Source organism: Candidatus Nitrosocosmicus oleophilus (genome assembly GCF_000802205.1).
In the GTDB taxonomy this organism is placed as follows: Archaea; Thermoproteota; Nitrososphaeria; order Nitrososphaerales; family Nitrososphaeraceae; genus Nitrosocosmicus; species Nitrosocosmicus oleophilus.
On record NZ_CP012850.1, the window covers coordinates 288,357 to 519,042 of the forward strand.

Consider the following 230,686-nt stretch of genomic DNA (forward strand, 5'->3'; position numbering starts at 1 on the left):
TTTTATACTCTTTTTTAATATTCCATTTTGAATTGCTTCATCCAATACTTTCTCAATCGATTCTGTTACTTTAGCGCTGCAGATAATTAACTCGTTTTTGATCTTATCGCTTCTTCTTGACGCACACCACATTTCAAACAAAAATGCATAAAAGTCAGGATATTCCTTAAAGCTTTGGATACAGTCCTTGATGATATTATCCGCTATTTCTTCTGCAGTTTTTCCTTTAATACCCTTAATGGTAGTTTGAATAATATTTTCAGAGCTATACGCCAAGACTTTACTTACCAAATCTTCCTTATTCGAAAAATAATAATGTAATATGCCTCTACTTACCCCAGATTCTGTTGCTATGTTTGCTATTGTAGTATTTTCATATCCATTTTTAGCAAGGACCTTCAATGCATTCTTTAAAATTTCATTGATCTTTTGCTCTTTGCTTTCACTCAATCTGTCAATAAACTAGGTAATCGGTCTAATATAAATTTAGTTGGATAGCCAACCAAATATTAATAAGATAGCTTGTTGTTAATAAGTTGGATGACTAACCAATTTATAAATATAACAATGGACAAGCCCATAGACAAGACAAAAGAGGTAGCAATAATTGGTGGAGGTTTAGCCGGTCTTACTGCCGCGGTATATATATCTCGAAATGGAAAGAATGTTACTATTATAGAAAAATCTAGTGAATTTGGTGGAAGAGCTAGAACCACCATGAAGGATGGATTCTATTTTAATCAGGGTCCCCATGCACTCTACGCAGATGGGCTAGGATCTAGAATTTTAAATGAATTAAACGTAATATATAATGGTAAAAAAGTTGACTATACCAAATATTTTGTTAAGGATAAAGAAAAGATACATCAATCGCCTATTAAATTAAGTCAGCTTTTAGCAACAAAATTACTAAAGGGTTTCAGAGGTAAGATTGAAATTATAAGATTTTTAATTAAATTGAACAAGATGAATCTTGATGGACTCCAGAGGATCAGTTTTCAGGAATGGTTAGACAAGAGTTTCAAAAATTCTGACTCTAAAGACTTTGTAAAAATGCTAGGTAGGATTTCCACATATACTTATAATGCAGAAAACTTGAGTGCCAAATTAGCATTAAATCAAATAAAAACAGCTGTTGCTGGAGGTGTAATCTACATAGATGAAGGATGGCAGACCTTAGTAGATCAACTAACTGATATTGCGAAAAGGAATGGGGTAAAGTTTGTGTACGGTAAGAATGTGGATTTTATTGCGCAAAGTTATGACAATAATGGACCAAATAGACAATTAAAATGGAAAATTAGATTATCTAACAATACGGCCATTTCATATTATAATGTCATTATTGCAACTAATCCTTCTCATGTATATAGTCTTTTAAAGGACAACGCGTTAGTCAATCCTGAGTTTCTTAGTCACCTTGAAAAAATGAATAGACCTGCTAGGGTTGCAACTTTAGACATTGCATTAAGCGGTCTTCCTAATCCCAATGTTTATGGAGCATATGGAATGGATGTACCTTTGTACCTATCATTGCATTCTGAGTTCGCTAAACTGTCGGTCGATGGAAATGGAGTGCTATTTCATGCAATAAAATATTTGGATTCCTCTACCGAGCTAAATCCAATACAAGATAAAATGGAGTTAGAAGGGCTCTTAGATATGGTTCAGCCTGGCTGGAGAAAAATGGTTGTGAGGCAACGCTTCCTTCCAAACATGATAGCTTCCAATACCTTTCTTAATAATAATAAAGGTTTTATGGAAAACAGACCTAACATGGAGGTTCCAGGAGTAGATAATCTTTACATTATCGGTGATTGGGTAGGTCCAGACGGAATGTTGGCAGATACAAGCTTTGCAAGTGCTAAAGCAGTAGCACTAAAAATTCTGAGTGAAAATAAGGAAATTGAAATACATGATGGGAAACTATAACATTAGTTCCACTCCTACCATTGAAGGGTTTAAAATATTCTCTATTCATTAGTGGTAACAGTTCTCATCCGTGGGGATTAAGTTCCCGGTGGTAATGGGGTTCTAATACATTGATCAAGAATATTTATTTAGATAACATTAAAATAATCAAACAGCCGGTCAGGCTTATAATCCATTAGGTATAAGGGAACTGTTGCTTGATAAATATTTAGATTTAGGCGATGAACAGATCAAATATGGGCATAATACACACAATGAAATAATTGTTATTGATCTATTGGTCCTTTTAAGAGTAACAATAAATAAATTAAGACGATGTAAATTACTTTATGACAGAATGTAACGTCTCTTTTTTCTTTATCCTTTGCAACGCATATTCAAAGTGCTTCATGCCTATCTTTAATCCGATCGGTTTCGGTTTAACGCTATCGCATGTTATCTTATTGTTATGATTCTCATTTACTAGGGAATTTGAGTCTGTGGTCTCCCGATTTTGCATCAAACTAATATGGTCTTTAATAGCTGCTATGGCTGCAGCGTTTACCAAAGCTTCTAAATCTGCACCGGTATAGCCTTCCGTTAACTCCGTTACTCTGTCAAGATCGCATGTAGAATCCAATGGCTTTTTCCTTGAATGTATTGACAGTATGTGACGCCTAGCATTCTTATCTGGCAGAGGAATTTCTATTATTCTATCAAATCTCCCTGGACGCAGTAAAGCTTCATCTATTATGTCAGGTCTATTTGTAGCTCCAAGTATGGTGACCCCCTTTAAATCTTCGAGACCATCAATTTCGGTCAATAGCTGAGATACCATTCTTTCAGTAACATTGGCATCCGATGCTCCTGATCCGGTATTTCTTCTAGGAACAATAGAATCAATCTCGTCAAAGAAAATAACACAGGGAGAAGATTGTCTTGCCTTTCTAAATACTTCTCTTATTCCTTTTTCGGATTCTCCTACCCATTTAGATAACAATTCAGGGCCCTTGATACTGATGAAATTAGACTCTGATGTAGTTGCTACAGCCTTTGCTATCAAAGTTTTTCCCGTGCCTGGAGGTCCATATAACAAAAGACCTTTAGGTGGTTTAACATCCCCTTCTGTAAATAACTCAGGATACTTAAGTGGCCACTCTACTACTTGGGACAGTTCGTCTTTAACATTGGATAACCCGCCAATATCTTCCCAAGTTACATTAGGCCGTTGAATCTGGATTTCCCTGAGAGCAGAAGGCTGTATATCCTTTAATGCTTCTTCAAAGTCATTATTAGTTATTTTTATTTTGTTAAGGATTTCTATTGGTATTTTTGACTGTTCCATATTTATTTTAGGCAGTTCCCTACGAAGAGATCGCATAGCGGCTTCCTTTGATAAAGATTCAAGGTCTGCTCCAACAAATCCATGTGTTACTTTAGCAAACTGTTCAAGATTTATATTCTCAGCTAAGGGCATCCCTCTAGTATGAATTTGAAGAATATCGAATCTTCCGTCCTTGTCTGGAATTCCTATTTCAATTTCCCTATCAAATCTACCTGGTCTTCTTAAAGCTGGGTCTATAGCATTTGGTCTATTTGTAGCTCCAATTACTACTACTTTTCCTCTTGCCATCAATCCATCCATCAAGGTCAATAATTGAGACACTATCCTTTTTTCCACGTCACCTGAGACTTCTCCTCTTTTTGGCGCTATGGAATCAATTTCATCTATAAAAATAATGGATGGAGATTTCTCTTGAGCCTGCTTAAAGATATCTCTTAACCGCTCTTCAGACTCGCCATAGAATTTACTCATTATCTCTGGTCCACCAATGGAATAAAAGTTGGCGTTTGTTTCATTTGCTACTGCTTTTGCTAACAGTGTCTTGCCAGTTCCTGGCGGTCCATATAGAAGAACACCCTTTGGAGATTCTATACCTATTCTTTCAAATATTTCAGGATGTCTGAGAGGAAGTTCTATCATTTCTCTGACTTTTTGCACTTCATTTTTTAGTCCTCCTATATCTTCATAAGTGATCCTAGGCATCACACCCTTTGAAGTGTCCTTTGAAATGGAGCTAATAATAAATTCAGTTAGATGTGAATCTATTATGGTTACCCGGTTAGTAGGACTTGTACTGTTAACTACAAATCCGATTTTTCTTCCCATAATATTTACAGGAATTATATCACCTCTTGTTACTACTCTTCCATCAAGTAATTCAGGAAGATGTTCTTCTAGGCCAACAATATTGAGATCTTCTGTTGGCGAAAATATGACTTGCTCTGATTTTTCTATATTTTGAACCTTTTTGATAGTTACACGATCATCGATCCCTTCACATAAGTTATTGCGTGTATAACCATCCACTCTAAGAAGACCTCTTCCATAATCAGCGGGTGGACCTGACCATAGCAAAACATATGTTGTTTTGTTTTTCTTGCTAATTATCTCTATCACATCTCCTGGCTTTAATTGCATTCTTTCCATTACATCTGGATCTACAAGAGCCATACCCTTTCCTACAAATTTTGGGTCAGTCTCTGCTATTTTCAGAGATATCACTTGGTTATGATTTTGATCTTTATTATCATAATCTACCATTTGTCTTTTTCACCTTTATCGTTTTTTTTTGGTAAAATAAAAATTGAAAATGTCTTTTCGTCTTTTCTTACTCTATTTTGATTTCTTTTGCATTTGCCTTTGTCTGTTTCTTTAATTTTAACTTTAGCTCTAGGACACCGTTTGAATAACTGGCTTTTGTGGACTCATCATCCATTTCTACATCTACAGGAATCTCTGCATGGTATTTTTTCTGATCCTTTTCTCCGTGTATAGTTATGAGATTCCCTACTGTACTTACCTTGATATTTTCTTTTGATAGCCCAGGCATTTCTGCTGTTACAACAAGAGTATTGTTTTTTTCATCCACCGCTGTATCTACTAATGGTTGTCTAACACTTGATTGTTCTACTAGTCCTTTGGCTCCTGGTCTAACATTTCCAAATTCTCTGACATGAGGCTTACCGTCTGCTCCTATCGTTATTTGGTATCCGTAATAATATGGAAATGTTGATGCTTCTCTAAATGAGTCTGCTGTCATAGGACTAATACCTCTTGCGGTATTAAAGACCCTGTTCATCATATCTTCAGCTTGTGCGAACTCTCGATCCATTTCATTAAAAAAATTTCTGAATGCATTTCTTCTTGGAATTATTTCTCCATCCCAATAGTCAAACATTCAAATCACCTTAACAAGTGTGTAAAGGATATTACAAATATATTTTTTTCTAACATTTTTGTTTGGAAAATAATAAAGTAAAATATAAATTACAGATTTTAAAATAAATAAAGGCGGTGATAAGTTATGAATACAAAAGAATTTGTAACAAACATCATCAACACAAGTCAAAAAAAAATAGTCGAGAGAGTTAGATGCATGCCAAAACTATTGTCTATAACCATAATATCCGTGCTAGGATTGCTTCCTATGACATCAGTACCGAGTATAGCTGTGACAGCGTATGCGCAACACCTACAATCACAACCTACTGTTCCATGGTATCAATCATTAGAGATAGCACATTCCAAAGTACAAGCAGCTTTGTCTCCTGGTGCATTCGGACACGGTATCCCGGGGTTACATAATATGTCCACAAATGACGTTCTGGTACTCCTTGGATTAACCGCACTAGGATTTATGGCTGTATATATCGCTGTTAAAGTATTACTTCGATACTTGAATGAAGGGAAGGTGAACGTGGCAATTCGTTGTAACGGCAAGATGATCTAAAATAGTCGTTCGTTAAATACTCAATATTTATTTTCTTTGTGAAATAATTGACATCTAATAATATTGCAAAAAAGCATAGAATAGCCAACCAGATTAAATATGAGGTTATCAAAACTTATACAAATATCTCTATTTTTGTTATGTGGTGGCCCTCTCTAAATATTCTAGGTATTTTGATAAAGTTGCTTATGACAACGAACAGAATTTTTTTATGTAGTTTTAGGATTTTTGGTTATATAAAGATATGAGCTGTAACGGAATATGTGAAAGATTCAGAGCAAAAAAAATTCCCACTATCTCCTCTAGATACTCGCAGGGACATAAAAGATGCAGTGTTTGTGAGATTTTTATACATTGGGACAATAGTCCTTATTGTCCATGTTGTAGTTATAAGCTGAGAACCCGATCATTTCGTGGACTAGGAGCAGGCAAGAAAAAAAGAGAAAAATTAATTAAAAGATATTAATAATTCATCTTAAATTGATTTTGTCAGTTCTCACAAATGAGAAATTATATATATTACTACTTACCACTTTAAGTATCATTATGTTTGGGCGCGTTGGGATTAAGTTTCCTGTGTATAAGGGCTCTATTGCAATGTTAATCCGTCATGTCCATATTATGAGCACTTTTAATCCTATTTACCGATTAATATGAAGGCACCCATTTAGTGAATGTTCTGATGTAATCTTTGTATATATCCAAATGTACTCTTGTAACACTTAATAGTGTCAAAAGGCATATATAGTATGTGGAAAACGAAACATATTCTACAGGTTCTATGATGTCTATATCTTCACTCTATAAGGCTATTGCTGCCAGGAAAGTAAAATAAATAAACCTATATAATATCCAGTTTCTTTTTTCGAGCTACAATTTTTTAAGTATGGTCAGGTAGTAACGCTGTCAGCCGTGGGATAAGGATCAAGGCTGAATAGAATCCTGGTGCTTGATTCTACTGCTGATAATCCAAAGCGAATTTATCAAATTCTATTGCTGCAATCAGACATGCTCTGGCAACTACATGAACAGCATGCATAAATAATTCTCGTGTCAAATTATCAAAAAATAAAGGATATATCAACGTGAGTCCGATGGAGTTACCCTCCTTGTTTGTTTGTAATGAACAAAATACACCCACTTTCAACAAATCCTTGGTCAGTTGTGTTCGAAAATCATTAACTATTTTGTCATCTGCATTGTGTAAAGTTTTACCGTCTTGAGTTAACAGACGAGGTCTTGATATAATTTCGACCCTTCCAACATCGTTTTTATAAACATATACTCCTATTTTAAAATCTTCAAAATAACTGGTGTTAACAATAGAAACTGTATTATCGTCATCTATTGTTTCGTCTACAGAAATGGAAACATCAATATCTTTTGGACTCAAAGTTGTTTTGCTAATTTCAGGCATTGGTATCTATTGTTATAGCTGTTTAAAAAATATTCAGATTTGAGAATTTTGAAAATGATGATTCTTGTTATAAAATGAGAGTAATACGAGTATCGATTGACTAAAAATATTGTTGACATTTTGACCAACATCTTAGAAGGCGAATGTAAGTCTCAAAGTAGGAAGTAGTAGGATTCTATAACTTTGGCTAGGACAAGTAATTATTTGATTAGACTATGCATTTTAGTATTTAATTTGTGATAAGGATTACGTCACAGATAGTAATAGTCTGGGCACGTGGGGATTAAGTTCCTGGTGGTAATTGGGTTCTAATAAAAGTGGTTGATGCTCACTCACCCTAAACATTCTAAATCTTTTTCCAATTAGGTTTTGTCGTTTGACCCAAAGATCTCTATCTATGTTGTCAATTTCAAACTGCCATTTTTATCTCTGAGTAAGATCCAGAACTGAAATTTATAATACCGCCACTATGATAATATAAAATGACTTTAGCTGAATAACCTTCCACAACCTCTTCCAAAATCTGACCTGGTTAAGAATTTTCCATTTTCTATACAGCGAGAAAATCAGAAGAGGGTATTAAACGACATATCTGATGCCTTTAAGTCTGGCTATAGATATGTTTTATTAGAAGCTCCAACAGGATTTGGAAAAAGCGCAGTAGCCATTGCACTAGCGTTGAGCTTGGGTTCAAGCTATATATGCACATCTACCAAAGACCTGCAGACTCAGTATTCCAATGATTTTCCATATGTGAAGGCAGCTAAGGGAAAAAATAACTTTCCTTGTTTACTAAAGCAAGACTTTGTAGACAATGGAACCTATCAATGTGGAATATGTGCATCCTCCAATCTAAATGAATGTTACCATACAACTGTTGAATATGGCCAATGTATGACTAACGAATCCTTTAAAGAGGATGGATGCAGGTATAGGACTTTTGCGAAAGATTATAAGATAATTAATGAAAGAACAAAAGATGAAAAAATATACATTGACAATGACACTAAACAGAAGTATCAAAAACAACATTCTGAATGGTTACCCATAAGCAAACTTAAGGTAAGAAGAGAGTGGAAGCCTTGTGAATACTTTAATCAATTAAATATTGCATTGGCCTCCAGTCATTCTATATTTAATTACCCTATCTTTCTTGCCTTCCTACCTTATAATAAGCGCCTCTCGGAAAGGGAACTTCTGGTATTGGATGAAGGTCATCTTTTAGAAACAGAAATTGTAAAGTTTAGGGGATTGTCAATATCTAAGAAGAGATGGAAACGGTATGTAGGTAATTTTGATATTGTTGATTATGGTTATGACAGTATAGAAAGATGGATTGATTTTTTAATAGACCTTGAAACCAAAATGTTAATTGCAATTGGCAATGATTCTTTAGCGTCCTCACTGGACACAGAAAGAAGCATCAAATTTGATTACTATACGACAAGAAAGATATCATCAGAAAACCTAGATCATAAAAAAAGAATAGTTTCTGCAACTGAATTGTTTGAAAGTGATGAAGAAATAGCAAAAAAATATGCCAATGTTGAAATTACGTCAAAAGATGATACGAAAACTCTTAGCGATGAGCTTGCTGTTGATGCTCTCAAAGATACAGAAAGATTGACGCGAACGATAAACAGCATACTTGCAAATCCTAAAAATTGGATAGTTTCGGATATTAAAAAGGACAATTACAAAATAGAGAAAGTGGAATTAAAACCACTAGATATTTCACCATACTGTAAGACTGTTTTTGAAAAGGGATCCAAAACGTTGATAATGAGTGCGACTATCCTAAACAACAAGGCATTTTGCAAAAGTATTGGTTTAGCTCCCGATGATGTAAAATTTATTCAAGTTGAATCTGATTTTCCAATTGAACATAGAGCGATTTATCCCTTAAATATTGCCTATCTTAACTACAGTAACTTACAGTCTATTGATATCATGTCTAAAATTTCTACGACCGTTGACAATTTAATGTCCACTCATAAAAATGATAAAGGAATAATCCATACAACATCGTATGAACAGCTTAGCTTTATCAAAGAGAATCTATCTAAGGAAAATACAAGGAGGCTTTTAGTTACTGATCCAGAAATACAAAGGGATGAAGTAATATCCCAACATACCTCCAGTCCAAAACCAACCGTACTTATTTCACCCTCACTTCACACAGGACTTGATTTAAAGGATGACCTGTCAAGATTTCAGATTATAACTAAAGTTCCATATCCAAATAAAAGTGATAGATGGACTAATGCAAAAAGACAGGTCGATGAAGAATGGTATTATTGGCAGACAGCACTGAGATTGATACAGGCATATGGAAGGTCAGTTAGATCTAAAGACGATTGGGCAAGGACATATGTTTTGGACTCGGCTTTTAGCTATTTTGTAAGAAAGAATAGAAATACTCTGCCCAGTTGGTTTATTCAAGCAATCAAAGGTCAGTGTAGATAGCGTATTTCACCTACCATCTTATTAGATTTACACATCTAACTTATATTCAAAGGATTATTGGGCCAGTCAAACAGATTTTATTGTTTAGTAACAGTCCCAGTCCGTGGGGATAAGTGCTGATATTGGTGCTTGTAAAGGGATTCTACAATCTTTTAGCAATTGTTGGAATATAAAGATTGATAAAATTAACGGGACCAAAATTTAGTGTTGATGAGAGTGGCTTGTTTGTTTTGTAGAGTCTTTTAGTTTTTCGATCATAAAGTTGTATATGCTAATTTTCGATGTTAAAATAACTCTTTTTTGTTCATTGGATAAATTGCCTGATATTGTCGTTAGATCTTCAATTTTGTCAATGACCTTCTCTACGTCTCCCCAATCATTAATGTCTAAATTTTCGTCGATTTCAAGATCCGCATATTCTTTTATCAATTCTTCTTTAGCTTTGTCTATTTCTTGGATGACTTTTGTAACTAGGCTAGACTTCCATGCCTTTAGAAACTCGATTCCATTAATTGGAAAATCTCTTGACCTAGGCATCTTTCTCCAGTCATGGTCATCTCTTTCTAGACGATCTAGAAAATGATCTATCTTACCTATTGCTCCCTGTGCAGAATGCCAACCGTGTATATGTTTAGGGCTAACAAAGTCAAGGTATTCTTTAATTTTTAAGAATTGTTCAAATGTAGGTTTTATAGTATTATCATTTGTTCCACTCGCATAGACATATTTCACGTGAAGCCATGGATAGTATCTTGTATAATAACTTAATAATTTTGTTACTATATCCTGTATCTCCTCTTTCTCAAGTGTATTTATGTTATCAATGAAATGAGTTTTGACTTCATGAAGTACTCGCACGGGTATGTTTATTTGTACATCATGTTTTTCGTCTGAATTTAACTTTATTGAAACATAATTCCCATAATATCTATCCCAGGGTAATTCTCCACTTATTCTTGTAGGTTCATCTTTTTCGGATTTCTTAGGAAATATAGGATCTACTATTGCTTCGGTGCAATTTTCCAAGTCCACTGTTTTTAAAGAACATTCTATAATGCCGCTATCAGAGCTTACATTAGTATCGCTCCATCTGGCAACAGTAGGGGATTTATCATTTGACGGTGAGCTTAAAAGTAACCAAACCCTATCGCCTCGCGCAAGCTTATTCTTTTTGTAGACTCGCACAAAAATCCTTTCGTTATTTTTTGCTGAACCTAGAGTCAGAAATTTTTGATTATCTTTTAGTATAAGATCATATATTGGTTCTTTCAGAAATGGGGAATTTTCTTGAAAACCTTTTTTTGATACTTTAATGCTAATGCTAAAATCACTGTAATCGTTTTCATATATGACATTCTCTGGGATACGGAATATGCACACACCTCCATCTCGAGAGATACTTTGTTCATTAATTATGTCAATCAGAATTGGATCAATACCATCTATCGGTTTATCATTTTTAAGTAAAACAATTGAGAAGGTATAGTCGGGATAAGGCGTGTGAGCATTATTTATAAATGGCATAAAATTAAGATATCGAACTACGACCAATTTTTCATACTCAAGAATCTCATATGTTCCTTCCAAATCATCGCGACCAATATCATCAGTTGGCTCAAAACTGGAATCCTGAATGTTAAATACAGTTTTAATTTCAGTGGGTATGAGAGGATCAAGCAACAAACGCCTACCCTTAATCCTAACCTCTTGTTCGTTTTCAAGGGGAATATCGGGACCTATATATCCATAGACTTTTCCCTCTAGACTTTTAAAATCAAATGAATTGAGATTAAAATACAGTTTTAAATTGACTTTTCCTTCTGATTCCTTTATAAATCTAGAATTGTTCTCTGTAATAAACTCATTTTTTAATTCACTTACTTCATACAAGGATGATTCAAAATCCGCAGACACAACACCTATGTCATCTGCATTTGATCCCCTAATAGCTTTAAACAGGTCGGATTGCGTAGCTGTTTCTGTTTTAGCAAGTGTATAATCTAAAACTCTTAGTTCGCCTGCAAACAAACGTCCCCTGATCAAATGAGGTGAAACATCAACTAGCATTCCTTTTAACAATAATTCTTTACCAATTATAGGCTCTTCTTTATCATCATAAACAAAATTTCCATCATTATAGGTGACTTTTTTTATAAAAGTATCATAAAACTCAAATTCAAAGTATCGTAAGGGATCAACTCCTCCTGTAACTTTTTCCTTTACTTCATCAGGAGTCAAATTTGGATCAAAATATTTTTCTGGTCGCAGTGGGTTGTTATTGTATAATGGCGGATAGACCCTAAATTTCCCGCTAAAATGTAGATATGACATACACACTCACCTACTCCATTTTATTCCCTAGTCTGGAAATATCATATTCAAATGCATCTGGAAATTTATCGTAGTGTCTAGGAATAACCACAGAAGGATCTAGAGAATTTTTTGGTCTTTCCTGTTCTCTTTGAGGATCCCTATGCCAATTCTCAGGGTATGTCCATGGCCTAACATCAATTACACCTGGTTCTTCTTTCTCCCCTGGCGAGGCATTCTCATTGATACCATATGGGTATCCGATGCCGCACCATGGTGATAACATCGTCTTTATTCCTACGACTATGAATGGAGACGTGGATCCTAAAGCCATTGTGTCTTTCTCGTACCCGTATACGAGTTCAGGATTTAGTCGATATTCATATTCTTTTCCTTTCCGCAATTGCCATGCGGCGAAAAGTCTATCTACATTTGAGTGTATGAGAAATACAAATGGATCCCTGAAGGCTGTATGCGGATCACCAATGGATCCACCAATATACATGTGAGCATAATCGTGGACGTTCTCAAGTTTAGTTCTCATTTCGTTGTAACTTGCGGATTCAATTATTTCTTTATCGGAGTGGAATTTGGCTCGTCTTTCTTTGGTTATGTAATCCTTTAGGGTACCTTTCTTTTTTTGTCTTGTCAAGGCAATAGGAGGATCCGCAGGATTGTCATGGTCTCCGTGTATTGATGCAGATTCTATTCCACGATAGTTATTGCCATTTGGATAGTGATCATAAAAGCCTGCGCTAAGCCACGGTTCTCCAGCGTCTCCTTGTGAACTGCCCATAAATTGTTCGTTAAAAAGTTCTTCCGGATCCTCGTTCCAATCCCAGTAATGGAGTGAAACAGTTTTATCAGCCATTCTTAATAGTCGTTCAAATCTGATACAAAGTTCTCTATGCCATGTCAAAAATGCGGGTCCTCTATGAACATGTGTTGCCTGATGAATTTCGTCTTGTTTGAACCAATAACTAACTCCACCTGAAAAAGGCTTGTCATTTCTATTACCAGGAAATACAAAATCTTCTTTTGTATTTAACGCTATAAACGCATTCCTAAGATTATCTCTTTCACTCTGTGGTATAGTCATGATATTCTTACGTACTGGAGGAACAGTAACATCATTCAAAGTGATTTTCCCTCACTTTTTATTTTATTTCTGTTTTGTAAGTTTAACTTTGGATTGAATATTCTAATAGTATACAAGTTTTCTAAAATATGTTTAACAAAGTTATAGGATTTTTGTAGTAAATCAACCCTTCCGTATTTGGTACCATATGTCAGGAGATCCATCTCGATGAATATTAACATGATCATTTATAAGATTTTACAATAATTTGCAATAGTCTGCAATATACATATATGGCAATAATAGAATTGCGGAAGACAATGAAAGAAATAAAAAATGGTCAATCTGTCTGAAATTTCAAAATTTCTATCGCCTTTTCTTTGAATGAATTATTGGCCTGAACTCTTAGAATCGAATTCTAATCTTTATTTTTAAATTGTGGTGATTATTGGCAATATTTAGAAATATTAAAAAGAGGGATAAAATAAGAAGTCTTCATTAGAATGTCAAATAACAATAATAAAAAACGACCACAAAGAGCTCTAGTCCTTCAAGGAGGGGGTACACTGGGAGCGTATGAAGCCGGGGTTATCAAGGTATTATGTGAAAATCTTTTGCAGCAGGACATTGAAAACGGGGATGAGGATGAATTGTTATTTGATATTGTAGCAGGTACATCAATAGGCGCGATGAATGGAGCAATATTAGTAAGCCAATATTTGGAAACCCACGATTGGAAAATGTCAGTAGATAAGCTTGAAAAATTCTGGACAGAGCAATTGGCTATAAAATGTATTGACGTTGACCAACTGAGTGCTGGTTGGTTTGAAGAATGGACTAAAAGAACTCCATCCGCAGCTTCCAAGGAAGCCGCAAGAAGATACTATTCAGTTAAAAAGCTTATTTTGGGCCTAACTCGAAATAATATGTATTATCAATGCGCCACATCAGAAGACAAAAAGTTCTTTGACAAACCAAACCTTCTTAATACTTGGGGTCTTCATAGCAGTAAGCCATTACAAGATAGTATAGAGAAATATGCAAAATTTCCTATAGCCACAGAATTTTGTGACAAAAACAAGCCTGAACAACAGCAACGTCAACCACGTCTGCTTGTGTTTAGTGTAGATGCAGCCGAAGGTTTAACGGTAACATTTGATAGCTATCCAAAAGCGGATGGCTCGAGAAGATCAGAGTACGGTAAAGGATTGGAAAATGTGATCTGCTACAACAAGGGCATCGAAATAGATCATGTTATGGCAAGTGGAACACTTCCTAAATTCTATGACTATGAGTCTATACCTCTTTGTACAACAACTAAACAAAAGAGCCAAGATGGAAGATGTAATATAGATACATCTGACAAGGAGAACATACATTACTTTTGGGATGGAGGAATGTTAAGTAATACGCCATTGAGAGAACTTTTACAGGCTCATCAGGAATATTGGCAAGATAAAGAAGACAAAATCCCAGACTTGGATGTCTATATAGTAAATGTACATCCGCCAAGGATGGACAATAACATAATTCCTAGGGATTATGATGGAGTAAAGGACAGAGAAAAGGACATAATCTATGGGGATAGATCTTCACATCACGATGAAAAGATATCGCACATACTAGCGGACTACAACGACTTTGTTATCAAATTAAATGGTCTTGTTGGTGAGGCCATTTGTAAGGTTAATGATAAGGGATCTAGCGATTCATTAAAAGGAAAACTTGATGATATTTTAACCACAAAAACCAAAAGAAACAACAGAAATGGGGAATCGAGAACATATGAAGATCTCATGAGAAGCGGGTTTAGACTAAATAAAGTGACAAGAATAGAGCGGACAAATTACATTAACAGTATCGAGGGTAAGACAGGTGATTTGACATTTGAGACAATAAAAAAATTGATAAAAGAGGGGGAATGTGATGCATGGTTCTCATTTATCAAAGAACTTATCAATGGATTGGAGATACAACTTACACATGGTAATTGCATGGATATCAAAGATAGTCTAGTTGATATGCTGGATGAATCCATGCGCAACTTACAAACCAATGACTATGAAGATACCAATTCTACAACATATCAAAAGTTAACCGAACTTGCTGAATTGGTAAAATGCCAAGCCAAATTAGAACCGCATAAATATTCCAAACTCCATGAATCGGTTCTTAAGTTTATATCCACACTATAGAATCGGGGGGCATTGTATAGTTACTCACTGAGAGATCTGTGAGTTTGGGCGTGTGGGGACCCGTGCCGATATCGGTATTTTAGGCAGGATTCTAAATTTTATAGGACAAAGTTGAATTTAAAGATTGTCAAATGCCATAATATTGTTGCAATTTACCGAACAAATGTTCTATAGTTCATTATTTCGGATCGAAAATATTTGCATTTCTAATATACATTGTAGCAAACAAAGAGAATTCTCTTCATATATGGTATATGACGAAAAGATTTTCTTTGGAAAATTCATAGGACCTTGTGTGATGGAATTAGCAGGCGTAATCTGTTTTATGATCATGTAGGGATTTTATTCTTGTAATTGCATTACCTAATAAATAAAAATTTAGGATAACCGCAATAGACTATTTGTAAAGTAAGACATAACTACCAGCTACTTTGCAATAACATCATCTCTTATATTAGATTCTATCTCACTATCGCCTGTGTTACTAGAATCTACCATGTTATCATTAAAATTACCTTTTGGAGTGGGTATTATTCCTGTGTCTGATTCGGCAAGTATTACGTCAGTAGGAAGTTTTGACTTTGCTATTTGATCACACTTTTTTATCCAGCTATTGCCTCCAAATCCTCCGCTAGCTGAGTTTTTAGTTATTTTTTCTCCAGTAGGTGCAATTGTAAGAGATATGTCGCCCTTACTTTTTGTATCACCAAGAGGAACATCCTGCCATTTTGCATCAATAGTTAATCCATTCCTCGTTCCATGAAGTACATTGCTAAACGTATTAAATTCAGGACCTGCGGTAAACACATTTGTTCCAAACCACCAAATGTCATTACCAATTTGTCGAATGTAGTAAAATCCGCCGTCATTGCCATTCCATTTTCCGGTTATGTCAGAGGCGCATAATGATATGGATGGTTGGGTAATAATATCAGTATCGATTGGTGGTGCTGTTTTAAGTGTATCAGAATCAGAATCCCCTGGTGGTTGGGTAATAATATCAGTATCGATTGGTGGTGCTGTTTTAAGTGTATCAGAATCAGAATCCCCTGGTGGTTGGGTAATAATATCAGTATCGATTGGTGGTGCTGTTTTAAGTGTATCAGAATCCTCAAATTTCTGTCCATTAATGGGATTATCCGAGACATTTGATGAAGAGTTTTGCTGTGGGGGTTGTTCCTGCTGTGAATCCTGTGATGGTTGTGGGCATTCCTCAGGAAGAGAATCTTGTACATCAGTAGGACAAGGCTGGGGGCAACCATCAGGGCCAGTAAATGCAGGTCCTAGAATGCCTACGTTCGTACACATACCGGATGGATTTTCATTGTCATCGGCATTTTCGTTACTGGCCTGCACTTGAAAATATTTGTAAATTTGATCGAAATTGGGAGATCCCCCAACAAACAAAATCCCTAACAAAAACATACTAATGGCAAAATTGAAAAGAAGATTATTTTTATTATATCTTCCATACATACCAGTCTATTACTGTATGGCTATATAGGCTTTTAGAAATTCCCTGTCACTAAATGATATATCACAAATAGACGTACTATGGATATAATTTCTCAACATCATGATGATTTAGAATGGTCTGATAATGGAGACCATAACTGTCAGATTTAGTGATATTATTTTGGGATAGTTCATTTGAAACGATTACAAGGCTTTACATGGTTAAAGAACTAACATGTCTACTTTTCAGGTGTGCCAGAAGTATTAACATCCCCACAGTGAGGCTGTGGTCTCGTTAATTCAGTGCCTCCAAAACCTCCTGTATCAGAAACTTTTGTTAGCACATCGTAAACAACAGGATTTTTGGCTTTTTCATCGTATTTGGTATATGTTTCGACCACAAGGGCTATTTCGCCATTACCATTTGTTTTTCCCATTGGTACATCAGCCCATTTTCCGGAAATAATCCATTTACCGCTTGGATCACCACCTTTCATTTCGCCTTGGAAGACATTGCTGAACCCGGCTTTTTCTCCTAATGAATTTGATCCAAACCACCAGATCTTTGGAGTAACTCCTGTTCCTGGGAAGCCATTTTGACCTATGAAATATGTTCCGCCATCATCTCCAATCCATTTGCCAGATAAATTAAATAAGCACTGAGCGTTTGCATTTTGAAAGCCATCTTGTAAGATGAAAAGAAAAAATAATAAAGGAAGAACAACAGTGACATAGGGTATAAAATTTTTCATTTGAACAGAGAACAAGTTAATTCCATTCGCCATATTATTTCCTAGCATATTAGCATACCGTAGTCCAAAATTATTTAAGCTTTTGAAGTTCGTTTGCTATCACGAAAATTGGTAAACCTCATATCTGACATCCTCTAAAGGTATTCAAATATCACATTAAAGTATTAGAACGTTAATCGGATAAGCAATTACGTACTTTGTCATAGGTGACAGAATTTGACCCTTATTTCCAGTTCGATAGGTAATAATAACTCAATTAAATGCTTAAATATAACCACATAAGGATAAGTTTAGGTTGAATAATCATCTTTTATTATTCTTGATTTGTATTTCAATTATTACCATTATCCTAATTATTCCTCAAGGTGCTATTGGAACTGCGAGCGCTCAGTGCTTTCTAAACGAACTATCAGGTATTTGGAAAGGCAACGACGGTGGGACATATTATATTCAACAAGATGGAGATAGAGTATGGTGGATCGGAGTAAGTAGTCTTAAGGAAGGAACTGGTTTTAGTAACGTATTTGACGGTCAAAGAGAAAATGACATTATCACTGGGAAATGGGCCGATGTTCCTATGGGAAAAACACAAAACAACGGAAAATTATCTGCCGTTTGTAATTATGTCAGTGGCGGTGACGACACATTAACAATAACTTCAAGTTCTGGAGGATTTGGCGGTACAGTGATATCAAAACCAGGGACGTCGTATGTGTCGGTTAACCCCGTGCTAACTGGGTTTGGTCCCAATGATAAGAAACTAACATTTTGTATGTATACCGATATCCCACCATCGATAGGATCTGTAGAGGCAGATCCTTATTGTATGGAAGTATCTTCTGGAGTAATCATGAAGTTTGCCTTAAAATCACCCGGATTTGTAGCATATGACATACAAGACAGAACAGCATTGAAAATAGGAGGAAAGTCTTGTCTTGGCTATATATATCCAGAACAATCAAGAGAGTGCACTTTGACAGTTGGAAAATGACCATGAGTAATACACCAAAGAAATGATACAGCAAGCAAATAACAAATCCGTCACCATATCTAGTCATTTTTGATTTAATCGTTGATCATTGTGATTAACTACTCTTGTATGATTAAAAGACAATTCTCGGACTTACAAATTCTTTCGTGTACACTATCAGATTTGTTACTGCCTACCCATACTAGTTCATACAAAGGGGTTGAAATCATGGTGGCAGTAGGACTTTATAGAATTTAACAGAAAAACGAATTTTTTAGCTGATTATGCATATATTAGTGCTTAATATCAGATAATTCTGTATGATATTTAGTAACAGTCTGGAAGCGTGGGAATACGATTCAAGGTTGAATAGAATCAGTATTTACTTACATTAAGCGTCTGTTGCACTTTCACAGACGTCTCTATTATTGCCTTCTACAGACATACATCCCTTAAGAAATCCCTGATAATAATCATCGCCACAATTGTTGTAAGTTCTCTGATTAAATGGATGGTCTTCGCCATCGGCTATTCCCCGTTCAAAACAACTGACTTCATTACTACTTGCATTTACCGTTGTAATTCCTCCTAAAGTAATCAAGAAAACTGATACAAAGGTCAATGCCAATCCTATTGTTGAAGATAAAACTCTGGTTCGATAAGCATTTGAATGAAATCCATTGTTCATTATGAATGGATACTATAATCAATATATATGATTTTTTTCTTCGTGAGTCCTATTAATAATTATATCCAAAACCTAGAATTACACAAAGTTAAGTGTCTAATTATTAATCAACATCAATTTATTTGGTGTCTATTATACCGCATGAAGAAGAACAGCGTAAATGTAGACAATTGATCCAAAGAGGGCCACTTTGTTTTAAATATATTGTAACATTCACACTAGAATTCACATATTAAATTAATAACTATAAAATCTATAAAATGCATATTCATCAAACTTGAATTTCATGATTATGATAACGGGTGTCAATGTTGCGATTCTAGCCATTTTGGGAATCACGATGGCGTTAGTTCCAATTGACTTAGTGTTTGCTCAACCAAGTGATACTGGTCCTATTGGATCTATGAACACTACAGGTGGATCCAATCAGTTAGTGATCACATTACAGCCAGGCGAAAGAGGTTGGGACCCAGATAGGGGACCAGGTAGTTTTCCCATTGACTTAAATGGTCTGATAGAAACAAATGGTCGAACCGATTTATCATTTTATACAACATGGTTTGACCCAAATTTTGGTAACATGAGACAATGTGTTTCTGCCAATATGTTCGACAATATATTGCTAATAGGGTGTTCTCAATTTATCGAAGTGGGTGCAGTACTTACAATTGTCATTAATTCGCCAAATCCCATAGACTCCTAGGAGGATTTGGGATGAGTAACTTTAAAGTTTCAACCAATTTCGTACCTCATACAATGGTGGTAGACTAGCCATCATTTACAAAGATATAGGATCAATTCGAAATCATGAAATCAGTTTCATATCTGTACTAGTTATGCTAAACATTAACAAAAAGCTAAGAAAACATTTAAAATAAAAAATATATAATTAGTTTGTTGCGTTTACAACATTCACTAATGTAGTACCATTTCCTACATTGGTGATTTTGAGAGTCTGTGTTGAATCAAGTTCACTTGGGCTAATCATTTAGTTAATAACAGGTGGTAATGGCTGGGGATTCAACTCAGAACATTCCGGACAAAAACTAGGTGGTATAGGTAAGCTAATTGGATGGTCAAAACATTGTAGTTCATCTGGTAAGCCTGGGTATGGGTTGTCCTGCCAATAGCAAAGGCGTGCTTAGTCCATATTTTCTAGTAGTGTAATTGCACTCATAGAAATAATGCTGAAAATACTGCCCATAATTACTAGTGTAATTGTTTGGTATTTCATGTGGTATGAGAACAAAAACGAGTATTTAACAATTCTTAAAGTAGATAAAATATTTAAAATAAAGTAAAATTGTCATGTAATTATTTTATATAATACTAGATATTAACGTATTTTTAATGATAAATCTAGTCCTTATCATTCTTGAAGATTTAGTTTTGTCTGTACTGGTTGTGCTATACTATGCATAATCATAACTCTGTCAGTAATCTTATGATATTCTTAGTTAGGTCAATCCGAAACTTCTCTTTCTAACTCATATAACCCGGACCGGAGCATTATATCATTACCATAATACAGTATCATTTAGTCTGGGTGCGTGGGGATACGGTTCAAGATTGAATAGAGTCTACTACCTATAAAAATGAGGCTCAAGGTAAGAATAAGAATTCATAACTAATGTTAACGTCTTGTCTTTACCGCTTTACTTTTACAACCTTAGCATAGATAGTAATGGCTAGTTGTTTTCTTCTTCATTATCATCATTGTCTTCTGAGTCATCATCTTGTTCTTCATTCTCACTATCGTTACCATCACTACCCCCTTCTTCTGATGGTTGTTCATTACTTACTCCATCACCATCTCTATCTGTTTGTTCGGAGCCACTGTCTGATGAGTCGCCTGTTGTTCCACCAATTACGGTTCCATCAATTCCTTCTAGGATCTCTCGCGTAGTTTCGTCATCGGTCTTTGGTTCTTCTTCCTCATCATTGTTTGTTTGATCATCATTTCCCTCTTCAGTCTCACAACCTATGCCATCGTTATCGCCATCAAAGTTGTTTGGATCATTACTCTCGACTTGGAAATTCCTTTCATCAACATCTGCACAATCCAGATCACCATTACTTTCTTCTTGACTTTCATTATCCAAAGTGGTGCTATTTTCCCCTAAACTTGTAGAATTATCCTGTTCTTCTGTGCTATTGTTAAGTTTATCTTTATCTACTACTTCAAACGTCGTTGTTTCTGTTTGTGAGTTATATCCATTTGCATCCACTTTTACAATGACATTAAATGTTCCCTCGTCCGAACCGCCGCCAATTCGCCATGTGTGCTCAACCTTTCCATCATTATCTGTATCTTCATTAAAATTACCTGTATCATAGTCGCGATTCGTAGCGTATTTTACCGTTCCATCCACATTTGCTCCTGCTATGGCATCATCAGTATCAGAATCACTTACTGATACTCCAATGGTTTGTAGATCTCCTCGACCAATGGGGTCTTTTGCAATATCTATATCAATCTCTAAGTCATTGTTTAAAGAATCAGATCCGTCTGAATCGTCATTATTGGAACCCGACGAAGATAACTGATCATTATTATTGTTATTGTTATTACTATTAAATTCATTTACTGTTGACGGTAAAGGATTAGCACTTAGCGGTGAATTTAAGAATAGTCCACTATCGACAAATCCTCCGAGAGATGCAAAGGGAAACTTGGGATTCAAAGGGAAATTCATAGAACTCTGTGCTGAATCAACGTTAATTGAATAAAAAGCGGTTTGAGATTTAGTCTTGTTGTCTGTAATGGAAATATCAAATGGGGCCATCTGGTTGTTCTCAAGGCTGCCTACATTTAGTCCAAAACTTTGCGTTCCAACAACGCCAAGACTTGAATTATCATAAAATGTTGCCACAAGGTTCAAGAACTGTTCTGGTGATTGTCCTTGGTTAATTATGTTGCCTGTAATGTGGGGATCTCCAACATTGTCTACGAATGAACTACTTCCGTTTAGCACAAGATTTGCGGGTTTCTCTTCTATAGCAGGTTGAGAAGTAGTTGAAAATTCCATAAAGTTAAACTTGCCTAATATTTGAGGATCCTGTACTACTATATCAAATGGAGATAGTTCTCCTTGTCTAAGATTTGATATTGATGAAAATGCAGAGTGGTTACCAACTGAAAGGTTGTTGTTTGTATCAGATAAGATGGCCGTAATTACAATATTAGATTGAGGCTGAGTTGACGTATTATTTACTTCACCTATAACATGGAAATTACCAAAGTCATCAATAAAACTAGATGTACTTGTAATTTGAATTATGTTGTTATTAGTAAGTTGAGCAATAGTAAATTCGGCCTTCCAGAAATCAAATCCTCCAGGGTAAGGAACTGTCATGGAGAACAAGGAAACCAAAGATACTGTCAAAATTAGAATAATTGAAAAAGATTGCACATGTTTAGAACGTAAATACAATAGTCAGATATCATAGAATAAAAAGTATAAACCTTCTCATTACAATTGCAATAAAAAGTAAAATAAAATAAAGAGTGGGATGGTTGTTTAAAGTTTTCAACAATACATGATTAGCCAAGAGAAGATCCATGGGATATGCTTCAAGGTTGAATAGAGTCTGGATTTTCATATGTAAACACGAGTTGAAGCATCAATGAAGGCTTTCTCTAGTTTATCATCTTAACTTATTTGACGTTTATCAAATACTATATGGATATTGGGTTTTATTAGCAATATCTTTAATATCTAGTATGTATGTATATGTATATGGCATTTAAAGTAATAATCAAGCATCCATCAGAGGAAGGAGATGAACACACATATTATGGAATGGTATTTCTTAAAGACGGCAAATCAAGTTTAAAGCGATTAGAATACTCTAACACAGAGGAGAATTTGCAAGCCGAATTTGTTTTTGATGGAAATCCCGTGGAACCAAATGAAAATTATTTGGGTATCTTGTTTGCAGTTAATGAAAGTGAAACGATAAGGAATCCGGCTTTTAAAATTCAACATAACAACCCAGCACCTGTTGTTGAAGTTGTTGAATTTCCATAACCCAGTTAACACAATTGAACAACCCGGAGAGATCAAAAATAACTTAATATATTCATGCTCAAAGTATTTTGATATTTGATATTTGAACTTAGTGATACTATATTCGGTATCATTTAGTTTGGGCCCGTGGGGATACGATTCAATGTTGAATAGAATCTACACACTAAAAACATCAAACTCAAAAATATAAAGATAATTTGTTTTAACCTACGTATCAGGATTCATTTTTTTATCAATGATAGTCCTACTTGATACAAACAAAAAATAAAGGTTTAAGAACTAATTCAGGAGTGACTAGATGTTTCTTAGTTAAAGAAATTGATGTTTGCTTCAACAAAGTTGTTGTCATCGAATTCTATCGACTCATCTTCGCCATCATTCCACAAAACTATTCCATTAATATTGTTCAGAGTTTTTGTTTCACCAGTGTCAACATCATGACCTTCTTGATTATCTGTTATTGTGGCCGCATACAAAGTGTTTGAATTAGAACCAGATTGGCCAATTTGAGTCATATCGACTTCAACTGCATCTGATAATCCATCGTCCAAGTGGGCCGCAACTAATTTTAGATCTTCATTTTGAATTAGATTTAACTGCAATGATGCAGTATCCAAATCACAATTACCAAAATATGCAATAGTTCTTACCTCTTGTGGATCTAATTGCTCAGATGATAAGTCTACAGTATCGGAAATATCTGCACACGAATTTGAAGCCTTTATGATGTATTGATCTCCACCATTACCGTCATCATCATTACCATTACCATCATTACCATTACCATCATTACCATCATTACCATCATTACCACTATTGTTATTTCCATTACCATCATTACCATCATTACCACTATTGTTATTTCCATTACCATATTCACAGCCTATACCATTGCCATCTCTGTCAAAGTCTTGGGTATCGGGTTGCTTTACTTTAAAGTTGTATTTGAAAATCTCATTAGGCTCAACCTTTCCATTATGATTATCACAATTAAGACCACGCTGATTGGGTGAAATGCAGAAATCAGGATAAGATGGATCACAAGAAGTATTGACACATTTTTCTAGTTCAGGACTATCTTCACATACGTTTTCTTCGGATCCACAGGTTTTTCCGTCAGATCTAAAGATCATTCCGTCTGGACATCCATCTGAATCTGGAATACATCTACCAGTTTCATCATCATCTACAGTATGGTAGCCGTCTGGACAACCACCTTCAGGAACACATTGATCGTCATCATTATTGAAAAATCCATCCGGGCAGTCTCCATCAACATAAGCACATTTTGGCAAGTCAGGATTCATTAAACAATCATTATCAGGACCTTCATTAGTAACGCCGATTGGAGGAATGTCATTATTTCCATCGTTGTTATCCTCATCGTCACTTTCACATCCTATTCCATCATTGTCTCTATCAAACCCGTTCGGATCGTTTGACGACACTTTGAAGTTTTTATTTGATACATCTTCACAGTCTAGATCTTGTTCTTCAGTTTCGTCAGTTAAAGAAGGAGAAGCATTTTCTGTGCTAAATGTTAATCCCATAGGACTTTGGCCAAGGGCTGGGTCAATAGTAGTGGTTGATGATGCTAAGGCGGGGTCAGTAGTAGTGGTTGATGATGCTAAGGCTGGGTCAGTAGTAGTGGTTGATGATGCTAAGGCTGGGTCAGTAGTAGTGGTTGACGAACTAGATTGATCTCCACCACCGGAATCTCCACCACCGGAATCTCCACCACCGGAATCTCCACCACCGGAATCTCCACCACCGGAATCTCCACCACCGGAATCTCCACCACCGGAATCTCCACCACCGGAATCTCCACCACCGGAATCTCCACCACCGGAATCTCCACCACCGTCACCCTCAGTGGTGGCATATGCAAGTTGATTTACTGGTACATTAGTAGAAGAAGAAAGGATAGTAGATAGAACTGGAGCAGTGACCATCGGAACTGATATTGCAAGTATTAACAATAATACCGGTATTTGATAAAATATTTTTTTTCTAACACTGTTATTACGCATTGAAAGGTTATAATTGATGGTGTAATTCCAATTAATATCCATTTTATAATTTTCTTATAGATAAATCGTATATAACATTAAATTGTATCATATCCCCAATAAGAAACAATTGATTTGAATGATTAGGGATTTGACATATATTGACAATAGTAATGCAGCCACCACTACAAATTCTTATATATTGTACACTTAAATACATGATAGTTGAATTCAACCTGTTTTAGAACCGGGTTTCTCATTGTATTTTTTGTAATCTTTTCTCTACTACTATATCTAACCTTACCAATGTCATCATCGTCCTCTCTAAATACTGTCTCGGCTTCTTCTTTTAGTAGTTCGACAGATAACAACATCGTCAATAGCAGTAACTTAGCATTACCTTTAGGTAATAATCCTAATTCGGGTATACAAGATACCACCACCAATAACAAGAATGGTCAATCTGGTTTCGACATTCAACAAGGATTGCCTCTTTCTAAGACAATCGGAATATATGATCTACCTAAGAATATTATATTAACAGATGATTTTGGCAAAAATAATAAAATTCCAATAAGAGCATTTTTTTCTGAAGGTTTGATTACACAATTAGAAAAGCCAAGTGTAAACAAACAAGTAAAATTCAAACTTGATGACTGGAATCAAAACATGATTCTTGGCTTTCAGGATTCGAGTGCTTTGAATTTTGTAAACATAAAAAATATCCTGGTAGGACAAATCAAGTCTTATGATTCTGTAGAGGATGCTTTAGAAGATGCTACCTATTGGGAGAATGTCCCACTTAACGATGAAATAATGTTACGATTTGAAAATAAAGGTTTAAACTTTATCATAATGGAAGTGACCTTTCAAAACGGAGTTTCTGGAGTTTACCATGCAATTTTTAACCTCGATGCTTATGGAAGTGAATCAGGTGCTGATGATCTTTTAGATTATAGGATAGATAAAGAGGATGCTAATTACAATATTGTTGATGATTCAAAACCAGAAATTGAAGTTAACAGTCCATTTTGGCAAATAAGTCAAATAATTGTTTGCGAAGATCTGAAATATAATGGATTTAGAGTATGTGGTTGATGTTACCACATCGTGTCAAATTCTTTTGTATTAGCAAATAGTTAGTCCCTAGTTAATCATCATTGTCGTCATCGTCATCATTACTATTATTTTCATTTTCATCATTGTTGTTATCCTCATCATCTTCATCATTTTCATTATTACTATCAATTATAGAAATAGTATCCAGGTTTCCGTTGTTTGATGAATTTTGAGCCCCTTCCTCGCAAATTTTGAATCCATATAATGACAAATGAGAACATATCAAAGTAGAGGATTTCTGATAAAATACAGGAGTATTTAGGATATCTTCTACATTTAATGAATCAATGACATTGTAGTTTGCCCCATTATCTTGTTCTCGTTCAAGTTCAGAATCAGAACCTGATTTAGTTCTCTGATCTGATTCAACGTCTACAACAGAAGAATATATCCCGCTGGTGCCATTTGAAAATTGAACTGAGGCTACCAAGTAATGCAATCCTGCATTATCAAGCCGAAGTACCACTTCATCGTTAAGAGGAATATCTTTCCAATATTGAGAGCCTTCTAATATATCTGATAAAGAATCATATGTCTTTATTTGACCCATAATCAAATCATTTATTTTTACAATTCCAATATTTGGTCTTTCAACAAAGTGAAAGGTTAACACTGGATTGTAACCAAAAACACTTCCTTCTGGAACACCAGATGTATTTGTTTCTGTTGTAATTCCACTATTATCAGTAACAAATCTTAGCGGAAGACGAGCATTATTGTCAGTATTGTCAGTTACTACCAGGTTCTCAGGAAGCAAATTTCCAATCGTAGTTGCAGCGGTAGTAGACGAGGTGGCTGGGTTAGTAAAGTTTGAAATATCTCCAGAGTTCGATATCTGAGTTTGATTGGTGGTAGTAGTTAATGCAGAAGATACGGGATTCAAGTTATTTTTTGGTTGACTAATTATCTCGTAGGAACCTATCATTTTTTGAGCAACAGGCATATACTCTGAAAACCATTTGGGATCTGCAACATAGTTGATACGGTAAACAACTCCATCACTGATGGTAAAAATCCTCATTACGTCAGAAATGCGATTTAAAATATCCATTTCCTTAGAAAAAATGATTTTAGCAGGTTTTCCAGCCAAAGTTCCATCGGTTATATTGTTGATTTGAAATTCTGTGTTGATAGTAGAAAGCCTATTCAAATATTTATTTGTAAAATCATTGAGATCAAGATTTGAGGATGAGATATTTTCTACAGCCAAAATAACATGAGCTGGGTTATAGATATTTATCAAAGTAGAGGATTTTTTTTCTCTTATCTCTGGTGCAGAGAATGTGGCAACTGAGTTTTGGTCAAGGCTTTCTGTATTCTTCCAATTATAGGGGTACTGTATTTTAATTCCGTAATCTGTATTTTCATAGGGAATAAAATTTTCGTTCATATTTTCTGTTGGTTGGGCAGATACCAAATACGTATCAAAAGAAGTGAAGAGCATTGTAGTAGAAATGAAAACAATCAAGGTAAATGGAAATAACAGTTTTGAATTACCATTATCTAAAATAAACATCAGTTGGTTTAATCAACATTTATTTCTAAATCTTTTGACATCAAGAGAATATCAAAAGAATGATTTGGTTCCAAAGCCCTAACACTTTTTAGGTACTCAATTTCTATTTTCTTTCCTTATTGACTAAAGAAGATAACCTTCATGAAGAGAAAACAGAAGTTATCTACGGAGCAGAAAATATAATCAATGCTACTTTAGAGCAATGGTCAAACCTCAAACAATTTGCTGATATTTGTACAGATTCTAATGGCCCGTCTATGTTTGTCATACCCGGTCATCCTGTAACAGTAGCATATCGTCAACTCAAAGATAGAGGAATAAAATTAAGGTTTATTGCAGAAATTAACAAGGATAATATCCAGTATTGCAAGGAACTTATGAAAATCTGTGAACTACGACATTTAGATGAAATAAAAGGAAATTTTGGTTTGGGTGATGGCGTATATTATAGAGCAAGTGCTAAAACTACTGAATCATCACCACCTCCATTGCTTATATCTAGTACGTTAAGAGCACTTGTAGAACAGCAACAATATTTCTTTGATATGCTTTGGAGGAAAGCGATCCCTGCTAAGAAAAGGATAAAAGAAATAGAAGAAGGACTGAAAAGAGAATTTATAGAAACAATTCAAGATCCTAGGGAAACTCTTGATTTGATCCCTAAACTACTTTCATCTTCCACTGAAGAAATTCAACTGATAATTTCTAATAAAGAAACATACCAACTATTTGAAAATGAAATTAAACTAACAAGTTTACTAAGAGAACAACTTAGAGAAGGCAACCATATACAGGTTTTAATTCATGGAGAGAAAAATACGGAGGACTATAATCCTGAAGATGAGTTTGAAAATCTTTACCAATTGCAAAGAGATAATCCCAGTCAGTTAGAGACACAACGTATTACCAGTGTTGTTTACGATAGACTTAATGTTTTCATTTACGATAGAGAAACTATAGTGATCATAGAATCAAACAAAATTGCTAACAATAAATTAGTTACCGGTGAAGACCTGTTTGACTCGCTAGGGTTGGCAACTTAAATAGTGAATCAACTGTTTCATCGTATGCCACAATATTTGATACACTGTGGATCAGATCAAGTATATCAACAGATAATCATAATTAGAACCGTCTAATCCTCGTGCCAAGTCGAAATACTCTCGCTGATTACATCCGTGGGGATACGATTCAAGGTTGAATAAAATCCTAGCACAGAGATGACTCCCGAGAGCAAGAAAAAATTAGACACAAATAGTTATACTTTTTTGTATAAAAGATTCCGGTATGTCATCGGTTAATGATAGCGGAGAAAATGAGTTTGCATATGAAGAATCCAATATAGTGGGAATATCCGAAAACATGCCAGAAGAAAAGGAAAAAAGAATATTAAAATCAATCAAAAAGGAAATGGAAGAGGAAGAGGATAAACCTGATGCAAACGTATAATGTCGTAAAATGTCATTACGATATTACCAGATAAGAGACCACTAAGTTTGGGCGCGTGGGGATTCGTGCTGATATCGGTATTTTAAATAGGATTCTAAAGTTAATAGTAGCAAGATATACTTAAGGATTTAATTAACAAATGAAATTTTAGAGCTAGATCAAAAAAGAATCTAATTAAAAAATATAAGTTATACTCAAGAATTAACTTATTTGTTATTAGGGACAGAACTATGAAACATCAAGAATGACTATTCTAACTAATACTTTGAGCTTGACTACAAAGCAGTCTATTTTTAGTTATATATACATTCATCTTCTTAGCCATTTGCCATTAGTATACATTATCTTAGTACTAATGACAGCTAAAACTGATAGATAGCAATCATCAAATACAATTGATAGAAAAAGACAAATCTAGAGAAGACGAGGTCTAAACTAATATGACAGCTATGATAGCTATTCATGTTATTTTCATTAGAGACTTCATTTCAGAGGATTTGAAAATTAAAAAAAGTGCTGCTACTCTTGTTGAAAAATTGATTGAGGATATCCCTTCAAATGATATTATAATTGATTTTTCTAATGTCAATTCAATTACCCCCGAATTTGTCCACCAATATTTGATAAGTAAACGAAAAATTAAAAAGGAAATTCACGAAGTGAATTTACCCTCATATGTAGAATCGATAATCAGCAAAGCACAGAAATCTATCAAAGTAACATAACCGCTCTTGGCACTTCGCAGGGCTCTAAAGTTAAGCCCCGATATTGCAGTTATAATAACATCAAACTATACATGCTAATATTTGACATAGTTTAGTTACAGTTTTGTTTGTGTATATTTTATTATCCGACTTTACGTTTTCTTTTATTTTGGTAATTAAACCCATTATCCTAAAATTTATAAGTAAGTATGTTATTGTAATATTATGCAAAAAGCATACAAAATCAGCATAATAGCATTATCTATTCTTTCAGTTATTATGGCCTCAACAGCTATAATAAGTGAATCTTTCGCAGATCACCCTGCCTCAAAAAAATTAAAAGATCGAGCAAACGCATTAGATAAGGAAGCAGAACAAGCTAAGAAGGATGGAAACGATGTAAAGTCATTTGCAAAGAGCTTCGCGGCTAACAAGCTAAGAGAAAATGCTTAGGCTCTGAGTCAAAACAATATCTTTTTTGTTTGATTTTTACAGTAACCAGATATATTCGTGCGAAGTACGCATAATGAACTTATCCATGTGGATTAGTACCGATATTGGGTATTTTAAATAGGATTCCAGCATAAAGTTAAAGTAGCAAGTCTTAAAAACTTTTTGAAAATGGCATTCATCAAATTTAGATCACTTCTCATCGGAAGCGCATCAATAGATTGGGTCTTGGAGTTTCCGCTACATTCTCATAATCAAAAAAGTTTATTTATTTTCTATCTATAACTAGTTTGTTAACCTTAGTAGAAATTTATGGTTTAACTAAGATGTTATTTTGAAGACATAACAATACGATGAATTTTGAATTCTTTTTATACATAACTTTTGAAAGTTAATTGCTGGATATGAAGAATGTTGTAGCCCTGATTGGAAGCGCCGCGACATCATCGGCTAACCATATATTGATACACTACATCCGATAAGAAGCTAAAGATATTTTCCAGGTAATTGTTTACGACAAGCTGAAAACATTGCTGCATTTCGACCCAGATCAGTCTCTGGAACATACGCCGTCAGAAGCACCAAATCAAACTTTTGTTTTTGATGGCGTGTCAGGTGCTATTACAGAACAAAATGATAGTGGAGATAATGATAACGACGGAGATGGTAAAAAGGGCATCAAATATTATGTTGACGTCACAATCACCACAACTTACTCATATCCACAATCACAAGATAAACCTCAAGACCCAAGAAATGATCCCAAGTATGATTCAATTGACTGGCAAGATGATGATCCAGACAAAAACTTATCGATTGAAGAAATGGACAAAATACTAGAAGAAAAGGAGCAAAACGACAAAGACAACGATAACGATAACGATGAAGGCAATTCAGACAAAGACAATAGTAGTAACGATAAAGATAGCAGTGGTGGAGATAGCAGCAGTGGTGGAGATAGCAGCAGTGGTGGAGATAGCAGTAATTAGAACAATAACCCCCTCGCAAAGAACACTATTTTAGATCGATGTTGCAATTCGTTTTAAAGATAGTTAAAAAATAGGCTTCGCTTCATCAGATAGATTCGGTACTAAGTAATCTCATCAAAACTCAACCCACATCTACAACGTTTCCCTGTTATAGCCGTCTTTTTCCCATTTTAGTTCTACAAAAGCAACTAGTTCTTTAGTTTCATTATTTATTACAGGAAAAGCAGTCAATACCTTAGTAAGATCTACTGAATCTCTCTTTACAATGATCCTATGTTTAAATTTGTGTGAACCATCAGGTAAATGCTCAATGTCATCGGTCGAACTAACCACAATTATGATTACCATTAGAATCCCATAAGGCATTGGTAAAACTATACTGCTAAATTATGTAGTTATGAGGATTAATAGTCATTATATTATCAATCCATTGGATATTCCGAGTTAACAAGAGTAGGCTATTGGAGTTACTTTATACCAGATAAAATACCCTCGCCACTTTATCCTGTTCCTATCTCATAAGCATATATGACTTCTTTAACAAAGATCATGCCGTCACTTAGCACCTGAACGGATTTTAACGAGATCATCAATGATTTGATTTGTAGACGAATCGGGTACAATCGTTTCAACTGTGGTTCTCCTTTTCATGTTCTGGAGTAAATTTCCTTCCCGTCATATATTCGCGCACCATCATGTAATTCTTTGATTTTTGTACGACCTCTAGCGTTCATAAAAAACAAGGCCACCTACACTCTGCTTTTTTAGAATTTCAGTGAGTTCAGGAAGATCATTGATAGGGCCAGTTACTAGATCAAATACATAAAGTTCACTTTGACATAGAGAAGAAGTTAAGTTAGGCTTGTCAAGGATTTCACTTGGCTTTTATTGGTGCAGTAATTATCTCAGCCATTGCATCGTTAACAGCAGTATCATTTATAAGAACAAGGTCAAAGAATAAATCAGAAACAAATCTTCATATTTTTTTAATAGGAGAAATAATTTCAATAATAGGCTTTGAAAAATTAATCGACTGATAGCATAACTTATTCATATATCGACGTTCTATTAGTAACAGTCTGGAAGCGTGGGGATTAAGTTCCTAGAGGTAGTGGGGTTCTACTACTAAAGAAAGATTTCATGTGTTATTCACTATTGAGATAGAAAGACATTAGTGTTTGTATCATATCTCTAGATTTATTGCTAGACCAATGTCGCACATAATTCAGAATTACACTTTAAATAATTTTTTATATTTTCAATGAATGTATGGGATCGATGTCTAATCATTTTAAAATAATCATCATACTGTGATTGCTGTTAGATTTTACTATGTGTTATATTCTTGTCAGTAACCACTCCTACAAAATAGTATTTCGGGAAAGCCAAGAACCCTTTACCTATCAACAACGAGTTATGACTTAAAAAAATTGTAGAATTAGGATCTTATTTTAGATATTTTCTATTTGTGTTATGGTACTATTATGATGCATTCTGTAATGCTGTCGAATTCAGTTTCCATGCCGTTGCAGCCACTGTATATGTTATTGTGAATTTATCTCCACCTAATGTGTGAAATGCAAGTCCATTACCTGCAAAGGGATAACTACCTGAAGGTATGGGTGTTCCGCTAGATGTCTTTACCAATGATACTGCAACCTCTCCATTATCAACTGGTGCTGTTAACGGTTTTCCATGAGCGGCGTCTGCTGTTACGCTTGAATTATACTCTTGAAACACTAAGATTTCTACGGGCTTACTTGCAGTCCATGTCACAGTACCTACCCACACTTTCCCATCAGTTCTTGGCGGGAGTGCCATTACTAGCTGATGTCCCAAATTTCCCTTCTGGACATAAGAACAGGTTGTTGGGATGCATGGATCTAGGGCTGATACCTCTGTTTTTTGAATGGCAACAGTGTTTTGCTCATCTGTAATGGATTGTTGTTGAGTCCCATTTGAAACCTGTGCGTTTGCAGATATTGCAGGATTGACAACAAGTAATCCCAATCCCATCAATGCAGCCGAGACTATTATTGCGCTAACCAATACAATAGTTGTTGTATTATTTTGAAACATTGAATTATAAGATTAGAGGGGTATTATTTATAGTCTTTATGATATAGAAGATGAAGTATCCTGTTGGCTATCAGGTTTTTGGATACCTAGCTGGAGAAAAAAGAAAAGACTAGAGGATATAGATATAGGTGAAAATACAAAATTAGAATACAAAGATTATGATCCTAATAAAAAGGATAGAGACGATGATTCTACAAGCATATAGGAAGACCAATCAAGTGGTAATTAATTTAGGATAGATACAGTATGGATGTACCTATTATGTTTATAACTACATGCTGAAAACACTGATTATTTAGGTTGGGTTTATTCATCGGGATCGAGTTCCTTGTTGTAGTAGGGTTTTACGAAATAAATAATTATACTTAGATTAAACTCAAATTAACTGAAACTATAAATTCAAAAAATGAGTAGGGAAGGTTTAGCTCTGTGCTGCTGCGTTGTTGCCAGAGTTCTCTTGACTTTGGACGTTGATGTTGTTACCAGAACCTATTGTATCTCCACCTGAAACTACCTGGCTGTTTTGGCTAGAGGATTGAGATTGACTGATGCTTTGGTCTGCAGAGTTTCCACCATTTCCATAGTCATCATCGTCTTGTGCTAATGCATTGTTACCAGTATTCTTTTGGTGTTGGAAGCTAACATTATTACATGACAGAAATGTTGTTCCACCAGAAGCACACAAAGCATTTTGAACTGAAGCTTGTGATTGAGATATTGATTGCTCAGCATGATTTCCTTTTTTCTTTTTGGTTGCAAAGGCATCATCCATAACCACGATGGGGCTTGCGAAAAGAGCTAATGCGACCACTATTGCGATTGATGCTACTAGGAGTTTTTTGTTTTGGTTTTTGTTGTGAATATTTGTTTTATTCATACAAGTCATACAATAGAAAAAATATATTGGGATTGCTAACTAGGTGCAATACTCTAATATTCTAGCAGTTTTAGAATTAGCTTTTGAGATCTCACATTAGTAGGGTTCTAATATGTCAATTGCAGCGTTTCTCTGGGTCTCTTTTGAAATGGAACCATTTTTTTATAATCATATTTGGTACTTGGGATTCCCTTTTTATTGGAAAATCTAGGATTTGTTTCTGAAAAACCTACCTACTTTTATATCGGTGGCGTTGTCAAAAATAATATGAAATCAAATAAACTTCCAAAGTTTATTTTTTTAGCGATAACTCTTACAATAATAATAGGAATATCAGCTAGTCCGACATTACAGCAACTCATAGTACAAGAAACAGAGGCAGCGAGGAAAAAAGATAATTCATTGGTCCCAATTGCAACATCTAGAGATAATGTATATGTAGCTTGGGATAGTAATAAGACAGGTAACCGCGAAATATTGTTTAGAGCATCAAGTGATGGAGGAAATACATTTGGTGAGAAGATAAACATAAGCAACTCTACAAATGGTCGTTCTGATATGCAAGATGTAGCTGCATCGGGTAACAATGTGTACGTAACATGGTGTGATGATAAAACCGGAGACATGGAAATATACATGAGAAAGAGTACAGATGGGGGTCAGACATTCGGTAATACTACTATGTTAAAAAGTATGGGGACTTTACCATCAAACATCAAGTATATTCCATATGAACAACAGGATCCTGAGCTAATCCAAATAGATACAAATGTAGCATTATCAGGTAACAATGTATATGCAATGTGGTGGGAAAATAAGACTGGAAACTGGGAAGTCTTGTTATCAAGAAGTATTGATGGAGGGCAGACATTTGAAGATACAATTAATATAAGCAATTCTTCTACCGCTTTTTCAGAGAGAGCGCAACTGGCTGCAGATGGTAATAATGTGTATGTTACATGGTGGGAAGAGCCAGGAAGAGAACCGATGTTCAGATCTAGTAATGATAACGGAGAAACATTTGGACCAGTATTGAGTCTTGCGGCTAATGGAACTCTCGGAAGCGGAAAAGAATAAGTACAATGGAGAGAAATGTCTGAATCTGCAATTATGACAAAAGCCAATTTAGCATATAATTTAAGGGAGTTAAATAGAAAATAACTCTCATTTGCGGAGATTGAGTTTCTTATGGTAGTTGGGCTCTATTACATCTAAAATCATAGTGAATTCTTTGATCTTATCATCCATTTTAGTGCGAAATATCTGATAGTTTACATATGATTGTTAGTAACAGTCTGGGCGCGTGGGAACTAGTGACAATAATGACTATATATTGAGGTTCCTCTAAATGTATATGTTGTCAAGCTTAGTAAATAACAATATTCCAAATCACAATCCGATGTTCTTTTTTCTTACTATGCTAAGTTCACCTGCATCTAAACGTCAGTATCCACAAAGACTAAAGGTTTTTTTTGATTTTCTCAAGCTCGATGGAAGTTTGGAAGAACAAGCCGATGCATTTGTCAAGCAATACAAACAAAATGATTGTGAAGATCTTGAAAGACAGTTACTCATATTTGCGGGATACCAAAAAGAGCGAGTAGCAAGAGGCGAAATATCATCTTCAACTGTTCCAAATTATTTTAAGGCGATAAAGCTTTTTTGCGAAGGTAATCGTATTGGTCAAAGCATAAGTTGGAAGATCATATCTAGATCAATGCCCAGAGCTTTGAAGTCTGCTAATGACCGGGCTCCCACTTTAGATGAAATCCAGAAGCTAATTGAGTATCCTGATCGTAGGATCAAGCCTCTAGTATTTACATTGGTATCTTCAGGAATTAGAATCGGCGCATTTGACGATCTCAAATGGAAACACATAATCCCTATTCATAATAAGGAAACTAATGAGATTGTTGCTGCTAAAATCTTGATATACCCTGGTGATATAGAACAGTACTATTCTTTCATAACTCCAGAAGCCTATATTGTACTAAGAGATTGGATGAACTATCGTGAATCTTGTGGTGAACACATATCTAAAGAAAGTCCTCTGATGAGAGATATTTGGCAAACGAATGATGTCAAAGGTGCAGCCAATCCCATTGTGCTCAAGACATCGGCTATCACCCGTCTATTAAATAGAGCATGGCAAGCCCAGAGGATCCGCAGTAAATTACCAAATGGAAAAAGAAGACACGAATTTCAGACAGCCCACGGTTTTAGAAAATATTTCAAAACACAAGCAGAGTTAGCGAGAATTCCTTCGATAAAAATCGAAATGTTAATGGGTCATAGCCTTGGTGTAACAGACTCTTACATAAGATTTACAGAAGAACAAATGCTAGAGGATTACCTTAAGATAATTGATTATCTTACCATTAACCAAAGCGTTGTTCTTGTAAATAAGAGTCTCAAGAAGCAAGACGAGTCCGTTAGAAATACCCTTCAGGATATGGAGCATAGACATAGAAGAGAAATAAACGGACTACATGAAGCATATGAAAGAAGTATGGAACAATTAAGGGATGAAATGGAAAGTAGATTTGAACAACTTTTTCTTAAAGTCGACTTAGAGAGATTGAAACAACCATAATTTTATCATGTAATGCATGAACAATTCTCTAACTATCGTTACCATATGCAGCTTGTAACCTATAGGTTACTATGCAGTAGTAATAACATATTTATACCTCCCTACATACATATTAATTATTGGTGGAAAAAAATTATTCAGATAGTAAAGAACACAACAAAAATGGTAAAGTGAGAATTTTATCAAATAAATACCGTTTGCCTTCAAAACATCCAGAAAGTTCAAAAATACATAGTTCGATCACGTTAAGTTGCGGTCGATGTAAAAATTCCTGGGTTTATACTGGAAAAAGTTTATACTATACTTCCTGTAGCAGATGCAAATCATCAATCAATATTAAAAACGGTAAATTAAATGAGGAAATAATATCTGTTGATGGAAGTTTCCGAGGCTCACATCAACAGACAAGAAGCAGAGATAAAGATTCCCTATGAATTCGAGGAATTCTTTATCATACCGTAATTTGAATAGACAGACTAATAAACCTAAAGTGCCGAATAATAAAGTTTGTTCGGGTCTAAGTTGTGAAAATTATGGCATATGTATATTACAAATAAAATATATAAACAAGCCAGGTTGGTTTTGTGAAGCCTGCAAAAACGATTTGTTGGCGAATGATTTAGTGATCCATAATTTAGATCACATAAGTAGTAACACTTATCTTCATAACTCATATAGCATCAGCTTTCAAAGCAACAAGAATAGTAAAACGGAGGTACAATCTAATGAATGACAATAGCGAGAAGAATAATCAATGGTCGAGTACTAATTCAGATCTGTTAATATGGAAACCTACAAAAACGAATGGCGAATGGACAAAGTACGATGAAATTGAGGAGGAGATAAGAGAAAAACTAAAGCCTGAGGATGGATTCAAAACGATCATTGATCAAATGCAGTATAGTGTTAAGATCAATCCAGACAAATCCATAGTTTGTTTCAGAAATCTTCGCAAAGGAAAGCTCAATAATCCAATTAATTACAATTCTGCAAATCGCCCTTACACACCTCTTGAATATGAGTCAAAGTTGGATCCAATCGAAAGTATTAGACTGATATCATTAGATAAGTTTGATAAAACTAGTATTAGAAATCAATGGCGGGTCTCTGAAGCAAACAATCTTTGCATAATCGATAACAAACCCCATGTAATATTGATTAAAAGAGGAACAATACCTGCTCTAGAGGAAGGATCAGTAAATAATGAGGAGGAGTCAAAATAGATTGATTCATTTCTCATCTTTATCAATTAATCAATCATCAGACGATTTCACAATCACTCATTCGAATGAAATTGATGAATTGATCAGACACATTCCGATAAATGAGTCCTTGAAATTTCTGATCTATGATATTGTCCAAACCCAAGATATCTTCTTTATAGGTTTTCAACCTGAATGCAATGAGGCCGACATCAGTATTTATGAATTTAGAAATATTGAAGACATATACTCTGCAGTAAGAGAAGAATTAAAAAAGCTTAGAATAGATAGTAAAGCAAGGAACAATATTCTTATAAACATAAAAGATTATGCAAATGAGATTGAAGATAATGTAAAATTTTTTGGAGGTGCAAGAATATTTGATTGTTAATATTCCAATTCCAGAAGAGGCTAAGGACGTTGTCAATTCCATAATCATCATAAATTCTAATACGATTCAGTTAAAGCTATCTGGGAAGTATAATAATAAAGTTCTCAATTTACCTTTTAATAGTAAGGATTTTGGAAAGTCACTTGAACGCATTGAAAAGAAGGTGAAAGAGAAATTAACAATAGATATCCACGACTATAATAAAATAGAAGATACAATTTGTACTGAGATAACAAAATTAATTGATAAAGAAAACAATGAGATAGAGCCGTTAAAAAGCCGTGTTACTGTCAATAAATATTCAAATGATAGAAAAGGTGAATTGTACGAGGCCGTACTCGTGGATAAAGAACCATCTTTTGCCATGATAAATGAGAACAAAACTTTTGAATTAGTTCCTTTTATCGATGAAAAGACACGTACACTTCTTCCTCCATCGCAGGAGGAATACTTGCACATTCCTTATGAATTTGAATCTGTAGATGAACTCGATACTTATATAAAGAAATGTGAAACCGAGGGTATCCTCTCAATGTATCGCAGGGTTAAATCAATTGTATCTAAATGCATCGATCAAGATGAGACTGTAATAAATCTGATTTCGATAGATATCGTTTTCTCTTATTTTCAGGACAGATTTAACACCGTTCACTATACAGGCGTATTTGGAGATAACGGTACTGGCAAAAGCAGTATAGGAGACGTCGTGGAAGTTCTTGCATATCGAGCAATGAATACTACTGACCCTACACCAGCCAATATCTATCGAGCGCTAGGAAAAGTAGAAGCAGGACAACATACGATGATAATAGATGAAGCAGAAAAAGTTGATCAAGTCCCAGAAATGGTGGCCATATTTAAGTCAGGATATGCGTATAGCAAGAAAATCAACCGGGTAAACCCTAACAGCGGAATCTCTGAAAAATATTATGCATTCTGCCAGAAAATGATAATCGGCGAAAGGCCTTTGGGACAAAATATTGCTAAAGGAGTATTGGATCGAACATTTTCAATTACTACATATCCTGGTAAACCCGTCTATGACATAAAGGAGATAATCAATCCCACCAACACGGGTAAAGCAGAATACAAGACAGTATATGAAGAAATAATGGACCTTAGAAAAATGCTATTTGTTTATAGGATAAGAAACTTCAGATCTACTATTCCTGATATTGATATTGGTATTGGACGAAGAAATAAAGAATTGGTAAAACCTTATCTTCAATTATTCTCATGCTCTTTCAAAGGCGAGTTTAATCTGGTATGTATAGATTGCATTAATCCTGATACTTTATCGGATATAGATAGAACGACTCTTCAAGAAATTAAGAATACCTTTAAGATTTTAGTTGATGCAAAACATGTGCGTCGAGAGGCCACCATAGAAGCTAAATTACTTCCAATAATAATTGAATTGGCCATTGAATATCATAAGGGTAAGACTATCACATATTCTGACTTATGGAATGTAATCAAGGTCAAATTTCGAGGTTACTACGACGAAAGAAGACCTAACGAGTATCATACTGAAGACTTTGGAATAATATATAGAAACACGATATCAAATGTCATACAAAAACTAGGAGTAGAGACTAGACATAGAAGAAATAGTACTGAACTACTGTTTCATATGGACAATATAATAAGAACCGTCGTACAATACAACATTCCAGTTCAGTCAACACTGACTTTTGATAGCCCTCCAATTGCTGATTCATCTGGTGAGGACTGTGAGTGCTGTGAGCGCTCTACTGATGCTCCCGGCATTAATACCAAACTAGAAAGCAGTATGGATATTGATAACGTATCGAATATTTCCACTTCTGATAGACAAGTAATATCTGATGATAACGAAATTAAAAATAAAATACAAGAGTATAAGAATTATAACAATATCTATAGATCAGGTAAAACTGACAATTGGTATTGTAAAAAATGCAAATATTATGGCGATATATGGTTTATGAAGACGCATCCATGTAAAGGAGTGGCCGCTTCGTAACTATTTGAATATCAACATTTAGTGAAACAGAGATGAATAATATATCAAATCGAATTAAAGAAGAAGAGATAAAGAAATCTATTGACTTTATTTTAGATCACTTTAAGCATCAACCTAAACTATTTCCTAGAAAGATAATGACTGCCAATTATTCGGGACAATTCACAGTCTATACCAAAGAAGAAATGTTTGAAGCTTATCGACAAGCCGAGTTTAAGAATTGTAGAATAAATGCATATCCAGTTGATATCTATGAAAATAATGAGTTGATACAGCCCCCAGATTTTATATTCATTGATCTAGATCAGAAATTATTTTCTAATTATAAGAATCCTCGAAAAGTGCTTGATATAGTTAAGGATGATACTCTAGCGAAAATATCTTCTACTTACTCTATAGAGCACTCACAGTCCGCACAGTGTGCACAATATTCCAAATTAAGCAATTCAAGTGAAAGTAAAAATAAAGTATTTTCAACAGTAATATGGTCGGGTAACGGATATCATATTTATTTACCACTTGACTCCCTAGTGTTAGATAAATATCCGCACTTTTCTAAATCGCAATTCCCTTTCTTGTTTCCTTTTTATAAGCAAAACACTCCTGAATATTCAACTTCTGAGATGTTACTCCAGTTCACCGAGGAATTATTTACCAATGGAAGGGCCGATCCTCAACATATGCCTGTTTACAAAACATGTTTTCTAAGAATTCCTAATACATTTAATTTGAAATGTTTGGAAAATGGGAAAAATTTAGAAGATTCAAAAGTTATGTTAGTACAATCATGGAATGGATACAGACCACCAATACAATTACTTACCAAAGGATTCAGAAGATGGTTGATTCAAAAAGAACTAGATCTACAGCACACTGTTCGATTTCAACCGCAAATCCAGAGTTATAACACTGAAACATCTGCTTACCGACCAATACAATGGATAGATGATCTTCTAAAGAGAGGTATTTCCGACGGAAGAAAGGAATCTATAAGGCTCATTTTAGGACCATATTTAGCAAAAAGAAAAAGCCATGGTGAGGCATTTAGGACTTTACAAGAATGGCTTGAAAAATGTCAAAAAGTAAGGCCATTAGATAGAACCTTTGATCCGAAACGAAGGATAACTTCTGCCCTAAAAAATAGTAAGGGATTTATAAAATTAGAAAACTTAAAGATAAAGTACAGATGGTTATATAACGCCATAGCTGTTGAATATTAATCAAATGTATTAGTTCTTAGAAGGAATTCAAGTTATGTACGCCTTTAGAATCATTTCAAGGGACATTTTATATGCATAGTTTAGTTTAATGTGTCCTTTTTATATCTATAATAAAACCTTCGGTCTAGATTACAAATTGTCTATCAAAGGCTGTGTACATATACGAATGACTCAATAGGAATAATTTTTTTAATTTTAAACTCATTCTGATTTAAGTCGCATGTATGTGATACAAAGGTTTATCTAACATTTGGTTCGTATTTTCTAAGTAATAGATAATTGAATGTTCCATCTTTATCCGGAATTTCACTATCGTCTGCTCAGCCCGGAGAAAAGGTAAAACTGGCGATAACGATAAATTGCAAAGATGAACATACTGATGATCTAAAATTAACACTTGCATTAAATATCTTAAATAATATTGTTTATCCTGAAATCATCCATTTGGCTCTAAATAAAGAAATATCTTCTGGATTTAGATTGAATATGGCTCAGATAGTAATGTTTGAAGATGAATCACGTAACACCGTTTTATTAAATGAGAGTGTTCGATTCAGTGGGAATGTGGTTCTTAGAAATAAGGACTATAAAATGGGCGAACAGATCCTAGGAGGAGACATAGTTGATGTATTGGGGTTATATCCCCGAGAAGATAGTGATCCTGATGCTGCAAATATAATGATAATTAACCTAAATGGTAGATGGTATATAGCGGCAGACTTCATTTATAATAAATGTAAAGCGAAATTACTCATAGACGAATCTAAAAAGTCTTTGATTGATGCAAAAAATTCTCAGTCTAAAAAGTCTTGGACATTTTTTATTAGTGAACTATATGAATCAATAACGCGATCTGCGTCAGCAATTTTTATGATGTTACGATATGGAAAGTTTTCAATGTCAAATTATGACGATATTCGAGAGGTATTCGCTACTTATTCCAATTTGGGTAATATCGATGAAGAATATTTTATTACGTTCGAGAGGATCCATACCTTGTTCTCTAATGCTAAGAATTTGAGTGAGTCTGAAAAAGAGACGTTCAAAATAAAAGCGGAAGAAGCAGACAGAATGGTAAAAACAATCAATCGTTTAGTAGAAAAGGCCGAATCGTTACAACAATCATCTGTTTCTGGACGTGCTTCTGAAGGCCATTTTATCTACTTTGGCACATCGTAAACTTAAGAAAACTCTTTATTTTGCGTCAGCATTATTATGTATATGAAAAGCTCTTCGCCAGTGGTTTATGTAACTAACAAAGATAATTCTGTCGGAATTCTAAACCTAGGTGGAGATTATGGTGTTCAAAATAATAACCAATTTTCTGCCTTTTATATGAAAAAACTTATTAGGAGTTACAACCGTAATCCATCGGCCTCTTCAGTATTTCAAGTGGTGGTCCCCAAATCTCCTCATGCTAGATATGTTGAAGCTGCACCGATTCAAGCCAGAATTCATATTAATCAGGGAAAAATATTGATAGGAAAAATCTCAAAGAGAGAATCAATAGAAAAAATTGTACAAGAAATAGTGTCGTTTAGTAAAGTTGACCCGCAGATAGGGAAAGCAGATAATTTGGACAATCTTTACGCAGAGTTGACGAAGCTTGTTCTCAAAAAATACAAAATAAAGGATTTGGCCGAATTAGATCGCAAGATAATTAGTGAAAATCTATTGGAAGGAAAATCCTATGATGATCCTGAATTTAAAGCCATTTCTCTATTACAGTATAGAAACTTGGAAAGGAGAAAAGCATATTCTGAAGATTTAGAACTTTAATCCGATATCTTTGCAGTTATTTTATTTTTCATATTATATAGAATTGCATTTTTAAGAATCATCTCAATACACGTGAGCTTTAATCTGTCATTTTCATTGATCCATTCTTTATATATCTCCTCTTTATTGACCCCATATACGAATGAGATTTGTGATATCAATAAAGTATAATGTTTATTGAAAATGCAAACCAAATCAAATGTTGACGGTATTTGTTGAAGAAGAATTTCTTGTTTTTCCAATACTTTATAATAATTATCTACAACTTTACCGATTTCTTCCTTGCATTGCCTTAGTAAATCCTCATAATCCAACGACAAAAAGGTTTTCTTATGAATTAATAAAAGAACCCTTCTGCAGAGATCGTAGTCCTCAACTATCTTTAAAAAAAGTGGATCATCAATGAGCTTTTTTAAAAAAGTTTCAAAAGACTGGCCCACACAGAATTTTATCTCTAAATTCTATATATAATTAATCGATTCTCTTTATAGATTTAATTTATTTATATAGATTTAATTGCTCGTTGAAAGTAAAACGCTGGACATTGCTAATATTGTTTTATTTCTCTTTGGAGCCTTAATGATTATTATTGCTTTTGTTCCTTTCTTATTTGTAGACACTGAATCCACCACACGAACAATATTCTTTAATTTGAGATGCAACGAGGAAATCACTTTACCCATCTTCTTAAATGGAGGAGAAAATTTAAGTTTCTATTTCAGTGGCAATATTACTAATTATCAGCTCAACATGACTGATCCAATGGGATCAAAATATTCATTGAATACATTAATTGGCGATGGAAAGCAATTGCATAGTTTACAAGCAAGTAAAGAAGGCTTTAATGTCATAGAAATATCAAATAAGAAATGTTCAGATTTGAACCCCTTGTTGACACTTTCTTACGTTATTAAAACCGTAAAGGGTTTAGATTACAAAGCTAATTTTGTAGCTATTGGAAGTATTATGGTAAGCTTTTCTTTAGGTTATATTGTCCTCATGTGGAAATCAAAATTCAATTATCCCCTGAGAAAGTCAAAAACACGGAAAATGGATCCTGTAAACAGAAAAGAAAGGAAAGAGGAATCTGAAAATTCAGGTACTTGAAGGTCAAAAAACGTTAATGTTGGGTGAGGTAAGAAGCTCAATTGTTTATATAAATTCTTTGCATTCAAACTGCTACATATAATCTAACTCTAAAATCCAGATTCATAAATTAGGACTACATGTCAGTATAGAAACTATTAAGACAAAAGGAGTGGAACTCAGTTAAAGATCTCATTTAACTCCGACTGTGGTTTAGCATGAGAGCATTGCCTGGCTCCTTTCTTAAAATAAACTATCGGTTAGCACGGCCGAGATAAACAATAGTAACCCCCCAATCTACGAACATGGAATAATAATAATTCTTTAACTATAAAGCATCTATTAGTCTCCTTCCTGATAGAATAATCTTTCGATTTATAGATGGATCTTTTATTCTAGAGGTCACCCCAGAGTAACTCCTCTACTTATATTAAGAAATAAGTATTAGTCAGTTTATTGTTACTCTTCAATCTGATTGATATTATGTTGATGAGTAGTAAACCTAATTAAGTCTTATAGACTAGATTGTTAGAAAACAAGATTTTCATAAACATATTCTAAGGTATTTCTCAAAACATTGTCAGAATTATCTCACTACTAATTATCCTGACTAATATCTCTAATTGTTTATCACTGAGTGATGAACCTCGTAAAAAATCCAAAAGCGAATATGTCATGATATTTAGATTAGGTGCCTCACCATGATGAAAAGTTGGCTGAAATGACACATGATCTACAGATTACAACATTAACTTATAATCGAAAGGATAGGTACATCATCCATTGGTTATCATACCTTGTAGCGGCCGAAACAAATTCATGGCGATATTTTCGTTTGAAGTTCAATATATGATGCGGGCATTTCGATTGTAAGGGAAAACATCATCTTTCTGAATAACAAATTATTGTTTTTGAACCAATTATAGCACACCCATTGATAGCAATTGAGATATATACATTTCAGAAAGAATCTGAGATATCTCTTACCTTTTTATTCTGATGAGTACTATGTACGCTCTGACCTAACCACATGAGTTATGATCTGAGTAAATTGGGACAAGAAAATTTTGAAAGACTTGCGCAAGCTTTGGTTCAGAGGTTTATTTCGCCCTCCGCTAAAATTTATGGACGGGGAAGAGACGGTGGTAGAGATGCAGTTTACATAGGTAAATCAACTTATGATAAACAATACCCAACTAACCTGGAACCTTGGGATGGTCATTGGATATTTCAAGCTAAATTCCATAATACGGATCTAAGAGGGCACCAAGATGCTCGAAGTGAATTATTAAGTGAAATTGAGCCGGAGCTAGACACGATTGTGAATGTAAATAAACTTCAATGTGATAATTATGTAATAATTACCAATGTGTCACTTACATCAGTACCCGAAAGCGGGACAAGAGATAAACTTGAAAAGCGATTTGAAGAATTAAAGCCCAAATATAAAGTCAAAAACATAGGCATCTGGAGTGCGTCCGAGATTGATGGGTTTTTGATTAATAACCCTGAACTGACTAGATCTTTTGAATCGCTGAGATCACCGTTCGACATTGCAAAGGATTTATTTCATCTGAATTATAATCTCGAAGTTTCCTGCATATCTTTAAGTATTCCTAACTTAGGAACAAAAGAGATACTTCAAAGTTTATCAAATGCACTAAACGTTCAAAAAGAGATAAATGAAGAACCTATGCCATATGTCTTTACTGATGAATTGAGTAAAATTGTAAACAGAAAAGTTCTGTTTCTGTATGGAAGATCTGGAATTGGGAAATCTCGAACAATTCTCGAGCTTACAAAGAGTTTATTAAATCAAGGAAAAACAATTTATCTGATCAATCCATTTTCTACCCAGAATAAGATCAATAACAGAAAGAGTTTGCTTTCAATTGTATCGAATATTCATAGCGATGATATACTGATATGGGATAATTTTCCTAACGATCTTGTTCATAGAAATATTAATGATGCTAGGAAAGCCTTGGATCTACTAATCTCAAAAGAATGCAATGTCATTATGTCTTTAAATCCATTTTATCCTGAATCCTATTCTGATTTGGTTAAAGAAATTCCAGAAATTGATACTTACAAGATAAGGTTCGATAAGAAAGATCTAAAGAAACTAATCCACAGTTACGGATCAGAAGTAAGTCAATTTCGGCAGGTATACGCTTCTGATATTCAGCACAAAATTGAAGAAATATCTGATATATTGTGGAAAAAGGATCCGAGTCCGATGCTAATATTAGAATATTATAGAGAATTGACAAATGTCTTGCAGAATTATCCTAGTTCTTTTGATTCAATTATTATTGCTCAAAGATTAGAAGGCTCCAAGGAATATTATAACAGGCAGTTCAAATTTTTGAAAAGTAACAGGAAATATGACAACCTTGTCCATTTTCTTTATACATTGAAAGTATGCTATGAATTAGGGATAAGTAGAGGATTAGACCAATTGGAGATACTGCAATCGAAGATATTCAAAACATCTCCCCCTCCTGAACCATTGGACTCGCTTAATAACTGGCTATATTTATCTGGTCAATATTATTCATTACATGACATAGCTAGGGATTCGATCAATTTCAATCCAGACAATAATCTCAAGTTGACGTATTATATTAAAAACAACCCAAATTTAATAACAGAAAATGACAATACTCTCTATTTAGGAGGGATCTTTATTGGCAGAAACATACAGTATCTGTATTCGGGACCATCTAATCCACTATTACCTACTAATTTTGATATCTTGACTAATAAGGCAAATGCTATCAAATCAAAACAATCCGATCTAATCAAATGGCTTAATGAAAACAAAATTGGAATGGGCGATCCGAGATTGACTCGTGCAATGGTGGAATCTGTCAATCGTGATAAAGACTATTTTGGGCTTGGACTAGGAACAGGTCTTGGCCAATCTTTTATTGCCTTTGATCAAACCCTAAAATCTGATATGTGGAACAATCTGACTAAATTGTTCGAGGAATATCCAGAAGTTGCTTATGGATTTGGAAAGGAGGCCGGGAATGTATTTAAAAACATTGAAAATGAATATCGATGTTCTCTCTGGGATAAATTTATAGAAACGTGTAATAGAAACGGCGATTTTGCATTAGGCTTGGGAGAATCTATTAGCAATATATTAGAATTTTTAGACGAAAAAGATCTGACCAAAATCCGAATATTGATTAGCAATAATATGGAATTTATTTCAATTTTTCCCATTTCGCTAATGCAGCGGATCCTGTTAACAGAAACTAGTTATTTCAAAGATCCGTTAGTTTCCTTATTGGCCAAGGATAATAAAATAGCAAAGACATTTTCAGATATCTTCCACATAACCTATGAAGGCCTGAGTCCTGAATTACAAATGAAGATATTTAAAGAAATAGAGAACTGTAAATTACTATCTTATATACGATTAAACGATCTACATTGCAGTTTCTGTAAACAATTCATCTCTCCAGAAGAGTATCACGAGCATATGACTATCAGTCATCCCAAAATAATAGCAGAAATAAAGAGGACGGAAGGACAGTATGAAAAATGTAAATTTTGTGATGCTACATTAAAAAATGAAATTAATGAAACCCTTAGGCATTTTGGGGAAAACCACTATGATGTGATGCCTTCGCATATGAAGACAATCTATGAGAAATGGAAAATGGCGGGGTTCCCCGAACTAGATTCTGAAAGATGAAGAGATCCACTGTTGCAGTTAGATAGATGATGCAAGTCTATTTGCGTGACGGTTTCAGGCCGCAGAAAATTTGGATGAAATGACATGTGATCTACAGATTACAACTATACTTACTATCACAACGAATGATCCAATTATTCTCTCTATTATCATGGCGTTTGCAGAGGCCGAAACAAATAAAAGAACAGATCTTAAATTTGAGTTGATAGTTACCAATGATGAGTAAATATCAAGCGAGCCTGATGAAGTAATAATTCCTGCAAAACCTGACTTAACTCCACCACCAAATGAAGAACCAAAGACGATTAGCGACCTTATCAAAAGTATAATTCAGAATCCATTAGACATAACAAACACTATTGAATCTGCAAACGAGGTTAGAGACATTCTAACAGATGACAACCAAGACAATGATCAACTAGCTTGTGAACTTTTGGATTCAGGAGATGAATATTCATAAACTCTTCGAGAAATATTGAATTGTTAGACATAATAATCATAAAAATGAAGATGGGTATAAACGGTATGAACATGATGCAAGACAATGATGCTAATGTAAACAAATAGCTTACTCGATAATAAACTAAATTTATCAGGTTATAGATCTTATTTATTATTCAACCAGTATAACTAAAATCGAGCTCACAACTAATTTGTAACAGCAAGGCTAAGCGATTTCTCTTTCAATGATGGTTTTATTTTAGAAAATGAAATAGGTTTATTATTCGTCCTCAATATCTGAGAGTGGAACATGATTATATTCCTGAATATTAGAATAAATTATTACCTCTATAGGATCATATTCATTTAGACAATATATTTCCTCAATTCTCTTGTTTTCCAATCCAAATACCTTTTTTAAGATCCATATTTGAGAAACGAATTCTAGAATCTTGGCCATGTATAACCACTTATATGGATGAATCTGGGTATGCTCTGTTAAAGAATGGCCAATGATATTTCTGTATCTAGATGCTATACCTGCAAAATTATCAATTGTTATTCGTCTAATTAAATACATAAAACTTAATTTTAATTCACAGTTTTTATTAATATTTTGAAGTAACTCCTTATACATGCTCTCTCTTTCATCTTTAGTTTTGTTCATGTCTATTTCGGATTTTGCTTTAATCACCTTAACCAGCTCGTTCTTCATTTCAGTCTTTAGGTCTAGAGTTATGCTCTTTGGATCATCTATAGTTACGAAAGATAGTAAGGGGTTTTGAACAGTAATAAGTTTCCAAAAGGGATCAAATAGCTCAGTGAATCTTTCTTTCAAAGATAAGCTTGTCTTGCCTTTTTTGTTCCTTAGATATTTCTTATTTTTGGGACTTAACTCCATATCTGGAGTTTCAATATAAGTATAATTTTTTCTGTTAACCTTTTCCGCATAAATAAGAGATGACGACTCATTAAACACATATGTATTATGAAAGGCTTCAAGGAAACTTGCTAACTTAAACACTCGAAGTTCAAATGTAGTTGTCTCATACATATAGTTAAAATAAAAGGAATAAATGACTCTGTCCTGTGCAAAATGGAACCAATTTTTTAAAAATTTCTCTACCTCCGCTTGATATTTGTCAAATCTAATAAGAACCGATTTCGTATTGTCGCATTTATTCATTCTAGATGATACAAAGGATTTGAACTGTATGTCAATTACTTTGTTCTCAATATCATTGTTAATTATTCCATACAGAGTATGAACCAACACATTATTGTCGGTTATAATAAAATTCAAAAAATCTTGAATGATTTTTTTTATGTAGAACCATTGATGTAGGGATTTGCTTCCCTTTTTTGAAATTACTTTAACATATACATTATAAAAATTGTCAATAGTTAACTCATCCCTTTGTCTTATAGGCTGGCCATTCAAGAACTGTATTTCGATTTCTTCACTAACATCAAACCTAATAATTGAATTGTCTTTAGAAAAGTCACTATATATTATCATATGCGATGAAATCCATTTTGCGACATTTGTAAAATTAATGATCAGAGCATCAAACTTTATCTCTGCCAAGGAACTAAATAATTTTCCATATAAAACCAAGAATATGTTAAAACTTAAATTCATAGAATTATTGCCCATCATCCTGGAATATTCTGACAAACTTCCTTTTAACGTAAAAAGTTCATTGTCTTTGGATTTGCCATGAATAATGACAAAGGGCTGGTTTTTTAAGAAAGATACATCTCCTATAAAACTATTGTTTGAAGTTTGCAAAAGGAGTACCCCATTCTCTATTTTTCCGTCAAATATTATATTAGTGTCTCTTGGAAACCAGAAAATTCCTTCGATATTTGTTATAAGATTACTATACTCTATCAAGAATAACTAACTTCATAGCCTTGTATGCAAGTATTAACCTTAACCAGATCATATATATAGATAAATCAACGAACGAGTACTTCATTCCAAATACTACATACAACGATGAACCCAAATTCTTAGTCAAATTTTTAACGGGCCCGTGGGGATTCGAACCCCAGACAGCCGGATTTCTTTCTATTAATAGTTAAAAGTCCGGTACTCTACCTGGCTGAGCTACGGGCCCATTACCTTTCTATATAAAACTAGTATAATTTAATTTTATAGATTAATGACAGGTAGACTGACCCCAGTCACAATACCTCTATAAACCAAGTACGAAAGCAAGAAAAACAACCAAAAAAGGTACAAATTGTCTGAAAAAAAATAATCGATAAATATTTTTGAGAATTATACTATTCAATAAAAGCAGTAACAAGTATCCAAACTATGATATAATTAATTTCAATTATACATTCTGATTATAATGAGTAACATAACAAAAACCCACAAAGTTGGACTTTTTGCAATGTTTATTGCAGCAGCTCTTATCGGTTCAGTAATAGCCTTCGACGATAACATGGCATATGCAGGTGGAAAGAAGAAATCTAACGATGCAGAACAAGAAATTGAACAAGGACAATCAAATGAACAATCAGGACAATGTGTCACTGGAACAATATCATTAATTAACTGCAACAACGTAGGATTACAACTTCAAGGTAACGACGGCAACTTAGCCTTAGGCCAACAATAAACTCTTTTTTTTGTCTATCTAACTTTTAATATATCATTCACTTCTTGTATACTACTTTATCTAAATAATTCTTTAATATTCTGATTATTTGTGAATAGTTTCCTTAGAGTTTCGTCATAAAAATTCTATAACAATCCGTTTATACAAGTTCCTGTTCAAAAATTTTTAAAATTAATCAAAAAAAAAAATTCACAACAACTCGTAACAAAGGAGGAACATCTTTCGTTGAGCAAGCAGGCAGGCACATATCATCCTAGCAATGGACAATTAAACCCCACGCTTATTTCAACCGTAATTGTGTGATTAGCATATTTTTATTACGTTATCCTTAATTTATGCAAGTAAATTTAAAAAATAAAGAGATACAAACTTCTAATACATAAATATGCTACAATATTTCATATAAAAATGATAGTAACAAGTATCCAAACTATGATATAATTAATTTCAATTATACATTCTGATTATAATGAGTAACATAACAAAAACCCACAAAGTTGGACTTTTTGCAGTGATGTTTATTGCAGCAGCTCTTATCGGTTCAGTAATAGCCTTTGGCGACAACATGGCATTTGCAACCAAAAAACACAATGACTCAGAACAAGAAATCGAACAAGACCAAGAGAATGAACAGAATGCACAATGTGTATCTGGAGATTTTACTTTAGCTGGATGTAACAACGTAGGTTTAATGTTCCAATTCCAAGACGGTAACATAGCCGCAGGACAACAATAAACTCTTTTTTCCTTTTTGTAATTCTAAAATCAATATATTATCTCAACAATAGAAAAAATCAATTAGTAGTTTTTACCCTGTCAAATAGTAGCTCCCCAAGTAACCATTTTAGTGAAACTATATTGTGATCCGCCATTCTATTATTGCACGTTTGTAAAACCAAACTGTTATGATCCTTTGCCTCGAGATTCTCAAATTCTTTTGATCTAATATGGAATTTTTCTTCACGGTAAAATACAGTTGAACCCGTACCATCAATATACATAATAAAAGAAACATTCGAATTGTATTTTTCAATAATACAAATATTGTGTTTTTTATCTTTAAGCAGGTTTTTTTGTGAATTATTCTTGTGTTCAAAATTCAAGACACTCATACAATATTCTAATAGTGGAATCATTTTTCGTATAAAATTTTTAAAAATGCTTGTTTCACTTGGACAAATACCGTAGTCGGTATCAGACCACTTAAAAAAATAAGAACCCATTCGTACTGTAGGTTTTAAAGAATAGTCACGATTAACCTCATTTGTCAACTACGAAGGCATCTCCATAATAAAAGTCAAAATGATATGAACATTTGTACGGCTAATCACCATAAAATGTGTTATATAGCTATCTTGTAATAATAGCTTCCGAAAACCATTTGGGAATCATTTCTTTCCCGTTTTTTAATAAAAACGAAACACTGCTATCAAGAATATACGTATTAGCATAATCATCAGCATTTCTAACACTTCTTCCATATGCTTGTATTAGTCGAAGTATCGTATTCCATTCATACCACTTTGGATTACGCTGTTTTAGTACCGAGACTTTCTTATCAGTTAAATCAGGATATGGAACTTTTACTATTACTTGGAATCTAGAAAGATCGTCTTTAAGGTCCACTCCTAAAAACATGGATGGAGATATGAGGACTGTTGGTTTTGCACTTTGAGTATGTTTTAGTATCATTTCATTTCTATCAAACTTTGGATTGGTTTCAATGAGTCTTGATAAATTTTCCTTGGACAAGTTATTCTTGATAAACTGAACCTGTGAATATGACGTTGTATGAATTATGCCCTTGTCATTCTTATGTACAGAAAGAAGATTATCAAGCACTTTTACTATATTTGGCAAAGACTCAGTCATGGTTCTTGCATTTAGCCAAGCTACATTCATCAGATATATGGGTCTATTTTTGATTGGGAAATCAGAATTTTCAACTCGTATAAACTTTACATCATCGTTCTTTAATCCCACCGCCTTGCACAGGTTTTCTTTACTTAAGATAGTAGCGCTCATCAATAATGAAACGGAACCTTTATCAAAAATGTCTGTAAAATAACTTGATACCACCAGTGGTTCTAATTTAATTCTTGAAAGTTTATTGTCTATTTCATTTTTAGTAATGTTTGTAACTAACCAATTTTCCTTGTTAATGCGTAAATCCTCTAAAAAAGTAAGCAAATTTTTTTCATAATTGATGGCGTCGATAAGATTCTTTTCGCTAATATGCATGTCCTGATTGTTGTCACCTGATCCCAAAATATTTGCGGATTTCTCAACATAACTAGTAAATTGTTCTTTTAATCCTCCACAAAAATCTATCCATGTTTCGACGTCGGTCTGTTTATTATCAGGTAAATTTATTTTTGGAAAGAACCTGATTAAAGAATCTTTACTAAATACAATATTTTTGAACGAAGATACTTCAGATTCTAACGTATGAGCTTCATCTAAGATCAAAAGCTTTCTTTTGTTTACACCAGATGAATAAAAGAGATCAGATAGAAAATATTTGTAATTATAGATAGTATGACTAGATTTTATTGAAATCCATTTTTGATGATAATAATGACAAGGCTGCCACTCGATTTTAACAAGCTGGGAATGTTCTTTTGCTTTGTCATAATATTTTTTTAACGCGAATTTGTTTATATCCACGTTCTCATAAATGGTACCTTCAGATTTTACATCATAATCACTCATTCTAGTCTTATAGAGACAATCAAAATCATCATCCTTCAGGCAAGGTCCATATTCGCAACTTTCTCTTATGCCCATGTCCTCTTTAACGATGCATGGAAAATTATTTCGACCTTTAACTTCAGAAAGATATGGAAAATCTCTATTATACTGGGTTTGAAGGTCCTTAGTTGAGGTGCAGATATGAGAACTGCCCAGAAACCGTGCTAGCGTTACTGCAACCGCACTCTTTCCGAATCCCGTTGGTGCTTCTAAAAATATGAATTTGTAATCAGATTTGAGTGCTTGATCAAGTTCACCAAGTACATTATCCTGGTTTGGACGTACATAATCTAGAGGGAAAAAACTTCGCATAGACATAACAGGGGATGATTATCTGTAGACAAACGGATTATTAAAGCGTAACCTAAAAATAATGCAAGAAATGATTCGATTTGTTTGGGCAGGACAGACAAGTAATAGATATAATTCATTCCATGATTCCATGGCCCATAATCCGCATACCCTTTGAATCCGGTTTAAATAAAATGCACAAATCCTTCTTTACAAATGCTAGTGGTTTTTCAAATGAAATCGATAAAATTGAATCAGGCATTACCTTTATTTTCACAGTCCTTATCTGAAGGCCTACACTCATCATATAATTCTGTGTTTCAGATATTTCTTCCTTAAAGTATGGATTCTTGATAAACCTTAATTGAAAGTCAGCTGCTGCTATCTTAGCAAACCCTGGAGATGTAATAACATCTCCTCTTGATATATCCTTAGCAGATGCACCCTTAATTGCCAGACCTACACGTGAATTTTTCTTTGAGATATTCACTGGATCATCATGCATTTGAATGGATTTGATAACCACAGTTTTGCTTGATGGGCTTAAAACTAACTCATCATAAGTTTTAATTTCCCCCTGTTTCACGGTTCCCAGAACTACTGTACCTACTCCCTTAACGTCAAACACATGATCTACTACAATACAGGCTTTAGGAGGTTGGAGACTTTCATCTCCTTTAACTTCTAAATCCGTTTCTGTTTCTTTTTCTGTTTCTGTTTTTGATTCCATTTCAGCTATCCTGTTTTTCAGTTGTTCTAAACTATCCAGTATTTGAAATGATGATAAGCCAGTATTCTTCATGATATTTTTTACTTTTTCAACGTCGATCTCATAACCATATATAATAAAACCATTCTTTATGCCAAAAATATCAACCGCTATAAGCTGTTCGCCAAGAAAAGAATCGAGTTTGGAGATATTAATGATAGCATAGTTAGACATTGCTATTGACTGTAGAAGAGGCTGAAGTTTTTCAGGATAAGTATTAGGGAAACAATAAGAGATGATTTTATCATTAGTTTTTCTGTCATAGATGGTGATATCACTTGAAGTCCCTTTTTTCCCCAACTCATTCGCAATTGTTGTATCCCCTAGTAAAACAAAATTAAAACTATTCAAAACTTTTGATTAGTATAGTTTTTTTTAAATAAAATCGTTGCTTTTAGATCAAATAATGATCAAATAACCCACAAATTGGAACATTATAATGCATTGCTTTTTATATAGTACAGTCACATATAGAAATCCTGAGCTGAATATATTAATTGGTTAGTTTTGAAGAACTTGGTATTGAAAAATCTATAGTTAAAGCATTGAAAGAAACAGGAATCGAACAACCATTTCCTATTCAAGAATCAATAATTCCACTTATTTTAAAAGGAGAAGATGTTATTGGTAGATCGAATACAGGAACTGGTAAAACAGCCGCATTCGTACTACCTATGTTGAGTAAGTTAAATCCGAAAAATTTTCTACAAGGACTAATTTTAGTTCCTACCAGAGAATTGGCTATACAAATTACAAGCACTATAAATCAACTTGTAAAATATAGCAACCTGAGGTCCGTTGCAATCTATGGCGGGCAGAATTTCCAAATGCAGAGGAAAATACTCAATAAAGGTGTAAATATCGTAGTTGCAACCCCAGGAAGACTCTTGGATCACATGAATCAAGGAACTATTACGTTAAGCAAGATTAATTTCCTTGTCCTTGATGAAGCAGATAGAATGTTAGATATGGGTTTTATTGATGATATCAAAGAAATCCTTTCTTATATCGATAGTAAAAAGCAAATTTGCCTTTTCTCTGCAACGATGCCGGACTCCATTATGCAACTTGCCAAAGAACAAATGCATAATCCGAAACAAATTAGCATTGAAAAGACAATTTCACAGGCAAACATAAATCAATCATACTTGATGCTTTACGAAAAGGACAAATTTCAACAATTAGTTAGCACTTTGAAACCTATTTCAAACAATGACGAAAGTCATATTATTGTATTTACGGCAACAAAGCAAAGGGCTAGAGATCTGACGTATAAATTAAGAAATGACGACTTTTATGTAGATAGTATTCATGGAGATTTAAATCAGAGACAAAGGGAAAGCACCCTTTCAAGATTTAGAAATAAGAAATTCAACATTCTTATCGCTACAGACGTCGCATCCAGAGGATTAGATATTACTACTGTCAGTCATATTATCAACTATGATATACCTGATGATGTAGAGACATATTTCCATAGAATAGGGAGAACAGCAAGAGCAGGAGCAAATGGTACCGCACTTTCCTTTGTTTCACAACACGACATGTTTACCCTCAGAAAAATACAAAATATTGCAGCAAACTCGCTAAAGAATTTAAACACAGAATATGGAATAGAAGTAGATTTCAAATTCAATAGTGCTCCTAGACCTAATCGCTTTAGATCAAATTATGGCAGAAGAGGATATAGTCAAAGCAGGGTTCCAGGAGAACAAAGGTCAAGGAATAACTATGACAATAGTAGCAGCAGGTATCCATCTAGGAATAACTATGACAATAGTAGCAGCAGGTATCCATCTAGAAGACTAAGTGGTATTACTAGACCACTTGGTAGAAGGAATAACTATAATAGAGATTCAGACTAAGAGGACGATAGATAGTAAATAAAAATGCATTAGACTTGATCCGCTAAGGGCAGTCATTAATGCAGCATTTTTTTCATAAATTTCTTGTTGTTAATAATCGTTTGAAAATTTATTCATTATGTCTTTTAGATAAAGTGTCAACGCTTATTCGTCTTTAAGGATGGAACAAGTATGACAAGTCATAAATTCATGAAACTAATCAAGCTTAAAAAATTCTAAAAAAAGAAAAGATTACTCTAATCTTATTCGTGATGGTCTTCGCCTAATGGAGCAATCTCATTAACGCCTATTACTACAGTAGATGTGGCTGGGAAATCAATATCCTCTGTAGAATTGCTTTGAATTGCGATATCTGTAATAGGAGTTGTTTCATCTGATGCAACATCTACATGATAAAGACAGAGTTCTCCAGGAGTAGACAATGGACCTACAAATTCTAATTCAGCTGGCTGTAAATTAGGAGCTTGACCAATTAGGACATTTACATCGGTAGAATTAGCATCGTTACAAGGTAGTTTTGCTGCAATGTGACCATTCATAATTTGATATGGTGTAGAGTCGTAAAGATGAATAAAACTGCCTTCTGGTAGGCTTTCACCTTCTAATAATATAGTTTGAGAATCTCTAGTGACTGTGTTGGCATGAGAGGTCCCATTTTCAAGTGAGTTGAAATATTCCTCTACCTCAGGTCTAGGTGTTGCATTACTTGCATTATCAGTAGCCGATCCATCAGTTGTTGTTGTATTATCAGTAGCCGATCCATCAGTTGTTGTTGGTAATAATTCTTCTTCAACTGGCACACTATCGGTTTCATTAAAATTTTGCTCTGCTGTATCTGTTACATTCAAAGCCTCAGACAAGGTTACATTTTGTTGTGCGAATACATTTCCATTAACAGAAAATATTGCTGATCCGAGTACAAAGACTACAAAAAGTGATACTTTTGTACTAGTTGATTTATTAGTCATTATTTTATATTAAAAATACTTGTATTTATGTCATTTTTAGTACAATCATCGAACTATTCACTCATCTTTTTTACATCTTTACGCCTCTTTGAGTTCACAATAAAGGATATTCCAATCAAAGCACCAAGTATTATGTAAATATAATAATAATTCAGTACAAAGGCTTGTATAAGATCATAGATTCTTTTTGCAATTGGAACTTGAACATTAACTTCGAATTCAGAGTTCAAAATATTTAGGGTGTAGAAAATATCCTTAATATCCACAAAAAGAATATACTTTCCAGGCTCATTAAAGGTATAATTAAAATCGTAATGACCTTGTCTAACCAGCGTAAAATTATTTGGATTTGAAAATACAGGCTTTCCGTCTTTAAAAATAGAAAAGGAAACAGGTAGTTCGATCAATTCATCTCCAGCTTTAGAAGTAAGACGGAAAAGAAAAGAAGTATCTTTGCCAATCATAGGTTTTGATGGATTTACTAAAAGATCTACCACGTAATTTCCAATTGATTGAGTTTGAGTGCCATTAAGACTAGCATCATTACCTCCAAAAAAAGAATGTGCAAAAGTTAATTGCTCATCGTCAAGTGGAGAGAAATAAATTATCATAAACAAAAAAAAGAAAGAGGCAAAGAACAATAACCAAATTTTTGATGTTTGAGGACGTCCAAAGATTCTGACTAGAGAAGGATTAAAATTTACAAAAGATGTTAAACCCAGAAAAAAAATATACTTAAAAAACAAAACCTTGCCAGATGAAAACATATCAATAATTGGTCAAAGTTTAATATAAATTCAATAAACTATGACCATAAAATACTTTATGGATAAAAAGAAGTTCCACATTTCTTGACAAAATAGCATTATAATATATTACACTTTGACAAACTTGAAAAAACGAGGCAAAATTTATTACGAATCAAAACCCATGATTGTAGAAAATGAGTGGATCCCCAATCAACTGACGACCATGGTTTGATATGTCAAAGATATCAGTCAAGTTTGAGAATTCAAGAATTTAATATGTCTGATTGCATATGATGAGTATATTGACAAACGAGTTTCAACCACCACAAGATAAACCCAAAAAAACAGTCCAAGAATCAGAAGCTGAGACGACAATAGTAATGCTGCCTTCCGATGCTAACCCGCTTGGAAATGTTTTTGGCGGAATGATTTTAAAATATGTGGATCTGTTGGCCGGTCTAGTGGCAAAGAGACATGCAGGTCATGCAAATATTGTAACAGCAAGCATAGATAGCATGACATTTCTAAAACCAGTGTATATTGGAAATGCTTTGATTTTAAAGGCAAGAATAAATTACGTTAGAAGAAGTTCTATGGAAGCTGAGGTAAAAATAGTAGCAGAAGATCTAAACAGTTCCCTAAAGGTTCACACCGGCACTGCATATGTAACCCTAGTAGCACTAGACGAAAAAGGAAAGCCTACAGAGGTTCCTCAATTACGATTGAGAGATGAGGATGAAAAAAGAAGATTTTTAGAAGGACAGACCAGAATGGAAACGAGGCTAAAGAATCGGAAAAGGTAATACAAAACATGAGTTTAACGATTCTCACTACGAGTTTTGTCAGAATGGTCCTCCCATTTCATAGAAGGATAACAATAAACAATTAAACAATCCAACAGTATTATATCAACTAAACCCAAACAAACCCAAAACCATCATCTTTAACTATCATTACAACATTGAAAACCTAAAATAACAAAGATTGCTATGGTCCAAAAACATGTCGACAAGTGGTATTAAAGGAGTTTTTAATTATGTAAATCGATACGACCTAATCAAAGGTAATTGAGAAGAGACAGGAGCCTTCATGAATTAAATGTAGTATAGAACAGATTTTTGTTTGATTTACTGACCGTAAATGTGTATATGTTATCTTTTACCTTGAATTGAGGACGTACCAATAATTAAAATATATAAGAAAATGGATAGAAACTGTTACCGGATCTGATTGGATCAGTCTATTCACAATTATTTATTTCAACTCAAAACCTTTGATTCATCAAGAGGATAAACATACACATTAGCTTTCTCAACGTCTATTTTTATGGAATTCAGCAGTATGGAACCCTTCAATTCTGATTTGTCTACTCCCCAACCTTTTTTCCCCAGGATACAGGTATCGTCTATGTCATAGTTAAGAGTAACAGGATTAAAAGGCTCCAATGTTATTCTTTCTTCACCTAATAATCCTTCTGCCCTTATAGATTCAGACATGTGTCTGCCTCCGTCATTTAACAAATACCTAACACCATACTTTTCTCTGAGGATCCAAAGTCCTTTATGCATATCAAATTCTTTTCCTGTATCAATGTAAGTGATAAGGCTGGATTCCTTGATGATCTTTGAAAGATAGGCATAAACCGTACTGGTAGTAAGTATGATTACCTTTTGATTGTTTTTCTGGTTCAACATTGCTATCTTATTTTTTTCATAAAATTCAACCAAACGTGATTCGACAATGCTTTCTAGTGAACGGACGGAAACGATAAAATAAAAATTATCAGGGTGGACAAGTTTCCTTGAAAGGTTCAAAAGGTCACTATACAAGGCTGGATGCTGATCCTCTAAGTGCTTTCCAAAAAAATCCCAAGACCAAATTTGGCCGTAGTTCTCCATCATGTTATTTACGGTAACCATTATAGCCTGATTTCCTACAATCATACGATGTAAAGAAGCAAATATGTTATCACCTAACTTTCTACTCCCTCCTGTAAGTAACGTAACACCCCCTCCTCTTAATCCAAGAAGCTTGAAAATAAAAACTCCACTATTAGGCGAAAAAGCTTCAGCTGCAATAAAACTTGTAGATTGATATGGCACACTCATCTTACTGACGAATTCATCCGAAGCACCAATTACTATGTAGGGAATTATTTTAGATAGATGACTACATTTTAGATCCTTATAAGTATCGTATATTTTGATACCTCTTTTCTTATAATGAGTAGAAGTATCATGATCTAATAGATTATTTTCTGCTAACAGCATGAGCTTATCAAAGTAATCCTTTTTGATCGAATCAGAATCCATCATGTTCTTTAAGCAAAAAACACAATAATAAGTACACACTTGAATATTCATCCTTGAATTTTTGAAATATTCTTTCCATGATCTAAAATCTCAATCACCCGATTCGAATGTCAAAACACAAGAAGTTCTAGTGCGTGTTTAGAATCTGACCCTCTTAGTATTATAGATATTTCTCGTTTGTTAGAATATTCATGAATAGTGTGACAGCAATAATGAAAAGCAGTGTTAGATTTTCCCTGATGTGGGGAACAATCAAAATTGGAAAGTATTTCCACTTGTAGAAATATTCTTTTACTATATTATTTTGACATAATCTAATCTAATATGATGTTTACAAAATCAATTCTTTAAATGAGGAGGAATGACCCAGATCTAGTTAAGGAGGTTGCAAGCTGCAATCTACAGAAATATCAAGAGAAAGGGTTCAAACTTTGAATATCACAATGGTTACGTTTAAGAAATGAAATCATTGTGTGACGGGCACTGAGTAGGGTCAAAAACAACAACTAAGTTAAAAAAATTAGCTGTTGTAGTTGCTGGCGCAATCTACAATTTCACCAGTGGACAAATAATCTCCATTGTCATATGCTCGTTCGAAGCAGGTAGTAAGCAATAATTTGCGCTCTTGTTTATTCACAGTGTTTTCGTTGTATACTTTTGCATCTTTGTCGTTATCATTGTTATCATTATCGTTGTTATTGTCTTTTGCATCTTTGTCGTTATCATTGTTATCATTATCGTTGTTATTGTCTTTTGCATCTTTGTCGTTATCATTGTTATCATTATCGTTGTTATTGTCTTTTGCATCTTTGTCGTTATCATTGTTATCATTATCGTTGTTATTGTCTTTTGCATCTTTGTCGTTATCATTGTTATCATTATCGTTGTTATTGTCTTTTGCATCTTTGTCGTTATCATTGTTATCATTATCGTTGTTATTGTCTTTTGCATCTTTGTCGTTATCATTGTTATCATCATTTACATTTACATTCATATTGTTAGTATCAATAGGATTGCTATTATTTGTAACAAATGAAGAGGATTGTACAGGAGTGTAGCTGCCAGTGTTAGAATTTGTATCCACGACTCGAACTACACCTACACCAGAACCATCTTTCACCCCTGTTTGAGGACCATCAGTTGACGTTAAACCTTGACTTTGGCTACTTGGTGTAGAAGGAGACATTGATGATGGACTATTGCTACTGCTACTACTCATGCCACTACCACTATTGTTACAATTTTCAGCTGAAGAAGCTGTGTACACATAACTTGTCATGAAATTCACTACACAATCAGCATTTTGCATGGCAGAGTCTTTATTAGGATCATTTGGGGATGTATACATTTGAAAGTTATTGTTATAATTTACCAGATCACCTGTAGCAGCATTAACCAATTTGATTGACGAAAAGTTAACTGAACTTATAACTAATAATAAGAAAATTGCAGATATGAAACCCGAAGTTAATTTATTGTAATACATTGTTATGATTTTTTAGTAGATATTCTTTATGAGGATTGTTTTTAATAATTATGTACTTATTTTTTTCTCAATACTATAATTCAATTCTAGTAGAAGATTAGTTGGCTTTGATTTATCTTACTGTCTTAATAGTTATTGTAGATCAAAAAGTAAATATTCAAATAATAAACAAATGAAAAAAAACTAATGACAATAAAATTATTGGGAATTGCAGGAAGTATGAGGAGCAATTCCTATAGTTTTAAAGCATTGGAACACGCTTTAAAAATAGCTAAGAATAATTATAATGCAGAGATTAATTTATTTGACCTCAGGAAAAATAGATTGCCTATTTATGAACCAAATTTAAATCATGATCATATTCAAACAGCAGAAAAAGAAAGCTTACAAATGGCAAATACCCTAGTCAAATGGGCAGATGCGATTATTTTGACTTCCCCCGATTATCATGGCTCAATGTCAGGAGTATTAAAGAATTTTTTAGACTATTTTTGGAAGGAATTTTCTGGAAAAACATTTGGATACATTTGTGCATCTCATGAAAAAGGCCTTACAGTAATGGAACAAATGAGGACTGCAGTAAGACAATGCTACGGTTGGAGTATGCCATATGGCATATCCACAAGCTCCGATGACTTTGATGATGCAGGCAACATAACAAACAAGAAAACATTACTAAGGATAGAAATGCTATCTAGAGATTTGGTATATTACGGAAAAGCTATTAGAAATCAATTTCTCACAGACGCCTCAAATAAAGTCAAAGAATCTTATTCATTTCTTACAGCAAATAAAGACTAAACAATAATACTAATAAAAGCATTTTATTAGTTTCTACTATAATTTAAAGACATAGAAAACAATCATATGTCTTAATGATAATTTAATCAATAATTACATACCAATTGTACAAAACCAATACAACATCTTTTTTAAAATGGGCAGGTGGAAAGAGAAGGCTAGTTACATCGTTAGACAAACTTACACCCACTAGCGTTGATAGATATTTTGAGCCTTTTTTAGGTAGTGGTGCTTTTTTCTTTCATTTAGTCCAATCAAGGAAACACTTTAAAGCTTACTTATCAGATTCAAATCCTCATTTAATCAACACGTACAGAGAAGTAAGAGATAACGTAAATGAACTGATAGAAATTCTTATGGATCACCAAATCAGTTATCATGAAAATGGAGAAAAGTATTACTATTCCGTTAGAGACAATCAAAGTAATAAAACCAATACAGAAGCAGCAGCAAAGTTTATTTTCTTGAATAAGACATGTTATAATGGATTGTACAGGGTGAACAAGATAGGAAACTTTAATGTTCCCCATGGGAGATATTTTAATCCAAAAATATGCAACAAAGAGAAGCTTATTGATTGCTCAAGTTTGCTTAATAATGAGGAGGTAAAGATTGTTTGTGATATTTATAAAAATACTACTTTAAAGTGTAAAGAAAAGGATTTTGTTTATTTGGATCCTCCCTATTTTCCAGTATCAAGAACATCAAACTTTACAGATTACACTAAAGAAAGTTTTGGAATTCAACAACACCAAGAATTGGCGAGTGAGTTTGATAGACTAGACAGCATTGGCTCTAAAGTATTGCTCTCTAATTCTAATTCAGAATATGTTAAATCATTATATAAAAAATACTGTATTTTAAAGGTGAAATCTACTAGGAGTATTAACTGCAATGCAGATAGGAGAAGTGATCACCACGACTTGATAATCTCAAATTACAATAGAAGAATAAAGGATACAGAGAAGACAGCCCATAAGTTAAACAAGCCGATGATATCAAAAATAGTAAGCGACTGATGTATTCATATATGTGTATATACGTCTTATCAATTAGTTATAAAAAATACTGAAATTCACGGGGGAAACTCAGATTAATCCTACCATACGAAGCTTTTGAGGCAAATAGGTTTCGGATAGATATTTAAATCCATGTTTAAAAAAAGCATCCAATTCACATTTTTCCTTTTTATTTAAAAAGAGATTTAGTTCTTTTTGCCATTGTTTATTTTGCATCCAAGGCTTCTTTTTCATGTCATTGGCTCTATTAATATCTTCATCACTTGCTGTCAACCGAGCAACTTCTGGAATGTTATACTGATAAATATCTGAAAACATCATTCCAAGGACCTGAGCATTTGGAGTTACCAGCCTTTCACTATCATAACTCAACGATTCACTACCAATTTTGTACCTTAAAGCAATACCTAAGCCCCAAGGATCTGCATCGGCAAAAACTACCACAGGTTTTTTCCACTGTTCATTTAGAATCTTCACCATCATTCTTGTTGCACGATCCGGTTCACCCGATCCAGTCAATAAAATAGCGTTGTATTTCTGAATAAAACCAGATTTTCTTATATTATTTAGAACAGTATCTTTTTCGACCACCATTACAAAGTCCGCCTTGACATCATCTATTTGGACATCCCCCATATTAGTAGGGATAAGTTGAGATGTAGCCCTGCTTCCAAGATTGCAATCTATAATATCACCCCCAACCCGTAATTTTATAGGGCCAGAAATCATTCCTTTAGGTTTTGAAGTTACAGAAAACTCCTCTCTCGGGATTCCAGTTAGAAGTTCGACAGCTTTTATTGCGTTATCAGAATCCTCTTGGCCTGTCCAAAATTTTTGCTTGTTTTTATCATCTCCAACATTACTAAGGGTTGCATAATACATACCTCGAATAGTACTTTCCATATCTTCATCAAGTAGTTTTTTTACCGCATTGGCCATGACCAAATATTGAGCAAAAGTGGGTATTTTCTTTACACTATCGGGACTAACTTCAACTTTTTTGTCACCTGTCGTAAGCATTCTTTTTTCATCGGACCAGACTGTATTATCATATCCTATTTTTGGTAAATCCAAGATAGGCATTTGATTTTGCTTGATTACATCGTCAGATATTTTTCTCATAATCCTTTTTATGATAGTCACAAATTCTTGTTTTTTTGCAATAGACAATAGATAGATTATTTACTTCTTTTTACCCTTATTTACCCTTTTACTATAGAAATCTATCGTTGATTGAACTTCTTTGGTTTTAGATTGATTTGGAGCATTTTTAGGGGATTTATTCATTTTTGTCCTGTTAACATTTGTTTTTATAGTGAGACTCTTGTTTTTCTTATTTGTAGTGTCCTGTTCTTTGATGATTAATTTCTTGTTTGTTCCTTTGGGTTTTTTATATTTAGTAACATTTCTTGTAGGATCAACCTTAGTTAATTTGCCAGCTAAGATAGGATCGACTTTTTTATTGTCCTTTTTCTTACTTTCTAGCTTGTTCAAGTTTGGTTTAGAAGAGACCATATTTTTGGTATCTTTGGTATCTTTGGTATCTTTGGTATCTTTGGTATCTTTGGTATCTTTGGTTTCTTTGGTCTTTTGGGTATCTTTGGTCTTTTGGGGCTCCTGTATGTCCGGCTCTAGATCTGTACCTGCAAGATCCATTTTTTCAAATGCTTGAACGGGCAAAGTAGAATCAGCAGAAGAAGCGTCGCCTATGTCTATTTGTGGTTTTTTGGATAAATGATTTTCAATCAATCTAGTAAACGATTCGTTTAATTTTGAATTTTTACTACCAAGTGATTCATTTATTGAATCGACTATGAAAGGCAGATAGTGTTTATATAATCTGATCTTATTTTCTGCCTCCTTTAATTTGAGCTCTTTTCGTATTTGTGTACTTAATTTCCTATATAGTTCCGATAGACATGATTTCATATAGTATTTCAGTTCGCCTTCTGAAGCAATGCTCTCTTTTCCGGCGGTTTTGTAAGGGATTTTGGTCGAACAAATATGGAAAAAAATATGTAATGGTAAAACCTCAATGACTCTATCTTTTTTGGATTCTTTGTTGACGGAAAATTGTTCCTTTGCTTGTTTTTTAGTGATCCCCATCTTGTTAATCTCTACTTCTGATATAACCTCTCTAGCAACGTCGGACCCTTCATCGTACAATAGAGGAATCTTATTAGCAAAACGATATAACTTGAATGATGGAATATCACCACCATAAGCCAAACCAGTTTCTACTACTGTGGGCCTATTATTTATGACACATGTTCTTGATGTATAAGTGGTAAGTACAGGCTTGAGGACTTTAACTGAAAAATTTGATTTTAATAGACTATTTTTGAATGGTGTTGGTCTTGTTTCGTCATTTTGTACTGATTCAAAAGTTGATGCAGTAACAGTATCATTGGTCACTTGAGGATTAGAATTGGTATTATTAAGAATAGGTTTTTCAGCTGTGGCAAGGGCGGGGGTGGTAGGGGAGGTGGGAGGGAAGGAGGGGACGGTAACCGTTACTCCTGTAGTATCATTCCCTTTATTTGAAACAATGGTATATTCGGACATCATTCCTATTGTGAGAACTTCTTGTCCAATAGGGCTCAAATGATCTGTATTTGGATTCTGGAATTTGGTTTTTTTGCAAATGTTTACAATTTTAATAAGATCATGCTCGCTAAAATCACCAGTAGGGGTCTTTAATGATAATCCAGTATTAGTAACAATATCCTTTGCCTTTTCATAGGAAAGCTTTTGAAAAGACGAACTTAAAATTTTTGGTAAAGACATTTTTTGAGTTTGAAATTTAGAGATCGCTTTTTTTAAGGTTTTTAGATCCATATCGGAAGGGTGGGGCAAGATTTCTTGTGCCGGATTAGGCATTATTGATGTCCTTCTATTAAATTGAAATATGCCATCATCAGTTTCAAAGGTTATAGATGAATATGGATTTACAATACTCGTTTCAGAAACATACTCATAAATTTTGTTCTTAGTAATAGGTACTAACTTTGCCCTTAAAATTACTTCTATCCTAAAACCAGATGTGTCCTGAATACGAGAGTGCTGTTTAGGCAGCAATTTTTTTGACAATACAATAGGTTTATTGGTTCCGATATCAGTTCTTAACTCAAAATAATATTCATCCTGTTCATCAATTGATTTATTCCATACTTTTATTGGAAAATCGGTATCCTTTGTAGAAAAAGCCGCCACCATTTTCAAACCAACTCCAAAGAGTCCCCTTTGCTGTTTCTCCATGTATTTGGCAGAAGTTAGAAAAGAGCAAACTGCTATAGGTAGTTTATCTGAATTTATCCCGGTTCCATTGTCTTCACACGCCAACATCCATAAATCATTAGCTTGATCAAAAATTTTTAATGAAACTTTAATAGACGGCAGAATCGAAAAACTTTCGCAAGAGTCCAAAGAGTTTTCTATCAGTTCTCTAATGGCCATGTATAAGATACGTTCACCGGTAAACCCAGCTAATGCGGAATTATCCACAAAAAATTCGGATTCTGCCTTCTTATTATAAATAATTTTATACTTTTCTAGCTTTGTTGTTGATGGAGAGCTATCCCTCTTTAATTCTTCAACTTCTACTCTTATTTTGTCTTCGGTAGAATCTAAGACGGTGGAGGCAGATTTATTCGGCATCAAATACTTTAATTAATATCTTATTTGATTTAATCGTTATTCATGCCCATTGTATATTACATGTTTAACCTAGTCGATTTGAGAACCATATGGTGTAGATGAATTCTTCAATTCCTTTAAAGTAGGTGGAAGAATTTCTATATAATACCGTTTTCTTTCCTTTTGAATAACTAGATAATCGGATCCAGAGCCAACTATATTTCCATTCAATAATTCTTTAATTTTCAACCAGATTAAATAGATGCATTAGTCAATATTTTTGGTTTTCCATGATATAGAATTTGATTTTAAGGTTTGACATGATCATGCTAAACAGTTAGTCAATCAGTCTGCCAATTAATCTATCAACTAACTGTTTACTTCAATTGGTTTTCAAAGATTAGTGTAAAAATATTTAAGAATTCAACTATCAATGTTTTCCATGGATGCCAGATGTGTAAATTGCAACAACAAGGCAAATTTTGATATTGAAAAGAATAAGATAAAATGTGAAAAATGTGGAATGGAAATAGATTACGATGAGTATATTGAACAAATGAAAGAAAAAGCTGTTACTTTAGCAGATAATTTTCAATCAAGTTGGGATAAGGGAGGATTCTAGGTGATCTAAAAAATAACCTGAATGCGATTAGTTTGTTGTACAAGAAATACAAGTTTAAAGTGAAAATTTCTTGGAACCGAACAAGGGACTATAAGGAAGAATGCAATTTTTAGCAAGATTAATTAAGGCTGAAAATTTATCTATTAAAGACTTTGGTAGAATTTAAAGTAGTTATTTCAGATTCAAAAGGTAAAAGCACTAGTCAAGAGTTGAAGGATAAGAGTGCTCAACCACTATTAGGTTCTAAGCTTGGAGACATATTAGAATCATCTATTTTGGGATTTAAGGAAGGGAAAATAAAGTTAACCGGCGGGAGCGACAAATCAGGTACACCTATGAGATCAGATCTACACGGGGCTACAAAAAAATATGTCCTCATGACTAAGGGAGTCGGAATGCGAAATCTAGCACCTGGAGAAAGAAAAAGAAAATTGGTTAGAGGGAATATGATCACAGAGGAAATTTATCAATTAAATTGTCGACTGATTGATGCGACATTGCCTGAAAAAGAACAACAAACTTCAACACAAGAAGAAGCCCAGGTAACTAAATAAATTCAAAAAATATTTCTCTTATCTTCATTTCATAATTATCTGTTTTATTACTTTAAGTAAATTAATATTTGAAAGAAAAAATACAACAGATATTGCACTGGAAGGATACTTTACCTGAGTGGTATATTCAAAAATATGGTTATCAACCATGTATAAACATAGGTACCTCAGGACATGTAGATCATGGTAAAACTACACTTATTGAAGCTATAACAGGAGTTTGGACAAGCGGTCATAGTGAAGAGCTTCGACGAGGAATTACGATTAAAGTGGGTTATGCAGATGCCGCCTTTTATAAATGTCCCAATTGTCAACCTCCATCAAATTATTCTGTTCAACCTAAATGTGGTATATGTAATTCTGAAGCACAATTATCAAGAGTAGTAAGTTTCGTTGACTCGCCTGGTCATGAAAGTTTGATGGCTAACATGCTTTCCGGAGGTGCTCTTATGGATGGCGCAATATTAGTTGTTGCAGCTAATGAAAAAGTCCCCCAACCACAGACTAGAGAACATCTATTAGCATTACAGGTATTAGGGATTGAAAATATTGTAATCGTACAAAATAAAGTCGATCTAACTGAAAAAGAAAATGCAGTAGAAAATTATAACCAAATAAAAGAATTTGTAAAGGGAAGTGTAGCTGAAAATGCCCCAATAATTCCCATATCTGCACAACACAAGGCAAATATCGATGTATTAATTGAATACATTGAAAAATACATTCCCACGCCAGAAAGAATTCACAATAAAAATGGTATAATGCATATATTAAGATCTTTTGATATCAACAAACCAGGTACACCCATTAAAAACATCAAAGGAGGTGTTTTAGGAGGGGCTTTAATTCAAGGTGAATTTGAAACAGGTAGTGAAATAGAAATTTTACCTGGAATTTACAATGAAAAGAAGAACAAATATGAACCTATTTTTTCTGAGGTAGGGTCACTAGCTACTGGTGCAGGATTGGTAGATAAAGTGAAGCCAGGTGGATTGGTCGCAATAGGTTCAAAACTGGACCCGTCATTTATTAAAAGTGATTCATTGATAGGTGCAGTGGTTGGAAAACCGAATTCATTGCCCCCAGTTGTCGATGAAATTTCAATTGACATTAATTTATTCGATACCGCGGTTGGAACACAGGATTTAGTCAAGGTTGAACCAATCAAAACCAAGGAAAATTTAAGATTGAATATAGGAACAGCGGTTACGATAGGAAATGTTACGAATTCAAAAAATCAGAAGATCGAGGTAAAAATAAAGAAACCGATATGTTTGATGCCCCAAAGCAGAGTAGCTTTAAGCCGGAGAATAGCAGATCGATGGCGATTGATAGGTGCAGGAATAGCTGTATAAATCAAGATGGAGGTTATTTCTGACACTAGTTTTTTAATGGTTTTATGCTATGATCCGGTCAAAAACCGGGACGCTCTAGAATCTAGATTTGGAAAACTTGTATGGCTCATCCATCCAGAAACGATTAATGAACTAGCACAGTTAGAAATAACAGCAGGAATAAAGAGATCAAAAATTGCCAGTCTTTCATTAAAAATAATAAATGATCGGATAAAAAAAGGAGATTTCAAGTATTTAGACAACGATGAACTCAATAAGTTAGAAATAACACAAGCCAATTCAACCGTCGATTCCATTTTATTAAATATCTCAGTAGATAAAAGACTCCCATTAGCAACGATAGACAAGAATTTAATTAAAAGGGCCCTTAAAAAAGGAGTTGATGTATTCACATTAAAAAGCAATAGGATTATTTTTGTACATTCCAAAGTCAGGTCAAATTTAAATTATTCCTGATTACTTTCTTTATATAATGATGAATATTGAAGGGATTGAAATAAGATGGAATGGACATGATGGATTTAGAATTGAAGCGAATGGTAATAAAATTTATGTTGATCCCTATAAATTAATTCCAACATATGCTCGCAAGAGTGATGCAGATATACTTTTGATTTCTCATAATCATTTTGATCATTTAAGTATAGAGGATATTAATAATGTGATAAACGAAAATACGAAAATTATTTGCTCTCATGAATGCGTGGAAGTATTAAAAAAGAATTACAAAGTGAATGAAATAATTCCCTTAAAACCCAAGGAAGCAAGGACGGTTGGAAATATGGAAATAAGAGGTATAGAGGCATACAATACCGACAAAAAATTTCATCCGAAAAAGGATGAAAAAATAGGATTTATCATAAATATAAATGACTTGAAAATATACCATACAGGTGACACAGATATTATTCCAGAAATGGAAAATGTAAACCCAGATATTTTATTTGTGCCTGTTTCGGGTACTTATGTAATGACCGCAAAGGAAGCCGGAAAAGCCACAAATGAGTTAATAAAGCCCAAAAAAATAGCGATACCGATGCATTATGGATCTATTGTAGGAACAGTCAAGGACGCAGAAGATTTTTGCAAAGATGTGAATATTTGTAAAACTGCAATAATGGAAATTGAATAATCCGGCATAATTAATAACATCATCACTAAGAATGATTAAATATTAAATAAAGTTTAAAAAATCATAATAAACGTGTAGGTAATGGCAGGAAGAGAGTTATTAAAATCAGAGAAGAGTCGTAGAACAACTAAATATCTTCTTATAATCGCAGTATTATGTTTAGCATTTAGCATTGCATTCATCCTTAGAGCATACCCAATCAAATATGGATTTTATTTGAATGAATTTGATCCTTTTTTTGATTTTAGAGCTACAGAATATATAGTAAATAATGGATATGGACCATATCTTGAATGGCATGACTACAAGTCATGGTTTCCAGATGGTAGAGAAATTGCTGAAACATCGCAGTCTGGCTTACACCTAACTGCTGCCACGCTCTACAAAATTTTTGGTATGAACATGTCTTTGATGGATTTTACAATATGGTTTCCAGTAGTCATAGGATCTGCATCCACCGTACTTATGTTCTTGGTAGTAAGAGCTATAACCGGAAGCACCATTCCGGGATTAATTTCATCACTTTTCTTTGCAGTGAGTCCTGCAATAATTCAAAGGGGAAACCTGGGTTGGTTTAAGTCAGAGCCACTAGGTCTTTTTTATGGATTAGGAGGCACATATCTGTTCTTATCTGCCCTAAAGGATAAAAAATACAAATTTTTGATCCCCAAAGCAATTTTTGGAGGAATCTTAATTGGACTTGCAGTAACCTCCTGGGGTGGAGCTCAATATTTCGTAATCCCTATTGGTATCTTTATAATAGTCCTTGGGTTTGTTTCCAAAGATCTCAAAAATAATTTAATAGTGGCAGTTCTTTTTACGGCTTCAGTTATCTTAGTTGCAGGTGCTTTTCCGAGGCCAGGCATGTCATTCGTTCTTGGATTACCAGGTTTATTGTTAATTACTAGCTCGCTATTCCTATTAGTCACTACCGTAGTAAGGTTAAAAAGTTCTGAGAGAAGGGCGACTTTAAAAACTGCAATAATTCTAGGAATTTTTGTAATAATAGGAATGTCTATAGTGGTTGGAGGCTTTTACAAAGTACCTTCCTTTAGATATCTCAATGCAATAAACCCATTCCTTTCGTCAGAGAACAAACTAGTAGAATCTGTTGCAGAACATTTCACACCTACGATAGTAGACTATTTTAGACAGTTTTCAATTCTGATCATTTTTGCGGGTCTAGGAATTTGGCTATCATTTAAGAATAAAAATAATACCAATATGATTTTTGCATTGATAATAGGGCTTACGGGAATTTATATTAGTGCAACATTTGCAAGGCTTTTGGTATTTGCATCTATTAGCATAATCATATTATCAAGTATAGGAATTTATCAGTCAATTAGAGCCATAACGTCGATCAGGACAGAAGCGGAGCAAACACTAACAACTTCAAATAAGAGCGGAGCAAAAGCGCAAAAGAACATGAAACTCAAAAAACAATTTTTACCATATGCAGGATTCGCGGCCATTTTGATAGTAATGTTATCTATTCCCATGGTTTACGATAGTAACACAAATTGGATAACTTCTGCAGATGTTCCTACATCCATTGCTAATGGAGGTACTAATTATCGATTAACAACTGACGACTGGATTGAAACATTAGATTGGATGTCCAAGAATACACCAGTTGATTCAGTAGTAACAGCATGGTGGGATTACGGATATTGGATAACAACATTAGGAAATAGAACATCCATTGCAGATAATGCAACAATTAATCAAACAAGAATAGAAACAATAGCAAAAATGTTCATTAGTCCTGAAGAAAAGGGATGGAAAATTGCTAATGATTTGAAATCAGACTATATTTTGATATATGTGGTTGGACAAAAATTGCCTTCTTTGGATCCTGCCAATCCAAGTCCTCTATATGTATTAGGAAGTGGTGGAGATGAAAGTAAAAAGCATTGGTTTATTCGAATAGGTGGATTTAATGAATCAGAATATGTTGAATCTAATGGAGATACACCAAAACAAAAGTACTGGGATTCGCTTTTGGGGAAAATGATGCCGTTTCAAACTATTGGATTCTACAATCCAAGTACTGGAACATTATCACCAACATACCAGCCTAATGCGATACCCTTTTACATTAAGGACATAAAGTATCCAAAAGGTAACACTTCAGAACCACTATCACTGGTATATGCTTCAAAGAGTTTCGAAAGTGATGATCCAGGATTATTTTTTGGAGTGCTGGTGTACAAAGTGAATCACGATTTCAAAGCAACCAATGCAAATGGCACATCCCCCTCCAATATAACTACCCTAGCTAGCAGTCTGGCAAATGGCACATCCCCCTCCAATATAACTACCCTAGCTAGCAGTCTGGCAAATGGCACATCCCCCTCCAATATAACTACCCTAGCTAGCAGTCTGGCAAATGGCACATCCCCCTCCAATATAACTACCCTAGCTAGCAGTCTGGCAAATGGCACCTCAAATTTGATTTTAGAATCTAATGTTTTAAATAATATCAACAATACATCATCAAACAATAGTATGACTACTACCACAAATAACACAGCAACTATTGAAACTACTCAAGGTCCAATAAAAATTGAATTTTATCCTGATGTAGCACCAAATCACGTCAAGAACTTCCAAGATCTGGCTAGCAAAGGATTTTACGATGGAGTAGTATTTCACAGGATAGTACCTGGTTTCGTTATTCAGGCTGGAGATCCAAATACAAAAAATGGCAACAGTAGCAATGATACATGGGGCACTGGAGGTCCAGGGTACACAATAAATCAAGAGTTCAACAACATACCTCATGAAAGAGGAATATTATCAATGGCTCGAACAAATGATCCTAATAGTGCTGGTTCACAGTTCTTTATTGTATTAAATGATTCAAAATTTTTGGATAATCAATATACAGTATTTGGAAAAGTAACAGAAGGGTTAGAAATTGTTGACAAAATTGCAAATTCAACTACTAATGCAATGGATCAACCAGAAGATCCCAATTCAGCTCGAATCAATAAGATCGTCCTTCAATAGACCAACCTCCAACCTCCATCTAAGAAGAACATTTTTTTATTTTGATATCAATCCGTGGTAAATGAAGGGTAACACGGTGCTTACATCTGCATGAATTGTAATTTGCTTAGCTTGTGCAGTAACCTTTCCCCAAGATATAGCCTCGGCAACTGGAGCTCCGCTTAGACTTCCATCCCATTCAGATGCTGTTGTAATATATACCGCATAGTCCAGTCCACCTCTATATTGATTCCACCAAAGAGTATGATGTTTTGAAAGTCCTCCTCCCAACATGAAAGCTCCAGTCTTTTTTGCATCAAAAATTATCTCAGATAACTTTGTCTGATCTTTTAGTATATCAATTTTGAAATCTTTATGAGATTGATTAAATAACCAAATCTGGTTACCCACCGCTCCATCAACAATTCCAGGAACAAATACAGGAATATTGTTCTTAAAAGCCCAGTATAAGAAGGAAGATTCGTTTAAGTGACTTCCAATATATCTAATTATTTCAGATGGGGCCAATTCCCGCGAAGATTTTGAACTATCGTACAGTTTTTGCAAAAAAGATTGAACTTTATTTTCAATAAGAGGTCCATAATTCTTGTTTGGTATCAATATGTTGCCTAATCTATGAATATCTTTCTTTAGTAGAAATTGATCATCTAATCTAAAATCACCTTCATAATATGAGGAAAAAGATTTAGCAATATCGTGATCTAATGCACCACATGTTGTGATAATACAATCAAACATCTTATTCTTTATCATATCGCGTACGATACCTCGGTTCCCCGTAGAAATAAGGGCACCGACAAATGATATGAACTTCGTACAGTTTTTTTCATTTAGCATATTTTTGAGTATTTCAACGCCATTAGCCAAGTGCCTTCCCTCAAATCCACCGGAATCAGCCATATTTTTTAAAATCTGGTTTATCGATGTTCTTTGGTTTATAGAATAATCCCGTACATCTTTGAATAAATAATTCGGACTATCTCTAACATCAACATTCTTTTTTTTGATTTGTCTCAATAAAATGATGTAAATATTTTCACATTAATAAATTACTTTAAATTATATGCTTTACTTGATGTTGTTTAGTTAGATTACAATTATAATAAGTTCGATCTAGATCAAAGGGATTGAGCTATAACCGACATAGTTTTTCAGGGAAAAAAATTGACCCCCCGGAAATCTTTGCTAATATGAATATATCAGAATTGATAGATTTATTCAGAAATACAGGATACAATGCAAGGAGACTAGCAGAGGCTGCAGACATAATGAAAAGAATGGTAGAATCTGATGCGACAATTTGCTTGACTATAGCGGGAGCATTAACTCCAATAGGATTTGGGAAGATTATATCAAGTATGATAGATAACGGTTTTGTAGATTGGATTGTTACAACAGGTGCAAATGCCTATCATGATTTACACTTTGCATATGACTTACCCGTTAGGCAAGGCCATTTTGATGTGGATGATGATATATTATATTCGAAACAAATCGTAAGAATTTATGATGTATATATAAAAGAATATGGTACCCTTCAATCCCAGGATACAATAATTCAAAAAAATATTCAAAATATATACCAAAACCATATCGACCTGACAAATAGCTCAACTGCTGATCTATCTTATTTGATAGGAAAAGAAGCTGCTGAAAAATCCAAGGCGCCTGACAAATCATTTATGGTCTCAGCATACAAATCTAATGTCCCTATTTATATGCCAGCACTCAGCGATTCTTCAATCGGATTGAACATGCTACCTTCAATGCTGGATGGAAAGAAAGCAATCAATCCTATAAAAGATATCGCAGAATCAACAGCAATCTTATGGAAAAGTAATGTATCAGGTGGATTAGAGTTGGGTGGAGGAGTGCCTAAGAACTTTTTTCAGCAGACCGGTCCAGCCCTGTACCAAATTTTAAAAATCAAGGAAGGAGGACATGATTTCATAATCCAGCTCACTGATGCGAGACCCGATACTGGGGGTCTATCAGGAGCGACATTGCAAGAGGGTAAAAGTTGGGGGAAGATTAAAACTTCGCACAAAGGAAATGTAATAGTTTATGGCGATACATCGGTCTATTTTCCAATTCTTTGTTCTTATCTGTTGAGTGAATGTAAACCAAGGAGTAAAAAACAAATTTACAAGAAGAAGGATTCCTGGGTTGAAGAAATGAAAACACAATATATGAAAAAAAATAAAACCAAATAGCAGGATGAATAAATAATAGTAATATAGAAAAAACAGAAAATAGACTAATGTATCTGTATACGTATGTCAGAATTCAATCAACTTTTGGTAAGAAGAATAAGAAACGGTACCGTCATTGATCATATAGAATCTCCGAGAGCGCTGCTTGTTCTTAACATATTAAATATTACAGGTCAAGAGGGGAATGTAATAACAGTAGCTTTAAACGTACCAAGTGTTAAACAGAAAAAAAAAGATATCATAAAAGTAGAAAACAAGTTTTTGGAAAAGAAAGAAACTGACAAGCTAGCATTAATTGCTCCTAATGCAACCATCAATATAATTAAAGATTACAAGTTAACCGAAAAGAGAAGAATTCAGCTTCCTGATAAGATAATAGGTTTTTTTAAATGTCCTAATTTAAGATGCATTACAAACACCGAAGAAGGATTGAGTTCGAAAATCGAAATAATTGACAAAAAAAATATACTATTGAAATGTCAATATTGTGCACGATCCATAACCACTAATGAATTAATTAAATAGAACATAAACATCAAGAAGAAGACTATGAATTGAAAAGAGAGAGATGATGTCTTTTGGTTTTTTTCCAAAATGATCTGAAAAAAGGTTGAACGTCCTATGATACGATCGCTAATTCATTCATATGCAGATGAAAAGTGTTATTCGTAACTAAATGTGTGATACTTTATGATCAAAATATGCTTGCCAACCTGTGTCACTCCCCTCTGCAAACTTCACAGGTGTAAGAACCATCTGCATAAAGTAGAAAATCAGACCATTCACCACATTCATCGCAATATCCAGAAATATTTCGTGGAGAACGTCCAATCTCGCCTCTTATAAGTAGCGATTTTTCAGAAACCACATCAAATAATTCCGGTGTAACGGCAAGAACATCAGACACCGAAATAATTCCGACTAAATTGCCTTTATGGGTCACTCCCAAACGCTTGATTCCATGTTGTCGTAAAAGTCTGGCAGCGGATGTAATACTTTCCTCTCCAGTGATGGTAATTAACTGGTTCATTATATCCGAAGCTTTGATATCAGAAGGGATTGAACCGGCAGCTATTGCTTTGGAAACAATATCCCAGTCAGTAATTATTCCAAGCGGTTTATCGTTATTTAAAATAACAATGCTTCCAATTTTTGCATTAGTCATAAGTTTTGAAATCGTGACAAGGTCATCGTTTGGTCCTGCATGAACTATAGGGCTATTCATGACATCACTAACTAATACACGAGTGGTCATGGCAGTAGTTTCATCTCTAATATCTTTAGACACATCAAATCTTCAGAGTTTGAATTTAATTACTTTTCTATTCGTATTTTGATTCGTACCCATCAATGTTTGAATTTAATTACTTTGGTAAGAAATTATTGAAATCATATTTTAACTCGCCTTTTTCAATAGGCAATAGTTTGAATTGACCTACAGGCAAGATTCTTACTATTTCATCTATTGACAAATGCTTTAGATGGTTTATCAAGCGTTCAGGATATTCATTTTTTATAGAGTAATCTACAAAATCAGATTTTATCTTTTTTGAAGCCTTTACAACATCAAAGCCAGATGGCATCATATTTCTTAAATATATAGATCTTTTCAAGATTGCAGAGAAAGGTCCAACAATAAATAATGGTCGGTCTTCAATAAAAGACAAACCAATTGCAAGCTTTATTTCCAAATTTTTTACAAAATTTCTCTTGCCTTCAATTATAAATGCCCCTTTTGGAAGATACTGACCTGTAGGTGCGCCTTTTTTTACCTGAGTAGGATAGACCCAATACGCATCAGCAGAAGAAAGATTATCCTTCCAGGACCTACTAAAAGATACAGTAGCCTGAGCAGTTTCAATGATACTTTGTGACAGATCCGCGCTGGTCTTGTTATTAGCGTTCTTTAATATAAAGAATGGAGAACCATTAACCTCTGCATGAAAAACATAGTCATTTTCTGTAAGATGTCTTCTTATAAGTACTGAATTTGACGATGAATCCCTGCCGCCTATAGTCAACACATCGTCAGTTGTAAGAAACCATCGATATTTTTCATACCATTCCTTATTAGTCAAAATCTTAATTTCTGATAATGGTTTTTTGTTTTTCTGTTTTTGAATTTTGTCCATTTGTTCAAGCAATTTTGAATGGGAATTCTCTATGGTAATCAATCCTCTTTCCATGTCCTTTGCGACATTAAATAGCAAGGAAGAAATTTTTGGGATGTTAGAATTCCCTATATCTATAGCTATTTTTTCATCTACAATCTCTAGATAATCTTTCCCTTTTATGCTCAAAATTTTAGCATCAGAAGCATGAAGTAATTTTGCAATCGAGTGTTTTCCTGGATTCAACACCCCGTCAGTCTCTTGCATAAGTAGATTGGCAAATTCTCTGAGCTTGTTTGATTTTGCAATAACTAAGTCTTTAGCTTTTTTCTGTTCATTCAAATCATGTTCTAATGATTCGATCTGTTTTTCTAATTCGGAGTTTCTCGATGAACTGGTATGTAAAACAGAATAGTTTAAGAATTCATCAATTGCATCAGTGTACAAGCTATATTTTCTAATATGATCAAGCGGAACATCGGATGGAGTTATCGGGCTTACGTCTGCAGGATTATTCTCATCATCTAAAATAATGCATGGGTCATGTCCAATACCGGTTGAAATATTTCTTATTAATGAGGTCAATTCTTCGAACAAGTTCTTTAGTTCAACTGAAGTCAGGTCTCTAACTTTCTTATTTGAGACTTTACTACTTTGAACTGCCAATTCGATAAATTTCTTTGAAATTGATAACGTTCGTCCTAACCATCTTTTTATATCAATATTGCCCTGATCGCTATTCTTGATTAAAGATAAAAAATCGTCATAATCTAAGGATAGAGGATCAGCTCCTCTAGAAGGAGGAGGAAAGTATTTCAACCCAGGTTTCAACACCCTATGTCGAACATTAATCGGATTTAGAATATTCAAAATCTTGTGAGAGTCATTACAAATTATTATGTTGCCATGACCAAACAATTCGACAATTAAATAATATTTCAATCCTTGAATAGATTGAAAAACAAATTGAACTATTCGTTCTCCAGATACAACAGAAATATCGATCAGTTTTGACCGTTCAAGATCAGTCTTAATTTTTTTTAAAGAGTCATTATCTTCAATAATAGAATATTTATACTTGGTAATACAGATTCCAAAGGAGGAAACTAGAAGTGAAACATCATTTTTTTGTGAATGGTGAAATTTTAGGATCAGAGTGTTTTTTGTTATAAGAGAAATATTGCTTATATAATAAATATCATCAATAACTTCTTTGATGTTATTTACAATATATCTAAGTTCAATCTCTGAAATAGCCATCTAAATTTATCATGATCTTATTGAATATAATAAGATACAATATACAATATACCGCTATTCGGAATTTGAGATTAGCAGAACCAAATGAATTTGAATTCAGGAATAGATTATTAGAATTGATAGTATTGTGAGGCTGTTTCAAACTCATGAATCGTTCGCAAGGAATGGGTCATCATGCGTGCAGACTTTGTCTTTTTCTGATCCAAGAAAGTAGGAATTAAATGTGGCTGATTAAAAACTAATAGCGCATATCCTTGCAAATAGAAGATAAAATATATTATTTAAGAGTCGTTATGGCTGCAATCGCAGGATCCATTTTGGGTGCCATCGTAAAACCTAATTCTGATCAATCCAATACTATAGGATTAACAATATTAGTAGGCATTATTTTTTACTCCATATCTCATATAATTGCAAGTAGGATGGCTGGGGACCTTCCTAAAGAAAAAAAGAAAAAAATAATTACAATAGCAATTTTTGGTTTTATTTTCATGTTACTTACGTTTATGGTATTAACATATACGGTGTTAAACCAACACATCATATGAAACGATGGAAATGAATTGGAATTATAAGACTCCTGGCATTCCTGATGAATTTTTTGACAGGATAGACAACGTACCAATTACAAAAGAAGACATTCGATCGATAATAATTAGCAAACTACGACTAAAAGAAGGGTTTACGACATTAGATATTGGATGTGGTAGTGGCAGTATAACTGCGGAGTTGATTCTTCAAACAAAAGGTAAAGTTTATGCTATTGATATGGACAAGGCTGCGATAGACCTTACGGAGAAAAATTTATCAAAATTTGGAATCTTAAATGATGCCATGATAATACATGGATTGGCTCAGGATGTATTACCAAAGTTGCCGAATGTTGACGCAATTGTAATAGGTGGAACTACTGGAGAAACCGAACAGATAATAAAATTAGCCATTTCCAAGTTAAATCAAGGGGGGAGATTAGTGGTCACATCCATCTTGATAGAAACTATATACAATGCACTTAGGGCCATGCAAGATTCAGAATTGCAAGAGATAGATATAACCCAGGTGACTATTGCAAAGGCAAAAAAGACCAGCTCAGGGACTATGATGATTTCAAGAAATCCGGTAATAATTTTCTCCGGTACAAAGTGAAATACAAAAACTTTAATTAATATTTTCTAAAAATCCATTATGGGTAATTTTACACTACATTGTGTTGGCTGTGGTCCTGGTGATCCCGATTTACTAACTTTGAAAGCAATCAATATCATAAAAAATGCTGATGTGATTTATACCCCAACCGCGAGAGAGAACAAACCCAGTGTTGCATTGTCAATAGTCGAAAAATTCCTAGTCAAAGAAACTGAAATTCGTCAATTAATATTTCCTATGGTAAAAGATTATGAGAAATTAAGAGAACATTGGAAGAGTAATGCCAAAGAAATAGCAGATGCGGTCAGAAATGGAAAAAAAGCTGTTTATTTAACCGTAGGTGATCCATCTCTTTACAGTACTTGGATATATATTCATAAAGAAATGTGTAAGACACATAAGGACATTGAGATAGAGATAGTACCAGGAATAACATCCATTTTCTCGTTTTCTGCAGAAATTAAAACTCCAATAGGAGAAGGAGAGGAGATAATAGGAATAATCCCAGCATGCTATAACCTGGACAGATTAAAGATAGCAGCAGAATGCTGCGATACACTTGTTTTTTTAAAGGACGGTCGATATTTTAATAATGTAATAGACATACTAATGGAATCAAGTTTTCCAGAGGATTCGGATATTTTTATTGCTGAAGATGTCTCCACCGATAATGAAACATTACAAAAAAGGAAGCTTGTTGACGTGGCAAAAAACAAAAATGAAAACAATGATAAGTACTTTTCAATAATGATAGCCAAAAAGAAAAAATGATCCAAAAGAATACAGTTTATTTTGTAGGTTCAGGACCCGGAGACCCTGAATTAATTACAATAAAAGCAAAGAACCTTTTAGAAAACGCTGATGTAATAATATATTCAGGATCGTTATTAAATCCTGAATTACTGAGGTATGCTAAAAGAGATGCTCAATTATACGATGCAGCGAAATTAGACAGATTAGAAATATATGAAATTCTAAAGGATTCTACAAGAAAGGGCAAGTTGGCGATTAGGTTTCATGATGGAGACCCAGCTATTTTTAGTACTATAAGAGAACAAATAGACAGATTAGAGAAAGATGAAATTGAATGTAGTGTTATTCCTGGAATTACTTCACTTCTTGGTGCAGCAGCATCGATGAATCTAGAATTAACTTTGCCTGGCATTACTCAAACAATAATCATAACTCGCGCAGAATTCAGAACACCTGTTCCAGACAGAGAGCGAATTTCAGAATTGTCAAAACATGGATCGACCATGGCATTTTATTTAAGCGTGCATTTACTTGAAAGGGTTATTGAAGAATTATTGAAGGGCGGAGTTTATACTAACGATACACCAGTTGCAATAATATTCAAAGCAACATGGAAAGATCAAAAAATACTGAAGGGCACTCTTGGTACCATTACAAAGAAAGTCAAAGAAGAAAGGATTGTAAAAACTGCATTAATAGTGGTTGGAGATGTGATAGCACCAAAAAAATATGAATTTTCCAAAGTTTATGATTCACAGTTTACCCATGGATATAGAAAAAGTAAAGAGAGTAGTTCTAGCTCTTAATTGAGAGGGATACGCTGTAATTCTTTTTGATTTACAGTCGCCCAAGCTCCCATACCTCGTCCCTCAGGTCCATTGAAATCTATAATTTGACTCAATATGATTTCTGTAGGAGCCATTGGAGGCCATAACATTGCAATATAATCGCCCTCATTACCTGGTTTATTCATATCAGCCAAAATTAATTTTTCTGTTTTCAAACCAGTATCACCAAGTCTTGATTTAACAGTTTCAAATAATTGCTTTTGACCATGAACTATCACATAAACATTTTTTTCGGTATCAATATTAGACATACTAAACCTAATACTGAGTATTTATAAAATGATTACTAATCATCACCATTTCGTATTAAAAATCCCCGTCGGTACATTTTCATTATCATTTCTACCATCAAATCAACAATATATGTAATTGAAAAATTAATCGTTTTGAAGAATTTATTACGAATTTCATGAGAAAAGATTAGGATCCATTGATACAATTATTCAGGATTTTCATTTATCATTGATTATTCTTTTCTCAAAATATTAATGGTAAAAAAATAGTGGAAAATCAGAATAATTTGTAAATTTTGTATAGATTCACATAACTCGTTCGGAAAATACACTTATAGAAAAGAATGTTTAAATATATTCAAAATTCGTAAATACGAATTAAAAAACATTTAATACCATCCTTGATTAACTTAGATGCAACATGACATTACCAAAGGGATTTGGTTCACAAACTAATACTAAAAAGAACAGAACATTTGATGAATGGTGGGCAACCGTACCCGGAGATTTGAAAACAAAAGCTCGCAAGGGCGATGAAGCCAACAAGGTTTTATTGAATCAGGTAAATTATGTATTACTTCATCTTCATCTTCAGGGTAAACATGATACAAAACCATCACATGAAGAATTGAAAGACTGGCTTCATAGTGGTCAAGTAGACGTAATGCGTCAAATTAAAAAATAATATTTTTTTTTAAAGTAATATTTTTTTATTATATATTCAATATAACATAAAAATAACAAAAATAAAATATATATAAATATACTATTAGATAAAAAGTATTCGAGTTTTGAAGAGAGGTAGTCACATAGCAATTTTCGATACTTTTAAAACTCATCAAGCAAAATCAACTAGAGAATCCAAGAGACAAAGAGGAATAATAGCACATATAGCATTAGAAAAGAACCCTAGTGGAAAAACTAGGACTGCAATTGCTCATATTTTGGCCAAGAAATATGGCGTAGCCTGGCAAAATATTTACTCGGCTATTTTTAAAGATCTTGACGAGGTATTGATACCCGCAAACGTAGTAAAAGAGGGTGGCAGGTTGCCAATAAAAAGGGGTCCAAAAGCCCTTCAAATTGAAGGAATACCGTATTACGAGCTTACTAATACAGGCCTTATAATAGCATCAACCATTGAGGAAACAGGCGACATTAGATTGCGAATGAAGCTGCTTGAGATTTATCTTTTAAATTCAAATGCGAATAATGCAAGTATTAATGAAAATAATAGTGTAATAAATGACGGAATTTTATTACTGTCACGCTATGCCCCGACCTTTATTTTGAAAATAATAAACGAGTACATTGTGGCATATAATCGTGGAGAAATAGAAAGACTAGATAAGCTTGACATTGAAAATCTTAAGAAGGTAATATCCAATCAAATAACGATTGAAAAAGAACTGGTGGATGCTTGCATGGTGTTATCTAATGACAAGAAGGAAGTATTAAAGAACTTTATAGAAAAGATTAGTTAATGAACAGCATTTTGATGCTATTTTAGGTAATGAACCGGTATTATTTTCAGATCAAATGCCAATTCGGTATGAAAGAATATTGATTTGGCCTCATATAATAAGACATTTAGATCTTTATATCTACTACTAAAGTGGGTCAGACATAATCTACGTACAGAAGCCATCTTAGCTAGAGTTGCAGTTTCGATGGCAGTAGAATGGTAGGACTCTATTGCCTTTGTAAGTTCATTGGATGAGAATGTTGATTCGAAGATCAGTAAATCACAATTTCTAAAAAAATCGCACAGACTGTCAGATGGACGCGTGTCTCCAGAAATACCAATTTTCCTACCAGGTCTTGTAGGACCAACTATATCATGAGAATAAAATAATTTATCATCATAAATAACATCTACACCTTTTTGAAGTGAGCCATATAATTCTCCTTCGGGAATACCTAATTCTTTTGCTCGTCCTACGTTGAATTTTCCGGGTCTATCATTTTCAAGCAAACAATATGCATATGAACAAATATTAGGACCATGTTCGGATTTACAGTATAATATCTTATAGTCCTTCTCCTCTACAATAGTTCCTTGAGAATTAGGAATTACATGAATGTCTAGTTGAAAAGTTAATTTAATCGGGAGCAATTTCATGTTCTCAACTAAGAAATCATACAGTAGTTCTGGACCAAAAATATCAACCCCAGCCTTTCTACCCTGTAGTGATAGTGTTTGTAGAAAACCCAATATGCCTAAGATATGATCAGAGTGCATATGAGTAATGAATATCATAGTTTTCCTATTAAACCCCAATCCAGTACGAATAAAATTATATTGCATCCCCTCTCCAGCGTCAAAAATCAACAAAGTTCCATTTCTATTTACTACAAGAGAAGAAAGTGACCTGTCTTCTGCAGGCATCGCTGCAGATGTTCCAAGAAAAATAACTTCGAGATTCACCATATAATGTTCAACTACGTGATAAAATGGAAGACAAGGTTCTTGCAATCTCGCTACTCAAATCAACCTTTGAACAGGATCTTGGGATACTATTGGTAGAAACAATCTCATTTATCCCAGAACTCTTTAACAAAGTTATGGATTTTTCATCCGACAGAGCATGAACGCACATAACAAAGACTTTGCCGCAACCATTATTTTTTAATATATCCACGGCCCTTAGTATAGTTCCTCCACTAGATACCATATCATCAAGAATCACAATATCTCGATTCTTAATTGTAATATCTAGTTTTTCATCCATGGTAATATTTCCAGTGAATCTATCTCTATTTTTTCTTAACCCAAGGAAAGAAGCATTCATAATTCCAGCAAACTCTTTTGCTCTAGGAACTCCGCCAAGGTCTGGTGACACAATAATAGGTTCTGTTAAACTAAAATTGTTAATGGCATATTTTGCCAGTAATGGCATAGAAGAAATATTAGAAATGTCACAATTGAAATAAGATAATGCCTTAGTACTGTGTATATCAACAGTTATCAGACTACGAGTTCCAAAATATTCAAAAAGTTTTGCTATCATTGACATAGTCACAAATTCGCCTTCCAGAAATACTCTATCCTGTCTGGCATAACCCATGTAAGGGATAACCGGAATAACTTCTGAAGCACCAAAGTCATTACAATATGACAGCATCATCAATGCCTGTAAAAAATGTGAATCTACTGGTGGATAAGTAGATTGTACAACAATGCATTTTTTATCAAGTAAATTCGCATTAATTCTTATTTTACTTTCGCCATCAGAAAAAGTGCGTAATTCGACTTCGACAGCATCAACATTTAAACACGAAGCAATGGAACTCCCCAATTCAATTGAAGAAGGTCCCGGCAATACGACTACATCTTTCATGACATGATTGAAATGATATGAGAATCTTAAAAATGTTGAACTATGAATAATATCCTATATTAAGTATGTACGAATTTCAAAAATATATCAAATGGATTGATGTAACTGATATGTATATCCGATTTGAGATCAATGTTCACAAGAATACATTGTAGAAAAACATGATAAAGAATTAGGCAGGATCGCTAGAACATCATCCATAGGAAGATGGTTGAAATTATTTACCACTTTGCTATGAACATAAAGAGATCAATTGGATGTGATCATGTAACAGCATAGAATCATATTGTGCAATTAACGGAATTACTATTGCTTAATGATTAACAAGACCTCAGAATCAATTTTATCCAACTGTTCTCTAATAGCTTGAATTACTTGTTCGTTCGCGTTTAGACTTGAAAAATCCAATAGTTGAAATCCATCAACCAATTGAACATTTGGAGATAGATCAGAATTTGAAGAAAATTTGGAGATAATTGATGGGAGATCTGCAGACATTTTGGTTGAAAAGCCATGTATCAATTTGCCATTATCCAATGAGAGGCGTACTCTCCCAAATTTATCTAATACCAATATGGATTGCATTCTTGTTTTAAAGAATAATTTTTTTTTCTGATATGAATTCGTAAAAATATAATAATTTCCTAGCGTATGTTCCAAAGTAATATCCCCATCATTATGAAACAAGGTTTTTGCAATCTCTACTACTTCCTCTTGTTTTAACTCTCTAGAACCGACATTATTCAAGTCTAGAGTAACATTACCGATAACAGTGACTCTCAAAATTGAACGATCGCTTATATATTCTGATTGAACGGATAGTGAATTAGGAGATGCATTTTTTCTTATAGCTACATCTTTAATCTCCGTTATTAATTGAGTAACATCTTCAGGAGTGGGATTATTAATGGTTTTCTCTTTCTCTTCATAAATCATTCCTGTGGCTACACCTATAGATGAAATGACATCGGCGTAATCTGCTTTTTTGTATTCAAAACCTAGTTCCTTAGCAACAAGTGGTACCAAAACCGAAGCGCCTCCTCCTCCTCCAATAACCACTATTCTATTCTTTGATAATTTGTACTCTTTTACCATTGGAATTATATAATCCGATATCTTTGAAACAGAAATATCCAAAACTTGTCTAGCAATTTGCTCAGGCGGCATTCCCATATATGTGGCCAACTTCGTAAATGCAATCCTAGCTGAATCCGCATTTCCATATGCATTATCATTTTTTGGGATGAGACCTAATGCATTTGCAGCACATGTGTTGGTGACCCCGTATGATTTTCCCCCAGGAACTTTGATACTAATATAGTCACTTGGATCATTATTCAATGGACTAATAGGTACAATTTCACCCTTTATCAATTCATCAGGATCGGCAAAACAAGAATATTCTAATCCTGCAATGTGTGAGGATCGAGGACCAACATCAATAATTCTTCTCTTTGATGAAAGTCTCAATAAAGACCCCCCAGCAACACCACAAATTCTTACATCAAGTGATCTTATACAAGTTGGATGTTCCATTATGTTCACATAACGCATTTCGGGCTTTCCATCCTTAATTATACTAATGTTAGTTGAAGTACCACCAACTTCAATAAATATACCTTCTAAAACCTGCAAAAAGAGCAATGCGCCTACAACACTTGCAGCTGGGCCTGAAAGCACCGTTATTATGGGCTTGTGCAAAAAAGAATCCAACGTGGTTACACCCCCATCACCTTTCATTATCATTACTGGTACATCTATACCTAAGTTATTGACTGCAGATTTAACGTAATTTGCGGTACTTGTGGCTTTTGGAAGAATGCTAGCATTAATTGTTGCTGTCAAAGTTCTGATCTCTAATCCATAAATTCCAGTTAATTCATGGCCGGCAGTACAAGGAAGTTTAGAATGTTTCATTACAAATAATTCGTTACTTGGATCATCAACTCCGAAAGCTTCACTTACAACTATGGATTGAGCTCCCTCTGAAACCAAATTCTCTATGGATTTTTTGATCCCAGGCTCCTCTAAATACTTGGAAGTATCTAAAAAGGTATAACAGGTTCTGAGAAATTTATTGGAATTTAGTGATATATCTTTAATATGAGTTCTTTTCATGACATTCGTTTTTTCCATTCCTACCCCCATTCCAATAATGCCAACTTTTGATACGTCTCCCTCAAGAAAGGCATTGACAGCTTGGGTAGTACTATGAGAAATTAACTCTATTTCTTTATAGTCTATGCTGCACATCTCTATTAATGTGGATAAGGCGTCAACTATGCCTACAGAAACACCCCCTTCTAAAGAATGTGTGGTTGAAACAGATTTTTTTCCTAGTATTCTTTTTTCAATTACATCAATAGCTACGGCTTTGGTAAAGGTGCCCCCTACATCTATTCCGATCCTAATTTTTTTCATCCTTTTGCTCACTCGCTTCCATAAGAACCAGAAAAACGTTTGTTTCATGCATTACAAGTAATTTAAATGCTACCATATCGAAGAGTTACATTTGTAGCGAGACATCAAATATTATTTCTTTGATTCCCATGTATCTAAGAATTGACTGAAAGTTTTTTTTATCTGCAGAAACAAGAATTTCGAGCTTGCCTTTGCTATTCTTGTTCTTATCCAAATCTCCAGTATATTTGAGATAACTCTTCACATCTTTTGCAACTTCAGCTGAAGAATTGATGAACTTTATCGATGGCAAAATATCTTCAATATAATTTTTAACGAATGGCAAATGGGTGCTACCCAACGCAATAACATCAATTGTGTCATCAATATTTGATTCAATTATTTCTCGAATTTTATCAGAGGTAAATTTCTGATCAAATAAAAATGATCCACTTTCAACTAGATTAATAATCTCTGAAGAATCAACCTTATCCACAAAAATCTGTTGAGGTATTTCTTTTTTTATCAAGTAATTGAACTCTTTGCTATCAAGTGTACCTTTTGATGCCATTATTGCTATGTGCTTTTTCCTACTCAAGCTTATTGTCTTATCAAGTGGTAGTTTTGTTGAAATGATAGCTGTCGAAAAATTGTTCTTAATTTCATCATAAATTTGAACGGATGGTGTATTTGATGCCATTACGATTAGTTTTGGCTGATATTTCTCCAAAAAATTAATGGATTTTAACATTATTGACTTTAATTCACTCTTAGTCTTATTTCCATATGGAAAATTTTTTTTATCTGCAAAATACAAAATGTTCTCAGAGGGAACAATCTTTCTCAATTCTCTCACAACAGATAGCGAACCCAATCCTGAATCAAAAACTGCAATTGGTCTATATAGCATAACTAACAGTATTTAATAAGAGGTAAAAATGTTTGAAATATAATTACTTTCCAATACAACAATTACCCTCAGGAATATGATATCCATGTGGACAGATCTTGGGATGTTTTAACAGGGTGCATAGTGCATCGGTAAAAATTTCTTTCATATGATGTTCAATGCCACAAACCATCTCCTCATCTACATCGATTTTTAAGGCATCTTTCATAAGTACTTCTAACAGTCGAGTGTTTCGTATCATTTTTTTCCCGATGTTCTCACCCTCTTTTGTAAGTGTCACTATGGAACCCTTTTTATAATCAATTAAAAGAGAATCATTTAATTTATGAAGCATTTGAACCACTGATGGTTGTGTAACATTTAAAATTTTGGCTATGGAGCTAACCTTTAACTCTTGGCCACTCTCTGTAATAGACCACATTGCCTTCAAGTACATTTCGACATGCTCGGCTTCTGCGGTGCCTACATACAATTGCTCTGGGAGTCCAGAATTCTTTGAATAAACAGTCAATGTATATGATTATACGTTATATTTTTTAACTTTATTGATTCAAAAGTAATGGAAGTAAAAAAGTTAATGGTAAATTCATTCATCCTCATTTGAATGTCAATACTTATTGTGAGATAGAATAAGGTAAGTTTCGTTCGTTTTTCTTAAATTGTAAAAGGACTTGTTTTTTGTTCAATATCAATTCGACTGATTGGATTTTACTTTTGTAAAAGACAACCTTTTTTCCTTTTTCATTTATCACAATTCTATCTATAAATAAGAGTCCAAGGTCCTTGAGTTTTTTTATTTTTTTGTATGTCGAGCTAATAGGCAGATCATTTTCTTTGCAAATTTCAAAAACGGTTTTGGAATCTTCGATGATAGACATTACAATCTTGTAAGAAAATCCATCAAACAATTCCTTCAATAAAATTGAAGCATTTTTATCTTCTTGATTCAGTAAATATCGCTGATCAGATAACATCATTTAGGCTACCCTAATTGTTAGGGCAACCTAATATTTAAACGGTGTTATATTATTCAAGTTTAATCTATAAAATTTTATTATAATTTTTTCAAATTGTATATACTCTGTGCTACGATTTCAAAAAATGATTAATAATTATTGGGATAATCAGATGTCTTGAAAGAACAGTATTATGCTAAATATATTTTAACCCATGGTCAAATCTAACCGAGTTAGTTTTTGTTAATGTAAAAGATGAAGTTGTGTTCAAGTTCTATCAATACACAAATCTAATACCAAAATAGATAAATTAATACTAACAAAAGTGTGTAGTAGGGCTCTCACTATTTTACTACAATCTCACCAACCATCGATGGGTGGTAAACACAGTAATAATCAAAAGTACCCTTATTGTCAAATTTTAAGGTGAACGCTTGTTTTGAAAGTATAGCGTCTGAATCAAACAATTGACCCTCATCAGGATCGCTGTCTGATCCTGAAGTAGCAGTATGTGATATGGTATCTGCATTATACCACGTAATTGTTTCACCAGAGTTTATAGTAATTGGATTTGGTGCGTATGAGTTATCACCGCTTATACCATTAATTGTTATCAGGGTAGAACCTTCGGGTACAACACTAGATTGCGATAATGTAGATTGAGCTTTTGGTATGGTACTCTGTGAGGTGGGCAATATCTTGTACACATCCCCTGTATAGCTTAGGACATACATATAACCATCAGGTCCTACCTGAATATCAGTAATTCCACCGAAGCCTTGCCCAAATGTAATAGGGATACTTTCAACAGGATTATCCACTTTTTTATCAGCTAATGTGGCTGTTCCTCCTACATTCGTGTTATTTATGACAATATCATCACGTGCCTCATTTAAAGTAAATCTATATAAATTACCATTATTAATGTCACCCACAAACATATCATTTTCATATTCTTTACCCAACTTATCGGAATTCAAAAATTTTAGTGCAGTCGGACCTATAGGAATATGCCAAGCAAATTTTGGTTCTGCATATTTTCCGTTTCCAAAACTCACGAGATCATTTGGGGTTGCCCCGTTACCCAACAAATCATCGTTAGAGAATCCCTGAATTAAGGACCAGCCACTATTAAAGCCAGGAAAAACCAGATTAATTTCATCGCCTGCTGTAGGACCATTCTCTGTATCCCATAAATTACCAGTCATAGGATCAAAATCGATACCGAAGCTATTCCTAATACCCATTGCATAGTACACACCTAAAGGCAAGTCAGCACCAAAGATTGGCTCATCATCAACTAATCCACCGTCTTGAGTGATTCTGAGAACGCCGCCTAAGCCATTAGGTGCTGGACCATTTCCTATATTTTGTGCCTGAGTTCTATGGCCTCCAACTTCCCCCATTATCATATAGACGTTATTGTCCGGCCCAATTGTTACTTTACCTCCATTGTGATCCGTTCGATTAAGATTATTTGGAATTGCAGTCAGATCTAAAAGGAGGACTGGATCTATTAATTTACCGTCCACATACTGATAACGATAAAGTCTATTTCCTAATGGATCTACATTATTGGAAACATCACTACCATCTTCATTATTTCCAGATTCAGTGTAGGACAAGAAAACAAAAATTTTTCCGTCCAAGTGTTTTGAAGCCGCAATTCCTAATAATCCACGTTCGATTTTTGAGGCCACAGATAGATCAACTAGGGGGTTATCTTGTACCTGACCATCCAGTACTCTCATAACTCTCCCTGTATTTTTTTCAGTAACCAATATATCATTATTTCCCACAAAAGTCATGCTAGTTGGAAATGTCAAATCGGAAGTAACTTTTTCAACCGTTAGACTATCATCATTGATTGTAGGTCCATCTGGGGAGGGTTGAGCTTTAGAATAAGCTCCATAAGAAAAATAAACGGAAGAATAATTTGAAGACAATAGTATTAAAATAATTGCTAAAGAATAAAACAATAGTTTAATGTTATACACAAGTCTTATCAACAGAAAAAATAAAACGCGAATTAATTAAAAGGTTACGTAGTATTGTTTTTAAAGATATTCACCAAAATAAGAGATTTAATGTGCTCAAGTGTGTGTACTTCATCTAATTATTGAGAAAAAATCCAGATTTATTTTAGAAATTATGAATAATGCTAAATAGGACCATTGAAAACCTCTTGTGAGAACTATTGGATATAATCGATCTAACACTGGAAATTGATGAATCTATTCAAGTTTTTCCAGATTCACCAAAAGTAAACATTTTACAATGGTCTAATTTCGACAATCACAAATATGCTTCAGAAGTATTGTTTTCTAGTACACATGTCGGCACTCATGTAGATGCCCCATATCACTTTCAAAAGGATGGCATTACGGTAGAAAAAATTCCTCTTAACAGGCTGGTAATTAACGAAAATATTAAAGTATTAAAAATTGAAAAAGAAGATAACGAAAAGATCGAAGTAAATGATATAAGAGATCACAACATCATAAAAAATGATACCATCTTAATCAACACGAATTGGGTATTGAATAGAGCTTTGGATAAGTATTTCAATAAAAACCCCGGCCTATCAGAAGCAGCGGCAAAATTTCTGGTAGAAGCTGAGATAAATCTAGTAGGAATTGATGGTCCCAGTATTGATCCCGCTATCGATCATGACTTTAATGCGCATAGAATTTTTGGTGCTAATGACATTCCAATAATAGAAAATCTGATAAACTTAGATAGGCTACTGAATAAAAAATTTACTTTGGTGGCATTGCCATTAAAATTAAAGAACTGTTCTGGCTCACCCGTAAGAGCATTTGCCATAATGGGTTGAATGAATCACAACAATATTCGACAGCGAAGAAAGATTTTGAAATCAGTCTAATTAATTTATAAAATCGGTATGATCATGATATTATACCAATAATATTCATAAACTCAAGGATGCAAAATGAAGGAGAGAAACCCTTAATTCTATGTAACCAACATTTTTAAAGTCGACATATGGAACTCTTTTAGCACTCGCAGTTAATTCACAAACCCTGATCTTTTTAACCCAGATCAACAACGCAGGTCATATTATTTTTGCAATATTATGATACAAGTTCGCTTTTCTATGTTTAAGTATCAAAATCCTAAGAACTGAAATAGGAATTCATTTGTATGGATCTTAACAAATGTTTTTTTTATTCTTGGATTTTGTATTACTGATTAGGCCAACCAATCTATAACCATATTCAAAATTATGTTTGACATGATTAATTCCATGGGTCAAATGTGTTTCAAATTTACCATCCAAAATGTTTTCTATGTAAAATTGGACCTTTTTGATTGAAATTTGTGAATGCCGAATTTGTTTATCAGATAAAGAACGACCAAGTTCGGATTCGATTTCTGTTTTAAAATCCTTTAATTCAATGAGTTTACCATATCGAAGAATTTTATTATAATTATTACAAATGTCATGTAATTTTTGTAGTTCTTTCTCAGGCAATACAGACAAAGATTTTTTGACTTGATCAGGATCTCGCTGAACAATTTCTGCTAATCTTGATACCATTTCATCTGTCATGTAACCAGTATTTACTAATTCAGAGGCATAGGACTGAGATTTATCTCGTTTAACATCGGTGTAGATTTTTTTTGTAGTAGAAGGTACCCTAACGGTATCTGTACTATCAACCTGTTCTCTTGAATTTTCAGTAGATTTTCCTGGCAAAAATTGTAGTTCTTTTGACGGATAAGAATAAACATGCTCTAGCAAGGATGATTTTTTGGATTCATAGTAAGTCTTTAACTGGAAAAGAGAGACCTTTTTGCCATCTAAATCTGACTTGAAAAATATTATACAAAGGACATCTACAAGCAAGTTAGGAAACTGAATTTTCATATTTTTGTCAAAAGTATCATAGGTATGAAGGAAGTCATTGCAAATTTCAAAGACAACATTGTCGAAGGTAGACAAAGTAAATGGAATAGAATTAACCTGTTTTTTTATTAAATGATCTATCAAAAATTTGTATGACATTATAAAAAAATCATATACATCGCTCTTTTGTAGTACAAAGGTATTTTTTTGTATGACAAATGTTATCGTTTTCAATAAAATCATATATGGATTTACTACCTTGATCTCCGGAAATAAGGTGTGAAAATCCTTCATTATAGTAGTCAAATAGTCATCATCATTTTCTAAATTATCAAGCCAATTAATCCCAAGTTCTTTATAACTTTTTTTAAACAGAACATTGAAATCAATATTTGAGTCGCTATCCATTTTTAGACATGATATATGGTATTTTTTTGTTATTAAACATTAGAAAATAATTTAGGTGAAGAAAATTATATTAAAATGTTATCTAAATAGATAAGATGGTTAGTTAATTTTTTTTGTTGACATCGTCAGAATTACCTTCAGAATTATCTATAGCCCATGGAAACCATTTACCAATTATTTTGGCCCAATCAAATTTAAATGTAAAATATAATACCAAAGCTAATAGTAATACGGTTAATATAGTGATCAAAATAGTCGAATATTCACTATTATAATCTGTTACAATAAGGAACCTATCCATTATTGGTCGACCCAATAATACGGTTCCCCAAACAATTACTGCCCCTAGAATAAACTTGCCTGCGAATGTAAATATCGCAAATTTAGGTAGGCTGTATTTGGCGATCCCAAGGGGGATGTACACCAGATCGTCTGGTATAGGTGTTAAAGCGGCCACAAAAACCCCTGTGCCTCCATATTTGCCTAATAGTTTTTGAAGAGGAAGCATCCTGGTTTTTGTCTTATTACTCAGGATATTCCTACCGTAATAGCTTGCTGTAAAGATTATTGTTTTTGCCAGAACTGCCCCCACAGTACTCACTAAAACAATTAGGTTTGGGTCCAGACTTTTATCTAAGGCTGAAGTGACTAAGACTGGAAAATAAGGGACTGGAATGAATGGAATAATACTGCCTATAAAGCTGATTATAAATATACCAATGTAACCTGAACTGCTGTAAACAGAATATAGGTCCGGTATATCAATCAAACAAAAGAATATTAAATTACCAAATATAACTACTTTATTAATTTTATTAATTTTTTATAATAAATACAGTAATTATTAGAAGGCTTTATCCTCCTTTTTGGACCTTTTTATCATTGTCGCTCACGGACTTTCTCATCGAGGCTATCTTTTTTTGTCGTCTAGGTTGAATAAACAGAATATAGAGAGACCCAACCAAATATATTGCAAGTAAGATGACTTGAGCCACTACTGTTTCTACCGTTGGGTGGATCCCAGTCATCGTTGCAACATTAATATCTAATCGAGGTACTATGTTATATATAGGAGTAGTAGAGATCCATCCAAGTTCCTGAAATTCACGTACTGCATTACCTAAAAAGGTTATCGACATAAAAGCTCCCACTGCCATAGTAAGTCCAAACAAAACTCTTAGTGGTAACTTCCTTCCCAGTTTTCGAATTATGAATACAACTGCAATTATTACAGCCAGGCCCAATACTAACCCGGCAAGTACGTATATCTCCATATATTTTGCAAAAGAAAATAGAGCTTGATAAAACAAGACTGTTTCAAATCCTTCCCTATACACTGTAAAGAAAGACAACAAAACAAATACCATAAAACTGCCCGTAGTCGTTGCTTGCCAGACTTTGGCCTTAACAAATTCAATCCATTTCTTAGTTTCAATCTTGTTGAGAACCCAGAAGCTGACCCAGAAGAGTACAGCTACTGCAGCAATGCCAGCTATAGCCTCGATTAGGGCTCTTTGTACACCAGATATTTCTATTATAAATTGAGCAACAAACCATGTTACAGCAGTCAGTGCTATAGCAAGTACAATTCCAGCGTAAACATGCTTTTTGAACTTTTCATTTCGCGATGCCTCCAAGTATGTCAAAATGGCACCAAGTATCAAGGCAGCCTCCAAACCTTCTCTAAAAATAATTGAAAATGATGAAGAAAAGGCAATAGCAGGTGCAACTACCCCGATACCTGAAACAAACCGTTCGGATTCATCTAAACCACTTTTAAGTTCCGTAATCTTGGAAACGATCTCATCAGGCGGGGCATTTGATGAAATGAGGTTGCGTAATTCAGCAAATTTTATCTCCATTTCGAGAGTAAAATCTGGATCAATTGGTCTCAAGGGTATTTCAATATTTTCATAACTGTCAAGATATGCTGATCTAGCGGTTGCTAGTGCCTGAGAAGTATCATTTTGATTGTAGATAGATATTACCTCATCTAATTTAAGTCTGATTGAATCTATATCGTTACGAACCTGCCCCTTGAAATCTTCCGAGGCTTCGCCCATAGAACGCCTCTCCCCTGTGTAAACTCCAAACCCTTGTTTTAGAGAATCGATATTGGCAGTATTAGTAACAAAAGAAGATGGCAGGGTAAAATTATTGTTTGACTGTACAGTACTAGGGGTACTTAGCAACTGTTTGGAAACTTGTAGATCTTCTTTTATATTAGAAATGTAAGCTTCAATGTCAGCAAGCGGGGTTTGATTTTTGATTAAAGCACGCAGATTTTCCCTCATATTTGTTTCTATTTGCAACATTAAGGTGGAATTTACCTCCTCTATTGGGGCTTCAAGGTATTCAAAATTATCCAAATACGCAGAGGATACATTTTTGTCTGCAGCAAGATAATTACCATTTTGAATGGAGGAAATTGCATTATTTAGTAGAATCTCTATGTTATCATAATATGTCTGGAGAGATGGATCAACGGCAGAAGATGTGTTATTTGTAGATCCCAACAACTGTTTGGAAACTTGTAGATCTTCTTTTATATTAGAAATGTAAGCTTCAATGTCAGCAAGCGGGGTTTGATTTTTGATTAAAGCACGCAGATTTTCCCTCATATTTGTTTCTATTTGCAACATTAAGGTGGAATTTACCTCCTCTATTGGGGCTTCAAGGTATTCAAAATTATCCAAATACGCAGAGGATACATTTTTGTCTGCAGCAAGATAATTACCATTTTGAATGGAGGAAATTGCATTATTTAGTAGAATCTCTATGTTATCATAATATGTCTGGAGAGATGGATCAACAGTGCTAGTTGTGCTTGGTATACGAATATTATTAGACTCATTCAGATCATTCTCTATTGCAGAGACTATTCTTGAAAACTCGGGTGTATTATCACTTTTGGAATCTATTATTGTATTCAAATTTGTGATAAAATATTCTATCTCTTTAGATTTTGTATCAGTCATATTCGGTTTTAATATTTCAAAAATTGTATTTGATTGATTTATCAACCCTTTTGTATTCTCATAATCGATCATGGCCAATTTTGCAACATCAGCGTCGGCAATTTTTGAAGTGTTCAAATATAACCCATATGAATTAGAAGCATCTCTTAGTAGATATGACATGGTTTGAGATTCAAGAATTGAAAAATCTTGTGCAGGAAGCGTATCTTTCAATTTTGAGTAAAAATCGTTGATTATGTTTTTGGAGTCGGTTATGTCTGCAAGAATAATAGGAGAATTTGGATCAGCACGAGATTGTATTCCGACTTCCGTAAGGTTTGCTTCTAAATTATTAGCCAATTCTTCATCAACTGCAATCGCAATAGGTTTAGTCGATGGATAAATTACAGAGTGGGGAATATAAGCATGTTCGAATATCAGAGAATTGTTATTATTATTTATTTTATTTAATAAGATATCAAGCTGTGTATCTATTCTATTTAGATTAACATTCAAAAGCAATAGATCCTCATTTGATATTGCAGGATTTTTGGTAGAAGTAGAGTTTTGAGCTAGAACATTATTTACAGATGAAATTGATATATTTACGATCAACAATAGCAAGATAAAAGTTGCTAGTAGTTTTACCACATTCTTTTACCTCGCTTGCAAGCGCTAAAAATTAGACACGGCGTCAACACTAATAACATTAGGCTTCCCTAATTTTGTTGGATATGCAATTTAAACATTCTTTGATAAATTTACTATGTTTGATATAATAGGATTAAAAGTATTACAATAATACTTCAAACTTTTTAATTAATTACATAAAAACATTATGTTGAATTAAATATAATAGGATATCATTGTCGAAATATAATAAAAAAATAAAAATTGTTAACTCAAAGGGTTAACGCGACGTCAGAAGATAATGTATTTGATAATGTTTCAGTCTTATTCAAATCAGTTAGAGTCACATTTGTTTTTACACTTGTTAGTGCAGGGTCACCGAAGGAAGTTGCAAATTGGATAATCCCCCATCAGTTATTGTAAAGCCGTTTGGATAGGAAGAAGTCTTTATTAGAGTTCCATTAGGTGCAAACACTTCCATTTTTCCGTTAATGGTGGAATCCACTAGCGAAAGATCCTTGGTTTGATAGTCCACCAATAGTTTTACTTGATTAACGGATGGATTTGAAGTTAAAGGTCCGAAAGTAGCAGAATTTAGACCTATTGTAATTTTTTCTAATGATTGTGCGTTTATGCCATTAAATGAATAGGCACCAAAAAGTAACAAAGTAGCAGCAAATAGAGTTGCAGAAAGCAGCACAATTCTTTTGTGATTTGCTAATGAATTAGACATCAGATTAAAATTTAATATAATACTATAAAAACAATATGTTAAGATATAACTATACATTTTAGTAAAATAATTTATAAGAAATTTATAAAAAAATAAAATTGGATTTTATGAAGATAAAAAATCAAAGATGAGATTATTTATTTTCATAGGCCACCTCCTGGTGATACGAAATATCCAGGCCCAAGTCCTCTTCTTCCTCCTTAGCTCTAATCCCAATAGTATAGTCTAGAATCTTCAAGATTACAAATGTTCCAACAAATCCCATTAGAGCGCCAACTCCAACCCCTAAAGCCTGGATTGGTAACTGCATTGGATTTCCATATAGCCAACCGTTTGGACCAATTGGATTAATTGCCTGAGTCGCAAATAGACCTATCCACAAGCTGCCAACAATTCCAGTAATTCCGTGAACAGAGCTTACATCCAAAACATCGTCAATCTTTAATCTCTCCTTTATCAATACAATTCCGTAATAGGATGCAAAGCCCAATACAATACCTAAAACGAATGCCCATTGCCCCGTAATGAAACCAGCCGTTGGAGTGACTCCGGCCAACCCAGAAATTGCACCATTTATTGCAGCACTAACGGTAGGCTTTCCAGTCCTCTTCCAACTTAATAGTATCCAAACAAGTGCACAAGTACAAGCTCCTATTTGGGTGGCAAGTAGGGCACTTGCGGCAAGGGCACCTGATGCTAGAGCGCTACCTGCGTTGAAACCAAACCACCCTATCCATAGAAGAGTAGCTCCTATAGCCGCAAGCGGAAGATTATGAGGCACCATAATTTCCGGCCCAAATCCTTTTCGCCTACCCAAGACCAAAGCCGACGCTAGAGCCGCCATACCCGCACTTGTGTGGATAACGATACCTCCTGCAAAATCAAAGACGCCTATCTTTGCCAGCCAACCGCCACCCCATATCCAATGGGCAAGTGGATAGTAAATTACAAGGCTCCATACGATTATGAAAATGAAAAAGGCGTTCCATTTCATACGTTCTGCAAAAGCGCCAGTAATCAGTAGAGGAGTAATGACTGCGAACATCATCTGATAGGTGGCAAAGTTAACTCCAGGTATTGTAGGAGCCCAAACAACTGAATCGTTATATGGTACATTATTAAAGAAAAACCACTGAAGGTCCCCTATAATTCCATTAACGTCCGGTGCAAACACCAACGTGAAGCCTACTATGAACCAAAGGGTTGATAGTAATGCCATTCCCGTCATAGTCTGCATAATAACGGACAAAGAATTTTTTAATCTGATTAACCCTGCTTCAAAAAAACCCAGAGCAGGAGTCATCAAAAATACTAATCCAGTGGAGATTAACATCCACGTCGTATCGCCAGTATCTATTGCCAACGGTCACAAAAGGTTTATAGTAGATTATAAAGTTTTTCCTTTTTTACTTAAAAATTTCAATCAAAATGAATAGATTAATAAAATTATCATAAAATTTTGATTTTTTGATTAACAGATTTTAAAACATACAATTATTAAGGTTTATAATTTCGATGCCTTCGAATGTGTAGAAAATTATGTCGATATGTTCTATATAAGGAATTGATTGCCAAAGTAGAAGTTAGAAGTTAGAAGTTAGAAGTTAGAAGTTAGAAGTTAGAAGTTAGAAGTTAGAAGTTAGAAGTTAGAAGTTAGAAGTTAGAAGTTAGAAGTTAGAAGTTAGAAGTTAGAAGTTAGAAGTTAGAAGTTAGAAGTTAGAAGTTAGAAGTTAGGAAAAAAATTCGCAATTGTAGTAACTCTTCACTTTAGTCATTTAGGATAATGAAAAATTAATCAGTTAACAGTGTCGTATTTTAGTAACGCTATCTTTATTTCCATCTCTTAAAACTAAAAAATGAAGATTATCTTTCTTTTTTCTTACTTATTGAAATTTAAGAAATTTTCCCAAAAATTCTTGAATTCCAGATTCTTTGTTTCAAAGCTTCCCTTATCGTTCAATTGAGATCGAGGTTCAAAGCTTCCCTTATCGTTCAATTGAGATTGAGTGTCATTAGTTGTAGAATTTTCAGACAAAGCTGTATGACAGGATTGACCATTGTTACAAGTAGTTACAACACAGGTATCGTTTCTGCAATTTTTTTCGTAATATGTAGAACTAATATTATTGCTATTAAGCGAAAATCCATAAGGTATTTGAACTACTGAAAACCCAATAACAAATATTATCATTAAAATAAGATAGGCATTCATCAATTAAAATTGCTATTCATCACATTTCTAAATTTTGATGCAATCTAAAGGATGATTATTTACTAGATATTAGCAATAAGAAATCAAAAAAAATATTATACATAAAATATAACTGAAATAAAATATGAAAGCCCTTTTCTTTAATAAGCCAGGCATTGAGAATTTGATCTTTGGCGATTACGAATTACCAGATATGAGAGAAGATGAAGTCTTGGTAGAAACTAAGTGTATTGGTGTAAACCCCATTGATTATTATACTGTAACCGGGATACACGGAGAAAACGGTCCAGCAATGAAGATAAATCCATATCCTCATATAGCTGGCTCTGAAATATCCGGGATTGTAAAAAACAAGGGCGAGAGGGTAAACAATACAATTAAAGAAGGTGACCGCGTTATAATATATAACAGAGTATTTGACGGATTTTGTAAATATTGTATAAATAATCATCAAACGCTTTGTGAAAATGGCGGAATGATAGGTATTTCAAGAAACGGCGGATTTGCAGAATATATCATAGTTCCTCAACAAAACATCATAAAAATTTCCGACGAACTAGATTGGGAACTTGCCTCTGGTTTACCAATAGCCGGCTTAACAGCGTTCAACGCAATACAAGAATCAGGACTCAAATCAAAAGATAATCTTGTGATATTTGGTGGTTCTGGAAATACAGGCCTCTTTTGCACACAATTTGGCAAAATTATTGATGCGATAACAATATCGCTTTCTACTAAACCATGGATTAAGGAATATGGCGCGGACTACGTTTTACCAATTGATGAAAATCTTAAAGAAAAAATATCTGAGATTACTGATGGAGCCATGGCTGACGTAGTCATAAATTCACTTGGAGAAAAGACCTGGGCCAAAGGAATGGAGATAGCTGGAAAACTAGGAAAAGTAATCACATTTGGTGTACTTACTGGTGGTAACTTATTTACAGATGGCAGACTATTGTATAATAAACAAATTACGATAAAAGGTACTACTGGAGGGTCTGTTGAGAGTTTACTAAACTTAATAGAAATGGCAAAAGGACAAAACATTAGCACCAGAATTTGGAAAAGATATTCTCTTGAGGATTCAAGAATAGCAATAGAAAAGGTTTTTGACAAAAACAAAGAAGGCAGAATCATTATAGAAAACTATTAATGAATTTCAGCTATGAATCCCTACTAGTAATATAGTATTTAATACACATTATAGAAAATATCATCTTATTACATAATTGAAATCATAATGATACATTCTAAATTACTAACTAAGGTATTACTTTTATAATAAGAAAAATTATTGATAGTATATGAATAATCTAGGCAAGTTATCCGTTGTAATGATAGCTATTTTCGTAGCAGGTAATTCCATATATCCAGTTAGCCAGCTGGTGAACGCACAATTGGATATTTTAGAAACACCTACAAATCCAAATAATACCTCAACAACAACAACGACAGCAACCACAAAAGCTGTGGACACTGATAAAAATGCAAAGATAAAAGAAGCATTAGCTAACATATTTGAAATATATCAATCTCTTGCAGGAAAGGGCGATGTAGATTCTTTGTTAAAGCTAAATACCATAGAGAGGATATTGATAGAGTTATCGAGATAATATAATAACTTTAATTTTTTTTTAATTTAATAATAATTTTTCAGGTTTTAAAAGTTTTCAAAAAAAAGAGGTTTAGGATGTTGTGTTTTGACCATTCCATGCTAATGGAGTACCAAGCATGTATGGTTTAACATTCACTGGAATGCTGTTTGCACCAGTTGGTGGGATTGCATTTGATGGGTTTGCATCATCAGTCAAGCCTAATAAGTTGCTTGTACCATTGTCTGGACCGTCAACTACAATTAGTCCTGCTTGACCTTTGAACAATTGTGAGTAGTCATGGTTTACAAATGCGTAAACTCCTGGTTGGTCAAATACTACATCAACAATTGCATCATTAGATCCACCTACTGTGTATGTTTGTTTACCAAGTCCGCTAACTGTGCTACCATCAGTGACTCTGTCAAGTATTTCACCTACAATGTGGAAGTTGACTGGGAGATCACCATGATTTAGCACGAAGAATCTTACGTGGTCACCTTGTTTAAAGAACAATGTTGTAGCATTTGGTGTCTTGGTAATTACTGGATCATATCCAAATGGAATACCATTTATCCATGAAGCAGTTGGAGCGTGTGCGAACATTGCTGCGGAATCATAGTTGCCAGATGGATCTAGATAGTATTCTGAGAATTGGAATGCAACTTCTTTAGCATCTGGAGATACTTCTGATGTACCTAATGCATTAGTACCGTTTTCTATCGTTACACCTTCATAACCTGTATAACCATCTGCTGGATCAACAATCACAATACCAACCATTCCTTGGAATACGTGTTGGTCCATGCCTAATACTGCATTTCCTTCACAGTGATATTTGAATACACCTGGTTGACTTGCAACAAAGGTATATTCCTTTGAATCGCTCACATTAATTGGACCAAAGTTTGGAACTGCACTTATTGTAGATGCATGATGATCCAAGCTGTGAATCAATGTATTATTTGGATGATTAATGATTTTTACATTTAGAATGTCACCTTGAGTTACACGAACGGTTGGTCCTGGAATAGTACCATTCCATGTTAATGCGGCTACATTTTGACCACTTGGTAATGTGAGATTTTTCTCAACAGCAACAAATGTTACATTTTTCACTGGTGCTGTACTTTCAGATGCCTCCTCTGTAGAGATTGGAGTGAAAGAACCACCCATGACTAAATTCATATTGGCTAATGTTAATTGACCTTGTTCATTTGGTATTGCAAATGATTTCATGTTTATGCCAGGAAGTAAAATTAATCCGGACATTAGAACAGCTGACAAAGCAAAAATTGCTAGTTTACTCTTCATTGAGCTAAATTAACTAGAAGATATTTTTAAACCTTTTGGACATAAGAATTCTATAGAAAAATGTATCATATCCAAAATTTTTATAAATATTTTCAACTATTGCAAATAATTCAAAATATCCCTCAAAGAAATAAAATATTGAACCGTTATTTAACATATCAAATATTTTTTATGTTTTATTGAATAATTTGAATAAACTTGGGTATTTCTAATGGATGGATATCAATTTAATATCTAAATGCTATTCGTTCAAGAATAATTACCGATAAGTGTGCTAACCAAGCAATTCAATTGTCTCATTTATTGTACTAGAATTTTCAAAAGCCTATAACGCATTGGCAATTTTGGATGGAATAGAAATCTTGACTAAAATACGAAATTAATAATAATCAATTTAATAATCTAAGCCGGTGACAATATTCAACTTTTTGGAGGAAAAGAAGTTGGTTTTGGGCAATATACATATACGGACAGGTTGGGGAAGAAGGCATATTAAAGTGAAGTCAAATTTAATAAGATAACGTAATTTCACATCTTTCATTCTATCGGATCCTTATTTTCTTTCTTTTTCCTCTATGAGATCAGGAAGTTGTGTAACTGGAACATCTAAATATTCAGCAATGGAGCACACCCTACCTACTTGTAATAGAAATTCTTTTTGACCAATTTCTTCCTTAAAGCAGTGTATATCCATATTTTCAAGAAAGGAGTCTGCTTGTATCTCTGTTGATTTCAAACCATTTAGCCTATTTTTTAGTCTTATTGATGAGGCAAATTGAATCAAATCAAGATTGTTATTTTACAACAAAACTGCAACAGTTCTCAGGAGGTTCATATCTTTTATACTATCTCTTTTTGCCTGCCCAATGAAGTTTGAGACGCTACCATAGTATTTCAAGTTCATCTGCAATTACACGACGAGGGTTTGCCTCACACCATGCACTTATTACTCTTTTCTTGATGGAGGATGGAACCTTTTTACCCATTGGAATTATTAGACTCTTGCGTAATTGGTCCAAACAACACTTTTGAAAAGATGGTCATGAATATCGTAATTTCTCTAAATTATTTTAAAGGATACTAGAAAAATTAAACGATGTTTGTCTTATAAAGGGAGGAGGTTAGATTTTCTAACGGTTTAATTTATTTATAAATGAGATTGCCTATAGATATATTAAGGTAAATTAATTAAATGAATGTGTCTCAAGTGACACAGGTTAACTTTTCTTAAAAAACAAAACTAAATTCCTATTAATAATAAAATTCACAATCTAATCACTCGATTGTGACTATATTTACATAATATGTTAATCAGGTTATAAAAGATAAAAGTGAATCTACATTTTTCAGTTCTTGGAGTGGTTTTATAACATATCAAGAAATAAGTCAATGTTTTATAAAATTCATTTGACCGATATTTAACACGATGTCTGATAATTCTTTTACTGGTTTTCATTAAAATGCTCCTAATTATCTTTAAATTGAGTTAATCAGATCTTGCGTATAGCCAAACAGCTTTATTTCCATCCTTCTCTGTTATGTAAAGATGTCATTTCCCTTTGTTATCCTACTCCAAATTATCCAGAAAACCAATTATTTTCATATCATTTACAGGTCTTTCGGTCAAACAGTTTGACGACATCTATAAGGAAATAGAATCAAAGTATGCAAAACACGAGATAAAGCTTCTGTCCTCCAAAAGAAAAAGAGGACGAGATATAGGTGTGGGGATGCGTTTCAAGCTTATTTTGAAGGATAGAGTATTCATGGTTTTGGTGTACTGTAGTCTGTACGTCACCTATACATTGATGTAATTTCTATTTGGTTTAGATCAGAATAACGTATGCAGGGATATAGAAAAGATAGAATCCTTGATTAAAAATTGTTTACCAATCCATCAAAAACTGTACAACGCAACCAAAAGGCTTAGCACTAAAGAAGAGGTAGAACAGTATCTCCCGGACTTTGGCCTTTGTGGATTGTACTACAGAGAACAACAGATACCAAGACCAACAAAGAAGAACAGAAAAAAAGAAACTCTCTGTACTACTCAGGCAAGAGAGAGAAAGAAATACACTGTCAAGAATCTGTTCTGTAAATCAAAAGGGACGGATAATCTTGTACAAAACAAAACAGAAGCAGAGAGGTAGAAGACATGATTATAGGATCTACAAAAAGAATCATCCGGATTTACCAACGGATATAATGAGTATGTATGATCTTGGCTTTCTGGATGTAGAGAAAGACTTTCTAGAACAAGAATCATTACTGCCTATTAAAAAGGAAAAAGATCATGAGTTGACTGAAGTACTAAAGGAGTACAACAAGAATCTACAGGATAAAGAAGTACAAAATAATGAATGATGTCTTCAGAAACAGGTTGAGAAAGTACGATAGTATATCAGATATAGTATCATGACTGGTAAACTGCAAGATATTGAATATCTATTAGTTACGGAAATTAACCAAGGTTAAAAGACATCGTTATCTTCTGCTAATTACGCAAGAGATCTATTACCTTTAAATATTTACACTTAATTAAAGGACCATTACAGCACAGAAGACGGTATGAGCAAAATTAGGATGTTTGACCATCGTTCAGGGAATAATACTATAAAGCAAAAGCATTCACAAGTTAGACATGACATCAATAAACATCATTGTATGCTATAATTTCGATACTTTATTCTTTAATAGATACTTATGGATCAAAGATCCATACTGGATAGCTTTTTTAGGATGCATAGCAGCTTCTTTTGGAACTCCTATTTTCATTGCAGCCTCTCGCAAAACATGCTTTCTTAACAAATCATCTTGACCCTTTATTTTATATTCTAAAGGGATAGTTTTTGCATATTCAATGAATGTTCTTGATAGAAATGGTTGGTATGAACGAATTTTCAATTCTGCAATCACATTGGAAATTTCTCTCATCATGTAATCTTCATTGGTCAATTTTTCTTCCATGAAAGTGGTTATTGACTCTTCACCATTTTGATAATAAGATCTATATCGGTCATATCCACAAAATAACTCATCAAAACCATTAGCGGTTAGAAAAGAATCCCCTAATTCATGATATTTTATGATTTTACTAATCTGATAAAAAGCAATACAGTTTTCAATGTGCGAAAGAACATTACAAGATAGTTTTGATTTTACAAACTTTATGTTATGGAGGACATCTTCTTCCTTAATTTCATAAGCTATATGATTCGTAGATAAAGAGAGAGAATTAGAAATAGATTTAGAAAATATAATGTCATGGGAATTAGCAAAACCAATTGTTACTAGGTGGACTTGCTTATCCAGATCTTTACAAATTTTTGCCAATAAAGAACTATCAACCCCTCCAGAAAATGCAATCACAACCTTATCAGAATGTTTTGTGAACTCTTCCACCGTAGAATACAAATAGTGGATTAATTCGTCGGAAATGAACACTTTTACGTTAGAGATACCTAAGAATATATTTGTAATAATTATAATAGAGAGAAGATAAATAAGGATAGATTTGGATAAAGATCTGAAATACATAGATCAAAGTAAAAACTTAATTAAGAATAGAACAGGCTATTCGATCTCAAAACTATTGGACTTTCTACAAATAGAATATAATTATGATAATGTTTTAAGTGATTCAAAATTAAATATAGATTTTAAGATCGGAGATAGATTCGTTAAAATAATTGAAAACGATACTGACATGAATGAATTTAGAACCATTCAAGAAAGATTCCCATTTATAGATATGATTGCGATAGGGAGATCATCATACCTAGGCAAAATTGATGAGATGCAGAACATCTTCCTGTTTGACAAAGATAGCAAGCAGGTTGGTTCTATCTTTATCGAAGACCCATCACTATCATTTGATTATGCTCACATATTACCGCTGGTCGAAAAGTGTTCAATAATTCATGGTCATACATCTACTGTCATGGTAGAAATTATAGGGGAAATGAAAAATAATCTAGTGATCGACTTCTCAGAGGCTAAAAAATTAATAAAAGAAGCTTTGTATCAAATTGATCACAAATTCTTTATCAATAGAAAATATCTGAAGAAGGAAGATAAGGATCACTTTTTTATCGAATTTGATGGTCCAAAAGGATATTTTGATTTAAAAGTTCCAAAGTATACAACTTATCTTTTAGAAGGTGAGGCGACTGTAGAAAATCTTTCTACAGAAATCATAAGAATGCTGGCAGATAAAATGCCTGAGAATGTTCAGGCACTGGGTGTGTATATATACGAGGGAGTCAATAAAGGTGCCCATATTCTTTCTTATATCCGGTAACTCTTTTATTGAGTAAAATTCTGACACTATCATTTCAAAAGCACTATGCTAAAATTATTCGATTCAAACTACATTTAATATTCTATTTAGAGTGGTAGTACAGAACTTTCATTAAGACTAAACTAGGAAGGTTAATAACTAATTAATAAATGAGTATTACAAACCAAAAGTTGAGTTCAAAGATTACAGAAAAGATATGGTCATCAGATATTGAGAGAAAGATCATAGAAGAATGGAAAGCTAATAACGTTTATGACAACATTGAAACTAATCAAAGTAAAGATAAATATTTTGTAATAGACACACCGCCTCCTTATCCATCTGGAAGACCGTGGCACATTGGTGCAGCTGCTCACTATTCGCAAATTGATATGATATCAAGAGTTGCCCGCTTAAAGGGCTTTAAAGTTATTTTTCCAATTGGCGTGGATCGTAATGGAATTCCTGTAGAAATTCATACAGAAAAAAAATACAAGATCAGAATGAGAAATACAGAAAGGAAAGAATTTTTAAAATTATGCAAGCTAACTCTTGATGATACTGAAAACGAATTTATAGAAATTCTCCAAAGCCTGGGTTTAAGTGCGGATTTTAAACAGAAATATCAGACAGATTCTCCGGATTTCAGAGCTTTCACGCAGTCAACATTTATTGAAATGTGGAATAAGGGATTAGTATATCTTGGAAATAGACCAAACAACTATTGTATTGATTGTGGTACCACAATAGCAGATGCAGAAATCATATATGATGATATTGAGACTAAATTAGTTTACATAAAATTTTATTTAGAAAATAATAATGAATTCATCGTTATTGCCACTACTAGACCAGAACTCCTATTTGCGTGTCAAGCGGTAATTGTGAATCCAGATGACGAGAGATATAAAGAAATGCAAGGAAAGACTCTGAGAATTCCAATCTTTAATAGAGAAGTGAAAATAAGATCACATCACTCAGCTAACAAAAACTTTGGATCTGGAGCAGTGATGATTTGTAGTTATGGTGACCTAAATGATGTTCAATTATTCAGAGAATTGGGTCTAATGGAAATTAGATCGATTAATTTGAATGGAAAAACGACAGAATTTGCCGGGATGTTTTCCAATTTACGTATAAAAGAAGCAAGAAGTAAAATAATAGACGAGTTAGAAAAGCAAGGATTAGTAGAAAAAATTGAAATTATTTCCCATAGGACTCCTCTTTGTGAAAGAAGTAAAACCCCGATTGAAATTATTTCTTTGGAAGATTATTATCTAAAACAAGTTGATTTTAAGTCGAATTTGTTAGAACAATCCAAAGATATAAAATTCTATCCGGAAATGCATAGACAAATCTTATTAAATTGGATAAATTCAATTACCATAGACTGGCCCATTTCGAGAAGAAGGTTTTATGGAACTGAAATTCCGATATGGTATTGTACAAAATGTAAAAAACCAAACCTTCCTGAACCTGGAAAATATTATAGACCCTGGGATGAAAACCCACCATTTGATAAATGCACATCGTGTAATAATGACAAATTTGAAGGAGAAAAGAAGATTTTTGATACCTGGATGGATTCGAGCATAACCCCTCTATATATTACGAAATTTTACAAAAATAGAGAAACTTTTAATAAAATTTATCCTGTATCCATTAGGCCTCAAGGAAAGGACATTGTAAGAACATGGCTTTACTACACTCTTTTAAGATGTTTGTACCTTACTAAACATATTCCATGGCATAGTGCGTGGATAATGGGATACGGGGTTGATGAAAAAGGGGAGAAAATGAGTAAAAGTAAAGGAAACGTAATTGATCCTCTCCCTATAATTAAAAAGTATGGTGCTGATGCATTTAGGTTCTGGTCTGCGAGTGAGACAAATGTTGGGTATGATTTTAGATGTTCGGAGCAAAAAATACAAAGTGCACAAAAATTCTTATCAAAATTGTGGAACATTGGAAGATTCATCTCTAATTTCGAAATAATTGATGAAAATAATAGACCCCAAGAACTAGAAGCAACTGATAAATGGATTTTGTCAGAACTTGCAAGCATGACCAAAAAATGTCTTGACGGTTATGAAGAATTGAATTTTTTTATCCCCGCTAATGCATTAAGAGAGTTTACGTGGAACATTTTTGCTGCCCATTATATTGAAATGATAAAAAGTAGAGCGTATAACAATGAATCAGAAGAAGAAAGGAAATCAGCTCTATATACAATTCATAAATGTTTTAGAACTATATTGCTTTTGTTAGAGCCGATTTCTCCTTTCATTACATATGAGCTGTGGAAGAAAATTTATGAGGATGGAGAGATAGTTTCGGAGCAAAAAAAAATTCCCACTGTGGAGATAGAATATGATGCACTTGTTTCATCCACTCAACACATTGTCAAATTCAATTCGGAAATATGGAATAAGAAGAAGGAAACTCTTTCTAGTGTTACAAATAAGCCACTTTCCTTAAAAGACCCTATAAAAACACAGATACCCCGCGAACTAGAATTATTTAAGGATGATTTAATATTGATGCACAATATTATAGTAGAGTAAGAAATTTCTAAAAAGAAAGTAAATAGGCTGTTTGGTGTTAGGCCTTATTTCCACTAACTATATCGAGAATATCTTCTGCCAAATCAATTACGTTTTGAGACTCTAGGTTAGGCTCTAAAGTAATCAACAACATTTTCTTATCTAAGTAAAACGTTAGCAGTGATAACTTCTCACGTTCGACGTATACAAAACGAGCTTTACCCATAGTATCGTCAAACCTTTCTCTCATAGACTTTCTAAGGGCAGTATGAGTCAAATACAATTCTTCGCTTGGTTGATCAACAATAGAATCAATTCCATGACGCATTCCACCGACTATCAAAGATCCGGTTTCATCAATTAATCCAGCATATCGGATACCTTCGTTTAACTCAAAAATAGTATCAATTATTTTTTGGTAGTCCATAAATAAATAGAATATTCACTATTTATTGAATGTTAAGATTATCTTTGTGTTTATTTCAATATAATCCAAAAAACATTTTTATTCGAATGTATAGAAATAGCAAAAACTTTGTAATTATGAAGATCTTATTATAAGTAAATCGCCTTAATCTTATTAACCTATAACGTATAAACGACATAACTTTTTAATAATTTTTTTGTTAATTAACATATGAGGAACAAAAGTATAGAAGAAAAGTATAGAAGAGAATCGGTGAAGAGAAAAGGAGCACTAATTTGCAACTATTTCTCTCACGCTAAGGTTCTTTATATCGACGTTTGAAGTTCCGTCCCATCGGAATGTAGCTATCGGACCTCCCCATGAAATTAATTCATCTGGGCTTCCTCCACATCTATCACCATCTTCACCGAATCCGCCGCTATCAGTATAGCCAAACACTTTCTTCCATTGACCATTATTGTTTTCGTCGACCCAGTTTTCGAGTTTTACTGCTGGCTCACCATTTACTACAGTATTATACATGACAGCTTTGTAGCCTATCCATTTATCTTCGATAGAACCTATGTTTTTCTGGGCAGGTGTAAAGGAGTAACCACCTGAATGCCATTGCTCTTTAGCAAAACGAGAACGTCCATCTTTGAACAAGCCTCCTTTGTATGCTGTGCCTTCACATGGTTCATCGGAGTTATGATGACCACCACGGGAATACCATGTTAGATCAAAATCAGAATCCGAAGCTGAATTGATTTTGACATATCCGGTCATTTCTATATTCCTCCAATCATTTATGGCTTGCATATATCCCTTGGATGACAATTGCTTTTGATCGTATGTTTTAATATCACCTTGGTGATACCCAGCACTAGTCATTACATTCATCCTAACCTTATCAGATGTTACCTTATATGATCCATCGGCATTTTTCTTTAGGGTCAATTTGGGATCAAACCTATTGTCAGAAGAAGGATTATTCATATTCATGAACCATTTTTCGCCGTTTGGTTTGTCAGGATAAAGTTTCTTTATGCCAAACACATCTGTTTGGTTGTTTGGACTTGGGTCTGGGCCTGGTCCGGGGTTGGGGTCTGGGCCAGGGTTGGGGTCTGGACCGGGACCTGGGCCTGTTGATGAAGGCTTAGAAAATGCTCGGATCTCAGCTACAGAGGCCCAATCATTTTCTGTATTACCATTTACAGTAACTCGAACGTACTTTGCTGTCAAATTAGAATCTTGAATCAGATAACGTTCATGTGAGTTGGTTTGTCCACTGCTCTTCCCATCAAATAGAGGCGTAAAGGTAGTACCGTCTTGGGAGGTTGAAATCATAAAGTCGTTTATCCTGACGTCACCTCTATGCCATGCAATATCTACAGCACAAAGTATATCATTTTTCTCAAGCTCAATTTGAATATAAGAGCCGGATCCATAGTTTGACCACCTGGTATTAAGGTTATTATCAAGTACGTTTTGTGGTCTGTTACCATCATCACCACTAGCACCTATTCTAGTAACTTTATCTTGAACACATCCCGCAGGCAATTGACCGGGGTTGGGGTCTGGGCCAGGGTTGGGGTCTGGACCGGGACCTGGGCCTGTTGATGAAGGCTTAGAAAATGCTCGGATCTCAGCTACAGAGGCCCAATCATTTTCTGTATTACCATTTACAGTAACTCGAACGTACTTAGCATGCAAATTGGGATCATTAACCACATAAGACTCATATGAATTAGTATTACCGCTGGACTTGCCAGAAAAGAGAGGCGTAAAGGTAGTACCGTCTTGGGAGGTTGAAATCATAAAGTCGTTTATCCTGACGTCACCTCTATGCCATGCAATATCTACAGCACAAAGTATATCATTTTTCTCAAGCTCAATTTGAATATAAGAGCCGGATCCATAGTTTGACCACCTAGTGTTAAAGTTATTGTCAAGTACGTTTTGGGGCACAGTGTTACCATCATAACCACTAGCACCTATTCTAGTAACTTTATCTTGAACACAGTCTGCAGGCAATTGTTGAGCAGGACTTGGGGCTGGTGTGGGTGTTTGGGCTGGTGTGGGTGTTTGGGCTGGTGTGGGTGTTTGGGCTGGTGCAGGATTCGGGTTAGGCCAAGGCCAAGGCCAAGAATTTCCATCGCTTCCTGGTGAAGGCACCCCGTCTAGATAGCCACCTATTATATCATTGATGTTCACACTAGCATATGCATTAATGACAAGGTTGGACAGTCCAGGTGTAGAAAGAATTAATGTTAATGCTAGAAAAACATATAAAAAGTTATTATATTTTTTCATTTATACACTTACCTCCATTTAAAATTGTATTTCTTTGTAAACTCAAATCAATTTCGATAAGTAATACTGCAGTATTTATGCTCATTCTAAGAAATTAAGAGAATGTCATATTTATGAGACGCTTGTTTTTGTTATCAAAGAAAAATAAAGTAATTAGTTATGAAAATATGATGATCAAAAATTCTTATTTAAATTATACCATCATTATTTTACTACTCTTTGAAACATAAGAAGAGAATATTAAATAAAATTATATGAATTTCTATTACAAATTAAAACATATTTCATAAATATTAACAACCGTAATATAAATTAGAATTGTTTCAATATATTAAGATTAAAAATGTAGCAATCATAAGTGCATTTATTGTCTTTATTATTAGTTCATCGATATCATTTGGTTTAAATAATAAGGTTTTTGCTGCCCCCATAGACCTACCTAAAGTCAGTTTTAACCATAATGGAGGCATAAGTGATCTCAGCCCAACGTTAACTGTGAAAGATAAAATAATGACCAAAGTCGGACAACCAGAGGATGAAAACAAAATGGAGTACAAGTCATTAATCTACGCTATAAACAGGGGAGATACAATATCGCTTAACTTTGAAGAGGAGCCCTCTCAAGTTGATGCTTTTCTCATAGATTATGAAACCGATTATAGTACATTATGGGCGCTAGAAAAAACGCCAACCGGTGAGTATATTGCAAACACTCCCTCGCCTGGTCTTTATAATCTAGATGTACATGCCATATATCCAGACGGAGAATACGTATCATACTCGAAGTTACTTAACGTTGTAGATAACGATCTAAATCTTCTAAGTTTAACTCCTCAAAACAATCAATGTGGTAATGAGATAACATTAGACAAGTTAACTGCAAGTGGCAATCCGGCCACAAGCATTTTGAATCAAGTAATTAATCAGCCACTAATCAAAGAGTTATCATTTGGGATCATTGATGAATTGAACGTTCAATTAAACGATGTTAAAAACGTTTGTGGAATTCAATTAGGGCTCAAAAATTCACAAAATGATATCAATTTCTTTGCAGTACAAAGTTCAACAGATGGATCACAATATTCTGATCCAATAGTTTTTGCAAACACAGGATTCAGCGGCGAGTTACCAGAAATGTACATATACCCAAATTCAGTTGAAGCCAAATTCTTAAAATTAGTGCCTCTTGGAGGCACATTGGAAAAAGGCTTGGGAATCACGGACTTTAAATTATTCGGTCCGTAATTCCTAACGTAATTGTTTAAGAAATAATCTTTTTTTTTAATTTTAATTCTCATATCTGAATAATAAAATCAATTTCTACTGGAGAATTTAGTGGCAGACTATTCACCCCTACAGCTACTCTTGAGTGCCGCCCTAGATCTCCAAACACCTCAATAAGGAAATCTGAAGCTCCATTAATGACTTTTGGATGATCCGTGAAAGCATCATCACAGTTAACATAACCTGTGATTTTGACTATTCTTTTTACTTTATCTAAGTCACCAATTAGGCCCTTAACAATAGAGAAAGCATTTAAACAACAAATTTTACAAGCTAGTTGAGCATCCTCGATTGTAATTTGTTTGCCTACTTTGCCTCTAAATTTTAGGTCGTTTGATGGCGAATTTACATCAATTGGAAGTTGACCTGAAATAAAAACTAGATCGTTGACATTTACTATTGGGACGTACGAACCTAATGCTTTTGGTTTCCCAATTGGAATAACAAGATTTAAAGACTCTATTTTTTTCTCTGGTGTCATGTTTGGATATTCCATGATTAGAATTAAAAGGTTAACTTTTGCATTCAGTAACCTTTTTAATATCTTTGACTTTTGTTGTAAATATGTCAAAGGAGGGCGACCTTCCAAAACTTCCGATCAAAAAAAGGAAAATAGGTACTATAGGTGCCTCTCTTATTGTTATGGGCTTATCATTGTTATTTATCTACATATTGTGGGCATCCTTTGGCTATATTGGCCCTTCGTTCTCGTCTGATGTTTTAAATTTGCAACAATCAACTTTAAGAGCCCAATTTCACTTACCGGAAGAACCAGTTATCACAGATCCTACGGTATTACAAACTCCACCATCTCTTCGCCCATTTTTGACAGACAATGCAACTAGTGGTTCGACCAATGCAACTAGTGGTTCGACCAATGCAACTAGTGGTTCGACCAATGCAACTAGTGGTTCGACCAATGCAACTAGTGGTTCGACCAATGCAACTAGTGGTTCGACCAATGCAACTGATCAAGCTTCAGATAATACGCAAGTATCAATAGTTCCAGGAGCATCTACTTTGACCGATACGGCATTCAGTCCAAGTTCTATCGAAGTTACTGTTGGTCAAACAGTAGTATGGACAAACGATGATTCTGCATTCCATACAGTAACATCTGGAACTGCCGGTGCAGCAGACGCAGGTAAGGAATTTGATTCGGGTCTAAAGGGTCCAACAGCTCTGACTAGTAAGGGGAAAACTTTTGAGCATACGTTCGATAGAATTGGCGATTATCCTTATTTTTGTACCTTACATCCAGCAATGGTTGGCAATGTGATAGTGAAGTAAAACTAAAGGCATCTAATTTGTCTGTCTTCGTCGATGAAATTAATAACGTAGATGTTTCCATTATATTTGTTTAATTTCATAGTGGGTTCAAACAATTATCTTTCCTCCAAATGCAGATAAGAACATCAATGATAAACGCCACCAGAACAGAGATCTCAACATGAATTCGAAAAGGGAGCAAAAGAAAAGGAAATCGTTGAACGTGAAATTCTAATCGCGTGTTTCTTGCCAATCTGTGACTAAAGATCTGTTATTTTATCTAATTGTGGTATTTTCAGTATAGTGTAAGAAAGGTTGATCAATACATAATAAATATAATCAAGTATCTTCAGAGTCATGGATAATCGTTTTGACAATGCAAAACCCAATTCGTTGATCAAAGAAAATAGTCCTTATCTATTACAACATGCTTATAATCCAGTTAACTGGTTGGCTTGGAATGACGATTCCATCAATTTGGCAAAAAAAGAAGACAAACCAATCTTTCTCAGCATAGGATATAGTTCATGCCATTGGTGTCATGTGATGGCACATGAGTCATTTGAAGATACCGAAGTTGCAAAAACCATGAATGAAAAATTTATTAACATAAAGGTCGACAGAGAGGAAAGACCAGATATAGATGACATATATCAAAGGGCATGCCAACTAGTAAATGGTAATGGGGGATGGCCATTATCGGTATTTTTGACTCCTGATCTCAAGCCATTTTATGTCGGTACATATTTTCCAAAAGATAGCAGATATGGTATGCCCGGTTTTACTGAGATTTTAAATCAACTTTCTCAGGCCTATACACATAAAAAAAGCGACATAAATAAGACCACCTCGGAATTTGTAGGAGCGCTGATAAACACATCAAAAGATATATTGAATAACAAAACTGTAGAAATTGACAAGACAGTTCTAGACGAATCTGCATTGAATTTATTGCAAATGGCAGACTTTATTCATGGAGGTTTTGGAATCTCCCCTAAATTTCCTAACGTATCTAACTTATTATTTTTACTTCGTTACTATGATATATCGAGTATTGAAAAATTCAAGGACTTTGTAATCTTAACATGTGAAAAAATGATCTTTGGAGGGATACACGATCACCTAGGAGGTGGGTTCTCAAGATATTCAACCGATCAAAAATGGTTAGTACCGCACTTTGAAAAAATGTTGTATGATAATGCATTATTGGTTATTTTGTTTTCTGAAATGTATCAAATCACTAAGGAAAAAATATTTAGAGATACTGTTGAGAAAACCTTGGATTATATTTTACGTGTGCTTACAAATAAGGAAGGAATTTTCTTTTCAGCTGAAGATGCAGATTCTGACGGAGAAGAGGGAAAATTTTATGTATGGTCTAAAAGAGAGGTCACCTCAATTATTCAAAGTCCTTTACACCAAAATATCTTCTGCGAATACTTTAACATAACAGAGGTAGGGAATTTCGAAGGGAACAACATACTAAATATCAGAACCTCAGTTGAACATCTAGCAAGAAAGTATGGATTAGATGTGAAGGAGGTTAATAACATTATAGCTGTGAATTCTACAAAGCTTTTTGATATCAGAGAGAAAAGGATAAAGCCTCAAAAAGATGATAAAACAATTTTATCGTGGAATGCGCTATCCATATCTGCTTTTGTCAAAGGTTATAAGATAACAGGTAAAGAAGCATATTTGAAAACTGCTCTAACCGCGGTAGACGTCATCGAAACAAAGTTAAAATCCAAGGAAGGATATTTATATAGAATTTATAAACAAGGTAAGGCCAAAATACTTGCTTATTTGGATGATTATGCTTTTTACATAAATTCTCTTTTGGATCTATTTGAGGTAAAGACAGATCCAAGGTTCGTTGAATTAGCATCTTATTATACAGATATTTTGATAAAACATTTTTGGGACGAACAAGAAAATAATTTCTATTACTCTTCCGACTTGCATGAATCGATTCTCACTAGAACCAAAGTCTTGTATGACTTGGCTTTACCAAGTGGAAATTCGGTTTCAATATCAAATTTGATCCGTCTATATCACATAACAGGGAAAAACAATTATTTAGAGATAGCTGAGAAAATGATGAAAGGATCTATCTCATCGGCGCTAGATAATCCATTTGGTTTTGGTTGGTTATTATCATCAACATATCTATATGTTAAAAAACCAACCGAAATTACCATTTTTTCAAAAGATGATAAATCAGATATGATTGATGAAATAAATAAAATGTATATTCCAAACGGTATTTTTTCTATTCTACACGAGGACAACCTATCAGAAACGCTAGATCAGTACAATTTATTCAAAAATAAGTCACTAATTAAAGAAAAACCTGCTAGCGATTTTGCAATAATATGTAAAGATTTTACATGTTCACCTCCATTGACGGATTTGAAAAAAATAAAAGATATTTTGTCCTCAAATTCATCAAAGGAAAGAATTAAATAATTTTTTTATGATTGTATCACAGTGTCAATTCTTCCGCAATTCAGATTTTTTTTTGTCATTGGATTAATTATTTTGGGTTTGGGATCAGTTTCTAATATCGATGTTTTTGGTCAAATGGAACAAACATCCAATAATTTTGATAAAGCAAAGTCATCTAGTGATGAGGCGATTTCTTTAATTGATTCTTTGAAGGGATCGTCATTACTTGATTCGGTAGTTGAAGGTATGCAAAATTTTTCTTTTCCCATAGCAAACCAATCAGACAATAACAACAATGACAATGAGATCTCGCAGACATTAGACAGTGCCTTAAATTATCTTGGACAGAATAGTACTACATTAAATATTACAGCTGTTTCTCCGAATAAGAATAATATTACTACATCAGATAACAATAACAATTCGACTAATGATGATAATATTACTAGTTATAGTAACAATAACAAGAATATAGAAAACATGCAATCTATGACGATACTGCCCTATCCTATGACTATTTCTTCAAAGGATTACATTCCATTATATAGTTCAATGCCATTGAAAATTTTGAATGGAAACATTCTTGCAAAACTTCCGTGTAATTCTACTAACCCACTATTACAAATCGTAGGTACTTCTGCCGATAATAACGTTTTTCCCATTCAAATGAATCTTGTTTCTAACTTTTCAAAATTAGGGAGTATGTGTATGTACCAATCACTAATCCCCAATGATTTATCTAATCTTCTATATTCACATACGATAACCAATATTTATTTATACAATCCGCTTGACTTCTCACTCGAAGTTCCAACAACAACTTCCATTTTTATTGGAATACAAAAGTTGACAGAGTGATCATATTTTAGATTGAATACATTATCCCACCAGAGACTATAGGAATAGATTCTAAGTTAGACAGATCCTTTATACGAGCGATAATGGCATTAAACCAAAGACTATCGATGCCTTGACTCCAAATTGTTATCTTTTTATAATCCCTTTCTTTCCCCTGATGAAAAAAACCTTTGCAATCTTCGACTGTCATGTTATTATATTTTTGACTAATTTCTTCAATAGCTAAATTTGCTTCTGATGGCAAATACAATATAGTTAGAGTAGGATATGGAATAGTATCTGCGGAAGTAGATGATGATGATGCATCGTTAGCCATGGCTATATTATGTTTTAGACTTATATGATGATTTCGTTGAAAGATTTGAAAGATTTCGAGACTATAAATCAATGAAAATTCATAAAAGGCTATATGTTTATTATTTTAATATAAGAACATGAAGGCTGATCAATTCACAAAAAGCATACTAGATTTGGATAATGATATTCTGTTCAGTGGGGTTATTGAAAAATCTGGACATTTAAATATCAGCAATCAAAGGGATTCTCTGGACAAACATCTAAAAGGAAGAAATGCGGAACTGATTATTTCTGAATCCGCATATACAGTTGATTTAAGGAAGGCGTTTATTACATCATTTGGAAGTTTAAACTCTATTTGTTATCAATATAGTTCACTAAAAATATTGATTATCCCAGTCAAAGAACACATGTTATTTTTAGTAATCAACAAAAATGTTGAAGCAGACGATTTGACTCAGAAAGTTTACAATATTATTAATTCAACCAAAGAGCTAGATTTATACTCCTAAAGAGGGCCTTTATGATCGAATAAAAAATAGCTTGATTTTGTTGTCAGTTATTTAAAAAAATTATTCTTCTTGGTTCTTTTGCTGTAACCAAAAATCTAATAACCTGAAATAAGATGAAGTTGCTTCTTTCATGGTATGAAGGTATGCCTCTTGTAATTGTTCCCATATCAGAAAATAGTTGAAATTATTTTCCAAAGTTTTATCGACATTTCCTTGTTTTCCATCGAGCCTGTTTGAATTCAAGTTATTTGTAATCAAGGAATCATTTTGTGAATTTTGTGGAATGGCCTTTTGTTCTGCTTCTAGTTTGGCCTTTTGTTCTGCTTCTAGTTTGGCCTTTTGTTCTGCTTCTAGTTTGGCCTTTTGTTCTGCTTCTAGTTTGGCCTTTTGTTCTGCTTCTAGTTTGGCCTTTTGTTCTGCTTCTAGTTTGGCCTTTTGTTCTGCTTCTAGTTTGGCCTTTTGTTCTGCTTCTAGTTTGGCCTTTTGTTCTGCTTCTAGTTTGGCCTTTTGTTCTGCTTCTAGTTTGGCCTTTTGTTCTGCTTCTAGTTTGGCCTTTTGTTCTGCTTCTAGTTTGGCCTTTTGTTCTGCTTCTAGTTTGGCCTTTTGTTCTGCTTCTAGTTTGGCCTTTTGTTCTGCTTCTAGTTTGGCCTTTTGTTCTGCTTCTAGTTTGGCCTTTTGTTCTGCTTCTAGTTTGGCCTTTTGTTCTGCTTCTAGTTTGGCCTTTTGTTCTGCTTCTTCTTTATTGGGTTTTACGTAACCTTTTGGAAGTGTCATAGCTAAAGTGAAACAAGTGAAGATTAATGTTTTTCTAAGATTCTTAGAATAATTAATTCAAATTAATGCGATTATTGAATCAAAATTTTTTTTCGACATGTCCATTTTATATCGGGATAACAGATTTAAGAATTCGACTCTCTTTTTATCATAATTAGCAAATTTGTTTATTTGATCTGAAATGATACCTTTGAAAATTAACCCTTGAAATGCGGATGTGACATTATTAACTTTTCTTATGCAACTAGCACTTTCAAAATCTACTATAGTGCACTTTGAACCATGATGGGAAATTATTACATGATTATCCAACTTGTTTAGTTGACCATGATCTATGTGTAGTTTATCAAGTGTGTAACATTGAGTCAAAATATTAATGATAATTTTTCGTATCAACTCTAAGTTCATCTTTGATTTTAGGAACCAGTTTCTTGCAGACAAACCTTCGACGAACTCCATTAAAAGAGTATTTTTTGTATAAGAGTAAACCTTTGGCCCCAAATGATTCCTATTTACACTCTGGTAAAATTCAAATTCATTTTTCATATCGGTTCTACATGAGTCAATTCTCTTAATTTTTAGTGCCATGGTTTTACTATGCGTATTTTGAACTTTGAGCACCAATCCTTCACTTCCTTTCCCCAAAATCCTAATGGCCCTTATAAGAGTACTACCTTCCAGAATTACAAATTTTAGATTTAACGATCTAAGTTCACTCAACCTAGAATAATAATCAGAGGTATTAAATCTGGGATAACATAATAAATCAATCAAATTAGCTGATGATAAAACAAATTTGTTAGAATACCCTTGCATCTGTATATAATAATTCAGAAACGGTATTTTTTATATGTTCATCCAAAGATGGATATTGATCAAGAGTATATATTTTAAAGGTTCGAATAAAATCACTCTTCAAGCCTCTAGGGATCCCTATTAGATCAGGCTTATTCTTGAGAACAAATTCCAAATAGACTTTTGCGTTAGTGAATTCTCTAAAAAGCAGGCATCTAGTTCTAGAATTGTTGTCCAACCATTTTAACGGAGAGTCATCATTAATCTCTATAAATTTTTCTACGTCATGTAATCTAAATATTTCAGGACCGATTTTAAAAGATAATTTAGGAATTGTTAGAGATTCATATAACAAAGAAATAACACAAACTTTTTCCTTTTCATGCACATTGCAGTGATATTTCAATATTCTAAAACCGTATGATTCAACAAATTTACATATTGACCGGGTCATTTTCTTAAGCTGTCCCCAGATGACATCAGACGGCCTAGCACTAAATTTGAATTCAATTACCAGAATGAAAGAAGACAATAAATCTTTGAGATCGTTGTTTGAGTGAGATAGTGGTTCCGCTCCAAAATAATTAGTGCCAGGATTTGACAAAAATTTTCTTGAACCTTGGATTAGAGTCGCTACTGAACGTGATGAAATAGCACTGCCCAAATTTCTATTTTCATCTATTGGATCTAATATTACCAGAAAACTATCAAAAATCTTCTTATGCTTTTCCGGTTCATGATCGTCGGGTTTTGTGATGCGGATAACAGAGTTAACAGTAGAGTATGTAGAAAAAAATTGGATAGTAGATAAAAAAGATCCAAATTTCAAAATTAGAACTTCACAAACATATCCACTAAACCCTTCTATAGAAATCTCCGCCCCATAAATTTTTAGAGATTTCAAAAACTTCTTAAGTAATCTCACTTGATTTTTCTTTTCCTGGTTCAAATTACTGATTACATAAGAGGTATGGAATGGAGAACGGTCAGCTGCACTTTTCCAATCTCCAAAAGAAACATCGTAGCATGGGACAATGTTGAACTTAACTCCGTCAACATAAGCTTCCACATAAGGATGATCTGCATATCTAAGATACGGAGAGTATTCCTTTAGAGATTGCATTCCAATTAACTTTCCGTAAGATTCAAAATGACCGTAATCAACATCATTCTTGAATTTGATAAAAATATCGATATCGGCTTCATTTTTAAGCCATGTTCCTTTAGCAAAAGATCCCCCGAATACGACTTCTTTTATCATAAAACCAAGTTTATTTTCAGAAACACAAGATTCAAGTTTATTTTTCACCTTGTTAGCCATAGCATGAAGGTTAATTTCTTCTTCTGATGTAGGAGTACATTCCTTTAATATTCCTTTGATTAATTTATTGATACTAGGATTACTCATTTCTTTTACGCTCGTGCATCAATGGTAAATAAATCAGAATATTTAGGACCATCTGCTGTGAGCATGCTTCGCTTTAATTTAATTTGGCATATTTCATCTGAAAATGGATCAAATTGAAAAATGGGATCAAAAAATATACGACTCTTAGAATGTCGATTTATACGAAAAATTGTAAGATGAGGTACATATACAGATTTTTCTTCACTAGAATCCTTTCGTGTTTCCTTCCCGTAGCCGATATTTTTTTGCAGCAATTTTGAAATTGCATCATAAAGGTCATTTAATTTTTTAGAACTTTGATTATCCAGCCCCAACCAGATAACGCTTGGATTAGTATTTTTTGGAAAACATCCCACATTAGTGAATCTAATCTCAAATGGATCAAAATCTAAACTTTTCAAATTGGTTATAATTTCTCTTACTTCAAAATCGGTCTTTTCCCCCAAAAACATTATTGTCAAGTGAAGATTATACTTGTTGATAAGTCTAACATCATGTGGGACAAATTCATATTGTTTCATAATTTGATTCTGAATATGGATTATTTTCTCAACCTTTGGAATATCTATTGCCACAAATATACGCATGAATACAATCAGATCAAGTTCTATCTATATTAATTCTCAATAATCAAAGTAATCAAAAAACAAATATTTGATAGAATGTTCACAGATTAGATCGAGGTTGTCGGTTCTAAACCAATTCATAATTTGTTTAACAGGAATGCCTGGTGCAGGAAAATCGACAGTTGCTACTTTCCTCCAAAGTAAAGGATTTCATCTAATAACTATGGGAGACATAATAAGGGAAAAAGCCGTTGAAAACAACTTGCCAATGGATGACAAAAGTCTTGGCGATTTAATGAAAAATTTAAGAAAGCATCACGGAAATGAAGTTGTTGCAAGGTTAGTGATGGAGAAGATTAAAGAATTGGAAAACGTTAGTCTTATTGTAGTAGATGGAATTAGAAGCTATGAGGAGTATATCGTATTAAAAAACATAGGATTTGTAAAGTTATTAGCTATTCATGCATCATCAACCATTAGATATGACCATATAAAATTACGAGACAGGTCTGATACACCATCAAATCATGAAAAGTTTTTACAAAGAGATGAACGTGAGATGAGTGTAGGTATAAGCAAAGCCATAGCTCTGGCCGACGAATCGATTTCAAATAATGATCTATCTTTGATCGAGCTTAAGAATCATGTAGAAGTAATTATTAAAAAGTGGTCAGATGAGTATGATAACTGGAAGCAAAAAAGCTTTCTTACCACATAGAACAAAAATGGAGCTTGAAAGTATGGAAGTTATTGTCATAACTCCAATTAATTTGACTGAGGACACACAAAAAGTGGTTTTTGCTGTCAAAAACCTATTACCAGATTCAGAACTAGCAATAAGAAAGAATAATTTGTATGCCAAGATGAATAATTTTGATGGTTTGAGAAAAATAAAAGACAAGATAAGGTCAAAAAAAACACTGGCTGTTTTACAAAGAATTCTGTATAACAACTACAACATGCAAAGTACTTGGTTTTTACTAAATAAACAGGCTGCATTTTCTGACGTGGTGGTATTAGTAGAAAACGAAAATGAATCCCCATTGGGACCCATAAAAATAACTGTGAATGGCTGCGAATTAGAAAGAATTAATGAATGGTTTGAGAAATAGAGGAATAAATAAAACACTCACTCTGCTGAAAGATCCCAGTAGTTAGCATCTTTGAATTCGGTTTTGGGTTTTCCAAGAGATTTCCACTCCTTAAATGATTTTGGATATAGCTTCACGTTTGAAATTCCTGCGGTTTTTAAGGCAAAAAAGGCTAAACCTGACAACGTTCCGACGCTTCCACAGTAAGTGATTATCTCATTGTTTAAGTCAATACCCCTATTTTCCATGAATCGTTTAAGTTCAGAAGGATTTCTTAAAATGGAATTTTCCGAGCGCAACATGGTGTATGGAATATTCTTTGAATTAGGAATGTGTTCTGTTAAAAAATTCAATCTTTCTCGAGAATCAATTATGATCTTATTTTTATCATTTTGAGCATTTTCTATATATTCAGCATCTGCAAATATGGAATAGTCTATATCAATAGAATGTGAAACTTTAGAATATTTGTTAGACTTTCTCTCAATTTCTAAACCTAATTTTTTCCAATTATCATAGGTAACTTCCAATAATGCAACATTTCTGTGTCCAACGAACTTAAATGACCATGCTACCCTTGACGCTAGTGCACCAAATGTATCATCATAAATGACTACCCAAGTGTCATCTGATATACCAAGGTTATTCAGAATATTAATTATGGACTCGGGGTCATCGTTGGATAATAATTCAGCTAATGGTAAAGAAGCGGCCGTCTTTATATGACCTTTCAAATATTCGTCTCTTTTTCTGACATCCACAACTCTAACTCTATTTTTTTTTATTAGGGTTCTTAGAGTATCAATATCGCATACAAAATTCAAAGAAGGTGTTGATGGAGGATTTGCTTTTGCTTTTACACGTTTAGTTACGATCTTTGCCTTTGCCTTTACCTTTGCCTTTACCTTTGCCTTGACATCATTTTTCTTTCGCTTTATGGATTTGCTCAAGCAGCGCATTCGCCTCTAGCAGTTTTTGCTACAAAATTTGTATCGGTTCCATAGTCTTTGTAAAAATCAGGGGCGGTGGAAAATGCGGGTAACTCAATTATAGGTAAAAGTAGCTTCTTCATGTCATCTACATTCTTAATTTCGCCAGATCCATTTCCATTTGAAATTTTGTAAATCCATTCATTTAATTTTTCATTACCTGTCCTTTCTTTTTTGAAATATTCAAATATTTTAAGAACTACGTCCAGCACCTTTTTAGCTGGAACACGCATGATTGCCTTGCCCAGTTCGCCATTCTCGCCAGTACTACCCGCAAAAAGCATGGTATAGATTGGAACCATGGATGTTCCAATCCTAGTAGCACCACCATAGAAACCGATAGTTGCGACCTCATGCTGTCCACAAGAATTAGGACATCCGCTAATTTTGATAGAAGAATCAACAAAGTCTTTATCCAAATCAACATTTAATTCCAAAAATTTACTTTGGATTTCTTTTGCAAGCCTATGAGAATTAGTAATAGCTAGATTACATGATGTAGTTCCGGAACAACCTACAGTAGATACAATGGTATTTGCACCAGGATTTCCTAATCCATTGCCGGATAGTTTTTGGAAAACCTTTGGTAATTGATCTGCTTTTATATATCGGACCAGAAAGTTTTGCTGAGGAGTCGTTCGGGCTTTTTTTTCTAGCGAAAATTCCCTGATACATTCTGCAAAAATCCGTAACTGACTAGAGGTGATATCGCCTGCACCTAAGGTTATATACACACTGTAATAACCAGATTGTTTCTGAGCAACAACATTGGTATTTAGCCATCGAGTATATGGTGTGTCGCCAGAATTGGAATTTATTACAGGTAATGTAATTTTACTCTTCGTAGAGGTAGAGGAAATTGAAGTATTATTCAAATCTCCAGTATTCAAAAAACCATCATATGATTTTCTTGTGGGTATAGAAATTGTTGCTTCAACCAGGATTCGTTCCTTCAATAATAAGCCCTGAAATTTTTCCCATCCGATTTCACTGACCAAATAACGCATTCTATTTCTTGCAAGATTTTCTCTATTTCCTAGTCGATCATATAGTCGAATTGTAGCTATAGAAGTAGATAAAAGCCTAGAATCTGGAGTAAACTCCTCTAATAAATGACCTATAAAAGAGGCAGCGCCTAAGCCGCCTCCCAAGTAGACCCGGAAGCCCCTTACTCCATCACGGACTGTAGGAACTAGGCCCACGTCGGCTATCCTTACATAACCATGTTCTGGACAACATGAAAAATTAAATTTAAATTTTCTGGGAAGATTCTGACAAATAGGATTTCTTAGAAAAAACCTCGCTATTGCTTTAGCGTAAGGAGTAGTATCAAATGGTTCATTAGGACATACTCCTGCAAAATGACTGCACATTACATTTCTAATGGTATTACCGCAAGCCTCCCTAGAAGTAAGTCCTACTTCAGCTAAACCGCGAAATACTTCACTTACATCTTCTAATTGCACCCAGTGCAATTGAATATTTTGTCTGGTAGATACATGCGCAGATCCGATTGAGAATGATTCTGATAGACTGGCAACCTTTTCAAGCTGGGTAGGCGTGATGTCACCACCTGGAACCTTTATTCTTATCATACTAAATTCACTATTTAATCTAGAGCCATATGCACCGTTTTGAAGTCTAAAACGCCTAAATTCATCTGCATTCAATTTATCTTGACGATATAGCTTTACCTTATTAGCAAAATATTCAGATTCTTCTGCTAAACCCCATTTTTCATTAGTCTCGAGTTCTTTATTTTTCGCTGAAGAAAGAACATCATAATCAATAGATTTTGCCAACGTTAATAATATTGTGTTTAACAAACCTTATATTTTTTATGGAATAGGCTTATTTGACACATATTGAGCAATTTTCGGATTCATACACTAATTCAAATTTAGAAAAACTTATAGTTACAATTAAAAAACCTATATTAAGGTGGGGTCGTAGCGAAGCCAGGCATCGCAACGGGCTCCAGATCAAATAATGGGCAATTATTGAAGAAACCCGTGGATCAGGGGTTCAAATAATATAAGTATATATTAGAACAATTCCCTTCGGCCCCATCTTCCCTCAATCATTCTGGAGTTTACACACAATGACAATGAAAAATAAACTAGACATTTAATAGATTAAAAGGAAAATGGTTGTTACATAATTATCAAAAATTAGCAATAATAAATTATTACATACATGTACATATATTATATTAAATGGATAGAAACATGCGATCCAATTAAAACAAAGTGAAGATATGAGTATGAACCGATATAAACTCTGAAAAGACGAATATTAACAAAATTTTAGAAAATTATTTGTTCTTCTTGAAGCTAAAATAACAAGAATGACATCGATCTTTACCATAAATAACTCCAGAGTTACCACACTCAGAGCATTTTTTTTCATTATCAACAGTGGAATCCAAGGATTTTATCTTTTGAATACATTTGTTACACAACGGAGCATCCAAATTATGGCTAGATATGAAGACTTCCCCACATTGTGAACATCTGAAACTATAAATTTTTCCTCTAGGTTTCCATTTCTTGAATGGATTAGCTGTAAAAGTATATAGTATTCTTCTAAATGGATTGGCCATAAAGTACATTATATTTATGCAATCAGACATTTTAGTTTAATGGCATAGGAAATTCAAGAAAGGATACTACAACCAAAGCAGAGAACTATAAGCTTCTATATAGTTGTCTATTCCCTATACGGATAAAAAAAACTCCCGAGGAAATCAATATCAAAGAAATAAATAAAAATAAAGGATTTATCAATTGTCTAAGATATTCAGGTGCACTTGAAAGGTAATTGCAGTTCTCCTCACAAATTTTTGTAACTGGAAACAGTAGTAAAATCAATCCAAATAAAATCAACATAATGACTCCAGCCGTAGAGATCAAAGCACCGATCTTTATCATACGACGATATCTCAATGAAGTACCCATCTAACAATCTTACCTTAATACTAATATTCAAGTTTAGATGCATCTATAGTAACGTATTTGTATTCACCATTTTGTGAGACCCTATTGAATTGTTTGTTATAGTATAAAAAAGGAACATCGTCTTTCGTATGAAGATCCCAAATCTTATGTACTTGATCGAAATATACTTTTCTTTTTTTCATTTTGCGTCTAATTATTTCATGACATATTATGTGAGATATTTTTGCACAATTATTATCAGCAAAAAACTTTTCATTTTTGAAATCTGAAGAAAAAACTTTGGGTCTCAACCAAGCGGCTAGTCCAAAATTCTCACCATGATATACATCCATACGACAATCCGACCATAAAGGTCCAAAATAAGTGAGATAGAAATGAAATATGGAGAAACCCCTTTCTCGATGATCTCTTAATAGATATGCGAGATTAATCCTATCGAATAATCGTCCAGGAATTACGGGTAAGATATCAACCTCTACAGATAAATCTTCTTTAAATTCACGTTTGATCCACCACTGAAAGAATCGCACCATCGAAGAAACATAACCCCAATCTTCTTGATATCGCTTCTTCCATTCTTCATTTTTTGATACATAAATAAAAAAAAGCTTATCTTGCAATAATAACCACACATCATACATCAATAAAATTTTTGACACGTTAAAAGTCTACTAAAAACCCATTCGTATACAAAAAGTTCATAATTTAGGAGCAATATAGACAAATTAGATGTCATTTAGAAAATTAGGCGCTGTAATACTTTTAGTTTCAGATATGAATAAATCTGTTCAATTCTATAGAGAAACTCTAAATTTGCCATTAAAAAAAGAATCTGACGAGTGGACAGAATTTTTCAATAAAGAAACAGTATTGGCATTACATCCAGCTAAACACAAAGAAAATCTGAAATCGGGCCAACATATTCTACTTGGTTTTTCTGCAAGTGATTTTGATAACACAATCAATAAACTAAAAGAGAAAGGTGTAGTTTTTTTTAAAAATCCTAAGGAAGAAGGTTTTGGAAAGCATGCAATAATAGAAGATCCAGACGGTCATCTAATTTCAATTGTAAAACTAAAAAGCACTCAAAGTGAAGAGGATGGATTTGATTTTTTGGGGTTAGTTGGTGCAGAATAGATAAATCATCAATATATTTTATATAAACAAATAACGATGCAATGTAACAATTTGTATATAACAAAATTGTATCAGACGAGAATACAATATCAAATATCGTACAAAACTCAGGCTATGCTAATCAACATTTCAAAGGGGTTTTGAAAAGGGAAGCACTAGTGATGGATCGAATTATGGGACTTTTTTACCTGGATTTAGTAAATTTAGTGGATCAAATGACTTTTTGAGAGAACTAAAATAGCTATAAACGAAATTATTGTATACATTTTTTATGAATGGGGTCCTGGTTATTCCATCACCATGTTCAGCCGTGATAGTTCCACGATATTCAAATACTTTTCTAAAAGTTTCGTAAGTCATTTTTTGTAGAATCCTCGCTTGTTTGGAATGAAGATCACCTTCAGAATTATTATGATTATCTAAAATGGGACGCGTATGAAGATTTCCATTACCTACATGACCGTATATAACATATTGTAGATCATACTTGTTATAGAGTGACAAAAGATAAACAACATATTCATGAAGATGATCGATTGAGACAGCAGTATCCTCTATTATAGTAAATTGTCTTCTGTTTCCTACGGTATTTTTTATAGCCATGTTCAACGCATTTTTCCTCGAGTGCCATAATTTATTTATTGAAACTATGTCATGAGCATGTTCTACAATCTTGCCGCCAGGATATATACTCCTTTTTAGCAAATCATGTGTGTCAGAGATTTTGTCCCGAAATTGATAAAAATACTCTATAAATAGCAAACAACCATTCTCATTTACCGTATTCAATTTAATTGAAGAATCCATAACGGAATAATCCAAAAGTTCAACTGCTACAGGTACAGTAGAGAGAATTTTTTTGGTATATAAACAAGCAGACAAGACATCAGAAAAATACACTAAGAAAAGAGATCTGAAAATGGGTAGGTCCAATATCTTTAATCTAAGAGAATCGAAAATTGATAATGTTCCCTCTGAAGCTGCAAAAATATTTTGAGGTTTGAATTCGGGAGCAAAAACAGAATCTAATCTATAACCACATGAGTTCTTACTGACATCAGGATAATATGAAGCTAATTTATCTTGAATAGAAATTATGGGTGATAGAATTTTTTTTAATCTACTATCACAAACACCATTTTCAGCAAAACCTTCCTCTCCGTTTGAATAGATAAAGTCAACACGATCCAAATATTTAAGGACACTCCCATATCCTAAACCATGTGGTCCAGAAGAATTATTTGAAACCATCCCTCCAATAGTGCAATAATTACTACTTGCAGGATCTGGTGGTAAAAACTTGTTTTGTTTTTTTAATTCTTTATCCAAGATACCCTTAACTACACCAGGTTGAACGGTTACAGTTCCAGATTGGATATCCAAATCAAGAATCTTGTTCATATATTTAGTAAAATCTAAAATCAATCCATTGGATAGGCTTTGACCAAGTAAACTTGTGCCTGCACCACGACAAGCAACAGACAAGGCATTTTTGCTAGCACAATTCAAAGACGTTACTATATCCGTCTTATCTTTTGGGAAACAAACTAATTCGGGGTAAATTTGATGATAGCTTGAATCTACAGAATAATAATCTCTAATCCAGGATTCATTAGAAATATCACCACTGTAGGAAAGCTTTAGTTCATCATATACATCCATTGAATAATTTAATACCTATATACAATATAATATTTTTAGTGTAAGAAGAAAAAAGAATTACTTCATGAAAATCTTTATTTATTTTTTATCTCGATATAAGAACCTTAATTGGTTTTTGATCAATAGAAGGGAAAGAAAAAAGTGTGGTTAACAATGACATTAAAAAGGTATTCAAGTGAATGGAAAACATTCTACATATGGTTACCAAAGACCAATAGTTAGTATAAGGATGACAGTAAAATAAATACCAACATTCATAAAAATTTGATCTACTGTTCATCATTAGTGAGTAAGGTTTTGTAATATGGTCTACCATATTTATACCTGATATTTCAATCATAAGGATTGTAATGAAAGTAAAACACGGGTTTCTGGGGATACTAATCATAACTTTGATACTTACTTCTACTTATCCAGGAGTTTTTTTAGGACTAGAATGGGTTTGGGCTAGCAATACGGTTATTTCAACAGTTGATGTGGGGGAACGCCCGTCTGCTCTGGCGTTTAACCCAAGCAATAATAACATCTATGTGGCTAATACAAATTCAAATGATGTCTCTGTTATAGAAAGCTCTAGCAATACGGTTATTTCAACAGTTGATGTTGGAGATGGTCCATCTGCTCTGGCGTTTAACCCAAGCAATAATAACATCTATGTGGCTAATGCATTATCAGATGATGTCTCTGTTATAGAAAGCTCTAGCAATACGGTTATTTCAACAGTTGATGTTGGAGATGGTCCATCTGCTCTGGCGTTTAACCCAAGCAATAATAACATCTATGTGGCTAATGCATATTCGAATAATGTCTCTGTTATAGAAAGCTCTAGCAATACGGTTATTTCAACAGTTGATGTGGGGGAACGCCCGTCTGCTCTGGCGTTTAACCCAAGCAATAATAACATCTATGTGGCTAATGCATATTCGAATAATGTCTCTGTTATAGAAAGCTCTAGCAATACGGTTATTTCAACAGTTGATGTGGGGGAACGCCCGTCTGCTCTGGCGTTTAACCCAAGCAATAATAACATCTATGTGACCAACCTGGTGTCAGATGATGTCTCTGTTATAGAAAGCTCTAGCAATACGGTTATTTCAACAGTTGATGTTGGAGATGGTCCATCTGCTCTGGCGTTTAACCCAAGCAATAATAACATCTATGTGGCTAATGCATATTCGAATAATGTCTCTGTTATAGAAAGCTCTAGCAATACGGTTATTTCAACAGTTGATGTTGGAGATGGTCCATCTGCTCTGGCGTTTAACCCAAGCAATAATAACATCTATGTGACCAACCCAGTGTCAGATGATGTCTCTGTTATAGAAACAACGGGCTCCAAACCTATTGTTGATGCAATATCCGATCAATCAATAAGCATTAGAAATTTAGTTCTTTCGTATGGAAACAATATGTAGACGATGATGATCTTCTATAACACATCAATTGAGATGCATTAGATTATCTTAAATATTATGGACACCGGATGTCAGAAAAACGTACTCTCATTACAGTAAAGCATAAGTAGAATTAAATTGCATGTTAAACCAATTGCAGTATATAAACAAAGAATAGAACATGAACCGGATGAAGTATAATAAAAATAACTCCAAGAATTCAACTACAACCAACCGAAGACTTCATAGGTTTAAGAAGCAACATAAATGTGTAAACTAAAATTAGTAACCAAAGCATTGTACTATCAAAATAAGAAGATCGTCTAAGATATTCTATTCACATATATATTTATTCATTGACAACCATCAAATAAGATATCAGAGTCCTAGAAAATTATCAAGAAGACAAAATAAATTATTTTCGTCTTATTTGATCAAAATTAAAATGAGAAACTATTTTGTAATTATATGACTCATATTCTCCAATATAAAGACTGTATGTTCCGCCTGAGATACAACTTTGTTATTACCTTCAACAAGAATAGGATAGGATCTGATATTCTTCTTCTTAATAAGATAGTCCAACATTTCACGAGCCTTAGATTCAGTAAAATCATTTACTAGCCAACGTAACGCAAATGGAAGTGTCTTAAATCTATTCCACAAATATACGATAAATTCATCCGTGTCCTTATTTTTCGTAGGTTTTCTTGATACTAGTGAAAAAATATTTTTGATCTTACCCTCATAAACTACGCCTAGTCCGTCTTTAGTTGTTACAAATGGTTCTATTGCGTAGGCCTGATTAGGCATTAGTGAAAATGAAGGTCCGTAAGTCTTAATGTTAGGGATAGATTTTCCGGCATGTATGACATACTGTTCTAAAGAGTGTCCACTAAGATTTTGAATCGGTTTTAGACCATTATATGTTATGGTATTCTCAATTATTTTTCCAATCTCACTCGATTTAGTAGCACTTTTTGCAATCTTGGTAGCTTCATCTAATGACAATTCTGCTATTTTTATTAATTGATCATATTTTGAATCATATGAAATAGAAACTGCGGTATCTGCAACGTAACCATTTATATGCACACCTAAATCAATTTTAACAACGTCAGTATCCTTTATTACAATTTGATCGTCAGGTTCGGCAGTATAATGAGCAGCTATCTCATTCAAACTAATATTAACAGGAAAAGCAGGTTGACCTCCTCGCTCATTTATTTCGCTCTCGATAGAATCACATATTTCATAAAGCGTCCTACCGACATGATTTTTTTTCCTAGCGTTTTCTCTAACTTGAGCAGCTATATGACCTGCACGAATATAATTATCTAGAGACATGAATTAGAGATAATAACCCCCCACAATATAACAATATAACAATATAACAATATAACAATAATGCAAATAATGATTTATATTAATTGAAATAAGATTAAAATTAGACAAAAAATTTCTCATTAGAAAGGGATCGTAGTCTAGCTTGGTAGGATGCCAGCCTTGGGCGCTGGAGGTCGTCGGTTCAAATCCGGCCGGTCCCATTATTAATTAATAGCCAGAAACAAAAAGAAAAAAACTATACTCTTCTGCCTCTACGACCCCCAGGTTTTCTAGTAGTATCATGAGGAACCGGTGTAACGTCATCTATTCTACCTATACGAAATCCAGCCCGAGCCAGGGCTCTTATAGCAGCCTGAGCACCAGGGCCAGGAATTCTTGGTCCAACCCCACCCACTGCTCTTACGCGTATATGGAGTGCATTAATACCCTTTGTTTTGGCAGCGTCAGCTGCAGAAACGGCAGATTTCATAGCTGCGTATGGGGAAGATTCGTAACGATCTGCTGTTACATGGCGTCCACCCGAACTAATGGAAATAGTTTCTGCACCACTTATGTCAGTTATATGGACTAAAGTATTATTATAACTACTAAAAATATGGGCTACCCCCCATTTATACTGAGTAATTTCCTCTTGTGACATGAATGTAGAATTTTTTGATTGTCACATTTAAAAACCTTCTTAAGTAAAATGCGCATACCCTTTGTTTTTAAGCAATTTTTTATTTCCATTGGAAGTGAGAACAAATACTCGCCCAATCCCACTAACTACTTTGCCAATAATATACAATTTTAGGTGACGCACTTTCAATATCTCGGAAACTTCCACTAGATTTTTTTCTGATATTGTTCCTACTATATTGTATTCCTCACCTCCATAAAATACAAGGTCGTGAAAATCAAGATTATTTATTGATAAAAATTCCTTCAATCTTGGTGGAATAGGAATTTTGTCCTCTTCGATTAGTAAATTCACCCCACTTTGCTTTGATAGCTCGTGTAATGAAGAGGCAAGGCCATCACTAGAATCCATGGATGAAGAAAAATAACGGGCAATATATATTCCAAATTCATAAGAAGGAGAAGGTATTAAGACAGAATCAACAGATCTTCTCCTAAAGTAACTATCGGGGCATGATAGATTGTTCATGAGAATTTTCAATCCCGAGGAACTGTAACCGAAAATACCAGAAACAACCACATAATCACCAATACACGCACCATTTCTTCTAGGTATGTTTGCTACCGAAGATAAAGATCCAAACATACAACAATCAATTATGATTTCCTTAGATTCGTTAATATCTCCACCAACAATATCTATTCCAAACTCTTTTGAAGCTAAAGACAAGCCATTAATTAGTCTAGAAATTTCAGAGTTTTTTAATGATTTGGGTAAACCTAATGATATTAAAGCTGCTTTTGGCATTATTCCTTTTGAAACCAGATCACTTACGCTAGAAACTACAGATTTTCGGGCTATTTGTTCAAAGGTCATTTTGGGTGGGACGTCAGTATGTTCAACCAACATATCACATGTAATAGCCAAAAATTTATTATCATTAAATTCATTAGAAGAAGAATTTAATGAATCTAAGGGCATAATGGATATGTCATCCTTACCTATATATGGTTCCATATTGTTGTTACCAAATTTAGATATAATTATGTTCAGTATTTGTTTTTCATTAAATTTTTTCATAAATTTCAATTATTTTATTATGAAATAATTTATACATAGGATCTGCTTTTTCTTTTGTTGATTCTAATGATATTCTAAGTGCATGTTCAGTATTTGAGAAACGTATTAGAACCCAAGAACTATCGTCCAGAACAAATTTCAAACCATCGGTATTTATTACATCTGTTGAATAGGATTTTAATGAAGACAATATCTTCTCAAAGAGATCTTTACTATCAATTTTAGGATCTATGGGATGCTTTGTTCGTATTTGTTTAAATTTTGAGGATAGATTCATACATTCATTAATTGTATTCTGATCTAATGAGCTAATAATAACGCTCGCCAATAACCCATCCCTACAAGAAGTAAAGCTTGGCATGATGAATCCGCCGCTACTTCCTTCTCCACCCGCTTGTGAATCGGTTTCAAACATTCTTTTTATCACGTTTGATTCTCCAACTTTAGAGATAAAGACTTGACCACCATGATTTTTGACATATTGTTCAATTGAGAGACTAGAGTCAAGACTAATGGTAAATCTTTTGAATCCGTTATTGCGTACAACGCCGGCAATACATAACAATAAGGTCGAATCAGGATTAAGCTGAATTCCCTGATTATTAACGATTACCAGTCGATCCCCATCTACGTCAAAGGCAAAACCAAAATTCAACTTATTTATTTTAACTAATTCACACAATTCCACTAAGGGATCAGACGTCGGATCGGGGCCGCGAGATGAGAACCCCAGCTTATCATTTATTCCAAGGTATTTTACATGATAGGAATCAAGCAAATGATTAGCATAATTGCATGCTGCCCCTCCTCCAAAATCAATACCAACTTTGAAATCATCATTTAATTGATTTGATTTTGGAACATAGTTTACTATATCGTTTAAAAAGCTAGCATTAATTTTGAAATATTGGCCAATATTAGCATGATCTTGAATTTTCGTTTTTAATACCTGATCTAAATCTTCCTCAAATAATCCTCGCCCTTTTATAAGCATCTTCAATCCATTCCAAGTTAGCGGATTATGTGATGCTGTAATCATTAAGGCACCAGAATATTTTCTGGACTCCCTAAATAAAACTGGTGTAGGTGCAATACCCAGATCATAAACACTAATGCCTTGTTCTAAAAGACATCCGATTACGATATCTGTAATTATGCCTCCTGATGGTCTACTATCTCTTGCAATTACACAAGTCAGTATATCGTAATTATTTTTCAAATAAGATCCATAAACCCTAGAAAAACGGGCTATCTCTTGTATACTAAGGTCATCTCCAAATATCCCCCTTATTCCTGAGATAGATATCTTCACGAAAATAATGAGATAGATGCAATAATTTATGTTAACTGGATGAAAAAAGAAAAGTAAAAGATCAGGAGAAACGTGAACCGGTTAACAGTACTTCGCATTGTTCACAGATTCTTTTGTCTATATTTGACTCAATACTATGGTGGACATCACATATTATGAAAGTATATCTCATAAAATTACATAGTTGAATAAATTTTGTCATCGTACTTGGAGAATAAGCATTATTTGTAGAAAGATCTTTGGATATATCGTTTATCATTTTCATAACTTCAAAATTATCCTCCAGTTTAGCTACCAAAGTAAGATCACCCCGTGTTCCTCTGATATAATTACTAACTGCCGCCTGAGTAATCCCAAGAAGTTTTGCGACTGTTTCTTCTTTTAGATCATAATCTCGGATTAATCTTTTAGACAAAATAGCACGAATAGCAGGAATCAAAGACTTGGATTCAATCTCAGAGGGTAATAACATAATAATAATTCCTAAATTTCTAATTATATAAAGATTTTTTAAAAATCATGATAAACAAAAAATAATTGGGTGATATGGATTTAGCCCTCTTCCCAGCCTTTATCAAATACACCGTTTTTATGTAATGGAACTGGTTGGCCTGCAGTATATTCTAATGGTCTCATCCAGAATATAGCATGAGTTGGACAAACACCTAGACATGCACCGTCAGAAATACATCTCTCGGGATAAAAGACAAATGCTTTGCCTCTTTTCCAACCTTCAACAGGTTTAACACGAAGTACATCCGGACCTAATGCGGTACAAATTTCTACACAAAGCGCACACCCAATGCATCTTTGTTCATCAACATCTGGAAGTATAGCAATTGGCATCTAATAATTCACTACTCGTCTTGTAACGATAAAACTATTTAAACTATATGCCAATAACAAAACAGTGTTATACAAAAGATAAAAAAACTAGATAATAATATCTATTTTTTAATTTGACGCATTACGTCTACTTGACCACTATGAAGCCAGTCTTTCAATTCTTCATGTGATGGTTTTGTATCATGTTTACCCTGAAGATGAAGATGGAGTAATACATAATTTACCTGATTCAATAAAACCTTGTTGGCTTCATCGCCCTTGCGAGCTTTTGCTTTTAATTCCTCCGGAACGGTTGCCCACCATTCCTCAAATGATCTTACCATTAAAAAATCAGCGCTTAGTTACTTTATAAATATTTTGAAATAATAAACCACAGATATAGAAATCAGCATGAAAAAAACTTAATTACGACCTAAAAAATACATATAACCTATAATCAGTTTTTAAGGTATGCCCTTTTTGATTGATGATATTAATTACGCACAAAAGGAACTAAACATATTTAGATCAAAAACCTTCTATATCAAAGATGGGCCGATTCATGAGAGATTCATTTTTCCTTTTCTTTGCGGTTCATATTTCACATACAGAAAGGTAGACGTAGAAAGAATAACCTCTTTAGCTAAAGCGATATCTAAAGATCCCACTTACCTAGATGTTGGATGTGGTTATGGCGATTTCTTGGAAAAAATTATTCAATATCTACCTAATGCAGAAGGTATTGAAAAGAGCGCCGACATATTCTTCAAATTAGGAAGATACAAGCCAGATTATATTAAAATTGGTGATGCTTATAATGGGATAGAAAAAAAGTACGATCTAATCTTTGTCGGATGGATGGAGCCTGGAGTAGATTACAGGGATAAAATTGCTGCAAGTACAGATGTAATAATTACAACTTTCGATAAGGGTGGACAATGTGGAATGAATGGAGAATGCGAAATGGATGAATACGGGTTTGAAAAAATAGCGAGTTGGATAACCCCATCCTGGATTGATGTTAATACGGAACTATTGAACAAATATTATTCAAAAATATCAAATAGAACTATTGAATTTCTAAAACAGCTAAGGGGAGCACACAATTTATGGTATGTTTATTCTAAACCAAAATACAAAGACATCATAAAAGAAACATTAATCAAATCTAGTAAGAAAGATTACAATAAGGATGTTTATGAGCATGAAAAAATCTTGGATGAATGTGGATTTAGTTATAATGAAATGCTCCCTTCAAACCCAGATATTTGTTTATGGAAAATAAATTTTGAGGAATAATGCCTCCAGAAATAAGTGATTTGGGTATTGCATTAAATGCATTAAAAGAATTTAGAAAATATTCTATTTCATCGCATCATGAGAGATTCATTTTTCCTTTTCTTTGCGGTTCATATTTCACATACAGAAAGGTAGACGTAGAAAGAATAACCTCTTTAGCTAAAGCGATATCTAAAGATCCCACTTACCTAGATGTTGGATGTGGTTATGGCGATTTCTTGGAAAAAATTATTCAATATCTACCTAATGCAGAAGGTATTGAAAAGAGCGCCGACATATTCTTCAAATTAGGAAGATACAAGCCAGATTATATTAAAATTGGTGATGCTTATAATGGGATAGAAAAAAAGTACGATCTAATCTTTGTCGGATGGATGGAGCCTGGAGTAGATTACAGGGATAAAATTGCTGCAAGTACAGATGTAATAATTACAACTTTGGATCAAGGTTTGAGCCTTGCAGTAGAGTTTGAGGGACACGGGTTTGAAAAAATAGCGAGTTGGATAACCCCATCCTGGGACGATATAAACACAGAAATAACTAACAAATATTATTCAAAAATATCAAATAGAACTATTGAATTTCTAAAACAGCTAAGGGGAGCACACAATTTATGGTATGTTTATTCTAAACCAAAATACAAAGACATCATAAAAGAAACATTAAGAAAATGTCTTAAATATGAAGGGCAAAGAGAAATACACACATATGAATTTGAGGATGTCTTAGATGACGCAGGATATGGGTATTTAGAGAGCATTAAAACTAGTAATGAAGAGTATTTATTGTGGAATATTGATTTTAGTTAGTAATAATGCAAAAAGACTAATATGATAATTAAATTAAGTAGTTTTCATTGAAAGTTACAACGTTAGGAGCTGCCAGAGAAGTTGGAAGGTCCGCATTCTTGATTAATTCAAATAATACAAATATTCTACTAGATTACGGAGTTCTTTTGAAAAAGGAACCTCTTTTTCCGATTCAAGTGAATCCAAAGGATATTGATGCAGTCGTAATAACCCATGCACATCTGGATCATTCAGGATGTGTTCCATCTCTTTTTCTTCAAGAAGATTTGAATCTAGAAGCTTTAGCAACTATGCCTACATTTGAACTATCCGAGCTGCTAATTCAAGATATGATAAAAATATCAGGCTTCTATCTTCCTTTTCAGTATCATGATTTAGTGAACATGTTAAATCATGCAAGACATCTAGATTACAAGAGTAGTCACGCCATAAGGGACACAAGCATTACTTTTCATGAATCTGGACATGTTATCGGTGGTGCAACAGTTTTAGTTGAATCTGATGGAAAAAAACTATTCTACACCGGCGATATGAATACACGAGGTTCCAAGGTACTCAGACCCGCCGACCTTGATGTAGGTGAAATTGATATGTTAATAATTGAGAGTACTTATTCCCAGGCAGAGCAAGTTCCCAGGGAACAATCTGAAAGAGAATTAGTAAAATTTGCAAAGGAAGTGGTCGAGAGGAATGGTATATTTTTCATACCCGCATTTTCTGTGGAAAGAGCCCAAGAAATTGCTTGCGTACTTAAAACATATAATTTTCCATACAAAATTGCTATGGATGGGATGGCATTAAAAACCAACGATATCATGCTCAGATATCCAAAGTATCTTAGAGACCCTCAAATGTTTAAGAGTTCAATTGAAGATGTTGAAAGAATAACGAGTTGGCAAAGGAGGAAAAGAGTAGTTAAAGAACCCGGAGTAATAATCTCTCCAGCTGGTATGTTAGTTGGCGGTACAGCGGTTTTTTATATAGAGGAAATTTGTAAGAGCCAATACAATGGAATTGCTCTAGTTTCCTATCAAGGAGAAGGAACGCCAGGAAGATCTTTACTCGATAAGAGACAAGTAACTTATAATGGAAGAACAATAAAATGTTTGGCAGAAGTAAATAGATTTGACTTTTCAGGACATAACAGTAGAACAGAATTATTTGAGATTTTGGATAAGGTGAAAGGAAACCCTCAAGTATTGACTGTTCATGGCGATAACTTATCATGTACCAAATTTGCAGAAGAAATTGTTGAAAAGTATGGGTATAAGGCTCATGCTCCAGATACCGGTGAAATAACCACTGTTTAACCAAGAATGCGATATTACCTATAACAACAACCCCCAGTAAAATTATCTAACAATTGAATAACAGATATACTATCAATATTAATTCAACCATTAATAGCGGACAATCCTTTCTTTGGGAAAAAAGAGATAAATCATGGTATGGAATATATGAAGAATCGGTATTAAAAATAACCGAATATGAAAAAAACGGTGAGAAAGCATATGAATATGATTCTTTTCCTAAAATAGAGAATTGGCAACAACATGTTTTTAGATTTGATGACAAATACGATCGGATTATGAAAGAAATTTCTGGAAAGGACTCAATAATAGACAATGTAACGAAAAAATATCGGGGATTACGAATTATGAGACAAAGACCAATTCAATGTATTATATCATTCCTATGTTCTAGTAATAATAATATTCCAAGAATTCGCCTGATTTTGAGAAATCTCTCCAAAAAATTTGGAAAAAAAGTTGAATGGGATGGTAATGAATTTTATACATTTCCAAGTCTACTAACGCTACACACTACTTCTGTACCAGAGCTCTTACTTTGTGGATTAGGATATAGAGCAGAATTTGTAATAAAAACAGTAAGAGAAATAATAAAACAAGAAACGGATATGGTAAAATTAGCAGAAATGGATTACGATAAAGCAAAACAAGAAATATTGAAGTTAAGTGGAGTTGGAGACAAAATAGCGGATTGTATATTATTATTTTCTTTGAACAAATTAGAAGCATTTCCAATTGATACTTGGATTATAAAATTTTTTCAAAAAAAATTGAATCAAATCTTAGACGAAGATATGAAAATAAAGGAAAAGATTACTCCCAACCAATATAGAGCGTTATCGAAAAAAATTAGAGAACACTATGGAAGATATTCTGGATATGCCCAGCAATATCTTTATTATAGTATCAGAGAGGAAAATGGAAGAAAATGGTAGTAGGCTTTAATCTATCTATTTATTTCTCTTTTTTTTATTATCGTCCGATTTCTTTGAAGATGTAGGAGTTGATTTCCTAGAACTAGAAGAGGTATTTTTTGTTGTTTTGGGTTTGGGGGACGTCCTAGAACTAGAGGTATTTTTTGTTGTTTTGGGTTTGGGGGACGTCCTAGAACTAGAGGTATTTTTTGTTGTTTTGGTGGCAACATTTTTCTCTATTTTTAGTATTCTTTTATCCATTTCCTTAAGTAAAGATTGAGTCTGTTTAATAGATACGGACTGTTTTTCAATAGAACTGAGACCTTTTTGTAATGGTTGCGTTACTTTTTGTATCTTTTGAATTTCTTTAAATAGTTTATCCACATTTTTACTAATGATCTCTAAGTTTTTAGTTATAGGAGTTAAATCGATGTCCCTATGATCAGAACTCTTTTTCACCGTTTCCTTTCTATTTGTGCGATTCGATTTTTCTTCATCATCCTCTTCATCATCCTCTTCATCATCCTCTTCATCATCCTCTTCATCATCCTCTTCATCATCCTCTTCTAATTCTAATTCATCATCCTCTTCTAATTCTAATTCATCATCCTCTTCCTCTTCATCATCCTCTTCTAATTCCTTTTCTAATTCCTTTTCTAATTCTTCTTTTTTATCTTCGTTATTATCTAAATTATCAGATTTCGAAGTGTCATCATCAGTAGATAGAACGCGATCATCAGCTGCTATTATTTTCTCTTTTTTATTATCAATAATAGGAAAATGTTGAACTTCTAAAGACATATCTATACAGTGAAATAAAATACCAAATATTAAAACTGATCTCTATAAAATATTACAAAGTAATAAAAAAATACTAGCTAACTTAGTGGTTTCAATTCCTCCGTAAAAGTATTGTAAATAGACAATGCTTCTTCTTCGCTTTTCGCTCCCACAATCGTGGCGGCTCCACTCGTAAGGAAGCTAATAAGTAGTTGATTTTGAAAGGACACTGTTATACCCAAATTGCCTTTTGATTTCAATATATACCCATTAGATTCGGCAATTTTTAAAATGTTTGATAAATCAACCTCGTTTGTAATTTGAGCTGGGGTAACGGTGTATGTTCTCTTGCCTCGATCTCTTCCGCATAATTCTTCTACCATAATAGATGGTATTTTGATATCTTTTTGTTCAACATGCAATCCGCAGGAGGGACATTCATCATGTCTATTCATCTGAATTTTATCAAAAACTAAATCATTTAGATCTACGTATAATAATTTATTGACTAAGGATGGCTGCTGTCCAATTGCGATTTTTACTGCTTCAGATACTTGAATTCCAGAGACAAGATAAAGAATTGATGGATGTACTCCCTCAGTGCTACACGTTGGCATTTCATCCTCAGACAATTCAGGAAAGATGCATCTAAGACAAGCACTATGATTTGGGAGGATAGTACAGACCGAACCAACCATTCCAAGTGCTCCAGCATAAATAAAAGGTATCCCTAGTCTTAAACAAGCATCGTTTAAAGCATATCTAGCATCGATACTATCCAAAGCATCAATAACTATATCATATCCTTTAATTATTTTTTCAGCGGTAAATTTAGTAACAGAAATGGGAATAGCTTCTATTTTGACACCAGGATTCATTTTCTGTAAACGTTCCAAGGCAGCTTCAACTTTTACCTTTCCTATATCTGCATCAGTGTACAAATGTTGTCTGTGAAGATTAGAGATCTCTATTACATCTCTGTCAACTATTCGAATCTCTCCAATTCCCATTCCAACTAATTGAGCTAAAACTGGGTTTCCTATTCCTCCTGCACCGACTACACATATTTTTGTATCTTTGAGTTTTTCCATCCCGACATAACCAATTTCCTCGAGCATAATTTGTCTTGAATATCTCAACATATCTTGATTAGTTATTTCAGCTCCGCCGGCAACTGCAGGTAGAATATAAATAGAATCACCTTCTTTCAAAACTGAACCCATCCCTGCATTGTTAAAACGCATATTTTTTCCATTAATATAAATATTAATTAATGCTCTAGGCTTTCCGTTAATGTCTATAACTCTACGTTTAAAATCATCACCCATAATACCGGATACAATGTTGAATGCTTCATCTAAAGTTGAAGCATCAATAGACATTTTTTTTTCTCCTGCACCTTTGTTTAAAACTGATGGAACAACAAATTCTATTGTGGTCAATTTATAATTAACACCGTAATTTTTCGATTTATATCCGTTTGTTCAACGTATCATTGCGGAAACTAGCCTGATATCAGGTTTTACTGAACTAGGAGTAGGAAGAAGATCAGTAATAGATTCAGTAGTTTTAAGTCCGTTACCAGTAACATAACACACTATATTTTCATCTTTATCGATTTTATTTTCCTCTATTAGTTTCTTTAAAACACCTACTGCCACACCACCAGCAGGTTCAGTGAATATTCCTTCGGATTTTGCAAGCAATAAAATGGCATTTTTAATTTCAGAATCAGTAACTTTCTCGCCTATTCCATTAAATTGTCTTAGACGTTTAAGTACGTATAATCCGTCACCAGGATCTCCTATGGCTAAGCTTTTTGCAACAGTATCAGGCTTTTCTACGGGTATAACTTCATTAGATCTATTCTTATAAGCATCAACAATAGGGGCACATCCATTAGGTTGGGCAGCAATTATCCTTAAATTAGAAATATCAGAAATTAATCCTAGATTCATTATTTCTTCAAATCCTTTACAAATGGCATTCAACATAGCTCCACTTCCCACTGGAATTACTAGTACATCAGGGACGATCCAATTCAATTGTTCCAATACTTCAAACGCTAGTGTTTTAGAGCCTTCGACGTAGTAAGGTCGCATATTTATATTTACAATTCCATAGCCATTAGAATCTCCAATTACTGAAGCGATCCTGTTAGCATCATCATAGGTACCATCCACAGCTACAAATTTGCCTCCATATGACAAAGCTTGTGCGATTTTAACATCTTCTATGTCAGAGGGTGCGAAAATGTAACAAGGTAAATTTGCTTTTGCTGCATGAGCGGCGGTAGCAGATGCGAGATTTCCAGTAGATGCACAACCCACGGCAGATAAATTCATCTCTTTAGCTTTTGATACTGCAACCCCTGCGGGCCTATCCTTAAAAGAGAAAGTTGGATTTACAGAATCGTTTTTAATGTATAAATTCTTAAATCCGCCAAGACTATTGCCCAAATTATCTGCTTTTTGTAATGGAGTGATCGCACCATTTAAACTGACTATATTTTTCTTGTCTTCTATTGGAAGAATTTCAAAATATCGCCAATAAGTTAAATCTGAACGACTTTCAAATGTATTCCTAGTAATGGTAGTATCTATTTTATATTGGACATCTAACGGCCCAAAGCAATCCTCACAGATATATATAAATCTTGGGGAATACTCTTTATTACATTCTCTACATTTTAGTGCACTTATAATTCCCATTATTTCTGAATACAAGAGAACAATATGATAGATAAATCTCTCTAAATAATATTTAGTATTACTTAACTTTGCTATTAGGAACCAATCAGCCTAATTCATTATGAAAACATGAACGATTTCCTGTATGACAAGCAGGTTTCATAGAATTAACCAGATATAATAATGCATCAGAATCACAATCAACTAATATTTTTTCTACTGGTTGAATATTCCCCGATTCTTCGCCTTTCATCCACAATCTATTATGAGAAGTGCTCCAAAAATGTGCATTTCCAGTTTCAACGGTTTTGGTTAAGGCGTACTTATTTGCATACCCAAGCATCAAAATATCTTTAGTTCTTATATCTTGAACCACTACAGGGATGATTCCATTTCGTTTTTCAAAATCGATTTTATCTATGGATTTTAACAACCTGAAATATTGGATCGAAAAGGTATAAGAATTTTCTATAATACTAAAATTTACTCCCAAATCTTGGGGTATTTTTATTAAATAGTATGAGATACTCATTACAACAAAGACATAATTGTTGCTAATAAATAATTGGAATAAACCTAGTGACGAGAAAACTCTGCATATAGGATTTGATGACACTGATTCAGTAAATGGAAGATGCACCACCCACCTATCTTATTTAATATCAAATATGCTAATAAGAAAATTTCAGGTAGAATTTGTTGATTTTCCACTGTTAATAAGACTAAATCCCAACGTTCCTCTTAAAACTAGAGGAAATGGTGCAGTCTGTCTAAGAATAAGAGGTGGAAATTATGAAAAAATCAAAGAGGAGATCACTCATTTCATAGAAAACTATTCCGAATTAGAAAACGGAGCCAATCCGGGTTTAGTTTTTTATGAAGGAAATAGCATTGACAAAGACTTGACATCGTTTAGTGAAAGTGCTATGGATACCATATTAAGTAAACAACTAGCCATAAAAATAGCTAGGAAGAATCATATACAATTCAGCATTTTTGGAAAAGGATATGGAATTGTAGGTGCACTTGCAGCAACAGGTTGTCTTTTAGATTCAGATCACACATTTGAAACAATTGCATACAGAAGTAAAGAAAATATTGGAACTAACAGAAAAACGGATGACTTTAAAGTAAGAAAATTAAGCGAGCAATCATATCCATATACTTACAATAATTTTGACATTAAAAATAATAGAATACTAATTACCCCTCGTGGGCCTGACCCGGTGTTTTGTGGTATTAGAGGAGAAGATCCATTTATAACCACATTATTTCTGAAGAACTTGTGTATAGAAGAAGAATTAGACGGCTACATGATATTCAGATCAAATCAAGGAACGAATTTACATCTAGTCAAAGAGAACAGTGGAATTAATATTAAACCATATACCTCAGGACGTATAACTTGTCATGTTGTATCTACACCATCGGTAATTAATGGTGGACATGTAATTTTCAAAATAAGGGATGGGTTTGGCAGTATCTTACCAGTTGCGGTTTACCAACCTACGGGTCTAACAAAGATTGCAAGTATGTTGATAATTGGAGATAGGATCGAGGTAGGGTATGGCTCACATTTAAAATCAAATAATCAAATTACACTTAACCTAGAATATCTCATAATCAAAGAATTAGCAAGAGCGTATAATATTAGAAACCCCACGTGCGAAAAGTGTTCTAAGAATATGAAATCAGAGGGAAAGAATAAAGGATATCAGTGTTATATTTGTAAAACAAGAATTAGAAATGGTGTAAAAATAAAGACAGAAAAAAATAGAAAACTAAAGTCTGGTCTATATATTCCGGAACCTATTGCTCATCGACATCTCACCAAACCATCATCCAGGTATGGTATGGAAAAGAGATTTAATAGTATGGAAATAAAGCAGCTACTAAAAAGTACAAAGTGGATAAAAGATAGCGGGGGGTTGATTTGAACTTACGGCTGGCTTTATAGGCACAGAAACCGCTCTGCGGGTTATGAGCCCGCCGGGATAACCTAGCCCCTAAAAAGGTCTGGCTTCCCCACCCCGCTAAATAATATTGGTAATATAAGGAGTATATATACGGTATAGATGAATGAATTGAATCGAGACTAAGCAAGAAAAAGAGATTTATTCCCGGTTTTTTATTTGCGAGACTATGTCTTGTTAGGTAATATAAACAAATCAAAAATATTTGATATGGCGATAACAATTAATTAGTTTATCATTGTAACTTGTCATCTTTCATTGCCAAATAATACTGTATTTGTTGGAGTATATCATCATCTTAAAGGTCTAACATTAGATATAGGCACGCTGGAAAAGGCTTGGATAGGGATAAAAAAGAAACTTAAGTTTCTAATGCGGGAGATGGGATTTGAACCCACGGACCCCTAAGAGATGAGGTATCTCAATTATCCTGGTTTCTGAGCATCGTGTTTTAAACATCTCACGCCTTTGACCAGGCTTGGCAACTCCCGCATAAAATATTTTTAAAAAGCCCAACATATATTCTAATAAAAAATGTAAAGATCACTCCACACCAGCTCCACCTACAAGATTTACAAAAATATCATCTAATGTGATTGGAGATACAGAAAAGGACAAATTATTGCGAACTAAAATATCAGATATTTCTCTTAGATTATGCTCAAAAGTAAATAGTCTTATAGAGTCAGAACTCATACTAATTGTTTTCCCAAAAGAATTAATGAAGTTTCTTAAATCATAAACATTATAATCCTTTGATATGTTGATGTCAATTCTTATTTGATAATTTAGAGTATTTCTTAAATCGTTCATGTTGCCTCTAGAAACGACTCTACCTTCATCAATAATGAATATAGAATCAGACAACATTTCGGCTTCATCCATATAATGAGTAGTTAAAATAATTGTTATTCCTTTATTTTTCCAATCTTTTATAATAGACCATACCTGTCGTCGTGATACTGGATCCAAACCTATAGTAGGTTCATCCAAAAATAACAAAGGTGATTCAGTTGCCATGGCCATCCCAACCAAAATTTTCTGTTTCATTCCTCCGGATAGATTCAATGCAGGAATATCTTTTGCAGAAAAGAGATCAAGTCTTTGTAATATGTCAGATGTTTTCTGCGATGCGGACTCTTTCTTTTCGCCTCGTATCCGCAACCAATTATAGATATGATCCCACGGAGTTAATGCACGCAAGGGTCTTCCTTCCTGTGGAACTATAGAAATTTTTTGACGTATTTTTTCTGGAGATTTGAGTACATCGTCACCGAACACTAATATCCTTCCTGATGTAGGTAACAATTGAGTAGAACAAATACGTATAAAGGTAGTTTTTCCGGCACCATTTCTTCCCAATAATGTAGATATCCTTCCTTTTTCGATTTGTAAAGAGATATCACTTAATGCCTTTTTATTGGAATTTTTGTATATTTTGCTTACATTAAAAGATTCTATAGCTAACATATAGTATTGATCGAAATTTGTATGAAAAATAGTTTTTATAGTTCATTTTTTTTGAATTCATTTGACAAATCTTTCAAAAGACTTTTTTGGATATCATTAATCTTATCAGGCAGTTTTACTTCGATTTTTACGTATTGGCTTCCTCTTCCAAATTTTCCATATCTTGGCAAACCTTTTCCTTTGATTTTAAAAACAGCATTAGCTTTGGTACAAGCAGGAATTTTCAATTTTTCAGTTCCATCTATGGTTGGAATCCTTGTTTCCGTTCCTAATATCAAGTCAATGAATGAAACATCATAATTATACATCAAATCTCCATCATCAAGTACTTTAAAAAGTTGATGTGGGAGTACATGAACACGTACTAATAAATCGCCATTCATTCCGCCCTGAATGCTTTCCCCTTTTCCTGAAATTCTTAGTGTTACTCCATCCTCAACACCAGAGGGTATATCGATCTTAAGGTTATTTGTTTTTCTAACTTTACCATTACCATGACAAGTATTACAAGGTTTTTCTATTATTTTACCTTCTCCGTGGCAAGTATTACAGGTATCTAAAGAAATAAAGGTGGAAAACTGATTTTGGTTATAAACCCTGCGGGTTTGTCCTTGGCCGTTACATGTAGGACAAATTTTTGGTGAAGTTCCTGGGGAAGCGCCTGTCCCGGAACAAACCGAACAGTCTTCGATTGTTGGAATTTGTATCTCTTCCTTCTTACCTTTAACTACTTCCTCCAAAGTCATGTCTACGTCATACAGTAAATCTCTGCCTCTTTGTCTTCTGTTTGAGGTTCTGGAATTGAAGCTAAAGGGATCATTATTAAAACCGCCACCTCTACCACCGCCCATTCTACCAAAAATCTGTTCAAAAATATCACCTACATTGCCAAAGCCAATATCTTTAAAAATTTCTGCGAAATTGTCTTCGGATCCCCTAAATACTTCCTCATTACCCACATGACCGTATGTATCATATCGTTTACGTTTCTCCTGATCGGATAGGACAGCGTATGCTTCAGAAATTTCTTTGAATTTTTCTTCTGCTTCAGGCGATTTATTACGATCTGGGTGATATTTTAACGCAAGTTTTCTATATACAGATTTTAGCTCATCCTTAGTAACAGTTTTTTGAACTCCAAGTACATCATAATAATCTTTTTTACTCATAACAAATCACAAAAATAAAGTGTGGAATTATTCTCTTAATCAAGTATTATTTGATTTGTTGGCGGCGGTGGCGTCTTCCGCAGCAGCAGTAGCAGTAGCAGCAGACTTTTGATCGCTATTTTCAGGATTTTGATTAAAAGTACTATCATTGGGAGGTGGGGTATCGGACCCCACATACCCTGGGTTTGAAGCGTTAGCAGCATTTTGTTGAACGGCTTGATAAGCAGCTGTACTTATTTCAGCTAATGCGTTCTTTAAATCGGTTATTTTTGTTTTTATGGCTTCCACATTATTGGCTGATATTGATTCTTTTAATTCCTGGATTGATTTATTTACTTTATCCTTTTGCTCTGGGGTTACTTTATCTTTTAAGTCTTGATTAATCAATTTTTCTGCAGAATATAGTAAATTGTCTGATTCATTCTTTAATTCTGCTTCTTCTCGTTTCTTTTTATCTACTTCAGCAAATGCATCCGAATCTTTCTTTAATTTTTCGATTTCCTCTTTAGATAATTTAGAGCTCGCCGATATAGTAATCTTTGATTCTTTAGATGTAGCAAGATCTTTGGCGGTCACGTTCAAAATTCCGTTGGTATCGATATCAAACGTGACCTCTATTTGTGGAACACTTCTAGGAGCAGGCGGAATACCCGACAAATTAAACATGCCTAGTGAAACACAATCAGAAGCCATAGTTCTCTCACCCTGGACCACATGGATTGTAACTGCGGTCTGATAATCTGCAGCGGTAGTGAATACCTTACTCTTTTTGGTAGGAATAGTAGTATTTCGTTCAATTAGAGTTTCTTTAAGTCCACCCATAACTTCCACACCAAGAGTCAAAGGAGTAACATCAACCAACAAAATATCAGTAGATACTTCACCTGAAATTATTGCACCTTGAATTGCAGCTCCCAAAGCAACTGCTTCCATTGGATCAACACCACGTTCAGGTTCCTTGTTCATGACAGATTTTACAAATTCTCTTACTATTGGCATCCGTGTAGGGCCCCCAACCAAAACTATTTTTTCGATATCTGAAGCCGACAACTTTGCATCCTTGATAGCTTGTAGCATTGGATTTCTGCATCGTTCTACCACTGGACGCAATAATTCCTCCAATTTTGCTCTATTCAAAGGAATAGCAAAGTTCTTTGGACCAGTGGATTGATCGTATGCCAAAAATGGTAGGTTTATTTCCGTGGTGACTATGTTTGATAATTCGATTTTTGCCTTCTCTGCAGCTTCTCTAACTCTCATCATCGCTGCTTTATCATTTTTGATGTCTATTCCAGATTGGTTTTTAAATTCATTTACAAGATAATCTATCAAAATATTATCCATATCTGTGCCCCCAAGTTGAGTATCACCTGAAGTACTCTTGACCTCAAATACACCACCACCCATTTCCATAATGGTAACATCTAAGGTCCCTCCTCCAAAATCAAAGACCATAATTTTGAGATCATGTTGGACTTTATCTAATCCAAATGCTAGTGAAGCAGCGGTGGGTTCATTAATTATCCTTACTACTTCTAGTCCGGCAATTTCTCCAGCATCTTTTGTTGCTTGTCTCTGATTGTCATTAAAGTAAGCAGGAACAGTAATTACAGCTTTATTGACCGTATCGCCAAGAAATGCTTCAGCATCCTTCTTGATCTTTTGAAGAATAAATGCAGATACTTGTTGTGGAGTATATTCTTTCCCTAATGCTTTAAATTTGTAATCAGTACCCATTTTCCTTTTAGCGGCAATGACAGTTCCCTCAGGATTTGAAAGCATTTGACGTCTAGCAGGTTCCCCAACCATTAATTGACCATCCTGCGAAAATGCAACTACTGATGGAAAGGCTTTCCCTCCTATTGAGGCGCCTTCAGCAGCTTGTATTATAACTGGCTTTCCACCGATCAAAGAAGCAGCGGCAGAATTACTAGTTCCTAAATCAATTCCTATTATTTTTCCCATTTAAACTTCATCTCCTTTTGTATCCTCTTTATTATCATTATCGATATTTTTAATTATCTTTTTGGAAACCTCTACTAAACTCGGACGAAGGACACGATCATTTAATAAATAACCCTTCCTAATTTCCTTAGTAATAATATTTTCTTCTGCATCATCTTCAACGTAAGAGAATCCTATAATTTCATGAAAGTTAGGATCAAAAACATTATTCAAAGCTTTGATTTCTAAAACATTTTCTTTTTCTAAAAAGAGATCAATATTTTTTAGTATATTCATCAATCCTTCGAGAATTGAAATATCGACTTTGTGGTGTTTTAATGTATCTAATGCACGTATAAAATCTTCGCGGAAATTCACCACGGTTGACAAAATATCTGCCTTCACGGAAAGTACCCTCAAGGCATTTTGTTTTTCAATATTTTTTCTATAATTATCGAAATCTGCTAAACTATATTTTAATTTGTTAAATGTCTCGTCATACAATTTTCGATAGTGTTCCAAGTCGTCTCTTGTTTCCTTTAATTCGGCAGCCATATCTTCAATGGATAAATCAGTTTTTAAATTTTGATTAGATTTATCAGTGTTATCATCTAATAACAGATAATCATTATCTTGATCATTTTTTACTTGATCTTTGTTTTTAGTCTTATCCATAATAATAAATTTGGTTAAATCTAATAATTACATATCGATTATAGCGAAACACGGAAGCAAAGAAAATAAGATAAGAATATGTTGCATCCAGCCGATATCACGATTTGTAATCAAGTAATCAAGCATAATTACTTTTTATAGAAGATCTGGCACCACAAGCTTCACATATCATAAAGCCTAACTTTTTAATTTTTTCTGTCCTAGTATCTGGGCTACCGCAAACAGGACAAATAACATAGTCCTTTACGTATCGATCTATCAAACCTCCGAATGAGGATATAGGTTTTCTGCCCAAAAAAATAACCCGTTCACCAGTAATATACCCTGCAGATGCTAATTCCTTATTTAAATATAGTAATAATTTTTCAGGATCACGTCTTAATGCCTTTGGAAAATCCATGAAATTTCTAAAAATTGTTCGTTGGCCAACCCATATTACTCTTGGAACAGGAACTTCAAGTCTGGCAACTTCTTTCTTTACCACATTTCCTAGTTTATTTTGTAACCTATCTAACAAGGACACATAACCAGATTCATCTTGGATTGACATGTTATAGATTACAACAAACCAATTAATGTACGTTGTGAATAATAATTAATTTAAATAATTTACAAGTAATAAGAATCAGAATACTGATCTAAACCCAGATGTATTATTTTGAATTATCCAATCCACAAATGGATGCAAGGTATTATAAGGCAAATTGGCAGATTTTTCCACATTATAGCTTAACATAACCATCCGATTCAACAATAAATTATGTAATTTTTTATCTAATTGATCTCTTTTAAAAGGATCATAAATTTCAAAAAAACATTTTTGCCTGTGGTATGAAATATGATGTGCATAACAGTACATAAGCAAAGTAGGATCTCGGCTAATCCTTTTATTTATCTCCCTTTCTTCAAATGCAGGGCTGTTTTGCATTTCAACATAGATTTGAAGAATCCGTCTTTGATAATTTTCTTTAATCAATTCAATATTAGACGGACCTATGTTTTTTGATAGAAAAATTTCACGCTTTAGTTGATCAATAGTTTTTCGTGTGATATCTTTTGCAGATAACACATCCAAATCATTTTTGACTCCAAAATCTTTTCCGAAGAGAAAAAAAATACCTAAAATTTCATCTTGATTGACGAAAGGAAAGTCCAAATCGCCATCAAGAAATTTTGATAATCTTTCATAAATGTTACCGGGTAAAAAGAATCCCATATAGGAATCAGAAACTATAGTCAAGGCAATTGAAGAGGCATATACATATAATAAATATTTTTTTGTGCTATATTGGTTGTTTGGCTGTCTGGCTGTTTACATAAAGAATAGTCCTTAGGCTTTAGAATAGAATCCAGCTTTTCTTTCATAAATTTGACCATCGTTCATTGCCTTTTTTATGTGCAATTTAGCGTCTGAATCACTAAATTTACCTGTTTTTACTAGTTCTCCAATGAACACATTCTCTTCAACGTCATTCTTTTCTTCTCCGGAAAGACTTGAAAATATCTCCATGAAAAGCTTTAGTTTTGATATTTCGCTGAAAGGTTTTCCATGCAATACACCCAGATCAACTTTACCAGTATTGACATCAACGCCTGCGGTTTCTAGCATTCTTTGAACTAGAAACAATGATCTTTCTGCATCCTCTCTTTCGACTTTGTCTTTTAATAGCAATCTAGCGCGAGCAGTAGCAAGCCTCACTAGCCCCTCTAATTGCCTGGGTGTAACGGTAATCATACTGTCTGAATCAACATTTCTCATCTTCATATAATAATCACGGATAATATTTATCGCCTCTCGGGTCAGCTCGGGTTCAACAATTTGTTTAGCAAATGCCAAGTATTTACTGAAGAGATCTATATTAATAGCGGCTTGAGATGATTTTTGGACATCCTTATGGATTTCTAAAATATGGCTGGCGATTTTACTATCCTTTTCCTTTTCTGGAAGATCGCGTATCACATAAACAAGATCAAACCTCGTAAGAAGAGGAATTGGAAGATTTACATTTTCAGTGATATTTTTATAAGGATCATATTTGCCATACATGGGATTCGCAGCGGATAGTATAGAGGTTCTCGCGTTTAATGTTGCCACAATACCACCTTTAGCAACCGAACAAGTTTGTTGTTCCATAACTTCGTGAAGCGCTGAACGATCCTCAGCTTTTATTTTGTCGAATTCATCGATACAAACCAACCCTTGATCTCCAAGTACTACAGCACCTGCTTCAAGCATCATTATTCCGGATTTATCTCGCACTACAGCAGCAGTTAGTCCTGCTGCAGTGGAGCCTCTTCCAGAAGTATATAATCCCCTAGGAGCTATTTTTGCGGCAAATTTAAGCATTTCAGACTTGGCTGTTCCCGGATCACCAACCAATAAGACGTTGATATCACCCCTTCTTGTTGATCCATCGTCTAATTTTTTGGTTATAGACCCCACAATTAGAAGCAAAATGGATTCTTTTATGACTTCGTGTCCATAGATATGTGGAGCAAAGGATGATACTAGCTTATCGTAGATATCAGGTTTTTTTGACAAGATTAGTATTTGTCGTTCATCTTCTGCACTGATTGAAATCCTTTCTATTGATCGAGTTTTCTTATCTCCAGCCCTACCTCCAAGATATTCTATATTATTACCTTCCATTCGTAATCTAAACAGAGAAGTCCTTTGAGTGGTGGAATTGCCCGAAACAAAAGAAGCTTCTTGATCTATTCTAATGATTCCTGTCAACATAATCCTATCCCCTGGTCTGCATTGGTCAACCAAATCACCAAGAATTGTCACCTCTATATAGTGAGGGAGTTGTCCTGCAGGAAGATCCTCAGGCAATTCTTGTAATCTAACTAATTGAAAATCGATAAAGAGGCTACTTTCTACATCCATCTCCATTTCTTTTTCTGAGCAATTAAGGCATCTTTGTGGTTTTTTTAAAGATAATCCCTTTAACTGTGAAAAACTAATTTGATTGCAATTTAGACATCTATAGGCAATTCTTTTTCCTAATGGTTTAACTTCTGAGGACCGTACTACCATTCCGGAAACACCCAGTAACTTATTAATAACATCGGCATTTATGTCACGCAGCCCTTTTTGAACAGCGTAATTTCCTATTCTTACCCGAATATGCTCTCTAATCTCATTTGTATAATCTGGATGAATTTCCAATAGAACAGAAATAACGGCCTCATTAAAAGCTGAAAGCATTTCATCTGGATTGTGCGTGATATCCTTTGCAAGTAGTGGACTGAAACTATCAAAATCAATATAATCAATAGTAATAGAAGTTGAAGATGTCGCCATCATATTATTAATTTTATCAAAATACTTGTAATTACCATCACGATCCTTAAATGAACGTAAAAAAACCTCCAATTCATTGGATAATGCAGATATGGTTTGTTGTTCTTGTTCCTGCATATTTGATTGATTAGGAGGATCAGTATTACTCAATCTTTAACACCAGTTTTTTAAAATCAGACGTCATCTTGTGGAAATTTTCATAGAGAAGTTTTTCTTCTGATGATAGTTTTTCTTCAAGTTCTGGTACCAAAGGAGAAGAAGCAGAGAGTTTGACTATCTTTTGTAGCCTAGAAGCTATGAATGGATTCAAAGACACTATTAATGATTCCCTATCTTTATCTTCGATGGTACGAAGATAATTATTTACGCGTGCGTAAAAATCTGGTTCTATTGTAGATACCTCATGGCTAGGCGATATTCTTTCTCGATTTAATGCTCTTTTAATATAAGATAATTGATCATCATCATGAATTTCTACTACGCCTTGTTCGCTCAAAATAATAGAGATCCATCTCGGAACCGAAGTCATATCCCCTTCTTTAGCGCTAATAAAAATAAGTGGTTTTATCGATATTTCAATATCCTTTAAATATATTACTCGTACATCCTTTAGGAGATAGTCTAGAGTAGAAAAAGTATAGAGGATTGAAATATCGTCTATACCTGAAATTAAGTTATTTGCAACAACAACATCAACATTAACATTAACATTAACATCATCAATATCATCATGTGACGGCAGCAATGAATTCACAAATGTAATTATCATTCTTAGTTAATAAAATTTCAATGTAAGATTAACGGTATCCTCTACAGAGTATTAAATAATTTTAAATTAGAAAAAGATGGACAGTACATCACCATGGAAAAACGGCACCAGGAGCAGAAGCCAGAGGTTATTTCTGATATTATGTGGGTCGAAAAATACAGACCAAAACATCTAGCTCAAATAATTAATCAAAAAGAAATTGTAAAAGGCTTAGAAAATTTAATGAAAAAACCTAACGAATTACCACATTTATTGTTTACAGGATCTGCAGGGATAGGCAAAACTACTACAGCTTTATGCCTTGCAAGACAATTGCTAGGAGATAACTGGAAAAGAGATATTCTAGAGCTCAATGCATCAGATGAAAGAGGAATAAAAATGGTTCGTGAAAGAGTAAAAGAATTTGCATCGATCATGAAACTTTCAATAAATCAAGAAAAAAACGAGAAGCCGTTTAAGATCATTATTTTGGATGAAGCGGATGAAATGACTACAGAGGCTCAAACAGCTTTGAGAAGAATAATAGAAGATAGTGCCAGAACTACTAGGTTTATTTTTATTTGTAACTATCTTTCGCATATAATTGAACCAATACAAAGTAGATGTGTAATTTTTCGATTTTCAAAGGTTTCCGAGGAAGAGGTAATTGAATATTTGAAAGATATTTGTAAAAAAGAGGAAGTAAAAGTCGAAGAAAAAGCACTTCGTAAAATATATGAACATACAAATGGTGATTTAAGACATTCAATCAATATATTGCAAGCTGCCTCAGTGAACGGAAATATAAGTGTCCAGCAGGTTCAAAATGCAATAGGTATATCTGGAAAAAGCATAATAGCTGAAATAATAAAATTAGCCATTAATTCCAAATTTAATGAGTCAAGAATAAAATTATTAGAATTATTATATGTTTATGGAGTTTCAGAAACAGATTTTCTAAAATATGCCAATGAAGAGATTTATAAGCTTGATCTGAAAGATCCCTACGAAATTTCATCTTTAATTGCAGAATACGATTATAGACTTGCAAACGGTGCACACCCTGAAATACAACTAGCAGCCTTTTTAGCACAATTAGGCAAGATAAACTTGAAAAAAGACAAATCTAATTAAAAATCATCCTCAAATTCATCGCCACCATCCTCTTCTGTTACATCATCGAAATCTTCTTCGAATTCTTCACGTTCTTCCGCGGTCTTATATGGGATATCTGCTTCTCCTAAATTACCACAAACTGGACACTTAAATTCAATTGTTTGACCTTCAAGGTCTAATAGAAATTCTTTGGTGAAGACCTCATCACAGTTTGAACAAACAAGAGTAGTTTGTATATTTTCTTGAGTGAATTTATGCGACTGTACCCGAAAGATTGTGTTCACCATACTTATTTTACCTATAAAGATTCGGTCTTTATTATAACCTTATCTTTTTATAAATCTAAGGTTTTTTACAAAATAATGGCTGGGCTATTAACTTAGGCATTTAGCACCCTCGTTATGTATTTTCATAATATAAGCCAATTTTTTTGACATGATTTAGTTCATACTTTTGATTCTACGGAGAAAGTAATCGTCAAATTCTTCCTCAATCTTATCTTTTTTTTATGTACTTTATCCTTGCTATGGAGCATTAATCGAACTTTTCTAGGATTGAAATTATGTTGTTATGTTGATGTAATTGTTTTGTGTTTTTTTCAAAGTTTTTTAGTATTTCAATGCCATTGACTCAGAACTTGAGTACAAGTAGAATATTTAAGCATTAAAATTTTCACCAAACTTTTAAAGAACTTATAGAAATTTTGGAAATTCCCAAATGAAATTTTTTTAATAAAAGTAGCATAGACTTTTATATACTTGATAAAAATGATGTATATAGAAATGAACGTTTAGATTCACAGGACGTTGTTAACTTAGCATTTACACCCACTTATAATATTCTATAGTCATGTCGCTGAGTTAACAGCGCCAAAACAACCAACTAAAAAATACTAACTCATGCCCAATAATTTATGCATTTGTGGAATCACTCTTACATCTTTATAAAAACTACAAACTTCATCATATATTTTCAATATTTGCTTAGTAGAGGGAGAGTCAAATTGATAGCTAGGCTGAAGTGTTATGCCACTCAAATTACTAATATTTGGACGCTCAAAAACTCTAGAGAGCAAGTCTCTAACTTCATTTAATGTTGTGGAATTTGTAAATACGATTTTTATAAATGAAATTTTATCGCTCCTATTTAATGATATATCTAAACAGCTTAGTTCGTTTTGTAAAAGGTCTTCATAGGATTTGGGTTCGATTACTTTTGAATCAGATGTTTTAAATTCAACTTTACAAATATCAAAATAAGGTAAAACCAATTCAAACCTTTTCCAATCAAAACACGAAGATTCCAGATATGTTTTAATTTTTAACTCGTTTTTAACAAAATCTGCAAGTGCAATCAAAGATCGAGTTTGTAATAAAGGTTCTCCTCCGGTAAAATTGATTTTATAGATATTTGGTTGAAGATGTTGAAGGATCAGATATTTAGCTTCACTAATGGTATAACTTTTGCCACTTGTAGGCGATAGAGAATATTTTGTATCACACCAATGACATTTGAGATGACAGCCTGAAAAACGGATGAAAAGAGTCTTTGTTCCTGCAAGTATACCCTCGCCTTCAATGCTTACAAACATTTCATTTAATTGAACCTTGTTATGTTTGTTGGTAACAGAAAGACCGTAATTATGATCCACATAATTATCAGTACTGTTATCATTATTGATTTTTGGATTAATAACTGACATAAATTGTTTTATCCTCCAAACCAGCTTTCAAAATTGCTTGTTTTCGATTCATGCAAGATTCACAAATCCCACAGTGTTTTGAAATGTTAGTTTTTTTATCTGTAGATCCCAAATAACAGCTCCATGATTGAAAAATCTTGTCGCCCAATATCTCATAGCCTATCAAAAGCAATTCAGATTTACTTAAGTTATCCATGGCCGGAGACCAAATATGAAGCTTTTTTCTTATCCCCAATTTAATTCCATCAATTTCAGACAGATAAAGTACTTTTTCTAGAGAACGTGTAAAAGAGGGGCGACAATCAGGATATCGAGTATCTCCCGAATGAGCTCCATATATTACCAGAGGAATATTTAAAGAAGTTGCCCATACAGAAGCAAGAGTCAAAAAAACAGTATTTCTTAAAGGTACTACCATACTGTAGTCAAAAGTTGATGGAATTTTAGATTTGGATCCGGTCAAAATATTTGTTTTCCCAAGCAAGGTTTTTAGAAACGATATGTTAATTATTTCGTGTTTTTTACTCTTCAATAATTTTGAAAAGCGCTTTGCAACGAACAATTCATTGGATGCGCGTTGTCCATAATCAAAAGAAATCAAATACAATTCTAATCCCATTTTTTTTAGATACGTAGCTGTGCTGATAGAATCTAAGCCACCGCTAAATATACAAACAGCCTCAGAAAAATTATGAATGGAACTAGATTTTTCTTTCAATTATGATTACTACCCTCATTCACTAATGTAAACCTGGCGATGATGCTGCGGGAGCATTGTCATCAGTGTTCTTAAAATATCCCACTAGTCCCCCTATTCCGTATGAAACTGAAATCATGACTCTAGTAGAAAATAGTATCATCTCATAATGATCTGTGTAATTATAATAAATTGTAACAATTAACAAAGATGAAAGGAGCAATGCCCCAGTTATCAATTGTTCGATACTAAATATTTTAGAATATTTTTTTAAAAATATGAAAGTTGAAATGTTACCTAATGATAAACCAGTAAGTAACAAAAATGGATAATATTTTTGGAAAAAGGGGATCAAAAGAAATGGCAGAGCCCAGGTTAAACCATTTATCAATTTTATAAGAAATGGCCAAGAAATACTTGTTGAGACCCGCTCTCGAAATACTTTACGCATTGATAATATAGGTTTCAAAAAAAGTAATAACGAGACAGCAAAGCAGCCTATCCATATGATGTAGTAATAGAAATAACTGAAATTATAAACAAATACTATATGGGATAAAATCGAAGATAATCCAAACCACACAGATATAAAAAAAAATATGAATGAGAAGACCCTGGTCATTCACTTTAAAAAACTTCACAGAGTATATAATTTAATAAGGTAATCCTAAAAATATTTAACTAGTCAGAAATAAACATGAAGGCCTGTAAATTATGCAATAAAGTAAAATTTTATTCTATTAATTATTTATTTTCTGACACTTTGTGCAATGAGTGTTATATAATCCTGAAGGAAAAATCAGCCAAAGAAAGGAAAAATCATTCCATTTCCTAAGGCGAATTACTCCTGAACATATCCACACTTATTACAAAATTTAGAAGAATATTTGATCGTACCGCCACAATTAATACAGTATTTTTTTTCAATATCTCCAGATTGTTTAGTAGTGTTTGAAGTGTTTTCATGTTGTGTAGAGTAAAAATCTGCGATAGCGCCAGTGGGTTTAAAGGTCTCATCTATGTCCGGCAGGTATCTAGAAGGAGGAAACGACATCCCAGTCTTTGATTCGGGTTTATCTTCCAAGTATGAAAGTAGACGAGGAGTAGGTGTATCTGTTTTTGAATCTTTGATATGTTCACCCAACCAAATCGCAAATTTTTTCAGTGTCATTTCAGGTGTGGAAAAGGTTAGAGAATGGGTGGACATGTAATCTTCAGTAGCCAATCGCCCATTAAAGATTTTCATAATATATACTAAAAAATTGTGTTTATTAATTATTGTGAATTGCCGCATTTATTACAAAATTTTGCTTGTTTTGGAATTGACGCAGCACAAACAATACAGTTTTTTTTCAACCCTTTTGAATCAAGTGAATCTTGCTTAGTAATTATTATATCTACTGGTTTATAGGTAGGAACTTCTTGCGGCAACGGGAAATCGTATTCTTCACTTGTAGAAGATGGAGCAGATGGATAAGTAGAATGGGAGGGGGAGGGGGAGGGGGAGGGGGACCCTGCATGGCCACCAGCAGAAATAAAACCATCTACTCCAAAACCACCGCCTCCACCACCACTATAACTACCACTACCACCATTCCCTGATCCGGATGGATAAGAGGAGGGAAAAGTAGAGGGGGAAGTAGAGGGTGGCGAGGTACTTGATCGTTCACCTTTGCCTTTTGTAGAACCAGTTTTATCGAGAGCTGTTTTAAGTTCGAGAATTACACGACACGCTAAAAAATTTAAGGCCGAAGAAGATACAAGGAATTCACCCATTCTTGAAAAATATTCATTACTCTCCATTTTTCCTTGTTTAAATAACTGAGTTGAATCAAAAAAAGATTCATAATTATCTTGAGTATCATTAACTAATTGTTTTAGTTTCTCGATTAAGAGACCCAGTGTATCCACTCCAAAGGACATTACTTGAAAATGAATAAGAACAAATTTAAATTTATGTAATTACTGCAACTATAGATAGCAATCTATGATAAAATTATACTTGACAATGTTATCATCATATAAAAATAATTCGGGGTGAAATAGTTGTGAAATTTTTAGAAGACAATTCAGATTTTGGGATAAATCCATTAGATAAGAAATACAAGGTATTATCAGGCAAAAATTTTTTTGTATTATGGTCCAGTTTAGGCATCGGATTACTGGTAATTTCCGCAGGATCATTTATCTCTTCTTCAAATTTATCAGAAGCAATTATTGCAATAATTGTAGGATCTATTGTAGGCTCTGTTTTATTAGCCTTAGCAGGCAAAATAGGTAGTGACCATTCAATTCCTTCGATAGTAAGCATGAGACCAGCTTTTGGTCTGCATGGCTCATATTTTCTTACAATCCTAAATATCTTTCAATTAATAGGCTGGTCGACTTTTGAGATAACAATATTATCAAAAGCTGCAAACATTTTTAGTAATGGATATATTGATTTTCATATTTGGTCGATCGTTTTTGGAATAGTAATTATCCTCTTTTGCATTTTGGGACCCTTGAAAATAGTTAAACAGTGGCTAACCAAGTTTGCCGTCTGGGTCGTTTACGGTTCAACAATCATCATGCTCATAAATATCATACTAGGTGGTGTCAATAATTTAGATACAGCCAGTTTAATAAATTCAGGTTCTAGTGATTTTAGTTTTTTTAATTCTCTAGACTTAGTCATTGCTATGCCATTATCATGGCTACCGCTAGTAGCAGATTATAATAGGTTTGCTAAAAAAAGCAAAAATGCTTTTTTGGGAACATTTATTGGATTTTCAATTACAAACTGTCTTTTTTATGTAATTGGGCTCCTATTAGGCATTAGTGACATATTTGCAATACTACTTGCAATTCAAACCTTCTTTTACGGATTTGTTCTACTGGTATTAATCGTTGATGAAGTAGATAACGTCTTTGCAAATATTTTCTCATCTGCAATGTCATTTAAGAACATATACAACAAAATAAATTACAAATATCTTGTTGTTTGTTTCACAATAGTAGGAGTAGTACTGTCCAATTTAATTCCAATTTATCAATATGAAAACTTTTTATTGATAATAGGAGCACTATTTGCCCCGCTATTTGCAATTGTTTTGACGGATTACTACATCATAAGGAAGGGTCGAATATCTGTCGAGAAATTCTATGAAAAAAATAATAGGATCAAAATATCATCCTTTTTTTCATTTTTCGTTGGAAGTATTACTTACTTTATTCTCTCCCCCATTTCGCCGCTTCATGTAGAAGACTTTGCACTAAATATAGGTTCAACGATTCCAAGTATAGCAATCTCGATTATAGTCTTCTTAGTAATAGAACTTTTAATAAAAAAAGTTAAATTGAAAAATAAAGAATATTCTACAGATAAGAAAATTGAGTAAAATGATGATGTAGAATGTCGACGTTGAATAAGAGAATAGTAATTCTGGGTGCAGGTTATGCAGGGATTTTTCTTAGTACTAACCTTTCATCAAAATTAGACAAGGATTCAAATGAAATAATACTAATAGATAGAAACAATTATCATCAGCTAATGCAAGAAATACATCTAGTAGCATCTGGTTTTAGAACTGCAGACCAATTGAAAATTCCAATCTCATCCTTAATTCAAGGGAAAAATGTACATTTTATTCAAGACGATATAAAGAGAATAATTCCTGACAAGAACCTTATATCTTTGAATTCAGGAGATATCAAATATGATGAATTGATAGTTTGTTTGGGATCTTCCACAAAATACTTCAATATACCAGGTGCTGATAAGTATACTCTTCCTATTAGATCAATATATGATGCTTCAATTATTCATGATCACATTTCAAAAATAATTAGCGATGAAAATAAGAAACACAATATAGTAATAGTAGGAGCAGGGGCCACAGGTATAAGTCTTGGAAGTGCCTTGGCAGAGATGATAAACGCCTCACCAAATAAAGGCAATATTAAAGTAAACATAATCGAAGCCACCTCAACTATATTACCTGGATGGGATATCAGAGTCAAAAATAAGACTGAAGAGATCCTAAAAGACAAAGGTATAAGGATTTTCCATAACTCACTTGTTGAAAGAGTAGAAGAACGTACTCTATTTCTTAAGGATGGTCTAGAGATTAACTCTTCATTAATAATTTGGACAGCAGGAGTAAGAGGATATAACATAGATATAGAACCTACAATCGACAAGACCAATGATGGTAGAATAATAGTTAATGAATATTGCCAAACGAATCAATATAAAAACATCTATTCGATTGGTGATTTGGCGGCAATGAAAAACTCTAAAGGAACATTATATCCTCCACTAGCACAAATCGCAGTAAGGCAAGCACGTTATTTGGCAGACAACATGGCAGAATATTATATCAAAGGAAACGAACCAAAAGAAAAATTTGATTATGAAATAAAAGCTCAAATAATTTCTGTGGGTAGTGACGAATATGTGGGGTTGTTAAATAATTACGTAGTGAGTGGAGATCTTGCAAAGATGATTGATGAATTTACCAAACAAACATACATGAAATCGTTAAAGACTGGAGGGAAAAACATATCTGTCAATCTATATGAAAATGACTTTTTTTCGCAAGTAATGGCAGGTATAACCTTTGCTGGATTCACATTCTTTAAAGGTTTAGAAAAATTGGCATAAGGCTTTAAGAAAAGAAAAGATACTCTAATTTTTTACTCCTTTGTATCAATCATGAAACAGCTTTTAAAAAAAATAACACAAATGCAGTTTTTCCTTATTTGGATTCAAAACTAAGTAACAATAGAATTACTTTTCAATATCAATTTGGTACTTTGAATTAGCAAAAAACCTCAAAATCTCAAAAAAATAGACAAAGAAAAAAAATTGACTTGATGGACCTTTATGGATGTTTATGTTGATGTTCATGTCGATGTTCATCGGTGTGTAAGTGGGGATGTGAGTGAGATACACCACCATGGCTATGTGAATGATATATTTTCTTAAAGACAGCATATAAAGCTGTTATTCCAAAGGCCAAAGTAATAAACATGACGATAGTGGGACCAGATGAAGAATCCAAAAAGAAACTAGCGTACATGCCACAAAATGATGCAACCGATCCTATGATAATCGATAGAAATATAACACTTGAAAAATTATTTGATAACATCCTGGCAGAAATGGCTGGACCTACTATTACTGACGCGAGTAATGTTACTCCAATTGAAGACATTGAAACAATAATTATCGTAGCCAAGACAAATGAAAAAAGTAGTTCGATATGTGAAGTTTTAATCCCACTTATTTTGGCACTTTCGTTATCAAAAAAGGAAAAAACTAAGCGCTTATGGAGGAAAAAGAAGAAGGCACCTGAAAGTATTGTTACTGAAACAATGATATAAAGATCTTGTTCGGTAATGGCCAAAATATTTCCAAACAAAAGTGATTCGAAATTCCTGGTATACCTATTTGTAATGCTTACTAGTAACACTCCAAATGCAAAAATAGCGGTGGTAACCAGCCCTATTGCAGCATCAGGTTTAATTTTATTTCTTTTGCTTATTTCATAGATTACAAAAGAGGCCAAGTAGCTCCAAACAATTGCTCCAACATAATAGTTCAAACCTGCAATACTTCCCACTATTGCTCCTCCAAAAGCAGCATGCGAAAGGCCATGACCAACATAACTTAGTCCTCTTAAAATAATATATACTCCAGCTAGGCCACAAATACCCCCAAGCAAAACTGAAACTATAACTCCCCTTACAAAAAATTCATAATGAAAGGGTAACAGAAGATCAATCAAATGATCTTCACTATTTTATTTTGTAATCTGAAAGTCCATACGTTTTTAGAAGGTTATCTTCTTTAAGAATATCTTGTGGACGACCTTCAGCGATCACATATTTATTAAAACAAATAACCCAGGGAGAACGATTGGCGATGTGAGTTATATCATGAGTGGATAAAATTACTGTCATACCATTGTTGCTGAGTGTTTTTAAAATATCAAATATTTTTTCTCTTGAAACATAATCTAGACCCGTTGTTGGCTCATCCAAAATGAGAACATCAGGGTTTCTAATCAATGCCCTGCCCAAAAACACACGTTGTTGTTCTCCTCCAGAAAGTGCACGAATGTGTCGTTTTTCATAGCCACTTAATCCCAATGTCTTTAAAGTATCTTTTATTTGATTTTTCAATTTTTTATCTAACCATGGAAGGTAGCTTTTGTAGTTCCATGATCCCATGGCTATTACCTCCTGTACAGAAACTGGAAAATTCCAATCAATAGTTTCTATCTGTGGAACATATCCAACAGACGGATAATAGAAAATTGAATCACAGTCATTGCAAATGTACTCGATATCTCCATTCCAAGGTTCGTAAATTCCACACATTAGTTTTAGTAAAGTGGTTTTTCCAGATCCACTAGGACCTACTATAGAAACAAATCGACCTCTTGGTATAGACAAATTGACTCCCTCGACTACAAAATCATGATAGGTAAATCCATAGGATACACCAGTTAATTTCAGATATTCAAAGGAGCCCATCTTAATGATATCATTTGAGATGTTTATTAATATTTAAAAAAAATTATGGTGTGTATGTATTCTCAGGATTTATGTTAGATAGGCTACTAGTATTTCCCCCTAATGGGACTACCATGTTCTCCATATTATCAAGCATCATTCCCACATACGTATGGTTAGGACTTGTTAAATTGCCAGGAAGTGCGTCATCTCTCAAGGTCTGTACAATATTTACACCAGCTTCTTTAGCGATTTGATCAGTGATTCTATTTGAAAAGACCTCTGATGCAAAGATAGCCGGTACCTTTTCAGCCTTTATTTGATCTATCAATTTGGCTATATCAAGAGGTGACGGTTCTGAAAAATCTGATGGTTGTACAGCACCAATCACGGTCATGTTATACCTTGGTGCAAAGTATGCCCAAGAATCATGATAAGTTACTAGCTTTCTATTTTCCGGCGGTACACTTTGTACGGCTGTTTTTATTCCTTCATCTAGCTGTTTTAGTAAAGCAATGTACTTTTCGGCGTTCTCTGCATAATAAGCAGTATTATTTGGATCCATCTCGATTAACTTATCTTTAGTTAAATTAGCAAACTTCATAGCGTTTACTGGATTTAACCATAAGTGAGGATTAGGATGACCCTGTTCTTTAGGAAAACTAAAATCAAATATCCAACCTGTTGAATTAATGGTACCATCAGCAAGTTTTAACAATTGAATGTCTGGTTTGTTCTTCAAAGACTCATTTACAACTTTTTCCATATTGTCCTCTAGAAACAATCCGTTAATGATAACAAGATCTGCATTGCTTAATTTTACTATATCAGACGGAACGGGTTCAAAGGTATGTGAATTTACACCCTCTGGGACCAAACCAGTTAGGTTTATTTTATCTCCTGCTATATTTTTAACAATATTAGTTATTGGAGATACAGATGTAATGACGTTTAATGTTTTATTGGCTGCATAAACCGAATTCAGATTATTATCAACACTTGTGGAGGAGACCACCGCTAGCAAAGACAAAAGTATTGTAAACGTAGCTACAAACATTATTTTGGTGTTTTTAAAAAAATTTTCTGACATTCTGAATCTTTACAAATGATCTTATTAATTTTTATAATAGCGAGTTATGGGTTTTGGGCCAAAAAATGCATTTATAGTAGTATATGAGGCCTTTTAGGTCATATCTTTCTCATTTTGCTAAAAGAAACATTTAGAATATTTTTTCTTACTATTCTAACTATAGAATAAATAATGTTACGGATATCATAAACAAATGAGCCTAACAACCGGATTAATAAACCATTTTCACCGGGCAATTTTGTACATCCACCAATAGCTTCTTTTGTTCCAGACAAAATTTCTAGTATTTCATTTTGTATGATGTTTATTTTATCCTTAGGGGTTAGAATATAAACACTCCCCAGTATTTCATAATTATTGAATATTCCAAAAGATCGTATATTTTCCGCCTTGGGTTCTATTTTTGCTACATCAAGTAGTCTTAATTTATCATCTTGATTTACTGACTTGACTTTCATATAGCATATATCGTATTCAAAAGACTCATTGCTAGCAACCCTACCAGGCGATAACATTTCAGAATAAATACAGGTAGCTTCATCATGAACCTTAATATTTGAAACCTGATAAAATCTGGAATCTCTAAATGGTATTATTTGATCAGGTATATATTCCAAGTAACAATCTTTATCAACATTCAAATTTATTATTTGAGATCCAAAGTTTTTATTCATCCTGTATATTCTAGTAGCACTTTGAGTAGTAACATGTGATTTAGCTGAATTAGTAAGTGTGATGTCAATTCTATACCTATCACCTTGTAAAACGCCTCCAGATGGAGAAATAATATAAACATAAGCCATCTCAGGAAATGTCTCTTCAAGATAAAGGGCACGTTTTATGCACAAAGGAACCTTGTAATATTGGTGTTTTATGGATGTTTTATGACTACTTGGATTATATTCTAGACAAAGGTGTAAAATACCTAATTTGCCAGACTGTCCTACTGCCAATTGTTCCAATGGATTATCGTAATTTAAAATTTCAGCAGGAATATTTTCAGGAGTACAATAGGCAAGATTATACGAACTCATTGAAATCAGTAAAAGATTAATTGATGGCTACCGATTTAGGAGGTGCATCAAATAATACGTCCTTTACGATTTGTTCTGCCACGGTTTTAACACCCTGACCAGTTTTGCTATTAACAAAAACATATGGTTTATCATTTCGAACAACTTTGGCGTCTCGCTCCATGATACTTAGGTCGGCACCTATGAAAGAGGCAATATCTATCTTGTTGATTACCAATAAATCAGACGTTTCGATTCCAAGTCCACGCTTTCTTGGATATTTATCCCCTCCAGAAACATCGATGATATAAATAAAATAGTCGGCCAATGCAGGGCTGAATGTGGTTGTAATGTTATCACCTCCACTTTCAATTATTATCAAATCAAGATTGGGGTGCTTGGATTCCATCTCCTCTACAACAGATATATTAATTGAAGGGTCTTCTCTCACTGCAGTATGAGGGCAGCCTCCGGTAGCAATGCCTATTACTAGATCCTCTGGCATTAACCCTCTTTCGGTGGCAAGGTTTTTTCTCATTCTATCGGCATCTTCTCTAGAAACAACATCGTTAGAAATAATTCCAACATTATATCCATCTTTCTTTAAAATAGGAACTAATTGTTCGATTAACATGGTTTTTCCTGATCCAACAGGTCCGCCTATACCTATACGTGGTATTCTTGAAAGTGCCACAAAAAAATAAAGGAAAAAATCAAGTAATAAACATTTTTGAATCCATCTGTTCATGATGCATTTGAATTATATCAAGTTGAGGAATAAATTGCCACATACTGTCAAGAGGTCTATTGATATTTTTTTTCACCGTTGAGAGAATTACTGGTTTCATCTCGTCTATAAGCTTCTGCCCTTCAATATGTTGAAGAATACCCAATCTAAGAGCAGCTCCAATTACACTGACAACAAATCCATACAGCAACATCAAACCAGATCGCTCTTTAGTTATTTTCATAGAATTGCATCCCAAGGCGTATGATAAAGGATAAACTCCCTTTGCATGCCCGCTCTTAATATTTTTTGAATAGAAATCCAAATATTCATCATTATGAATAAATGCAGAAACACATCTTAAGAACTGAATTCCTGATCTTGTTGAGGCCGAGCGAGTTTCATCTACCAGTCTCATAAAATAATATGTATTATCCAATTCTAATAACGAGATAAAGTCTTTCTTTTGAATACAATTATACACATTACCTACAACGCAGCAATCTGTAGGTCCTATTTGCTGTACAAGGTAAGCTTTGATGAAATCCGAAATCTCGCCGTACGTTAGCTTTCTGTTTTTATCATAAAACAATAATTCCAGTCCATTTGAAGTCGTGTACAAACCGGTTGGAAAAAAAGAATCAGATAATTGTAAGAAACTTAAATCCGCAATGGACGGGATTGATTCGATATCCCTATCAGTGTGCATGAATGTCAAATCCCTGATCAGGTTCAAAAATGAGTTGCTCTGAACGAATTTCTATATAGTCTTTTAGATCTGACAACAATCTCAAAAATAGGTTTATTTCATCTGGACTTTGAATAGGAAAAATTATATCACGATTTTCGATTTTTAGTGGCCTATGTAAGTTTCCAATAGTATGTCCTACCTTTAGTGCCACATTAGTGAGTTCATAATCGTTAGCTTGGTCATGCTTGTGTTCATGGTCATGGTCCTCATGTTCATGCTTGTGTTCATGGTCATGGTCCTCATGTTCATGCTTGTGTTCATGGTCATGGTCCTCATGTTCATGCTTGTGTTCATGGTCATGGTCCTCATGTTCATGCTTGTGTTCATGGTCATGGTCCTCATGTTCATGCTTGTGTTCATGGTCATGGTCCTCATGTTCATGATTATTGTGTAAATGATTTTTAATATTCAAGATAGCCACAAGCTCAGGAGATAATTTTATCACTATCATTTTAGTATCATCAAGAAAAACTACATCACCGTCTTTAAGATGGGTTCTAGAAGGCAAAATAAATCCGATATCAGTTTCTTTGTCTGAAACTTTTCTCATTCTAACCTTCTCGGTTTCAGATCTCTGAATTACTACGTTCTCGACGGTATCTTTTTTAACAGACTCTTCATATTTTTGATGTAATTGTGGATCTTTCTTTATGTTTCCTATAATAGTCGTAATGGTTAACATCAGATATCATATAGAGGTCAATCTTATCCATAAAAACAATTTCAATATTTTGATCTTATTTCAAGTCAAGCTAAGATGTTCGTCAAAATTATTTTGGGACAGAATTATCTTGAAATTTACGTTTTATTGTCTCTACTGACGTTGTTATTAAGACTTTCTAGATCATTTGTGTTGTTTTTTGGATCATCTGGATTCGGATTCCTTATTTTGTTCACAGCGGTTATCATATTTTGTAAATTTTGAGTATAATCATACTTTCCGTAGTGTTTATAGTTGCTAGGATCTAATTCGGCAAATACTAACCCTCCATCAGATATTTCAATTTTTGAACCAACCTCAAATTTTTGAGCTACCACACATTGTCTTACCAAGTGATAAGGATAATCAAGATTGAGGTGAGATTTGGGATCAATCAAACCTGAAATCGAAAACAATTTTCCAAATTTGATAATTACGTGTCTAATTTGCAAAGGGTCGACGATTAACATAGAATCATCAATATTAGATTTTTCAGTACAATGTCTAATTTGCAATAGTAATCACCTTTTTGAATCAGCAAGTGCTTGAGGATTGAGGTCATCTGCAGCTAAATTCTTATCAATCCTTAAAACAGATTTAGCCATTTCACCTGATGCTTCCAATGCCATTGTTTTTACCAAAACTGGATCCAAAACACCTTTAGAAACCATATTTACAATTTCACCACTGTCGATATCAACTCCATAGCCATCTGGGGAAGCCTTAGCATTCATTACTTTTTCTAAACCGTTAAATCCAGCATTTGTTAATATTTGTCTCATAATACTTTCGAGTGCAGATGTTACCACTTCTAGGCCTACTTGCTCTAATCCACTGAGTTTGAGTTTTTTAATTTTTTCAATTATATGCAATTCGGCAGCACCACCACCTGGAACAATTCCATAATTTAATGCAGCTTCTGCAGCATTGATTCCATCAATTGTTGATCTCCATCTCTCTAACGATGTTTCTTTCGTAGAACCTGATATCAGCACAGTGATGATCTTCTTTCCTCTTCCATTTTCCAAATATATTATACCGTTATCCTCATCCTCGTATATTTTCTCAGAAACACCAAGGATATCTTTATTTTTTAGATCATCTAGTGTTCGCACTGGTTTTGCACCCGTATATCTTGACAAATATTCTATTTCTTCATTTGAAATGTGGACCGCAAATAATCCCTTTGATACAAAAAGATCTTCGACTATTTGATCCACTTCAGGTGAAGCAATAAAAAGAGTATTTGCTCCCGTTTCAACTATGGTATCAACAATTTTTTTTGATTTTTCCAAACGATCTTTTTCCATAGTAAGAATATCTTGATATTTACTATTTTCTTTGATCCACGACTCTTTTACGGGTTTTAAATCCAATCTCAGAATTAGAATTTTCGAATTTTCAACTTTGCTTGGAAGTTCTGGATCTATTCTTTTTCTCTCCAAAACAATGCCATTAAAAATTTTATCCTCAATGTCTACTCTTCTTATTACCTGTACTGCCTTATCAAAATCATATAATCCGTTGTAAATCGCATCTTTTCCCACGGTACGTAACGCATTAACTACCAACGTATGCAATACTCGACCATCCAATTTTGATGACAAGCTCGTTTTTACGATTTGATCGAGTTCAGGAGCATCAAGGTTTATCTTTATGGCACTTTTTTTTAGCAATTCGCATGAATGTTTTATACCACTTTCAATGCCTTCAACGACCTTAGTAGGATGCACCGCAAGTTCACGAATTAATCTTTTACCTTCTTTAATCATCTCGGCTGCCAAAATTACAGCCGTTGTTGTTCCATCGCCTACTTTTTGTTCTTGTCTTTCTGCAATTTCTACTATCATTCTTGCGACAGGATGAATTGCTCTCAACGAAAGTAATATGGTAACACCGTCGTTAGATACATGTCTATTCATTGATTGATCGATCAAAAGTTTATCCAACCCTTTTGGTCCTAGGGTGGTTCTCACCGTTTCAGCTACGGCCATTACCGCGTTTGAATTAGACTCTAAAGCATTGAATTCAATATTTTCAGCTATTGGTTTCCAAACTCCAAAATTTTGTGGCGAAGACATATTTTTTAAAATTAAAGACCAAGAGATAAATGTATCAGAAATATTAATGCGGAATAGAAATTAAAGAAACTTTAGAAAAAAAGAAGGCTGGGAAGAACCCTTATGCCATAAAGTATCTTTGTGCTAAAGTTAGTTCCTTTGCGGGATCAACAGTAGCGATCTGCCCGTCAATCTTTACTTCATATGTCTCATGATCTACAGTAATTTCTGGTGTTTTATCATTCCACAGCATGTCTTTCTTTCCTATACTTCTGCAGTTTTTAACAGCCAATGTAGTTTTTTCTAATCCTAGTTTCTCAGGAACACCAAGATCTAATGATTTTTTTGACATGAAGGTAAAAGAAGTCTTCTTTACAGCACGCCCCATGGCACCAAACATTGGTCTATAAAAGACCGGTTCTGGTGTTGGCAAAGAAGCATTTGGATCGCCCATGATAGACCAAGCAATAAATCCACCCTTAAAGACCATTTTTGGCTTTGCGGCAAAGAAAGCATTGTTGTACATGACTATATCAGCATACTTTCCTACTTCAAGAGATCCAAGATAATCTGCGACACCATGAGTTATGGCAGGATTAATGGTTGTTTTTGCAATATAGCGCTTTGCTCTTAAATTATCGTTGTCTCCTTCCTCATCTTTTAGTTTTCCTTTCATTTTTTTCATTTTGTCGGCAGTTTGCCATGCACGAATTACAACCTCTCCAATTCTACCCATAGCTTGACTGTCTGATGAATACATACTAAGAACTCCCTCATCATGCATTACATCCTCGGCTGCAATTGTTTCGGCTCTAATTCTAGAGTCTGCAAAAGCGACATCTTCTGCAACACCAGGGTTAAGATGGTGACAAAACATGAGCATATCAAGGTGTTCATCAATAGTATTAACAGTAAATGGCCTTGTAGGATTGGTTGAAGAGGGTAAAACGTTTGCTTCTGCTGCGATGGCAAGTATATCTGGAGCGTGACCACCACCTGCTCCCTCTGTATGATAGCTGTGGACAACTCTTCCATCGATGGCATTAACGGTATCCTCTAAATAAGCACATTCATTTATGGAATCAGTGTGTATTGCAACTTGAACATCAGTTAAATCAGCAGCACGAAGTGATGCATCCAAAACAGCAGGAGTAGTTCCCCAATCTTCATGATCTTTTAGTCCACAAACACCGGCTTCGATTTGTTCCATTTGTGTGGCTAACGACGGATGAGAATCATTGCCTTTGCCCAAAAATCCATAATTCATTGGAATGTCCTCTACGGATTCTAACATCCTACTAATGTTAAATGTACCTGGAGTACATGTAGTAGCATTAGTACCATCTGCAGGACCAGTACCACCACCTATCATATTACATATACCATTACTGATTCCATCTATGTACTGCTGAGGAGAAATCATGTGAATGTGAGTATCAAAGTGTCCTGGAGTACAGATTGTGTGTTCACCAGCTGTTGCCTCAGTGCATGCGGATACGATTAGGTTTCTATCAACACCATCCATTACTAATGGATTTCCGGCTTTTCCGATACCTGCAATTTTACCATCTTTAATACCTATATCACCCTTCACTATCCCAATCACAGGATCAAGCACTACAGCATTTGTGATAACATAGTCCAAAGCACCTCCTGCACTGGTAACACCAGGTGTTTGAGCTTGACCATCCCGGAGTGTTTTGCCTCCTCCAAATACACATTCATCTCCATGGGTTATGAGATCCTTTTCAATCTCAATTAAGAGATCTGTATCGCCTAAACGAATCTTGTCGCCTGTAGTTGGACCAAAATGATCAGTATATTGTTTTTTTGTTACTTTTAAGACCAATAATATCCTCTCCTAATTACCCATTCCTTTAAAACCAAAGAACTTGGCTTTTTCCATTGCAGATTTGTTTATATTTGTTGATCTCATGCTTCCATTTGTTAAACCATTAAATCCAAAGCAAACTTTTGAACCTCCAAATTCACACAATTCTACTTCCTTTGTATCACCTGGCTCAAATCTGACTGAAGTGCCAGCTGTTATGTTTAATCGATAACCAAATGCTTGCTCTCTTGGAAAATCAAGAACTTTGTTGATTTCAAAGAAGTGTGTATGAGACCCTATTTGACATGGTCTGTCACCAGTATGCTTTACAGTAATCTTTATGGTTTTTCTGTTTTCGTTGCAAGGTACATCGCCTTCAGATAAAACATATTCTCCTGGAATCATTATAAATTAAAACCTCCGTATAAATTCAATTTAGAAATAATCTTAATTGTCATTCATAACTCACCTATTGAACTGGATCATGAACTGTAACTAATTTTGTCCCGTCTGGAAATGTAACTTCCACCTGTACTGTATGTATCATCTCAGGCACTCCCTCCATAACATCCGCTCGTTTTAAAATATTTCTTGCAGACGTCATTAATTCGGCGACTGATTTTCCTTCTCGTGCTCCTTCTACAACAAAATTGGCTATATAAGCAATTGATTCAGGATAATTTAGTTTTACTCCTTTCTGTTTTCTTCCCTCGGCAATTTGTGCTGCCGTCCAAATCATCATTTTTTCAATCTCTCTTGGGGCTAACATCATGTTTAATTCACATATAACAAACCTAGTGAGTTATTTTAAAATTCAAAATAATAATCAATATATATGAACAATTACCATTATCAGATATTTAGTCGATGTCGACTAAATCGAATGTCAGTAGTCAGAAATTTTAACAGGTAAACATGTCTTTAACCAATATAATGTTTTGTCATAGGGACCGTTTTTGCCAGTTGAAAGTCTGAATTCATATTTTTCCTTCACTGTATGAATGACAAGGACATTTTCATTTATAGCGGTACCAAGCATATTAGAAATCAAAGTTCTGGTATCAGGGTAAAATACCATTTTTTTTATATCAGGATATTTGATAGAAAATTCGTTAGACATTTTTGATCCTGCTGCTGAATCTTGTTCTTTAGAAATAAATGAATCCTTTATCTTAATATCAGAGAATTTTATTTTTTCAGACAGAACATAATAAAGATACGGCCCAATTCCAGCAACAAAACCCGGATCTGTCATTTTTCGTAGCACATTTTTTTTAACCATGATAATTCTAATCGGAGTAAATGTAAGAAGATAGTCAATCTTCATAGGTTTGCTTTTAATATATCCCGAAAGCCTCAACACAATAGGTTCGATATTTTGAGCGAGCATCAAATCATACAACTTCTTGATTTTTTGACTATCGGACATTTTTGAACTGGATTTGATTTTTTTCAGATTTATTTCAAGCTCGGACAATACAGTATTAAGATAAAAGATGTAAAATATTACTTTAATTGAATGATTTTAAGACGACTAATTAGTTCAAATCGGGAAATTCAAGAACAGATGAAACAAAAGAAAATGAAAATTTAGTTGAGCTGTTGATCGGTTGGTTTGTGAGAGTGTGGGTTGGTAGGTCCTGAATAAAACTGGACTATCCTGCTCTAGACCATCCTATCCCTGCAGGTATGTTATAGAATCCGAAGATAGCGATCATGTAAACCCATGCAGTGAATACAAATGGTCCCGTAAGTGCAGGTAATCCCCATTGGCCAAAGAACTTTTGGAGAGCAGGCATTACCACCACGGAACAAGTTACTGTGGCAAGAATCGCCAGTAAGAACGACTGTGGAGTAAGAGGCACAAAACTAGTTAATGCGATCATTACCAGGACCTGATTAAACCCATGCAAACCAATTCTAGTCTCATGAGTAGGTAACTTCATCACTATGGATAAAGCAGCACCAATAGCGGATCCTATTAAGGCCATAACTCCAGCAAGATATAACGGCGAATATTCATTCCATCCTGATGTATACGCGTTTGTAAATAAACCTCTGTCCTGAACACCAGCTATAAATGGGGCCAATTCAAATGCCAAAGTCAGACCTACGACCCAGAAAACACCAGTCTTCCAATTCTCCACAAAGGTAACCTGAGATACACCTTTGAGAGTAGAAATGATGAATTCTTTGGCGGTCCATTTGAAGTTCTCAGGCACTAATTGGACAGGATTATCACTTCCGGGAATTTTGTCCTCTTTAACAGCAGGAGGTGTTTCGGGCCAAACATCATGTCCATATCGTTTACTTGCATACATCATAGCCCAAGTAGTGAAGATAAACGAAGATGTAAATCCAGGGATTGCCACAGCATTAGTAACACCGGGCGCCTGTGGACTAAATATATCTCCCATAAAATGTGAGAACGCCATCCAAGCTACTGCGGTTATGACTGCTCCAAATAGCGAGAGTGTCAATGTCACCCTATTGGCTTTTACAAATGGTCCAGACCAGAAGGCCATTCCAGTTAATATGGAATTGTATCCAAACAACCCAAAGGTAACTAGTCCATAATCGGCACCCAGTAGTAACGCAGTTGCTGCACCAATTAATCCTGCTGCTACCATCATGATACCTGCTTTGCGTGAAGCTATGAGGACACCTGCAAGAATAAAAATACCAGTTACTGGCGAACTGAATAAAGGAACTTCAGAGATGCCATTAAACAGTATATAGAAGAAATCTAGAAGGGGGTCTCCTGACGAATATGTTGCTGACGCCATACTAGGATTTTGTACAGGTATAGTTTAACGATTTGTATTGAATATCGGTTTATTAATCAACATAAACCTTAGTCCCACAAATTAATTTAGTAATAATACGGGTTTGTTAGATTCAGAAAGAATTTTCCTTGTTACATGTCCAAAGTCATCAGAATTTCCTAATCCTTTTGTTCCTAGAACTATGAAGTCTACATTCAAGTCATTGGCAGTTTTAATAATTTTATTAGCAGGGTCCCCTATTTTCACAACTCTCTCACATCTTTTAGAATTCTTTATAAGGATACTAGATAACATTAGTCGTCCTTCTTTTTCAACTCTTTTCATTAGCTCAGTATCGTACTCAGTATCTTGTTCGTAGTCATCAGGCCATTCAATTATATGTACCACATAAATTATAGAGTCGGCTTGGAAAGCATGACTAGCATAATCTAATGCTCTTATTGAGGATGTGGAACCATCAACAGCGACTAGAATTCGCTTAAAACTTGTATTGACAGGATTTTCAGAGGGATTGTTTTTGGACATAGAAAATTTATGGTCATAATTTCTAATTTGAAATTTTGATCTGATAATAAACAAAAGATTTGATAAAACAATTGAAATTTCTCGTTTTGATTCAATAATAGGTTTTACTATAAGAAAACATGCTGCAGATATTGTCCAGACAATACTTAGTAAAATCCAAAACAAGAAAAACTCGTAGGAAAATATATACCCAGAAAAAAACAATGGTAATGGCCATATAACAACCAAAATGAGTGTAAAAAAGATTCCGTATTTGTACCCAAAAATAGTTCTCTTCTTTAAAAACGATTCATCATTATCTTCTTTTATCAAAGATCTGATTCTTTCCTCTACAACTATGATCCGTTGCTTCGTAATGTTGAAATTAAAGTTGTCTGGTCTAATTAAACTCCCTAAAATAACTAGAACAAATCCAGATACAAATGATGTTAAATTGCCCAACAAGAGAGGAATATCATGACTGGTAGAAGCTACCGAGATATTCCCATACAAAGAAAAAGCCGAAAAAAGCCATACAATAACACCCAGCAAAAGCCCACACAATGCTGAAAAAGAAGCAGAGATCTTGTTGGTTTTTTTCCATATCAAAGACAAGGATATAGGCCCTACGGCCGAGCCTATAAGAATACCCATTGATAAATAAATGTACTGTAGGCTCAATCCTATGTGATATAGGGATAAGGAAAGTACGCCTATGCCGAATCCAAACATCAAAACAGAATATTTTGAAACACGCATTAATTGCCTACCAGACGCCGATGGTTTAAAATAGGTTCTATAAACATCAAATGTAAATAGAGAAGAGAACGCGACAAGTTCTGCTGATCCCGCGCATGTTACTGCGGTAAATAACATAGTCAATATTAGAATACCACCTACTTCTCCTAAGAGAGTAGAGATCGTTATAGGTGCAACCAATCCATGACTAACTTCTAAAGGAGAGAGATCTAAATGCATTGCAATACCCGCGAGTCCTAAAGAAGTTGCAAGGGCAAACGGAATAGCAAACCAAGCCAGTCCACCTATGAAAAATCCTTTTATTAGAGATTTAGGTCGTGCTGCAATAGCCCTCTGCCAAAAGGCCTGATCCACAAAAACTGTTCCAAAATTTCCAATTATATTGATAATACCAAAAATAAGGGCTCCAATCGAAGCCAAAGTTAAGAATGAACCACCCGAGTTTCCTTCTACAGGATTAAGAGTACTTGCTAATTGTAGGCCTTCAAATAATCCTGTTATTCCCCCTATGTGTGGATTGAAGAAATAAATACCCACTACTAAAATCAGAATCACTATAAAAATAAATGAGGTATTTAGATAGTCTGCAAAGAAAGTGGCCTTCAAGCCTCCAAAATAAGTATACATCATTATGCTCAAAGGTATTATAAAACAAGCTATTGCAATGTCAATTCCCGTTAGAGCATTCAAGGCTACGGCCCCACCTAACACAAGCATAGCCATAACGATGGAATTGGCCAGTAATGCAAAAATCAAGAATACCTTGTGACCAAACTTTCCTAATCTAAGGTACAGAAATTCTGTAAAAGTATGAGAAGAGGGAGCTCGCTTTTTTAACTCAAGAGCAACCACAGCAAAAAGAATGATTTGTATACTTGCTCCGGCAGCGTACCAAAATGGGCCACCTATACCATATTTGTACGCGACAGTGGATGATTCTAAAAGCGTTGCAGCCCAAATCCAGGCAGATATTACAGATGATGCCAAAAGGCCACTTTTAATACTCCTCCCGGCTGTGGAAAACCACTCAAATGTTTTTCTTGTCCCAAGCCATTTGGTATCCACAAAAATGAGCAACAATACGATAGCAGTCATTATCAGACCACCCCCGATGAAGATCAGGTAACCTGTTTCATCAGAGAGGATGAATGACAATTAATTGTTAAAATTGAAATGATTTATTTAAATTAATATTATATGGATGTATTTTTTATCAAGTCTTATAACTTAAATTGTTGTAGAATTACATTGAAATTAAAATTCTAAACTATAAATAATTAGACCAATTATTTCGTAATATTAAATCAATGATAGATCCCATAGATGAGTTAATTCTTTCTGCTTTGAGTAAGGATGCCAAACAGGATTTGAATGAAATTTGGGATTTCTTAAGAAATTATGGACATGATTTAAGTTTGGAGGAGATAGATTCCCGCATAAAAACACTCGAAGATGAAAAAATAATTTCAAGATATACAATTTCGATCGACACCAAAAAATTACGACATAGAATAATCAGAGTAGTTTTGGTAACTTTTAGGCCCTCACAGCACTTGGGAAGTCGAGTAGAAGGATTGAAGAAGTATCTTCGTGATGCGCCGTTTGTCTTATTTTCAGGAAAAACAAGGGGTGGATATGACTGGATCACAATTCAAGTATTTTCATCGCCCGAAGTTGCTGACGAGGAGAGCGATATTTACAGAAACTTGTTTGGAGACATAATCCAAACCTACGAAGTATATGATTTTTCCCCTCTAAAGGAACCTACATTTAATGCTTTTACCTATACGGATAAAGAATATAAAAAATTCTTGAATGAATGGATGCCTCCATTTCTTGGAAGATAATAGTAGGTGGAAGATTCAAATAATTATTTCGGGTTATTTTAGATATCTTGTAGGTTTAGTTATTTTTAAGTTTTTAAATCTAATTGTATCATCGATTAACGAGTGAATTTTAAGACGCAAGTCCATCAAAAAGCTTATGATATCTGTACTTTGACTTGGTTCAAAATTTAGCTGAACTTCCTCTATTATACTATCTAGTCTAGCAAGAGTAATTTTTAAAGCAAGGGAAGTTTTCTTTGTTATTTTAAGTGTTTTTATATTCTTAAAATTAATATTTTCGTTTGCAATTAATTCCAAGTCGTCACCTGATATACCTTGTTTGGAAAATACAGCTTTTACCTCTCTAATTTGTCGAATGGTTAATTCATTTTCTATAATATGATCTGTAAAATGAATAATCTGATTCGGCGAAACAGTAGTTAGTTCCAAGGCTTGACTTACACTCAACTTGTTTAGCATTATTTTTTCTTTGACATCCTGTGGAAGTTTTAAAAGTTGAATCCTGTGTGAAACATACTCCTCACTTTTACCTATTTTTTTAGCCAGTTCAGTAACACCTCCCCAGCCCAGGTCTTGGACATATTTCCTAAAAGCCTCTGCTTCCTCAAGTGCACTCATCGATTTTCTCTGAATGTTTTCCGTTAATTGAATTTCAAATGCTTGTTTGTCATTCATTTCCCTTATTTTGCACGGGATATGACGCCACCTAAGAGACTTGCATGCATAAAAGCGCCTGTGGCCAGCAACTATTTCAAAGTTATTTTGATAAGGACGTATCAAAATGGGTTGGAGTAACCCATGCTCTTTGATACTCGAAACGAGTGATTCTACTTCTTGATAATCATTAAACTTATCTCTAATTGAAAACTGTGATGGGCGAATCATTTTTATTTCAATATGTTCCACTATACTGGTATCGAAGGCATGCATAATTTAAATAAATTAATCTAATACTTATATGTTTTTATCTCATCTATTTAAATCTTATACAAAATCTAAAAAAAATTGTAAATACCATAATTTTGTGATTAATGCTATAAATTATTTATATACACATGTATGCCACAAGGAATAGGTATAATAATAAAGACTTTTCTCTCTAGTGAATTTCAACCCCATTTCCTGAATAAGTATTTGGTTCTAATATATAGAGCAAGGATTAAGATTCTTCAGAGATCTTAAATCCATTAGCTGTTATTACACTTTTAATGCGATAAGATCTTACTACTACTAAGAACAAAAATCTAAAAAAAATTGTCTTAATCTATTAAAATATAATTTGATTGATCAAATTATATTCAAATTCATTGTCCAAACGGTGGGGTCATTGGATAGACACCAACCTGATCTGAATATGCTGGCTTTGGATCCTTATCGTCTTTTGGTTCCATAGTAACAAATAGATCAGTATACGTGTATGGGTAAACTTGTGTTGATTTATAACTAAAAGTCCCATCCTCCTTGACCATGCCTACAGTCAAAGGATATTGAGATGCGCCGTAGTTTCCATCATAAAGCCATACTTCAAAAACTTTACCTTCTGGAGGAATGTAGTTCACTACTCCGTCGATATCTAGTGAATGGCCATCTGATTTAATGTCTACCAACCCAAATACATCAGCTTGACGCCCAACTATTATTCCGGATTGATCAGTGGTTAGAGCGTATCCATTTGAAACATAAACTACGCCAATTAACAATGCTACGGACATAAATAATATGGTAATTCTTAGCGAAAACATCTACCGACTAATAAATGGTTCTTGTATATAAAGATTGAATGATACTTCAAACCTATCTATTTTCTCATTTAGAAGACCAAAAGAAATACTAATCGTATTAATAGTTATTAACCTTTTATATCCATATTATCTGACAACAAACTATACTCAAAACGATATCAAAATAATAGGATGCGATTACATAATTTGAGAGTTTTTTTTCTTGTGAATTTTATACTAAAATTAAGACATTTATACTTGTTCTTATAAGAGGAGTTATGAAATCATATAGTCGGAATACAAAAAAAGCAGGGATCGCTTTTGGTATTGCCATTTTAACAGTATCCATAATGCTAGGCAATAGTGATATGTTATATCAAAATAAAGCAGTAGCACAAGTTGATAATTCTACTGTAATTCAAGAATTTAATGGAAAGCTTGATCAAATACAGGCAAAATTTAAAGAGTTTGTTGAACAGAATAAGATCAATACTACGTCACTAACTTTACCCAATAGCACTGGTATATCCGAAGCTTTACAAAAATTAAATTCAACTAAAATACTTGAAGAAGTATCTAATGCATTTAACAATGCTTTAAGCGAAGCAGGGATTACAAATGCAACTGAAGGGATGAAGCAAAAATATGGTGGAGATTTATCCATGCTCGTTCAAAAGTTTGACGAGATAAGAGGGAATTCCACAAATTAGTTTACAAAACTCTTTTTTCATAAATGTTGAGCATAATATTTTATCTCTAGAAAAGACCTTTTTAACCATATGTCCTAAATGATTGGATTTGGACATTATTTATTATTCTAATATTACTAATTGATGGGAAGAACTTGAATATTTATCCTTAAAACGCTTTTGGTAACTTATTTTCAATATTAGAAGTATTGGTAAAATGGAAATTGGAATTATAACAGCAATACCGTAATATAGAAAAGATACAACCAGAGATATGGTGTATACGATAGGGATCACACAAACCTGAATCAGGAAATATCGGCCCTTATGACCCAAAGTCCTTTGTGTTTTAATAATGTTCACCAATGTAATTAAAAGTATTCCAGCTAAGATTTGAACAATACAAGAAAAAATTAGAGAATATTTATTTCTTAATTCCACGAGCCCTATTAGAGCAACAGAAGTAAGAGTCACTGTTACCAAAAATACTAAAAACACTAGTGAAGTGAAAATGGTAACACCTTCCAAGTTCTCTGCGTAGTCTAAAAGCAGAGTAAATCTAGACCAGTAAAAAAATACAACTATGAAGCTGCATATATAAGCTATAAGAGCATGATAAAATACATCAGGTTCAAAAACTCCGGTTCGGAAGTCACTAAAGTAGCAAGATTATAAACAAGCAGTACCACACCTACAATCAACACTGAATCACTGAATGACCTTAACCTATCAGTTGTAAGAAATCCTTTCTTTACCTTGTCAATGTCCTGCTATGACCTTATTTTAATCATAATTGTAATTATATCACTACGTTTTCAAAAAATTGTTTTTACATTGAATTCATAGATCTTTTTCATCCATGGTGAGTTTGGTGAAATATCGTTAAAAATTCCTTTGGATTTTAATCAAAAGTTTTCATTATTTCATATTTTTGGCTTCCTGACAAAATATTATTTCTTGATGTATATTTAGAATAAGAGAACATAATTTGTAAAATCAAAATCCACTAAAAACAGAATTTTATGATCCTCTTTACATATTGTTATTAGCTAACCTAAGACAAGTCATATTGTTTTCATCCTTGTCTTATACGAGATGATATATTTGGGATCAGAATACCAAAAAAGTAAGCCAAACTTACACCTAACAATGTTCCTAATACTCTTTCATCAAAGTGATATTCGATATTGGCAGATGTAGGATCACCGTACAACACAGACCAAAAAACCAAAAAAGTTGTAAATGCAGGTGAGATATACCAACGACTCGAAATTGTAGCTGATGCAGTTACTAATGATATCGCACAAAGAGATGCAATAACTACTGGTGGTAGGCTCTGACCCAAAAGCCAAGATGCTATCAGAGCGCCCACAAACACTGAAATTGCACGTCCTACACTGCGCAACTTTTGGACTTCTTTGCGTGGTCACATTACAAACAATGCTGCACCAACAAGCCAACCGATATGTTCAAATCCTAGTGCAAAACCCATAGTGGTTGCTGTAGCGGCCATCAGACCCAACCGTAAACCATAATTTCGCGATTGTTTGCTACTCATTAATGGTCTTTCAGCAGGTTGTTCTTGTTTATGCTCCTTAAAACATAAGGACCATCCGTAAGCAACAACTGAGCCTATGATATAGAGTAAAGACAAGGGAACTGAATTAACAAGTCCTGGATAACTGAGTCCAACACCTGCAATTGGTAAACAGATTGTTAATGCTACGATACCAATTGTTCTTCTAGACAAAAGTAGTGCTGCACCAAATGCTAGCAAGAACATACCTGGAATTGCAACTATGGCCCATTGTGCCATAAATGAACCCAGCATTAAGAATACGCCTATAAGTATTCCAATAACAATTATCTTTCGACGTTGTTTAAGAGTTGGAGGTAGACCCATAATTGAAGCAGGTGATGCCCCAAGAAGCAGTGACAATCCAGCTTCAACATGACCGGTGGCGATAATAAAAACAAGAATTGCTGCGATCACAGCAGTAAAACGAGCATTACGCCAACTCCATATGAGATTGTTACTTTTCATGGGCCGTTGTTGCTTATTTCTGAAAAAGTATATTTATTATGAGTTTCTTGCTGTAAGTCATGTTTAATACGATTTATAATAGACGTCACAGTTTTCATCTAAATGATTAATCCCAAAAATGAAATCAATATTTAAGAAGGTCATTAGATCGAGTCGTAGGATTTTCTAAACTTAACCTAATCAATTATGACTTTTTAATTACCACAGTACCTAAACTCCATCACATAATTAATCATATTAAAGGATTTTTATTTTAATTAATTTCTGTTTGCTAGAAAAAAATATAGATCTATAACAATTTACTACGTTAAAGTTAATATACAATACTGATTTTAATACTTCAATGAAAATTAATACCATCTTTTTGCTGACTGCCATTGGAGTGTTTGCAACTTTTTCATTATTGACAATGTCGACCACCACCAACTTTAATGCAGCTGCTCAATCTAATGAAACCGAAAATAATCCAAATTTCTATGCAAATTTTACAGCTCCACCAGGATCTAATTCCGAGGCAACAGGTAATGCGACCTTCACTGTTGGGGATGACCCAAATACAATGTTGTATGTAATTAGCGGGAATGGGCTAGGGAATATTTCTCAAGTTGTTATACTACAGAGTACAGGCGGCCGTACTACTGATTTGGTTCAACCGCTTTATTATGCTCCAACTTCAGGATTATATACAAAAGGTTCTGGAACTGCGGATGGGAATTTCACATCTGATAATTTCGTGAACATACTTAAAGGAAAACCGATGACAGAATTAGTCAAAAAAATTATTGATGGAGAGGTGTATCTTGCAATAAAGACAGTTGATTTTCCACTTGGTGAAATTGCAGGAAAAATAACACCAGTAAAGTAAGATAAGCTCCAAACATTTTTTTTAATTATTTACAATTTTGAGAATATCAACTACATGCTGCAGCTTGTTTACAGACGATATTGATGCGAGTTCCGCTAGTTAATTTTTTGTTAAAGGCTTGGTTTAATGTTATTTGATCTTTTTCATTTATGATTGATTTAATACTCATTTGTGAGGACATAACTCATAACCGGTTCTAGTCACAATAAATCAATTTACTGGATTTCGTTCTTTATGAACAAATTTGAAAGAGCAAAATAACTATGCAAAGTTTAAGGTTAATTTATGTTGATTAAATAGATTTGAAATTTTCAAGAATCATTTGAACTATGGTAATGGAAGTATTTTAGAGGAGTAATCGGTCAAATCTCATCATTTAATCGAAAATAAATATGCATGATGTAATAATAAAATAAACCAATTCTAAATTCTAATTCATTTTTGGTTGAGCTAAAAGTAAGTGAATGTATCAATAAACGAAATTAGTATTATTTGTTCATTATTTTCCAAAATAAAAAATTGTTGAAATCAAACGTGATTAAGCGGGTTCTCACCCACTGAATCACTTCTAATTTTATCTTTTTGACAATACTAGCCTTTTGTTGGCTTTGGTATTGATAACCTCGCACCAGTTACACCAGCGACAATAATTTGGATACCGACGACCAGTAGTGCTATAGATATCAATATGCCTGCTATAACAGCACCCCATATTGGAGACACCATAATTAATATGGCTATTATAATGCTGAATATACCTGCAATTATACCAAATATTCTTGATCCTGCATGCATACCTCTGCCAGCCAAGCTATGAACTATTCTAGCTATACCATCACAGAACAGTGCAATAGCAAGTACAAACAGGATAAATACAGTAGAGCCCAGAGGATATACCACAACAATACTTGCCACTATAAGGACAATAATCCCAAGACCGATTGTACCCCATCTAGATGATCCCGGAGATGGACTGAAAATTCCAATTAAAATTCTTTCAATTCCTACAAAGAACAGAACTATTCCAAGTATGTAAACAACAGTGAAAGTTGCGATTGCAGGGAAAAATAGAGCTATCATTGATCCGACAACAGCTATTACTCCTAAAACAATCTGTACTGCACGCATCCATCCTGGAGACTTTGTTTCAGATAACGTCATACACTATTGAATAATGTCTGCTTATATAAGGGTTAAATAACAAGTAACAATGTTAATGTTCTTTTATATTTTTTATCTCCATTGTATTGGTGTCTAACTATATAGTTGGATAGCAAATAAATAATCTTTGCTCGAGAATGTTAGCTAATTTTTTTATAATATGAATCTTGTTAGGTGATAAAATCCGTCTTTAATGCTACTTTTTTAGAATCTCACATTTAGGGTTAAAAATAAGGTAAAAAAATAACGATAAATCCCTATGGCTTCAAATTTACCTATTATCTAAATAGATTATATCAATCATCCATTTTGTCTATGATAGTCTATGATAGTCAAATAAAATCACAATCAAGATCTCAGATAATAGATTAAATCCTAGTAATATCTCTTAAAAAACTAACAGATTGAAAGGACATACTCAATAAACAGTATGATAGTAACTAAAATTCAAAACAAAGGGAAAGGATAGATATCAATATGACAAATGAAGCTATCGAAAGAGCAAAGGAATGTATTTATTAATATTCATTCCGGTTTAGAAATAAAGACAATAAGATAATCACATTAAGATAATCACATTAAAAATAATTAGATAGGAGGTATGCGATAGCAAATTGTTTATTGCACCAGTCAATCAGGTTGGGCGAATAATTCTAAAATCAAATCTATTGGTCTAATTAGTTTGGTTCATCTAAATAAATTGCACCATTTCAAATTTTCAATGTCATTGTTAGGATTCAAATAAGAAGAAAAACGATACTTAAAATATGATTGCTTAGCCTGTTTACGTTATTGATACCAATATATAGTACTATTTAAGAATAATTAGGGTATATCATACTCACCAACAATTATCCCTTTCGACTTTGTAAAATAAATATTGTTTAATAGAAGAAATAAGGATGTAATATCTTGATGGTAACTTAGATTACTAAGTATAAGATGCAATAAATTATAGAATACACTTTTCGGATTTAATCTGCAGAAAAGCAAGGTAAAAAAATCCTCACCATATTAACACGATCTTTTATTGTTTGGTATTTTAAGTCATGAAAGATCAAGAAAGAATTATCTCAACTAGAATTATAGGATAGGAAAGAAAAGACACATAGTATTTCTAAATTGTATAATTAAATAGAAAGAAGTTACCTGATTGATATTTTTGATTAGATGGATACACTGGATTTCTATTGTTAATACTTATGTATCACGAGCAAGAGTCAATAGGAATTCTTCAAATAAATATTAAATGAAAGAACATGTTTGATACAGTCCAGGGTTTATGATTAATTAAATCAAGCTATATAATTACTTGACACTAAATCATGTCGAAAGTTTTTAGTACCATCTTTTGCTTATTTCTAATATGTTAAGGGATATAAGAATCTCAATCCAACACTTCTTGGATGTAATGAAACAGTTGGAGTAATGCTTATCATCCTGTAAAAGGAATAATTAACTAAAGCAGATAGGTGAAATAGAGTTGAATAGTTTATGTTTTATTTAGAAGTAATATCAATACTTTACTCTACAGAACCAATTTTGAGGCATATTGCTTTTTATAATAAGAAGTACACTAATTAGCAGAATAACATGTTTTCTAAAATTTTAGTTGGTATAGATGGATCGGAATATTCTAGAAATGCTGTTAATTATGCTTTAGATCTTGCTGTAAAGGATGGATCGGAATTATTTCTCTTAGCGATCGTTCCTTCCAAGGTTCATCATGGTGACTCATCAGGAGTATTTGGCATGGTATCTCCATCTTATTTTGATGAATATAAGAAGGAAGCTGAAAAATGGTTTGAAGAAATAATAAATCATATAAACAAGGAAACTACAATGGACGCCAGTACTAGAGTCAAATCAGAAGTAATTACCACCCCATTCTCCACTCCGGCTTCAATTCTAAATTATGCAGAAGAGAGAGATGTCGACTTGATAGTAATCGGCACTAGGGGAAACTCGGGTTTTAAAAAAAGGTTACTTGGTAGTGTAGCTTCAGATGTTGTTACTTATGCTTATTGCCCTGTTTTGGTAGTAAAATAAGATCTATTTTTTTACCTTTTATATGAATCACGTGGGCAATAGTATAAACAAGATTAATAGCATCCATAGATATCAAAATTAAAATATTTTATTGAGAACGATACATAGAAAGGATTTACAAATCAAATCAAATCATCTTGATGTAATTTATCTAATAATGGTCTCAAACTAAGGCCAATTTCTTTTTCCCCTAAAATTATGTTGTAACCGAGGCCCAAAACTATAGATAGCATATTTCTATCTTCCCTAGCGGTGTAAATTGAACTTCCAAATATTTTGAATTCAAGATGATTGTCATGTATCCACTGCTTCCATTTTCTTGTTCTTTGAGCATTTTGATCTAACGAGTTTATCACATAATCCAAATCAATTCCCTCTTCATTATCAAGTAATTGAAGCTTGACCATAGGGAGCATAACATTTCCACCTTTCACCGATTGTTTTTCTTTATTCATTTGTTCTATGATATTATCTTCAACTTCATGAGCATCTTGTGACTCATCCTTATAATCGTCTATATTAATGTCGTAATTTGGAAAAAAATAGCCTGTCAAATTTTTATCCCAATCGTATATTTTGTACACTGTATCAATGTATTCTAATTTCCACAGTGGATTGTCTCTATTTCCCCTTCCAAACATAATAAAACAAAGTGTAAGTTGGTATTTTTATGTTGATAAAATAATGGAATCATTGTTTAAGATTTTCTTGATATGAAAAATGAGAAGCTCTATATTGATTTCTACTACTTCTTGTATTGGATAATCTTAAAAATGTTAAAATCCAGAGCTCTGCTCAAGTAGAATAACATGATTCTACTTCTAGATAAACTGCAGCTGTCTGGTTCTCGTATGAATACTAAATGTTAAAAAATGGGTTTTGTCTTAGACTTTGTATGACTGTAGTTCGCTTAAGCTGATTTTTAAAAATACTTCTGCGCCATTGTATCCTTCAACTTTATCTTTTGGTAAACTATACTCCTTGCGATCTCCCTGAGATGTAATTATTACTGAATCGTCATTTACAGCATCCACATTCCCTGCATCTTCAAAGTCTTTTGATCTCACGTTTTTATGTATAATACTTTCCCAATCTTGTATTGCATCTTCCATATTAATTCAACGTAATGTCATTGACGAATTATTTAAGCATTTATTTAATAATTGTTTGAAAAAAGTATTTTTGTAATATTTGTGTAGACGATTTTCTTACGATGGATAGAATCAGCAGAAATATAGCATCACGATATTCAATCTTAAAGGACAGAAGTATGAAGGATTAAATGGATTAAATGGGGAGTGGAGATAGATAACAAAAGACCCAAATTAACTAGACAGTCATTGAAAACCCAGTGTTTTATTTTAAATGAAAATCAAAATGGTTTAATAATAAAGTTTAGTTGCTTTCATATTCTCAACCAAGAAAATTAAACCATATCATAATTCAGACAGTAATATCTCATAGTTTTCCGATTTGACACAAATCTCTATTACTCTTCCAGGTTTAATATTGTTAAGTTTCACAGGTTCACAAGTCAATTCTTGTGTTATTACCTTTGTTTCAAACACGGATTCTTCCTTTACGATTACATTTTCTTTAAGTGGTCTTTTAATTATTGTTACTTTCATGTTTTAACCCGATCTCCATTCTTTTGGTTTCCTTCTAGATTCTTTTATTATTTGTATATTTCTTCTATAGTCTTTTCAGCTATTTCTAGGTTCTTTATATTAGCAACAATACAATAATGAGTTGATATTATCATGTATTGAAGATGTGATTTAATAAAATAGCGACTAAGCTAGAAAGCAGTTAATAAAGCCGTAATTAATGAACCTTGAAGGTACCAGCTTTATCGTAAGACAGACCAGAAACGTAGCATTCTCAGGCTAGTTACTCCAAGATTAAGATCACCTTTTTAAATTACTAAAAATAAGTATGTGGATGTTTCAAGTCTCTGCTGGAAGTCAAACCTTCAACCTAGGACTCATAGTGGTTGATATGCAAAACGGCTTTGTAAGCAAAGGAGGATCTTATGATCTATTAGGAATGAACACACAGGAATATCAAAAGATCATCCCTAAAACTAAGGAGCTTATTGCCTTTTGTAGAAGCAAGGGTATACCAATATTTTATACAGAAGCTGTTAGAGAAGCAAGTGGTATAGATCTGTTAACCCGAGTTCATAGGTTGTTACCTTTAGCAAGAGAGGAGCGACTCAAAGTTCCTATAACTGTAAGAGGCACATGGGATGCTCAAACAATAGACGAAATTAAGCCTACAGAAAATGATCATATAGTCATTAAGAGAAGAGATGGCGCATTTCAAGATACAGAATTAAGAGTATGGCTTCAAAGTGAAGGGATCAATACATTGATTTTTTGTGGAGTAGATACTTCTATTTGCGTTGAAACTTCATTACGAGAAGCATTCAATAGTGGATATGACGTAATTGTTGTATCTGACGCTACTGCTTCTGGAATTCATAAACACTATGAAACAACATTAGAAAGGGTACGAGATTATTACGGTTTAGTAGTTGATGTAGAACGTTTCTATAAAATGATAACATCTCTGGAAAATATTAAATCTGGCCAAATGAGCGATAGCGATATATCAGATAAATATGGTAAATTTCTTAAAGAATTCAGTTTACTTGATATCAGAAAAGGTGAAAATTAATGTAAATAATATAGACAGGATGTAGATTTCCATGTGGTAAAAAGAAATAGAGAAGGACGAAATTAGTAGTAAATAGTAATTTTGTCTATCACGAGTTCACTTTGATGGATAAATAAATATAACTAACTTTCAAAAAATCGCCAAATAATTTTACTATCTTTAGGAAATTTTTAAGGTACTCACACGGTTATTTCCCATTACTGTACACGGTCCTTCTGATACTCCTAGAATCATATCAGATTATTAAAGACCAAATCTTATCTTCTTTTTTCTTTCTGAGAAATAACTATAATCCTGAACAATGTCTTTTTCTGGTAGAAATTAATATAGTTAAAGAAAATTTTGAGACGTCTAAATGGACCACCTCTAATTGGATGTGATCGGATCTTAGATGCCAAAATAAGATATGAATCAAAATCTTGTTATTCTAATTCCAATCTTTTTCTTTCACCTTTTATTTATTTGTGAATCCCAACAAAGTAGCAATATGACAGTGGGGGAGGGATTTGAATTGAACCTAGACGTTTATGTTGTTACCTGATCTAAGTATCTCTTCAAATAGATGAGGTGTTGTATATAGACTATTTATTACGGAGTCGGTGTTTGAGCCAGTGTTTGTTATATACATGTTCCCTTTGCAAGCTATTTCAAAATCTATCTCTAACGGGTATCGTGTCTAAAGTCCAATTTATGTCCCAATCAATCACGGAAACAATGTCGGAAAATTGGTTTGGCCACTTACATGTTACGATTGTAAGGATAAGCCCATTTTTGTAGGATAGAAGGCTAATTAATAATTGTCCGAAATAATCAAAGATGTTGAAGAATTAGATAAGATAGGTTTTACATTGAACTTATAAGGAGTTTGAGAAAATAAGAGTGCAGGGTATATTGTCAAGCGTATTACATTTTTAGGAAGATTTTTTATCCACCAGTTTTCTAGAGCAATACATTGTTCAAAATATTTATTCTTAAACAAGGTTCCTGCACAATCACATACAAATCTTATTTTTCCAGTTACAGAGAGCATTGACTCCCTTCTTAAGTATCTAACGAAATTTTCAAGTGGGGCAATGTTATCTGACAATAAATCAATATAGTGTTCTGAAAAATCTATTAACTGAAAATTGTGCTTTTTAACATTCTCCTCATAGTCAATAATTTTACTCAGAAATTGGGATGATAAGCTTTCATTTCCAATTCTTGCTGTGACGTAAATACAGCGATCACCTTGCAACAAACCTTCATTTATAAAGTCAGATAATGCCCAAGTCATGGAATCATTTAGGAAAAGTTCTTTGTCATCCACTTTCATCAAATCCTGAGATAATTTCTTGTTTATATTATCACCGTTAGTTAAACAGATGTAGTGATTACGAAATGGATTATGGAAAAGATTATTGTTACCATTACCACTATTACTGTTTAATCCATTAGTCCAAACTAAGCCGTGATTTAAGCTCAATAGTGCATGCTGCTGGGGATTCATTCTTTCAATGTCTTTTCTGTTATACGCATAGATTGTAGAGATTGGAAAAGACAAATAGCTTTGGAGTAACTCACCGAATTTGATTAACGCGTTTTCGAACTTCTCTATCAGATATTCATCAGCCTCAACAAAAACTCTCAATCCCTTTTTTTTCATCTTCCTTGCATTTGAAACAATTTTTTCCCATTCTGCAAGGAACTTTTCAGCGTTAAAATCGCTATAGTGGTAGTGGTACCAATTTGATAGTGGAGTGATTACAACACTGTTGTTACTTTCCATTCGTTTAGTATCGTCTTTTCCAAATTCACTGTAAATCTTGCGATAGAGTTTATGTATTGATGGTTCTTCTAGCATTATTAAAACAAATTCGTTGTTATGCAAACCTTCCTTTAGAAATGAAAAGCAATCATCTATCTCCGTGTCTTTGTTTGGATATACTACAAAAATATGGCTATCATTACCCAACAAATTAGTCAGATTCACATTAGTTCACCTTAGTACAAATAGAAACATCAGTAATGCATCATATCTAAAGTTAACTTTAATTCTCCTAATTCTCTATTTATTGCCTCTCTATCAGATTCATCTTTTGCATACTTCAGTAACCTATTGCAGGCCTGGATTTGTGCCAATATTATCTCTCTTTTATCAAGACATAGGCTATGAGATGATTCTATAAAATGATAGGTAATGCTCTTTTTCTTACTGTACCCACAGGTCTTTGCTTCTATCAAGAATGGTGTCTCAGATTCTAAGATGTTCAATTTTGTCACCTTTTAAATGAAGTTTAAGACTAAAATACATCGAGTCTTTGATCCTCTCATATATTTAATACTTTTTGAATTCAATGTTATTGATAGTGGTTATATCCCATAATTATATAAAAACAAGGATTCATTTGCAATAAAACGATTTAAAATCATGACAATAATTACAAAACTATTATTCTAGTGTAACGATCTATAACTATGACCAAGGCAATTAAGAACAACTTACGCCAAAGGGCCGGGTCAGGTAGCGAAAGCATTACTTTGCGATTTGACAAGGCCACAATGAACGAATTGCGTAACGAAGCCGAACTCAAATTGGAAAGCGTTAACACGCTCCTAAATCAAATAGTCAAGGCTTATACTTTATGGCATAAGCCGGCTGCGAGCACAGGACTGATTTACATTAACAAATACCTTTATAGAGATATTTTAGAAAATTTATCAGATGAACAGATAAAAGAAGTTGCTAACAAATTCGTCAGACATTACTTTATTGATATGATAGAAATGTTTGATAACACCGTGTCGTCCCATGGGTACATTGGAATCCTGCTAAAATGGATTGAAATATCAGAATTCAAATATCGGATTTATGAAGACAGGCAATTAGATTATACAACATACAAGTTTCAATTTGACTTGGGATTAAAGTTTAGCCAATTTATGGCTAATTTAATAAGAAACACGATGGAATCTTTAGGTCAGACTGGCATAAAGGTCGAGGTAACAGAACACTTGGTTATACTTAGGCTCCCAAAGTCAATCCTTTGAAAGATATTATTTTTAGAAATTGTATTTGTTTGCAAGGCATTACGCTATCTTATCTTATCTTATCTTATCTTATCTATTACCATGTTGAGATTTAGATTCTGTTAATACGGATAATGGGTCAGTTGTATGATGGTGCATTAACCAAAGAAAATTACATAGATAGTATATAAGGAAAGTTAGATTTGTCAACATTGAGATACTTGATGAGAAACTGTACATGGAATTAGATGGTGACAAGGACAAAGAAAGAGACAAATTAGTAGTATTTTCATCAAGGTTGTTAGAGTAAGACATTCTAGTTATTACCTCGACTAAATTGGAAGTATAATAACAAGAGCCAACTTACGCACATGCCATTTCTATACTTATTTTTCAACTGAAATATTTAACCCCATATAAAAAATGGGGCCAGAGGTTTGTGAACCAAATTTGACACAAATAATGGATTTAATTTTGTATATTTGATGTTTTATACAGGAGAAAGATAAGGATTTCAATCTACATAGTCAAAGGGTCAAGAAGTTTCCGTTGTGCTATCACTATTAAGAGAGGATTCGATGTTTATATCGTAAAGCTAATAATTAAACCTAAAGTCAAATTAATACATGGGATTTAAAAACTTGTTATAAAGCATTAGGAGAATTAAATCCGTATGGTATAAGAGGTCGACCTGGTCTAATACTTTGGCGTATCCATAATAGTCGTGATTGTGTTTGTATTTTTTTTATGTTTGAAAGTTCAATACGTCACAATCAATCCCTTTTCGAGGTATAGTCGGAGAAGATGGGCCGCTCGGGCTGGATTTGTAGTGATGTCTATGAACATGCCGGATAGTAAACCTCCATGGGTGCCAAAAAAATCTGCAAACGCATGCCGAGGACCTTTCCCCACTACGTCTCGTAAACCCAGGTATCCTCCTGGTTCTATATGTGGTTGAATCAGAGGATCCTGAGCAAATGTCATACGTGAAGCGCGTTCGACATATTTTCCTCGTGTCGCTCTGGCCAACCCACCGCGTCCAAGTGCCTGGTTTAATTCTGCCGGGGATAGGAATCTACTTAGGACCGCGGTATCACCCTGTAGCAAAACATCGTCAAAGTTTTGAGCATGTTGTCTAGCGACCTGCTCTAATCTCTCAATGAGTTGAACTCGTCGAACTGCTTCAGATTGTGCTACCCCTGTCACGCTCCGTGCATGGCCCAGTATTTGTCGAGAACCGCCTAAAGCATTCTCAGGATTAAGTCCATACCTAGTCAGAGATTCTCTTTGAATCTCTGCAGCTTTTCCCCTAAATTGCTCCCATCCTTGGACCTTATCACCACCCGTTCTACTCCCACCAGTTCCTCCCGGCGGGACTTTTGGAGGTACACCTGGTGATCTAGGTAACGAACGTATGCGTGGCATGTATCGTGTAGGTATGTATGGTGTAGCCGATATACCCATTGAAACAGTAAAGTCCAAATCTTCGCCAAATGAATGCGCCCACTCTTCACTGGCTCCCAATGCTTCCGCACCTGCAGAAGCACCTTTAGAAAACAGAGTCCTCTCTTGTTCCCCGGTCCAGATTTGAGTCACTCCTGTAGAGGCATCATCTGCAGCTTTTAATCCAACTGCATATGCCAGCGGCGGAACTGGAGCAAGTAAACCGGCACCAATGCCTTCACTCACGCCCTGAAATACCCTCACTGCACCCATAGTCCTTATTGCAGGCACCGCCTCTCGCGCCGAAATTTCAGCTTGAACTTCAGACAAATATTCGTTCCAACCTGCTTCGGACAGTTCTGATATTGCTTCTCTACGATTTTTTTTAGCTACTATAATTCGTTTCTTGAGCTCGACATTTTCGCCGAGGAGGCGTGTAAGATTGGCTTTGGCAACCTGAATGTTGGCATGAAGGCGAGCTTGCTCAGCTGCGGCTGCAGAGCCTTCTTTTGTCTTGAGATATGCAGTTAACTCAGAGTCGATGCGTTTTTTTTCTCGGAGTAATTGAACGTATTCTTTCCATTCCTTGGTTGCATGAGGACGCCTGCCAGTGCCCGTAAGATCAAGTTTATATGGCACTGTTCCATGTATGAGGATTGGGTTTTGCTCTGATAATTCGAGCATATCTTCATCTGACAATGGCACTGTTCCATGTATGAGGATTGGGTTTTGCTCTGATAATTCGAGCATATCTTCATCTGACAATGGCACTGTTCCATGTATGAGGATTGGGTTTTGCTCTGATAAAGATAGCACTTCTTCATCTGACAATGGCACTGTTCCATGTATGAGGATTGGGTTTTGCTCTGATAAAGATAGCACTTCTTCATCCGATATAGGAGGTACAATATAATTTTGAATCGGGTCATTATCATCATTGTCGTCAGGTTTTGAGCCACTACGTTGTATATTCCATTGAAGGGATTGTACCTCTTTACTGTTAGTCGGTAGCGTCTGTTTTGGATTGACTGCTAAACTTGGCTGCTCGAGTCTTCTGCGAATCCAAACATAGGTTGCCGCTCCAAGGCCGCTTATAAACGTCCCATAGAGGTACATGAATGCACCAGCACCTGGACTCCATCCACTTCCGGGAATCGCCCAACCTGAGCGAGGGTTGTAAGCACTGTTTATCAACCCACCTAGCCCAAAGCTAAACGGTCCAGCCTTAGGGCTGCTGAGCGCTCGGTCAAATGCGTCGAAGCCAACATTAAATAATGATCCGGCGATTCCACTCCAATTTAGTCCCGGACCGCTCGTCCAACCGCTGAAACCTGTCTTGCTCTGCTGCCAGATTTCACGGCTAAGCGCACCATATGATCCGGCGGCTGAGAAAGCAGTGCCTTCCAAGGCCGCTAGCCCAACGCTTTCCCAATCAATCCCTTCTTGGTTAGGAGCCCGTATGCCCATAAGTTGTCTTGTTAGATTGCCGGAAGCTGCACCAATGCCGAAGCTTATAGGTATCGGCACATTAACGCCTGACAATATTGCTGTCACACCAACTTGGACCGCCAGGGACAACGTGTAGGCACCTATAGTCTCCCATATACTAGGTTCCTCTGGCGGAGGTGGTGGAATTACGATTGGGCGGTCGTTGCCAATTATATCAGCCATCCCAAATAGGTTAAAGGTATTATAAGTCTGAGTATTACGTACGGCGGCAGGGATTTCATACGCTCTACCGAATTCGTTATCTGGTAAAGGTTTGAAAGGATCTTCGACGTCGGCGATACCGTTAGCGTAGGCAATCAGGTGCCATAGCGCACCATCACCGTAATTCACTTCAGCGATGTCGAACAAAGACTCGCCTTTTTGGACCACATGACGCGAAGTGCCACTAACAGAGACATCGCTTATAGGAGTATAAGAGTAATCGTAATTCATCCCTATGGCAGGACGACCTATCTCAATAGTACCACCTGGCCAATATGGGGTGGCATATCGCTTTATGATAGTATCAGCAAAATCAAATTTCGTCCCGTTAGCTAGGCGACCTATCCCTATAGTACCAACCATGCGATTACCAATATAGAAATAAGTCTGTTGTCCCTTTTTTTCATCTGGTAATCTGCCCTGAGAATTGGTCAGTATTAGGTCGGTATTTTTCAAGATTATTTTGCCTTCTGCATTGTAATCGTAGAGGCGATCATCGCGAAAGTAGGTAAATGGAAAGTCTGAGTCTTGTAGACCGCCCTCGCTCATGGAGGCGTCAGGATACAGCTGATCAACAGATTCCTTTGTAAGGCGACCCAAGGCATCGTACTCCTTTATAGTTTTGAGATTAAATGTACGATCATGAATTTGCTTCACAACATACGTGCCGTTTTCGTAATTGTATGTATAAACAAATCTAGTGTTAACTCCTACATGATCAAAGCGGGTTGCAGTAAAATCATAATAGTTGAGCAACCCAGTACGCCTATCGTAATTATTTAGAATTGAGGTACTATTGACGGGGTCGAGTGCATCATATTTTGACGAGTGTATTTGCCCGTCGTCAAAATATGACGTGTTCGTAGTGCCCAACAAAATGGGAGCCGGATCAACCTCCATACTGTTAGGTGAGATCCAGTTACGAGCCCATTGTTGAATGCGCTTGACATCGCCGCGCAGGTTTACATCGCGCGTTGACTGCGTATGCCAGTGACCAGATCCGCTCTGATCTGTTGGTGGGATTTGGCCGTTTTCATTTATTATAACGACATTGGTATGACGGGTGCGCATTTCGATTAGGCGCAAGTGGCCAAGATCGTCGTATGTATATCGCTGGTCACCCATGATGTCCCATTTACTGAGAGGGGGCAATCCCGGGCTAAAGCCCCGTCCAAAATACCTTTCAACCTCACTGCGACGACCCACGTTATCATAAAGGATGCGAACGCTATTCGATACCCTTTCCTTGAGTTGAATCGTTCCTTCGTCCGACAATACACCATTGGACACTAGCATGCGGCCCTCGGAGTCGTAATCGTAATAACTTTCGCTCGATTCAGGTTCATCGTTACCCGTATAGAGGAATTTGGCTTGAATGCGGCGAACGTTACCCCATTCATCATACGCATAGCGCAAGTCACACCTGGGACCCTCCTGTATGCTATATCCCTCGACTTTTGACATCCTCCTTTGAATGTCGTAACTAATGAGATTAATATGCGTGGATTCGTTGTCTTGGCGGCTTTCCGCTACTAACTGACCGTGTGTATCATAGCTGTAATAGGTTGTCTCTTCATTATTGAAATTGGTGTTTGGGTTGATAACTATCTGTCTTATCAGTCCATTATCATGGTAAAAGTACCTAGTTATGGCGTTACCCACCGAGGCGTACCTGACCTCTCCAAAATCATTATATTCAAAACTTCCGTTGCTACCAGGCTGTAGAATGCGCTCGATTCGGCCTACTATATAGTCCTCAGTTGATGCGATCCACCTCTTTTGATTTCCAGCGGTATCAATTTCCTCTGCTTTGTTGCCGAAGGGGTCAAATTTGCAGCTGGTCACCCTTCCCATCACATCACGCTGCTGGACAACCAAATCTCGTCCATCCATCCAGGTATATGACCAGGGAGCATTTCCTATGTCAATAAAAGTTCTTGTGGCAAAACGGCGACTTGCTTGATCATATCGGAACGTCTTAAGATACGTACGCTTTACTGTGCCTGTTCCAACGTGACTGTTATATTCGCCGTCACCATTTGCATTTGTGGTACGTAGGACACCGTAGAAAAGCAGGTTGCCGTTACGATCATAACGATTGAACATTACGGTGCCTTGTGCGTTGCGGGTGCCAAGCCTCTCGCCATAAATATTGTAAGCATATTCACTCTTTATGGTAGTCGCATCTATTTCCGCAATTAATTGACCGACACTGTTGTACTCCTTATGTCGAGTTCGCGAGCTTATCAAAACTTCTGATTGAGGATCCCAAGCTTCATCGACTTCCTTGACGACATTTCCCAATAGGTCACGAAATGTCCGTTTAGAGATCAAAGCATTACCCGTGATACCACTTTTTGAGACAAAACTTTGTGTTCCGAGGTGTTCGTATATAACCTTGTTGTTATCATCATACAAGTATCCACGATAAAATGGAAAACCAAGTGAAGGTTGGCCGTTAACGAATTCGTAGCCCCCTTCATCGGTGCTGAGGACGTTCCCCCAACGATCGAGAGTATAATCAGAGTAAGGAGTCACATATCCATATTCTGTTTCTGTGCCGGCCGCAACATCGGCCCAAAATTTTGGCCTTCGAATCATAATAGTACGACCCAGTACATCATACTGATATTCCGTAATGCGTTTTGGGTACGTACCGTCAGTAACAATAGTATTGCCACGCCTTTCTTCTCGCGTGATCTGCCCAAGCAAGTTGTAAGAATAAATGGTATACCCATCACCAGCAACTTTACCAACCAAGTGACCCGCGTTGTCGTAGTCATATCTGGCTTTTCTGGCCGAATTAAGCGATGCTGGATCTAGGTTACCAGGTCCCCATTTATATCGCTCTTCAACAATCTCGCCAAAAGCATTATAGCGAACAGACTTTCCACTTTGCATCTCTTCACTACCTTCTTGGTAGACATCTAGAGTATCAGTGAGCTGTCCAAGTGCATCATATACATAACGCCGCTCTATTCGATGTTTGTTAATTCCCAACGGCCCGAGTTGGGAGCGGATTGTTTGCGCCTCTCGGACTACTCTGCCTGCAAAGTCGTAGGAGCGATGTTTGACATAACCCTCCGCATCCTTTATGCTTACAAGGTTTCCTGCCGCATCATATCTGTTAACAATAAGTCGTCTATCTTCTCGATCTTGTAATGTGGACTGCTCTTGCCATACGGTCCGTCCGAATAGGTCGATCTTTATGGATGTGACAAGTCTCTCGGAGATCTGGTCTGAGAATGGATCGACAGCCGCCTCTTCATTAGCAGCGAGTGGCGCTATAATCCGTGTAGGTTCGATTATCCTCACAGTGTGTCCCAGTGCGTTATAAGAGAAAGAGGTCACATTGCCACCTGCATCGGTTACAAGAAGCGGCTTCCCATATCCATCAAATGTGGTTGATAAAACTGTGGTCGCAACATCAGAATCCGGATTTATCCATCCCCCACCACCACCTTGGTCTCGATCCCAATAAACAACTCCGTGTTCAACACCGTTTGCATCGGTATATCTCAAGCCGAAGCGATCCGTGCGGATTTGTTGGTTAAGAGCGTTGTACACAAACCCAGTGATGCGGTTCATGCCATCCTCATTTCCGGTAAGCTCTTTTTGCAGTATCAGATTGCCTATTGGATCATAGGAGGTGATTGTGATATATCCAGCCGCATCGACACATCGAATTAGACGTCCCATTGTATCTCGAGTATAGGATGTGTCTTGCCATTCAACAATGTTGTTAGCCCGGACTCTTTGTTTGATAACGTCGCCAAAAGTATTGTAATCGTAACGCGTTAAAGCAGCGTCTAGATCGCCTGACACAGAATCAGGATTTGGCCGATAGTAATTAGAGTGGCCTAGATTACCAGGAGTATGAGTTGAGTAAAACGAAGCTGTTGGGTGTGTAACAATCACCTTACGGCCGAGTTTATCATAACTTAGTCTTATAGTGCGTGCTAAAGTATCTTCCATTGCATTCCCATTTTCATCATATCCCCTAATCAGTAACGGGTCGATCTCACCAGGAGTCCAATAGAATCCATTTTGAGGAGTGCCTGGGGATATAGTTACGCTATAACGAGTAACAGTTTCTTGTTCACCAAACAAGTTATATGAATATCGGGTTACTTTCATAAGCGGATTGATCTCGTGAACTACACGTCCATGACAATCATATGTTTTCCACATATACTGAAATGCACTGATATCCGTACGTGTGCCGATGTGGACCATATTACCCATCGAGTCGTAAGTTATTGAAGATTCGGGCTTGAAGCGAGTGGTATCCGGTTCAGGTTCCACTGAACCTGTAACTATATCATAGTAACCGTTGTAGCGAGTTCCGGTGGGCCGACCAATCTTGTCGAAAGAATACTCCGTGATAACGGAATTGTTTACGTAATTAGCCGCCTCAATCTTACGTATCATATTTCCAAACGCGTCGTATTGAAATCGAGTCTCAATTATTCGGTTAGGAGAATCTGTGTTGCTCTCTTCGCCACGCAACTTGAACTTTAGACTGGGTGTTGCCTCTAAGGTCTTTCTACCCTTGCGGTCGTAAGCATATACAAACTTGTTCCCATTCTTATCGATCCAACGTAAGTTGTCACCAAACCCATTGTATTCATATCGTTCAGTGTTTCCCAAAGCATCCACTGCGATAGTGAGCCTACCGGCTGCGTCAAATTCGCTAGCATGGCCCCGTGTGCCAGAATCACCGATTGCATGGTCCCCTCGAAGGATAATCATCTCTGATTCTGTCCTAAGAGTGTTGTCCGATAGTTTGAAATCGAAATGAGCGAATTCTGTCATCTGATCGAGACCATCATATTTTCTCTCGAGGAACGATAGATCGGCCATTATCTCAAAACGTATGCGTCCAGCGGCATCGTGTATATAGGTGGTAGTTCGATCGTTTGCAGGATCCAATACTAAAGCACTCTCGATTAAAGATTTGTCAAACTGCATCAAATCAATAGGCAAAGCATAGTCAATCCGCTGAACTAGTTGTCCCAAGGCGTTATGGATTTTCTTCGTCACATGGTACTTACCAACTGGTCCTCCGACACGAGATAATCTAGCTTGCAGCTCCTCCACTATGAAAACCTGCCTGCCTGCTGAATCATAGAAAAGCATTGACAGACGATCTTTTGTACGGTCAGCTACCGTTAGAACAGAAGCTGCCAGGTCGGCCTCAACGTATGAAGAAAGATGACCCACTGTGGCTGCATACAATCGACATTCAGTCATCCGGCCCAAGGAGTCATAGCGCCGTTCTTCAATAGAGTGCTTGCCAGCTGATCCGACATTTGGTTCGATAACGTTTATTGTAAAACGTAACTGTCCAATAGTATCATATACAAAATGCTGTATACGATTAAGAGGATTACTATGATCTACAGCGATGGCTATCGCACTCTCAGTATATTCAGCCAGGGTAAGAGGCAATGCGAACTGAACAGTTGTGGTCTTGTCACCAAGAGCGTCATAGGAGTTCTCAGCAATACAACCCAATGCATTGATAGTAAAGCGCAATCGATTCAGCCGGTCGTAGACAAAGTGGGAGCGTTGTACATTGGTCAGTGAAGCAGGTGCAACATCGTTATAGCCTAAAGTCGCCAACTTATCAAATACATCTTGCTCAAGTATACCCCTTGTTGGTGTTGTGTCGTTCGCAGTTATCCACGCTTCAGAAATATAGCGATCGTATTTGCGCGATTCAATAACGTTATCAAAGGAGTCATAGCGATTCTCTGAAACCGTCCATTGTCCTGGCTTGTCTGCTTCAAGTACGAATCTATTTCTTCCTTCAATATCGTTAACATAATGACTCTTACGGTCATTTGTAGATGTAGTAGCATTCACGGCAGCTTCAATGGTTAGATAGTTGAAATTTGCAAGAGAACCTATGGCATTTACACATCTAGTCATCCGGATTATGCGACCAAATGTATCATAATCTTGCTTTATTACCTGATGTTTGTTTTCATTCAATGTCTGCAAGGCGTAAATAGCCCGACCCAAGGCGTTATAGGCATAATGATAAACTCTGTCCCGCGTTGAATCACCAGCATTCCGCATTATGGCGTCGACCGTGGCCTTGTCAAATGCATCCAACGCCACAGTTGTAGCGTATTCAGTACTCTTTACCACTTGTCCGAACGAATCGAACTCTTTGGCGCCCACCTTATACATGAGCCTATTACCATCTGGCGACACAGTTTGTAACTGATAAACTTGACGACCCCCCTGATCGAACACAAAGTATAAAACCCTATCTCTTTGCAGGTCGCCGGTCCCAACGGCACCTGCTATAGTTTCCTCATTTATAGCCAAGAGCGGCACGGCACTCGCATACGAGGTAATGTGGACAAGCTGACCTAATGCATTCATATCCTGTCGACTTACCTGGTAAAGAGGATTTTCCCCTTCCACCGAAAGCCTCAGTACATTATAGCGAATGTTATCTAATGCATCATGAACATGCTGTTCGATACGATTCGCAGAATGGTTACGATATGGGATAACTTCCGCCGAGATGGCCTCTTCAGAATATTCTCCCAATTGTGTTCGCTGTGCGAATCTCTCAATACAGATTGTTCTACCAAGTCCATCAAAGGTATGCTCAGTGATAGAGCCCAATGCGTCTACAGTAAAACGAATCTGGTTGACTTTATTATACACAAAGTGCGTAGGACGATTTCTGGGATCGGATTGCAAGGGGTTTACTGCCGCAGCGATTGTTCTTTCGTCATATTGAGTTAGTGTCGACAGGTGGAGGGACGAAGCAAAGCGGGTATTTGTAAGCAAATTGCCATTAGCATCGTATACATTTTCTGTGACGTTACCAAGTGGATCAATTACAAAGCGAAGACGCCCTTCTAGATCGTAGACATTATGGGTAACCTGGTTTTCATCGTCATTTCGCAAAGAAACGAGTACGGCAGTAACATCAGCTTCCGTCAAAGAATCATTGGTAAAGGAAGCCCGTCGTGCGAACCTTGTTGTTGTTACGACATTGTCCAATGCATCGTATATATTTTCAGTCACCGAACCTGTAGCAGTGATTGCAAAGCGAAGACGATTAGCACCGTCATATACACGACGGATAATATAGTCATATTTGGAGGGCAAACCCTGTAATGCTGCCGAAATGGCGCTTTCGTTGTACTGTAACAACTCGGGCCGTTTGGCCCAGAGCCTGGTCATAACTATATTACCTAGCGAATCATAGATAGTCTCCTCAATAGAACCCAATGCATTGATAGTAAAGCGCAGTTGGTTCACTGCATTGTAAGCATAATGCGTCAACCTGTTGTCTGAGTTATTGCGGTCGACCGCAGATTCGATAGCGATTTCTGTATACTCTAGTAGTTCAGGGCGAATGGCAAACTGCAGTATTGCTACGACGTTGCCAGATGTATCATATAATCTCTCATTTACAGATCCAAAAGAATCAACTGTAAAGTGCTGGCGGTTGTTACCATCATATGTCATGAATGTGCGCTGCAAGCCCACCAAACTAATAGGATCGTCGTCATCATATCCCAAAGTACGTAACATCTGTTTGATTTCCTCCACTCTAATACCAGACAAAGAGGGCTCTTCTAGAGCTGAAATAATGGCTTCAGGTGTAAACCTGTCGTATGTACGCTTTTCAATAATGTTATAGTCGATGTCGTAACGATTCTCATCAACGATCCAACCTGTGGTGGCGTCTACAGATTTAAGACTAAAACGTAGTTGATTATCACCGTCATATACTATATGGGTGCGTTTATCGCCAGGCATGGGTGCAGGGTTTGTGATTGAATCAATGGTCACATCACCTAGTCCTTCAAGAGCGATAGATGGTAGCCGATCGAGGTAGTGATGACTGTAAACCATTTGGCCTTTTGCATCATACCGGCTATCAACAACCTCTCCCAATGCACTAATGCTTCTCGTAAGATGGCCAGTCGCATCATAGATCCGCCATGTGCTGTTACCGTTGCGATCAATAAGGCGTGTCAGATGACCAGCCACATCGTAACGATAATGCGTTACAAGGTTGAGTGCTCCTGAAGGGCCAGCATTAAACACAGAGTTTGGTGCAAATATTTCTTTTAATCGTCGGCCCAGATTGTCAAATTCATATAATATCACATGCTGATTAGGGATCGCGACGGTCCCACGTGCGACAGAGATAAGACGATCCAGATCATCGTATGCATTTGTAAAACAAAGCTGTAACCCATCTGTTGCTGACGCATCCAAAACGACTCTTCTCATACGACCTTTACGGTCATAACTATATGTTGTAAATCGTTCTATGGCAGTCCCATTCGCCTCGGTAACCTCAATTTGCTGGCCGAAAGCATCGAACCTAAATAGTGTAACTAGATTCATGCCCTCTGGGTCCACCTGCTTTTTAACTACATAATTCCGCTGATTGTAACTGAAGCGAGTCACCGTCCCACGTGCATCTATCATCGCTATCTTACGGCCACTCTTATCGTAAACTGTTTGAGAGATTATTTGACCCAGAGGATCAACTATGCTGGTCGGCTTGCCATCTAGGTTATATTCATAATATATAACATTACCTCGTCCATCTGTGAGGCTTCTCGTTTCACCGTGCCGTGTCTTTGAAGTAGTTATTTGCCGTCCTTCTGGAGTGGTTACCATCACGATACGATTTGTCTCGTCATATGTATACACAGTCTCGTTTCTAAGTGCATCAATCAGGCGATACTCGCGACCGAAAGCATCAAAATCAGTGCGCATTACATGTTGCAACGGATCTTTTATCTCAACGCTTCTACCATTATCAGGATAAAACTTTGTAGTTACCCAACCCAATGCGTCAATCGATCGAATAATACGACCGAAAGCATCAAATTCCAACCGTGTATTTGAGTTAATTCCCCCCACATCTTCGGTCTGCGATACTAAGTGTCCGACCAGATCGTAATCGAACTGGCTGGTAGTGCTCTGACCTTTCTGAGTAGATTGCACTCTGGCAACCAACTCTTGAAAGTCGTTATAGATATTCTCTGTAAATCCTTCTTCTGAATCTTCCTGTTTTACTAGCTGGCCACGACGATCATATTCATACCGGGTGATCTGATCAGCACTTGGGTTGGCAATCAAAGACAACATATCAAATAAGGATTGATCGGCCAATCCACCACCCTCACCACTTCCGCTATCTCTATAGAGTAACTGATTCATGTTAATATTGTTCAGAAGTGCAGCATAGCGATGAACCTGTTCTGGTTGCCCGAAACTGTTGTAAAAAGTTTCGGACACTTCACCGGCAAGACTACTGTCCTCCTCATATCCAACGACATTAACCGAATGGGTTTGTCGATTCTCACGGTCATAATAATAAATAGTCAAGTTGCCATTAGCATCAATGCTTCGCACCAATTGACCTAGCGTGTCGTATGCGTAGGAAGTACCATATTCACGTATTGCCTGCTCTATTCTCTCCGGAGTTGGGTTCGCCCCTAGCCAGGCATCGCCTTCGCCTCCCAAACTCGCCGTTACCTCGTTATAGGCGTTATAAAAAGTACGCTGTGCGCGTTCTTCGTCAGTACCTCTTGCTGTGATCACACGGATAAGGCGACCAACCGGGTCGTACTCATTGTGTGTCAGCGTTGATCCGTCATGCCCTGTGACCTCTAGAATCCTCCCAAAGTTATCATATTGTACAAAGGATACAAGATGAGGTATCCCTGCCCTGTTTTTTAAGGAATCTAAAGAGTCCGTTTCTGTAACAACTACCGGCGACATGTATCGCAGTGTTCGCTGGGTATTAAGCGCGTCATTGTATATCGTCTCAGTCAGAAATTGCTGCTCGTCTACGGATCCAGTTACACGGGCCTGTTTATCATAATATAGGTAACTTCGCAGCCCGCTTGTATCGACAGGTAGCCATGCCGAGACTTGATTGCTCCCCACAGACTGATTGGGGGTCACCATGGCCTGCTTGTGAATTCGTAATGACAGAGTTCTTTCAGTCGATTTACCGTTGGGATTAATGACCTGAAAACGAATGCTGTAGAATCCTTCATAGCTACAAGCTCCAGTAATCGACCGAGTAATGGCATCAAACGATAGCCCAGGCGGCAATCCTCCAAGTACTCGATAGATGAGCATTGATCCAATCGCTTCTGGGATTACATGGTTCACAGGTACATTTGCTACCAAGTCCAACGGAGATAGTGTAATCCATTCAGGCCCTGCTCCGCCTCCTGTTTCTCCCCCATCTACTGTCTGCTCGTCTGATGAAGGGACTGGAAGGAAATTGAAAGGTAAAGTAATATCAGAGGCTCCACCGCGGTCATCTTCGACACGCAGGGCTATGCTTTCATTAGTTACTGCTAAAGGAGGGTTTCCACGCAACGTACATTTATCGGCGTCGAAATTCATCCAAGTGGGCAGATTACCAATCACGCTGAAGATAAGCCGGTTGCCATATGCACTATATGCAGCCATGCGACAACTAAAAGGTTGGCCAGCAACCAAGATTTGTTGAGTGGCACCTATCCAAACGGGCATAGAGTTAATTGTTGCTGCTGCTTCTGCCGCGGGACTCCGTTGGCTATATCGAACCGTTTCTATAAGTCGACCGCCCGCGTCATATTTGAATTCGGTTAAGAATCCAAGTGCATCAATTATTCCAACACGACGACCGTCTTTATCGTATAGGTATCGCGTCACGCGATTGCCAGTTTGTATCATAACCAAGCGGGAAAGATCATCATAGGAATTAATGGTGACAACCCCCAAGGAGTCAGTATAGACAGTTATTCGACCTACCTCATCATATTCCATGGTTGTGCTGCGATCATTTGTAGTATCTACGATCACATCACTATCTGCTCCGCCTACTGTAAGAGTAGCCTTTGTCACGGTGTCTGTCGTGACGTCGTACCAGTCCGTGACATTTGCTGGGTTCTTATATAATGTCTGACGGAAGAGTAGTCCAGTCATATTGTACTCAAACCGTGTCACTGCTCCGGTAGCGTCAACCTTGAACTCGAGATTACCTGCAGCATCATAAAATCGGTAGCGACGGCCTCCTTGTGAATCCTCAAGCATTTTAAGCCGGTCAGCATTGTCATACAAGTAACGCCTTTGTCGCGTACTGGTTCCGTCGGTTTGGCTAACCTCCGTTAGACGGCCGCGGATGTCATATTCGCGGGTTTCGATGAGGCCACTAGAATAGGCCACGATAACGCGCCGGTTAACATCGTCGTAGGTGACGGTTTGAGAACCATGAGGACTATTATTAGTTAGAACTCGGCCAATTCCATCAAATGTATTACTGTTTATGCTGGTGCGGATATTGCGAGAGGGACCCCGTACACTGATTGTATTCTTTAATTGGGCATAAGCATCGTATTTAAATTCAGTTACACTAGTCTGTTCGTCAAGCACGCCAGAACCAGACGAGCTGATCGTCGCGTAACTCGTTTGCTGACTCACATTGCCGCGTGAATCATATTTATATTCAGTGAGCTGGACCTGTGTAACATCTGGGAGTCCCATCACCCAGTTTTTCATATTAACCTCCGTCAATTGATGAGCCGAATCAAGATTGGTTACGTCATAGGTATTACCTATGTATAATAATACCTGAGTTAGCAATCCAAAGCCATTGTGCTGACCACCGTAACGATTTTCAGTCACGCGTCCTTCTGGGCTTACTACAAAACGCAATCGCGCATTTGAGTCATATACATAACGCGTGGTGATAGGATTGATCCCCTGTTGAGATCCGTTGCCATCTGGCTCAGTAATTAGGTAGCGAGTCTCGTTCACGAGTTGGTTTAGAGGGTTGAATATGCGTCTAATAGTATTGCCGGCCGCATCACGCTCAAATTCGTTGTTACCCGCGCTATCATACTCGAAGCTAGTTTTATTATTTTGAGGGTCAGTTATAGATTGAATGTTCCCTGCATCGTCATATTCGAATTTCTTCGACATGTAAGAGCCTACCACAGGGGGCGTTAGAACCTCGGTTAGGCGGCCATTGGACCCATCGTGGCGATACGCCCAGACCTGACCATCGCCATCTGTGATCGTCGTTATATTCGTTGGAACCTCGTAGGCGATTGTCCATTGTGAGCTTGGTAGTCCACCCTGATCGGTGACGGCACTCACTCTGCCCAAGTGGTCATAGTTAAAAATCACTCCCACGCCGTCGCTCTGAGTTACACTTACAATGCGGTTACTCGTAGTATCATAGACATAGCTTGTGACAAAACCATCACCAACAGGGATACTACCGCTGTTAGGTGTTAGATATCTCGTGACTGTTGACAAGCGGCCAAGGTTATCGTAGTTGTAATCCACTAGTCTCAGTGGGTCGCTCAGTGTTGTGGATGGGTTGCCGCTAGAATCTTCAGTAAGTGGAATTGCTTCTAGGTGCTGCAGGCGGGTATGGCCACTGAATGAGTTATATGTAAGTTTGATCGCCTGTCGGCTTATAGCATCTTCAATAAACGTCAACAACCCATTGCTGTCATAGGTTATGTTGATACTATTATTGCTAATATCAGTTTGGCGGACTAGACGTCCAATCATATCTGGGCCGTTTGAATTCGAATACCTCTCCGTAGTGCGCAGAGAGCCATCTGTCCATACCCACTCAGTCATGGTATCGTCATAAGTCAGTTGGTCGTGTGCTCCACGGTCGTCGGTTGTTAAAAATACGTTATGAATGGAATTCCAAGAATAAGTTGTCTCGTGGCCGTCTCCATTGATTAATAAAATGGTCGCCTCTGGTTCGGGATGCAGAGGTGACCCAGGACCCTGAAATCTCAGAGTCTTTTCATAATTCCAACGCCAAACATCTTCATTACCAGCACTAGGTGTACCTAGAGAATTATATGTGTGTAATGCAAGCAGATTCATTCCCCGACCCGCTAGTTGAATATCATGAGATTGGAGTACCAAGTTGCCATTAACAGCGTTGACGTTGGCTTGGATGCTTCCCCCACCGACGCTCGATTGTCCAAGTACTCCTGGAGTACCTATAGTATTTAGTGATGTATTCAGTAATCCTAAGCCGTTGCCTGCAACAATAGCTACCATCACGTCTCACATTATGTTTTTGATGCTATAACGCCAAACCTGTTTACATCATTAGAAACCCCTTGTCCGATTCTAAAATTATTATGATAATAATTAAATAAATATGCCAATAATACCCAATGTTGTAATATACAGAGACCCTTGATTTTCACCACTGATGTAAAGTATAGAATCCCTAAAAAGATAGAATTGCTGAAAAATGGGCCTGAAATACAAAGTGTTCTTAGAATACTTATTCGGCGTTCAAATTGATCATGCGTTGTCTTTGACATTATTTACAATAATGAATCACAAAAAATATATCTTATTTTTCCATTAATTCTTAGAACTACATATTCTAATACTTTGAGAATTAATACTTTGTAACCAACTAGCATAAATTTACTGTCTAGATCGGTCGGAAATTCCTTCCAAGAAAAATGTCATACCACTTGTATTCATGAAGCCGTCTAAGATTTAGATATAACCGACAAACTTTGTAATTCATTCCAATACTTTTGGAATAGAATATCTTGAACTAATACATGAGTGTTGTTATGGGATATAGATAAGTGAATTCTGTTCATCACCGGATAAGTTATCTTGAGTATTTGTTTTGCATCACAAATCATCAAAAGCCCATTAATTTTTCCCAGTTTATTGGAATATCCTATTGTTATCCTCTTTCCTTTGAGGGAGGAATTTATCCTATTTATCTGTCGAACTATTTGAGAATTGTATCCATCCATCAAAATCTTGATTACTACTCCCTTTTTAGAAAGATTCAGTAACTGGAGCCAAAAGCTGTTGTCTTCCCTAAAATATTTCAATATATTGACAGAACTTAAAATTAGTAACTCCCTTTTTGATTGTTCAATGAAAGTGGCTATGTCTACTTTTGTATCTTTAATATGGCGAAATGACTTGTGAAAGATTGCTGTCTTCCGATATTCTATCTCTGAATTTCTGTCCTTGAGAGGGATTGATATTTCCAAGATCTCTCTGTCCATTATTATGGTAATGCTTTTAGTTTGTGTTGATTTATTTAGATGATGTATTTCTATTTGAGGACATCCAATTAATATCTCTGAATCGTTAGCTTCGATCGGACTAGTTGTTTTAATTAGCATTCGAATCAAAATCCCATTATTAGTTTTTTCTTTTACCACATCTAGCATCCCAAGTTCTTTATATAATTTTAGAGACTCTAGGGTCGAAAAGATGAGTTGTATTTCTGTAGTTGAAGATGACAGGAACTTCGTAATTATGGAAGCTACTTCATCAGAATCACGGATGGTTTCTGTGAACTCACTTTTCAAACTATCTTCAATTTCTTTTATTCTCTGCAATCCAGGTATGGATTTGTTCCATAAAGTATCAAAGAAACATTGTTGCTGTTGAACAAAAGCACTGATTGAATTTGATAGGAGTAATGGAGGTGCTGAGGATTTCCCAGATTCTGCTGTTGCTCTGTAATAAAGTCCATCCACAATTCCAAAATTTCCCTTAATCGCATCCATATGGCGTAGATCAGATATTTCCCTGAGTTTCTTGCAATATTCGATGTTCTCTTTTGTGATCTCTGAAATGAATCTTAGCTGTATGCCTCTGGCTTTGGCATCTACATATACCCTGGTTATAGGATGATTGGGAATTACAAAGGTTGAAGGTGCATCAAAATCCATACATGCACATATGGTTTTTTTGGCTAATGAAATCAGTTTAACTGTGTCATCGATAATATTTTGATCACCGTAGATAACCTTTGTTTTCTCTTCAATGTCCATCATATTCTATTACCGTCGTTTAATGCAAATAATGTTAATGCAATCTTCAATCGCAAGATAGATTTTCTTCAGATGACTTAATAACTTATGGATGACTGGTTATTAGATGACAAAATTGGGTATGTGGATTTGGTAAATGGTTAGGAATGAAAAAATCTCAACAGCGGCATTTATATAATTTTACCATTGTGTAGTATATGACTGCTTGCTAAATCTGTTACATATTTATTCCGAAAAAATATAATAGAAACTCATACCCGCAAAGCTATTTTAGACTTGAGTATGCTCCGCCAAAATTAGTAATTCATTCCAATACTTTTGGAATAGAATATCTTGAACTAATACACGAGTTTTGTTATGGGATATAGATAAATCAATTCGATTCAACGCTAGACGTTTTATCTCGAGTATTTGTTTGTTATCACAAATCATCAAAAGTTCGTCTATTTTTCCCAGTTTATTGGAATATTTTATCATCACACCATCGTCTTTCATTGAGGAATTTATTCTGTATACTTGACGAATGACTTGAGAATTGTATCCATCCATCAAAATCTTGATTACTACTCCCTTTTTAGAAAGATTCAGTAACTGGAGCCAAAAGCTGTTGTCTTCCCTAAAATATTTCAATATATTGACAGAACTTAAAATTAGTAACTCCCTTTTTGATTGTTCAATGAAAGTGGCTATGTCTACTTTTGTATCTTTAATATGGCGAAATGACTTGTGAAAGATTGCTTTCTGTAAATACTCTATCTCTGAATTTCTGTCCTTGAGAGGGATTGATATTTCCCAGAGATTGTCAAATAGCAATTTCTGTTTTTCTACCAAAGATTTAAGATTGCTAAAAAGGGCCTGTGATGGTCTTTGTTCGTCCTTATGAAACATACAAATCATATATGTTCGATTGTCAGTAATTCCAAAATTACCTCTCAAATCATTAAGGTGTCTTATCTCGTATTTTCTGATTGAATTAACGAGTGCAACATTCTCAGGAGTAGTTTCTATTATTGTTCGTATTTTGATATTCCTTTCATCTATTAGTTTCTCCATTAGTATAAAACCATCCTTCAGAAAGGTGGAAATATAATCAAACATCTTGCCATCTAAAACTGAATCAACACTTAGAGTGGTCATATTAACAGAATCTATGATTAACCTTTCCATTTGATGGATGTCGTATACCACATCTGTTATTTCAGGAAACCTGTGGTGAGTTTCTAATAGTTTATTGAATGTAACATCTTCCAATTATTTCTACAATATATAGTGGCCAGATTAAAAATGTCATGGTAATTTCATCACAAAGGGTGAAAAAGTCAAAACAAATTTCAAACTTTAGTCGACAGCTTCTATTTTTTTGAAATATACTTAAATCATCATGACCGCAAGGTGAAAGTACAAATGTCGGTGACCAGAGGTTTATGAAACAAATTTGACATGAAATTTGATTCAATTTTGTTTGTTATTAAATGACGAGTTGAATTAATCGAATCTATATGATAACAGGAACAGAGGTTTCCGTTGTGCGATCACTGCTAAAAAAGGATTCAATGCCTATACTGCTTACAAATAATTAAACCTTGTGAATTTGATCGATTTAACTTTAACGCAAGGAGACTGTAAGAATGGAAGGGAATTGGGGGCTTAATAACTTTCTTGTATTCAAAGGTTTAAACTTTGGATAGTAGAGATGTGATTCACCTATTTTTCTTGATGCCGCACATCGGATTCAAATTCTTGAGTAAAATTATCGAATCAACTTTTTTTGAATATACTCCAAAGAATCCTTTGCTTGTACTTTTGAATCCATGTGATCTATCAGAGATCTATTCCTAATGTGCTTCCTAATTTCAAGGGCCTCATAACCATGTCTCTCTGCGTTATAAATTTTGATCATTTTCTTTGTATTATCAGAAAAGTCATCAAGGTATTTTTTATCTATTGAGGTATTTTTTTTGTCAGTTGTTATTCTAAATTCATCCATTGATGTCTTATGATATCCATAATCGATCCCATCAAATATATGAAAATCCTCAATATCCTTTTCCTCTTTCAGTTTCAGTTGAAGATCTGGAGGCAATGGTCTTTGAACATGAGATGATCCAAATGAATCAAATCCCATCACATAAGCCATTATGTCTTTAGCAGGGGCTACATCCCTTTTTTTCTGAATCCTCGTAAAAGGCACATTCAAAGCATGAATAAAAGTATCAATTTCATACTTTTCATTAATCGATTTTGATAGTCTTTTTAAATCATTCATCAATGAATAAAAATCTAGAGGGTTTTTTCCGTGACAATCCAACATAAAATTGGTAATCTTGTTATCATAATAGAATCGACAAAGTTCTTTAAATTCAACGGGAGCCAAAATAGGAAAAAATCCAAAAAAAACTGGGTCATCTCTAATATTTCTCACAGAATCATAGAATCTCCTTAAATACAGCTTGAGTTGATCTAAATCCAGCCCGCTTACTATAGGAGGTATAACAATCTCATTATAAGGAGTACATAATTCATTAGCTAAATAATCTATATTTTCGGAATCGATTTTATCTGCTATATCAAAATTTACAATTAAGAAATTAATATCATTTTGACCATGTTTCCTAACCAAATTATTAATGCTTTGAGAGAATCTACTATTTTCTTTCGTATCATTCTTAATTTTATGAAATTTTGAATTCGATAAATTTATGTGAATTTCATTGATTCCTCTTAACTTATTTTCTTTAATAATTCTCGATTCGGACCTAGGATCTTTCAAGTGAAGAGCTCTAATAGGAGTACTGATTTGTTTTTGACCAAGTTGTATAGTCTGAGTTTTGCAAGAAAAGTTCTCGTCGTGTATCACTTTCTCTATTGAAAAATCCATGAAATCATAAACAAAAATTATATTATTTACCTTTTCTATCTTTCATAATGCCTGTGGATGATCCATTTTCTAAGTATTTTAGTACGAGTGACGATTCTTCGGATTTTAACTATTTATTATTGTTATTGTATTCTCCCACAATTGGCGGCCAAACGAATGTACCGATTAAAGGAAAAACACATTTGCATAAGGCTTTCTTTTTGATGTCGAAAGTCTATGATGATCTTGATCCATCACGTGAACATTTGTTCGGGCCAGAGAGCCCTGCTGCTGAATTGGCATATGTACAATGTAATAATTCGAATTTAGTCACAGAAGATCCAAGAAATGGAATAAGACTAAGTGAAAAGGGAATACCTATGGCTTCAAAACTATGGATTAAAACAGATGAACCAAAGAGGAACTTCATCAAAAAAGTTAAAAATACGATTAGTAATATGACGGTGAATGAGCTCATAGACTATGTATATTCCGCCTATCCTGAATCTACTAGTAATTCAATTATTTTGACAAAACACGAACAAACTCGATTCAACTCTGCGGTAAGTTTACATAAGAAAAAACTAATTTCACTGGAAAGAGCCGCGGAGATTGCAGGAAAAACATTGGAAAGTTTTCTTGAAGAAGTGGATAGAAGAAACATTGTTTTGTTCGAATAGGATTCAAATTTGAAATATATATTACCAGACGCAAATACTCTAATTAGTTTAAGACAGATCAAAGAAATCGATCTCCTGAACAAGATTTGTATTAAAAGTAAGCTAGATATTATTCTTTCAGAGAAAGTAATGAACGAGGTGGATAAAGGGCGATTGGAACGAGAAATAGGAATGTCAAAATATGATCATGTAAAAAGTTATCCTACAGATCCATCCAGATACGAATCTATGAGGAGAAAAATAATTGAGAATTTTTTACTAAGTTTAGGCAAAGGAGAAATGGACATATTCGCAATAATAGATGCCTGCGAAGATCGCACCTTTTCCAATTATCTGATCATAACTGATGATCAAGAGGCTTCTCAAGTTAGCACATACCTGAAAATGAAATATTGCAATATTTGTGATTTTCTTAAATTAGCCCTAAGTAATGAGGTAATCATTAAAGAGAAATATTTGGATATAATAAGCAAGCTTAAATCCAATGGACGAATTAGTTCGGTGCGTCATGATTACTGTAAAGAGTTGCTCAAAAAGGAATGAAAAAACAGCGTGTCTTGCACAAACCTGTGTTTGATATCCATCTAATTTTTTCTTCTAGGCTATTGAATTACAGAAAGTGATTTGAAATCCTTATTCTTTCATAGTAGGTGTTAAACACTGTTAATGGCCTATAGCTCTTTATCAGAAATTGGACTTTTTCCTGGAAAATATCATACAATCAAGCTTAATAACAAAATTTTTAGACTGCTATGAGGAAATACTTTATGATTGAAAGGAAAGATGTCGAAAATCTTGGGAGTGCCTATATTGACATTGACGGGATTAAGATAATAGAAGATACTGAAGGCATGTATGAGATATCAATTCCTTATCACTTTCCCATAGGAAAAGAGGAATTTATAAGAAAGGATTCCGCATTAGTAAAACCTTTTAAACAAATTCTATTAGAAGGTAAACCTTTGGAAAAAATTTCCTATTTTTTTTATGGAGAAGGTGACGAATATTGGTTAATTGGTTCTTTTGCATATACTAAAGCAAGAAGAATTCTTTTCTTTCCCGGCTTGAACTTATCCCGAGTAGTACATTCTCCAGATAATAAAGAGGTATTAGATGAAGTACATAACATCGATCATCTAACTTTAGAGAATAACTTAGAGAGCTGGCATGTAACTCTTAAGGAAAAAAATGATAGAGGTATCAAATATTCTAGAATGAAACCCGCAAAATTGAGTGAAAATGTGTTCCTATGGTTTGTCATGGCCATACCAAGTGCTAAGACACTAGAACCGATGCCAAAATCTCAAGAATTTATAATAAAAGCAAACAAGAAAAAAGCTAATAGTATAGAAGAACTCACAAGGAGACTAGGCAACTTCTTCCAATCAAGACATCAATCTCTTTTTCCGGTCATAAAATGGAAACATGAATCCCCTTTACCTTGTTTCATTAATTTTGAAATTTTTATGTTGTTAGGTAACACGAGGGAAACCGATCTGCCTGACAAACTCTTCTTTGCATTGCCGCCACTCACTAAACCAGAGAAGATGGATGATGGTATTAGATCCAGAGCAGGTTATCCTTCTCCCTTAACTGATTCTATTTCTGTTTGCATTCGTGTTTCAAAAATCAAAGGATCATTAAATCAAGATGCAGGTTATGATGGAGGTTATTATTCTGGAGAGGAGATCATTAAATATTTTGAATAGGCACGGCTCATTTTATTATATCATCTAGTTTTACATTTAGATCTATCTGAGACTGCCAACTGCGATAGAATTTAGGATTTTGAAGAGGTAAACTATTCTCTTCATACTGAGCTTTTTCTATTTTTGAATGGTCATTCCCTGTCCAATACCTTAGTATTCCATCTAGCAATCTACATATTTTACACGTAATCTATTTTTACAAGTTCCAATCCTTTAGAACTGAATTTACAAACTCTTCTCCTAACTCTCTTTTATAATCATCAATTTCTAAAATCTCTGTGTTGTCAATAAATTCTTTGACAACTTGCTCATCCTCTATTCTTCCATTTTCTTCATAAAAAGGGCAATCTGGAACACAATGTTCTCCGTTACAGTAATTTGATTTTGCTCGGTCTTCCCAATAAGCTAGTTTCTCCATTTCTATATATGATGGATGAAAATAGTACATTTCCTTTCTTTGATAATAACGACTTTCCGGAGCATAATCATTCAACATATGTGATAAATGGTATTCGAATTCCTCTGCTGTCTGCTCATACGCATCTAGATTTCCAAAAGTTGGATCTCCTCCATTGCGAATATATTTCTCCATTCGAATAACATGATAGACGTCAAATCGTTTCAGTTTTTCTTTTTCTTCTGCATTTAAATTAATTTCCTCTATCTCCTTTGTATGGTCTTCTGCAATTTTTATTTTATTGGACAAGTCATCAAGCATTTTCTTTTTTAAAATTCTCAATCTTTTCCAACCTCTCCTCTAATTCTTTCAAGTATACGAGACTTGGGCCTTCCGCTACTAGTTTAAACAATGATTCATTACATTCTTTGGCCAACTTTAATGAGTTTAGCTTATGAAGGTAGTTCATAGATGCATTATCACTCTCATAAATACTCCAACATTCTTTCAGTATACTCTTGATTCCTTCTATTGAAGTAGAATATAGAAATGGTAATGATTGTTGAACTAAATATTTCAAATTGTTACTAGATTCCTTTGAAAGATAATTGATATCTCTACTTACCGTGCTTTGTGTAAGATTAAGTGCTCCTGCAATCTGGTATCCCTTTAGACCCTTAGTCAAAAGTATCATAATCTTCTCTCTTCTCTCTGCTATTGTCTTGTTATCCGATCGATGCTTTGACTTTGACAGTTGTATTGCACTAATTGCATATAATCATCCTCAGCTAAAAGGTTTATTGCAGAAAATTGACAATTACAAGCTGCTATCCTATCAATACGATGATATCGTTTATATAAAATAGTCGGCTGATTTGCCATTCGTAACCATCAATTAAGAGGTATCCTGTATCGTTGTTGAACTTTTTCACTTCGATAGTCAGATCAGAATATTGAATATTGTTAACCCTCAAAGGTGAATCGTTAAATGCAATGAATTTTTTATAATCTGGTTGAGTGTCGATGTACTATACATCATATAGCCCTTCAATTCTCTCAATGCTTTCTATTGTACTATTTGGATGAACTAGAACACCAAGTCAAAGTCAATCTAGTCTTACTGATTTTATAAAATAGATTTGCTTGGGCAATCCCTATTCCTTTTACGTCTATCTTGTACTTTATGTTTGAGTGATAAGTATTAGTACTAGTGAGGATTCTATTCTCGTTTAGCCCAGATTTTTGTTTCAATCAGATCCGATTGATGGCTATGAATTCCATCCAATTCCAATCGATATTCACTTAGGAATTATTAAAATTCCTACGAGAGATTCTTGACGTTGACTAGATTAACAATACCGAATCTATTATTGTTGGTACAGATAGAAAAGACATGTTAAATAGAATACAAACAACATTTGCTAGAGAATTCCAGATACGGTAAACTCAAAGAGTCAGATATTTTACCTACGGATTACGCTACTAGACAAGCCTGGACCAGAATTAGAAACCATATTAAAAACTACCCTGTGGATAAAAATAGATTTTCACAGATGATTAAGAATTGACAACCAGCTTAACAAATACGCCTTACTATATGATTGATTTATGACGGTTTGGCCGATCCTCTCTCTATCGTCAATAGCATCGTCAATCCATAGGGTTAAATTTTAGTCTTAATAGTGCTAATTTCGTTTCTTCGTGAGTGTTATTGGACGGTAGGACGGTGTTGACGGTATTTTTTTGTTATTCTTCCTTGTTAACAACGGTCACGATTGCAACTTCCAAATGGAATTGAATCCTCCACTAAGAAGACCATCTTAGTTTTCAGACTAAATATCTATAATCACCGTCAACACCGTCAAACTGTCAAGAAAATTCGGACTTTAGAAAATGAGAAATTTCGTGCGTAAATCGACAAGATATCTAACTAGTTTGGCAAAAACGTTTGGACGGTGTTTTTGCCGGTGTTGTTAGAAGGATTGTCAAATTTCTTGCAAATATGCTTCTTCATAAAGTGAATGTCGTCTATTAGATTACAATGTTCGCATTCAAAATTGTCTGAATTACCTATTCTATGAATATATGTTTTGATATCATAATTGATAGATGTTTGGTCAGAAGGTAAAGATGTATTGTTACTATCTTGTCCCTTTCCTTTGATCTTAGTTAGTCGAATACACCGCTTCCCAAAAGAATCCTTGATCCCGGTAGTAACTTCAATATTTTTCTTTAATAAAATAGGTGCAAGTTCATTTAACTGACGAGTTAATTGATTGGTTGCTTTTGGCCAATACTTACTTTTAAGAATCGCAGTATCCACTTGGCATATAATATCTGCTAATTCCTTGTTTAGTAGTGAAGGGGTTTTCATCCACGAGCTCTTTTCTTCCATCAATAATATTACAGCCTCGGCAACTGGATGCAATTCAATTAGTTCTTCATTTTGCAAGTCAATATTTTCTCTATAAGCGTTGATAAACTCATAGTCTTTGTATCCTAGACATCGAGAAACTATTTCTCCATATTCAGCAAAGTCGGCCATCCGAGGCAACTCTTTTAGTAACTTTTCTTTTGGATGTTCCTTTAGATATTTCTGAAATTTCACCAACACGTCAAAGATGTAGCCCAAAACATAAGGTCTCATGCGTTCAAATTGCTCTTTTATTTCCTGTTCTTTTCGTCTTTTGTTCTCGGGGATTCTGTCGACCTTCAAGGTGAGAGACCTGTCAAGTAAATCTTGTCTTGTAGTTACTATATTAATTCCGTTGATGCCGATAGTTCGCTTATATTTGTAAATAAAATCTTCATCTGTAGTATACAGTTCCCTCTTGGAGTTTCCAGATCCAGTGACGGCCCTGCATAGTATGTCAGATACAGGTGCTGATATGTAAGATACGTTGTCAAAATAGTTTACATAATGGTGTTCCAAAGACTGTATCAAATCTTCCTTATAGGGACTGAAAGAGAGGAGGTCGATACTACTTGGATCAATGATGTTTTTTAATAGTGTAAACGTAGTTGTTTTTGCGCCTCCTCCGTTACCACTAATTATAAGTATTGGTTTCTGTATATCTGGAATAAAGGCCGAGACAAGATAGACTGAAAATAACAAAAAATCCTTTTCATTTCGCAGATTGAATAATGTCAGAAATTCTCTGAAATATTTCTCATTATCCTTATCTTCTAAAGGATAAATCTGAGGAATAGAGTTTCTTTCGTATCTTTTGAACATTGGTGTTTCGTTATTCTTGATGATCTCCCATCCTTCAGAAGTTATCTTGATGATCTCCCAAAAAGGATTTGTAAGGTCATAATAGAACACATCATCTTTATTAGCAACTCGCAATTGTAACTCTGTATGTTCGGTGTTTTCATCAAATAATTTCTGGGCTACTATCAGACTTATTAATCGTTCTAGTTTTTCATCAGGTATGCTCGTATTATTGATTTCAAAGAATTCCTTTCTCAATAATAATTTAAATCTTTTACTTTCAATAGGAATACATTCGATATGATCATTTATTTTTATCATTATATGTAATTTGTTTAATTGATCATAAAAAATTGAGATGTACCTTTCCTTAATTTTGTTCAGAAAGTATGATTCATCTCTATTAACCTCTGGATCATTGGAATCACTTTTCTTATTTTTTGCTACAAAGTTTTTTGCACCTTTCCATTGTTTTTCAAATTCTTTCTTCTCTAGGGATGGTTCTAAATGCTCTAGATTATATTGCCAAGCTAAATCTTTTATTCTATCTTCAGAATAAATGGTTCTTAGTCTTTGAATCAAAGACTCCATTACTCTAAGTAAAGCTTCGTGTCTATTGTTGCCTTCCTTGACCTTAAATCTCTCCTTAAAAAGATCTTCTATTGGAGTCAATCCATCATTGTTTCTCATGGAGGAACCAAACTTTTGATATATCTGTCTAATGCAATTTTCCAATATTTCTGAGTTTTCTTTGTTTATTACGGTTGGCTTTGCAGTTCCAAATATACGATATGGATATCCGTTCTTGTGGAGTGAAGGGGTACAAAACATGATACCGTGACTTCCCTCTGATTTAACTTCGATCGCAGGAATTTCTGAGGTACTATTTGATCCCACAATTCCGCTTCTTTTTGATAATGGTTGCTGTGCTACAAAGTAAATGTGAATCTTATTAGGATCATCGGCGTGGCCCTCGATGATAGTTCTTTGTGCAAGTTTATCTATATTATCAACTTGACCAAAATGAGATAGAAATTCTTTAATTCCTGAGGCATTATCAATATCTATGCAAACAAGATATTTACCTTGATATGGGCCTCTATGAATCTTACCTGCGATAATAGCCATCCCATTATTAAAGGCACCTTTAATTTTCCATTCAACATGCAGTTCCTCGGAGACAGAATCAATTTGATATTTGGACCATTCTACGTTGGTGATTTTATTTTTTGTGTTAGCAGGAATAGGATCTACTCCGATTTTATACCTCCAGAAATCAGCCCAGTCATTTGGATTAATGCGTGTATCATCAATGAGATTAGTTGTCAATTTTTAAATCTCTCACTCTTACAGTTGCAATCATCAATACGATATTTAGGAAATAGCCGACCTGTTTATTTGGGAGATAGCATTACGATACATGACTGCAATTAGCTAGCGAGAAGCCTCGCCTGTTATTGTAGTTCCTCCTTGCCTATTTACCAGAACAACTACAACTTCGCCCTTGATTTCATAAACAGGATTATATTCCGAAATCTCCCAGTCTTCATTCTTTAAAACATCATGAATTTTATCTAAAGGCACTAATTTGATATCTACTATTCTCCGGCTACTTCTGTCATATCTGCTTAATTCCCTTTCTAGAATAATCTTTTTAGAGGACCTTGTATTATGCGAGTTTGATACATTTGTCATTTGTTTTCTAAATACCGGAATAGTTCCGTTGTCATTGACTTTAACTGAATATTCATAACCATTGTATTCGATCTTACATCCATCCTCAGGCTTCAGAATTGATAGTAACTCTTGATCAGTTATCTCTTCATACCAACACCAGCATGCACCCTTAGATGATATTTTCCAAGGCGGATCATTGGCATTATTGCTCATGGTTAAGGACAGAACCTCCTACAATCACAACCTTTTACTGTGCAAATCCCATAATTCATATGAAAATAGTCATAGTAATGATCTTCTTGCTGATGATCACACCAACATATATCCGGCAATGCGAAACTATTATAGAAACTGTTTTTCAACTAGGTGATCCCTTCTTATTGAAATTTTCTTAAACAGTCAGAACAAAGGCTCAAGGTTAGAATACCAAATCTTCCTGCATTTAAGTCGATCTTCGTTGTTGATTTGTTATAGCAACCAAAGCCATAACAGATTTCTTTATTAATTTCTTTGGAGTAAAGTGATCTATTCAAGGCTTGATACACCTATGAACGATCTAATTCGCTTGATGAGAAGTTTCCAGCATCTATCTCAAGCAAACCAACCCTATTTTTTGTTTCAATGAGTTCTCTAATTATTTGATCGTATGACTGATTTTTTCTTCCAATTTTGGAAAGCATCGATCTAGTCTCTTTATCAACTAGTATGGTGGACTTATAGTCACGCATATTATAATATAACAACCTATAATAGATGTGTATAACTATATAGATTAGTATACTGGTTGATTAGCGAGGAAAGGATTAGACAAGTGGAGGAATTTATAGAACGAAATCCTGGTTCACACACTGAAAGCATAGTAGAGGCTATGAAATCTCTTTCATCTAGGATGGTAGTATATAAGATTATTGGGGAGTTGAAAAACACTGGAAGGATCGTACAAGTAAGGGAGAATCGACGAGAAATACTATATTTTTCAAATGATAAAAGCGAATATATCTTAATCAAAAGGCAAATCGATGTTTTTAAGAAAAGTTATTCGGATTTAATTAAGAAATCGTTCGATCATCCGCTAGTTGCAAATACTGTAAAAATTCTGAGTAACACTGTTGATCATAAGGATAAAGTCAAGACAAGAGAAAACTTGCAAATACTAAAGTCGATACCATTTGAATATTTAATTGCAGAAGAGAATTACAAAGTAATCAGACTAGCCGTAGGTAAAATTGAGTATCTTTATTCCAATTTGTATAATTCTCTTTATCATCCATCTATTTACAAATTTGCAGCTAACAAAACGATGATCAAGTCGGAAGAGATAAATCAAATCGCAAGGGAAATTGATTCAATAACAATAAAGATAAGACCGGTAATCGATAAGTACTATGAAGTAGTTAAATCATCTATTTATTCACGAATACATTTTTGGATCATTTATATTTTTTTAATGTTTGTTCACCTAATTAATTTAAGGAGTGTATCTATCTGGCCATATATTGTAAAGGATATGAAGGAGCAAGGCAAGGCTTTAGAAATTCTAAATAAACTATCATATGACGAGATACTCGAGATCAATTCTACAATAATAAAATCTTTTTCTGATAAGGGAAACCTTTTTTCTGAAATGCAGGAAATAATAGAAAGTACGCGCAGCACATTTCAATTCGTTGAAAAACAATCCATTATGCAAATGTCCTGTGATTTCAAATCCATTAACTTGGATAAGGAATTCGAGGTTGTTATGAAATCCCTTAGAAAGATAAGTAATGACGACAAAAGTATCATATCGCTGGAGTTTTATTTACAGAAGATTAATGAGTTTTGTGCTGAAGTATTGAATTCAAAAAGTTTTCGATAGAATCAAAGTTTTTTTAGGATTTCCGGTTTGACATTTGCTAGTAATGGATTCTGTTGAATCAATATAAACATTTTATCCATGCCTTCTTTTAGTAATTTAACGTTATCCTCCAAATTTTTTATTTGATCATCCTTTTCTTGAAGCTTCCCCTTTATGATGTATTCATTATTATGATTATCTTCTTTTAGTTGTTGAACTTGCTTTTTCAGAGTAACACCATCTGAATGTATTGTAAGCAAGTCAACAGCCTTTAGATAATCATCTGAGACTTCTTTTACCGTAGGTCTATAGTAACAATCAGATAAGCCAATATTATGACCCATTGTAATTTCTACATTAATAGGTCGCATAACTTGTTCTGCTCTTGATTTATAGAATTTTCTAAAACCGTGTGCTGCTTTAAATTCGTGTCTTTTTGTTCCATCTTTAAGTTTATTTCGTATACCTTGGTCCCATAGTGCTCGTTCTAACAGTCTCTTTATACCAGTATTTTTAATTTTCTTGGGTACAGTTGCAAGTCCCCATCTAGCACCATAGCTTACGTTAGTTGTTTGCCACAAGTCTCTCATTAACCAACTCTCGTCATTAATGTTCTCTCCATAGGAAGCACGAAATTCCATCCATTCCTTTAATGCCTTGTATGCTTCAGGAGTAACGAAAGAAAAATATTCTTCAATATCACCTTCGTAAACCTTTAGTTTGGCTGCTACCACTGTTTTATTATCATGATCGTAGACAGGAGTTACATGTTTCCATTTTAGATAGTCCCAAGCACCTAGCCGTATTCCTGATGACACCATAGTATAGACAATGGGTTTAATCCGTCTATCTGGATATTCAATAAGTTTTTGGATTTCTTCCATCGTGGGTGCTCTGTCATTTGCCGCCTGTACTGCTCTGGGAAGACCTTTCATCAGTTTCTTCCACGGAATATTTAGGTCAGAAGAATCGCAGAATAATTTTATTGCCTTAATAAAGTTCCTTAATGTAGAGGCAGTTATTTCTCCGTTATGGACTCTTTCCTTTTGAAATTGTAAAAATATTATTACCTGTGCAATAGCCCAATTAGTATCGTTTTTTCCTTTGGTGGAAAAATTATTGCATCTTACTTCCATATTCTTGCTATTTTCCAAGTCAAAATTGATATGATTGAAGAAATGCCTAAGTCTTCTTTCATAGTATTTCCTAGTAACTTCAGATCTGATTGAAAACACAAACATTGTGTATGCATTTGTTAAATAGATGCTATCATTACTTCCCGTCAAAGAATTTATTTCAACGGTGGAATTTGACACAACCTATAAAGAAAGTGGTGCCTATTAAAGCGACAATATTGAAGTGGGGCCAGAGGGATTCGAACCCTCGACCGCCAGCGCCCCGGGCTTATACCCAAAAATTGGATGGTATCCTGCCAAGCTAGACGATAGCCCCCTTATTTATTAAAAATAAACCTCTTATTTTTAAACCTAAGTATACAACCAATTACAGAGAAAATCCAAAGATACATTTTAATAATTAGTTAAATGCTTTATAGCATATCATTTATGCTGGTTAATGAATTAGATGCCATAGACAAAGAAATACTTAATGATATTCAATGGTCTTTTCCTTTGGTTGAAAGACCGTTCTTAGAAATGGCAAATAAATACCAACTAAAGGAAGAAGAAGTTCTCTATAGAACTCAAAGATTAAAAGATATTGGGATTATTAGACAGATAAGTGCAATTTTTGATACTCGAAAGTTAGGATATAAGAGTGCGCTAGTAGCATTTTCAGTGGATAAGAATAAGATAGATTATGTCGCTAATGAAATAAACAAACACCCAGGTGTAAGTCACAACTACGAAAGAAATCACGAATACAATGTTTGGTTTACGTTAGCAGTATCTCCGGATGCAGATATGAAAACCGATTTAGATAAAATGGCCTCCCTAGATGGAGTTTTAAAATATAGAGTTTTACCAACGCTAAAAATGTATAAAATAGGCGTGAAATTGGACATGGTAAATGATGATCCTGAAAAACCTAGTCCCACCGATGATGTAAAAAAAATGGATGTAAAAGCAGAAAAAATATCAGAAGTGGATAAAGAATACATTAGACAGTTGCAAAAAGATATCAAGATAATTAGAGAACCGTTCAAAACAATCACGGATGATTTGGGAATAAATTTGGAAGATCTCTTTAACAAAGTAAAGGAATATCAAAATATAGGCATCATGAGAAGATTTGCAGCAATTCTTAGGCATAGGCAAGCAGGCTTTACGGCAAATGGAATGATAGTTTGGAATGTGCCGGAGGAAAAAATAGATCAAGTAGGATTAAAAATCGCTTCTTTTCCGCAAGTAAGTCATTGTTATAGACGTCCCATATACCCAGACTGGGAGTTCAATCTTTTTAGTATGATTCATGCTAGAACAATTGATGCAGCTGAAAAAATAGCAAAGGAAATATCTGCAATAATTAAAATTGATAGATATAGAATATTGTTTAGTTCCAGAGAATTTAAAAAAGAAAGAGTAAAATATTTCGAGTAATTACGCTTTTGTTTAAAAATTTTTAATTATGCCAATAATTTAGGCATATCAAAGTTTTTTTCATACATTTGTTCAATTTGCAGTCTCTCATCTTCATTCAAATAATTACCATCAGAAATTTGAGCGAACAAATCTATTTCTTCAATACTTGTGACAGTTGGTAAAAGAACGGAGATTTGTTTTTGCGATAGAATATACTTCATAGAAATTTCAGTAATATCCCATCCATGAGAATTAGCAATGGGTTTGAGTTTTTCTATTTTTTGCATAGCTTGTATAATCCACTCTTTTTTTCTGTTATTTCTATGGTCATTCTTATCAAATACTGTATGCTCGTTTACTTTGCCAGTTAAAACCCCCGATGCATCGGGTACCCTAACCATTATACCTACTGAATTATTTCTCTTATCCACAGCATCAAAAAATACTCTTCCAGGGTCCTGTTCTAATATATTATATACAGTTTGTAAACAAACTATATTCCTGTTTTCTATAGCATGAATTCCTTCCTTTTCCCATCCTATTGCGGGCCCCAATGCAACGCCATGACTCTTAATTTTTCCAGAACTTACAAATTCATCTAGTTTGTGAAATAATGCATCATTTTCTATCGCATCCATTTTGGGATTATGCAAACTATATACATCAATAAAATTGGTTTCTAATCTTTTCATGCTTTCTGACAAAGCATAATCTAAGAATTCTGGAGTATGTTTTTGGGGAATCTCGCCATGTCCTACTTGCTTTGCATTATACATATCATAACCCCATTTAGTGGAATAAATTACCTCATTGCGCATATCTTTAAAGGCTTTTGCTAATAACTTTTCACTCTTGCCCCTTCCATACATATCAGCGGTTTCATAAAAATTAATTCCTAAATCAAAAGCATGTTTTAACATCTTTATAGATTCATCTTCTTCAAGTTTTTTTCCCCACCAGTCTAAACCTAAGGTCCATGTTCCAAATCCAATTTCACTAACTTTAATGCCGGTATTTCCTAAGTTGCGATATTTCATTAAACTATACTCCTCACTTTTTCAGATAGTTTATTGAAATTATCGTCATCTATACAAGGTTTACTGATTGACTTTAGATATTCAAATGGCTTTTCGGGCAAATGATTTTCAAAATATGTGATCAAGTCTGGATCGTGAGAGTCGATTTGAATCCATGACTTACATCCTACCCATTCAGGTTTGTTCACTAATTTTATTGGTTTGTTTAATTTGTATACTCGTAACAACAATAAATAAAGTGGCTTTTTTGGATTATAATCAAACCGAGATTTGAGATAATCATCAGTCCATATATGGAAATTCTCTAATTTTTTTAATGTAGTCAAATTGGGCACCTCACTAAAATGAGTTATCTCAACAAATGATGCAATCTCAGTTGTTTTATTAGAATCAGGCCGAGTTTCGGCATTGTCCAATCCATTTTTTCTGTTTAATTCATCCAGGGTTGTATGATAGTCCATACGGATTGATTCTTTAGCTTGATGTTCAAAAGTTGGGGATAAGAAAAAATTCTTGAACTTTAGTTCAAATCCATTGCGAAATTCCATAATACCTCCTTTTCTAAACGATAAAATTTGATTTCCTGATTCTAGAGCTTTGCAAACTATAGCCCACTCTTTTAATGCCCCAAAAGTATTTGTG

The 230,686-nt window shown here is 34.6% G+C and carries 202 protein-coding genes and 6 tRNA genes (2 of these 208 only partly in view); 81 read left to right on the forward strand and 127 right to left on the reverse strand.

The features are described from left to right. Nucleotides 1-450, reverse strand: partial view of a TetR/AcrR family transcriptional regulator gene (locus NMY3_RS01465; RefSeq protein ID WP_196817190.1) — the 5' portion only. 147 nt of this gene lie to the left of the window's left edge; 450 of the gene's 597 nt are visible here — the first part of the coding sequence; it begins with the start codon at nucleotides 448-450; its stop codon lies beyond the left edge, outside the window. Between the two features lie 90 nt (nucleotides 451-540). Between NMY3_RS01465 and NMY3_RS01470 the strand changes: the two genes are divergently transcribed. After that, the gene (locus NMY3_RS01470; RefSeq protein WP_196817191.1) at nucleotides 541-1,932 is read left to right on the forward strand and encodes a phytoene desaturase family protein; all 1,392 of its coding nucleotides are present in this window, start codon (nucleotides 541-543) and stop codon (nucleotides 1,930-1,932) included. Between the two features lie 322 nt (nucleotides 1,933-2,254). Here the strand turns inward: NMY3_RS01470 and NMY3_RS01475 are convergent, their stop codons facing one another. Both NMY3_RS01475 and hsp20 read right to left on the reverse strand, forming a co-directional pair. After that, a complete protein-coding gene (locus NMY3_RS01475) occupies nucleotides 2,255-4,516 on the reverse strand; it encodes a CDC48 family AAA ATPase (RefSeq protein WP_196817192.1) in 2,262 nt (753 codons plus the stop codon). Nucleotides 4,517-4,583: 67 nt separating this feature from the next. Further along, nucleotides 4,584-5,153, reverse strand: a complete 570-nt coding sequence (hsp20, locus tag NMY3_RS01480) for an archaeal heat shock protein Hsp20 (RefSeq protein ID WP_196817193.1) — start codon at nucleotides 5,151-5,153, stop codon at nucleotides 4,584-4,586. Between the two features lie 126 nt (nucleotides 5,154-5,279). On the opposite strand from hsp20, the gene NMY3_RS01485 reads away from it, so the two are divergent. Further along, nucleotides 5,280-5,705, forward strand: a complete 426-nt coding sequence (locus tag NMY3_RS01485) for a hypothetical protein (protein ID WP_196817194.1) — start codon at nucleotides 5,280-5,282, stop codon at nucleotides 5,703-5,705. 955 nt (nucleotides 5,706-6,660) lie between these two features. Here NMY3_RS01485 and NMY3_RS01490 read toward each other — a convergent pair. Beyond that, nucleotides 6,661-7,122 (reverse strand): DUF2299 family protein, encoded by a 462-nt coding sequence (locus tag NMY3_RS01490; RefSeq protein WP_196817195.1) that lies wholly within the window; start codon nucleotides 7,120-7,122, stop codon nucleotides 6,661-6,663. A gap of 552 nt (nucleotides 7,123-7,674) precedes the next feature. Between NMY3_RS01490 and NMY3_RS01495 the strand changes: the two genes are divergently transcribed. Next, nucleotides 7,675-9,588 (forward strand): ATP-dependent DNA helicase, encoded by a 1,914-nt coding sequence (locus tag NMY3_RS01495; RefSeq protein ID WP_338140376.1) that lies wholly within the window; start codon nucleotides 7,675-7,677, stop codon nucleotides 9,586-9,588. A 201-nt stretch (nucleotides 9,589-9,789) separates the two neighbouring features. On the opposite strand, the gene NMY3_RS01500 is transcribed toward NMY3_RS01495, so the two are convergent. Continuing rightward, nucleotides 9,790-11,919 (reverse strand): hypothetical protein, encoded by a 2,130-nt coding sequence (locus NMY3_RS01500; protein ID WP_196817197.1) that lies wholly within the window; start codon nucleotides 11,917-11,919, stop codon nucleotides 9,790-9,792. A gap of 10 nt (nucleotides 11,920-11,929) precedes the next feature. Continuing rightward, a complete protein-coding gene (locus NMY3_RS01505; protein WP_196817198.1) occupies nucleotides 11,930-13,036 on the reverse strand; it encodes a tyrosinase family protein in 1,107 nt (368 codons plus the stop codon). A gap of 443 nt (nucleotides 13,037-13,479) precedes the next feature. Between NMY3_RS01505 and NMY3_RS01510 the strand changes: the two genes are divergently transcribed. Next, nucleotides 13,480-15,171: a patatin-like phospholipase family protein gene (locus NMY3_RS01510; protein WP_196817199.1), complete on the forward strand. Its 1,692-nt coding sequence runs from the start codon at nucleotides 13,480-13,482 to the stop codon at nucleotides 15,169-15,171. A 426-nt stretch (nucleotides 15,172-15,597) separates the two neighbouring features. On the opposite strand, the gene NMY3_RS01515 is transcribed toward NMY3_RS01510, so the two are convergent. Together NMY3_RS01515 and NMY3_RS01520 are read right to left on the reverse strand one after the other, a co-directional pair. Then, nucleotides 15,598-16,590: a hypothetical protein gene (locus NMY3_RS01515; protein ID WP_231100167.1), complete on the reverse strand. Its 993-nt coding sequence runs from the start codon at nucleotides 16,588-16,590 to the stop codon at nucleotides 15,598-15,600. Nucleotides 16,591-16,865: 275 nt separating this feature from the next. Beyond that, entirely contained in the window at nucleotides 16,866-17,411 is a 546-nt protein-coding gene (locus NMY3_RS01520) for a hypothetical protein (protein WP_231100168.1), read from the reverse strand. A gap of 262 nt (nucleotides 17,412-17,673) precedes the next feature. Between NMY3_RS01520 and NMY3_RS01525 the strand changes: the two genes are divergently transcribed. Next, nucleotides 17,674-18,369, forward strand: coding sequence for a hypothetical protein (locus NMY3_RS01525; protein ID WP_196817202.1), 696 nt, complete (start codon nucleotides 17,674-17,676; stop codon nucleotides 18,367-18,369). Nucleotides 18,370-18,739: 370 nt separating this feature from the next. Here NMY3_RS01525 and NMY3_RS01530 read toward each other — a convergent pair whose 3' ends face one another. Then, nucleotides 18,740-19,036 carry a hypothetical protein gene (locus NMY3_RS01530; RefSeq protein WP_196817203.1) on the reverse strand — a complete coding sequence of 99 codons (297 nt, stop codon included), beginning with the start codon at nucleotides 19,034-19,036 and terminating at the stop codon, nucleotides 18,740-18,742. Between the two features lie 277 nt (nucleotides 19,037-19,313). On the opposite strand from NMY3_RS01530, the gene NMY3_RS01535 reads away from it, so the two are divergent. Then, entirely contained in the window at nucleotides 19,314-19,739 is a 426-nt protein-coding gene (locus NMY3_RS01535) for a hypothetical protein (RefSeq protein WP_196817204.1), read from the forward strand. 985 nt (nucleotides 19,740-20,724) lie between these two features. Here NMY3_RS01535 and NMY3_RS01540 read toward each other — a convergent pair. Next, complete coding sequence (locus tag NMY3_RS01540; protein WP_196817205.1) at nucleotides 20,725-22,392, reverse strand: hypothetical protein; 1,668 nt, start codon at nucleotides 22,390-22,392, stop codon at nucleotides 20,725-20,727. A gap of 384 nt (nucleotides 22,393-22,776) precedes the next feature. Between NMY3_RS01540 and NMY3_RS01545 the strand changes: the two genes are divergently transcribed. After that, a complete protein-coding gene (locus tag NMY3_RS01545) occupies nucleotides 22,777-23,067 on the forward strand; it encodes a hypothetical protein (RefSeq protein WP_196817206.1) in 291 nt (96 codons plus the stop codon). Nucleotides 23,068-23,372: 305 nt separating this feature from the next. Here NMY3_RS01545 and NMY3_RS01550 read toward each other — a convergent pair whose 3' ends face one another. Beyond that, complete coding sequence (locus tag NMY3_RS01550; RefSeq protein WP_196817207.1) at nucleotides 23,373-25,097, reverse strand: hypothetical protein; 1,725 nt, start codon at nucleotides 25,095-25,097, stop codon at nucleotides 23,373-23,375. A 285-nt stretch (nucleotides 25,098-25,382) separates the two neighbouring features. Here NMY3_RS01550 and NMY3_RS01555 point away from each other — a divergent pair, with 285 nt between their 5' ends. Further along, nucleotides 25,383-26,174 (forward strand): hypothetical protein, encoded by a 792-nt coding sequence (locus tag NMY3_RS01555; protein WP_196817208.1) that lies wholly within the window; start codon nucleotides 25,383-25,385, stop codon nucleotides 26,172-26,174. Between the two features lie 52 nt (nucleotides 26,175-26,226). Here NMY3_RS01555 and NMY3_RS01560 read toward each other — a convergent pair whose 3' ends face one another. Next, nucleotides 26,227-27,711, reverse strand: coding sequence for a hypothetical protein (locus NMY3_RS01560; RefSeq protein WP_196817209.1), 1,485 nt, complete (start codon nucleotides 27,709-27,711; stop codon nucleotides 26,227-26,229). A 119-nt stretch (nucleotides 27,712-27,830) separates the two neighbouring features. Here NMY3_RS01560 and NMY3_RS01565 point away from each other — a divergent pair, with 119 nt between their 5' ends. The 5 genes from NMY3_RS01565 (at nucleotide 27,831) to NMY3_RS01585 (ending at nucleotide 31,303) form a co-directional block, all read left to right on the forward strand. Continuing rightward, nucleotides 27,831-28,754 carry a hypothetical protein gene (locus tag NMY3_RS01565; protein WP_196817210.1) on the forward strand — a complete coding sequence of 308 codons (924 nt, stop codon included), beginning with the start codon at nucleotides 27,831-27,833 and terminating at the stop codon, nucleotides 28,752-28,754. 244 nt (nucleotides 28,755-28,998) lie between these two features. Continuing rightward, the gene (locus tag NMY3_RS01570; protein WP_196817211.1) at nucleotides 28,999-29,160 is read left to right on the forward strand and encodes a hypothetical protein; all 162 of its coding nucleotides are present in this window, start codon (nucleotides 28,999-29,001) and stop codon (nucleotides 29,158-29,160) included. Between the two features lie 440 nt (nucleotides 29,161-29,600). Continuing rightward, on the forward strand, nucleotides 29,601-29,885 hold the full coding sequence (locus NMY3_RS01575; protein ID WP_196817212.1) for a hypothetical protein: 285 nt from the start codon (nucleotides 29,601-29,603) through the stop codon (nucleotides 29,883-29,885). 204 nt (nucleotides 29,886-30,089) lie between these two features. Beyond that, nucleotides 30,090-30,317 carry a hypothetical protein gene (locus tag NMY3_RS01580; protein WP_196817213.1) on the forward strand — a complete coding sequence of 76 codons (228 nt, stop codon included), beginning with the start codon at nucleotides 30,090-30,092 and terminating at the stop codon, nucleotides 30,315-30,317. A gap of 527 nt (nucleotides 30,318-30,844) precedes the next feature. After that, entirely contained in the window at nucleotides 30,845-31,303 is a 459-nt protein-coding gene (locus tag NMY3_RS01585) for a hypothetical protein (protein ID WP_196817214.1), read from the forward strand. A 132-nt stretch (nucleotides 31,304-31,435) separates the two neighbouring features. Here NMY3_RS01585 and NMY3_RS01590 read toward each other — a convergent pair whose 3' ends face one another. Beyond that, nucleotides 31,436-31,651 carry a hypothetical protein gene (locus NMY3_RS01590; RefSeq protein ID WP_196817215.1) on the reverse strand — a complete coding sequence of 72 codons (216 nt, stop codon included), beginning with the start codon at nucleotides 31,649-31,651 and terminating at the stop codon, nucleotides 31,436-31,438. A gap of 530 nt (nucleotides 31,652-32,181) precedes the next feature. Between NMY3_RS01590 and NMY3_RS01595 the strand changes: the two genes are divergently transcribed. Beyond that, nucleotides 32,182-32,340 carry a hypothetical protein gene (locus NMY3_RS01595; protein ID WP_196817216.1) on the forward strand — a complete coding sequence of 53 codons (159 nt, stop codon included), beginning with the start codon at nucleotides 32,182-32,184 and terminating at the stop codon, nucleotides 32,338-32,340. 445 nt (nucleotides 32,341-32,785) lie between these two features. Here NMY3_RS01595 and NMY3_RS01600 read toward each other — a convergent pair whose 3' ends face one another. Together NMY3_RS01600 and NMY3_RS01605 are read right to left on the reverse strand one after the other, a co-directional pair. Beyond that, nucleotides 32,786-33,382, reverse strand: a complete 597-nt coding sequence (locus NMY3_RS01600) for a hypothetical protein (RefSeq protein WP_196817217.1) — start codon at nucleotides 33,380-33,382, stop codon at nucleotides 32,786-32,788. Between the two features lie 421 nt (nucleotides 33,383-33,803). After that, nucleotides 33,804-34,259, reverse strand: a complete 456-nt coding sequence (locus NMY3_RS01605; protein ID WP_196817218.1) for a hypothetical protein — start codon at nucleotides 34,257-34,259, stop codon at nucleotides 33,804-33,806. Nucleotides 34,260-34,457: 198 nt separating this feature from the next. Between NMY3_RS01605 and NMY3_RS01610 the strand changes: the two genes are divergently transcribed. The 8 genes from NMY3_RS01610 (at nucleotide 34,458) to NMY3_RS01645 (ending at nucleotide 43,449) form a co-directional block, all read left to right on the forward strand. Then, the gene (locus tag NMY3_RS01610; RefSeq protein WP_231100169.1) at nucleotides 34,458-35,336 is read left to right on the forward strand and encodes a sialidase family protein; all 879 of its coding nucleotides are present in this window, start codon (nucleotides 34,458-34,460) and stop codon (nucleotides 35,334-35,336) included. A gap of 277 nt (nucleotides 35,337-35,613) precedes the next feature. Beyond that, nucleotides 35,614-36,852, forward strand: a complete 1,239-nt coding sequence (locus NMY3_RS01615; RefSeq protein WP_196817220.1) for a hypothetical protein — start codon at nucleotides 35,614-35,616, stop codon at nucleotides 36,850-36,852. A gap of 725 nt (nucleotides 36,853-37,577) precedes the next feature. Then, nucleotides 37,578-38,075, forward strand: coding sequence for a hypothetical protein (locus NMY3_RS01620; protein WP_196817221.1), 498 nt, complete (start codon nucleotides 37,578-37,580; stop codon nucleotides 38,073-38,075). Between the two features lies 1 nt (nucleotide 38,076). Further along, on the forward strand, nucleotides 38,077-38,445 hold the full coding sequence (locus NMY3_RS01625) for a hypothetical protein (protein ID WP_196817222.1): 369 nt from the start codon (nucleotides 38,077-38,079) through the stop codon (nucleotides 38,443-38,445). After that, entirely contained in the window at nucleotides 38,435-40,450 is a 2,016-nt protein-coding gene (locus NMY3_RS01630) for a hypothetical protein (protein ID WP_196817223.1), read from the forward strand. The genes NMY3_RS01625 and NMY3_RS01630 overlap by 11 nt, the downstream gene beginning before the upstream one ends. Before the next feature lie 32 nt (nucleotides 40,451-40,482). Beyond that, nucleotides 40,483-41,670 carry a hypothetical protein gene (locus tag NMY3_RS01635; protein WP_196817224.1) on the forward strand — a complete coding sequence of 396 codons (1,188 nt, stop codon included), beginning with the start codon at nucleotides 40,483-40,485 and terminating at the stop codon, nucleotides 41,668-41,670. 279 nt (nucleotides 41,671-41,949) lie between these two features. After that, the gene (locus tag NMY3_RS01640; RefSeq protein WP_196817225.1) at nucleotides 41,950-42,849 is read left to right on the forward strand and encodes a hypothetical protein; all 900 of its coding nucleotides are present in this window, start codon (nucleotides 41,950-41,952) and stop codon (nucleotides 42,847-42,849) included. A gap of 42 nt (nucleotides 42,850-42,891) precedes the next feature. Further along, nucleotides 42,892-43,449, forward strand: coding sequence for a hypothetical protein (locus NMY3_RS01645; RefSeq protein WP_196817226.1), 558 nt, complete (start codon nucleotides 42,892-42,894; stop codon nucleotides 43,447-43,449). Here NMY3_RS01645 and NMY3_RS01650 read toward each other — a convergent pair. Next, nucleotides 43,446-43,889 carry a hypothetical protein gene (locus NMY3_RS01650; protein ID WP_196817227.1) on the reverse strand — a complete coding sequence of 148 codons (444 nt, stop codon included), beginning with the start codon at nucleotides 43,887-43,889 and terminating at the stop codon, nucleotides 43,446-43,448. The genes NMY3_RS01645 and NMY3_RS01650 overlap by 4 nt on opposite strands. Nucleotides 43,890-43,965: 76 nt before the next feature. Between NMY3_RS01650 and NMY3_RS01655 the strand changes: the two genes are divergently transcribed. Together NMY3_RS01655 and NMY3_RS01660 are read left to right on the forward strand one after the other, a co-directional pair. Then, the gene (locus NMY3_RS01655; RefSeq protein WP_196817228.1) at nucleotides 43,966-44,556 is read left to right on the forward strand and encodes a hypothetical protein; all 591 of its coding nucleotides are present in this window, start codon (nucleotides 43,966-43,968) and stop codon (nucleotides 44,554-44,556) included. Between the two features lie 1,030 nt (nucleotides 44,557-45,586). Continuing rightward, on the forward strand, nucleotides 45,587-48,244 hold the full coding sequence (locus NMY3_RS01660; protein ID WP_196817229.1) for a hypothetical protein: 2,658 nt from the start codon (nucleotides 45,587-45,589) through the stop codon (nucleotides 48,242-48,244). A 54-nt stretch (nucleotides 48,245-48,298) separates the two neighbouring features. Here the strand turns inward: NMY3_RS01660 and NMY3_RS01665 are convergent, their stop codons facing one another. From NMY3_RS01665 to NMY3_RS01675, 3 genes are all read right to left on the reverse strand, one after another. Then, nucleotides 48,299-48,565 (reverse strand): hypothetical protein, encoded by a 267-nt coding sequence (locus NMY3_RS01665; protein WP_196817230.1) that lies wholly within the window; start codon nucleotides 48,563-48,565, stop codon nucleotides 48,299-48,301. A 400-nt stretch (nucleotides 48,566-48,965) separates the two neighbouring features. Beyond that, nucleotides 48,966-50,582, reverse strand: coding sequence for a hypothetical protein (locus NMY3_RS01670; protein ID WP_196817231.1), 1,617 nt, complete (start codon nucleotides 50,580-50,582; stop codon nucleotides 48,966-48,968). Nucleotides 50,583-50,717: 135 nt separating this feature from the next. Then, nucleotides 50,718-50,808, reverse strand: a tRNA-Lys gene (locus tag NMY3_RS01675). Nucleotides 50,809-51,048: 240 nt separating this feature from the next. Here NMY3_RS01675 and NMY3_RS01680 point away from each other — a divergent pair. Next, complete coding sequence (locus tag NMY3_RS01680) at nucleotides 51,049-51,318, forward strand: hypothetical protein (protein ID WP_196817232.1); 270 nt, start codon at nucleotides 51,049-51,051, stop codon at nucleotides 51,316-51,318. 469 nt (nucleotides 51,319-51,787) lie between these two features. Continuing rightward, entirely contained in the window at nucleotides 51,788-52,054 is a 267-nt protein-coding gene (locus NMY3_RS01685) for a hypothetical protein (protein ID WP_196817233.1), read from the forward strand. A 58-nt stretch (nucleotides 52,055-52,112) separates the two neighbouring features. Here NMY3_RS01685 and NMY3_RS01690 read toward each other — a convergent pair whose 3' ends face one another. From NMY3_RS01690 to NMY3_RS01700, 3 genes are all read right to left on the reverse strand, one after another. Next, entirely contained in the window at nucleotides 52,113-52,589 is a 477-nt protein-coding gene (locus tag NMY3_RS01690; protein ID WP_196817234.1) for a hypothetical protein, read from the reverse strand. A gap of 79 nt (nucleotides 52,590-52,668) precedes the next feature. Beyond that, on the reverse strand, nucleotides 52,669-54,381 hold the full coding sequence (locus NMY3_RS01695; RefSeq protein WP_196817235.1) for a helicase C-terminal domain-containing protein: 1,713 nt from the start codon (nucleotides 54,379-54,381) through the stop codon (nucleotides 52,669-52,671). 115 nt (nucleotides 54,382-54,496) lie between these two features. Beyond that, nucleotides 54,497-55,480 (reverse strand): EF-Tu/IF-2/RF-3 family GTPase, encoded by a 984-nt coding sequence (locus NMY3_RS01700; RefSeq protein WP_196817236.1) that lies wholly within the window; start codon nucleotides 55,478-55,480, stop codon nucleotides 54,497-54,499. A 146-nt stretch (nucleotides 55,481-55,626) separates the two neighbouring features. Here NMY3_RS01700 and NMY3_RS01705 point away from each other — a divergent pair, with 146 nt between their 5' ends. Then, entirely contained in the window at nucleotides 55,627-56,994 is a 1,368-nt protein-coding gene (locus NMY3_RS01705) for a DEAD/DEAH box helicase (protein ID WP_196817237.1), read from the forward strand. A gap of 242 nt (nucleotides 56,995-57,236) precedes the next feature. Here the strand turns inward: NMY3_RS01705 and NMY3_RS01710 are convergent, their stop codons facing one another. After that, entirely contained in the window at nucleotides 57,237-57,962 is a 726-nt protein-coding gene (locus NMY3_RS01710) for a hypothetical protein (protein ID WP_196817238.1), read from the reverse strand. 53 nt (nucleotides 57,963-58,015) lie between these two features. After that, the gene (locus NMY3_RS01715; RefSeq protein WP_231100170.1) at nucleotides 58,016-58,573 is read right to left on the reverse strand and encodes a hypothetical protein; all 558 of its coding nucleotides are present in this window, start codon (nucleotides 58,571-58,573) and stop codon (nucleotides 58,016-58,018) included. 440 nt (nucleotides 58,574-59,013) lie between these two features. On the opposite strand from NMY3_RS01715, the gene NMY3_RS01720 reads away from it, so the two are divergent. Continuing rightward, nucleotides 59,014-59,514 carry an acyl-CoA thioesterase gene (locus NMY3_RS01720; protein ID WP_231100171.1) on the forward strand — a complete coding sequence of 167 codons (501 nt, stop codon included), beginning with the start codon at nucleotides 59,014-59,016 and terminating at the stop codon, nucleotides 59,512-59,514. Nucleotides 59,515-59,970: 456 nt separating this feature from the next. On the opposite strand, the gene NMY3_RS01725 is transcribed toward NMY3_RS01720, so the two are convergent. Both NMY3_RS01725 and NMY3_RS01730 read right to left on the reverse strand, forming a co-directional pair. Continuing rightward, nucleotides 59,971-61,026: a hypothetical protein gene (locus NMY3_RS01725; protein ID WP_231100172.1), complete on the reverse strand. Its 1,056-nt coding sequence runs from the start codon at nucleotides 61,024-61,026 to the stop codon at nucleotides 59,971-59,973. Nucleotides 61,027-61,543: 517 nt separating this feature from the next. After that, nucleotides 61,544-62,509, reverse strand: coding sequence for a hypothetical protein (locus tag NMY3_RS01730; protein ID WP_196817242.1), 966 nt, complete (start codon nucleotides 62,507-62,509; stop codon nucleotides 61,544-61,546). A gap of 186 nt (nucleotides 62,510-62,695) precedes the next feature. Between NMY3_RS01730 and NMY3_RS01735 the strand changes: the two genes are divergently transcribed. Both NMY3_RS01735 and NMY3_RS01740 read left to right on the forward strand, forming a co-directional pair. Beyond that, nucleotides 62,696-63,310, forward strand: a complete 615-nt coding sequence (locus NMY3_RS01735; protein ID WP_196817243.1) for an NADPH-dependent FMN reductase — start codon at nucleotides 62,696-62,698, stop codon at nucleotides 63,308-63,310. Nucleotides 63,311-63,414: 104 nt separating this feature from the next. Continuing rightward, nucleotides 63,415-64,329: a DNA adenine methylase gene (locus tag NMY3_RS01740; protein WP_196817244.1), complete on the forward strand. Its 915-nt coding sequence runs from the start codon at nucleotides 63,415-63,417 to the stop codon at nucleotides 64,327-64,329. A gap of 69 nt (nucleotides 64,330-64,398) precedes the next feature. Here NMY3_RS01740 and NMY3_RS01745 read toward each other — a convergent pair whose 3' ends face one another. The 3 genes from NMY3_RS01745 to NMY3_RS01755 form a co-directional block, all read right to left on the reverse strand. Continuing rightward, nucleotides 64,399-65,499, reverse strand: a complete 1,101-nt coding sequence (locus NMY3_RS01745) for a DNA topoisomerase IV subunit A (RefSeq protein WP_196817245.1) — start codon at nucleotides 65,497-65,499, stop codon at nucleotides 64,399-64,401. Between the two features lie 12 nt (nucleotides 65,500-65,511). Next, entirely contained in the window at nucleotides 65,512-67,986 is a 2,475-nt protein-coding gene (locus tag NMY3_RS01750) for a DNA topoisomerase VI subunit B (protein ID WP_196817246.1), read from the reverse strand. Between the two features lie 69 nt (nucleotides 67,987-68,055). Next, nucleotides 68,056-68,196 (reverse strand): hypothetical protein, encoded by a 141-nt coding sequence (locus tag NMY3_RS01755; RefSeq protein WP_231100173.1) that lies wholly within the window; start codon nucleotides 68,194-68,196, stop codon nucleotides 68,056-68,058. A gap of 202 nt (nucleotides 68,197-68,398) precedes the next feature. Here NMY3_RS01755 and NMY3_RS01760 point away from each other — a divergent pair, with 202 nt between their 5' ends. From NMY3_RS01760 to NMY3_RS01785, 6 genes are all read left to right on the forward strand, one after another. Continuing rightward, nucleotides 68,399-68,587, forward strand: a complete 189-nt coding sequence (locus tag NMY3_RS01760) for a zinc-domain-containing protein (protein WP_196817248.1) — start codon at nucleotides 68,399-68,401, stop codon at nucleotides 68,585-68,587. A gap of 152 nt (nucleotides 68,588-68,739) precedes the next feature. Next, nucleotides 68,740-69,141 (forward strand): S6e family ribosomal protein, encoded by a 402-nt coding sequence (locus NMY3_RS01765; RefSeq protein WP_196817249.1) that lies wholly within the window; start codon nucleotides 68,740-68,742, stop codon nucleotides 69,139-69,141. A gap of 125 nt (nucleotides 69,142-69,266) precedes the next feature. Continuing rightward, nucleotides 69,267-70,496 (forward strand): translation initiation factor IF-2 subunit gamma, encoded by a 1,230-nt coding sequence (locus tag NMY3_RS01770; protein WP_425319417.1) that lies wholly within the window; start codon nucleotides 69,267-69,269, stop codon nucleotides 70,494-70,496. A 6-nt stretch (nucleotides 70,497-70,502) separates the two neighbouring features. Then, a complete protein-coding gene (locus NMY3_RS01775) occupies nucleotides 70,503-70,952 on the forward strand; it encodes a hypothetical protein (protein WP_196817250.1) in 450 nt (149 codons plus the stop codon). A 19-nt stretch (nucleotides 70,953-70,971) separates the two neighbouring features. Continuing rightward, nucleotides 70,972-71,628, forward strand: coding sequence for an MBL fold metallo-hydrolase (locus NMY3_RS01780; RefSeq protein ID WP_231100175.1), 657 nt, complete (start codon nucleotides 70,972-70,974; stop codon nucleotides 71,626-71,628). An 81-nt stretch (nucleotides 71,629-71,709) separates the two neighbouring features. Next, nucleotides 71,710-74,643, forward strand: coding sequence for a peptidylprolyl isomerase (locus tag NMY3_RS01785; RefSeq protein WP_196817252.1), 2,934 nt, complete (start codon nucleotides 71,710-71,712; stop codon nucleotides 74,641-74,643). A gap of 36 nt (nucleotides 74,644-74,679) precedes the next feature. Here the strand turns inward: NMY3_RS01785 and NMY3_RS01790 are convergent, their stop codons facing one another. Further along, on the reverse strand, nucleotides 74,680-75,651 hold the full coding sequence (locus tag NMY3_RS01790) for a deoxyhypusine synthase (protein WP_196818442.1): 972 nt from the start codon (nucleotides 75,649-75,651) through the stop codon (nucleotides 74,680-74,682). A gap of 119 nt (nucleotides 75,652-75,770) precedes the next feature. Between NMY3_RS01790 and NMY3_RS01795 the strand changes: the two genes are divergently transcribed. Further along, entirely contained in the window at nucleotides 75,771-76,856 is a 1,086-nt protein-coding gene (locus NMY3_RS01795; RefSeq protein WP_196817253.1) for a homospermidine biosynthesis protein, read from the forward strand. A gap of 63 nt (nucleotides 76,857-76,919) precedes the next feature. Then, the gene (gene pyrI / locus NMY3_RS01800) at nucleotides 76,920-77,381 is read left to right on the forward strand and encodes an aspartate carbamoyltransferase regulatory subunit (protein WP_186434165.1); all 462 of its coding nucleotides are present in this window, start codon (nucleotides 76,920-76,922) and stop codon (nucleotides 77,379-77,381) included. Between the two features lie 193 nt (nucleotides 77,382-77,574). Here pyrI and NMY3_RS01805 read toward each other — a convergent pair whose 3' ends face one another. Next, the gene (locus tag NMY3_RS01805) at nucleotides 77,575-78,144 is read right to left on the reverse strand and encodes a CBS domain-containing protein (RefSeq protein ID WP_196817254.1); all 570 of its coding nucleotides are present in this window, start codon (nucleotides 78,142-78,144) and stop codon (nucleotides 77,575-77,577) included. A 76-nt stretch (nucleotides 78,145-78,220) separates the two neighbouring features. Then, a complete protein-coding gene (gene rqcH / locus NMY3_RS01810; protein WP_196817255.1) occupies nucleotides 78,221-80,227 on the reverse strand; it encodes a ribosome rescue protein RqcH in 2,007 nt (668 codons plus the stop codon). A gap of 254 nt (nucleotides 80,228-80,481) precedes the next feature. Here rqcH and NMY3_RS01815 point away from each other — a divergent pair, with 254 nt between their 5' ends. From NMY3_RS01815 to cobM, 4 genes are read left to right on the forward strand one after another with little or no spacing between them, the layout of a single operon-like run. Then, entirely contained in the window at nucleotides 80,482-80,775 is a 294-nt protein-coding gene (locus NMY3_RS01815) for a hypothetical protein (protein ID WP_196817256.1), read from the forward strand. 10 nt (nucleotides 80,776-80,785) lie between these two features. Then, nucleotides 80,786-81,373, forward strand: a complete 588-nt coding sequence (cbiT, locus tag NMY3_RS01820; protein ID WP_196817257.1) for a precorrin-6Y C5,15-methyltransferase (decarboxylating) subunit CbiT — start codon at nucleotides 80,786-80,788, stop codon at nucleotides 81,371-81,373. Nucleotides 81,374-81,412: 39 nt separating this feature from the next. Continuing rightward, entirely contained in the window at nucleotides 81,413-82,144 is a 732-nt protein-coding gene (gene cobI / locus NMY3_RS01825) for a precorrin-2 C(20)-methyltransferase (protein ID WP_196817258.1), read from the forward strand. After that, nucleotides 82,141-82,932, forward strand: coding sequence for a precorrin-4 C(11)-methyltransferase (cobM, locus tag NMY3_RS01830; protein ID WP_196817259.1), 792 nt, complete (start codon nucleotides 82,141-82,143; stop codon nucleotides 82,930-82,932). Before cobI ends, cobM begins: the two co-directional genes overlap by 4 nt. Here the strand turns inward: cobM and NMY3_RS01835 are convergent. Next, nucleotides 82,929-83,225, reverse strand: a complete 297-nt coding sequence (locus NMY3_RS01835; protein ID WP_196817260.1) for a hypothetical protein — start codon at nucleotides 83,223-83,225, stop codon at nucleotides 82,929-82,931. The two genes, cobM and NMY3_RS01835, sit on opposite strands and share 4 nt — an antisense overlap. A 403-nt stretch (nucleotides 83,226-83,628) precedes the next feature. Between NMY3_RS01835 and NMY3_RS01840 the strand changes: the two genes are divergently transcribed. Both NMY3_RS01840 and NMY3_RS01845 read left to right on the forward strand, forming a co-directional pair. Next, a complete protein-coding gene (locus NMY3_RS01840; protein WP_196817261.1) occupies nucleotides 83,629-83,892 on the forward strand; it encodes a hypothetical protein in 264 nt (87 codons plus the stop codon). Between the two features lie 106 nt (nucleotides 83,893-83,998). Then, nucleotides 83,999-84,691 (forward strand): hypothetical protein, encoded by a 693-nt coding sequence (locus NMY3_RS01845; RefSeq protein ID WP_196817262.1) that lies wholly within the window; start codon nucleotides 83,999-84,001, stop codon nucleotides 84,689-84,691. Between the two features lie 17 nt (nucleotides 84,692-84,708). On the opposite strand, the gene NMY3_RS01850 is transcribed toward NMY3_RS01845, so the two are convergent. From NMY3_RS01850 to NMY3_RS01880, 7 genes are all read right to left on the reverse strand, one after another. Continuing rightward, complete coding sequence (locus NMY3_RS01850) at nucleotides 84,709-85,683, reverse strand: ribonuclease Z (protein ID WP_231100178.1); 975 nt, start codon at nucleotides 85,681-85,683, stop codon at nucleotides 84,709-84,711. Beyond that, the gene (locus NMY3_RS01855; protein WP_196817263.1) at nucleotides 85,646-86,530 is read right to left on the reverse strand and encodes a ribose-phosphate diphosphokinase; all 885 of its coding nucleotides are present in this window, start codon (nucleotides 86,528-86,530) and stop codon (nucleotides 85,646-85,648) included. The genes NMY3_RS01850 and NMY3_RS01855 overlap by 38 nt, the downstream gene beginning before the upstream one ends. Nucleotides 86,531-86,854: 324 nt before the next feature. After that, entirely contained in the window at nucleotides 86,855-88,969 is a 2,115-nt protein-coding gene (locus tag NMY3_RS01860; RefSeq protein WP_196817264.1) for a hydantoinase/oxoprolinase family protein, read from the reverse strand. 85 nt (nucleotides 88,970-89,054) lie between these two features. Continuing rightward, on the reverse strand, nucleotides 89,055-89,858 hold the full coding sequence (gene murI / locus NMY3_RS01865) for a glutamate racemase (protein ID WP_196817265.1): 804 nt from the start codon (nucleotides 89,856-89,858) through the stop codon (nucleotides 89,055-89,057). Nucleotides 89,859-89,901: 43 nt separating this feature from the next. Further along, nucleotides 89,902-90,294 carry a metal-dependent transcriptional regulator gene (locus NMY3_RS01870; RefSeq protein WP_196818444.1) on the reverse strand — a complete coding sequence of 131 codons (393 nt, stop codon included), beginning with the start codon at nucleotides 90,292-90,294 and terminating at the stop codon, nucleotides 89,902-89,904. Nucleotides 90,295-90,472: 178 nt separating this feature from the next. Next, nucleotides 90,473-90,835, reverse strand: a complete 363-nt coding sequence (locus NMY3_RS01875) for a hypothetical protein (protein WP_196817266.1) — start codon at nucleotides 90,833-90,835, stop codon at nucleotides 90,473-90,475. A gap of 323 nt (nucleotides 90,836-91,158) precedes the next feature. Further along, nucleotides 91,159-92,760 carry a PQQ-dependent sugar dehydrogenase gene (locus tag NMY3_RS01880; RefSeq protein WP_196817267.1) on the reverse strand — a complete coding sequence of 534 codons (1,602 nt, stop codon included), beginning with the start codon at nucleotides 92,758-92,760 and terminating at the stop codon, nucleotides 91,159-91,161. A gap of 251 nt (nucleotides 92,761-93,011) precedes the next feature. Here NMY3_RS01880 and NMY3_RS01885 point away from each other — a divergent pair, with 251 nt between their 5' ends. Continuing rightward, on the forward strand, nucleotides 93,012-93,650 hold the full coding sequence (locus NMY3_RS01885; protein ID WP_196817268.1) for a cyclase family protein: 639 nt from the start codon (nucleotides 93,012-93,014) through the stop codon (nucleotides 93,648-93,650). Nucleotides 93,651-93,986: 336 nt separating this feature from the next. Here NMY3_RS01885 and NMY3_RS01890 read toward each other — a convergent pair whose 3' ends face one another. The 6 genes from NMY3_RS01890 to NMY3_RS01915 form a co-directional block, all read right to left on the reverse strand. Then, nucleotides 93,987-95,093 (reverse strand): hypothetical protein, encoded by a 1,107-nt coding sequence (locus tag NMY3_RS01890; protein ID WP_196817269.1) that lies wholly within the window; start codon nucleotides 95,091-95,093, stop codon nucleotides 93,987-93,989. Between the two features lie 103 nt (nucleotides 95,094-95,196). After that, nucleotides 95,197-95,862: a YqaA family protein gene (locus tag NMY3_RS01895; protein WP_196817270.1), complete on the reverse strand. Its 666-nt coding sequence runs from the start codon at nucleotides 95,860-95,862 to the stop codon at nucleotides 95,197-95,199. Nucleotides 95,863-95,947: 85 nt separating this feature from the next. After that, nucleotides 95,948-98,701: an FTR1 family iron permease gene (locus tag NMY3_RS01900; protein ID WP_196817271.1), complete on the reverse strand. Its 2,754-nt coding sequence runs from the start codon at nucleotides 98,699-98,701 to the stop codon at nucleotides 95,948-95,950. Between the two features lie 343 nt (nucleotides 98,702-99,044). Continuing rightward, nucleotides 99,045-99,413 carry a hypothetical protein gene (locus NMY3_RS01905; RefSeq protein ID WP_196817272.1) on the reverse strand — a complete coding sequence of 123 codons (369 nt, stop codon included), beginning with the start codon at nucleotides 99,411-99,413 and terminating at the stop codon, nucleotides 99,045-99,047. 133 nt (nucleotides 99,414-99,546) lie between these two features. After that, nucleotides 99,547-100,776 carry an ammonium transporter gene (locus NMY3_RS01910; RefSeq protein WP_196817273.1) on the reverse strand — a complete coding sequence of 410 codons (1,230 nt, stop codon included), beginning with the start codon at nucleotides 100,774-100,776 and terminating at the stop codon, nucleotides 99,547-99,549. Nucleotides 100,777-101,292: 516 nt separating this feature from the next. After that, nucleotides 101,293-101,604: a hypothetical protein gene (locus NMY3_RS01915; protein WP_196817274.1), complete on the reverse strand. Its 312-nt coding sequence runs from the start codon at nucleotides 101,602-101,604 to the stop codon at nucleotides 101,293-101,295. Nucleotides 101,605-101,749: 145 nt separating this feature from the next. Here NMY3_RS01915 and NMY3_RS01920 point away from each other — a divergent pair, with 145 nt between their 5' ends. Together NMY3_RS01920 and NMY3_RS01925 are read left to right on the forward strand one after the other, a co-directional pair. Next, complete coding sequence (locus NMY3_RS01920; RefSeq protein WP_196817275.1) at nucleotides 101,750-102,781, forward strand: alcohol dehydrogenase catalytic domain-containing protein; 1,032 nt, start codon at nucleotides 101,750-101,752, stop codon at nucleotides 102,779-102,781. 151 nt (nucleotides 102,782-102,932) lie between these two features. Further along, on the forward strand, nucleotides 102,933-103,241 hold the full coding sequence (locus NMY3_RS01925; protein ID WP_196817276.1) for a hypothetical protein: 309 nt from the start codon (nucleotides 102,933-102,935) through the stop codon (nucleotides 103,239-103,241). A 72-nt stretch (nucleotides 103,242-103,313) separates the two neighbouring features. Here the strand turns inward: NMY3_RS01925 and NMY3_RS01930 are convergent, their stop codons facing one another. Next, nucleotides 103,314-104,534: a multicopper oxidase domain-containing protein gene (locus NMY3_RS01930; protein WP_231100180.1), complete on the reverse strand. Its 1,221-nt coding sequence runs from the start codon at nucleotides 104,532-104,534 to the stop codon at nucleotides 103,314-103,316. Between the two features lie 553 nt (nucleotides 104,535-105,087). Next, complete coding sequence (locus NMY3_RS01935; protein ID WP_196817278.1) at nucleotides 105,088-105,270, reverse strand: hypothetical protein; 183 nt, start codon at nucleotides 105,268-105,270, stop codon at nucleotides 105,088-105,090. A 1,135-nt stretch (nucleotides 105,271-106,405) separates the two neighbouring features. Between NMY3_RS01935 and NMY3_RS01940 the strand changes: the two genes are divergently transcribed. Together NMY3_RS01940 and NMY3_RS01945 are read left to right on the forward strand one after the other, a co-directional pair. Continuing rightward, a complete protein-coding gene (locus NMY3_RS01940; protein WP_196817279.1) occupies nucleotides 106,406-106,684 on the forward strand; it encodes a hypothetical protein in 279 nt (92 codons plus the stop codon). Then, the gene (locus NMY3_RS01945) at nucleotides 106,653-106,898 is read left to right on the forward strand and encodes a hypothetical protein (RefSeq protein WP_196817280.1); all 246 of its coding nucleotides are present in this window, start codon (nucleotides 106,653-106,655) and stop codon (nucleotides 106,896-106,898) included. The genes NMY3_RS01940 and NMY3_RS01945 overlap by 32 nt, the downstream gene beginning before the upstream one ends. Nucleotides 106,899-107,201: 303 nt before the next feature. Here the strand turns inward: NMY3_RS01945 and NMY3_RS01950 are convergent, their stop codons facing one another. Continuing rightward, nucleotides 107,202-107,978, reverse strand: coding sequence for an asparagine synthase C-terminal domain-containing protein (locus NMY3_RS01950; RefSeq protein ID WP_196817281.1), 777 nt, complete (start codon nucleotides 107,976-107,978; stop codon nucleotides 107,202-107,204). Nucleotides 107,979-108,048: 70 nt separating this feature from the next. Here NMY3_RS01950 and NMY3_RS01955 point away from each other — a divergent pair, with 70 nt between their 5' ends. Further along, on the forward strand, nucleotides 108,049-108,834 hold the full coding sequence (locus NMY3_RS01955) for a 6-pyruvoyl trahydropterin synthase family protein (RefSeq protein ID WP_231100181.1): 786 nt from the start codon (nucleotides 108,049-108,051) through the stop codon (nucleotides 108,832-108,834). A gap of 170 nt (nucleotides 108,835-109,004) precedes the next feature. Then, nucleotides 109,005-111,377, forward strand: a complete 2,373-nt coding sequence (locus NMY3_RS01960; protein ID WP_425319418.1) for a valine--tRNA ligase — start codon at nucleotides 109,005-109,007, stop codon at nucleotides 111,375-111,377. A 37-nt stretch (nucleotides 111,378-111,414) separates the two neighbouring features. Here NMY3_RS01960 and NMY3_RS01965 read toward each other — a convergent pair whose 3' ends face one another. Together NMY3_RS01965 and NMY3_RS01970 are read right to left on the reverse strand one after the other, a co-directional pair. Continuing rightward, a complete protein-coding gene (locus NMY3_RS01965; RefSeq protein WP_196817283.1) occupies nucleotides 111,415-111,783 on the reverse strand; it encodes a DUF6659 family protein in 369 nt (122 codons plus the stop codon). A gap of 270 nt (nucleotides 111,784-112,053) precedes the next feature. Beyond that, a complete protein-coding gene (locus NMY3_RS01970) occupies nucleotides 112,054-114,075 on the reverse strand; it encodes a discoidin domain-containing protein (protein WP_196817284.1) in 2,022 nt (673 codons plus the stop codon). A 318-nt stretch (nucleotides 114,076-114,393) separates the two neighbouring features. Between NMY3_RS01970 and NMY3_RS01975 the strand changes: the two genes are divergently transcribed. Further along, a complete protein-coding gene (locus tag NMY3_RS01975) occupies nucleotides 114,394-115,320 on the forward strand; it encodes a hypothetical protein (protein ID WP_196817285.1) in 927 nt (308 codons plus the stop codon). Nucleotides 115,321-115,369: 49 nt separating this feature from the next. On the opposite strand, the gene NMY3_RS01980 is transcribed toward NMY3_RS01975, so the two are convergent. Further along, the gene (locus NMY3_RS01980) at nucleotides 115,370-115,930 is read right to left on the reverse strand and encodes a RidA family protein (protein WP_231100182.1); all 561 of its coding nucleotides are present in this window, start codon (nucleotides 115,928-115,930) and stop codon (nucleotides 115,370-115,372) included. On the opposite strand from NMY3_RS01980, the gene NMY3_RS01985 reads away from it, so the two are divergent. The 3 genes from NMY3_RS01985 (at nucleotide 115,924) to NMY3_RS01995 (ending at nucleotide 119,934) form a co-directional block, all read left to right on the forward strand. After that, the gene (locus NMY3_RS01985; RefSeq protein ID WP_231100183.1) at nucleotides 115,924-116,649 is read left to right on the forward strand and encodes a cupredoxin domain-containing protein; all 726 of its coding nucleotides are present in this window, start codon (nucleotides 115,924-115,926) and stop codon (nucleotides 116,647-116,649) included. The genes NMY3_RS01980 and NMY3_RS01985 overlap by 7 nt on opposite strands. Nucleotides 116,650-116,985: 336 nt before the next feature. After that, nucleotides 116,986-119,097: a thioredoxin domain-containing protein gene (locus NMY3_RS01990; protein WP_196817287.1), complete on the forward strand. Its 2,112-nt coding sequence runs from the start codon at nucleotides 116,986-116,988 to the stop codon at nucleotides 119,095-119,097. Between the two features lie 21 nt (nucleotides 119,098-119,118). After that, a complete protein-coding gene (locus NMY3_RS01995) occupies nucleotides 119,119-119,934 on the forward strand; it encodes a hypothetical protein (RefSeq protein ID WP_231100184.1) in 816 nt (271 codons plus the stop codon). Nucleotides 119,935-119,941: 7 nt separating this feature from the next. Here NMY3_RS01995 and NMY3_RS02000 read toward each other — a convergent pair whose 3' ends face one another. Next, entirely contained in the window at nucleotides 119,942-120,250 is a 309-nt protein-coding gene (locus tag NMY3_RS02000) for a hypothetical protein (protein WP_196817289.1), read from the reverse strand. A 118-nt stretch (nucleotides 120,251-120,368) separates the two neighbouring features. Here NMY3_RS02000 and NMY3_RS02005 point away from each other — a divergent pair, with 118 nt between their 5' ends. Then, nucleotides 120,369-120,743, forward strand: coding sequence for a hypothetical protein (locus tag NMY3_RS02005; RefSeq protein ID WP_196817290.1), 375 nt, complete (start codon nucleotides 120,369-120,371; stop codon nucleotides 120,741-120,743). 60 nt (nucleotides 120,744-120,803) lie between these two features. Here the strand turns inward: NMY3_RS02005 and NMY3_RS02010 are convergent, their stop codons facing one another. From NMY3_RS02010 to thpR, 4 genes are all read right to left on the reverse strand, one after another. After that, nucleotides 120,804-121,517, reverse strand: coding sequence for a cell envelope integrity protein TolA (locus NMY3_RS02010; protein ID WP_196817291.1), 714 nt, complete (start codon nucleotides 121,515-121,517; stop codon nucleotides 120,804-120,806). 57 nt (nucleotides 121,518-121,574) lie between these two features. Continuing rightward, nucleotides 121,575-122,162, reverse strand: a complete 588-nt coding sequence (locus tag NMY3_RS02015; protein ID WP_196817292.1) for an RIO1 family regulatory kinase/ATPase — start codon at nucleotides 122,160-122,162, stop codon at nucleotides 121,575-121,577. A gap of 154 nt (nucleotides 122,163-122,316) precedes the next feature. After that, nucleotides 122,317-123,720 carry a CCA tRNA nucleotidyltransferase gene (cca, locus tag NMY3_RS02020; RefSeq protein ID WP_196817293.1) on the reverse strand — a complete coding sequence of 468 codons (1,404 nt, stop codon included), beginning with the start codon at nucleotides 123,718-123,720 and terminating at the stop codon, nucleotides 122,317-122,319. A gap of 5 nt (nucleotides 123,721-123,725) precedes the next feature. Next, nucleotides 123,726-124,295, reverse strand: a complete 570-nt coding sequence (thpR, locus tag NMY3_RS02025) for an RNA 2',3'-cyclic phosphodiesterase (protein ID WP_196817294.1) — start codon at nucleotides 124,293-124,295, stop codon at nucleotides 123,726-123,728. Between the two features lie 109 nt (nucleotides 124,296-124,404). Here thpR and NMY3_RS02030 point away from each other — a divergent pair, with 109 nt between their 5' ends. Next, a complete protein-coding gene (locus NMY3_RS02030; protein WP_231100185.1) occupies nucleotides 124,405-125,004 on the forward strand; it encodes an AAA family ATPase in 600 nt (199 codons plus the stop codon). Then, on the forward strand, nucleotides 124,967-125,398 hold the full coding sequence (locus NMY3_RS02035) for an RNA-binding domain-containing protein (RefSeq protein WP_196817295.1): 432 nt from the start codon (nucleotides 124,967-124,969) through the stop codon (nucleotides 125,396-125,398). The genes NMY3_RS02030 and NMY3_RS02035 overlap by 38 nt, the downstream gene beginning before the upstream one ends. A 17-nt stretch (nucleotides 125,399-125,415) precedes the next feature. Here NMY3_RS02035 and NMY3_RS02040 read toward each other — a convergent pair whose 3' ends face one another. Beyond that, on the reverse strand, nucleotides 125,416-126,327 hold the full coding sequence (locus tag NMY3_RS02040; RefSeq protein ID WP_231100186.1) for a sulfurtransferase: 912 nt from the start codon (nucleotides 126,325-126,327) through the stop codon (nucleotides 125,416-125,418). Beyond that, entirely contained in the window at nucleotides 126,324-127,961 is a 1,638-nt protein-coding gene (locus NMY3_RS02045) for a nitrite/sulfite reductase (protein WP_425319419.1), read from the reverse strand. Before NMY3_RS02045 ends, NMY3_RS02040 begins: the two co-directional genes overlap by 4 nt. Before the next feature lie 348 nt (nucleotides 127,962-128,309). Here NMY3_RS02045 and NMY3_RS02050 point away from each other — a divergent pair. Continuing rightward, nucleotides 128,310-128,435 (forward strand) — tRNA-Trp (locus NMY3_RS02050). Nucleotides 128,436-129,343: 908 nt separating this feature from the next. On the opposite strand, the gene NMY3_RS02055 is transcribed toward NMY3_RS02050, so the two are convergent. Continuing rightward, a complete protein-coding gene (locus tag NMY3_RS02055; RefSeq protein ID WP_196817297.1) occupies nucleotides 129,344-129,982 on the reverse strand; it encodes a hypothetical protein in 639 nt (212 codons plus the stop codon). A 70-nt stretch (nucleotides 129,983-130,052) separates the two neighbouring features. Here NMY3_RS02055 and NMY3_RS02060 point away from each other — a divergent pair, with 70 nt between their 5' ends. Further along, nucleotides 130,053-130,460, forward strand: coding sequence for a VOC family protein (locus tag NMY3_RS02060; RefSeq protein ID WP_196817298.1), 408 nt, complete (start codon nucleotides 130,053-130,055; stop codon nucleotides 130,458-130,460). Between the two features lie 171 nt (nucleotides 130,461-130,631). Here NMY3_RS02060 and NMY3_RS02065 read toward each other — a convergent pair whose 3' ends face one another. Then, nucleotides 130,632-132,122, reverse strand: coding sequence for an FAD-binding oxidoreductase (locus NMY3_RS02065; RefSeq protein WP_196817299.1), 1,491 nt, complete (start codon nucleotides 132,120-132,122; stop codon nucleotides 130,632-130,634). 350 nt (nucleotides 132,123-132,472) lie between these two features. Here NMY3_RS02065 and NMY3_RS02070 point away from each other — a divergent pair, with 350 nt between their 5' ends. Then, entirely contained in the window at nucleotides 132,473-133,537 is a 1,065-nt protein-coding gene (locus NMY3_RS02070) for a beta-propeller fold lactonase family protein (RefSeq protein WP_196817300.1), read from the forward strand. Between the two features lie 432 nt (nucleotides 133,538-133,969). Here the strand turns inward: NMY3_RS02070 and map are convergent, their stop codons facing one another. Next, nucleotides 133,970-134,863 (reverse strand): type II methionyl aminopeptidase, encoded by an 894-nt coding sequence (map, locus tag NMY3_RS02075; protein WP_196817301.1) that lies wholly within the window; start codon nucleotides 134,861-134,863, stop codon nucleotides 133,970-133,972. Between the two features lie 126 nt (nucleotides 134,864-134,989). Between map and NMY3_RS02080 the strand changes: the two genes are divergently transcribed. After that, nucleotides 134,990-135,063, forward strand: a tRNA-Pro gene (locus NMY3_RS02080). A gap of 35 nt (nucleotides 135,064-135,098) precedes the next feature. Here NMY3_RS02080 and NMY3_RS02085 read toward each other — a convergent pair. From NMY3_RS02085 to NMY3_RS02110, 6 genes are all read right to left on the reverse strand, one after another. Beyond that, on the reverse strand, nucleotides 135,099-135,503 hold the full coding sequence (locus NMY3_RS02085) for a 30S ribosomal protein S11 (protein ID WP_134483782.1): 405 nt from the start codon (nucleotides 135,501-135,503) through the stop codon (nucleotides 135,099-135,101). A gap of 39 nt (nucleotides 135,504-135,542) precedes the next feature. Continuing rightward, the gene (thiL, locus tag NMY3_RS02090) at nucleotides 135,543-136,562 is read right to left on the reverse strand and encodes a thiamine-phosphate kinase (protein ID WP_196817302.1); all 1,020 of its coding nucleotides are present in this window, start codon (nucleotides 136,560-136,562) and stop codon (nucleotides 135,543-135,545) included. Further along, nucleotides 136,549-137,874, reverse strand: a complete 1,326-nt coding sequence (locus tag NMY3_RS02095; RefSeq protein WP_196817303.1) for a hypothetical protein — start codon at nucleotides 137,872-137,874, stop codon at nucleotides 136,549-136,551. The genes thiL and NMY3_RS02095 overlap by 14 nt, the downstream gene beginning before the upstream one ends. A 61-nt stretch (nucleotides 137,875-137,935) precedes the next feature. Continuing rightward, nucleotides 137,936-138,346, reverse strand: coding sequence for a transcriptional regulator (locus NMY3_RS02100; RefSeq protein WP_196817304.1), 411 nt, complete (start codon nucleotides 138,344-138,346; stop codon nucleotides 137,936-137,938). Between the two features lie 80 nt (nucleotides 138,347-138,426). After that, nucleotides 138,427-138,720, reverse strand: coding sequence for a 4Fe-4S dicluster domain-containing protein (locus NMY3_RS02105; RefSeq protein ID WP_196817305.1), 294 nt, complete (start codon nucleotides 138,718-138,720; stop codon nucleotides 138,427-138,429). 101 nt (nucleotides 138,721-138,821) lie between these two features. Further along, nucleotides 138,822-139,043, reverse strand: coding sequence for a hypothetical protein (locus NMY3_RS02110; protein WP_196817306.1), 222 nt, complete (start codon nucleotides 139,041-139,043; stop codon nucleotides 138,822-138,824). Nucleotides 139,044-139,170: 127 nt separating this feature from the next. On the opposite strand from NMY3_RS02110, the gene NMY3_RS02115 reads away from it, so the two are divergent. From NMY3_RS02115 to NMY3_RS02130, 4 genes are read left to right on the forward strand one after another with little or no spacing between them, the layout of a single operon-like run. Beyond that, nucleotides 139,171-139,998: a hypothetical protein gene (locus NMY3_RS02115; protein WP_196817307.1), complete on the forward strand. Its 828-nt coding sequence runs from the start codon at nucleotides 139,171-139,173 to the stop codon at nucleotides 139,996-139,998. Then, nucleotides 139,998-140,807, forward strand: a complete 810-nt coding sequence (locus NMY3_RS02120; protein WP_196817308.1) for a hypothetical protein — start codon at nucleotides 139,998-140,000, stop codon at nucleotides 140,805-140,807. Before NMY3_RS02115 ends, NMY3_RS02120 begins: the two co-directional genes overlap by 1 nt. 47 nt (nucleotides 140,808-140,854) lie before the next feature. After that, nucleotides 140,855-142,117, forward strand: coding sequence for an MBL fold metallo-hydrolase (locus NMY3_RS02125; RefSeq protein ID WP_196817309.1), 1,263 nt, complete (start codon nucleotides 140,855-140,857; stop codon nucleotides 142,115-142,117). Nucleotides 142,118-142,170: 53 nt separating this feature from the next. Beyond that, a complete protein-coding gene (locus NMY3_RS02130) occupies nucleotides 142,171-143,052 on the forward strand; it encodes a DNA-3-methyladenine glycosylase 2 (protein WP_196817310.1) in 882 nt (293 codons plus the stop codon). 15 nt (nucleotides 143,053-143,067) lie between these two features. Here NMY3_RS02130 and NMY3_RS02135 read toward each other — a convergent pair whose 3' ends face one another. From NMY3_RS02135 to hisI, 4 genes are all read right to left on the reverse strand, one after another. After that, entirely contained in the window at nucleotides 143,068-143,832 is a 765-nt protein-coding gene (locus NMY3_RS02135; RefSeq protein WP_196817311.1) for a hypothetical protein, read from the reverse strand. A 77-nt stretch (nucleotides 143,833-143,909) separates the two neighbouring features. Then, a complete protein-coding gene (locus NMY3_RS02140; RefSeq protein ID WP_196817312.1) occupies nucleotides 143,910-145,253 on the reverse strand; it encodes a ThiF family adenylyltransferase in 1,344 nt (447 codons plus the stop codon). 42 nt (nucleotides 145,254-145,295) lie between these two features. After that, nucleotides 145,296-146,522: a threonine synthase gene (gene thrC / locus NMY3_RS02145; RefSeq protein ID WP_196817313.1), complete on the reverse strand. Its 1,227-nt coding sequence runs from the start codon at nucleotides 146,520-146,522 to the stop codon at nucleotides 145,296-145,298. Nucleotides 146,523-146,607: 85 nt separating this feature from the next. Next, nucleotides 146,608-146,934, reverse strand: a complete 327-nt coding sequence (gene hisI, locus NMY3_RS02150; protein ID WP_425319420.1) for a phosphoribosyl-AMP cyclohydrolase — start codon at nucleotides 146,932-146,934, stop codon at nucleotides 146,608-146,610. 118 nt (nucleotides 146,935-147,052) lie between these two features. On the opposite strand from hisI, the gene NMY3_RS02155 reads away from it, so the two are divergent. Continuing rightward, complete coding sequence (locus NMY3_RS02155; RefSeq protein WP_196817315.1) at nucleotides 147,053-148,438, forward strand: tRNA(Ile)(2)-agmatinylcytidine synthase; 1,386 nt, start codon at nucleotides 147,053-147,055, stop codon at nucleotides 148,436-148,438. Here NMY3_RS02155 and NMY3_RS02160 read toward each other — a convergent pair. The 10 genes from NMY3_RS02160 to NMY3_RS02205 form a co-directional block, all read right to left on the reverse strand. Further along, nucleotides 148,420-148,536, reverse strand: a tRNA-Met gene (locus NMY3_RS02160). The two genes, NMY3_RS02155 and NMY3_RS02160, sit on opposite strands and share 19 nt — an antisense overlap. A 311-nt stretch (nucleotides 148,537-148,847) precedes the next feature. Beyond that, nucleotides 148,848-148,966: transfer RNA gene (locus tag NMY3_RS02165), tRNA-Leu, on the reverse strand. A 51-nt stretch (nucleotides 148,967-149,017) separates the two neighbouring features. Then, nucleotides 149,018-149,944, reverse strand: coding sequence for an ABC transporter ATP-binding protein (locus NMY3_RS02170; protein WP_196817316.1), 927 nt, complete (start codon nucleotides 149,942-149,944; stop codon nucleotides 149,018-149,020). A 35-nt stretch (nucleotides 149,945-149,979) separates the two neighbouring features. After that, nucleotides 149,980-151,113 (reverse strand): molecular chaperone DnaJ, encoded by a 1,134-nt coding sequence (gene dnaJ, locus NMY3_RS02175; RefSeq protein WP_196817317.1) that lies wholly within the window; start codon nucleotides 151,111-151,113, stop codon nucleotides 149,980-149,982. A 39-nt stretch (nucleotides 151,114-151,152) separates the two neighbouring features. Further along, nucleotides 151,153-153,078, reverse strand: coding sequence for a molecular chaperone DnaK (dnaK, locus tag NMY3_RS02180; RefSeq protein ID WP_196817318.1), 1,926 nt, complete (start codon nucleotides 153,076-153,078; stop codon nucleotides 151,153-151,155). Beyond that, nucleotides 153,079-153,732: a nucleotide exchange factor GrpE gene (locus NMY3_RS02185; RefSeq protein WP_196817319.1), complete on the reverse strand. Its 654-nt coding sequence runs from the start codon at nucleotides 153,730-153,732 to the stop codon at nucleotides 153,079-153,081. It lies immediately after the preceding gene. Between the two features lie 118 nt (nucleotides 153,733-153,850). Beyond that, nucleotides 153,851-154,282 carry a translation initiation factor IF-2 gene (locus tag NMY3_RS02190; RefSeq protein ID WP_196817320.1) on the reverse strand — a complete coding sequence of 144 codons (432 nt, stop codon included), beginning with the start codon at nucleotides 154,280-154,282 and terminating at the stop codon, nucleotides 153,851-153,853. A gap of 75 nt (nucleotides 154,283-154,357) precedes the next feature. Then, nucleotides 154,358-154,972: a hypothetical protein gene (locus NMY3_RS02195; protein ID WP_196817321.1), complete on the reverse strand. Its 615-nt coding sequence runs from the start codon at nucleotides 154,970-154,972 to the stop codon at nucleotides 154,358-154,360. Between the two features lie 90 nt (nucleotides 154,973-155,062). Further along, nucleotides 155,063-157,156, reverse strand: a complete 2,094-nt coding sequence (locus NMY3_RS02200; RefSeq protein WP_196818449.1) for a minichromosome maintenance protein MCM — start codon at nucleotides 157,154-157,156, stop codon at nucleotides 155,063-155,065. A 25-nt stretch (nucleotides 157,157-157,181) separates the two neighbouring features. Continuing rightward, nucleotides 157,182-157,808, reverse strand: coding sequence for a hypothetical protein (locus tag NMY3_RS02205; protein WP_231100189.1), 627 nt, complete (start codon nucleotides 157,806-157,808; stop codon nucleotides 157,182-157,184). Nucleotides 157,809-157,949: 141 nt separating this feature from the next. On the opposite strand from NMY3_RS02205, the gene NMY3_RS02210 reads away from it, so the two are divergent. Continuing rightward, nucleotides 157,950-158,921, forward strand: coding sequence for a replication factor C small subunit (locus tag NMY3_RS02210; protein WP_231100434.1), 972 nt, complete (start codon nucleotides 157,950-157,952; stop codon nucleotides 158,919-158,921). Here NMY3_RS02210 and NMY3_RS02215 read toward each other — a convergent pair. The 6 genes from NMY3_RS02215 to NMY3_RS02240 form a co-directional block, all read right to left on the reverse strand. After that, nucleotides 158,918-159,187, reverse strand: a complete 270-nt coding sequence (locus NMY3_RS02215; protein WP_196817324.1) for a hypothetical protein — start codon at nucleotides 159,185-159,187, stop codon at nucleotides 158,918-158,920. The two genes, NMY3_RS02210 and NMY3_RS02215, sit on opposite strands and share 4 nt — an antisense overlap. Nucleotides 159,188-159,795: 608 nt before the next feature. Next, nucleotides 159,796-160,605 (reverse strand): 7-carboxy-7-deazaguanine synthase QueE, encoded by an 810-nt coding sequence (locus NMY3_RS02220; protein ID WP_196817325.1) that lies wholly within the window; start codon nucleotides 160,603-160,605, stop codon nucleotides 159,796-159,798. After that, entirely contained in the window at nucleotides 160,592-161,323 is a 732-nt protein-coding gene (locus tag NMY3_RS02225; RefSeq protein ID WP_196817326.1) for a 7-cyano-7-deazaguanine synthase, read from the reverse strand. Before NMY3_RS02225 ends, NMY3_RS02220 begins: the two co-directional genes overlap by 14 nt. A gap of 22 nt (nucleotides 161,324-161,345) precedes the next feature. Continuing rightward, nucleotides 161,346-161,753, reverse strand: coding sequence for a hypothetical protein (locus NMY3_RS02230; RefSeq protein WP_196817327.1), 408 nt, complete (start codon nucleotides 161,751-161,753; stop codon nucleotides 161,346-161,348). A 390-nt stretch (nucleotides 161,754-162,143) separates the two neighbouring features. Continuing rightward, a complete protein-coding gene (locus NMY3_RS02235; RefSeq protein ID WP_196817328.1) occupies nucleotides 162,144-162,548 on the reverse strand; it encodes a hypothetical protein in 405 nt (134 codons plus the stop codon). A 29-nt stretch (nucleotides 162,549-162,577) separates the two neighbouring features. Then, a complete protein-coding gene (locus NMY3_RS02240) occupies nucleotides 162,578-163,225 on the reverse strand; it encodes a hypothetical protein (protein WP_231100190.1) in 648 nt (215 codons plus the stop codon). A 125-nt stretch (nucleotides 163,226-163,350) separates the two neighbouring features. On the opposite strand from NMY3_RS02240, the gene NMY3_RS02245 reads away from it, so the two are divergent. Then, nucleotides 163,351-164,682: a cytosine permease gene (locus tag NMY3_RS02245; RefSeq protein ID WP_196817330.1), complete on the forward strand. Its 1,332-nt coding sequence runs from the start codon at nucleotides 163,351-163,353 to the stop codon at nucleotides 164,680-164,682. 14 nt (nucleotides 164,683-164,696) lie between these two features. Continuing rightward, nucleotides 164,697-165,947 (forward strand): NAD(P)/FAD-dependent oxidoreductase, encoded by a 1,251-nt coding sequence (locus tag NMY3_RS02250; RefSeq protein WP_196817331.1) that lies wholly within the window; start codon nucleotides 164,697-164,699, stop codon nucleotides 165,945-165,947. 220 nt (nucleotides 165,948-166,167) lie between these two features. Here the strand turns inward: NMY3_RS02250 and NMY3_RS02255 are convergent, their stop codons facing one another. The 15 genes from NMY3_RS02255 to NMY3_RS02325 form a co-directional block, all read right to left on the reverse strand. Further along, nucleotides 166,168-167,073 (reverse strand): metal ABC transporter permease, encoded by a 906-nt coding sequence (locus NMY3_RS02255; RefSeq protein WP_231100191.1) that lies wholly within the window; start codon nucleotides 167,071-167,073, stop codon nucleotides 166,168-166,170. A 10-nt stretch (nucleotides 167,074-167,083) separates the two neighbouring features. Next, entirely contained in the window at nucleotides 167,084-167,743 is a 660-nt protein-coding gene (locus NMY3_RS02260) for a metal ABC transporter ATP-binding protein (protein WP_196817332.1), read from the reverse strand. Between the two features lie 124 nt (nucleotides 167,744-167,867). Next, on the reverse strand, nucleotides 167,868-168,893 hold the full coding sequence (locus NMY3_RS02265) for a metal ABC transporter substrate-binding protein (protein WP_231100192.1): 1,026 nt from the start codon (nucleotides 168,891-168,893) through the stop codon (nucleotides 167,868-167,870). Nucleotides 168,894-168,991: 98 nt separating this feature from the next. Next, on the reverse strand, nucleotides 168,992-169,927 hold the full coding sequence (locus tag NMY3_RS02270) for an urease accessory protein UreD (RefSeq protein WP_196817333.1): 936 nt from the start codon (nucleotides 169,925-169,927) through the stop codon (nucleotides 168,992-168,994). 16 nt (nucleotides 169,928-169,943) lie between these two features. Then, nucleotides 169,944-170,600 carry an urease accessory protein UreG gene (ureG, locus tag NMY3_RS02275; protein WP_196817334.1) on the reverse strand — a complete coding sequence of 219 codons (657 nt, stop codon included), beginning with the start codon at nucleotides 170,598-170,600 and terminating at the stop codon, nucleotides 169,944-169,946. A 19-nt stretch (nucleotides 170,601-170,619) separates the two neighbouring features. After that, on the reverse strand, nucleotides 170,620-171,342 hold the full coding sequence (locus tag NMY3_RS02280) for an urease accessory protein UreF (protein ID WP_196817335.1): 723 nt from the start codon (nucleotides 171,340-171,342) through the stop codon (nucleotides 170,620-170,622). Then, nucleotides 171,332-172,066, reverse strand: a complete 735-nt coding sequence (locus NMY3_RS02285) for an urease accessory protein UreE (RefSeq protein ID WP_196817336.1) — start codon at nucleotides 172,064-172,066, stop codon at nucleotides 171,332-171,334. The genes NMY3_RS02280 and NMY3_RS02285 overlap by 11 nt, the downstream gene beginning before the upstream one ends. Nucleotides 172,067-172,182: 116 nt before the next feature. Next, nucleotides 172,183-172,599, reverse strand: a complete 417-nt coding sequence (locus tag NMY3_RS02290) for a hypothetical protein (protein WP_196817337.1) — start codon at nucleotides 172,597-172,599, stop codon at nucleotides 172,183-172,185. A 6-nt stretch (nucleotides 172,600-172,605) separates the two neighbouring features. Next, nucleotides 172,606-174,165 carry a TCP-1/cpn60 chaperonin family protein gene (locus tag NMY3_RS02295; protein WP_196817338.1) on the reverse strand — a complete coding sequence of 520 codons (1,560 nt, stop codon included), beginning with the start codon at nucleotides 174,163-174,165 and terminating at the stop codon, nucleotides 172,606-172,608. A gap of 100 nt (nucleotides 174,166-174,265) precedes the next feature. After that, a complete protein-coding gene (gene ureC, locus NMY3_RS02300; protein ID WP_196817339.1) occupies nucleotides 174,266-175,993 on the reverse strand; it encodes an urease subunit alpha in 1,728 nt (575 codons plus the stop codon). A gap of 12 nt (nucleotides 175,994-176,005) precedes the next feature. Further along, complete coding sequence (ureB, locus tag NMY3_RS02305; protein WP_196817340.1) at nucleotides 176,006-176,380, reverse strand: urease subunit beta; 375 nt, start codon at nucleotides 176,378-176,380, stop codon at nucleotides 176,006-176,008. A 64-nt stretch (nucleotides 176,381-176,444) separates the two neighbouring features. Continuing rightward, a complete protein-coding gene (locus NMY3_RS02310) occupies nucleotides 176,445-176,747 on the reverse strand; it encodes an urease subunit gamma (protein ID WP_196817341.1) in 303 nt (100 codons plus the stop codon). Between the two features lie 114 nt (nucleotides 176,748-176,861). Continuing rightward, nucleotides 176,862-177,404 (reverse strand): hypothetical protein, encoded by a 543-nt coding sequence (locus NMY3_RS02315; protein WP_196817342.1) that lies wholly within the window; start codon nucleotides 177,402-177,404, stop codon nucleotides 176,862-176,864. A 226-nt stretch (nucleotides 177,405-177,630) separates the two neighbouring features. Then, nucleotides 177,631-178,761, reverse strand: a complete 1,131-nt coding sequence (locus NMY3_RS02320; RefSeq protein ID WP_196817343.1) for an urea transporter — start codon at nucleotides 178,759-178,761, stop codon at nucleotides 177,631-177,633. 81 nt (nucleotides 178,762-178,842) lie between these two features. Continuing rightward, nucleotides 178,843-181,179, reverse strand: coding sequence for a sodium:solute symporter family transporter (locus tag NMY3_RS02325; RefSeq protein ID WP_231100193.1), 2,337 nt, complete (start codon nucleotides 181,177-181,179; stop codon nucleotides 178,843-178,845). Between the two features lie 152 nt (nucleotides 181,180-181,331). Between NMY3_RS02325 and NMY3_RS02330 the strand changes: the two genes are divergently transcribed. Then, nucleotides 181,332-181,871 carry an Lrp/AsnC family transcriptional regulator gene (locus tag NMY3_RS02330; protein WP_196817345.1) on the forward strand — a complete coding sequence of 180 codons (540 nt, stop codon included), beginning with the start codon at nucleotides 181,332-181,334 and terminating at the stop codon, nucleotides 181,869-181,871. Between the two features lie 33 nt (nucleotides 181,872-181,904). On the opposite strand, the gene NMY3_RS02335 is transcribed toward NMY3_RS02330, so the two are convergent. Then, nucleotides 181,905-182,801, reverse strand: a complete 897-nt coding sequence (locus tag NMY3_RS02335) for a ParB/RepB/Spo0J family partition protein (protein ID WP_196817346.1) — start codon at nucleotides 182,799-182,801, stop codon at nucleotides 181,905-181,907. A 374-nt stretch (nucleotides 182,802-183,175) separates the two neighbouring features. Beyond that, a complete protein-coding gene (locus NMY3_RS02340) occupies nucleotides 183,176-183,613 on the reverse strand; it encodes a hypothetical protein (protein WP_196817347.1) in 438 nt (145 codons plus the stop codon). Nucleotides 183,614-183,870: 257 nt separating this feature from the next. Here NMY3_RS02340 and NMY3_RS02345 point away from each other — a divergent pair, with 257 nt between their 5' ends. Then, the gene (locus NMY3_RS02345) at nucleotides 183,871-184,302 is read left to right on the forward strand and encodes a hypothetical protein (protein WP_196817348.1); all 432 of its coding nucleotides are present in this window, start codon (nucleotides 183,871-183,873) and stop codon (nucleotides 184,300-184,302) included. A gap of 1,054 nt (nucleotides 184,303-185,356) precedes the next feature. On the opposite strand, the gene NMY3_RS02350 is transcribed toward NMY3_RS02345, so the two are convergent. Next, nucleotides 185,357-185,686, reverse strand: coding sequence for a hypothetical protein (locus NMY3_RS02350; RefSeq protein WP_196817349.1), 330 nt, complete (start codon nucleotides 185,684-185,686; stop codon nucleotides 185,357-185,359). A gap of 21 nt (nucleotides 185,687-185,707) precedes the next feature. Further along, nucleotides 185,708-186,325 carry a hypothetical protein gene (locus NMY3_RS02355; RefSeq protein WP_196817350.1) on the reverse strand — a complete coding sequence of 206 codons (618 nt, stop codon included), beginning with the start codon at nucleotides 186,323-186,325 and terminating at the stop codon, nucleotides 185,708-185,710. 343 nt (nucleotides 186,326-186,668) lie between these two features. On the opposite strand from NMY3_RS02355, the gene NMY3_RS02360 reads away from it, so the two are divergent. Next, nucleotides 186,669-187,190, forward strand: a complete 522-nt coding sequence (locus tag NMY3_RS02360; protein WP_196817351.1) for a CHRD domain-containing protein — start codon at nucleotides 186,669-186,671, stop codon at nucleotides 187,188-187,190. 46 nt (nucleotides 187,191-187,236) lie between these two features. Here the strand turns inward: NMY3_RS02360 and NMY3_RS16835 are convergent, their stop codons facing one another. Together NMY3_RS16835 and NMY3_RS02365 are read right to left on the reverse strand one after the other, a co-directional pair. After that, complete coding sequence (locus tag NMY3_RS16835; RefSeq protein ID WP_257719997.1) at nucleotides 187,237-187,359, reverse strand: hypothetical protein; 123 nt, start codon at nucleotides 187,357-187,359, stop codon at nucleotides 187,237-187,239. A gap of 422 nt (nucleotides 187,360-187,781) precedes the next feature. Then, the gene (locus tag NMY3_RS02365) at nucleotides 187,782-188,351 is read right to left on the reverse strand and encodes an HdeD family acid-resistance protein (RefSeq protein ID WP_196817352.1); all 570 of its coding nucleotides are present in this window, start codon (nucleotides 188,349-188,351) and stop codon (nucleotides 187,782-187,784) included. A 1,593-nt stretch (nucleotides 188,352-189,944) separates the two neighbouring features. Here NMY3_RS02365 and NMY3_RS02370 point away from each other — a divergent pair. Continuing rightward, nucleotides 189,945-190,400, forward strand: coding sequence for a universal stress protein (locus NMY3_RS02370; RefSeq protein WP_196817353.1), 456 nt, complete (start codon nucleotides 189,945-189,947; stop codon nucleotides 190,398-190,400). Between the two features lie 122 nt (nucleotides 190,401-190,522). Here NMY3_RS02370 and NMY3_RS02375 read toward each other — a convergent pair whose 3' ends face one another. The 3 genes from NMY3_RS02375 to NMY3_RS02385 form a co-directional block, all read right to left on the reverse strand. Next, nucleotides 190,523-191,041 carry a hypothetical protein gene (locus tag NMY3_RS02375; protein ID WP_196817354.1) on the reverse strand — a complete coding sequence of 173 codons (519 nt, stop codon included), beginning with the start codon at nucleotides 191,039-191,041 and terminating at the stop codon, nucleotides 190,523-190,525. Between the two features lie 243 nt (nucleotides 191,042-191,284). Then, complete coding sequence (locus tag NMY3_RS02380; RefSeq protein ID WP_196817355.1) at nucleotides 191,285-191,512, reverse strand: hypothetical protein; 228 nt, start codon at nucleotides 191,510-191,512, stop codon at nucleotides 191,285-191,287. A gap of 324 nt (nucleotides 191,513-191,836) precedes the next feature. Further along, a complete protein-coding gene (locus NMY3_RS02385) occupies nucleotides 191,837-192,028 on the reverse strand; it encodes a hypothetical protein (protein WP_196817356.1) in 192 nt (63 codons plus the stop codon). Nucleotides 192,029-192,341: 313 nt separating this feature from the next. On the opposite strand from NMY3_RS02385, the gene NMY3_RS02390 reads away from it, so the two are divergent. Continuing rightward, on the forward strand, nucleotides 192,342-193,079 hold the full coding sequence (locus tag NMY3_RS02390; protein WP_196817357.1) for a cysteine hydrolase family protein: 738 nt from the start codon (nucleotides 192,342-192,344) through the stop codon (nucleotides 193,077-193,079). A gap of 790 nt (nucleotides 193,080-193,869) precedes the next feature. On the opposite strand, the gene NMY3_RS02395 is transcribed toward NMY3_RS02390, so the two are convergent. Both NMY3_RS02395 and NMY3_RS02400 read right to left on the reverse strand, forming a co-directional pair. Continuing rightward, nucleotides 193,870-195,051: an MEDS domain-containing protein gene (locus NMY3_RS02395; protein ID WP_196817358.1), complete on the reverse strand. Its 1,182-nt coding sequence runs from the start codon at nucleotides 195,049-195,051 to the stop codon at nucleotides 193,870-193,872. A gap of 29 nt (nucleotides 195,052-195,080) precedes the next feature. Further along, the gene (locus NMY3_RS02400; RefSeq protein WP_196817359.1) at nucleotides 195,081-195,332 is read right to left on the reverse strand and encodes a hypothetical protein; all 252 of its coding nucleotides are present in this window, start codon (nucleotides 195,330-195,332) and stop codon (nucleotides 195,081-195,083) included. Nucleotides 195,333-195,536: 204 nt separating this feature from the next. Between NMY3_RS02400 and NMY3_RS02405 the strand changes: the two genes are divergently transcribed. Further along, a complete protein-coding gene (locus NMY3_RS02405; RefSeq protein ID WP_196817360.1) occupies nucleotides 195,537-196,109 on the forward strand; it encodes a hypothetical protein in 573 nt (190 codons plus the stop codon). Nucleotides 196,110-196,847: 738 nt separating this feature from the next. On the opposite strand, the gene NMY3_RS02410 is transcribed toward NMY3_RS02405, so the two are convergent. The 4 genes from NMY3_RS02410 to NMY3_RS02425 form a co-directional block, all read right to left on the reverse strand. Continuing rightward, nucleotides 196,848-212,330, reverse strand: a complete 15,483-nt coding sequence (locus NMY3_RS02410; protein ID WP_196817361.1) for a hypothetical protein — start codon at nucleotides 212,328-212,330, stop codon at nucleotides 196,848-196,850. 449 nt (nucleotides 212,331-212,779) lie between these two features. After that, a complete protein-coding gene (locus tag NMY3_RS02415) occupies nucleotides 212,780-214,099 on the reverse strand; it encodes a hypothetical protein (protein ID WP_196817362.1) in 1,320 nt (439 codons plus the stop codon). A 267-nt stretch (nucleotides 214,100-214,366) separates the two neighbouring features. Further along, complete coding sequence (locus NMY3_RS02420) at nucleotides 214,367-215,347, reverse strand: hypothetical protein (RefSeq protein WP_196817363.1); 981 nt, start codon at nucleotides 215,345-215,347, stop codon at nucleotides 214,367-214,369. Between the two features lie 499 nt (nucleotides 215,348-215,846). Then, nucleotides 215,847-216,974: a hypothetical protein gene (locus NMY3_RS02425; protein WP_196817364.1), complete on the reverse strand. Its 1,128-nt coding sequence runs from the start codon at nucleotides 216,972-216,974 to the stop codon at nucleotides 215,847-215,849. 47 nt (nucleotides 216,975-217,021) lie between these two features. Between NMY3_RS02425 and NMY3_RS02430 the strand changes: the two genes are divergently transcribed. The 3 genes from NMY3_RS02430 to NMY3_RS02440 all read left to right on the forward strand — a co-directional run bounded on the left by NMY3_RS02430 (nucleotide 217,022) and on the right by NMY3_RS02440 (nucleotide 219,342). Then, entirely contained in the window at nucleotides 217,022-217,633 is a 612-nt protein-coding gene (locus tag NMY3_RS02430; RefSeq protein ID WP_196817365.1) for a UPF0175 family protein, read from the forward strand. Between the two features lie 9 nt (nucleotides 217,634-217,642). After that, the gene (locus NMY3_RS02435; protein ID WP_196817366.1) at nucleotides 217,643-218,176 is read left to right on the forward strand and encodes a hypothetical protein; all 534 of its coding nucleotides are present in this window, start codon (nucleotides 217,643-217,645) and stop codon (nucleotides 218,174-218,176) included. 224 nt (nucleotides 218,177-218,400) lie between these two features. After that, a complete protein-coding gene (locus NMY3_RS02440) occupies nucleotides 218,401-219,342 on the forward strand; it encodes a hypothetical protein (RefSeq protein WP_196817367.1) in 942 nt (313 codons plus the stop codon). A 196-nt stretch (nucleotides 219,343-219,538) separates the two neighbouring features. Here NMY3_RS02440 and NMY3_RS02445 read toward each other — a convergent pair whose 3' ends face one another. From NMY3_RS02445 to NMY3_RS02465, 5 genes are all read right to left on the reverse strand, one after another. After that, a complete protein-coding gene (locus NMY3_RS02445; protein WP_196817368.1) occupies nucleotides 219,539-220,081 on the reverse strand; it encodes a hypothetical protein in 543 nt (180 codons plus the stop codon). Continuing rightward, a complete protein-coding gene (locus NMY3_RS02450) occupies nucleotides 220,053-220,433 on the reverse strand; it encodes a hypothetical protein (protein WP_196817369.1) in 381 nt (126 codons plus the stop codon). The genes NMY3_RS02445 and NMY3_RS02450 overlap by 29 nt, the downstream gene beginning before the upstream one ends. Nucleotides 220,434-221,669: 1,236 nt before the next feature. After that, nucleotides 221,670-224,282: a hypothetical protein gene (locus NMY3_RS02455; protein ID WP_196817370.1), complete on the reverse strand. Its 2,613-nt coding sequence runs from the start codon at nucleotides 224,280-224,282 to the stop codon at nucleotides 221,670-221,672. Between the two features lie 105 nt (nucleotides 224,283-224,387). Beyond that, complete coding sequence (locus NMY3_RS02460; protein WP_196817371.1) at nucleotides 224,388-224,843, reverse strand: hypothetical protein; 456 nt, start codon at nucleotides 224,841-224,843, stop codon at nucleotides 224,388-224,390. A gap of 332 nt (nucleotides 224,844-225,175) precedes the next feature. Then, complete coding sequence (locus NMY3_RS02465; protein WP_196817372.1) at nucleotides 225,176-225,358, reverse strand: hypothetical protein; 183 nt, start codon at nucleotides 225,356-225,358, stop codon at nucleotides 225,176-225,178. An 83-nt stretch (nucleotides 225,359-225,441) separates the two neighbouring features. On the opposite strand from NMY3_RS02465, the gene NMY3_RS02470 reads away from it, so the two are divergent. Then, nucleotides 225,442-226,488, forward strand: a complete 1,047-nt coding sequence (locus NMY3_RS02470) for a hypothetical protein (RefSeq protein WP_196817373.1) — start codon at nucleotides 225,442-225,444, stop codon at nucleotides 226,486-226,488. Nucleotides 226,489-226,490: 2 nt separating this feature from the next. Here the strand turns inward: NMY3_RS02470 and NMY3_RS02475 are convergent, their stop codons facing one another. Beyond that, complete coding sequence (locus NMY3_RS02475) at nucleotides 226,491-227,783, reverse strand: hypothetical protein (RefSeq protein ID WP_196817374.1); 1,293 nt, start codon at nucleotides 227,781-227,783, stop codon at nucleotides 226,491-226,493. A gap of 44 nt (nucleotides 227,784-227,827) precedes the next feature. Beyond that, nucleotides 227,828-227,919 (reverse strand) — tRNA-Pro (locus tag NMY3_RS02480). Nucleotides 227,920-228,011: 92 nt separating this feature from the next. Here NMY3_RS02480 and NMY3_RS02485 point away from each other — a divergent pair. Then, nucleotides 228,012-229,025, forward strand: coding sequence for an Lrp/AsnC family transcriptional regulator (locus NMY3_RS02485; RefSeq protein ID WP_231100194.1), 1,014 nt, complete (start codon nucleotides 228,012-228,014; stop codon nucleotides 229,023-229,025). 26 nt (nucleotides 229,026-229,051) lie between these two features. Here NMY3_RS02485 and NMY3_RS02490 read toward each other — a convergent pair whose 3' ends face one another. Both NMY3_RS02490 and NMY3_RS02495 read right to left on the reverse strand, forming a co-directional pair. Next, nucleotides 229,052-230,044, reverse strand: coding sequence for an aldo/keto reductase (locus NMY3_RS02490; protein ID WP_196817376.1), 993 nt, complete (start codon nucleotides 230,042-230,044; stop codon nucleotides 229,052-229,054). Beyond that, on the reverse strand, nucleotides 230,044-230,686 hold the 3' portion of the coding sequence (locus NMY3_RS02495; RefSeq protein WP_196817377.1) for a DUF1802 family protein. It continues 185 nt past the right edge of the window; the window shows 643 of its 828 coding nt (coding positions 186-828); the start codon falls outside the window, past its right edge — the gene reads right to left on this strand; it ends in the stop codon at nucleotides 230,044-230,046. Before NMY3_RS02495 ends, NMY3_RS02490 begins: the two co-directional genes overlap by 1 nt.

Bases quoted from the DNA above. Each gene is read 5' to 3' on its own strand.
- NMY3_RS01470 (WP_196817191.1), top strand. From the start codon at position 541: ATGACTAACCAATTTATAAATATAACAATGGACAAGCCCATAGACAAG.
- NMY3_RS01475 (WP_196817192.1), bottom strand. From the start codon at position 4,516: ATGGTAGATTATGATAATAAAGATCAAAATCATAACCAAGTGATATCT.
- hsp20 (WP_196817193.1), bottom strand. From the start codon at position 5,153: ATGTTTGACTATTGGGATGGAGAAATAATTCCAAGAAGAAATGCATTC.
- NMY3_RS01485 (WP_196817194.1), top strand. From the start codon at position 5,280: ATGAATACAAAAGAATTTGTAACAAACATCATCAACACAAGTCAAAAA.
- NMY3_RS01490 (WP_196817195.1), bottom strand. From the start codon at position 7,122: ATGCCTGAAATTAGCAAAACAACTTTGAGTCCAAAAGATATTGATGTT.
- NMY3_RS01500 (WP_196817197.1), bottom strand. From the start codon at position 11,919: ATGTCATATCTACATTTTAGCGGGAAATTTAGGGTCTATCCGCCATTA.
- NMY3_RS01510 (WP_196817199.1), top strand. From the start codon at position 13,480: ATGTCAAATAACAATAATAAAAAACGACCACAAAGAGCTCTAGTCCTT.
- NMY3_RS01520 (WP_231100168.1), bottom strand. From the start codon at position 17,411: ATGGCGAATGGAATTAACTTGTTCTCTGTTCAAATGAAAAATTTTATA.
- NMY3_RS01530 (WP_196817203.1), bottom strand. From the start codon at position 19,036: ATGAACAATGGATTTCATTCAAATGCTTATCGAACCAGAGTTTTATCT.
- NMY3_RS01540 (WP_196817205.1), bottom strand. From the start codon at position 22,392: ATGACAGTTCCTTACCCTGGAGGATTTGATTTCTGGAAGGCCGAATTT.
- NMY3_RS01545 (WP_196817206.1), top strand. From the start codon at position 22,777: ATGGCATTTAAAGTAATAATCAAGCATCCATCAGAGGAAGGAGATGAA.
- NMY3_RS01550 (WP_196817207.1), bottom strand. From the start codon at position 25,097: ATGCGTAATAACAGTGTTAGAAAAAAAATATTTTATCAAATACCGGTA.
- NMY3_RS01555 (WP_196817208.1), top strand. From the start codon at position 25,383: ATGTCATCATCGTCCTCTCTAAATACTGTCTCGGCTTCTTCTTTTAGT.
- NMY3_RS01560 (WP_196817209.1), bottom strand. From the start codon at position 27,711: ATGTTTATTTTAGATAATGGTAATTCAAAACTGTTATTTCCATTTACC.
- NMY3_RS01570 (WP_196817211.1), top strand. From the start codon at position 28,999: ATGTCATCGGTTAATGATAGCGGAGAAAATGAGTTTGCATATGAAGAA.
- NMY3_RS01575 (WP_196817212.1), top strand. From the start codon at position 29,601: ATGACAGCTATGATAGCTATTCATGTTATTTTCATTAGAGACTTCATT.
- NMY3_RS01580 (WP_196817213.1), top strand. From the start codon at position 30,090: ATGCAAAAAGCATACAAAATCAGCATAATAGCATTATCTATTCTTTCA.
- NMY3_RS01590 (WP_196817215.1), bottom strand. From the start codon at position 31,651: ATGGTAATCATAATTGTGGTTAGTTCGACCGATGACATTGAGCATTTA.
- NMY3_RS01600 (WP_196817217.1), bottom strand. From the start codon at position 33,382: ATGTTTCAAAATAATACAACAACTATTGTATTGGTTAGCGCAATAATA.
- NMY3_RS01605 (WP_196817218.1), bottom strand. From the start codon at position 34,259: ATGAATAAAACAAATATTCACAACAAAAACCAAAACAAAAAACTCCTA.
- NMY3_RS01615 (WP_196817220.1), top strand. From the start codon at position 35,614: ATGTTGTCAAGCTTAGTAAATAACAATATTCCAAATCACAATCCGATG.
- NMY3_RS01620 (WP_196817221.1), top strand. From the start codon at position 37,578: ATGAATGACAATAGCGAGAAGAATAATCAATGGTCGAGTACTAATTCA.
- NMY3_RS01635 (WP_196817224.1), top strand. From the start codon at position 40,483: ATGAATAATATATCAAATCGAATTAAAGAAGAAGAGATAAAGAAATCT.
- NMY3_RS01645 (WP_196817226.1), top strand. From the start codon at position 42,892: ATGAAAAGCTCTTCGCCAGTGGTTTATGTAACTAACAAAGATAATTCT.
- NMY3_RS01680 (WP_196817232.1), top strand. From the start codon at position 51,049: ATGAGTAACATAACAAAAACCCACAAAGTTGGACTTTTTGCAATGTTT.
- NMY3_RS01685 (WP_196817233.1), top strand. From the start codon at position 51,788: ATGAGTAACATAACAAAAACCCACAAAGTTGGACTTTTTGCAGTGATG.
- NMY3_RS01695 (WP_196817235.1), bottom strand. From the start codon at position 54,381: ATGCGAAGTTTTTTCCCTCTAGATTATGTACGTCCAAACCAGGATAAT.
- NMY3_RS01710 (WP_196817238.1), bottom strand. From the start codon at position 57,962: ATGACTAATAAATCAACTAGTACAAAAGTATCACTTTTTGTAGTCTTT.
- NMY3_RS01715 (WP_231100170.1), bottom strand. From the start codon at position 58,573: ATGATAATTTATTTCTCTCCACTTGACGATGAGCAATTAACTTTTGCA.
- NMY3_RS01725 (WP_231100172.1), bottom strand. From the start codon at position 61,026: ATGATGGATTCTGATTCGATCAAAAAGGATTACTTTGATAAGCTCATG.
- NMY3_RS01730 (WP_196817242.1), bottom strand. From the start codon at position 62,509: ATGTATTACAATAAATTAACTTCGGGTTTCATATCTGCAATTTTCTTA.
- NMY3_RS01735 (WP_196817243.1), top strand. From the start codon at position 62,696: ATGACAATAAAATTATTGGGAATTGCAGGAAGTATGAGGAGCAATTCC.
- NMY3_RS01750 (WP_196817246.1), bottom strand. From the start codon at position 67,986: ATGCCGAATAAATCTGCCTCCACCGTCTTAGATTCTACCGAAGACAAA.
- NMY3_RS01760 (WP_196817248.1), top strand. From the start codon at position 68,399: ATGTTTTCCATGGATGCCAGATGTGTAAATTGCAACAACAAGGCAAAT.
- NMY3_RS01775 (WP_196817250.1), top strand. From the start codon at position 70,503: ATGGAGGTTATTTCTGACACTAGTTTTTTAATGGTTTTATGCTATGAT.
- NMY3_RS01780 (WP_231100175.1), top strand. From the start codon at position 70,972: ATGAATATTGAAGGGATTGAAATAAGATGGAATGGACATGATGGATTT.
- NMY3_RS01785 (WP_196817252.1), top strand. From the start codon at position 71,710: ATGGCAGGAAGAGAGTTATTAAAATCAGAGAAGAGTCGTAGAACAACT.
- pyrI (WP_186434165.1), top strand. From the start codon at position 76,920: ATGTCAGAATTCAATCAACTTTTGGTAAGAAGAATAAGAAACGGTACC.
- rqcH (WP_196817255.1), bottom strand. From the start codon at position 80,227: ATGGCTATTTCAGAGATTGAACTTAGATATATTGTAAATAACATCAAA.
- cbiT (WP_196817257.1), top strand. From the start codon at position 80,786: ATGAATTGGAATTATAAGACTCCTGGCATTCCTGATGAATTTTTTGAC.
- cobI (WP_196817258.1), top strand. From the start codon at position 81,413: ATGGGTAATTTTACACTACATTGTGTTGGCTGTGGTCCTGGTGATCCC.
- cobM (WP_196817259.1), top strand. From the start codon at position 82,141: ATGATCCAAAAGAATACAGTTTATTTTGTAGGTTCAGGACCCGGAGAC.
- NMY3_RS01835 (WP_196817260.1), bottom strand. From the start codon at position 83,225: ATGTCTAATATTGATACCGAAAAAAATGTTTATGTGATAGTTCATGGT.
- NMY3_RS01840 (WP_196817261.1), top strand. From the start codon at position 83,629: ATGACATTACCAAAGGGATTTGGTTCACAAACTAATACTAAAAAGAAC.
- NMY3_RS01860 (WP_196817264.1), bottom strand. From the start codon at position 88,969: ATGAAAAAAATTAGGATCGGAATAGATGTAGGGGGCACCTTTACCAAA.
- murI (WP_196817265.1), bottom strand. From the start codon at position 89,858: ATGCTATATAGACCAATTGCAGTTTTTGATTCAGGATTGGGTTCGCTA.
- NMY3_RS01870 (WP_196818444.1), bottom strand. From the start codon at position 90,294: ATGTACTTGAAGGCAATGTGGTCTATTACAGAGAGTGGCCAAGAGTTA.
- NMY3_RS01875 (WP_196817266.1), bottom strand. From the start codon at position 90,835: ATGATGTTATCTGATCAGCGATATTTACTGAATCAAGAAGATAAAAAT.
- NMY3_RS01890 (WP_196817269.1), bottom strand. From the start codon at position 95,093: ATGGATAGCGACTCAAATATTGATTTCAATGTTCTGTTTAAAAAAAGT.
- NMY3_RS01905 (WP_196817272.1), bottom strand. From the start codon at position 99,413: ATGTCTAATTCATTAGCAAATCACAAAAGAATTGTGCTGCTTTCTGCA.
- NMY3_RS01915 (WP_196817274.1), bottom strand. From the start codon at position 101,604: ATGATAATATTTGTTATTGGGTTTTCAGTAGTTCAAATACCTTATGGA.
- NMY3_RS01920 (WP_196817275.1), top strand. From the start codon at position 101,750: ATGAAAGCCCTTTTCTTTAATAAGCCAGGCATTGAGAATTTGATCTTT.
- NMY3_RS01925 (WP_196817276.1), top strand. From the start codon at position 102,933: ATGAATAATCTAGGCAAGTTATCCGTTGTAATGATAGCTATTTTCGTA.
- NMY3_RS01930 (WP_231100180.1), bottom strand. From the start codon at position 104,534: ATGAAGAGTAAACTAGCAATTTTTGCTTTGTCAGCTGTTCTAATGTCC.
- NMY3_RS01965 (WP_196817283.1), bottom strand. From the start codon at position 111,783: ATGGACTACCAAAAAATAATTGATACTATTTTTGAGTTAAACGAAGGT.
- NMY3_RS01970 (WP_196817284.1), bottom strand. From the start codon at position 114,075: ATGAAAAAATATAATAACTTTTTATATGTTTTTCTAGCATTAACATTA.
- NMY3_RS01985 (WP_231100183.1), top strand. From the start codon at position 115,924: ATGTCAAAGGAGGGCGACCTTCCAAAACTTCCGATCAAAAAAAGGAAA.
- NMY3_RS01990 (WP_196817287.1), top strand. From the start codon at position 116,986: ATGGATAATCGTTTTGACAATGCAAAACCCAATTCGTTGATCAAAGAA.
- NMY3_RS02000 (WP_196817289.1), bottom strand. From the start codon at position 120,250: ATGGCTAACGATGCATCATCATCATCTACTTCCGCAGATACTATTCCA.
- NMY3_RS02005 (WP_196817290.1), top strand. From the start codon at position 120,369: ATGAAGGCTGATCAATTCACAAAAAGCATACTAGATTTGGATAATGAT.
- NMY3_RS02010 (WP_196817291.1), bottom strand. From the start codon at position 121,517: ATGACACTTCCAAAAGGTTACGTAAAACCCAATAAAGAAGAAGCAGAA.
- cca (WP_196817293.1), bottom strand. From the start codon at position 123,720: ATGAGTAATCCTAGTATCAATAAATTAATCAAAGGAATATTAAAGGAA.
- NMY3_RS02035 (WP_196817295.1), top strand. From the start codon at position 124,967: ATGATAACTGGAAGCAAAAAAGCTTTCTTACCACATAGAACAAAAATG.
- NMY3_RS02045 (WP_425319419.1), bottom strand. From the start codon at position 127,961: ATGATAAGAATAAAGGTTCCAGGTGGTGACATCACGCCTACCCAGCTT.
- NMY3_RS02060 (WP_196817298.1), top strand. From the start codon at position 130,053: ATGTCATTTAGAAAATTAGGCGCTGTAATACTTTTAGTTTCAGATATG.
- NMY3_RS02065 (WP_196817299.1), bottom strand. From the start codon at position 132,122: ATGGATGTATATGATGAACTAAAGCTTTCCTACAGTGGTGATATTTCT.
- NMY3_RS02070 (WP_196817300.1), top strand. From the start codon at position 132,473: ATGAAAGTAAAACACGGGTTTCTGGGGATACTAATCATAACTTTGATA.
- map (WP_196817301.1), bottom strand. From the start codon at position 134,863: ATGTCTCTAGATAATTATATTCGTGCAGGTCATATAGCTGCTCAAGTT.
- NMY3_RS02085 (WP_134483782.1), bottom strand. From the start codon at position 135,503: ATGTCACAAGAGGAAATTACTCAGTATAAATGGGGGGTAGCCCATATT.
- thiL (WP_196817302.1), bottom strand. From the start codon at position 136,562: ATGAAAAAATTTAATGAAAAACAAATACTGAACATAATTATATCTAAA.
- NMY3_RS02100 (WP_196817304.1), bottom strand. From the start codon at position 138,346: ATGTTATTACCCTCTGAGATTGAATCCAAGTCTTTGATTCCTGCTATT.
- NMY3_RS02105 (WP_196817305.1), bottom strand. From the start codon at position 138,720: ATGCCAATTGCTATACTTCCAGATGTTGATGAACAAAGATGCATTGGG.
- NMY3_RS02110 (WP_196817306.1), bottom strand. From the start codon at position 139,043: ATGGTAAGATCATTTGAGGAATGGTGGGCAACCGTTCCGGAGGAATTA.
- NMY3_RS02115 (WP_196817307.1), top strand. From the start codon at position 139,171: ATGCCCTTTTTGATTGATGATATTAATTACGCACAAAAGGAACTAAAC.
- NMY3_RS02120 (WP_196817308.1), top strand. From the start codon at position 139,998: ATGCCTCCAGAAATAAGTGATTTGGGTATTGCATTAAATGCATTAAAA.
- NMY3_RS02135 (WP_196817311.1), bottom strand. From the start codon at position 143,832: ATGTCTTTAGAAGTTCAACATTTTCCTATTATTGATAATAAAAAAGAG.
- thrC (WP_196817313.1), bottom strand. From the start codon at position 146,522: ATGGGAATTATAAGTGCACTAAAATGTAGAGAATGTAATAAAGAGTAT.
- NMY3_RS02170 (WP_196817316.1), bottom strand. From the start codon at position 149,944: ATGTTAGCTATAGAATCTTTTAATGTAAGCAAAATATACAAAAATTCC.
- dnaJ (WP_196817317.1), bottom strand. From the start codon at position 151,113: ATGAGTAAAAAAGATTATTATGATGTACTTGGAGTTCAAAAAACTGTT.
- dnaK (WP_196817318.1), bottom strand. From the start codon at position 153,078: ATGGGAAAAATAATAGGAATTGATTTAGGAACTAGTAATTCTGCCGCT.
- NMY3_RS02185 (WP_196817319.1), bottom strand. From the start codon at position 153,732: ATGGATAAGACTAAAAACAAAGATCAAGTAAAAAATGATCAAGATAAT.
- NMY3_RS02190 (WP_196817320.1), bottom strand. From the start codon at position 154,282: ATGTCAATCCAAGATGAATCTGGTTATGTGTCCTTGTTAGATAGGTTA.
- NMY3_RS02200 (WP_196818449.1), bottom strand. From the start codon at position 157,156: ATGCAGGAACAAGAACAACAAACCATATCTGCATTATCCAATGAATTG.
- NMY3_RS02205 (WP_231100189.1), bottom strand. From the start codon at position 157,808: ATGATAATTACATTTGTGAATTCATTGCTGCCGTCACATGATGATATT.
- NMY3_RS02210 (WP_231100434.1), top strand. From the start codon at position 157,950: ATGTGGGTCGAAAAATACAGACCAAAACATCTAGCTCAAATAATTAAT.
- NMY3_RS02220 (WP_196817325.1), bottom strand. From the start codon at position 160,605: ATGTCAGTTATTAATCCAAAAATCAATAATGATAACAGTACTGATAAT.
- NMY3_RS02230 (WP_196817327.1), bottom strand. From the start codon at position 161,753: ATGCGTAAAGTATTTCGAGAGCGGGTCTCAACAAGTATTTCTTGGCCA.
- NMY3_RS02235 (WP_196817328.1), bottom strand. From the start codon at position 162,548: ATGAAAATCTTTAATGGGCGATTGGCTACTGAAGATTACATGTCCACC.
- NMY3_RS02240 (WP_231100190.1), bottom strand. From the start codon at position 163,225: ATGTCCTTTGGAGTGGATACACTGGGTCTCTTAATCGAGAAACTAAAA.
- NMY3_RS02250 (WP_196817331.1), top strand. From the start codon at position 164,697: ATGTCGACGTTGAATAAGAGAATAGTAATTCTGGGTGCAGGTTATGCA.
- NMY3_RS02265 (WP_231100192.1), bottom strand. From the start codon at position 168,893: ATGTCAGAAAATTTTTTTAAAAACACCAAAATAATGTTTGTAGCTACG.
- NMY3_RS02270 (WP_196817333.1), bottom strand. From the start codon at position 169,927: ATGAGTTCGTATAATCTTGCCTATTGTACTCCTGAAAATATTCCTGCT.
- NMY3_RS02280 (WP_196817335.1), bottom strand. From the start codon at position 171,342: ATGCACACTGATAGGGATATCGAATCAATCCCGTCCATTGCGGATTTA.
- NMY3_RS02285 (WP_196817336.1), bottom strand. From the start codon at position 172,066: ATGTTAACCATTACGACTATTATAGGAAACATAAAGAAAGATCCACAA.
- NMY3_RS02295 (WP_196817338.1), bottom strand. From the start codon at position 174,165: ATGTCTTCGCCACAAAATTTTGGAGTTTGGAAACCAATAGCTGAAAAT.
- ureB (WP_196817340.1), bottom strand. From the start codon at position 176,380: ATGATTCCAGGAGAATATGTTTTATCTGAAGGCGATGTACCTTGCAAC.
- NMY3_RS02310 (WP_196817341.1), bottom strand. From the start codon at position 176,747: ATGATGTTAGCCCCAAGAGAGATTGAAAAAATGATGATTTGGACGGCA.
- NMY3_RS02315 (WP_196817342.1), bottom strand. From the start codon at position 177,404: ATGTCCGATAGTCAAAAAATCAAGAAGTTGTATGATTTGATGCTCGCT.
- NMY3_RS02320 (WP_196817343.1), bottom strand. From the start codon at position 178,761: ATGGCGTCAGCAACATATTCGTCAGGAGACCCCCTTCTAGATTTCTTC.
- NMY3_RS02330 (WP_196817345.1), top strand. From the start codon at position 181,332: ATGATAGATCCCATAGATGAGTTAATTCTTTCTGCTTTGAGTAAGGAT.
- NMY3_RS02335 (WP_196817346.1), bottom strand. From the start codon at position 182,801: ATGCATGCCTTCGATACCAGTATAGTGGAACATATTGAAATAAAAATG.
- NMY3_RS02340 (WP_196817347.1), bottom strand. From the start codon at position 183,613: ATGTTTTCGCTAAGAATTACCATATTATTTATGTCCGTAGCATTGTTA.
- NMY3_RS02345 (WP_196817348.1), top strand. From the start codon at position 183,871: ATGAAATCATATAGTCGGAATACAAAAAAAGCAGGGATCGCTTTTGGT.
- NMY3_RS02355 (WP_196817350.1), bottom strand. From the start codon at position 186,325: ATGAAAAGTAACAATCTCATATGGAGTTGGCGTAATGCTCGTTTTACT.
- NMY3_RS02360 (WP_196817351.1), top strand. From the start codon at position 186,669: ATGAAAATTAATACCATCTTTTTGCTGACTGCCATTGGAGTGTTTGCA.
- NMY3_RS16835 (WP_257719997.1), bottom strand. From the start codon at position 187,359: ATGAGTATTAAATCAATCATAAATGAAAAAGATCAAATAACATTAAAC.
- NMY3_RS02365 (WP_196817352.1), bottom strand. From the start codon at position 188,351: ATGACGTTATCTGAAACAAAGTCTCCAGGATGGATGCGTGCAGTACAG.
- NMY3_RS02370 (WP_196817353.1), top strand. From the start codon at position 189,945: ATGTTTTCTAAAATTTTAGTTGGTATAGATGGATCGGAATATTCTAGA.
- NMY3_RS02375 (WP_196817354.1), bottom strand. From the start codon at position 191,041: ATGTTTGGAAGGGGAAATAGAGACAATCCACTGTGGAAATTAGAATAC.
- NMY3_RS02380 (WP_196817355.1), bottom strand. From the start codon at position 191,512: ATGGAAGATGCAATACAAGATTGGGAAAGTATTATACATAAAAACGTG.
- NMY3_RS02385 (WP_196817356.1), bottom strand. From the start codon at position 192,028: ATGAAAGTAACAATAATTAAAAGACCACTTAAAGAAAATGTAATCGTA.
- NMY3_RS02390 (WP_196817357.1), top strand. From the start codon at position 192,342: ATGTTTCAAGTCTCTGCTGGAAGTCAAACCTTCAACCTAGGACTCATA.
- NMY3_RS02405 (WP_196817360.1), top strand. From the start codon at position 195,537: ATGACCAAGGCAATTAAGAACAACTTACGCCAAAGGGCCGGGTCAGGT.
- NMY3_RS02410 (WP_196817361.1), bottom strand. From the start codon at position 212,330: ATGGTAGCTATTGTTGCAGGCAACGGCTTAGGATTACTGAATACATCA.
- NMY3_RS02415 (WP_196817362.1), bottom strand. From the start codon at position 214,099: ATGATGGACATTGAAGAGAAAACAAAGGTTATCTACGGTGATCAAAAT.
- NMY3_RS02425 (WP_196817364.1), bottom strand. From the start codon at position 216,974: ATGGATTTTTCAATAGAGAAAGTGATACACGACGAGAACTTTTCTTGC.
- NMY3_RS02430 (WP_196817365.1), top strand. From the start codon at position 217,022: ATGCCTGTGGATGATCCATTTTCTAAGTATTTTAGTACGAGTGACGAT.
- NMY3_RS02440 (WP_196817367.1), top strand. From the start codon at position 218,401: ATGATTGAAAGGAAAGATGTCGAAAATCTTGGGAGTGCCTATATTGAC.
- NMY3_RS02450 (WP_196817369.1), bottom strand. From the start codon at position 220,433: ATGATACTTTTGACTAAGGGTCTAAAGGGATACCAGATTGCAGGAGCA.
- NMY3_RS02460 (WP_196817371.1), bottom strand. From the start codon at position 224,843: ATGAGCAATAATGCCAATGATCCGCCTTGGAAAATATCATCTAAGGGT.
- NMY3_RS02465 (WP_196817372.1), bottom strand. From the start codon at position 225,358: ATGCGTGACTATAAGTCCACCATACTAGTTGATAAAGAGACTAGATCG.
- NMY3_RS02485 (WP_231100194.1), top strand. From the start codon at position 228,012: ATGCTTTATAGCATATCATTTATGCTGGTTAATGAATTAGATGCCATA.
- NMY3_RS02490 (WP_196817376.1), bottom strand. From the start codon at position 230,044: ATGAAATATCGCAACTTAGGAAATACCGGCATTAAAGTTAGTGAAATT.